The 230,686-nt window shown below is 50.6% G+C and carries 207 protein-coding genes, 8 tRNA genes, 1 other RNA gene and 4 pseudogenes (1 of these 220 only partly in view); 107 read left to right on the top strand and 113 right to left on the bottom strand.

What is annotated here, in order from left to right; all coding sequences use genetic code 11:
- The 3 genes from IB196_RS05375 to galE all read left to right on the top strand — a co-directional run.
- Positions 1-261 carry the 3' portion of a carbonic anhydrase gene (locus IB196_RS05375; RefSeq protein WP_005122990.1) on the top strand. Its footprint begins 375 nt before the window's first position, so only the last 261 of its 636 coding nucleotides appear in the window; its start codon lies off the left edge, out of view; its stop codon occupies positions 259-261.
- Positions 262-414: 153 nt separating this feature from the next.
- Positions 415-1,353: a hypothetical protein gene (locus tag IB196_RS05370; protein WP_188232391.1), complete on the top strand. Its 939-nt coding sequence runs from the start codon at positions 415-417 to the stop codon at positions 1,351-1,353.
- Between the two features lie 65 nt (positions 1,354-1,418).
- Positions 1,419-2,435, top strand: a complete 1,017-nt coding sequence (galE, locus tag IB196_RS05365; RefSeq protein WP_005122986.1) for a UDP-glucose 4-epimerase GalE — start codon at positions 1,419-1,421, stop codon at positions 2,433-2,435.
- Positions 2,436-2,482: 47 nt separating this feature from the next.
- On the opposite strand, the gene IB196_RS05360 is transcribed toward galE, so the two are convergent.
- The 13 genes from IB196_RS05360 to tctD all read right to left on the bottom strand — a co-directional run bounded on the left by IB196_RS05360 (position 2,483) and on the right by tctD (position 18,120).
- Entirely contained in the window at positions 2,483-3,874 is a 1,392-nt protein-coding gene (locus IB196_RS05360) for a DUF4832 domain-containing protein (RefSeq protein ID WP_040233331.1), read from the bottom strand.
- A gap of 31 nt (positions 3,875-3,905) precedes the next feature.
- On the bottom strand, positions 3,906-4,313 hold the full coding sequence (locus IB196_RS05355) for a membrane protein (RefSeq protein ID WP_040233329.1): 408 nt from the start codon (positions 4,311-4,313) through the stop codon (positions 3,906-3,908).
- Between the two features lie 2 nt (positions 4,314-4,315).
- Positions 4,316-5,428, bottom strand: coding sequence for a glycosyltransferase family 4 protein (locus IB196_RS05350; protein ID WP_040233326.1), 1,113 nt, complete (start codon positions 5,426-5,428; stop codon positions 4,316-4,318).
- A 1-nt stretch (position 5,429) separates the two neighbouring features.
- Entirely contained in the window at positions 5,430-6,641 is a 1,212-nt protein-coding gene (locus tag IB196_RS05345) for a glycosyltransferase family 4 protein (protein WP_040233325.1), read from the bottom strand.
- Positions 6,642-6,655: 14 nt separating this feature from the next.
- Positions 6,656-7,645, bottom strand: coding sequence for a glycosyltransferase (locus IB196_RS05340; protein ID WP_005122980.1), 990 nt, complete (start codon positions 7,643-7,645; stop codon positions 6,656-6,658).
- Entirely contained in the window at positions 7,635-9,020 is a 1,386-nt protein-coding gene (locus IB196_RS05335; RefSeq protein WP_005122979.1) for a hypothetical protein, read from the bottom strand. Before IB196_RS05335 ends, IB196_RS05340 begins: the two co-directional genes overlap by 11 nt.
- Positions 9,017-10,228 (bottom strand): hypothetical protein, encoded by a 1,212-nt coding sequence (locus IB196_RS05330; protein ID WP_005122978.1) that lies wholly within the window; start codon positions 10,226-10,228, stop codon positions 9,017-9,019. Before IB196_RS05330 ends, IB196_RS05335 begins: the two co-directional genes overlap by 4 nt.
- Positions 10,225-12,342, bottom strand: a complete 2,118-nt coding sequence (locus IB196_RS05325; protein ID WP_182289993.1) for a polysaccharide biosynthesis tyrosine autokinase — start codon at positions 12,340-12,342, stop codon at positions 10,225-10,227. The genes IB196_RS05330 and IB196_RS05325 overlap by 4 nt, the downstream gene beginning before the upstream one ends.
- 2 nt (positions 12,343-12,344) lie before the next feature.
- Positions 12,345-12,902, bottom strand: coding sequence for a polysaccharide biosynthesis/export family protein (locus IB196_RS05320; RefSeq protein ID WP_040233320.1), 558 nt, complete (start codon positions 12,900-12,902; stop codon positions 12,345-12,347).
- Between the two features lies 1 nt (position 12,903).
- Entirely contained in the window at positions 12,904-14,190 is a 1,287-nt protein-coding gene (locus IB196_RS05315; protein ID WP_040233319.1) for an outer membrane beta-barrel protein, read from the bottom strand.
- Positions 14,180-15,595: an undecaprenyl-phosphate glucose phosphotransferase gene (locus IB196_RS05310; RefSeq protein WP_040233318.1), complete on the bottom strand. Its 1,416-nt coding sequence runs from the start codon at positions 15,593-15,595 to the stop codon at positions 14,180-14,182. Before IB196_RS05310 ends, IB196_RS05315 begins: the two co-directional genes overlap by 11 nt.
- Before the next feature lie 451 nt (positions 15,596-16,046).
- The gene (locus tag IB196_RS05305; RefSeq protein ID WP_188232392.1) at positions 16,047-17,459 is read right to left on the bottom strand and encodes a sensor histidine kinase; all 1,413 of its coding nucleotides are present in this window, start codon (positions 17,457-17,459) and stop codon (positions 16,047-16,049) included.
- Entirely contained in the window at positions 17,446-18,120 is a 675-nt protein-coding gene (gene tctD / locus IB196_RS05300; RefSeq protein ID WP_005122968.1) for a transcriptional regulator TctD, read from the bottom strand. Before tctD ends, IB196_RS05305 begins: the two co-directional genes overlap by 14 nt.
- 152 nt (positions 18,121-18,272) lie before the next feature.
- Between tctD and IB196_RS05295 the strand changes: the two genes are divergently transcribed.
- The 3 genes from IB196_RS05295 to IB196_RS05285 are packed head-to-tail and all read left to right on the top strand — an operon-like array spanning position 18,273 to position 21,223.
- Entirely contained in the window at positions 18,273-19,250 is a 978-nt protein-coding gene (locus IB196_RS05295; RefSeq protein ID WP_182289985.1) for a tripartite tricarboxylate transporter substrate binding protein, read from the top strand.
- Between the two features lie 13 nt (positions 19,251-19,263).
- Positions 19,264-19,698 (top strand): tripartite tricarboxylate transporter TctB family protein, encoded by a 435-nt coding sequence (locus tag IB196_RS05290; RefSeq protein WP_149692470.1) that lies wholly within the window; start codon positions 19,264-19,266, stop codon positions 19,696-19,698.
- Between the two features lie 10 nt (positions 19,699-19,708).
- Positions 19,709-21,223: a tripartite tricarboxylate transporter permease gene (locus IB196_RS05285; RefSeq protein WP_005122965.1), complete on the top strand. Its 1,515-nt coding sequence runs from the start codon at positions 19,709-19,711 to the stop codon at positions 21,221-21,223.
- Positions 21,224-21,271: 48 nt separating this feature from the next.
- Here the strand turns inward: IB196_RS05285 and IB196_RS05280 are convergent, their stop codons facing one another.
- On the bottom strand, positions 21,272-22,156 hold the full coding sequence (locus IB196_RS05280; protein ID WP_005122964.1) for a LysR family transcriptional regulator: 885 nt from the start codon (positions 22,154-22,156) through the stop codon (positions 21,272-21,274).
- Positions 22,157-22,254: 98 nt separating this feature from the next.
- On the opposite strand from IB196_RS05280, the gene IB196_RS05275 reads away from it, so the two are divergent.
- The 7 genes from IB196_RS05275 (at position 22,255) to csiR (ending at position 30,482) form a co-directional block, all read left to right on the top strand.
- Positions 22,255-22,857 (top strand): short chain dehydrogenase, encoded by a 603-nt coding sequence (locus IB196_RS05275; protein WP_188232393.1) that lies wholly within the window; start codon positions 22,255-22,257, stop codon positions 22,855-22,857.
- 260 nt (positions 22,858-23,117) lie between these two features.
- On the top strand, positions 23,118-24,095 hold the full coding sequence (gene glaH / locus IB196_RS05270; protein ID WP_005122961.1) for a glutarate dioxygenase GlaH: 978 nt from the start codon (positions 23,118-23,120) through the stop codon (positions 24,093-24,095).
- A gap of 19 nt (positions 24,096-24,114) precedes the next feature.
- Positions 24,115-25,383: an L-2-hydroxyglutarate oxidase gene (gene lhgO, locus IB196_RS05265; protein ID WP_188232394.1), complete on the top strand. Its 1,269-nt coding sequence runs from the start codon at positions 24,115-24,117 to the stop codon at positions 25,381-25,383.
- 23 nt (positions 25,384-25,406) lie between these two features.
- Complete coding sequence (gene gabD / locus IB196_RS05260; protein WP_040233304.1) at positions 25,407-26,855, top strand: NADP-dependent succinate-semialdehyde dehydrogenase; 1,449 nt, start codon at positions 25,407-25,409, stop codon at positions 26,853-26,855.
- A 25-nt stretch (positions 26,856-26,880) separates the two neighbouring features.
- Positions 26,881-28,164, top strand: coding sequence for a 4-aminobutyrate--2-oxoglutarate transaminase (gene gabT / locus IB196_RS05255; RefSeq protein ID WP_188232395.1), 1,284 nt, complete (start codon positions 26,881-26,883; stop codon positions 28,162-28,164).
- 185 nt (positions 28,165-28,349) lie between these two features.
- On the top strand, positions 28,350-29,750 hold the full coding sequence (gene gabP, locus IB196_RS05250; RefSeq protein WP_188232396.1) for a GABA permease: 1,401 nt from the start codon (positions 28,350-28,352) through the stop codon (positions 29,748-29,750).
- Positions 29,751-29,795: 45 nt separating this feature from the next.
- A complete protein-coding gene (gene csiR / locus IB196_RS05245; protein ID WP_005122955.1) occupies positions 29,796-30,482 on the top strand; it encodes a DNA-binding transcriptional regulator CsiR in 687 nt (228 codons plus the stop codon).
- 12 nt (positions 30,483-30,494) lie between these two features.
- Here the strand turns inward: csiR and lysM are convergent, their stop codons facing one another.
- Together lysM and IB196_RS05235 are read right to left on the bottom strand one after the other, a co-directional pair.
- A complete protein-coding gene (lysM, locus tag IB196_RS05240; protein ID WP_005122954.1) occupies positions 30,495-30,944 on the bottom strand; it encodes a peptidoglycan-binding protein LysM in 450 nt (149 codons plus the stop codon).
- 95 nt (positions 30,945-31,039) lie between these two features.
- Positions 31,040-31,198, bottom strand: coding sequence for a YqaE/Pmp3 family membrane protein (locus tag IB196_RS05235; protein WP_003037242.1), 159 nt, complete (start codon positions 31,196-31,198; stop codon positions 31,040-31,042).
- Between the two features lie 182 nt (positions 31,199-31,380).
- Between IB196_RS05235 and IB196_RS05230 the strand changes: the two genes are divergently transcribed.
- The 3 genes from IB196_RS05230 (at position 31,381) to IB196_RS05220 (ending at position 32,477) form a co-directional block, all read left to right on the top strand.
- Positions 31,381-31,680, top strand: coding sequence for a metalloregulator ArsR/SmtB family transcription factor (locus tag IB196_RS05230; RefSeq protein ID WP_005122952.1), 300 nt, complete (start codon positions 31,381-31,383; stop codon positions 31,678-31,680).
- A gap of 9 nt (positions 31,681-31,689) precedes the next feature.
- The gene (locus IB196_RS05225) at positions 31,690-32,217 is read left to right on the top strand and encodes a rhodanese family protein (protein ID WP_005122951.1); all 528 of its coding nucleotides are present in this window, start codon (positions 31,690-31,692) and stop codon (positions 32,215-32,217) included.
- A gap of 80 nt (positions 32,218-32,297) precedes the next feature.
- Entirely contained in the window at positions 32,298-32,477 is a 180-nt protein-coding gene (locus IB196_RS05220; RefSeq protein ID WP_005122950.1) for a hypothetical protein, read from the top strand.
- 35 nt (positions 32,478-32,512) lie between these two features.
- Here the strand turns inward: IB196_RS05220 and stpA are convergent, their stop codons facing one another.
- Positions 32,513-32,914, bottom strand: coding sequence for a DNA-binding protein StpA (gene stpA / locus IB196_RS05215; protein WP_040233298.1), 402 nt, complete (start codon positions 32,912-32,914; stop codon positions 32,513-32,515).
- Positions 32,915-33,470: 556 nt separating this feature from the next.
- On the opposite strand from stpA, the gene alaE reads away from it, so the two are divergent.
- Positions 33,471-33,920, top strand: coding sequence for an L-alanine exporter AlaE (gene alaE, locus IB196_RS05210; RefSeq protein WP_005122945.1), 450 nt, complete (start codon positions 33,471-33,473; stop codon positions 33,918-33,920).
- Positions 33,921-33,957: 37 nt separating this feature from the next.
- Here alaE and IB196_RS05205 read toward each other — a convergent pair whose 3' ends face one another.
- Positions 33,958-34,308 carry a DUF2002 family protein gene (locus IB196_RS05205; protein WP_005122944.1) on the bottom strand — a complete coding sequence of 117 codons (351 nt, stop codon included), beginning with the start codon at positions 34,306-34,308 and terminating at the stop codon, positions 33,958-33,960.
- 123 nt (positions 34,309-34,431) lie between these two features.
- Complete coding sequence (locus tag IB196_RS05200) at positions 34,432-35,766, bottom strand: PLP-dependent aminotransferase family protein (RefSeq protein WP_188232397.1); 1,335 nt, start codon at positions 35,764-35,766, stop codon at positions 34,432-34,434.
- A gap of 90 nt (positions 35,767-35,856) precedes the next feature.
- On the opposite strand from IB196_RS05200, the gene IB196_RS05195 reads away from it, so the two are divergent.
- The 14 genes from IB196_RS05195 (at position 35,857) to emrB (ending at position 50,050) form a co-directional block, all read left to right on the top strand.
- On the top strand, positions 35,857-36,288 hold the full coding sequence (locus IB196_RS05195; RefSeq protein WP_005122942.1) for a carboxymuconolactone decarboxylase family protein: 432 nt from the start codon (positions 35,857-35,859) through the stop codon (positions 36,286-36,288).
- A 279-nt stretch (positions 36,289-36,567) separates the two neighbouring features.
- Positions 36,568-36,813, top strand: a complete 246-nt coding sequence (nrdH, locus tag IB196_RS05190; protein WP_005122941.1) for a glutaredoxin-like protein NrdH — start codon at positions 36,568-36,570, stop codon at positions 36,811-36,813.
- Entirely contained in the window at positions 36,810-37,220 is a 411-nt protein-coding gene (gene nrdI, locus IB196_RS05185) for a class Ib ribonucleoside-diphosphate reductase assembly flavoprotein NrdI (protein WP_155021789.1), read from the top strand. The genes nrdH and nrdI overlap by 4 nt, the downstream gene beginning before the upstream one ends.
- On the top strand, positions 37,193-39,337 hold the full coding sequence (nrdE, locus tag IB196_RS05180) for a class 1b ribonucleoside-diphosphate reductase subunit alpha (RefSeq protein WP_155021788.1): 2,145 nt from the start codon (positions 37,193-37,195) through the stop codon (positions 39,335-39,337). The genes nrdI and nrdE overlap by 28 nt, the downstream gene beginning before the upstream one ends.
- Before the next feature lie 10 nt (positions 39,338-39,347).
- Positions 39,348-40,307 (top strand): class 1b ribonucleoside-diphosphate reductase subunit beta, encoded by a 960-nt coding sequence (gene nrdF, locus IB196_RS05175; RefSeq protein ID WP_155021787.1) that lies wholly within the window; start codon positions 39,348-39,350, stop codon positions 40,305-40,307.
- 354 nt (positions 40,308-40,661) lie between these two features.
- On the top strand, positions 40,662-41,864 hold the full coding sequence (proV, locus tag IB196_RS05170) for a glycine betaine/L-proline ABC transporter ATP-binding protein ProV (protein ID WP_003037282.1): 1,203 nt from the start codon (positions 40,662-40,664) through the stop codon (positions 41,862-41,864).
- On the top strand, positions 41,857-42,921 hold the full coding sequence (gene proW, locus IB196_RS05165) for a glycine betaine/L-proline ABC transporter permease ProW (RefSeq protein ID WP_003037285.1): 1,065 nt from the start codon (positions 41,857-41,859) through the stop codon (positions 42,919-42,921). Before proV ends, proW begins: the two co-directional genes overlap by 8 nt.
- A 93-nt stretch (positions 42,922-43,014) precedes the next feature.
- Complete coding sequence (gene proX / locus IB196_RS05160) at positions 43,015-44,010, top strand: glycine betaine/L-proline ABC transporter substrate-binding protein ProX (RefSeq protein WP_188232398.1); 996 nt, start codon at positions 43,015-43,017, stop codon at positions 44,008-44,010.
- Between the two features lie 191 nt (positions 44,011-44,201).
- On the top strand, positions 44,202-45,386 hold the full coding sequence (locus tag IB196_RS05155; RefSeq protein WP_188232399.1) for an MFS transporter: 1,185 nt from the start codon (positions 44,202-44,204) through the stop codon (positions 45,384-45,386).
- Between the two features lie 122 nt (positions 45,387-45,508).
- Positions 45,509-46,246 (top strand): AzlC family ABC transporter permease, encoded by a 738-nt coding sequence (locus IB196_RS05150; RefSeq protein ID WP_005122932.1) that lies wholly within the window; start codon positions 45,509-45,511, stop codon positions 46,244-46,246.
- Positions 46,236-46,571 carry an L-valine transporter subunit YgaH gene (gene ygaH / locus IB196_RS05145; RefSeq protein ID WP_005122930.1) on the top strand — a complete coding sequence of 112 codons (336 nt, stop codon included), beginning with the start codon at positions 46,236-46,238 and terminating at the stop codon, positions 46,569-46,571. Before IB196_RS05150 ends, ygaH begins: the two co-directional genes overlap by 11 nt.
- A gap of 90 nt (positions 46,572-46,661) precedes the next feature.
- Complete coding sequence (gene mprA / locus IB196_RS05140; protein ID WP_005122929.1) at positions 46,662-47,192, top strand: transcriptional repressor MprA; 531 nt, start codon at positions 46,662-46,664, stop codon at positions 47,190-47,192.
- A gap of 130 nt (positions 47,193-47,322) precedes the next feature.
- Complete coding sequence (emrA, locus tag IB196_RS05135) at positions 47,323-48,495, top strand: multidrug efflux MFS transporter periplasmic adaptor subunit EmrA (RefSeq protein WP_040233282.1); 1,173 nt, start codon at positions 47,323-47,325, stop codon at positions 48,493-48,495.
- A gap of 16 nt (positions 48,496-48,511) precedes the next feature.
- Positions 48,512-50,050, top strand: coding sequence for a multidrug efflux MFS transporter permease subunit EmrB (gene emrB, locus IB196_RS05130; protein WP_188232400.1), 1,539 nt, complete (start codon positions 48,512-48,514; stop codon positions 50,048-50,050).
- A gap of 98 nt (positions 50,051-50,148) precedes the next feature.
- On the opposite strand, the gene IB196_RS05125 is transcribed toward emrB, so the two are convergent.
- Together IB196_RS05125 and IB196_RS05120 are read right to left on the bottom strand one after the other, a co-directional pair.
- The gene (locus IB196_RS05125) at positions 50,149-52,986 is read right to left on the bottom strand and encodes a hypothetical protein (RefSeq protein WP_276685354.1); all 2,838 of its coding nucleotides are present in this window, start codon (positions 52,984-52,986) and stop codon (positions 50,149-50,151) included.
- 662 nt (positions 52,987-53,648) lie between these two features.
- Complete coding sequence (locus tag IB196_RS05120) at positions 53,649-54,005, bottom strand: hypothetical protein (RefSeq protein WP_188232193.1); 357 nt, start codon at positions 54,003-54,005, stop codon at positions 53,649-53,651.
- A gap of 293 nt (positions 54,006-54,298) precedes the next feature.
- On the opposite strand from IB196_RS05120, the pseudogene IB196_RS05115 reads away from it, so the two are divergent.
- The 4 genes and pseudogenes from IB196_RS05115 to IB196_RS05100 form a co-directional block, all read left to right on the top strand.
- Positions 54,299-54,859: pseudogene (locus tag IB196_RS05115) on the top strand (IS4 family transposase); the annotation flags it as partial.
- 51 nt (positions 54,860-54,910) lie between these two features.
- Positions 54,911-55,046 (top strand): annotated as a pseudogene (locus IB196_RS05110) (hypothetical protein); the annotation flags it as partial.
- A 178-nt stretch (positions 55,047-55,224) separates the two neighbouring features.
- On the top strand, positions 55,225-56,253 hold the full coding sequence (locus tag IB196_RS05105) for a pentapeptide repeat-containing protein (protein ID WP_223236964.1): 1,029 nt from the start codon (positions 55,225-55,227) through the stop codon (positions 56,251-56,253).
- A 53-nt stretch (positions 56,254-56,306) separates the two neighbouring features.
- On the top strand, positions 56,307-56,582 hold the full coding sequence (locus IB196_RS05100) for a hypothetical protein (RefSeq protein WP_040232256.1): 276 nt from the start codon (positions 56,307-56,309) through the stop codon (positions 56,580-56,582).
- A gap of 175 nt (positions 56,583-56,757) precedes the next feature.
- Here the strand turns inward: IB196_RS05100 and luxS are convergent, their stop codons facing one another.
- The 16 genes from luxS to mltB all read right to left on the bottom strand — a co-directional run bounded on the left by luxS (position 56,758) and on the right by mltB (position 68,027).
- Positions 56,758-57,273: an S-ribosylhomocysteine lyase gene (gene luxS, locus IB196_RS05095; RefSeq protein ID WP_005130532.1), complete on the bottom strand. Its 516-nt coding sequence runs from the start codon at positions 57,271-57,273 to the stop codon at positions 56,758-56,760.
- Between the two features lie 149 nt (positions 57,274-57,422).
- Positions 57,423-58,982, bottom strand: a complete 1,560-nt coding sequence (gene gshA / locus IB196_RS05090) for a glutamate--cysteine ligase (RefSeq protein WP_005130535.1) — start codon at positions 58,980-58,982, stop codon at positions 57,423-57,425.
- A 77-nt stretch (positions 58,983-59,059) separates the two neighbouring features.
- Positions 59,060-59,488 carry a YqaA family protein gene (locus tag IB196_RS05085; RefSeq protein WP_072041465.1) on the bottom strand — a complete coding sequence of 143 codons (429 nt, stop codon included), beginning with the start codon at positions 59,486-59,488 and terminating at the stop codon, positions 59,060-59,062.
- Entirely contained in the window at positions 59,485-60,051 is a 567-nt protein-coding gene (yqaB, locus tag IB196_RS05080; protein WP_005130539.1) for a fructose-1-phosphate/6-phosphogluconate phosphatase, read from the bottom strand. Before yqaB ends, IB196_RS05085 begins: the two co-directional genes overlap by 4 nt.
- A 114-nt stretch (positions 60,052-60,165) precedes the next feature.
- Positions 60,166-60,242, bottom strand: a tRNA-Arg gene (locus IB196_RS05075).
- A 59-nt stretch (positions 60,243-60,301) separates the two neighbouring features.
- Positions 60,302-60,432, bottom strand: a non-coding RNA gene (locus IB196_RS05070) — RtT sRNA.
- 1 nt (position 60,433) lies between these two features.
- Positions 60,434-60,510, bottom strand: a tRNA-Arg gene (locus IB196_RS05065).
- 192 nt (positions 60,511-60,702) lie between these two features.
- Positions 60,703-60,779, bottom strand: a tRNA-Arg gene (locus IB196_RS05060).
- 60 nt (positions 60,780-60,839) lie between these two features.
- Positions 60,840-60,916: transfer RNA gene (locus IB196_RS05055), tRNA-Arg, on the bottom strand.
- Between the two features lie 3 nt (positions 60,917-60,919).
- Positions 60,920-61,012: transfer RNA gene (locus IB196_RS05050), tRNA-Ser, on the bottom strand.
- Between the two features lie 336 nt (positions 61,013-61,348).
- Positions 61,349-61,534, bottom strand: a complete 186-nt coding sequence (csrA, locus tag IB196_RS05045) for a carbon storage regulator CsrA (RefSeq protein ID WP_000906486.1) — start codon at positions 61,532-61,534, stop codon at positions 61,349-61,351.
- Between the two features lie 238 nt (positions 61,535-61,772).
- The gene (gene alaS, locus IB196_RS05040) at positions 61,773-64,400 is read right to left on the bottom strand and encodes an alanine--tRNA ligase (protein ID WP_005130541.1); all 2,628 of its coding nucleotides are present in this window, start codon (positions 64,398-64,400) and stop codon (positions 61,773-61,775) included.
- 128 nt (positions 64,401-64,528) lie between these two features.
- The gene (gene recX, locus IB196_RS05035) at positions 64,529-65,029 is read right to left on the bottom strand and encodes a recombination regulator RecX (protein WP_188232184.1); all 501 of its coding nucleotides are present in this window, start codon (positions 65,027-65,029) and stop codon (positions 64,529-64,531) included.
- 69 nt (positions 65,030-65,098) lie between these two features.
- Positions 65,099-66,163 (bottom strand): recombinase RecA, encoded by a 1,065-nt coding sequence (gene recA / locus IB196_RS05030; protein ID WP_005130545.1) that lies wholly within the window; start codon positions 66,161-66,163, stop codon positions 65,099-65,101.
- Between the two features lie 92 nt (positions 66,164-66,255).
- Positions 66,256-66,753: a nicotinamide-nucleotide amidase gene (pncC, locus tag IB196_RS05025; protein WP_005130547.1), complete on the bottom strand. Its 498-nt coding sequence runs from the start codon at positions 66,751-66,753 to the stop codon at positions 66,256-66,258.
- 194 nt (positions 66,754-66,947) lie between these two features.
- A complete protein-coding gene (mltB, locus tag IB196_RS05020) occupies positions 66,948-68,027 on the bottom strand; it encodes a lytic murein transglycosylase B (protein WP_005130548.1) in 1,080 nt (359 codons plus the stop codon).
- Between the two features lie 265 nt (positions 68,028-68,292).
- Between mltB and srlA the strand changes: the two genes are divergently transcribed.
- The 7 genes from srlA (at position 68,293) to gutQ (ending at position 73,281) form a co-directional block, all read left to right on the top strand.
- Positions 68,293-68,856 carry a PTS glucitol/sorbitol transporter subunit IIC gene (gene srlA, locus IB196_RS05015; protein WP_003037339.1) on the top strand — a complete coding sequence of 188 codons (564 nt, stop codon included), beginning with the start codon at positions 68,293-68,295 and terminating at the stop codon, positions 68,854-68,856.
- Positions 68,853-69,824, top strand: a complete 972-nt coding sequence (locus IB196_RS05010) for a PTS glucitol/sorbitol transporter subunit IIB (protein ID WP_188232183.1) — start codon at positions 68,853-68,855, stop codon at positions 69,822-69,824. The genes srlA and IB196_RS05010 overlap by 4 nt, the downstream gene beginning before the upstream one ends.
- Before the next feature lie 13 nt (positions 69,825-69,837).
- On the top strand, positions 69,838-70,200 hold the full coding sequence (srlB, locus tag IB196_RS05005; RefSeq protein ID WP_005130554.1) for a PTS glucitol/sorbitol transporter subunit IIA: 363 nt from the start codon (positions 69,838-69,840) through the stop codon (positions 70,198-70,200).
- Between the two features lie 17 nt (positions 70,201-70,217).
- A complete protein-coding gene (srlD, locus tag IB196_RS05000; protein WP_005130555.1) occupies positions 70,218-70,997 on the top strand; it encodes a sorbitol-6-phosphate dehydrogenase in 780 nt (259 codons plus the stop codon).
- 55 nt (positions 70,998-71,052) lie between these two features.
- Entirely contained in the window at positions 71,053-71,412 is a 360-nt protein-coding gene (gene gutM, locus IB196_RS04995; RefSeq protein ID WP_005130557.1) for a transcriptional regulator GutM, read from the top strand.
- A gap of 137 nt (positions 71,413-71,549) precedes the next feature.
- The gene (locus IB196_RS04990) at positions 71,550-72,323 is read left to right on the top strand and encodes a DNA-binding transcriptional repressor (protein ID WP_005130558.1); all 774 of its coding nucleotides are present in this window, start codon (positions 71,550-71,552) and stop codon (positions 72,321-72,323) included.
- A complete protein-coding gene (gene gutQ / locus IB196_RS04985; RefSeq protein WP_005130560.1) occupies positions 72,316-73,281 on the top strand; it encodes an arabinose-5-phosphate isomerase GutQ in 966 nt (321 codons plus the stop codon). Before IB196_RS04990 ends, gutQ begins: the two co-directional genes overlap by 8 nt.
- Here the strand turns inward: gutQ and norR are convergent.
- Positions 73,278-74,798: a nitric oxide reductase transcriptional regulator NorR gene (gene norR / locus IB196_RS04980; protein ID WP_005130562.1), complete on the bottom strand. Its 1,521-nt coding sequence runs from the start codon at positions 74,796-74,798 to the stop codon at positions 73,278-73,280. The two genes, gutQ and norR, sit on opposite strands and share 4 nt — an antisense overlap.
- A 187-nt stretch (positions 74,799-74,985) precedes the next feature.
- Here norR and norV point away from each other — a divergent pair, with 187 nt between their 5' ends.
- Entirely contained in the window at positions 74,986-76,434 is a 1,449-nt protein-coding gene (gene norV, locus IB196_RS04975; protein ID WP_149692331.1) for an anaerobic nitric oxide reductase flavorubredoxin, read from the top strand.
- The gene (gene norW, locus IB196_RS04970) at positions 76,431-77,564 is read left to right on the top strand and encodes an NADH:flavorubredoxin reductase NorW (protein WP_040232244.1); all 1,134 of its coding nucleotides are present in this window, start codon (positions 76,431-76,433) and stop codon (positions 77,562-77,564) included. The genes norV and norW overlap by 4 nt, the downstream gene beginning before the upstream one ends.
- Before the next feature lie 96 nt (positions 77,565-77,660).
- On the opposite strand, the gene hypF is transcribed toward norW, so the two are convergent.
- The 3 genes from hypF to IB196_RS04955 all read right to left on the bottom strand — a co-directional run bounded on the left by hypF (position 77,661) and on the right by IB196_RS04955 (position 81,749).
- A complete protein-coding gene (gene hypF, locus IB196_RS04965) occupies positions 77,661-79,901 on the bottom strand; it encodes a carbamoyltransferase HypF (RefSeq protein WP_188232182.1) in 2,241 nt (746 codons plus the stop codon).
- A 143-nt stretch (positions 79,902-80,044) separates the two neighbouring features.
- Positions 80,045-80,590 (bottom strand): electron transport protein HydN, encoded by a 546-nt coding sequence (gene hydN / locus IB196_RS04960; protein ID WP_003037366.1) that lies wholly within the window; start codon positions 80,588-80,590, stop codon positions 80,045-80,047.
- A gap of 145 nt (positions 80,591-80,735) precedes the next feature.
- Complete coding sequence (locus tag IB196_RS04955; RefSeq protein ID WP_005130570.1) at positions 80,736-81,749, bottom strand: LacI family DNA-binding transcriptional regulator; 1,014 nt, start codon at positions 81,747-81,749, stop codon at positions 80,736-80,738.
- A 264-nt stretch (positions 81,750-82,013) separates the two neighbouring features.
- On the opposite strand from IB196_RS04955, the gene ascF reads away from it, so the two are divergent.
- From ascF to IB196_RS04940, 3 genes are all read left to right on the top strand, one after another.
- Complete coding sequence (gene ascF / locus IB196_RS04950) at positions 82,014-83,468, top strand: PTS cellobiose/arbutin/salicin transporter subunit IIBC (RefSeq protein WP_003037374.1); 1,455 nt, start codon at positions 82,014-82,016, stop codon at positions 83,466-83,468.
- A 22-nt stretch (positions 83,469-83,490) separates the two neighbouring features.
- Entirely contained in the window at positions 83,491-84,915 is a 1,425-nt protein-coding gene (locus tag IB196_RS04945) for a 6-phospho-beta-glucosidase (RefSeq protein WP_040232279.1), read from the top strand.
- A gap of 167 nt (positions 84,916-85,082) precedes the next feature.
- On the top strand, positions 85,083-85,322 hold the full coding sequence (locus IB196_RS04940; RefSeq protein ID WP_005130577.1) for a SymE family type I addiction module toxin: 240 nt from the start codon (positions 85,083-85,085) through the stop codon (positions 85,320-85,322).
- A 53-nt stretch (positions 85,323-85,375) separates the two neighbouring features.
- Here the strand turns inward: IB196_RS04940 and hycI are convergent, their stop codons facing one another.
- The 9 genes from hycI to hycA form a co-directional block, all read right to left on the bottom strand.
- The gene (hycI, locus tag IB196_RS04935) at positions 85,376-85,846 is read right to left on the bottom strand and encodes a hydrogenase maturation peptidase HycI (RefSeq protein ID WP_005130581.1); all 471 of its coding nucleotides are present in this window, start codon (positions 85,844-85,846) and stop codon (positions 85,376-85,378) included.
- A complete protein-coding gene (locus tag IB196_RS04930) occupies positions 85,839-86,249 on the bottom strand; it encodes a formate hydrogenlyase maturation HycH family protein (RefSeq protein WP_005130585.1) in 411 nt (136 codons plus the stop codon). Before IB196_RS04930 ends, hycI begins: the two co-directional genes overlap by 8 nt.
- Positions 86,246-87,013: a formate hydrogenlyase subunit HycG gene (hycG, locus tag IB196_RS04925; RefSeq protein ID WP_005130587.1), complete on the bottom strand. Its 768-nt coding sequence runs from the start codon at positions 87,011-87,013 to the stop codon at positions 86,246-86,248. The genes IB196_RS04930 and hycG overlap by 4 nt, the downstream gene beginning before the upstream one ends.
- Positions 87,013-87,555 (bottom strand): formate hydrogenlyase subunit HycF, encoded by a 543-nt coding sequence (hycF, locus tag IB196_RS04920; RefSeq protein WP_149692329.1) that lies wholly within the window; start codon positions 87,553-87,555, stop codon positions 87,013-87,015. Before hycF ends, hycG begins: the two co-directional genes overlap by 1 nt.
- Positions 87,556-87,564: 9 nt before the next feature.
- On the bottom strand, positions 87,565-89,274 hold the full coding sequence (hycE, locus tag IB196_RS04915) for a formate hydrogenlyase subunit HycE (RefSeq protein WP_005130590.1): 1,710 nt from the start codon (positions 89,272-89,274) through the stop codon (positions 87,565-87,567).
- Between the two features lie 17 nt (positions 89,275-89,291).
- Complete coding sequence (locus IB196_RS04910) at positions 89,292-90,215, bottom strand: respiratory chain complex I subunit 1 family protein (RefSeq protein WP_005130594.1); 924 nt, start codon at positions 90,213-90,215, stop codon at positions 89,292-89,294.
- A gap of 2 nt (positions 90,216-90,217) precedes the next feature.
- Complete coding sequence (hycC, locus tag IB196_RS04905; protein ID WP_188232181.1) at positions 90,218-92,044, bottom strand: formate hydrogenlyase subunit 3; 1,827 nt, start codon at positions 92,042-92,044, stop codon at positions 90,218-90,220.
- Entirely contained in the window at positions 92,041-92,652 is a 612-nt protein-coding gene (hycB, locus tag IB196_RS04900; protein WP_005130602.1) for a formate hydrogenlyase subunit HycB, read from the bottom strand. The genes hycC and hycB overlap by 4 nt, the downstream gene beginning before the upstream one ends.
- A 143-nt stretch (positions 92,653-92,795) precedes the next feature.
- Complete coding sequence (gene hycA / locus IB196_RS04895) at positions 92,796-93,254, bottom strand: formate hydrogenlyase regulator HycA (protein WP_005130603.1); 459 nt, start codon at positions 93,252-93,254, stop codon at positions 92,796-92,798.
- Positions 93,255-93,452: 198 nt separating this feature from the next.
- Between hycA and hypA the strand changes: the two genes are divergently transcribed.
- The 7 genes from hypA to IB196_RS04860 all read left to right on the top strand — a co-directional run bounded on the left by hypA (position 93,453) and on the right by IB196_RS04860 (position 99,962).
- Positions 93,453-93,824 carry a hydrogenase maturation nickel metallochaperone HypA gene (gene hypA, locus IB196_RS04890; protein ID WP_005130604.1) on the top strand — a complete coding sequence of 124 codons (372 nt, stop codon included), beginning with the start codon at positions 93,453-93,455 and terminating at the stop codon, positions 93,822-93,824.
- Positions 93,825-93,927: 103 nt separating this feature from the next.
- Complete coding sequence (gene hypB / locus IB196_RS04885; protein ID WP_005130606.1) at positions 93,928-94,800, top strand: hydrogenase nickel incorporation protein HypB; 873 nt, start codon at positions 93,928-93,930, stop codon at positions 94,798-94,800.
- Positions 94,791-95,063 (top strand): hydrogenase 3 maturation protein HypC, encoded by a 273-nt coding sequence (gene hypC, locus IB196_RS04880; RefSeq protein ID WP_003037411.1) that lies wholly within the window; start codon positions 94,791-94,793, stop codon positions 95,061-95,063. Before hypB ends, hypC begins: the two co-directional genes overlap by 10 nt.
- Complete coding sequence (hypD, locus tag IB196_RS04875) at positions 95,063-96,184, top strand: hydrogenase formation protein HypD (RefSeq protein WP_005130611.1); 1,122 nt, start codon at positions 95,063-95,065, stop codon at positions 96,182-96,184. Before hypC ends, hypD begins: the two co-directional genes overlap by 1 nt.
- Positions 96,181-97,191, top strand: a complete 1,011-nt coding sequence (gene hypE, locus IB196_RS04870; RefSeq protein ID WP_005130612.1) for a hydrogenase maturation carbamoyl dehydratase HypE — start codon at positions 96,181-96,183, stop codon at positions 97,189-97,191. Before hypD ends, hypE begins: the two co-directional genes overlap by 4 nt.
- Before the next feature lie 219 nt (positions 97,192-97,410).
- A complete protein-coding gene (gene flhA / locus IB196_RS04865) occupies positions 97,411-99,489 on the top strand; it encodes a formate hydrogenlyase transcriptional activator FlhA (protein ID WP_005130613.1) in 2,079 nt (692 codons plus the stop codon).
- 44 nt (positions 99,490-99,533) lie between these two features.
- Entirely contained in the window at positions 99,534-99,962 is a 429-nt protein-coding gene (locus IB196_RS04860) for a TOBE domain-containing protein (protein ID WP_188232180.1), read from the top strand.
- A 118-nt stretch (positions 99,963-100,080) separates the two neighbouring features.
- On the opposite strand, the gene IB196_RS04855 is transcribed toward IB196_RS04860, so the two are convergent.
- The gene (locus tag IB196_RS04855; protein WP_005130616.1) at positions 100,081-100,425 is read right to left on the bottom strand and encodes a nitrous oxide-stimulated promoter family protein; all 345 of its coding nucleotides are present in this window, start codon (positions 100,423-100,425) and stop codon (positions 100,081-100,083) included.
- A gap of 184 nt (positions 100,426-100,609) precedes the next feature.
- Between IB196_RS04855 and IB196_RS04850 the strand changes: the two genes are divergently transcribed.
- The 18 genes and pseudogenes from IB196_RS04850 to IB196_RS04765 all read left to right on the top strand — a co-directional run bounded on the left by IB196_RS04850 (position 100,610) and on the right by IB196_RS04765 (position 121,083).
- The gene (locus tag IB196_RS04850; RefSeq protein WP_188232179.1) at positions 100,610-101,527 is read left to right on the top strand and encodes a metal ABC transporter substrate-binding protein; all 918 of its coding nucleotides are present in this window, start codon (positions 100,610-100,612) and stop codon (positions 101,525-101,527) included.
- Positions 101,524-102,339, top strand: a complete 816-nt coding sequence (sitB, locus tag IB196_RS04845) for an iron/manganese ABC transporter ATP-binding protein SitB (RefSeq protein WP_040232236.1) — start codon at positions 101,524-101,526, stop codon at positions 102,337-102,339. The genes IB196_RS04850 and sitB overlap by 4 nt, the downstream gene beginning before the upstream one ends.
- A 2-nt stretch (positions 102,340-102,341) precedes the next feature.
- Entirely contained in the window at positions 102,342-103,199 is an 858-nt protein-coding gene (sitC, locus tag IB196_RS04840) for an iron/manganese ABC transporter permease subunit SitC (RefSeq protein WP_040232234.1), read from the top strand.
- Positions 103,196-104,047: an iron/manganese ABC transporter permease subunit SitD gene (gene sitD, locus IB196_RS04835; RefSeq protein WP_188232178.1), complete on the top strand. Its 852-nt coding sequence runs from the start codon at positions 103,196-103,198 to the stop codon at positions 104,045-104,047. Before sitC ends, sitD begins: the two co-directional genes overlap by 4 nt.
- 765 nt (positions 104,048-104,812) lie before the next feature.
- Positions 104,813-105,142: a multidrug efflux SMR transporter gene (locus IB196_RS04830; protein ID WP_245163444.1), complete on the top strand. Its 330-nt coding sequence runs from the start codon at positions 104,813-104,815 to the stop codon at positions 105,140-105,142.
- Complete coding sequence (locus IB196_RS04825) at positions 105,139-105,468, top strand: multidrug efflux SMR transporter (protein WP_040232230.1); 330 nt, start codon at positions 105,139-105,141, stop codon at positions 105,466-105,468. Before IB196_RS04830 ends, IB196_RS04825 begins: the two co-directional genes overlap by 4 nt.
- A 13-nt stretch (positions 105,469-105,481) precedes the next feature.
- The gene (gene cutC / locus IB196_RS04820; protein ID WP_188232177.1) at positions 105,482-107,860 is read left to right on the top strand and encodes a choline trimethylamine-lyase; all 2,379 of its coding nucleotides are present in this window, start codon (positions 105,482-105,484) and stop codon (positions 107,858-107,860) included.
- Complete coding sequence (locus IB196_RS04815) at positions 107,823-108,797, top strand: glycyl-radical enzyme activating protein (protein ID WP_188232176.1); 975 nt, start codon at positions 107,823-107,825, stop codon at positions 108,795-108,797. Before cutC ends, IB196_RS04815 begins: the two co-directional genes overlap by 38 nt.
- Positions 108,798-109,081: 284 nt before the next feature.
- Positions 109,082-109,849 carry a winged helix-turn-helix domain-containing protein gene (locus IB196_RS04810; protein WP_040232227.1) on the top strand — a complete coding sequence of 256 codons (768 nt, stop codon included), beginning with the start codon at positions 109,082-109,084 and terminating at the stop codon, positions 109,847-109,849.
- A complete protein-coding gene (locus IB196_RS04805; RefSeq protein WP_040232226.1) occupies positions 109,846-110,325 on the top strand; it encodes a hypothetical protein in 480 nt (159 codons plus the stop codon). Before IB196_RS04810 ends, IB196_RS04805 begins: the two co-directional genes overlap by 4 nt.
- 418 nt (positions 110,326-110,743) lie before the next feature.
- Entirely contained in the window at positions 110,744-111,829 is a 1,086-nt protein-coding gene (locus tag IB196_RS04800) for an efflux RND transporter periplasmic adaptor subunit (RefSeq protein ID WP_040232224.1), read from the top strand.
- On the top strand, positions 111,829-114,882 hold the full coding sequence (locus IB196_RS04795; RefSeq protein ID WP_188232175.1) for an efflux RND transporter permease subunit: 3,054 nt from the start codon (positions 111,829-111,831) through the stop codon (positions 114,880-114,882). The genes IB196_RS04800 and IB196_RS04795 overlap by 1 nt, the downstream gene beginning before the upstream one ends.
- A 41-nt stretch (positions 114,883-114,923) precedes the next feature.
- Positions 114,924-115,310: pseudogene (locus IB196_RS04790) on the top strand (AI-2E family transporter); the annotation flags it as partial.
- A 552-nt stretch (positions 115,311-115,862) separates the two neighbouring features.
- Positions 115,863-116,237, top strand: coding sequence for a hypothetical protein (locus IB196_RS04785; protein ID WP_123912595.1), 375 nt, complete (start codon positions 115,863-115,865; stop codon positions 116,235-116,237).
- Between the two features lie 16 nt (positions 116,238-116,253).
- Positions 116,254-117,408, top strand: a complete 1,155-nt coding sequence (locus IB196_RS04780; protein WP_004114812.1) for a hypothetical protein — start codon at positions 116,254-116,256, stop codon at positions 117,406-117,408.
- Positions 117,401-119,275, top strand: coding sequence for a ThiF family adenylyltransferase (locus tag IB196_RS04775; protein WP_021241926.1), 1,875 nt, complete (start codon positions 117,401-117,403; stop codon positions 119,273-119,275). Before IB196_RS04780 ends, IB196_RS04775 begins: the two co-directional genes overlap by 8 nt.
- On the top strand, positions 119,268-119,750 hold the full coding sequence (locus tag IB196_RS04770) for a Mov34/MPN/PAD-1 family protein (RefSeq protein ID WP_031275127.1): 483 nt from the start codon (positions 119,268-119,270) through the stop codon (positions 119,748-119,750). Before IB196_RS04775 ends, IB196_RS04770 begins: the two co-directional genes overlap by 8 nt.
- Before the next feature lie 898 nt (positions 119,751-120,648).
- Positions 120,649-121,083: a hypothetical protein gene (locus IB196_RS04765; RefSeq protein ID WP_004114820.1), complete on the top strand. Its 435-nt coding sequence runs from the start codon at positions 120,649-120,651 to the stop codon at positions 121,081-121,083.
- A 30-nt stretch (positions 121,084-121,113) separates the two neighbouring features.
- Here IB196_RS04765 and IB196_RS04760 read toward each other — a convergent pair whose 3' ends face one another.
- Together IB196_RS04760 and IB196_RS04755 are read right to left on the bottom strand one after the other, a co-directional pair.
- Positions 121,114-121,473, bottom strand: coding sequence for a hypothetical protein (locus IB196_RS04760; RefSeq protein WP_004114822.1), 360 nt, complete (start codon positions 121,471-121,473; stop codon positions 121,114-121,116).
- 673 nt (positions 121,474-122,146) lie between these two features.
- Positions 122,147-122,422, bottom strand: a pseudogene (locus IB196_RS04755) (integrase core domain-containing protein); the annotation flags it as partial.
- Positions 122,423-122,633: 211 nt separating this feature from the next.
- Here IB196_RS04755 and IB196_RS04750 point away from each other — a divergent pair.
- From IB196_RS04750 to IB196_RS04690, 13 genes are all read left to right on the top strand, one after another.
- The gene (locus IB196_RS04750; RefSeq protein ID WP_021241924.1) at positions 122,634-124,181 is read left to right on the top strand and encodes a class I SAM-dependent DNA methyltransferase; all 1,548 of its coding nucleotides are present in this window, start codon (positions 122,634-122,636) and stop codon (positions 124,179-124,181) included.
- A complete protein-coding gene (locus tag IB196_RS04745; protein ID WP_021241923.1) occupies positions 124,178-125,302 on the top strand; it encodes a restriction endonuclease subunit S in 1,125 nt (374 codons plus the stop codon). The genes IB196_RS04750 and IB196_RS04745 overlap by 4 nt, the downstream gene beginning before the upstream one ends.
- 55 nt (positions 125,303-125,357) lie before the next feature.
- On the top strand, positions 125,358-128,597 hold the full coding sequence (locus IB196_RS04740; RefSeq protein WP_048232686.1) for a type I restriction endonuclease subunit R: 3,240 nt from the start codon (positions 125,358-125,360) through the stop codon (positions 128,595-128,597).
- Positions 128,598-128,648: 51 nt separating this feature from the next.
- Positions 128,649-129,242: an anti-phage protein KwaA gene (gene kwaA, locus IB196_RS04735; protein ID WP_021241921.1), complete on the top strand. Its 594-nt coding sequence runs from the start codon at positions 128,649-128,651 to the stop codon at positions 129,240-129,242.
- Positions 129,243-129,252: 10 nt separating this feature from the next.
- Positions 129,253-130,224, top strand: a complete 972-nt coding sequence (locus IB196_RS04730; RefSeq protein WP_021241920.1) for a Kiwa anti-phage protein KwaB-like domain-containing protein — start codon at positions 129,253-129,255, stop codon at positions 130,222-130,224.
- A 430-nt stretch (positions 130,225-130,654) separates the two neighbouring features.
- On the top strand, positions 130,655-131,347 hold the full coding sequence (locus IB196_RS04725) for an ankyrin repeat domain-containing protein (protein ID WP_223236957.1): 693 nt from the start codon (positions 130,655-130,657) through the stop codon (positions 131,345-131,347).
- Between the two features lie 656 nt (positions 131,348-132,003).
- Positions 132,004-132,444, top strand: coding sequence for a hypothetical protein (locus tag IB196_RS04720; RefSeq protein WP_001044498.1), 441 nt, complete (start codon positions 132,004-132,006; stop codon positions 132,442-132,444).
- A 15-nt stretch (positions 132,445-132,459) separates the two neighbouring features.
- Positions 132,460-133,404 (top strand): ankyrin repeat domain-containing protein, encoded by a 945-nt coding sequence (locus tag IB196_RS04715; RefSeq protein ID WP_001062023.1) that lies wholly within the window; start codon positions 132,460-132,462, stop codon positions 133,402-133,404.
- A 177-nt stretch (positions 133,405-133,581) separates the two neighbouring features.
- On the top strand, positions 133,582-133,986 hold the full coding sequence (locus IB196_RS04710; RefSeq protein ID WP_031275125.1) for a hypothetical protein: 405 nt from the start codon (positions 133,582-133,584) through the stop codon (positions 133,984-133,986).
- A complete protein-coding gene (locus IB196_RS04705) occupies positions 133,983-135,212 on the top strand; it encodes a relaxase/mobilization nuclease domain-containing protein (protein ID WP_060617312.1) in 1,230 nt (409 codons plus the stop codon). Before IB196_RS04710 ends, IB196_RS04705 begins: the two co-directional genes overlap by 4 nt.
- Before the next feature lie 189 nt (positions 135,213-135,401).
- On the top strand, positions 135,402-135,674 hold the full coding sequence (locus IB196_RS04700; protein WP_004114852.1) for a hypothetical protein: 273 nt from the start codon (positions 135,402-135,404) through the stop codon (positions 135,672-135,674).
- 48 nt (positions 135,675-135,722) lie between these two features.
- Positions 135,723-136,109 (top strand): hypothetical protein, encoded by a 387-nt coding sequence (locus IB196_RS04695; protein ID WP_000713577.1) that lies wholly within the window; start codon positions 135,723-135,725, stop codon positions 136,107-136,109.
- 26 nt (positions 136,110-136,135) lie between these two features.
- Positions 136,136-136,456: a hypothetical protein gene (locus tag IB196_RS04690; RefSeq protein WP_000860569.1), complete on the top strand. Its 321-nt coding sequence runs from the start codon at positions 136,136-136,138 to the stop codon at positions 136,454-136,456.
- Positions 136,457-136,601: 145 nt separating this feature from the next.
- Here the strand turns inward: IB196_RS04690 and IB196_RS04685 are convergent, their stop codons facing one another.
- Positions 136,602-137,027, bottom strand: a complete 426-nt coding sequence (locus IB196_RS04685; protein ID WP_062856220.1) for a hypothetical protein — start codon at positions 137,025-137,027, stop codon at positions 136,602-136,604.
- A 982-nt stretch (positions 137,028-138,009) separates the two neighbouring features.
- On the opposite strand from IB196_RS04685, the gene IB196_RS04680 reads away from it, so the two are divergent.
- Positions 138,010-138,576, top strand: coding sequence for a helix-turn-helix domain-containing protein (locus IB196_RS04680; RefSeq protein WP_016239675.1), 567 nt, complete (start codon positions 138,010-138,012; stop codon positions 138,574-138,576).
- A gap of 89 nt (positions 138,577-138,665) precedes the next feature.
- Here IB196_RS04680 and IB196_RS04675 read toward each other — a convergent pair whose 3' ends face one another.
- Positions 138,666-139,241, bottom strand: coding sequence for a hypothetical protein (locus IB196_RS04675; protein ID WP_004114867.1), 576 nt, complete (start codon positions 139,239-139,241; stop codon positions 138,666-138,668).
- Between the two features lie 11 nt (positions 139,242-139,252).
- A complete protein-coding gene (locus tag IB196_RS04670; RefSeq protein WP_001530776.1) occupies positions 139,253-140,707 on the bottom strand; it encodes a tyrosine-type recombinase/integrase in 1,455 nt (484 codons plus the stop codon).
- Positions 140,708-140,866: 159 nt separating this feature from the next.
- Here IB196_RS04670 and mutS point away from each other — a divergent pair, with 159 nt between their 5' ends.
- A complete protein-coding gene (gene mutS / locus IB196_RS04665) occupies positions 140,867-143,434 on the top strand; it encodes a DNA mismatch repair protein MutS (protein ID WP_188232186.1) in 2,568 nt (855 codons plus the stop codon).
- A 109-nt stretch (positions 143,435-143,543) separates the two neighbouring features.
- On the opposite strand, the gene IB196_RS04660 is transcribed toward mutS, so the two are convergent.
- The 4 genes from IB196_RS04660 to IB196_RS04645 form a co-directional block, all read right to left on the bottom strand.
- Entirely contained in the window at positions 143,544-143,696 is a 153-nt protein-coding gene (locus IB196_RS04660) for a Hok/Gef family protein (protein WP_003034202.1), read from the bottom strand.
- Between the two features lie 339 nt (positions 143,697-144,035).
- The gene (locus IB196_RS04655; protein WP_005130838.1) at positions 144,036-144,272 is read right to left on the bottom strand and encodes a non-oxidative hydroxyarylic acid decarboxylases subunit D; all 237 of its coding nucleotides are present in this window, start codon (positions 144,270-144,272) and stop codon (positions 144,036-144,038) included.
- Between the two features lie 10 nt (positions 144,273-144,282).
- The gene (locus IB196_RS04650) at positions 144,283-145,710 is read right to left on the bottom strand and encodes a non-oxidative hydroxyarylic acid decarboxylases subunit C (protein ID WP_005130839.1); all 1,428 of its coding nucleotides are present in this window, start codon (positions 145,708-145,710) and stop codon (positions 144,283-144,285) included.
- Entirely contained in the window at positions 145,710-146,303 is a 594-nt protein-coding gene (locus IB196_RS04645; RefSeq protein WP_188232174.1) for a non-oxidative hydroxyarylic acid decarboxylases subunit B, read from the bottom strand. Before IB196_RS04645 ends, IB196_RS04650 begins: the two co-directional genes overlap by 1 nt.
- Positions 146,304-146,461: 158 nt before the next feature.
- On the opposite strand from IB196_RS04645, the gene IB196_RS04640 reads away from it, so the two are divergent.
- Positions 146,462-146,866 carry a MarR family transcriptional regulator gene (locus tag IB196_RS04640; RefSeq protein WP_005130843.1) on the top strand — a complete coding sequence of 135 codons (405 nt, stop codon included), beginning with the start codon at positions 146,462-146,464 and terminating at the stop codon, positions 146,864-146,866.
- A 142-nt stretch (positions 146,867-147,008) separates the two neighbouring features.
- On the opposite strand, the gene rpoS is transcribed toward IB196_RS04640, so the two are convergent.
- From rpoS to cysD, 12 genes are all read right to left on the bottom strand, one after another.
- The gene (rpoS, locus tag IB196_RS04635) at positions 147,009-148,001 is read right to left on the bottom strand and encodes an RNA polymerase sigma factor RpoS (RefSeq protein ID WP_000081498.1); all 993 of its coding nucleotides are present in this window, start codon (positions 147,999-148,001) and stop codon (positions 147,009-147,011) included.
- Positions 148,002-148,062: 61 nt separating this feature from the next.
- The gene (nlpD, locus tag IB196_RS04630) at positions 148,063-149,145 is read right to left on the bottom strand and encodes a murein hydrolase activator NlpD (RefSeq protein WP_338079053.1); all 1,083 of its coding nucleotides are present in this window, start codon (positions 149,143-149,145) and stop codon (positions 148,063-148,065) included.
- A gap of 186 nt (positions 149,146-149,331) precedes the next feature.
- Entirely contained in the window at positions 149,332-149,958 is a 627-nt protein-coding gene (locus IB196_RS04625; protein ID WP_005130872.1) for a protein-L-isoaspartate(D-aspartate) O-methyltransferase, read from the bottom strand.
- Positions 149,952-150,713: a 5'/3'-nucleotidase SurE gene (gene surE / locus IB196_RS04620; protein ID WP_149692207.1), complete on the bottom strand. Its 762-nt coding sequence runs from the start codon at positions 150,711-150,713 to the stop codon at positions 149,952-149,954. Before surE ends, IB196_RS04625 begins: the two co-directional genes overlap by 7 nt.
- Positions 150,694-151,743, bottom strand: coding sequence for a tRNA pseudouridine(13) synthase TruD (gene truD / locus IB196_RS04615; RefSeq protein WP_040232214.1), 1,050 nt, complete (start codon positions 151,741-151,743; stop codon positions 150,694-150,696). The genes surE and truD overlap by 20 nt, the downstream gene beginning before the upstream one ends.
- Positions 151,740-152,219, bottom strand: coding sequence for a 2-C-methyl-D-erythritol 2,4-cyclodiphosphate synthase (gene ispF, locus IB196_RS04610; protein WP_005130881.1), 480 nt, complete (start codon positions 152,217-152,219; stop codon positions 151,740-151,742). Before ispF ends, truD begins: the two co-directional genes overlap by 4 nt.
- A gap of 139 nt (positions 152,220-152,358) precedes the next feature.
- Positions 152,359-153,054 carry a 2-C-methyl-D-erythritol 4-phosphate cytidylyltransferase gene (ispD, locus tag IB196_RS04605; RefSeq protein ID WP_005130882.1) on the bottom strand — a complete coding sequence of 232 codons (696 nt, stop codon included), beginning with the start codon at positions 153,052-153,054 and terminating at the stop codon, positions 152,359-152,361.
- 18 nt (positions 153,055-153,072) lie between these two features.
- Positions 153,073-153,384 carry a cell division protein FtsB gene (gene ftsB, locus IB196_RS04600; protein WP_003034163.1) on the bottom strand — a complete coding sequence of 104 codons (312 nt, stop codon included), beginning with the start codon at positions 153,382-153,384 and terminating at the stop codon, positions 153,073-153,075.
- Positions 153,385-153,599: 215 nt separating this feature from the next.
- Positions 153,600-153,923 (bottom strand): DUF3561 family protein, encoded by a 324-nt coding sequence (locus tag IB196_RS04595; RefSeq protein ID WP_040232213.1) that lies wholly within the window; start codon positions 153,921-153,923, stop codon positions 153,600-153,602.
- A 47-nt stretch (positions 153,924-153,970) separates the two neighbouring features.
- A complete protein-coding gene (gene cysC, locus IB196_RS04590) occupies positions 153,971-154,576 on the bottom strand; it encodes an adenylyl-sulfate kinase (RefSeq protein WP_005130888.1) in 606 nt (201 codons plus the stop codon).
- Entirely contained in the window at positions 154,576-156,003 is a 1,428-nt protein-coding gene (cysN, locus tag IB196_RS04585) for a sulfate adenylyltransferase subunit CysN (protein WP_005130890.1), read from the bottom strand. The genes cysC and cysN overlap by 1 nt, the downstream gene beginning before the upstream one ends.
- 9 nt (positions 156,004-156,012) lie before the next feature.
- Positions 156,013-156,921 (bottom strand): sulfate adenylyltransferase subunit CysD, encoded by a 909-nt coding sequence (gene cysD, locus IB196_RS04580; RefSeq protein ID WP_040232210.1) that lies wholly within the window; start codon positions 156,919-156,921, stop codon positions 156,013-156,015.
- 254 nt (positions 156,922-157,175) lie between these two features.
- Here cysD and IB196_RS04575 point away from each other — a divergent pair, with 254 nt between their 5' ends.
- The gene (locus tag IB196_RS04575) at positions 157,176-158,219 is read left to right on the top strand and encodes an aminopeptidase (protein WP_005130892.1); all 1,044 of its coding nucleotides are present in this window, start codon (positions 157,176-157,178) and stop codon (positions 158,217-158,219) included.
- 44 nt (positions 158,220-158,263) lie between these two features.
- Here the strand turns inward: IB196_RS04575 and cysH are convergent, their stop codons facing one another.
- The 3 genes from cysH to cysJ all read right to left on the bottom strand — a co-directional run bounded on the left by cysH (position 158,264) and on the right by cysJ (position 162,611).
- Positions 158,264-158,998 carry a phosphoadenosine phosphosulfate reductase gene (gene cysH / locus IB196_RS04570; protein WP_040232208.1) on the bottom strand — a complete coding sequence of 245 codons (735 nt, stop codon included), beginning with the start codon at positions 158,996-158,998 and terminating at the stop codon, positions 158,264-158,266.
- A 101-nt stretch (positions 158,999-159,099) separates the two neighbouring features.
- On the bottom strand, positions 159,100-160,812 hold the full coding sequence (cysI, locus tag IB196_RS04565) for an assimilatory sulfite reductase (NADPH) hemoprotein subunit (RefSeq protein ID WP_188232173.1): 1,713 nt from the start codon (positions 160,810-160,812) through the stop codon (positions 159,100-159,102).
- Positions 160,812-162,611 carry an NADPH-dependent assimilatory sulfite reductase flavoprotein subunit gene (cysJ, locus tag IB196_RS04560; protein WP_188232172.1) on the bottom strand — a complete coding sequence of 600 codons (1,800 nt, stop codon included), beginning with the start codon at positions 162,609-162,611 and terminating at the stop codon, positions 160,812-160,814. The genes cysI and cysJ overlap by 1 nt, the downstream gene beginning before the upstream one ends.
- 304 nt (positions 162,612-162,915) lie before the next feature.
- Between cysJ and queD the strand changes: the two genes are divergently transcribed.
- Positions 162,916-163,278, top strand: a complete 363-nt coding sequence (gene queD, locus IB196_RS04555; RefSeq protein WP_005130904.1) for a 6-carboxytetrahydropterin synthase QueD — start codon at positions 162,916-162,918, stop codon at positions 163,276-163,278.
- Positions 163,279-163,374: 96 nt separating this feature from the next.
- On the opposite strand, the gene queE is transcribed toward queD, so the two are convergent.
- Positions 163,375-164,046, bottom strand: a complete 672-nt coding sequence (queE, locus tag IB196_RS04550; RefSeq protein ID WP_040232204.1) for a 7-carboxy-7-deazaguanine synthase QueE — start codon at positions 164,044-164,046, stop codon at positions 163,375-163,377.
- Between the two features lie 429 nt (positions 164,047-164,475).
- Here queE and IB196_RS04545 point away from each other — a divergent pair, with 429 nt between their 5' ends.
- Complete coding sequence (locus IB196_RS04545; RefSeq protein ID WP_005130908.1) at positions 164,476-165,585, top strand: SDR family oxidoreductase; 1,110 nt, start codon at positions 164,476-164,478, stop codon at positions 165,583-165,585.
- A 69-nt stretch (positions 165,586-165,654) separates the two neighbouring features.
- On the opposite strand, the gene eno is transcribed toward IB196_RS04545, so the two are convergent.
- The 5 genes from eno to rlmD all read right to left on the bottom strand — a co-directional run bounded on the left by eno (position 165,655) and on the right by rlmD (position 173,431).
- Complete coding sequence (gene eno / locus IB196_RS04540) at positions 165,655-166,953, bottom strand: phosphopyruvate hydratase (RefSeq protein WP_005130911.1); 1,299 nt, start codon at positions 166,951-166,953, stop codon at positions 165,655-165,657.
- 86 nt (positions 166,954-167,039) lie between these two features.
- On the bottom strand, positions 167,040-168,677 hold the full coding sequence (pyrG, locus tag IB196_RS04535; protein ID WP_115642960.1) for a glutamine hydrolyzing CTP synthase: 1,638 nt from the start codon (positions 168,675-168,677) through the stop codon (positions 167,040-167,042).
- Positions 168,678-168,901: 224 nt separating this feature from the next.
- The gene (gene mazG / locus IB196_RS04530; RefSeq protein ID WP_005130914.1) at positions 168,902-169,693 is read right to left on the bottom strand and encodes a nucleoside triphosphate pyrophosphohydrolase; all 792 of its coding nucleotides are present in this window, start codon (positions 169,691-169,693) and stop codon (positions 168,902-168,904) included.
- A gap of 104 nt (positions 169,694-169,797) precedes the next feature.
- Positions 169,798-172,032 (bottom strand): GTP diphosphokinase, encoded by a 2,235-nt coding sequence (relA, locus tag IB196_RS04525; protein WP_005130916.1) that lies wholly within the window; start codon positions 172,030-172,032, stop codon positions 169,798-169,800.
- 100 nt (positions 172,033-172,132) lie between these two features.
- Positions 172,133-173,431 carry a 23S rRNA (uracil(1939)-C(5))-methyltransferase RlmD gene (gene rlmD, locus IB196_RS04520; RefSeq protein ID WP_149692204.1) on the bottom strand — a complete coding sequence of 433 codons (1,299 nt, stop codon included), beginning with the start codon at positions 173,429-173,431 and terminating at the stop codon, positions 172,133-172,135.
- Between the two features lie 57 nt (positions 173,432-173,488).
- Between rlmD and barA the strand changes: the two genes are divergently transcribed.
- The gene (barA, locus tag IB196_RS04515) at positions 173,489-176,245 is read left to right on the top strand and encodes a two-component sensor histidine kinase BarA (RefSeq protein ID WP_188232171.1); all 2,757 of its coding nucleotides are present in this window, start codon (positions 173,489-173,491) and stop codon (positions 176,243-176,245) included.
- Between the two features lie 128 nt (positions 176,246-176,373).
- On the opposite strand, the gene IB196_RS04510 is transcribed toward barA, so the two are convergent.
- The 8 genes from IB196_RS04510 to syd all read right to left on the bottom strand — a co-directional run bounded on the left by IB196_RS04510 (position 176,374) and on the right by syd (position 184,763).
- On the bottom strand, positions 176,374-177,516 hold the full coding sequence (locus tag IB196_RS04510; RefSeq protein ID WP_005130920.1) for a glycerate kinase: 1,143 nt from the start codon (positions 177,514-177,516) through the stop codon (positions 176,374-176,376).
- Positions 177,517-177,594: 78 nt separating this feature from the next.
- A complete protein-coding gene (gene gudD, locus IB196_RS04505) occupies positions 177,595-178,935 on the bottom strand; it encodes a glucarate dehydratase (RefSeq protein WP_040232200.1) in 1,341 nt (446 codons plus the stop codon).
- A 20-nt stretch (positions 178,936-178,955) separates the two neighbouring features.
- Positions 178,956-180,296, bottom strand: a complete 1,341-nt coding sequence (locus tag IB196_RS04500; RefSeq protein WP_188232185.1) for an enolase C-terminal domain-like protein — start codon at positions 180,294-180,296, stop codon at positions 178,956-178,958.
- Positions 180,297-180,298: 2 nt separating this feature from the next.
- Entirely contained in the window at positions 180,299-181,651 is a 1,353-nt protein-coding gene (gudP, locus tag IB196_RS04495) for a galactarate/glucarate/glycerate transporter GudP (RefSeq protein WP_040232198.1), read from the bottom strand.
- A 352-nt stretch (positions 181,652-182,003) separates the two neighbouring features.
- On the bottom strand, positions 182,004-182,453 hold the full coding sequence (locus IB196_RS04490) for a flavodoxin (RefSeq protein ID WP_003034096.1): 450 nt from the start codon (positions 182,451-182,453) through the stop codon (positions 182,004-182,006).
- A gap of 19 nt (positions 182,454-182,472) precedes the next feature.
- A complete protein-coding gene (gene truC, locus IB196_RS04485; protein ID WP_040232197.1) occupies positions 182,473-183,255 on the bottom strand; it encodes a tRNA pseudouridine(65) synthase TruC in 783 nt (260 codons plus the stop codon).
- Positions 183,255-183,584 (bottom strand): YqcC family protein, encoded by a 330-nt coding sequence (locus IB196_RS04480; protein ID WP_149692202.1) that lies wholly within the window; start codon positions 183,582-183,584, stop codon positions 183,255-183,257. The genes truC and IB196_RS04480 overlap by 1 nt, the downstream gene beginning before the upstream one ends.
- A gap of 633 nt (positions 183,585-184,217) precedes the next feature.
- Positions 184,218-184,763 carry a SecY-interacting protein gene (gene syd, locus IB196_RS04475; RefSeq protein WP_005130939.1) on the bottom strand — a complete coding sequence of 182 codons (546 nt, stop codon included), beginning with the start codon at positions 184,761-184,763 and terminating at the stop codon, positions 184,218-184,220.
- Between the two features lie 68 nt (positions 184,764-184,831).
- Here syd and queF point away from each other — a divergent pair, with 68 nt between their 5' ends.
- The 5 genes from queF (at position 184,832) to xni (ending at position 191,355) form a co-directional block, all read left to right on the top strand.
- Positions 184,832-185,680 (top strand): NADPH-dependent 7-cyano-7-deazaguanine reductase QueF, encoded by an 849-nt coding sequence (gene queF, locus IB196_RS04470; protein ID WP_188232170.1) that lies wholly within the window; start codon positions 184,832-184,834, stop codon positions 185,678-185,680.
- Positions 185,681-185,793: 113 nt separating this feature from the next.
- A complete protein-coding gene (ppnN, locus tag IB196_RS04465; protein ID WP_005130941.1) occupies positions 185,794-187,158 on the top strand; it encodes a nucleotide 5'-monophosphate nucleosidase PpnN in 1,365 nt (454 codons plus the stop codon).
- Positions 187,159-187,718: 560 nt separating this feature from the next.
- Complete coding sequence (locus IB196_RS04460) at positions 187,719-189,008, top strand: HAAAP family serine/threonine permease (RefSeq protein ID WP_005130942.1); 1,290 nt, start codon at positions 187,719-187,721, stop codon at positions 189,006-189,008.
- Between the two features lie 53 nt (positions 189,009-189,061).
- Positions 189,062-190,429 (top strand): L-serine ammonia-lyase, encoded by a 1,368-nt coding sequence (locus IB196_RS04455; protein WP_005130943.1) that lies wholly within the window; start codon positions 189,062-189,064, stop codon positions 190,427-190,429.
- A 170-nt stretch (positions 190,430-190,599) separates the two neighbouring features.
- Positions 190,600-191,355: a flap endonuclease Xni gene (gene xni, locus IB196_RS04450; RefSeq protein WP_149692201.1), complete on the top strand. Its 756-nt coding sequence runs from the start codon at positions 190,600-190,602 to the stop codon at positions 191,353-191,355.
- A 76-nt stretch (positions 191,356-191,431) separates the two neighbouring features.
- On the opposite strand, the gene fucO is transcribed toward xni, so the two are convergent.
- The 7 genes from fucO to IB196_RS04415 form a co-directional block, all read right to left on the bottom strand.
- The gene (gene fucO, locus IB196_RS04445; RefSeq protein ID WP_048213086.1) at positions 191,432-192,580 is read right to left on the bottom strand and encodes a lactaldehyde reductase; all 1,149 of its coding nucleotides are present in this window, start codon (positions 192,578-192,580) and stop codon (positions 191,432-191,434) included.
- Positions 192,581-192,607: 27 nt separating this feature from the next.
- Complete coding sequence (gene fucA / locus IB196_RS04440; RefSeq protein WP_005130946.1) at positions 192,608-193,255, bottom strand: L-fuculose-phosphate aldolase; 648 nt, start codon at positions 193,253-193,255, stop codon at positions 192,608-192,610.
- A gap of 142 nt (positions 193,256-193,397) precedes the next feature.
- A complete protein-coding gene (locus tag IB196_RS04435) occupies positions 193,398-194,396 on the bottom strand; it encodes a LacI family DNA-binding transcriptional regulator (RefSeq protein WP_005130949.1) in 999 nt (332 codons plus the stop codon).
- 66 nt (positions 194,397-194,462) lie between these two features.
- Positions 194,463-196,043: an FGGY-family carbohydrate kinase gene (locus IB196_RS04430; RefSeq protein WP_005130951.1), complete on the bottom strand. Its 1,581-nt coding sequence runs from the start codon at positions 196,041-196,043 to the stop codon at positions 194,463-194,465.
- Between the two features lie 53 nt (positions 196,044-196,096).
- Entirely contained in the window at positions 196,097-197,047 is a 951-nt protein-coding gene (locus tag IB196_RS04425; protein ID WP_005130953.1) for an ABC transporter substrate-binding protein, read from the bottom strand.
- Between the two features lie 73 nt (positions 197,048-197,120).
- Positions 197,121-198,104, bottom strand: a complete 984-nt coding sequence (locus IB196_RS04420) for an ABC transporter permease (RefSeq protein WP_003034055.1) — start codon at positions 198,102-198,104, stop codon at positions 197,121-197,123.
- Positions 198,105-198,107: 3 nt separating this feature from the next.
- Positions 198,108-199,607 carry a sugar ABC transporter ATP-binding protein gene (locus IB196_RS04415; protein WP_040232191.1) on the bottom strand — a complete coding sequence of 500 codons (1,500 nt, stop codon included), beginning with the start codon at positions 199,605-199,607 and terminating at the stop codon, positions 198,108-198,110.
- Between the two features lie 464 nt (positions 199,608-200,071).
- On the opposite strand from IB196_RS04415, the gene fucI reads away from it, so the two are divergent.
- From fucI to fucR, 4 genes are all read left to right on the top strand, one after another.
- On the top strand, positions 200,072-201,847 hold the full coding sequence (fucI, locus tag IB196_RS04410) for an L-fucose isomerase (protein ID WP_040232190.1): 1,776 nt from the start codon (positions 200,072-200,074) through the stop codon (positions 201,845-201,847).
- 104 nt (positions 201,848-201,951) lie between these two features.
- Positions 201,952-203,370: an L-fuculokinase gene (gene fucK, locus IB196_RS04405; protein ID WP_188232169.1), complete on the top strand. Its 1,419-nt coding sequence runs from the start codon at positions 201,952-201,954 to the stop codon at positions 203,368-203,370.
- Between the two features lies 1 nt (position 203,371).
- Complete coding sequence (gene fucU / locus IB196_RS04400; RefSeq protein ID WP_005130966.1) at positions 203,372-203,794, top strand: L-fucose mutarotase; 423 nt, start codon at positions 203,372-203,374, stop codon at positions 203,792-203,794.
- Positions 203,795-203,851: 57 nt separating this feature from the next.
- Complete coding sequence (gene fucR, locus IB196_RS04395; protein WP_188232168.1) at positions 203,852-204,580, top strand: L-fucose operon activator; 729 nt, start codon at positions 203,852-203,854, stop codon at positions 204,578-204,580.
- A 31-nt stretch (positions 204,581-204,611) separates the two neighbouring features.
- On the opposite strand, the gene rlmM is transcribed toward fucR, so the two are convergent.
- The 4 genes from rlmM to IB196_RS04375 form a co-directional block, all read right to left on the bottom strand.
- A complete protein-coding gene (rlmM, locus tag IB196_RS04390) occupies positions 204,612-205,712 on the bottom strand; it encodes a 23S rRNA (cytidine(2498)-2'-O)-methyltransferase RlmM (protein WP_048213093.1) in 1,101 nt (366 codons plus the stop codon).
- The gene (locus tag IB196_RS04385) at positions 205,705-206,100 is read right to left on the bottom strand and encodes a DUF423 domain-containing protein (protein ID WP_005130969.1); all 396 of its coding nucleotides are present in this window, start codon (positions 206,098-206,100) and stop codon (positions 205,705-205,707) included. Before IB196_RS04385 ends, rlmM begins: the two co-directional genes overlap by 8 nt.
- Positions 206,101-206,118: 18 nt before the next feature.
- Complete coding sequence (gene gcvA / locus IB196_RS04380; RefSeq protein ID WP_005130970.1) at positions 206,119-207,036, bottom strand: glycine cleavage system transcriptional regulator GcvA; 918 nt, start codon at positions 207,034-207,036, stop codon at positions 206,119-206,121.
- Positions 207,037-207,398: 362 nt separating this feature from the next.
- A complete protein-coding gene (locus tag IB196_RS04375; protein ID WP_005130971.1) occupies positions 207,399-207,626 on the bottom strand; it encodes a YgdI/YgdR family lipoprotein in 228 nt (75 codons plus the stop codon).
- A gap of 192 nt (positions 207,627-207,818) precedes the next feature.
- Here IB196_RS04375 and csdA point away from each other — a divergent pair, with 192 nt between their 5' ends.
- Both csdA and csdE read left to right on the top strand, forming a co-directional pair.
- Positions 207,819-209,024, top strand: coding sequence for a cysteine desulfurase CsdA (csdA, locus tag IB196_RS04370; protein WP_040232184.1), 1,206 nt, complete (start codon positions 207,819-207,821; stop codon positions 209,022-209,024).
- A complete protein-coding gene (gene csdE / locus IB196_RS04365) occupies positions 209,024-209,470 on the top strand; it encodes a cysteine desulfurase sulfur acceptor subunit CsdE (protein ID WP_005121982.1) in 447 nt (148 codons plus the stop codon). Before csdA ends, csdE begins: the two co-directional genes overlap by 1 nt.
- 77 nt (positions 209,471-209,547) lie before the next feature.
- Here the strand turns inward: csdE and tcdA are convergent, their stop codons facing one another.
- Positions 209,548-210,354: a tRNA cyclic N6-threonylcarbamoyladenosine(37) synthase TcdA gene (tcdA, locus tag IB196_RS04360; RefSeq protein WP_005121979.1), complete on the bottom strand. Its 807-nt coding sequence runs from the start codon at positions 210,352-210,354 to the stop codon at positions 209,548-209,550.
- Between the two features lie 108 nt (positions 210,355-210,462).
- Positions 210,463-211,560 (bottom strand): murein transglycosylase A, encoded by a 1,098-nt coding sequence (mltA, locus tag IB196_RS04355; RefSeq protein WP_003034021.1) that lies wholly within the window; start codon positions 211,558-211,560, stop codon positions 210,463-210,465.
- 205 nt (positions 211,561-211,765) lie between these two features.
- Here mltA and IB196_RS04350 point away from each other — a divergent pair.
- The 3 genes from IB196_RS04350 to IB196_RS04340 all read left to right on the top strand — a co-directional run bounded on the left by IB196_RS04350 (position 211,766) and on the right by IB196_RS04340 (position 212,102).
- Positions 211,766-211,842: transfer RNA gene (locus tag IB196_RS04350), tRNA-Met, on the top strand.
- A 48-nt stretch (positions 211,843-211,890) separates the two neighbouring features.
- A tRNA-Met gene (locus IB196_RS04345) sits at positions 211,891-211,967 on the top strand.
- Between the two features lie 58 nt (positions 211,968-212,025).
- Positions 212,026-212,102: transfer RNA gene (locus IB196_RS04340), tRNA-Met, on the top strand.
- 74 nt (positions 212,103-212,176) lie between these two features.
- Here the strand turns inward: IB196_RS04340 and amiC are convergent.
- Positions 212,177-213,430 (bottom strand): N-acetylmuramoyl-L-alanine amidase AmiC, encoded by a 1,254-nt coding sequence (gene amiC / locus IB196_RS04335; protein ID WP_149692195.1) that lies wholly within the window; start codon positions 213,428-213,430, stop codon positions 212,177-212,179.
- A 234-nt stretch (positions 213,431-213,664) separates the two neighbouring features.
- Between amiC and argA the strand changes: the two genes are divergently transcribed.
- The gene (gene argA, locus IB196_RS04330) at positions 213,665-214,996 is read left to right on the top strand and encodes an amino-acid N-acetyltransferase (RefSeq protein WP_040232180.1); all 1,332 of its coding nucleotides are present in this window, start codon (positions 213,665-213,667) and stop codon (positions 214,994-214,996) included.
- 124 nt (positions 214,997-215,120) lie between these two features.
- Here argA and recD read toward each other — a convergent pair whose 3' ends face one another.
- The 10 genes from recD to lgt form a co-directional block, all read right to left on the bottom strand.
- Positions 215,121-216,950, bottom strand: a complete 1,830-nt coding sequence (gene recD / locus IB196_RS04325) for an exodeoxyribonuclease V subunit alpha (RefSeq protein ID WP_188231926.1) — start codon at positions 216,948-216,950, stop codon at positions 215,121-215,123.
- Positions 216,947-220,492 carry an exodeoxyribonuclease V subunit beta gene (gene recB / locus IB196_RS04320; protein WP_188231925.1) on the bottom strand — a complete coding sequence of 1,182 codons (3,546 nt, stop codon included), beginning with the start codon at positions 220,490-220,492 and terminating at the stop codon, positions 216,947-216,949. Before recB ends, recD begins: the two co-directional genes overlap by 4 nt.
- Complete coding sequence (gene ptrA / locus IB196_RS04315) at positions 220,485-223,373, bottom strand: pitrilysin (RefSeq protein WP_188231924.1); 2,889 nt, start codon at positions 223,371-223,373, stop codon at positions 220,485-220,487. Before ptrA ends, recB begins: the two co-directional genes overlap by 8 nt.
- 178 nt (positions 223,374-223,551) lie before the next feature.
- Entirely contained in the window at positions 223,552-226,920 is a 3,369-nt protein-coding gene (recC, locus tag IB196_RS04310; RefSeq protein WP_188231923.1) for an exodeoxyribonuclease V subunit gamma, read from the bottom strand.
- 12 nt (positions 226,921-226,932) lie between these two features.
- The gene (locus IB196_RS04305) at positions 226,933-227,256 is read right to left on the bottom strand and encodes a prepilin-type N-terminal cleavage/methylation domain-containing protein (RefSeq protein ID WP_005123424.1); all 324 of its coding nucleotides are present in this window, start codon (positions 227,254-227,256) and stop codon (positions 226,933-226,935) included.
- A complete protein-coding gene (locus IB196_RS04300) occupies positions 227,241-227,648 on the bottom strand; it encodes a DUF2509 family protein (RefSeq protein ID WP_005123423.1) in 408 nt (135 codons plus the stop codon). Before IB196_RS04300 ends, IB196_RS04305 begins: the two co-directional genes overlap by 16 nt.
- Entirely contained in the window at positions 227,645-228,208 is a 564-nt protein-coding gene (locus IB196_RS04295; RefSeq protein ID WP_182289922.1) for a prepilin peptidase-dependent protein, read from the bottom strand. The genes IB196_RS04300 and IB196_RS04295 overlap by 4 nt, the downstream gene beginning before the upstream one ends.
- Positions 228,199-228,669 (bottom strand): prepilin peptidase-dependent protein, encoded by a 471-nt coding sequence (locus IB196_RS04290; protein WP_040232170.1) that lies wholly within the window; start codon positions 228,667-228,669, stop codon positions 228,199-228,201. Before IB196_RS04290 ends, IB196_RS04295 begins: the two co-directional genes overlap by 10 nt.
- Before the next feature lie 184 nt (positions 228,670-228,853).
- Positions 228,854-229,648: a thymidylate synthase gene (thyA, locus tag IB196_RS04285; protein ID WP_005123418.1), complete on the bottom strand. Its 795-nt coding sequence runs from the start codon at positions 229,646-229,648 to the stop codon at positions 228,854-228,856.
- A 6-nt stretch (positions 229,649-229,654) separates the two neighbouring features.
- Positions 229,655-230,530, bottom strand: a complete 876-nt coding sequence (lgt, locus tag IB196_RS04280; protein ID WP_005123417.1) for a prolipoprotein diacylglyceryl transferase — start codon at positions 230,528-230,530, stop codon at positions 229,655-229,657.
- Between the last annotated feature and the right edge of the window lie 156 nt (positions 230,531-230,686).

Below are 230,686 nucleotides of genomic sequence, written 5' to 3'. Positions count from 1 at the left end.
GCCGATGCCGCGAAAGCCGTGGTTGAAAAGAAAACCTGGGCTAACGAAATCGATAAAGTGAATGCCATGGTGGAAGAAAACGTAATTGCCCAGTTGAACAACATTAAAACGCATCCTTGCGTGGCTGTTGGCCTGCGCAACAACGCGATTCGTCTGCACGGCTGGGTCTACGACATCGAAAGTGGAGAAATTCGTACTCTGGATAAGAACAGCAAAACTTACGTTTCGCTGGCCGATAATCCACACGTCCATTTCGAGTAAAACTGCACTGGAGCACGGATGCTCTGGCAATCCTCCCACTACGATTTCTGTTAGTAGACAAACACCCCTCATGCGACTAGCTTTTAAACTAGCCATCAGTGTGGCTGTCGTGGAACCCGCAATAGATTAAGCGATCAAAAGGAGCAGGTACGCATGCGAACGAAAAATAACAGACTGATTAATATGTTATTTTTTCATGAGTCGTGGGATATTATGATCCTGAAAAATAATGGTTCGCATACCTTTCCCACTAACACACTGGAAATTCTGAACCGCACTCGGGCCCAGCAGCTCAAAAAGAAATATACCTTTCAGGCCGATCCTTTCATTATTGAAAAAGACAATAAAGTTTATGTTTTTTATGAAGCATTAAGCTTTCGTAATTCGCAAGGTATCCTGCGCTGCCGTATCCTTGATGCTAACCTGGTTGAGCTTGAGGATGTGAAACTCGACGGTTTTGATAACCTAAAATGCCATTTATCATTTCCTTTTTTATTTTACAACAACGATCAGCTTTTCATGATCCCGGAGTCTTCTGAAAGGAAAGAGGTTATCTTATTCCAGTCGATAGATTTCCCTACGCGCTGGAAACAGGTAAAAGTAATAGTACCTGACCAGGCGCTCACCGATAACGTCGTCGTTTCGTTGCATGAAAATTTTTATCTTTTATCCACCACGATGGAAGATAAGTTAGTTATCCATACGGCCAGTGATGTAACCGGGCCATGGCAAAAAATAGTGCCAACGCTTAACCTGTCTAATCAACACCCCCGAGGCGCTGGCGCACCACATTGCGTTGAGAATAGACTCTATTTTCTCACCCAGGAATGCACACCAGAGACGTACGGAAAGTCAATTTATATCAAAGAGTTAATCACACTTAACGCATCCAACTTTGATGAGCGTTTGATTGCGCAGATCAATGCCAGCATCAACCAAAGCGAGGGCGTCCACACGCTGAACTTTACCGATAACTATATCGTGTATGATAGTAAGATAAGCAAATTCAGCCTGTTTTCTATACTTAAAAAAATATCTTATAAATGCAGGGTGAAATACCGGAATTATTACTTTAACCGACGCCACCAATAACGTTTATTTATGCCGGTGGCATTAATGAATTAATGATAGTTTGCAAAAATATATCTGGAGACTGTATGGCAATTTTAGTCACTGGTGGTGCTGGTTATATTGGTTCACATACCGTGCTGACGCTTCTGGAAAGAGGTGATGACGTTGTGGTCATCGATAACCTTTCCAACTCCTCACAAACATCCCTGGACAGGGTTGCGGAACTGGCCGGCAAAGCACCCATCGTTTATATTGCCGATGTGCTGAACAACGATGTTCTGAAAACGATTTTCTCTAACCATAACATCACCGACGTCATTCATTTCGCTGGATTAAAATCAGTTTCAGAATCAATAAAAGAGCCGCTTGCCTACTATGACAATAATGTCACCGGCACGCTGGTTTTACTGCGTGAGATGTTAGCTGCGGGAGTGAAGCACTTTATTTTCAGCTCTTCCGCCACGGTATACGGCAACCCGGAAAGCGTTCCATTAAGTGAACAATCGCCAACCGGTGGTACCACCAATCCGTATGGCACATCAAAATTCATGGTCGAGCAAATTCTGGCAGACTTTTCCCGCGCACAGCCCGATTTCCGAATCACCTGCCTACGCTACTTTAACCCAGTCGGCGCACATCCATCGGGCAGGATTGGCGAAGATCCGAATGGTATCCCCAACAATCTGGTACCGTATATTTCTCAGGTGGCGATTGGCAAGCTGGAAAGCGTTTCGGTCTATGGAAATGACTATCCAACCCCCGACGGTACCGGTGTGCGTGATTACATCCATGTGATGGATCTGGCAACTGGCCATTTAGCGGCACTGGATTGCCAGGAAAAAGGTGCGGCATACAAAGTCATCAATCTCGGTACCGGTATCGGGTATTCCGTACTTAACCTGATCGCAGCCTTCGAGAAAGCGGCGCAAACCCGAATTAATTATAAGATTGTGGCCAGAAGGCCCGGGGATATTGCCGAATGTTGGTCAGACCCGTCGTTAGCACGAAAAGAGTTAGGATGGCAGGCCATCTACAATCTGGATGAAATGATACGCGATACCTGGAACTGGCAAAAAAACAATCCGGATGGCTATCACGTTTAATTTTTAACGCTAAGGAGCCTGATTGCCAGGCTCCTGACTACGGCAGGCTATTTCACCGTGACCGCGGAGACGCGATACCAACCGTTGCTCTGCTTCCCTTCATTGGCAAAGTTAATTCTTGCCGCACCGGTTTTATCCACTATCGCCGCCTCAATAGCATACTTCCCTTTCGGCAGCGTCCCGGGCATCGGCATCGGGTAACTCAGTGAGTGCTTTCCGGGCAGCCAGTGGCGTATATCTTCCGGGGCATTCCCTTGTGCCACCACCTTATTGGCCTCATCAACCAGACGAAATGCCAGCGTGTAGGGCAGGTAAATCGGCGCGTTCCCCTCATTATACCAGGTGCTTGTCAGGGTGAATTCTTGTCCACCTTCCCAGACTGACTCGTGGCTCAGGGATGCTAAGCGAAACCGATAGCCCAGTTTTGTCAGTGCCTCGTCGACAATCGGACGATACTCACGAGGCACTGTTCTCGATTTCAGGTTAATCGTACTGGTATGTTGCTTCACCGCCCAGTCAAAAATCCCCTGCACTTCCTCTCGCGTATAGTGAAAAGTATTTTTCCAGTCCTGCATGTACGAGCAGATCTCAAAGCTCACTGGCGCATGTTTCCAGGCATCATTAAATCCTGAATAGCTTTTCCGTGCGGCCTGCAGCCGTTGCGGATAATCATCCGCCATATGATTCCAGGAAGCAGAAAACACGCGGAGATCGCCCAGGCAGTCCGCACGCCAGCCCGCCCCGCGCGCGACCGCATTCGCCAGACTTTGCCCACCACTCATCAACATGATTTTTGGCGTACTGGGGAAAGCAGTGAAATGCATCGTCACATAGCGGTCCAACTGCGCCGTGGTGTAGCGCTCCAGCAATGGCTTCAGCATCGGGAAGTTGCTGTTATGCCACTCTCCCCACGACCCCACCATACCGATATCGACGAAAGCCAGGTTCTCGTTACCATCATAGCGTTTACCCATCGCGTTCAGCAGGCGCTGGCTATATTCAATAAATAAGGGATCGTCTAAATCAGGGATAAAGGTTTTTTTGTCAGGCGTCCAGGTTCCCTTTACACCTTTGTTAATCAACCAGTCGGGAATTTGTGAACCGGTTTCCGGCTCAGCAAGCGCCATAAACCGCAGTCCGACGTTCATCGCCGGTCGATGCGCCGCGGCATACTTGAAAGCGTCATCAACCAGTGCAAAATTGTACTGGCCTTCGACAGGCTCAAGGTCACGCCAGTAAAAGCGCTCATATTCAAAGCCGGTGTCGGGATAATCCGCCAGTCCAAGCGTTTCACCATATCCCTGATGAAAACTGGCGATCCCGATACCTGGGTTTGTCAGTGGGCCCGTCATTGCCTTGGGGGTTACGGTCGTTACTGCGGCCAATACCGTCAGCGGACAGAACAGACACAACAGCGCAGAAAACCATTTACACTTCATCGCAGTGACGCCCTCCACAGGTTTGTTAACACTAGCGGTCTTTCAGGCTTAACCACCAGTCCCAGATACCAACGTGAAAATGTTGGAATACATCAATACCCAATGCGGACTTGATCATATACAGCGTCAGTAATACGCAGCAGGAGACAAACAGCGTGCCTAGCAGCAGCAAAAAAGTGAGTAACATGGTCGATAAGGTCGACTCCTGACGATGCCGCTGACGTAAGTCTCTGCCGAATAAAAAAACCAGATAAAAGCGTTTACCGAAAAATGGAAAACTTCTGCGAATATCGATCCGATGTCTTGATGCCAGCGTGCTGGCGACGATCGCTTTCTCGATCCCATCTTTTTGTTCCGGAGTCAGTCCCTCCGATATATGCTCATCAAGTTGCGCATAAAATCGTTCGATGACGGGGGGGCGATTCTGAGGACTGGTCAAAATTAACCTATATCTTTATCAATTGAGTGATAGACATTGACTGTTTTTCTGGCAATTTCCTGCCAGTCATAATTTTGCAAATATACACGATAGTCCACGCTATTTGCGCTGGCCCAGGCAGTTAATTTCTCAGCAAGACTGGACAATGAGCCGACCCGAAAATAGGTCTCAGACGGCAACTGCACTTCCAAATTTGCGGGAATGTCGCTCACCACCGCCGGGAGGGAATACGACATCGCCTCCAGAAGCGCAATCGGTAGCCCTTCATGGTAGGAAGGCATAACGAACAGCCTGGCCTGCGAAAACACCGCCTGAAGTTCATCTCCCCTTAAAAATCCGGTCATCACCACGCCAGGGGTATCAGCGGCAAGTTGCTTGAGTCGAATACTGTATTCCGTTGGGTGATCGGCATCGCCAATGAGCACTAGCGGCTGTTGCAAACCACTTTGTTTGTACGCGGAGATGGCATCATGCATCCCCTTTTCTTCCACAAACCGTCCGACCACCACGAAATAGTTTTTCGCCTCGAGTCCAAAGCGGGAAAGCGTGGCATGAAGGGTTTGATCTGACAACGGACGAGGCTTATTGACGCCGTTGAAAATCAAATGCGCATCATAGCGAGCATGTTTTTTCTGAATCAGTTGGTTAATGACCTCAGAAATCACTATCACCTCATTGGCATATCTCACCGCCCAGCGTTCGCCCAGCAGCAATATTTTTTTGGCGACAAATCCCCATTTTTGACGATCGTAATCAGGCCCGTGGTGGGTAAAAACCACCTTCTTACCTAACACGCGTAATAATGGGATCACCAAACCCGGCCCTATAGCATGGACATGCACAATATCAGAACGGTCGACACAGGTTCTAAACGCCGCTAAAACGGAGTGCACAATCGCTTCCAGTGACCGTTTTTTGGGTGCCCACAGCGCATAGGTCTCAACTTTCTTATAAGAAGATCGTTTGTAGCTAACATACGGCGAGCGGGCGATAACACAAATATCAACGTCAAACTGTTGTTTAATCGCCGGATAAAGATTCTGACAGTGGGTTTCCACCCCGCCCAAGACATCCGGAATACCGCGGGTACCAAAAACCGTTATTTTTTTACTCATTCTATGGCCTGCTCAGAAGTTCTTTATATAGCGCCTGTAAGGTGTCCATATGTTTGCTAAGCGCATATTTTTCACTCAGGCGCGCGCGACCCCGTAAACCCATGACACGTGCTTTATCCGGATCATCAACCAGAGCATCCATCGCCTTCGCCAGTTCCTGCGCATTACCCGGCTCAAATAAAATCCCTTCAATACCGTCGCGTATTTGTTCGGGGATCCCGCCAATGCGCGCCCCGATCACTGGTTTCGCGAAAGACATCGCCTCCAGCACCGCCATTGAGCAGTTTTCATAACATTCAGAGGGGAGGATCACCACACGGGCATGCTTAATGAGCGTATTGAGGGCATCCCCTTGTTGTACATAACCTAAAAACTCAGCTTCCGGGTATTTCGCCACTAACTCGTCATGCAACGGACCGTGCCCCACTATTTTCAGCGGAGTCGGGTTACGCATTTTCTGATGAGCGGCCAGCAACGTTGCCACCCCCTTTTCACGACTCAGGCGGCCGACGTACAGTATATAACCGTCATCGACGACCTCATCGATGGGCTGGCTATCATCAACACCATTGACGATCACATCGATCCGCGATTTCGGCAACGTTCGGAGTAACACGCCGCGTAGAAAAACGCTGGGTGAAACAATCACATCCAGAGCCTGATAATTTTGGGCAATGTATTGCCAGGTCGCTTCTAACGAGAGCAGCAAGCTTTTAGAGGCAGAGCCTTCCTGACAGCGATAGCGGAAGGCATTGAAAACGGTACCGGTGATACAGGCATCACACACCTTCCCATCGCGTAACATGGAGTATGCAGGACAGACAATCTTATAGTCGTGCGCCGTCAACACCGTTTTACAGCCAAAATTGCGCGCCACTTTAATCAACGCCGGCGTCAACTGATGGTAAATATTATGAAAGTGAACGATATCAGGGCGTTCTTTTTGTAAAAGCGCCAGCATTTTTTTGCAGGCCTGGGTGTTATGAATAAAGTTAACCGCGGTTTTGATGCCCCCCAACAGATTACTCTCTTTATGGTAATCGACATTGCTGACGAAATAATCCGCATAATCAGAGGGGAAATTTTTCTCATGCTGCATGGAAAAATCAATGACCTGGACACCAGCCTGTTTCAGCATGTCGCGTTCTTGAAAATAAACCGTTTCCGCGCCGCCTTTGATGAAAAAAAACTTGTTAACTAATAATACTTTCATGGCGCCTGCCCCGGTTATTCATGAATGATTTTACTGTTGGGCGGAGTCAGCGGATCGCGTACCGGATAAAAAATACCTTTGATCAACCCCGCTGAACGTACGATTAAATTAATAACGCTTTGCAGCCCATCTGTTAACGAGCGGTTTTGCACAATCTTCAACAAGGCAAATGCCAGTAAGGGTAGAAGCGCAACGGCAAACACATTGATATTAAAGGTAAGCAGCGCAACAAATAAGAGAATAAGGTAGAGCGCAAATACCGCCTCATTCTTCACGATATTGAATGACTGGGAAAACCAGGGTTTTCCCCAACTACAACGCAAAAGCTCACCCGGAGCCTGGTAATAACCGCTGGTCCAGCGGCGCGCCAGCATCTTAAACGTCGGCAGCGTATGTGACGTATGGCTGAAGTAAGGAATATCCAGACGTCGCAGTTTATAGCCCGCTTCGCTTAAACGCAGACCCAGCTCAGCCTCTTCATAAGCGTGCAAATTACGGTTGGTCAGATAACCAATTTTTTCAATTGCCGATCGACGATACAGTCCGCCGCCCCCCAGATGATCGCTATCGCCAAGAGGATAGATTTTATTGATCCGCTGCTTACGAGACTTAAATTCATAGTTAACGGCATCATCCATTTCGACGGTACCGGCCACCCCGGCATAGTCCGGTTCCGCCTGCAAAAAGGCAACAGCCTGGTCAATGAAGCCATCCTCCAGCTCCATATCTCCATCCATCAGTAATAAATATTCCCCTTCGCTATACAGATAGCCCAACTGATGGCCCACCCCACAACAGCGATCGCCAGGATCGGTGAGTGACACTACCGTGACGCCTTTATTGGCTGCCAACTGTTGGGTGTTATCTATCGACAGACTGTCAGCCACAATAATTTTATGCGGATACCCGACCAACTGACGCCGAATGCTGTCGATCGTTTTCTCAATACCTTTAGATTCGTTGAACGTCTTAATACTCACGGAAATAAATGGCTTATTGTCCATGCCAGCCCCCTGCACTGCGAAGTACGGTTCGACGAATCACTAAGCTCGCCCCCAGCGATAAATAGAATAAGAACTGTAACATCGGCGTAATCATCAATATCTGGCTGTAAGGTAAGCTGATTAAACAACTGATAGCAAAAGCGTTAAACGCTGGCGCAAAGCTCAGTAACTGCAGATCCTGTTTATCCAACTGTTCAAGCATCAATATTGGTTTTGGCTGGCATACTTTCAGAATATAAATAAACAAGCCAATAAACAGCAGCGTGCCAATAATGCCAACTTCCCACAGCAGCATACTCAGCGCAGTCGAGTCTAAAATCAGGTTATAGATAATGTTCAAAAACCCAGGAGAGACCGTACTACCACTGTTTGTGGCATTAAGCCCGTAGCCAAATAATGTGCCCGACAGTCCCCATAGATCGTTATTTTTTAACCAGAACAGAAACGTTGTGAAACGCCCCAACTCTCCGGTCGACATGATGTAGTTCGGATCAAAAATATAGCTCAATGAATCAATAAAAATGCTTAATGAGCCTTTCGTCGGATCGCTGCCAAAAGCAGAAGAGTAGTACCAGGCCAGTATCATAATCGACAGGCCGATGAGCACCAGCATTCCTGCCACAATGATAAATAACGTCTTCAGGTTTACCTTACTGACATCTTTAACATAGCTCGGCGATATCCACACCCACGCCAGAAATATCGGTGACAGCAGGATGACAAACTTGACCTCACCAATGATGCATAACCCTATTCCAAGGATGATATGCAGCGCTGCGGATTTAAACGTCGTAAGCCCATGCTTATATTCAGAGAGTTTCAGCAACATAATTAACAGGCAAAATAACCCCATCGCCGCCGTATTGCCGCCACCCATTGGGTCTCCGCCAAATGTCCCTACCACGGAGTCCCATTTTTCATCTTCCCCGCGCACAGCCACACGCTGAGGAACAACCAGCAAAACCTGATAAATCATTACCGGGATTTGCGCATAGAACACCCAGTACAGATAGCGTGTCGCCCGATATATCTGCGATTCACGGCAAAAACCCAACAGCAAGCAAACCATCACCAACGATAACGCGATTTCGTTTTTGAAGGCCACTATTGCAACGGTGACCCCGCCCTGAATCAGGGTTGATGTTCCCGCCAGCACCAGAAAGGAAAAATACAGCGCAAGGATAATGGTTTCCTGTGCATCCAGACGCAGCGCCCCGTCTCGCGTCTGCATCACCAGTAATCCCACCATCAGTAATGTCAGGAAAAACGGGATCCACAACACGGACTGCATGCCGGTGAAATACTGCACCAGACCACACAGGATCAGCGTTATAAAGGTGTAGACCTGTAAATAATTTCCGGTATTCAGTGTCATGGCGTCACCGGCTTGTTTTTCAGGAGATGGGCCCGCTTGTTCATTTTCAGGTAAATGAACGCATAGCGAATAAATGTCAGTGAAGAGAACAATATTACTGATGCCGCATAATCATGGTAAAAATAGGGAACGACCACAAACGCCAGTAGCACAATCGCCAACTGTTCAAGTTGGATACGCAGAAAATAGCGGTGCGAACCAAAAATAAGCTCAATCACCGTTAAAGGACTTATCGCCAGCGCCGGGAACAAATAGGGCAGCATGTAGCGCGACGTTTCAATGGAGTTAATCCAGTCTTCGCTAAAACCCAGGCGCATCACAATGGGATAAAAAATAAAGACGCCTAAGGTACAGATAACCCCCAGCACTAGCAGCAGCATACGTACCTTCGTATACTCCTGATAATTGAAGGTGTTATTTCTGAAGTCGATGGACCATTTAGAAAAAATGGTATTGCGTACCGCGTTGCCGATAATCACTACCGGTGCCAGACAGAACCGGCTGACAACGGAAAAATACCCCGCCGTCAGCGCCGAAAACCAGAAGTTAATCAGCATAATAGGCAAGTTACTGCTCGCCATTGCCAGCACCTCAGCACTACCAACTTTGGTGATATGATGAATATTCTGTTTAAAAAATCGCAAATTACTTGCCGGGCGCAAATGCTGCGACGTCACCGAGCGAATATCAAACGAATGAAAAATACAGCTAGTGGTCAGCAATATCATGGCGCAGGCCCACGACCAGTAAAATGTCTGTACCTGGTGCGTGAGCAGTACCGAGAGCACCACCACCACGGAGACAGAAATACGCTGAAAGATTAGAAAATAAAAGTTGGCTGTCCGCAGCGATAAGTTTTCCGATATTAACGCCCACGCCGTTGAAAGCGTCAGCAAATAGAGAAACAGTATGTTCTGGTGAAACAACCACGCGGTCAGGACGGCATACGGTAACGCAATGAGCGCGCTTTGCAGCAAACAAAACACCACATTTTGCGCCAGCTCGTCATCCTGCTGTTTGGGAATCAACAGCTGGGAGGCAAAGGTACACACCTGCGCCCCCACCACCGCGATGCTGTAATTGAGCGCATACAGCCCAACCTCTGCCATATTGTACTTATGTGAGATCAACCAGATAGACAGCGCACCAATCAGCTGCGAAACGACTGATGAACTGGCTATCGTAGAAGCGCTCTTCAGTAAACTCATACACGACCTGGCGTAGTCATCAGTTGGTCAGTATTGAAGTTCAATGAGCGCAACCCCTCCTGCGTTTCAAGGTTTTTTTCCTCGACCGCATTCAACACTGCGCCAATCACCACGCCCTGATTATCCTCAATCTTATCCAGTGCGCCGGCAATATTCTCCGCAGAACCGGTCCCGGCTTTCACGATAAAGATAACCCCATCAACGGCTCGTTTGATCAGTTGGATATCCTGACTTTGATTCACCGCTGCAACGTCAATAATAATGCGTTGATACTGCGACTTCAGTTCGCGCATCACGGGTTCAACGTGCTCTGACGACAGCATCAGTAAAGAGGAAATGGTCATCTTACCGTGGGGGATGAAATCAAGATTTTCAGTGATCTTAACCCGTGCCTTTTCAAGCGGAGCCTCTCCCCGCAACAGCTCCGCCACACCAGCAGAAGTCGCTGATGCCAGTTCAGAAGACAGCCCGTTGGTATTGAAGAAATCAGCATCAATAAGCAACGTTTTCTGATCGAAGCTGAATGAACTGGCCAACAAATTCGCCAGCAGAGAGCGCCCTTCACCCTGCTCCGCCGAAGCAATAGCGACCGTTTGCAGCGGCCGATTATCCAGCATAATTCGGGTGCGAATACCGTGGATGATATCGGCATTCAGCGGGTTCTTCAGTATCATATCCCGCACCTGTGCGCGTGCCGAAGTACCGGTAAATCGACGAATTTCGCCCAATGGCTCGACATTGAGACGTTTCTTCAGACGGCTCAGGGTGCTAATTGAATTATCCATTGCCGCTTTGACGATGAAATACATGATGCTGAATACCACAACCAACATCACCACCATCACGAGCAGCAGCGATTTATTCGGCTTAGACGGCTTTAACGGAGGAACGGCTGGATCATACAGCACCGCATCCGCATTAACCCCGGACAGCGACAATTCCTGAGTCCGCTGATAAAGCGTCTTATATAGATCTTCCATTTTATCTAACGCCAATTTTTGGCTGTTCCAGGCATCCCGTTTTGATGCCATCTTCTGGAAGATCTCTTTTTGCTCAGCAACCTGCTGCTGGTAATTCTTTTCGTCGGCCAGCGCAGCCAAATACTGCTGACGTAAGCCAAGTTTTAACTCACCCAGTACCCGACCCGTTTGATTTTGGATTGATTGCACATCGGCTTCTGCTTTTAAAATATTGGCACTTTTAGGCCCATACACTTTGCGCAGTTCCGACAACGTGCGCTGCGCCTGAATCAGCGCAATGCGTAAATCCTGAATCTGCGCATGGTCAGAAACTGATGGCAGCGAAATGATATCGCCTGAAGATTTCCCTCGGCTATTTACTTCATTGTAAACAGACTCCGCGGCAACACGACGTTGGGTCGCATCGGCAAGACGGTTGGTCACAATGCTTAACTGCTCTGTTTCAAAACCATCAATACCACGGAAAGTCAGCAGCCCAGAGTTTTTCAGGTAGCTATCCATTTCCTCTTTTTGTTTCGCTATCGATTTCTGAATCTCTTCCATTTTTTCAAAGTTGAGATTGCGAGCCTGCTCTGCTTTCAGACGCTTTTGATCGACCGTGTAGTTGATAAAGGCCTGAGCGACGCCATTGGCTATCTCAGCTGAAAGTTGAGGCGAGGAAGATTCATAAGAAATAGAGGCCAGATTAGTGGTACGGATACCGATGACCTTCAGATCTTTCGACAATGTTTTCAGCGCCTGATCAACCCTCAGTTGCTGATCTTCACTGCCAGAGCCGGGCTTCACCCCGGTAAAATCCGGGTTTTCATCCAGCTTCAGATCGCGGACCGCCTGCTCGAGGATAATGCGTGACTGCATCAGCGCATATTGCGTTTCGTAATATCCACTACGCGTTGAATCAAAACCATCCACCTGTGGAAACGGCGAAACGTTATCGGCTTGTGCCTTAATCAGCACCGTTGCCGTCGAGACATATTTTGATGACATCATGCTGATCAAGGGATACGCCACTACCCCGGCAATAATGCCGGCCAGCGCGATTTTCCAGGCATTCTTTTTCAGTTCTTTGGCAAAGCGGGAGAAATCGACGGAGTTTTCTCGTTGCTTGCCGTTTTCCACTATAGATAGTTTCATCGTTAGAAGAACCCCATGCCAATAATCACGACATCCCCAGGACGAACAGAGTGCGTTAAATCAACATTCTCAAGTAGCTGATTGCTACCGGAGAGGCGAATGTTGATATCTTTGCGATCTGCACGGTCAGTAAATCCCCCCGCCTGAGCAATAGCTTTCTCTACGGTAAGTCCCGGCTCCCAGGCGAATCCATTCGGGCTTTTCACTTCCCCTGACGCGTAGAATTTGCGGAACTCGGCAATACTCACTGTCACCATGGGATTAACCATATACCCATTGCGCAAGCGTTGAGTTAATTCAATATTCACCTGTTCTGGTGTTTTATCTTTTAAACCCAGCACGCCGATATAAGGGAAGTTTATTGTTCCACTCTTATCCACGATAAACTTCATCGTCATTTCGGGTTCCCCGTAAACAACGATATTGACAGTATCCCCCGCCCCAATTCGGTAATCCTCTGCCACCGCAGCAGGATCGTCCATTAATGGTGGCCTGGACGTTGTGCATCCGACCAACAGGATACTGAGTAGCAAAAACGCGCACAGTTCTATTATTTTCATTTTAGATCTGAACCTTAGCTTTAAGCATAATCATAGAATTATCATAACCCAACGTTCTAATGACTTCCTGACTGTCGTCGGGACCGATATAAAACGAATCAGTATCCTTATTCGAATTTAAGGTATCTAATTGATATTTAATCTCAAAATTGACAGACGGCGTGTAGTCATAGCTCATGGTTACGCTAAATACACCATTTTTATCATGTCGATCCTTGTTCTGTTTTTTATAGTCTTCCGTGGTGTATGAGTAGTCCAGCAAAGTAGAAAAACGATTGCCCAGCCAGAAATGCTGATAAGAAATCCCATACTCAGTCACTAAGATATACCCCCCAACTTCCGAAGGGTCTTTAATACTTTGAGCAGAATGGGCGGTGAAGACTGACTGATTTAACGGCTTCCACTCCCCCTTTATATCCCAGTTTAGACCATTAAAATCACTCGAGTTTGCGGCATTTTCAAATGTTTTGTACAGCCATGAAATATTCATGTCGACGTTGGTTTTCCCCGTCAACTGCGATTTCAGACCGTAAAGCAAATAGTATTCATTACTGTCTTTTTCTGAGTTGTTATCATAGTGACGCTGATTAGTAATAAAACTATAGCGAAAGCGCGTTCTGGATGTGTATTGGTCAAAAACTTCAGCCACCAGACTATTTTCATGCCATTCCTGCTGCTGAATATAATTGTAAAAATCCGGGCTGGTATCCTGCACATCCGAGGTATTCCCGAACGTCAGTTTTTTATACAACAGTGCCAGTTCCGCTTTGCCGCGTCCATCTGGTGCGCCATAGCTATAGCGCAACTCACTGTTGATAAAATTATTCGTCAGCGGAGAGTTAATTCCATACTGGCGGAACTGGTTCGGCAAAAAGCCCTCTGTGATATCGCGGCCGCGAGATTCATGTCCAATTGAATCTTCCAGATTCAGGGTTAAGCCGTGCATTTGCCCGTAACGCCAGGCACCGTTAAAACGGAAAAAATGGTCGTTATAGTTATCGGCAGAATCGCTTGAGTAGTTACGATAATCACCTGAATACATTAGCAAATACTTATCCTGGCCGCGCTCACCGATCATACTAAACACAGGCGCCGCGCTCTGGAAAGCTGAACCTATCGCATCGCGGTTATGGGGCTGATAAGTCACGTTATCATCATAACCGTAATCCACAGCAGCTTGGCCCTGGAAGTCAATCCCCGCAAAGCCAATGTGTGATTTCGGCGTTAGATCAGCCCATGCGGACTGCGATATCACGATTCCGGTAATAACTATTAATTTAGTATGCATTCTTACCGACAAATCCTTTGAAAATAGTTTTAATAATAATTTTTATATCCAGCCATAACGACCAGTTCTGAATATATTCAATATCATACTGAACGCGCTTTTCCATCTTATAAAGTGCATCGATTTCCCCACGGAAACCGTTAATCTGCGCAAGCCCGGTGATCCCCGGCTTAACTTTATGGCGGATCATGTAGTTTTCGACCTGTTTGCGGTACTGTTCATTATGCGTAACCGCATGAGGTCTGGGGCCGACAATAGACATACTTCCCTGCAATACATTAATGAATTGCGGGAGTTCATCAAGAGAGGTGCGTCGCAAGAAACTACCAAATTTTGTCACGCGCGGATCATTCTTAGTGGCCTGGATAACCGTATCGGAATTCTCCATAACTCGCATCGAGCGAAACTTCCATACCTTAATTTTTTGTCCGCTCAGGCCGTATCGATCTTGTTTGAAAAACACCGGACCACGGGAGGTAAGTTTAATACCAATAGCAATCGCTAACATCAGTGAGGAGATCATCACCATAATGATGCTACCGAGAATCAGGTCTTCCGCACGTTTAATAAATGAACCGGCTCCTTCAAACGGTGAGCTAAAGATGCCAATGGTTTGCAGATTGTGGATCGAGCGCAACTTGGACATATTGTTACTGTAGGTATAAAAATCAGGAACAATATAGGTATCTACCGTGGTATCTGACATCATGGCCAAAAAGTGACGGATACGATGTAATGCCACCATCGGCAATGCGATATAGATCTCGTCGATATTCCCTTGCTTAGCCTCTTCAACCAGATTAATGACAGGGCCGCGAAAGGGACTTTTAATCTTATCCACGATATCACCACAGCGGGACAACGCACGTTCGTCATAAAAAGCTAAATCTAATTTGATATTGGAATATTCAGCTATCAATGCATTTTCTGCTGCCACACCGTTGTCGGTCAGACCAATAATCGCCACACGAATGTTTTTTTTCGTTGAATATTTAAAAATGAAAAAACGAATAAAATAAAGAAAAGGTAAAGGAATGAAATACCAGTAAACAATAGGGGATAAAAATGACGGAGTCAGACTTGCCAGGTATCCAAGTGACTCTGGTTCGGCCACCGTCATGCTGATCACTTCGTTGAACGAGATTGCCAGCAGCGTACAGAAAAGTAGCCGTTTTTGGTTACGTATGCCGATGGTTTTTATCTTCTGCTGATACATTTTGGTGTATTCAGCAAGCAACAGGAAAAACACTGAGAAGAGGATACTCAGAATGACAATGGTCTTAAACGGCACCATATCTAACAGATGGGCGCTAAAAATTAACGTAATATTGATTACAATAAAATCGACCAGCTTTAAAAAGACTGGATATCCTTGACTGCTAATCTTTAGCGAATTTTTAAGCATATCTCAGCCCATTATTTATTGATATTTAATTATTTTTTTCTCTTTTCATGTTGCTAATTATATCACAAGTCTAAAAAACGCAATGGTACATTGTCAGTAAATGTAAAAAATAATGTTGACTAGTGTGACTATCACCCACGTTTCATTTATATCATTATGATTTTTATCATTAATTTCTGATTGGGCGTTTTATCGCCACCACCAAAAAAGATGATAATTTACAACACAACCGTTATTGACAGATAACAATTAGTAGACTATGAAAAGCCGCTATATGTATGATGAATAGCATAAAATCGTTTCTCTTTTTCCCCTAAATAGCCGTTAAAAATAATTAACTGCCCTGCAATACAAATAAAATCAATAAATCACATAGAGTTATTATTAATAATGATCAGCTTTCTTATTTGTAATTTTATTAAGAAAAATCTGCACCTGAGAAATAAATATATCAGTTCGTGATGCTTAAAAATCGTACTCGTACGCTCAGTCCCCCTAACGTATCGCTGCGCGACAACTGTGGGTGTGTACGGTGCAGACGAGCAATATCATTGACCAGCGCCAGCCCAATCCCCGCCCCGGGGACGTTGCCCACGTTTTCCAGACGATGAAACGGTAACAGCGCCTGATGCACCATTTGTTCATCAATGCCGGGCCCGCTGTCTTCAACCATCAGCACTACGGCCTCCCCTTCTCGCAATAGTCGGGCGGTCACCATCCCCCGCGCAGGCGTGTATTTCAGCGCATTATCCAGCAGATTCCCGCACAGCTCGCCGAGCAGGACATCATCCCCTTCAATCCACACCGCGTCCTGCTCCCCTTCATAGCCGAGATCGATAGCTTTGCTGCGCGCCTGCGCCAGGCGGGTAAAACAACTGGTTTGCACCACCTCAAACAGATTGACCGGTGAAAAGTGCCTTTCCCCCTGCTCTTTGCGCTTCACAGCCGAAAGTTGTAATAACCTTTCCGTCAGATGAATGGTGCTATCCAGCGTGGTACTCATGGCCTGTAAACTCTCATACCACTGCTGCGGTTGCGGGCTGGCGAGGGCGACCGCCGCCTGGGTTTTCAGCACCGCCAGCGGAGTTTTTAACTGATGAGAGGCATCAGCGCTGAAACGTTCCTGGCGCGAAATAAGCGCACGTAGCCGATCAATGTAGCGGTTGAATGCCACAATCAGCAGACGAGTCTCTGACCACGGCAGTAGCTCCGGCAGCGGTGTCAGCAACCCCGGCTCGCGGCGTACCATCAGCGATGACAACTGGCGCATCGGGCGTAACACCCGGCGCAGCAGCCAGCCAACCAGCACCAGCGTGAGCAGTACCAACAGCCCTTGCGAAACCCATGAGGAAAACAGCAGTTGCCGCGCCAGATAACGACGTGATTGCAGCGTTTCGGCGACATAAATCTCCGCCATACCGACAATCCCGCCTTCATTCACCGGCTGGAGCAGACGCGCCACGCGAATGGCCTCGCCGCGATATTCGGTGTGATAAAACCACGCCAGCGCCGGGTATAATTGGGTGCGCGAAGTGGCAGGCGGCATCTGCGGTAAATCGTCATAGCCTGAAATCACTTTCCCCGCCGGGTCCACCACCTTGTAGTACAGCCTGTCGTTCATGTTCAGTTCAAAGCTGTCCAGCACCACCCACGGCACATTGACTTCCAGGTGTTTATTGCGCACCACCAGCCGCTCGGACACCGTTCTCGCCGACGAAAGCAGCGTCCGGTCATACGCCTGCGTCGCGGCCTGTAATGCGCTAACGTAGCTGTTAAATGCCGACAGCCCCCACAGCAATAGCAGCGGCAGGCCAAGGAACATCAGCAGTTGCAGATACAGCGACTGAGGCTTAACCCACTTCATCACTGCGCTCCAGCACATAGCCCAGGCCGCGCAGGGTCGCGATGCGCACGTCGCTTCCGTGTAATTTTTTACGCAAACGGTGGATGTAGAGTTCAATGCTTTCAGGGCTGACCTCATCACTCAGGCTGAAGACCTGTTCGAACAACTGCTGACGCGAAACCGGACGCAACCGTCGGTACATCAGCACCGTCAGCAGCGCCTGTTCGCGTGGCGTGAGCGCCAGCGGTTGTCCCTGCAACAGAAAATAGCCTTCATCGTGAAACGCCAGCTCTCCTAGCTGCTGGATGCCCTGCACCTGTCCCGCACTGCGCCGCAGCAGAGCCCGCAGCCGGGCATCAAGTTCTTCGATTTCAAATGGCTTCGCCAGATAGTCATCAGCGCCTGCGTTGAGTCCCTTCACCCGATCCGCCACCGCGCTGCGTGCCGTCAACAGCAGAACGGGGAGCGTCTGCCCACGCTTACGCAGCCGCTGAACCACCTCAAGGCCGTCCAGTCCCGGCATATTGATGTCCAGCACCGCCAGCGCGTAGGTTTCGCTATGTAAAAGGTGATCGGCTGCCAAACCGTCAAAAACGCAGTCAACGGCAAAACCGTTTTGTACCAGCGCTTTCTCCAGCCAGTGAGCAAGTTCACGGTTATCTTCCGCTAATAAGAGACGCATATCACATCCTGTAAAGTTTCTGCCGCATTGAAAGGGAATTGAAAGGTTAATGTTTTAACAATCACGCAACCAAACTGCTACACATCGGCTCACATAATCACAAAAATAATCTTCCGTACCCGAAATCCGGTCATCCGGCGTGAGGATAAATAATGAAAAAACAATTACTTCGTACCCTTACTGCAAGCATGTTACTGATGAGTACCTCTGTTCTGGCGGAACAAGCGCCCTCGCGCACCGAATGTATCGCCCCGGCGAAACCCGGCGGAGGTTTTGATCTCACCTGTAAGCTGATTCAGGTGAGCATGATGGAAACCGGCGCCATCGAAAAACCGATGCGCGTGACCTATATGCCTGGCGGCGTGGGAGCCGTGGCGTATAACGCCATCGTCGCGCAACGCCCTGCCGAAGCCGGCACCGTGGTGGCCTTCTCCGGCGGCTCGCTGCTGAACCTGTCGCAGGGCAAATTTGGCCGCTACGGCGTCGATGATGTGCGCTGGCTGGCGAGTGTGGGCACCGACTACGGCATGATTGCCGTGCGCAACGATTCCCCGTGGAAGACGCTGAAAGACCTGCTGACGGCGATGGAGAAAGATCCCAACAGCGTGGTGATTGGCGCAGGTGCCTCTATTGGCAGTCAGGACTGGATGAAGTCGGCGCTGCTGGCGCAAAAGGCCAACGTCGATCCGCACAAGATGCGTTATGTGGCGTTTGAGGGCGGCGGCGAGCCGGTCACCGCGCTGATGGGCAATCACGTGCAGGTGGTCTCCGGCGATCTCAGTGAAATGGTGCCGTATCTCAGCGGAGACAAAATCCGCGTACTGGCAGTGTTCTCCGACCAGCGCCTGCCGGGTCAGTTAGCCAATGTGCCCACCGCCAAAGAGCAGGGGTATGACCTCGTGTGGCCGATCATTCGTGGCTTCTATGTCGGACCAAAAGTTAGCGACGCCGAATATCAATGGTGGGTGGACGCCTTTAGCAAACTCCAGCAAACCGATGAGTTTAAAAAGCAGCGCGACCTGCGCGGTCTGTTTGAATTCAACATGAGCGGGAAGCAACTCGACGCCTACGTGAAGAAGCAGGTCACCGATTATCGTGAGCAGGCAAAAGCCTTCGGTCTGGCGAAATAAGCACAGGGGCACCATGATGAGCGATCGTATTTTTGCGGGTATCTGGCTGTTGCTCTGTATAGCCGGGCTATTCGTAGCCTGGCAAATCAGCAGCGAATACAGCTATGAACCCGTCGGGCCACGTCCCTTTCCACTTGGCATTATTAGCTTGATGCTCTTGTGTGCCGTCGCGCTGCTGTTGCGCCACCCGGACACCATCAGTTGGCCTCGCCGCCACGTGCTGCAAAAGTTGCTGACGATGGTGATTATTCTGTTTATGTACGCCTGGGGTTTCGAATGGCTGGGCTTCCCCATCGCCACCGCCATTCTCACCGTGGTGATCGGCATGCTGTTCGGCGCAACCATCCCGGCAGCGGGCATTTCCGGTTCGGTTCTCGGCATTCTGTTGTGGTATGCCTTCGACCGACTGCTTGACGTCACCTTACCACTCGGCGCCTGGCTGGGTTAACGGAGAAACGATGGATACCTGGATTTATCTTTCTCAGGGTTTCGCGGTGGCGATGACGCCGGAAAACCTGGTTATTGCCTTGATCGGCTGCTTTGTCGGCACCATCGTTGGGTTGCTGCCTGGCCTGGGGCCGATCAACGGCGTGGCGATCCTGCTGCCGCTGGCCTTCGCTTTGCATCTCCCTGCGGAGTCTGCGCTGATCCTGTTGGCAACTGTTTATATCGGCTGCGAGTACGGCGGGCGCATCTCCTCTATCCTGCTCAATGTTCCTGGCGATGCGGCAGCCATTATGACCGCCCTTGACGGCTATCCAATGGCCCAACAGGGACGCGGCGGCGTGGCGCTTTCTATCTCAGCAGTCAGTTCTTTCTTCGGTTCGCTTATCGCTATCGGCGGCATCATTCTGTTTGCCCCGGCGTTAGCCCAGTGGTCGCTGGCCTTCGGTCCGGCGGAATACTTTGCCTTAATGGTCTTTGCCATTGCCTGTCTCGGCAGCATGATGGCGCAGAACCCACTGAAATCATTTCTGGCAGCGCTGATCGGTCTCGGCCTTGCGACCGTCGGCGTAGACGCCAACACCGGGGTTTATCGCTTCACCTTTGACAGTGTTCATCTCTCCGACGGTGTGCAATTTATCGTAGTAGTGATTGGGCTGTTCTCTGTCTCAGAAATATTATTAATGCTGGAACATACCAGCAGTGGCCAGACGCTGGTGCGTAAAACGGGCCGTATGCTGTTCAATGCCAAAGAAGGTATGCAGTGCGTGGGCGCAACGCTGCGCTCATCGGTGATTGGCTTTTTCGTCGGCGTCCTGCCCGGCGCCGGGGCCACCATCGCCAGTGCTATCACCTACATGACCGAGAAAAAGCTCAGCGGTAACAGCGACAGCTTTGGGAAAGGGGACATTCGTGGTGTTGCCGCACCTGAGGCGGCCAACAACGCCTCGGCCTGCGGCTCGTTTATCCCAATGCTGACGCTCGGCGTGCCAGGTTCGGGCACCACGGCGGTAATGATGGGGGCGCTGACGCTGTACAACATCACGCCGGGGCCGGCAATGTTCACCGAACAACCGGATATCGTCTGGGGACTGATCGCGGCGCTGCTGATTGCCAACGTGATGCTGCTGGTGATGAACATCCCGTTAATCGGTCTGTTCACCCGCATGCTGACCATTCCGCTGTGGTTCCTGGTTCCGGCCATTGCGGCGGTTTCGGCGGTCGGTGTGTATGCCGTCCACAGCACGACCTTCGATCTGGTACTGATGGTCGGTCTCGGCGTACTGGGATACATTTTGCGTAAAATGCACTTCCCGATGTCGCCATTGATTCTGGGCTTCGTTCTGGGAGAAATGCTGGAGCAGAACCTGCGTCGTGCCCTGTCCATCAGTAATGGCAGCATGGATATTCTGTGGGCCAGCGGCGTGGCGAAAGTCCTGCTGGTGATGGCGGTCATGGTTATCGTTATCCCGCCAGTGCTGCGCCTGATCCGCAAACGCAACAATAAGCCGCAGGTGGATATCGGCTAACAAATTGCCGGATGGCGCAGTTCACAACGCCATCCGGCATTTTCATCTTCATTCCTGAAATGCACTGAGTACGTGTTCGACAAACTGCGTCAGTTTCGGCAATGGGCGTAAATCCTGGCGCCACAGCAGATGAATCGGTCGCGGCTCTGGCGTAAACCCTTCCAGCACCCGGACCAGTTTGCCGCTGGCAAGCTCTTCCGCCAGTAACACCTCTGGTTGTAACAACAAACCCGCGCCCGCCACTGCCGCCATACGCAGGCCATGACCATCATTACAGCGTAGAATCGCATCACGTTTCCACCTGACCTCACCCGCCACACCCGGCAGTTTCCATTCATTACGTGCCGTCCACACGGTATGCGACAAACACAGATGATCCACCAGATCCACGGGCGTTCGTGGAGTGCCGTATCGGGCAAGATAGTCCGGCGACGCACAGATAGCCATACGGTACGGACACAGATATTTCGCCACCACATCCGTCTGATAAATATCGCCAATACGGATCGCCAGATCGATACCTTCATCCACCAGATCGACCATTCGGTTGGTCAGATCTAACTCAATGCGTACCTCTGGCCAGGTTTGCAAAAAATCCGCGGCCAGCGGCGAGATAACACAGGCCCCAAAGGAAGTAGGCGCGCTGATGCGCAACGTGCCCGCAGGAGCCAGCCGCAAACGCTCTACCGAGCGTTCGGCTATCGACACTTGTTCCAACACTCGCCGGGCTTCCTCAAAATAGACACGCCCGGCATCGGTCAGACTCTGACGGCGTGTGTTACGTTCCAGCAAACGCGTACCGAGCTGCGCTTCCAGCAGGGAGATATATTTCCCCACCATCACCGCAGATATCTCCAGTCGCGTAGCCGCACCGGTAAAGCTTCCACTTTCCACCACCGCGATAAACGTTTCCATGCCGCGCAGCTTATCCATATTGCAAACCTCTGGTTAGTAATCATCTAACTTTTAGCCAGTTTATCTGATTTCATTTTCATTAAAGAATAGCGGCTCACACTATTGCGGAGGTGGTTATGAAAATCGTCATTATTGGTGCCAGCGGTACAGTGGGTCGTGCAGTCACAGAGACGTTGAGCCGTAAACATGAGGTTATCCGCGTGGGCTGCACGCAGGGTGATTACCTGGTCGATATCACCTCACAAGAGAGCGTACAGGCGCTATTTGAAAAAACAGGACGCGTGGATGCGATTGTTTCCGCCACCGGCAATCTGTTCTTTGGGCCGTTGTCGACGATGACCGACGAAGACTTTAATCAGGGGTTACAGGATAAACTGTTAGGTCAGATACGCCTGGCCTTAACGGGACAGCATTTTCTCAATGATGGCGGCTCGATTACGCTGATTAGCGGCATTATTGCCCATGAGCCCATTGCCCAGGGGGCAAATGCGGCAACGATCAATGCCGGTCTGGAAGGATTTGTGCGCGCGGCTGCCTGTGAGCTGGAACGTGGTCAGCGTATTAACCTGATAAGCCCGACCGTTCTCAGTGAATCTGCTGAAGCCTACGACGGTTTCTTCCCGGGCTTTGAAAGCGTGCCAGCGGCAACTGTGGCCAACGCTTACCGCCGCAGCGTGGAAGGCATTCAAACGGGACGTATTTATAAAGTCGGTTACTAACATTTTTACTGCCGCTGTGCCCCAGCGGCGGCAGTATTATTAATCCTCTGTTTTTAAATAATATTCTCATGTTTATCTCCCGCGCTTTTCATTTAACCCCACCCTTTATAATGTTAAATATTTGTTGCTTTTGATCACAAATAATAAACAAACAAGCTCGTTCTGTGCGCGCTTTCCAAAAATGTAGATATTTTTAATTTATGGCTACGAAACGAGCATCGCCATGTCTCCCTGACAATCTACTGAGAGGATCGATTCTGATGAACGCACTGACTGCCGTACAACCGAACGCTGAAGATCCAGCCCAGCACTACAGCGGTTTCACGTTGAAACCATCAGCCCAGTCTCCACGCTTACTGGAGCTGACTTTCTGTGCTGAAACTACGGAGCAATTTCTGCAAGCCGTCGCACAGTGGCCGGTGCAGGCACTGGAATACAAATCCTTCTTGCGCTTCAAAGTCGGCAAAATCCTCGATGACCTGTGCGGCAATCAGTTGCAGCCTCTGCTACTAAAAACCTTGCTGGATCGTGCTGAAGGCGCACTGCTGATCAATGCCGTGGGCGTGGATGATGTGGCGCAGGCGGAAGAGATGGTCAAGCTGGCGACGGCGGTAGCGCATCTTATCGGGCGCTCCAATTTTGATGCGATGAGCGGGCAATACTACGCGCGATTTGTGGTGAAAAACGTCGATAACTCCGACAGCTACCTGCGCCAGCCGCACCGCGTGATGGAGCTACACAACGACGGTACCTACCTCGAAGAGGTAACCGACTACGTACTGATGATGAAAATCGACGAGCAGAACATGACCGGCGGTAACTCGCTGCTGCTGCACCTCGACGACTGGGAACATCTGGATCAGTACTTTACCCATCCGCTGGCACGTCGCCCCATGCGCTTTGCCGCACCGCCTAGCAAAAACGTGAGCCAGGACGTGTTCCATCCGGTGTTTGACGTTGACCAGCAGGGTCGCCCGGTGATGCGTTACATCGATCAGTTCGTCCAGCCAAAAGACTATGAAGAAGGCGTCTGGCTGAGCGACCTGTCCGACGCGCTGGAAACCAGCAAGAACATTCTTTCCGTTCCGGTTTCAGTGGGTAAATTCCTGCTGATCAACAACCTGTTCTGGCTGCACGGTCGCGATCGTTTCACCTCGCATCCTGACCTGCGCCGTGAACTGATGCGTCAGCGTGGTTATTTCGCTTACGCGACAAACCACTACCAGACCCATCAGTAAGCGCGAAGGAAAAAAGCGGATGTATGATTTTGTGATTATTGGCGGCGGCATTATTGGCATGTCGACCGCCATGCAGCTGATTGATGTCTACCCGGATGCCAGAATCGCGCTACTGGAAAAAGAGTCCGGCCCGGCCTGCCACCAGACGGGCCACAACAGCGGCGTGATTCATGCCGGGGTCTATTACACTCCCGGTAGCCTGAAGGCGCAGTTTTGCCTGGCCGGAAATCGCGCCACCAAAGCCTTTTGCGACCAAAACGGCATCCGCTATGACGTTTGCGGAAAAATGCTGGTTGCCACCTCGGCGCTGGAAATGGAGCGGATGCGCGCGTTATGGGATCGCACTGCCGCTAACGGTTTAGAGCGCGAGTGGTTAAACGCCGAAGAACTGCGTGAGCGTGAGCCAAACATTACCGGACTGGGCGGTATTTTTGTCCCGTCGAGCGGGATCGTCAGCTACCGCGAAGTCACCGCCGCGATGGCGAAGATTTTCCAGGCCAGGGGCGGTGAGATTGTTTACAACGCCGAAGTCAGCGCGCTGAAAGAGCACGCGGCGGGCGTGATTGTGCATACCCGTCAGGGCCTGGAATATGAGGGCGCAACGCTGATTACCTGCTCTGGCCTGATGGCGGATCGACTGGTGAAAATGCTTGGCATCGACCCCGGATTCATCATCTGCCCGTTCCGCGGCGAATACTTCCGCCTGGCGTCAGAACATAACCAGATAGTCAATCATCTGATCTACCCGATCCCCGATCCGGCGATGCCATTCCTTGGTGTGCATCTGACCCGGATGATTGACGGCAGCGTCACGGTCGGCCCCAACGCGGTGCTGGCATTTAAACGCGAAGGCTACCGTAAACGCGACTTCTCGCTCAGCGATACGCTGGAGATCTTCGGCTCTTCCGGCATCCGCCGCGTGCTGCAAAACAACCTGCGTTCCGGGCTTGGTGAAATGAAGAATTCGCTGTGCAAGAGCGGTTATCTGCGACTGGTGCAAAAGTACTGCCCGAGCCTGACGCAAAACGATCTGCAGCCGTGGCCTGCAGGTGTGCGGGCACAGGCGGTGTCACCGGACGGCAAACTGATCGATGATTTTCTGTTTGTCACCACGCCACGCTCAATTCATACCTGTAATGCCCCGTCTCCTGCGGCAACGTCAGCAATCCCTATCGGCGCACATATCGTCAGCAAAGTTCACGCCCTGCTGGAGAACCAGAGTAATCCCGGACGCACGCTGCGTGCGGCACGTAGCGTGGAGACATTACACGCCGCATTCACCCGTTAACACGATGAAGACAGGAAGCAATTATGCAACTTAACGATCCCACCTTATTTCGCCAGCAGGCACTGATCGACGGCAACTGGCGTAACGCCAACAGCGGCGAGACCCTCGCGGTGACCAACCCCGCTAACGGTCAGCAATTGGGTAGCGTACCGAAAATGGGGGCGGATGAAACCCGCGAAGCCATTAACGCCGCGAATCGCGCCCTACCCGCGTGGCGGGCGCTGACCGCCAAAGAGCGGGCCAATATCCTGCGCCGCTGGTTCAACCTGATGATTGAACATCAGGACGATCTCGCCCGTCTGATGACACTGGAACAGGGCAAACCGCTGGCGGAGGCCAAAGGCGAAATCACCTACGCCGCTTCCTTTATTGAGTGGTTTGCCGAAGAGGGCAAACGCATTTATGGCGATACGATCCCTGGCCATCAGGCCGACAAACGTCTGATCGTCATCAAGCAGCCGATCGGCGTGACCGCCGCGATTACGCCGTGGAACTTCCCGGCGGCGATGATCACCCGCAAAGCCGGTCCGGCGCTGGCAGCAGGTTGCACCATGGTGCTTAAACCCGCCAGCCAGACGCCATTCTCTGCGCTGGCGCTGGCAGAGCTTGCTAATCGCGCCGGGATCCCGGCAGGCGTTTTCAGCGTGGTGACGGGGTCAGCCAGTGCTGTTGGTAATGAGCTGACCGGCAACCCGCTGGTGCGCAAGCTGTCATTTACCGGCTCCACTGAGATTGGACGCCAGCTAATGCAGCAGTGCGCCAAAGATATCAAGAAGGTGTCGCTGGAGCTGGGCGGCAATGCGCCGTTTATCGTCTTTGATGATGCCGACCTTGATAAAGCCGTGGAAGGCGCGCTGGCCTCGAAGTTTCGTAACGCCGGGCAGACCTGCGTCTGCGCCAACCGTCTGTATGTTCAGGACAGCGTGTATGAGCAGTTTGCCGACAAGCTCCAGCAGGCGGTGAACAAACTGCACCTCGGCGATGGTCTGCAACCTGACGTCACCACCGGGCCGCTGATCGATGAAAAAGCTGTCGCCAAGGTGCAGGAGCACATCGCCGATGCCCTGGATAAAGGCGCACGCATTATCACGGGCGGTAAACCTCACGCGCTCGGCGGAAATTTCTTCCAGCCCACCATTCTGGTGGATGTGCCTGCCAACGCGAAGGTCGCCAAAGAAGAGACGTTTGGCCCGCTGGCGCCGCTGTTTCGCTTTAAAGACGAAGCGGACGTCATCGCTCAGGCCAACGACACCGAGTTTGGTCTGGCAGCCTATTTCTACGCCCGTGATTTAAGCCGGGTATTCCGCGTTGGTGAAGCGCTGGAGTACGGCATTGTCGGCATTAACACCGGCATCATCTCCAACGAAGTCGCCCCGTTTGGGGGAATCAAAGCCTCCGGTCTTGGCCGTGAAGGTTCAAAATACGGCATCGAAGACTACTTAGAAATCAAATATATGTGTATTGGCCTTTAATAAAATAAATACTGGAGAACACCTGATGAGCACCAATAAAGAACTCATGCAACGTCGCAGCAACGCCGTTCCCCGTGGCGTAGGACAGATCCACCCGATTTTTGCCGAACGCGCAGAAAACTGCCGGGTCTGGGACGTTGAAGGCCGTGAGTTCCTCGATTTTGCTGGCGGTATTGCGGTGTTGAATACCGGTCACCTGCATCCGCAGATTGTCTCTGCGGTGGAAACGCAGTTAAAAAAGCTGTCCCATACCTGTTTCCAGGTACTGGCCTATGAGCCGTACCTCGAGCTGTGCGAAATGATGAACAAGAAAGTGCCGGGCGATTTCGCCAAGAAAACCCTGCTGGTAACGACCGGCTCCGAAGCGGTGGAAAACGCGGTAAAAATCGCCCGCGCTGCCACCAGGCGAACCGGCACCATCGCCTTTAGCGGTGCCTATCATGGCCGTACCCACTACACCCTCTCATTAACCGGGAAAGTAAACCCCTACTCTGCCGGAATGGGGCTGATGCCAGGCCATGTGTATCGCGCGCTTTACCCGTGCCCGCTGCACGGCATCAGTGACGACGATGCGATTGCCAGCATTCATCGCATCTTCAAAAATGATGCCGCGCCGGAAGACGTTGCCGCCATCGTGATTGAACCCGTTCAGGGCGAGGGGGGTTTTTACGCCGCCTCGCCTGCTTTTATGCAACGGCTGCGCGCCATTTGTGATGAGCACGGCATCATGCTGATTGCCGATGAAGTACAGAGCGGCGCGGGTCGTACCAGTACGTTGTTTGCCATGGAGCAGATGGGCGTTGCGCCCGATCTCACTACCTTCGCCAAATCCATCGCCGGAGGTTTCCCGCTGGCGGGCGTGACCGGACGCGCCGACGTCATGGACGCTATTCCTCCGGGTGGTCTGGGCGGTACCTATGCCGGTAACCCGATTGCCTGTGCCGCCGCGCTGGCGGTACTGAACATTTTCGAGCAGGAAAACCTGCTGCAAAAAGCCAACGATCTGGGGCAAACCCTGCGTGAAGGCCTGCTGGCCATTGCGGAAACCCACCGCGAGATTGGTGATGTTCGCGGGCTGGGCGCAATGATTGCCATCGAGTTGTTCGAAGACGGCGACCACACCAGACCCGATGCCAAACTGACTGCCGACGTCGTCGCGCGTGCACGTGACAAAGGGTTGATCCTGCTCTCCTGCGGGCCTTACTACAATGTGCTGCGCATCCTTGTTCCACTGACCATTGAAGATGCGCAAATCCGCCAGGGGTTGGACATCATCGCGCAATGTTTTGCCGAGGCGAAGCAAGGTTAACACTCCTGCATCCGAGCCGGATGGCGACGCAAATGCGTCTTATCCGGCCTACAAAAAACGCAATCCGTAGGCCGGATAAGGCGGAGCCGCCATCCGGCAAACAGATCAATAACAATAATACGCGTGCCCCGGCGCGGGAATGCCGGGGTGCTCTCCCAAGTGCAATACTTTCGAGAGGTTTAAAGATGGGGCAACTGTCACAATCACATGATTTAGGGGGCGGGCTGAAATCACGCCACGTCACCATGCTGTCCATTGCCGGGGTTATCGGCGCCAGCTTATTTGTCGGTTCAAGCGTGGCGATAGCAGAAGCCGGTCCCGCTGTGCTATTAGCTTACCTGTTCGCCGGGTTACTGGTGGTGATGATTATGCGTATGCTGGCCGAAATGGCCGTCGCCACACCCGATACGGGATCGTTTTCCACCTACGCCGATAAGGCCATCGGGCCGTGGGCAGGTTATACCATCGGTTGGTTGTACTGGTGGTTCTGGGTGTTGGTTATCCCACTGGAAGCGAATATTGCCGCCATCATTCTGCACTCCTGGATCCCTGGCATCCCCATCTGGCTGTTTTCCCTGGTTATCACCCTGGCATTAACCGGCAGTAATTTGCTGAGCGTCAAAAATTACGGCGAGTTTGAATTCTGGCTGGCGCTGTGTAAAGTGATTGCCATTCTGGCGTTTATCGCCCTCGGCGCAGCGGCGATTAGCGGTTTCTACCCTTATGCCGAAGTCAGCGGGGTTTCGCGCCTGTGGGATCAGGGCGGCTTTATGCCCAACGGTTTTGGCGCCGTGATCAGCGCAATGTTAATCACCATGTTCTCCTTTATGGGCGCAGAGATTGTCACCATCGCCGCCGCCGAATCAGACACCCCGGATAAACACATCGTCCGCGCCACCAACTCGGTTATCTGGCGTATCTCCATTTTCTATCTGTGCTCTATTTTCGTGGTGGTAGCACTGATCCCGTGGAACATGCCGGGACTGAAAGAAGTGGGCTCTTACCGTTCGGTGCTGGAATTACTGCATATCCCACACGCGAAGCTGATCATGGACTGCGTCATTTTGTTGTCGGTGACCAGTTGTCTGAACTCCGCGCTGTATACCTCATCACGCATGCTCTACTCCCTGAGTCGTCGCGGCGATGCCCCCGCTTTTATGGGCAAAACAAACCGCAGTAAAACGCCTTATGTCGCGGTATTGCTGTCAACCGGCGCGGCGTTTCTCACCGTGATCGTCAACTATTACGCCCCGGCCAAGGTGTTTAAATTCCTGATCGACAGCTCCGGCGCCATCGCGTTGTTGGTTTATCTGGTGATTGCGATTTCCCAACTGCGGATGCGTAAAATCCTGCTGGCGCAAGGCGGTGAAATCAAACTGAAAATGTGGCTCTATCCGTGGCTCACCTGGGTGGTCATCGCGTTTATTATCTTTGTGCTGGTGGTGATGCTGTTTCGCCCGGCACAACAGCTGGAAGTTATCTCTACCGGGTTGTTAGCCATAGGAATTATTTGTACCGTGCCTATTATGTCGCGCTGGAAAAAACTGCTATCGTGGCAAAAAGCACCGTTGCAAAATACGCATTAAACCTGTTCCCGGCGCAGGCCGGGAAATCCTTTCTGGAGTAAGACCATGACCGCCATTCCCCAACCGACGGCCATTGATGGATACCGCTGGCTGAAGAACGACATCATCCGCGGTGTGTATCAGCCTGATGAAAAACTGCGTATGAGCCTGCTGACTTCACGTTATGAACTGGGCGTTGGGCCACTGCGTGAAGCGCTTTCGCAACTGGTTGCCGAGCGGCTGGTCACGGTGGTCAATCAGAAAGGGTATCGTGTCGCCCCAATGTCTGAGCAGGAGTTGCTCGATATTTTCGATGCCCGCGCCAATATGGAAGCCATGCTGGTCGCGCTGGCCATTGAACGCGGCGGTGACGCCTGGGAAGCAGAGATTCTGGCGCGGGCGCATATGCTCGCTAAGCTTGAAGCCGTAGATGCCAGCGAACAGATGCTCGACGAGTGGGATCTGCGCCATCAGGCGTTTCACACGGCAATTGTCGCCGGCTGCGGTTCACAATATTTACTGCAAATGCGCGAACGACTGTTCGATTTGGCGGCGCGCTACCGGTTTATCTGGCTGCGAAAAACGGTGCTGTCGGTGGAAATGCTGGAAGATAAACACGATCAGCACCAAACGCTGACCGAAGCAATTCTGGCACGCGATGCCGCGCGCGCCAGCGAGCTAATGCGCCAGCACCTGCTGACGCCAATTCCGATTATTCAACAGGCGATGTCCGGCAAATTGCTGACGCAATAAACCTGAACATCATCATTGTTGCGGAATACGTAAAACCTGCCCGGGATAAATTTTATCCGGGCTTTTCAGCATCGGTTTATTGGCTTCAAATATTTGATTATACAGATTGGCGTTACCGTAAACCTGTTTGGCAATCGCGCTCAGGGTATCCCCTGATTTCACGGTATAAAACTGGCTTTCGCTCGCTGGCGCAGAGGTTGTAACCTGATCGTCGACGCTGGCGATACCGGAGATATTACCAATCGCAATCAGGATTTTTTCTTTCGCTTCCTGACTTAATCCATCGCCAGAAACGGTGGCTTTGCCTTCGTTAATTTGGACGTCCACTTTATCCGCATCCGGAATACCGGTTTTATTCAGGTGTTCCTGCACTTTTTTTGCCAGATCGGCTGTGTCATGATTTCCAGTGACCGCATCCCACAGTTTTTCACCCGCATCTTTTACAAAATTGAAGAGTCCCATATCCACCTCGGTAATTAACAATCAACCCCAAAAGTGTAGCAGAGGAGAAAGGTGCACAACGAAAACGGCGCAAATGCGCCGTTGTAGAAGGGGAATTAGTTACGCGTCTGTATCCAGAAGGCGTGGATCAGACCAGGGATGTAGCCCAGCAGCGTCAGAACAATATTGAGGATGAACGCCCAACCGAATCCTTTACCCAGCAACACGCCGAGCGGAGGCAAAATAATAGTAAAAACGATTCTCCAGAAACCCATACACACTCCATACAAGCAAAAAAATAATCATTTCTTAGAAATCTAAGGTTAGTGAGTTTATCCAACTCTGCCTGGCTTACCCTGCGGTTTTACCCTCCTTTACGCTCTTTACGCTCTTTACGCTGGCGTACGATGCTTATTTACTTTAGAATAATCTTAACTTAGCAAACACTAAAATACATATGACTGAACTTGAACAACTGCAGGCCAGCGCAGAACAGGCTGCCGCCCTGCTCAAAGCGATGAGTAATCCAAAGCGGTTACTGATTTTGTGCATGCTCTGCGGTTCACCCGGCACCAGCGCAGGCGAGTTAGCCCGTATTACCGGCCTCAGCCCCTCCGCCACTTCGCAGCACCTGGCGCGTATGCGAGAAGAAGGCCTGATAGACAGCCAACGCGATGCCCAGCGCATCCTGTACTCCATTAAAAATACGGCCGTGAATTCGCTGATCGCCACATTAAAAACACTGTATTGCCCATAAGGAGCCATCATGACTATTGGGACGATTTCCCCGCGCGAGGCGCAGGCGCTGGTCGCGCAAGGCGCAAAACTGATTGATATCCGCGACACTGACGAGTATCTGTACGAGCATATCCCCGAGGCGCATCTGGCACCGTTATCCACCCTGGAGCAGGGTTCACTCCCCGCAAACTTACGGGCTGAGCGCATTATTTTTCACTGCCAGTCAGGCAAGCGTACACAAAACGCGGCGGCAAAATTGAATGCCGCCGCCGCGCCGGCACAGGTCTGGCTGCTGGAGGGCGGAATCGACGGCTGGAAAGCGGAAGGTCTGCCGGTTGCAAAAGATAGCTCACAACCGTTGCCGCTAATGCGTCAGGTGCAGATTGCCGCAGGCAGCCTTGCCCTGCTTGGCGTCATTCTCGGTTACGCCGTTAACAGCGGCTTCTTCTTACTTAGCGGTTTTGTCGGTGCTGGGCTGATGCTTGCGGGTGTAACTGGCTTCTGCGGTATGGCGCGACTGCTCGACAAAATGCCCTGGAACCGACGTACTCATTAAGCGGTAATAGAAGAAACAGCGCTGTACCCGCCGATTGACGTGATCTATGGTGGGCTTTGTGATTAAGAAAGGAGCGCAATATGTTTAAACCTGGCGATCTGGTGCAACCGCGTATGGGTGGACCAAAACTGAAAGTTGTCGAAGTGAAAGACGAACAAATTGTGGCGGTACAAGCCAGCAATGAAAGCGGCGAAAAATACACCCTAAAAGCGGCTGATGTCACACGATATTCTGAAGAAGGCGATTTCGGCGTCTGCTGAAAATAAGCGGTGAGGTTCCCCTCACCGCATTGATATTAGATCAAAAAATCATCGAGAGATTTACCGGCAGCCAGCGCCTGCGCAATCGGCTTTGGCGTGCGGCCTTGTCCAGTCCATGTTTTTGTTTCACCATTGGTATCCGTAAAACGATATTTCGCCGGACGTGGCTGACGTTTTTTAACCGAACGCGATGTTGCCGCCGACATGCTCAACAGTTCTTCAGGATCAATCCCATCGGCTCTCATCATCGCCAGCAGTGTATTAATTTTTTCCTGCTGTTCTGCACGTTGGCGCTGTAGCTGTTCTTCTTCGTCACGTCGTTCTTTGGTGACTACCCGGAGTTTTTCCAGCATATCTTCCAGAACCTCGACGGATAATTCACGTGCCATGACACGTAGCGATCGAATATTATTTAAGTTTTTTAACATTGAACTCATATTAATAAAACCTCTTTAACGCAAAAACAGAAATCGGTATTACGAAGCAAATTGTATGCGAGTATTTTTTCTTTTTCCAGTCTCTTTTTTGTCGCAAGATATTAAAACAACAATCGCTATTATTATTTATCTTGTCATACGGTGATCTTTAGTCAGCGATATTTTATATTTGGCCAGAAACCAGAATAAATAGACTTTGGGATATCTCGCTGCCGCACCAGATAAACCAATACCGGCATCGCGCAGGCGTTGCGGTAGATATGCGAAATTTTCGTCAACATTCGAAAAGGAGCGCAAAAAGTTCAGAAAAACAAGTCAAAATAACCTGTTGATTTTTAATGATTTTAAGTTGCATGACAACGAAAATGCCAAAACGAACAAAAAACAAACCATCACAGAGCATTTTATCGACAAAAAGGCAATAAATAAAAATTTTAAGCTAGTTGATAGTTATTATGCAGGCAGATATCCTATTAAAACGCGAAAGCGACAAGACAAATCACTAGCAGAAAAGGTATTGAAAACCTTTTTTCCCCTTTTTACAAGGAGCATTAACATGTTCTCTCCGCAGTCACGCTTGCGTCATGCTGTAGCAGACACGTTCGCGATGGTTGTTTATTGTTCTGTCGTGAACATGTTGATCGAGATATTCCTTTCAGGAATGAGTTTCGAACAGTCACTGTACTCCAGACTGGTCGCTATCCCCATCAACATCCTGATCGCCTGGCCATACGGTATGTACCGCGATTTGTTTATGCGCGCGGCACGCAAAGCCACGCAGGCAGGATGGGCAAAAAATCTGGCGGATGTGCTGGCCTATGTCACGTTCCAGTCACCGGTGTATGTGATTATTCTGCTGACGGTTGGCGCTGACTGGCACCAGATCACGGCTGCGGTAAGCTCCAACATCGTGGTCTCAATGCTGATGGGTGCAGTATATGGCTACTTCCTTGATTATTGCCGCCGCCTGTTTAAGGTCAGCAGCTACCACCAGGCTAAAGCGTAAAAACATCTCATCGCGACTGGCACCGCCAGTCGCGTTATCAGTTTGAACTCACGTCGCCAAACAATCCATTCAGATAACGTTCCAGCGCGATACGCGAGCTAAAGCCGTGTGGAATACCATAATGTTCATGCGTATCGCCGGCTAAATAAAGCGGGAATTGCTGATAGTGATCGCAGGTTTTAATATCCGTAGCCGGTTCTGCCAGTGAAGAACTACGCTCTTTTAGCGTGGGATGGATCACCAATGCGGTACGCCCCATCCGCGCTTCACGGTTTACATATACATAATTCTCACCACGTCGATAACCGTATGTTTTCTGTGTGACTACATCAACGGTAAAGCCCACTTTTTCAAGTACGCGCGCCACCTCATCAGGTCGTAAATACATATTATTTTCCTCGTTATCTTTTACTGCGGGCTTACCTTACCTGATTCAGCATTAGCAACGCTTTCAGAAAAGTCCATAAACGAGTGAACACGATGGGACGAATATCTTAAGAACCGTACAGATTTATGTCAGCGCCATCCGCAGTTGGTACGCCGCCTGTTGCGCCATTTCCGCCGAGCTGATATTGGTAAATGACAGCAATATTCCCCCCTTTCCTTCTGACGTTATTCGCCAGCGGCTTAACGCCTGAACAGCTAACCCGGCCTGATTCGCTTTACGCACCAGCGCAACATCATCTCCGTCCACACTCATCACCAGTTGAATCCCCCCTTCCTGAGGAATGACGCTAAATCCTTGTTCGGTCAGGGCGTTTTCCATCCACTGACGCCGCTCGGCATAATGCTGGCGCATGCGTTTTAAGTGCCGCCAGAAGTGGCCGTCTTGCATAAAATCCGCCAGCGTTTGCTGCCATAAAACCGGAACGCTACAGGCCGTTAGCGCCGCCTGCTGACGAAAATGTTCGACCTGAGTCAGAGGCACCACCAGCCATGCCGTGCGCAACGCCGGAAACATCGATTTGCTGAACGTGCCGGCATAAATTACCCGCTGCGGCGCATCCAGACTTTTGAGCGGTGGTAACGGTTTGCCGTGGTAACGAAACTCACTGTCGTAGTCATCTTCGATTACCCACGCCTGTGCGCGATCGACCCATTCCAGCAACTGGTGACGGCGTGCCAGAGAAAGCGCCACGCCCAGTGGGCTTTGGTGTGCAGGTGTCAGCATGACAAAACGAGCCTGTGGAAAGTCGCGGATCCCCGCGCTGACATCAAGGCCATCGGCATCAACCGCTACAGGCATCAGCTCGATGCGTTCCTGGGTGACTACGGGCCGAATCAATGGAAAGCCGGGATCTTCAACCCACATTCCCTCGCCGGGTGTGGCCAGCGCGCGCAGGATCAACATCATCGATGCCGCATAACCCGACGTAATAAAAACCTGCTCCGGAAGACATTCAATGCTGCGCGACACGCGCAGGTAATCGACTATCGCCTGGCGTAACAGCAGTTCACCGCAAACATCCCCCACCGCAAGATCAAAACGTGTTTGGGTACGCAAACGTCGCCCCATGACCCGTGCCCAGATATCGCGCGGAAAAAGATCGAGAGCTGGCAATCCCATCTGAAAAAGCTGTGGTGTGCCGTTTTCTCCGGCGAATACAGCAGGGGTTGCAGGCGAGGTTTCCAGTCGCAATTGCTCGCTGACAAAGGTTCCCGCCTGCCCGCGTCGCGTAAGCCAGCCCTGCGCCACCAGCTCAGCATAAGCGTTTTCTACCGTAGAACGTGAAATCCCCAGTTCCTGGGACCAGGTTCGGCTGGAGGGTAATCTTGCGCCCGGCTTAAGATCGCCTTTCTCAATAGCGGTTTTTAACTGACGGGCAATTTGCTGGTAGCGCGGCATTTATGGTCTGCTTTTTAAGTAAAAATATGGCTCTCTTTAGCAGACCATTATAGTGCTACATTGCAGGTCATCCAAATGAGGAGCAATACCATGACCATGTTACGCCAGCCCTATTATGAACTCAGCCCTGAAATCTATACCGCTCTGGTTCAGGCAAGCAAAGCGCTGGAGAACTGCGCGCTGGAACCTACGCTGACGGAACTGATTTACCTGCGGGTCTCGCAAATCAACGGCTGCGCCTTTTGTCTGGAAATGCACAGTAAAGCGCTGCGAAAAGCCGGTGTTGCGCAGGCTAAACTGGACGCGCTGGCAGGCTGGCGGGTGAGTCACCACTTCAGCGCGCAGGAACGTGCGGCGCTGGCGTGGGCCGAATCCGTCACCGATATCGCCAGCAGCCATGCCGGAGATGATGTTTATCTGCCGCTGCTTGACCATTTTAGCGCCAAAGAAATAAGCGACCTGACCTTCGCAATCAGCCTGATGAACTGCTTTAACCGCCTGGCTGTGGGAATGCGCATGTAATTCTGCGCTGCCGGATGGCGGCATAAATGCCTTATCCGGCCTACGTTGTGCTCTCCTGTTGCCCGTAGGCCCGATAAGCTTAGCGCCATCGGGCAATTTACAACCACCAGTAAGCCTTCCCCCGCCACGTTCATCACCCGGCCCTCATCAATCTAAAATTCCCATATCTTGTATGGTTGAATCTTTTCAAAACTACATCTAGTATCTTCTATATCAAATGCACACAACCTGACGCTGTCTATCGCGTCACTCTTTCATCTTTTAATGGAAATACGAATCATGCGCATTGTTATTTACACTCGCAATAACTGTGTTCAGTGCCACGCCACCAAACGGGCGATGGAAAGCCGTGGTTTTGACTTTGAGATGGTAAACGTCGATTTACAGCCCGATCTGGCTGATAGCCTGCGCGAGCAAGGTTTTCGTCAGTTGCCTGTCGTGGTGGCAGGTGAAACCCGTTGGTCAGGGTTTCGCCCGGACATGATTAATCGCCTGCGCCCGGAACCACGCGTGGCCAGCGCATGACGACGCTCGTCTACTTCTCCAGCAGTTCCGAAAATACGCACCGATTTATGCAGCGTCTGGGGGTGCCTGCCATCCGCATCCCGCTTAATGAACGCGAGCGGATCCGGGTAGACGAACCTTACATTTTAATCGTGCCGTCCTACGGTGGCGGCGGCACGGCTGGCGCGGTTCCGAGACAGGTGATCCGCTTTTTAAACGATACGCATAACCGGGCATTAATCCGTGGCGTAATCGCCTCCGGCAATCGCAATTTCGGTGATGCATACGGTCGCGCGGGTGATGTCATTTCACAAAAATGCGGCGTGCCGTGGCTTTATCGTTTTGAGCTAATGGGCACCCAAAGCGATATCGACAACGTTCGAAAAGGAGTGAGCGAATTTTGGCAACGACAACCGCAGAACGTGTAATGCAGCCAACGCTGGATTATCACGCCCTGAACGCCATGCTGAATCTGTACGATAAAGCCGGGCGCATTCAGTTCGACAAAGACCATCAAGCGGTGGAGGCTTTCTTTGCCGCCCACGTCCGCCCCAACTCGGTGGTGTTTGCCAGCCAGCAGGCGCGTCTCGAAACATTGGTGGATGAAGGCTATTACGATGCCAGCGTGTTAAGCCGCTACAATCGCGCGTTCGTGCTGAAGCTATTTGACCACGCCCACGCCAGCGGATTCCGTTTCCAGACGTTCCTCGGCGCATGGAAGTTCTACACCAGCTATACGCTGAAAACGTTCGACGGTAAGCGCTATCTCGAAGATTTTGAGGATCGGGTAACGATGGTGGCACTCACGCTGGCACAAGGCGATGAAGCACTCGCGATGCAACTGACCGATGAAATGCTCTCCGGGCGCTTTCAGCCCGCCACGCCAACCTTTTTAAACTGCGGTAAACAGCAACGCGGCGAGCTGGTCTCCTGTTTCCTGTTACGCATTGAAGACAACATGGAGTCAATTGGTCGGGCGGTCAACTCGGCGCTACAGCTTTCTAAACGCGGCGGCGGCGTGGCATTTTTACTCTCCAACCTGCGCGAAGCGGGTGCGCCGATTAAACGCATTGAGAACCAGTCCTCTGGGGTGATCCCGGTAATGAAAATGCTGGAAGATGCGTTTTCTTATGCGAATCAGCTCGGCGCACGTCAGGGCGCGGGTGCGGTGTACCTGCACGCGCACCATCCGGATATTTTACGTTTTCTCGATACTAAGCGCGAAAACGCCGACGAGAAAATCCGTATCAAAACGCTCTCGCTTGGCGTGGTGATCCCGGATGTTACCTTTCGACTGGCGAAAGAAAATGCCCGGATGGCGCTGTTCTCACCTTATGACGTGGAGCGCATTTACGGCAAACCGTTCGGTGATATCGCCGTGAGTGAGCGGTATGACGAATTGGTGGCCGACGAACGCGTGCGCAAAAAATACATTAACGCCCGCGAATTCTTCCAGCGGCTGGCCGAGATCCAGTTTGAGTCTGGTTATCCTTACATCATGTTTGAAGATACGGTGAATCGCGCCAATCCGATTGCCGGTCGGATCAATATGAGCAACCTGTGCTCGGAGATTTTGCAGGTTAACAGTGCCTCCACCTACGATGAAAATCTCAATTACGCGCAGACAGGACACGATATCTCCTGCAATCTCGGCTCCTTGAACATTGCCCATACCATGGATTCACCCGACTTTGGCCGCACCGTTGAAACAGCCGTGCGCGGCTTAACCGCCGTTTCGGACATGAGCCACATCCGCAGCGTGCCCTCGATTGAAGCCGGGAACAGCGCGTCGCACGCGATTGGCCTTGGACAGATGAACCTGCACGGGTATCTGGCACGGGAAGGGATTGCCTACGGTTCGCCAGAAGGGCTGGATTTCACCAATCTCTATTTCTACACCATCACCTGGCATGCGCTGAATACATCGATGAAGCTCGCCCGCGAGCGCGGTAAAACCTTTGCCGGATTCCAGCAGTCCCGCTACGCCAGCGGCGAGTATTTTAACCAGTATCTGCAGGGCGACTGGCAGCCAAAAACCGACAAGGTCCGCACACTGTTTGCCGCCAGCGGCATTACGCTGCCGACGCGCGAGATGTGGGCGCAACTGCGTGAAGATGTGATGCGCTACGGTATTTATAACCAGAATTTGCAGGCGGTTCCGCCCACCGGTTCTATCTCCTACATCAACCATGCCACGTCAAGCATTCACCCGATCGTGTCGAAAGTGGAGATTCGCAAAGAGGGCAAAACCGGGCGCGTTTACTACCCTGCCCCGTTTATGACCAATGAGAATCTGGCCTTGTATCAGGATGCCTACGAGATTGGTCCGCAAAAAATCATCGATACCTACGCTGAGGCAACGCGCCATGTCGATCAAGGGCTTTCACTGACGCTCTTTTTCCCCGATACCGCCACCACTCGCGATATCAACAAAGCGCAGATTTACGCCTGGCGTAAGGGCATCAAATCGCTGTATTACATCCGACTACGTCAGCTGGCGCTGGAAGGGACTGAAATAGAAGGCTGCGTGTCATGCGCACTGTAAGGAGAACAAAATGGCATTATCACGCGTGAGCGCCATCAACTGGAACAAGATTGAGGATGATAAAGATCTCGAAGTCTGGAATCGCCTGACCAGTAACTTCTGGCTACCGGAAAAGGTCCCGCTTTCCAATGACATCCCGGCCTGGCAAACGTTGAACGCTGCCGAGCAGCAGCTCACCATCCGCGTATTTACCGGCCTGACGCTGCTCGACACCATTCAGAATATTGCCGGTGCGCCAGCATTAATGGCTGATTCATTAACACCACATGAAGAGGCGGTGCTGTCGAATATTAGCTTTATGGAGGCGGTGCACGCCCGTTCCTACAGCTCTATTTTCTCCACCCTTTGCCAGACCAAAGACGTGGATGCGGCTTACGCCTGGAGTGAAGAAAATACCCCACTCCAGCGCAAGGCGCAGATCGTTTTGGCACATTACGCCAGCGACGAACCGCTGAAGAAGAAAATTGCCAGCGTGTTTCTGGAATCCTTCCTGTTCTATTCCGGTTTCTGGTTGCCGATGTATTTTTCCAGCCGCGGCAAATTGACCAATACTGCCGATCTTATTCGTCTGATCATTCGTGATGAAGCGGTTCATGGTTATTACATTGGCTATAAATACCAAAAAGGTCTGGAGCATATTTCCGAATCCGCACGCGAGGAGTTAAAGAATTTTGCCTTCGACCTGTTGATGGAATTGTATGATAACGAAGCGCGTTATACGGAAGAATTGTATGCAGAGACCGGCTGGGTGGAGGACGTCAAAGCCTTCCTTTGCTACAACGCCAATAAGGCATTAATGAATTTGGGATATGAGGCATTATTCCCGGCAGAAATGGCGGATGTGAACCCGGCAATCCTTGCCGCGCTGTCGCCCAATGCTGACGAAAACCACGATTTTTTCTCGGGTTCAGGGTCATCTTATGTGATGGGTAAAGCCGTCGAAACAGAAGATGACGACTGGAGTTTCTAGCGCTCATTTTCGCGAAAAACACCGTACAATTTTCGCGGAAATATTTTAACAGGATCACACTTTTATCGCACAAATATAATTGTGTGATCTACACTCAATACCAGCCGCATTATTCGCCTGCATTCCAGCAATTCAGGCGATTTTCCCTTGCCATTTACAAAAAATATCAGACAACTCACATTCGCGCTCAGCCCTTATATCATGGGAAATCCCGCCGCCTGGCCTTCGGCAATATTCGTGCCACAACCAAATTCAGGGTTGCCTCAGATTCTCAGTATGTTAGGGTAGAAAAAGGTCACTATTTCCATCAGGTAATATATCGATATAAACAAATAACAGGAATCATTCTATTGCATGGCAATTAAATTAGAAGTTAAAAATCTCTATAAGATATTTGGCGAGCATCCGCAGAGAGCTTTCAAATATATTGAAAAAGGACTTTCAAAAGAGCAGATTCTGGATAAAACAGGGCTATCGCTTGGCGTTAAGAACGCCAGTCTGGCCATTGAAGAAGGCGAGATATTTGTCATCATGGGATTATCCGGTTCGGGTAAATCCACAATGGTACGCCTTCTCAATCGCCTGATTGAACCCACCCGCGGACAGGTATTGATTGACGGCGTAGACATCGCCCGGATATCCGATGCCGAGCTTCGCGAGGTGCGCAGAAAAAAGATTGCGATGGTGTTCCAGTCCTTTGCCCTGATGCCGCACATGACGGTGCTGGACAATACGGCATTCGGCATGGAATTAGCCGGTGTTGGTGCGGATGAACGTCGTGAAAAAGCGTTAGATGCGCTACGTCAGGTTGGTCTGGAGAATTATGCTCACGGCTACCCGGATGAACTTTCCGGGGGGATGCGGCAGCGTGTGGGACTCGCCCGTGCGTTAGCCATTAACCCTGACATCTTATTAATGGATGAGGCTTTCTCAGCCCTCGATCCCTTAATTCGTACCGAAATGCAGGATGAGCTGGTAAAACTACAAGCGAAGCATCAGCGTACCGTGGTCTTTATTTCGCACGACCTCGACGAAGCCATGCGTATTGGCGACAGAATTGCCATTATGCAAAACGGTGAAGTGGTGCAGGTCGGTACGCCGGATGAAATTCTGAATAATCCGGCCAATGATTATGTCCGCACCTTCTTCCGTGGCGTTGACATTAGCCAGGTCTTCAGTGCGAAAGATATATCACGCCGTAGTCCCGAAGGGCTAATTCGTAAAACGCCAGGCGTCGGCCCCCGTTCGGCGCTGCAATTACTGCAGGACAAAGATCGCGAATATGGTTATGTGATCGAGCGCGGCAACAAATTCGTCGGCGTTGTCTCTATCGACTCATTAAAAACAGCGTTAAGTCAGGCGCAAGGTATTGAAGCGGCATTGATCGATGAGCCGCTAGCCGTCGATGCGCAAACTCCTCTCAGCGAGTTGCTTTCTCATGTCGGCCAAGCTCCGTGCGCGGTGCCGGTTGTTGATGAGGAACAGCAGTATGTGGGCGTCATTTCAAAACGCATGCTGTTACAGGCTTTAGATCGTGAGGGGGTAAACAATGGCTGATCAAACTAATCCGTGGGATACCACACCAGCGGCCGACAGCGCCGCACAAACTGCCGATGCCTGGAGCACGCCATCCGGTGCGCCCACTGACGGCGGTGGCGCGGACTGGCTGACCAGCGCCCCCGCGCCGGCACCAGAGCATTTCAATATTATGGATCCGTTCCATAAAACGCTGATCCCACTGGACAGCTGGGTCACTGAGGGGATCGACTGGGTTGTTACCCATTTCCGTCCGGTCTTCCAGGGCATTCGTGTCCCGGTTGATTACATTCTCAACGGTTTTCAACAGCTGCTGTTAGGTATGCCAGCCCCGGTGGCGATTATCCTGTTCGCGCTGATTGCCTGGCAGATTTCCGGTGTTGGGATGGGCGTTGCTACGCTGATTTCCTTAATTGCCATCGGTGCCATCGGCGCGTGGTCGCAGGCCATGATAACCCTGGCGCTGGTGTTGACCGCGTTGCTGTTCTGCGTGGTGATCGGTCTGCCGATGGGGATCTGGTTGGCGCGCAGTCCACGGGCAGCAAAAATAGTTCGCCCGCTGCTGGATGCGATGCAAACCACACCTGCGTTCGTCTATCTGGTGCCGATTGTCATGCTGTTCGGTATTGGCAACGTCCCGGGCGTGGTGGTGACGATTATCTTCGCCCTGCCGCCAATTGTGCGTCTGACCATTCTGGGGATTAATCAGGTGCCCGCCGATCTGATTGAAGCCTCGCGCTCGTTTGGTGCCAGCCCGCGTCAGATGCTGTTTAAAGTGCAGCTCCCGCTGGCGATGCCCACCATTATGGCCGGGGTGAACCAGACGCTGATGCTGGCACTCTCCATGGTGGTTATCGCATCGATGATAGCCGTCGGCGGGCTGGGTCAGATGGTTCTGCGCGGAATCGGTCGTCTGGACATGGGGCTGGCTACCGTTGGCGGTGTGGGTATCGTGATCCTCGCCATCATTCTCGACCGTCTGACGCAGGCCGTAGGCCGTGACTCGCGTAGCCGTGGTAACCGCCGCTGGTACACCACAGGTCCTGTTGGGCTTATCACTCGCCCTTTCACGAAGTAATTCACTCGTTGCCCGGTAGCGCTGCGCTTACCGGGCCTACAATTCATCAACTTACACAAAATCATTCAGGATGAAGTGTAATAAGGAACAACGATGCGACAGAAAGTAATTATTGCCACAGCGTTTGCCTCCCTTGTCTCCACCAGCGCTTTCGCTTCTGACCTGCCGGGCAAAGGCATCACTGTACAACCTATCCAGAGCACCATCTCTGAAGAGTCCTTCCAGACGCAGTTAGTTAGTCGTGCGCTGGAGAAACTGGGCTACACCGTAAATAAGACAAGCGAAGTCGACTACAACGTCGGCTATACCTCTATTGCCTCTGGCGATGCGACGTTTACCGCCGTGAACTGGCAGCCGCTACATGATGATATGTACGCCGCAGCGGGCGGAGACAAAAAGTTTTATCGCGAGGGGGTATTTGTTACGGGGGCTGCACAGGGTTATCTGATCGATAAAAAAACCGCTGAGCAGTACAAAATCACCAACATCGCCCAGTTAAAAGATCCGAAGATTGCCAAAATCTTTGATACCAACGGCGATGGTAAAGCTGACATGATGGGTTGCTCGCCGGGCTGGGGTTGTGAAGCGGTGATTAACCACCAGAACAAAGCGTTCGATCTGGAAAAAACAGTCGAGGTCAGCCACGGTAACTATGCAGCAATGATGGCTGACACCATTACCCGCTTTAAAGAAGGCAAACCGATCCTGTACTACACCTGGACACCATACTGGGTCAGTGACGTGATGAAACCGGGCAAAGATGTCGTCTGGCTACAGGTCCCGTTCTCTTCTCTGCCAGGTGAACAGAAAGATATTGATACCAAACTGCCGAACGGCGCGAACTATGGCTTCCCGGTAAACACCATGCACATCGTCGCTAATAAAGCCTGGGCGGAGAAAAACCCGGCGGCGGCGAAACTGTTTGCCATCATGAAATTACCACTGGCAGATATCAATGCGCAGAACGCAATGATGCATGATGGTAAAGCCTCAGAAGCTGACGTTCAGGGCCACGTTGACGGCTGGATCAAAGCCCACCAGCAGCAGTTCGACGGCTGGGTGAAAGAAGCGCTGGCTGCGCAGAAATAACCCTCTCGTAGGCCTGATAAGCATAACGCTATCAGGCCCAGTAACCACACCAATGCCGGATGGTGGCGCGATGCGCCTTATCCGGCCTACACGCCCTTCCCTCACCGCACAATCCATCACCCAACAAATCAGCAACATTTAATCACTTCCGTTATGATTGTTTTCTGCACCCCATTATTCAGTTGAAAACAATGACCAAACCCACTCACGGGCTTAGCCCGGCACTGATTGTATTAATGTCTGTGGCGACCGGCCTCGCCGTTGCCAGTAACTATTACGCCCAGCCGCTGCTCGACACCATCGCGCGAAACTTTTCGCTGTCGGCCAGTACTGCGGGCTTTATCGTCACTGCAGCCCAGCTTGGCTACGCTGCAGGGCTCCTGTTTCTGGTACCGCTTGGCGATATGTTTGAACGCCGGATGCTGATTGTCTCGATGACACTGTTAGCAGCAGGCGGCATGCTGATTACCGCCAGCAGTCAGTCGCTGGGGATGCTGATCCTCGGCACTGCGCTAACCGGGTTGTTCTCAGTTGTGGCACAGATCCTGGTTCCGCTGGCGGCGACGCTCGCCACGCCTGACAAGCGCGGTAAAGTCGTTGGTACGATTATGAGCGGCCTGTTGCTGGGGATTTTGCTGGCACGAACGGTTGCAGGGTTGCTGGCGAATCTCGGCGGCTGGCGCACCGTGTTTTGGGTGGCCTCAGTACTGATGGCGTTGATGGCGATTGCCCTGTGGCGTGGTTTGCCGAAGATGAAATCAGAGACCCATCTTAACTACCCGCAGCTATTGGGTTCTGTGTTTAGCCTGTTTATCCACGATAAATTACTCCGCACCCGCGCGATGTTGGGCTGCCTGACCTTTGCCAACTTCAGTATCCTCTGGACATCAATGGCATTTTTACTCGCCGCACCACCGTTTAACTATTCAGAGGGGATGATTGGCCTGTTCGGTCTGGCCGGAGCCGCCGGTGCGTTAGGCGCTCGTCCGGCGGGCGGTTTTGCCGATAAGGGTAAATCACACCTCACGACTACCGCAGGCCTGCTGCTACTGTTGTTCTCCTGGCTGGCTATCTGGTTCGGACATACTTCAGTGCCGATGCTGATTATCGGTATTCTGGTACTGGATCTGACCGTTCAGGGGGTACATATCACCAACCAGACCGTTATCTATCGCATTCACCCGGACGCACGTAATCGCCTGACTGCCGGATACATGACCAGCTATTTCATTGGTGGTGCGGCAGGTTCGCTGATTTCAGCTTCAGCCTGGCAGCATGCCGGCTGGGCTGGCGTTTGTCTGGCAGGTGTGACTGTTGCCGTACTCAACCTGCTGGTCTGGTGGCGAGGTTTTCACCGCCAGGAAGCCGTAAATTAGGCGTATAACGTCTGTTTATCTTTGATTGGGCTCCTCAGGGTGTTAAGGAGCCCATCAGTCTGCTAAGGTTATAACGCATTGAGCCAGGTTATTTTAATTTCGGTAATGAAGCCTATAATCCTATGGAAAGCCCTGTTCCCCAGTCTGAATCCCGTTCTGCAACGTTAACTGAAGGATTCAAAGACAGCCTACCGATAGTTATCAGTTATATTCCGGTCGCATTTGCATTTGGTATGAATGCGACTCGCCTGGGCTTTACTCCCGTTGAAAGCGTTTTTTTCTCCTGCATCATTTACGCCGGCGCCAGCCAGTTTGTCATCACAACCATGCTCGCCGCAGGCAGCTCACTGTGGGTCGCGGCTCTGACCGTCATGGCGATGGATGTTCGCCATGTTTTGTACGGCCCTTCTCTGCGCAGCCGTATCGCCCGACAGCTGAGCAAACCTAAAAGCGCGCTATGGGCCTTTGGCCTCACCGACGAAGTCTTTGCCGCGGCAACGGCCAAGCTGGTGCGGGATAACCGGCGCTGGAGTGAAAACTGGATGATCGGCATCGCGCTATGCTCCTGGGCTTCCTGGGTACTTGGTACGGTTATCGGCGCATTTTCCGGCACTGGTTTACTGAAGGGATTCCCGGCGGTAGAAGCGGCGCTGGGGTTTATGCTCCCGGCGCTGTTTATGAGTTTTCTGCTGGCCTCTTTCCAGCGTAATCAAACGCTATGCGTCACGGCGGCTTTAGCCGGTGCGCTGGCTGGCGTGACGCTGTTTTCTATCCCGGCAGCCATCCTCGCAGGCATAGTCTGCGGATGCCTGACCGCGCTCATTCAGTCGTTCTGGCAGGGAGGTCCTGATGAGTTATGAGGTTCTGCTGCTCGGCCTGCTGGTCGGCTGCGTCAATTACTGTTTTCGCTATTTACCACTGCGTCTGCGAATGGGGAATGTGCGCCCGACAAAACGCGGAGCCACTGGAATATTACTCGACACCATCGGTATTGCATCAATTTGCGCCCTGCTGGTGGTGTCTACTGCGCCAGAAGTGATGCACGATGCCCGTCGTTTTGTGCCTACGCTGGTGGGGTTTGTGGTACTGGGTGCAAGCTTCTATAAGACCCGCAGCATCATCATTCCGACCTTACTGAGTGCCCTGGGCTATGGATTAGCCTGGAAAATGCTGTTTGTCTTATAGATTAAAATAATCATTTTAAATAAATAATACATTTACTTTATTTGTCACTGTCGTTACTATATCGGCTGAAATTAATGAGGTTATACCCAAATGGATAGTTCGTTTACGCCCATTGAACAAATGCTAAAATTTCGCGCCAGCCGCTACGAAGAGTTCCCTTATCAGGAAGTGCTTCTGACTCGTCTTTGCATGCATATGCAGGGCAAGCTGCTGGAAAACCGCAATAAGATGCTGAAAGCTCAAGGGATTAACGAGACGTTGTTTATGGCGTTGATTACGCTGGAGTCTCAGGAAAACCACAGTATTCAGCCTTCTGAACTGAGTTGCGCACTTGGCTCGTCACGGACTAACGCCACCCGTATCGCGGATGAGTTAGAAAAGCGTGGCTGGATCGAGCGCCGCGAAAGCGATAACGATCGCCGCTGTCTGCATCTGCAATTGACCGAAAAAGGCCATGCTTTTTTGCAGGAGGTATTACCGCCTCAGCATAACTGCCTTCATCAGCTTTGGTCATCTCTCAGCACCACCGAAAAAGATCAACTTGAGCATATCACCCGTAAACTTCTGACCCGTCTTGATCAGATGGAGCAGGATGGCGCGGTGTTAGAAGCGCTGCGCTAACGCGCTGACTCGCTCAGAAATCCAGATTTATAAATGAAAAACCGACAGGCCAGCACGCATACTGCTGGCCTGTCTGATAAACAGGTCGGCTTCAGCCGATGTGAAAAAAAATAAGATCGTGGAGAACAACATGAGCGCAAATGCGGAGACTCAAACCCCGCAGCAACCGGTCAAGAAGAATGGCAAACGTAAAAGTATGCTGCTCCTGCTGACCTTGCTCTTTATTATCATTGCCGTGGCATATGGGATTTATTGGTTTTTAGTACTGCGTCATATCGAAGAGACAGACGATGCGTACGTGGCAGGGAACCAGGTTCAAATTATGGCGCAGGTATCAGGCAGCGTGACGAAAGTCTGGGCTGATAACACTGACTTTGTAAAACAGGGCGATGTCCTGGTCACTCTCGATCAGACAGATGCCAGGCAGGCATTTGAAAAAGCCAAAACTGCGCTGGCGTCCAGCGTGCGCCAGACGCACCAGTTGATGATCAACAGCAAGCAACTGCAGGCCAGCATTGAAGTGCAGAGAACTGCGCTGGCCCAGGCACAAAGCGACTTTAATCGCCGTGTCCCGCTGGGTAATGCCAACCTGATTGGCCGCGAAGAACTGCAACATGCCCGCGATGCCGTCGCCAGCGCTCAGGCTCAGCTTGATGTCGCAATCCAACAATATAATGCGAATCAGGCAATGATTCTGGGCAGCAAGCTGGAAGATCAACCTGCTGTACAACAGGCTGCCACCGAAGTGCGTAATGCCTGGCTGGCGCTGGAACGTACCAAAATTGTCAGCCCGATGACCGGCTATGTTTCCCGTCGTGCCGTGCAGCCTGGCGCGCAAATTAGCCCGACTACGCCGCTGATGGCGGTTGTTCCGGCCACTAACCTGTGGGTGGATGCCAACTTCAAAGAAACACAGCTGGCGCACATGCGTATTGGTCAACCGGCGACCGTTATCAGTGATATTTACGGCGATGACGTGAAATACACCGGGAAAGTCGTCGGCCTGGATATGGGTACGGGCAGCGCGTTCTCCCTGCTGCCGGCGCAAAACGCAACCGGTAACTGGATCAAAGTTGTCCAGCGTTTACCGGTACGTATCGAACTGGATGCGCAGCAACTGGCACAACATCCACTGCGTATTGGTTTGTCGACACTGGTTACGGTAGATACCGCTAATCGTGACGGGCAGATCCTGGCAAGCCAGGTCCGCACGACGCCAGTATCAGAAAGTAATGCACGTGAAATCAACCTTGATCCGGTCAATAAGATGATCGAAGAGATCGTGCAGGCCAACGCGGGCTAATTCAAAGGTGCGTGTGATGCAACAGCAAAAACCGCTGGAAGGCGCGCAGCTCGTCATTATGACGATTGCGCTGTCCCTGGCGACATTCATGCAGGTGCTGGACTCCACCATTGCTAACGTGGCGATCCCCACTATCGCCGGGAACCTCGGCTCTTCACTGAGCCAGGGAACCTGGGTGATCACCTCATTCGGGGTGGCGAATGCTATCTCTATTCCGATCACCGGCTGGCTGGCCAAACGCGTTGGTGAAGTAAGACTATTCATGTGGTCAACTATCGCCTTCGTCATTGCCTCATGGGCATGTGGGATGTCCACCAGCCTGAACATGCTGATTTTCTTCCGCGTCATTCAGGGTATTGTCGCCGGTCCGTTAATCCCGCTCTCGCAAAGCCTGTTACTGAATAACTATCCTCCCGCCAAACGCTCCATTGCCCTCGCGCTATGGTCGATGACGGTGATTGTTGCCCCGATATGTGGCCCCATTCTTGGGGGCTATATCAGCGACAACTATCACTGGGGCTGGATATTTTTCATCAACGTGCCAATCGGTGCTGTAGTGGTATTAATGACGTTGCAAACCCTGCGAGGTCGGGAAACCAAAACCGAGCAGCGGCGTATCGACGCCATTGGTCTGGCACTGCTGGTCATTGGTATCGGCAGTTTGCAGATTATGCTCGACCGCGGCAAAGAATTGGACTGGTTCGCCTCGCAGGAAATTATCATCCTGACGGTGGTCGCCGTGGTGGCAATCAGCTTCCTCATCGTCTGGGAGCTTACCGACGAGCACCCCATTGTCGATCTCTCGCTGTTTAAGTCGCGCAACTTTACCATCGGCTGTCTGTGTATCAGTCTGGCCTATATGCTCTACTTCGGCGCAATCGTTCTGTTGCCGCAGTTATTGCAGGAGGTGTACGGATATACGGCAACCTGGGCAGGTCTGGCGTCTGCGCCGGTTGGGGTGATTCCGGTGATCCTGTCGCCGATTATCGGCCGTTTCGCACACAAGCTGGATATGCGTCGGCTGGTCACTTTCAGCTTCATCATGTATGCCGTCTGTTTCTACTGGCGTGCGTGGACATTCGAACCCGGTATGGATTTTGGCGCATCGGCCTGGCCGCAGTTTATTCAGGGGTTCGCGGTAGCCTGCTTCTTTATGCCACTGACCACCATCACGCTATCGGGTTTACCGCCTGAACGTATGGCGGCAGCATCGAGCCTGTCTAACTTTACGCGAACGCTGGCGGGTTCTATTGGCACATCGATCACCACAACGATGTGGACTAGCCGTGAGTCGCTGCACCATGCGCAACTAACGGAGTCAGTAAACCCTTACAACTCTAATGCACAGGCGATGTATGACCAGTTGCAAGGGCTGGGAATGAGCAAGGAGCAGGCCTCCGGATGGCTGGCACAGCAAATCACCAACCAGGGGCTGATTATTTCTGCTAACGAAATCTTCTGGATGTCTGCAGGGATTTTCCTCGTGCTACTCGGCCTGGTATGGTTTGCCAAACCGCCATTCGGTGCAGGCAGTGGCGGCGGCGGCGCGCACTAATACGTTAATAATTAATTAGAATTTATAATATAAAAAGCAGCAAAGATTATCTTTGCTGCTTTTAAGTGCCATATTACATACCCGCAAGAGGAATATGCTTATGGCTTCAAGCCAGTAACATCTACCGTTAATATTGAAACAATACCTGAAGGTGCAATATTGGGAATACCCTTACCACCATATGCTAAATCAGGCGGTATATATATTTTCACGCGCCCCTTTGTGCCTACAAGAGTAACGGCCTTACTAAGTAATTCAGGTAATTTATCAACCTTGCTGTTAATATTAACATTATTTGATATAACTGCGCCCGTACTAACCTCTTCTTTCATTACAAACTGTATATAATCTTTTTTCTTCGCTTTCCGCTTTGCGCCTTTGCTTTCCACAACATAAATAACACCATCGGATTGCTGAATAGCTCCTTTTATCGCCTTAACTGAACGCATCAATTCCTCTGACTGTTCTTTAACAGAAGGCGAAGTTATTATCGTTTGTGAGTTTTGTTGCTGTTGCAATAACGGTTTTTTGACAACCGCATTACCACCAGGTGTGGCATTCTCTGGCACGTTAGCTGCCTTTCTGGTACTCAAATTCATCTGTCGTATTGATGCTTCAAGCTCAATATTTTTTTGAGTATTTTTAGACAACTCTTGCTCAAGCACGCCAATTCGCGATGATTTTTCACCTATTGAAACATTCAATCTAGAAATCAAGGTATTAAGTTCAATATTTTTCCTTCTTTCCTCCGCAACTAACTTTGACAGAGTCTCAGAATTTCGCAATGACTCAGCCATTTTAACCATATTTGATTTTTGCTCACTATTCTGAGCGATCAAACTGACGTTCTGAGATTCCAGATATTCTTTTACTTTTTTCGTATCTTCTATTACGTTGACAAGCTTCAAAACCTGTTGAGCAAGTAATGTAGATTTTGCTGCTGCTTTAGCTTTGTCTTTCTCCAGTACCGCCAGCTGAGCCGTCTGTTTCTCCAGTTTCGCCGCATCAGCGCTGCCGGATTTATTCAGGTCGGCTATCTGCTTCGCCAGCGTGACTTTGTCTTTCTCCAGCACGGCCAGCTGAGCCGTCTGTTTTTCCAGTCTCGCCGCATCAGCGCTGCCGGATTTGTTCAGGTCGGCTATCTGCTTCGCCAGCACGCCCTTGTCTTTCTCCAGTGCCGCCAGCTGAGCTGTCTGTTTCTCCAGTTTCGCCGCATCAGCGCTGCCGGATTTATTCAGGTCGGCTATCTGCTTCGTCAGCACACCCTTGTCTTTCTCCAGCGCCGCCAGCTGAGCCGTCTGTTTGTTCAGATCTGCTATCTGCTTCGTCAGCACGCCCTTGTCTTTCTCCAGTGCCGCCAGCTGAGCCGTCTGTTTCTCCAGTCTCGCCGCATCAGCGCTGCCGGATTTATTCAGGTCGGCTATCTGCTTCGCCAGCGTGGCTTTGTCTTTCTCCAGCGCCGCCAGCTGAGCCGTCTGTTTCTCCAGTCTCGCCGCATCAGCGCTGCCGGATTTATTCAGGTCGGCTATCTGCTTCGCCAGCACGCCCTTGTCTTTCTCCAGTGCCGCCAGCTGAGCCGTTTGTTTCTCCAGTTTCGCCGCATCAGCGCTGCCGGATTTGTTCAGGTCGGCTATCTGCTTCGTCAGCACACCCTTGTCTTTCTCCAGCACTGCCAGCTGAGCCGTCTGTTTCTCCAGTTTCGCCGCATCAGCGCTGCCGGATTTGTTCAGGTCGGCTATCTGCTTCGCCAGCACGCCCTTGTCTTTCTCCAGTGCCGCCAGCTGAGCCGTCTGTTTCTCCAGTCTCGCCGCATCAGCGCTGCCGGATTTATTCAGGTCGGCTATCTGCTTCGTCAGCGTGACTTTGTCTTTCTCCAGCACTGCCAGCTGAGCCGTCTGTTTTTCCAGTCTCGCCGCATCAGCGCTGCCGGATTTGTTCAGGTCGGCTATCTGCTTCGTCAGCACACCCTTGTCTTTCTCCAGCGCCGCCAGCTGAGCCGTCTGTTTTTCCAGTCTCGCCGTATCAGCGCTGCCGGATTTATTCAGGTCGGCTATCTGCTTCGTCAGCGTGACTTTGTCTTTCTCCAGCGCCGCCAGCTGAGCCGTCTGTTTCTCCAGTTTCGCCGCATCAGCGCTGGCGGATTTATTCAGGTCGGCTATCTGCTTCGCCAGCACGCCCTTGTCTTTCTCCAGTGCCGCCAGCTGAGCTGTCTGTTTCTCCAGTTTCGCCGCATCAGCGCTGCCGGATTTATTCAGGTCGGCTATCTGCTTCGCCAGCACGCCCTTGTCTTTCTCCAGTGCCGCCAGCTGAGCCGTCTGTTTGTTCAGATCTGCTATCTGCTTCGCCAGCACGCCCTTGTCTTTCTCCAGTGCCGCCAGCTGAGCCGTCTGTTTCTCCAGTTTCGCCGCATCAGCGCTGCCGGATTTGTTCAGGTCTGCTATCTGCTTCGTCAGCACGCCCTTGTCTTTCTCCAGTGCCGCCAGCTGAGCCGTCTGTTTCTCCAGTTTCGCCGTATCAGCGCTGGCGGATTTATTCAGATCAGCTATCTGCTTCGTCAGCGTGACTTTGTCTTTCTCCAGTGCCGCCAGCTGAGCTGTCTGTTTCTCCAGTTTCGCCGCATCAGCGCTGCCGGATTTATTCAGGTCGGCTATCTGCTTCGTCAGCGTGACTTTGTCTTTCTCCAGCGCCGCCAGCTGAGCCGTCTGTTTTTCCAGTCTCGCCGTATCAGCGCTGGCGGATTTATTCAGATCGGCTATCTGCTTCGCCAGCGTGGCTTTGTCTTTCTCCAGCACTGCCAGCTGAGCCGTCTGTTGTCCCAGCGCTAATTTCTGTTTCAACGCATCAGCGCTGCCGGATTTGTTCAGATCCGCTATCTGCTTAATCAGATCAGCTTTATCTTTCTCTAGTGCAATTTTGTCTTTTTCTAGCAATGCCAACTGAGCTATTTTTTGCTCTGAACTTACTTTCTGTTTTAAAAGTTTTGCTTTTTCCGTTTCCAAATAGCTAAGCTTTTTGGTCTGCTGTTCCAATAAAAATCTTTGTTTAGGTGCCTCTTTTGAACTCGCCGCTAATACCGTTAATTGTTTTGATAAATCATATTTTTCTTTTTCTAAAACAGCCAACTTTGCAGTCTGTTGCTCTAGTTTTTCTTTCTGGTTAGTCACATCCGCGAGTTCTTTTTCAAGACCAGAAATCTTTTTATTTAATATTATTGATTGGTTATTTAACTCACTTTTAACATCAACAGCGATAGATTTATTGGTTGTTTTTTTGTCCTGGGAATTGACACCTTCAGCAAAGGATGCTTCAAGCTTCCTCTTTAACTCCTTATTTTTTTCGAGGGCGATACGATACTGCGCCTCCCGGAGACGATTAACTCTCTCCAGAGCTGTAATTTTTCCCTGCAGGTCATTCGCGCGTATCTGTGTAGTCGGTTCTGCAATAACTACGCTATTGGGAATACCACTATTACTGATAACCTTATCCTCAGATAACTTCTCTAAAAGCATAGAGTGTTCTTTGGAAAGGAAATCTTCTGAAAAAACAGAATCAGACAGCAACATGAGGAAACATGAAGCTGCAATCAGCGATATTTTTCTCATAGTTTGTCCAATTCACTCGCCTGTTGGTTCATTACGTTAAATACAGCATTGCACACGCGAGAGCAAACTACCATTAACTTACTATTAACTTCGAGTTTAATAATTTCCGCAGATTCACTATCCAACTGCGACTTTTGCTTATTGTAAAAGACATATAATTCATTAATTTTATCAAACTGCTTTTTATACACATCAAAAGATTTTTTATCTAACACTTTCAATGCGTTTATATTCTGATAACAACTCACCTGCCCTTGGGGTGGGTTTTTTACAACATCAGGAATATTTTTTGCACAACCTGACATTAGAAAACATGCACAAATGATAATCCTTGAAATATTCATACGTTCCATACATTAACATCCCTGATCATTATTGAATAATAAGTAAAACAGCCATCTAAAAATCTCAAGAAAAATATCATTACAAAAAAATAAAAACAAGATCACGCCTGGCAAAAAACACAAATATAAAAACAAAAAAAATAACAGATAATAAAAAAGAACGTAATCACCAAATCAATCAATCTATTAAATAACAAAGGTGAATATTATAAATATAAGCCAAATGAAAATATAATATATAAATAATATTAGTGAAAAAAGTAGGTGCCCCCGCCAGACATATGGCGGGAATCCGACTGTAGATGCTCCTTCTCAAAAAGGGAACGCAGTATAAAGAGATCAGAAAACGGGGTAAAGGCACGAAAAAAGTAGCCGGGTCTGGGAAATAAGATGACAACCAGCCTGCTGACCGCGGCGTATAAAGGAAGAGTCTGCCATCTACTGACATCGATGACGGACGCCATGCGCTACCCCGGAGGGGAAATGGCGGACCTGTATAACCATCTCAGGGAGATCGACCCAGGTTGCAGAGAGATAAAACAAACGATGCAACTGAGCTGGCTGACTCTGAGAAGTAAAAAGCCAGAGCTTTCGGAGCAGGTACTGTGGGGAGTGTTACTGGCTTATTATCTGGTGAGATATCAGATAATTAAAATGACGGAAAAGCTGAAAGGATGCTGGCCAAACCAGCTGAGCTTTTCAGAATCATGCGGAATGATAATGAGACTGCTGGTGACGCTGCAGGGCGCTTCACCGGGGCGTATACCGGAACTGATGCGCGATCCTGAAAGTATGGGACACTGGTGAAGTTGCCAACCAGACGGGAAAGCATCTTCCAGAGGGTGGTGAAGGAGGAGCCATAGAAATACACCACAGCCCCGAAAAAGAGCCAGTCAGTTGCTTAACTGACTGGCATTACTCACCAGGGGCTGATTATTTCTGCTAACGAAATCTTCTGGATGTCTGCAAGGATTTTCCTCGTGCTACTCGGCCTGGTATCGGTTTGCCAAACCGCCATTCGGTGCAGGGAGTGGCGACGGCGCGCACTAATAGCGATTTGTCGGTACTGAGAATCAAAACCCAATATAGATATTGAATCTATATTTTGCTCAATTCATTGATGCCTTCAATATGAATTAATGCCAAACCGGAGCATTTTTTGATATTTTTCGTTGTCTCTTAGTAAGAGAATCGCCTTAGCGATAAACCAATCAATAAGGAGATGTCAATGGACAACATTAATGCTTTAGCACAAAAACATATGGATATACTGGTAAACGCTGCAATGAGCCCAGGTGATAAAACTTTGCACAAAGAAGCAACTAAACTGCATGGCGTAGGCGAGTGTCTGAAGTACATTTTTACTTTGGGAATTAAAGACTCAGGAGAGAAGCGGCTTAAGTCTGTCATCAATAGTCTCTCGCGTTCTTTGGCTTCAGAGAATATATCCCCGCGAAAAATACTGAACAGTATTATTGATAACTCCGACTCCAACATGTCTATTAGATTCACTATTGATGAGTCAGAAAAATCGCTACAAGGTGAATATGAACTATGTATAACTAAGGACACGGATGGAGCATACTCACTGAAGATTAGTGAAGAAAACGTATCGGAACCATTAGAATTACAATTAAGTGAAGCGCAGTTCATATCAGGAGCCAGATATTTTAATACCATATATTTTTTGGATGAATACAACCTATCAGAAGCCAGACAAAAATATATTGATACGGGATGCCTCGATCTATCAGGGGAAGATTTAAGCGGACGTGATATGAGCGATTTGGATTTGAGTAATGCTGACCTTTTCGGGGCAAATCTAAGTAGAACAAGTATAGAAGCTGAGCAACTACTTGGTACTAGTTTAATACGTGACAATTTTAGCGAAGATAATCAGCTTGAAGCAGCAAAAAAGTTGAGTGAGATAATGTTGTTGGAAACAAATAACTTCAATAAGAATGATAAATTATTCGAATCCACTAAGAACATGGCTAAACCAGAGTGTCAACATAATCAGCTTGACGCAGCAGAAAAGTTGAGTAAGATGTTGAGTGGGATAATGTTGTCCGAAACAAATGACTTCGATAGATCCAGTAAGGATGGTAAATTATTCGAATCCATTAAACACATGGCTAAACCAGAGTGTCAACAATTGTTTAATAAGACATTGGAAGAACATGGTGTGTTCATGATGGATTCATATTCAATCGCAGGAAACATTATTCTAATGATTCAATCCTTTACAGAACAATAACTCCAGATGAATGGAATGAAGCCGTAAAATCCGGTTACTTTGATGCAGATAAAATGGCACTACTTTCGAGAGGACTCAGTACGACCACAGAGTACAAGGATTTCATCAAGGATCTAAAAGATTATCTGGAATCCCTTAACATCACTAGCCAAGAGAGTTATTGTAAAATACTGGACAAAGGTGAGATTATGATGGGAAAACATGACTATTGTACCAATGTCAGTGTAATAACCCCAGAAATCTTAGAAGACGTAGAAATCTTTGGACAATATACCTCTTTTTATAGAGAGTTTGGCAAATTAATTGATGTTATTTTTAATAAAAAATAAAGATAAAATTCAATAGCGCTCACAACAACATTCTGACGATGTCATTTAAAGGTGCGATGGCCACGCGCATTGATAAAAAAAAGCCAGTTCATCTGAACTGGCTTTTTTATACCGGCTGGAGCCTATTATTTGTAGACCAGATGAGAAGCGTGACCTTCACCATCCAGCATGACAACTAAATATGCAGTTCCTGCAGTTTGTCTTTTGGCAGCGCCAGCTCTTCATTGCTGTTAACGCGAACATCACGTTCCAGAATATGACGTGCAATGTCCTGCGCTTCGCTGAGGGAGTGCATCTGATACGTACCGCACTGGTAGACGTTCAGTTCCGGGATCTGATTCTGATCCTGCACTTTCAACACATCTGCCATTGCCGCTTTCCAGGCATCAGCTACGCGTTGTTCGTCCGGCGTTCCAATCAGGCTCATGTAGAAGCCGGTACGGCAACCCATTGGCGAAATATCGATAATCTCGACACCGTTGCCATTCAGGTGGTTACGCATAAAACCAGCAAACAAGTGTTCCAGCGTATGAATACCTTTCTCAGGCATCACTTCTTTGTTCGGAATGCAGAAACGCAGATCAAACACGGTGATAGCGTCGCCATGTGGGGTGTTCATCGTTTTTGCAACCCGGACTGCAGGAGCTTCCATCCGGGTGTGATCGACAGTAAAACTATCTAACAACGGCATTTAGCCACCTCCGATAAATTTTTTTAAAATATTCTGAACTCTTTGTTCCGGGGCGAGTCTGAGTATATGAAAGACGCGCATTTGTTATCATCATCCCTGTTTTCAGAGATGAAATTTTGGCCACTCTCGAGTGGCCTTTTTCTTTTGTATCAGGCGTGCTTTTCCAGCCACACACCAAACGGCTCAGTATCTGCCGCTTCAATCTCCTGCTGACGGCGCTTAGAAGCCACACTTTCAGCAATAAACTCTTCTTCCTGCAGCAGTTCCAACGGCTCTTCGCGCAACAAGTTACGGTACGCTTCACCCAACGCTTTACCCGTGCCACCGATACCTGTATCAATCATAGACCGCAGGATCCGCGCTGAGAATGTCAGCTCAGGATTATCAAAGCAGGCAACCAGTTCGTCACATACTTTTTGATATTCCTCTCCCCCGTGAATGCCGTCCAGCGTTTGCGCCACACGTTTCAGATCACGGAACAGATCTTTACCCACTTTAGGCAATGGGAACTGAGCCGTTTCACAACCAATACCTAACGTCAGGCCTGGCTTGCGCCCTTCCAGAATAACGCGATTCCAGTTAGTACGCGTACACAGCAGCTCGTCGCTACTCATTTCCGGGGCATCAGCCAGAACGCACCAAACCATGAACAAATCGAGGAAGCGCACCTGCTGTTCATCTACGCCGATTGGCGAGAATGGGTTGATGTCGAGCGAACGCACTTCGATGTACTCAATGCCGCCGCGTAGAAGCGCATCAGACGGCGTTTCACCGCTGCGAGTCACGCGTTTCGGACGAATTGGCGCATACAGTTCATTTTCGATCTGCAAAACGTTGCTGTTGATTTGCAGGCGCTTACCGTCTTTCTCCAGACCGATCGCCGCATACTCCTCTGAAGGCGTTTTAATCGCGCGCTTCAATCCTGCCACATACTCATGCAAATCGTTAAACGTAATTCCGAGATTACTTTGCGACTTATTGGTATAACCCAGGTCACTCAGACGCAGCGACGTGGCATAAGGCAGGTAATACATACCACAATCGGTTTTTTCAAACGGCAGCGTTGTCGGCTTTCCTTGCAGGAAGGAGGAACAAATTGCGGGTGAGGCGCCAAACAGATACGGGATCACCCACCCGAAACGGTAGTAGTTGCGGATCAGACGGAAATACCCTGCTGACACTTTTTCTTTAGCGTCTTCATCGCCATCTGTTACGCCACATTTCGCCTGCCAGAAAGCCATCGGCAACGAGAAGTTGTAGTGTACGCCGGAGATAGTCTGCATCAACGCGCCGTAACGGTTTTTAAGGCCTTCACGGTAAAGGGTTTTCAGACGACCGATATTCGACGTACCGTACTGCGCCAGCTCGATATCCTGACCTTCGGCAATATAGCAAGGCATGCTCAACGGCCACATACGCTCATCGCCAAGATTCCTGGCAGTATAGCGATGCAGATCGCGCATGAACGTGAGCATTTTGTGAATGCCATCGCCCGGTGGAGTAATAAACTCCAGCAGTGTTTCGGCAAAGTCAGTGGTTATCCATTTATGCGTTAGCGCTGAGCCTAACACTTCAGGATGGCCTGTCGTTGCCAATGAACCATCAGCATTAACACGCAGCGTTTCGCGCTCGAGCCCGCGTTGAATCCCCTCTAACGCATGAGGATGTTTTTCCAGCCAGGCCAGCGCCTGTGATACGTCCGGGATCAAATTGACCTCCCGCCTGTCAAAATCGTTTTAATTAGCATAATGGTATTGGTCACCCTGAAGGTTATTCCACAACACTATTAGTGCCACCACATAATGCCTTGCGTCGTAACCGCCGCGACCACAACATAGCGCAGCGTTTTGCCAAGGCATAAGAAAAAGAGAACTGGCCCCCACGAGATGCGCATCCATCCCGCTAACAAGCACAGTAAATCACCCACAACCGGCATCCAGCTTAATAATAGTGTGACAGCGCCATAGCGCCTCAGCCAGCCAGTAGCTTTCTCTTGCCAGCGCGATGTTTTACGCAACGGAAAGAAACGCCCAAGGATAACGTTAGTTAACCCTCCAAGGCTATTACCCATTGTTGCTGTTAAAACTAAGACCCAGGGATGACTCGCTCCAGAAACCAGTAAGGCAACTAAAACAACTTCAGAATTTCCAGGTAATAGCGTGGCGCTGAGAAAGCTGCTGGCAAACAACGAGAGGAGCGACAGTCCATCACTCACAATAACCGGACATCCACGGCATCCATTCCCGCGGCACGCGCTGCCTGTAGCCCAAAATCGGCATCTTCAAACACAACGCAGCGAGCCGGAACGACGCCCATACGCTCAGCACATAACAAGAAGGTATCAGGAGCCGGTTTATGGTGTTGTACGTGATCGGCCGCCACCACGGCATCAAAATAACGACGCAGCCCAAGGTGAGTAAGCAGAGCTTCTGCAATGGCACTTTCGCTCCCTGTGCCTACTGACATAGGACGGCGACCATACCAGGCCTTCACAACATCGACCAACGGTAAAGGCTGGACGCTATCCAGCAACATGCTTTTAACCTTATCGGTTTTTTCACGCGCCAGTGCATGAGGGTCAAGATCGGCATGGTTCAGTTCAATCACCGATTGGGCAATACGCCACGTTGGGGAGCCGTTGAGAGCAACCATAGCCTGCTCATCAAAACGTAGCCCATAGCGTCCTAATACCTCATGCCACGCTTTACGGTGCGTAGGTTCGGTATCCAGGATGGTACCATCCATATCAAAAATTAAACCTGCATAACGTTCGTACATCGTCTTCTCACAAGCCGATTAACCAGACGTTATTTTATCGTAATTGATTGATTTTGTCGCTGACAGCGAATTGAGGATTGTTCAGGGAAGACAAGGAAATAATTCAGGAGAAGATGGTGCATCCGGGAGGATTCGAACCTCCGACCGCTCGGTTCGTAGCCGAGTACTCTATCCAGCTGAGCTACGGATGCATCGGAAAACTTGCTTACTGCCGATATTGATATCGTAATAAGCGATACCAAGTAAGAGATGGTGCATCCGGGAGAATTACTCGGCTGCGCCTCGCCCTGCGGGCCGTTGCTGAAGCAACGTTATCCTCCCTGGTGCTCGCGATTATCTCGCAGACCATGAAATAACAGTTTCGCTGTTATCTCGGAGAAGATGGTGCATCCGGGAGGATTCGAACCTCCGACCGCTCGGTTCGTAGCCGAGTACTCTATCCAGCTGAGCTACGGATGCATCGGAAAACTTGCTTTACTGCCGATATTGATATCGTGAGAAGCGATATCAAGTAAGAGATGGTGCATCCGGGAGGATTACTCGGCTGCGCCTCGCCCTGCGGGCCGTTGCTGAAGCAACGTTATCCTCCCTGGTGCTCGCGATTATCTCGCAGACCATGAAATAACAGTTTCGCTGTTATCTCGGAGAAGATGGTGCATCCGGGAGGATTCGAACCTCCGACCGCTCGGTTCGTAGCCGAGTACTCTATCCAGCTGAGCTACGGATGCATCAGGGAAACTTACTTTACTGCAGATTTGATGTCGCTGCTAAAGCGCTATCAAGTAATATGGTGCATCCGGGAGGATTCGAACCTCCGACCGCTCGGTTCGTAGCCGAGTACTCTATCCAGCTGAGCTACGGATGCAAATGGCGGTGAGGCGGGGATTCGAACCCCGGATGCAGCTTTTGACCGCATACTCCCTTAGCAGGGGAGCGCCTTCAGCCTCTCGGCCACCTCACCAACACGCCTCTTGCGAGTACTTCGAAGAACTTGTTTCTGCTCATCGTCGCTGCGTGGCGCACATATTACTTTCTGGGACTTATAAGTCAAACAATTTTTCCAGAGCTTTTATCGTTTGCACATTTCACGCGCAATTAGTCTGCAAAAACGGCAAAAAGAGTGTTTTATCAACAGATAAATTGGCGATTTCCTGAAGGAGTGAACAAACGGAAACTTCGCAGGAAAAGGCATTACGCGCAGTGGAATCGAAAAAATGGGGAAGACGAAGAAGAAAAGAGAAGAAAAAGAGTAACTCAATCAGGTTGCGCCTCACCAGACAGGTGAGACGCGGAAACCTTAGTAACTGGACTGCTGGGATTTTTCAGCCTGGATACGCTGGTAGATCTCTTCACGATGGACAGAAACTTCTTTCGGGGCGTTGACGCCAATGCGCACCTGGTTGCCCTTCACCCCTAAAACTGTCACGGTGACCTCATCGCCTATCATGAGGGTCTCACCAACTCGACGAGTCAGAATCAGCATTCTTTGCTCCTTGAAAGATTAAAAGAGTCGGGTCTCTCTGTATCCCGGCATTATCCATCATATAACGCCAAAAAGTAAGCGATGACAAACACCTAAGTGTAAGCAGTCACGGCATCACATTCTGTTAAACCTAAGTTTAGCCGATATACACAACTTCAACCTGACTTTATCGTTGTCGATAGCGTTGATGCAAACGCTGCGGATTGAAGTCCGCAGCGTCGACTTACGCTTATAATTTTTACAGTTTTGCGCTAACCCAGCCTTTCACACTGGCTAACGCTGCCGGCAGAGCAGCAGCATCCGTACCACCGGCTTGCGCCATGTCCGGACGACCACCACCCTTGCCGCCTACCTGCTGAGCGACCATCCCAATCAGTTCCCCTGCTTTCACGCGGTCTGTCACATCCTTAGACACGCCCGCAATCAGAGAAACCTTACCTTCAGCAACTGTTGCCAGTACGACAACAGTAGAACCCAGCTGATTTTTCAGATCATCAACCATGGTACGCAGCATTTTCGGTTCAACGTCCGCAAGCTCGCTGACCAACAGCTTCACGCCGTTGATATCAACTGCTTTGCTGGAAAGGTTCGCACTTTCCTGCGCTGCGGCCTGTTCCTTCAATTGCTGCAATTCTTTTTCGAGCTGACGCGTACGTTCCAGTACGGAACGAACTTTGTCACCGATAGTCTGGCTATCACCTTTCAGCAGCTGCGCAATATCGCTTAAGCGATCGCTCTCAGCATGCACAGTTTGGATAGCGCCTTCACCGGTCACGGCCTCGATACGACGAACGCCCGCAGCGGTGCCAGACTCGGAGATAATACGGAACAGACCGATATCGCCCGTACGGCTGGCGTGAGTACCACCACACAGTTCGGTAGAGAAATCACCCATACTCAGAACACGCACGTGGTCATCGTATTTCTCACCAAACAGCGCCATTGCACCTTTGGCTTTCGCTGCCTCGAGATCCATGATGTTCGTTTCAATCGGCAGGTTGCGACGAATTTGCGCATTCACCAGATCTTCAACAGCACGAATTTCGGCAGGCTTCATCGCTTCGGTATGCGAGAAGTCGAAGCGCAGCACTTTATCGTTAACCAGTGAGCCTTTCTGCGCCACATGCGTGCCCAGAACCTCACGCAGCGCCGCATGCATCAGGTGCGTTGCGGAGTGATTGAGACGGATCCGCGCACGACGCGCTTCATCCACATCAGCCTGCACCGCATCGCCCACTTTCAGAGAACCCGCAGACAGTTTGCCGATGTGACCAATCGCCTGACCATATTTTTGCGTGTCGTTCACGGCAAATGCAAAACCAGCGCCTTTCAGTTCGCCTTTATCGCCAACCTGACCACCGGACTCTGCATAGAATGGCGTCTGGTCTAGAACAACGACAGCGTCCTGACCGGCGTTAATGACATCTACCGCTTTACCATCAACAAACAGCGCGGTGACTTTGCCGTTCAGTTCCAGGTACTCGTAGCCTTTAAATTCAGAAGCACCATCAACGCGAATCATCGCATTGTAGTCTGCACCAAAGCCGCTGGCTTCACGCGCACGACGGCGCTGTTCTTCCATTGCAGCTTCAAAGCCAGCTTCATCAACCTTAATGTTACGCTCGCGGCAAACGTCTGCCGTCAGATCAACCGGGAAACCGTAGGTGTCATACAGACGGAATGCGGTTTCGCCGTCCAGCGTATCGCCGGACAGTTTCGCCAGTTCTTCATCCAGCAGCGCCAGACCACGCTCCAGCGTACGCGCAAACTGCTCTTCTTCGGTTTTCAGAACCTGCTCAACCATAGCCTGTTGACGCTTCAGCTCTTCGCCCGCAGACCCCATCACGTCTACCAGTGGACCAACCAACTTGTAGAAGAAGGTATCTTTCGCACCCAGCATGTTGCCATGACGTACCGCGCGACGAATGATACGACGCAGCACATAGCCACGGTTTTCATTCGACGGAACAACGCCATCGGCAATCAGGAACGCACAGGAACGGATATGGTCGGCGATAACGCGCAGTGACTTGTTGCTCAGATCGGTCGCGCCGGTGACTTTCGCCACGGACTCAATCAGTGAACGGAACAGGTCAATTTCATAGTTGGAGTTAACGTGTTGCAGCACGGCCGCAATACGCTCCAGACCCATACCGGTATCCACGGACGGTTTCGGCAGCGGTTCCATGGTGCCGTCAGCCTGACGGTTGAACTGCATGAAGACGATGTTCCAAATCTCAATGTAGCGATCGCCATCTTCTTCTGCGCTTCCCGGAGGCCCACCCCAAATGTGGTCGCCGTGGTCATAGAAAATTTCGGTGCACGGACCGCAAGGACCGGTATCACCCATCTGCCAGAAGTTGTCGGAAGCATAAGCTGCGCCTTTGTTATCACCAATGCGGATGATACGTTCGCGCGGAATACCGACTTCTTTTTCCCAGATTTCATAGGCTTCATCGTCAGTTTCATAGACGGTGACCCACAGACGTTCTTTTGGCAGGGCAAACCAGTTTTCACCGGTCAACAGTTCCCATGCGTATTGAATGGCGTCGTGTTTGAAGTAATCGCCGAAGCTGAAGTTGCCCAGCATTTCGAAAAAGGTATGGTGACGTGCAGTGTAACCGACGTTTTCCAGGTCGTTGTGCTTACCGCCCGCCCGCACGCAACGCTGCGAGGTGGTTGCGCGGGAATAATTACGCTTGTCGAGGCCAAGGAAAACATCCTTGAACTGGTTCATCCCGGCGTTGGTAAACAACAAAGTAGGGTCATTGTTCGGTACCAGGGAGCTGCTGGCAACTACCTGATGTCCTTTACTATGGAAAAAATCGAGAAACGCCTGACGGATCTCAGCGGTGCTCTTGCTCATAATTATCCTGAAGAAATCAAGCTAACGAAATGTCATTACCAGCATCGGCATGCAAACTGCGCCTCTGGCAATCGAAAAGTGGGAATAAGATAAGTTTTCTTTACTGGGAAGTAAAATCCCGTATGCGCTCAATCGTCAAAATTTCGCCATATTGCCTGAATATCTTCCATCAGATAGCCGCGATAGAGCAAAAAACGCTGGACCTTTATCTTATCTGAAAAATCCACAGGTAAAGGTTCTCCGTATTTCCGGACGGCCTGCTCACGCGCAAGCAGCGCCCAGTCAATTTCACATTCGCACATAGCACGCTCAATGGCCTCACGCGCGATCCCTTTCTGATTTAGTTCCTGGCGCACGCGGGCAGGTCCGTAGCCCTTACGGCTACGGCTGGCGATAAACTGCTGAACAAATCGGTCATCATCAAGATAACGGCTTTCAATACACCAGGCGATGACCTTGTCATAATCCTCCGGCGTAGCATCAATGTCTTCCGGTCCATTTTTTCCCATCACCGGAGCGGCCAGCTTGCGCCGCAGTTCCTGCTCGCTGTGATCGCGCATCGCAAGTATTCGCACGGCGCGGTCAAGTAATCGGGAGTAAGTAGAGCGGCGGGAAGTTGAATCTGTCATATTGAGCCTTCAGAAATGGAAAAGGGCTGCATGATATGCAGCCCTTTTGTATGCGATTGCGTCAGACTATCAGAAATCTTCGTTGGTTTCTGCTACGTCTTCACCACTGTCATCAACGGAGAAATCGGGCGTTGAATCCTGGTTATTGAGCAGTAACTCGCGTAATTTTTTCTCAATTTCTTTTGCGGCAGCCGGGTTTTCTTTCAGCCAATTGGTTGCGTTCGCTTTACCCTGACCGATTTTCTCACCGTTATAGCTGTACCATGCACCGGCTTTTTCAATCAGCTTCTCTTTCACGCCCAGGTCAACCAGTTCGCCGTAGAAGTTGATACCTTCGCCGTAAAGAATCTGGAATTCAGCCTGTTTAAACGGTGCTGCAATTTTGTTTTTCACGACCTTAACGCGGGTTTCGCTACCGACCACGTTATCGCCCTCTTTCACCGCGCCAATACGACGGATATCCAGACGGACGGAGGCGTAAAATTTCAGGGCATTACCACCGGTAGTGGTTTCCGGGTTACCGAACATAACGCCAATCTTCATACGAATCTGGTTGATGAAAATCAGCAGCGTGTTGGACTGCTTCAGGTTACCGGCCAGCTTACGCATTGCCTGGCTCATCATACGTGCCGCAAGACCCATATGAGAGTCACCGATCTCACCTTCGATTTCAGCCTTCGGCGTCAGTGCAGCAACGGAGTCAACAACGATAACGTCGACTGCGCCAGAACGCGCCAGCGCGTCACAGATTTCCAGAGCTTGTTCACCCGTATCCGGCTGAGAACACAGCAGGTTATCAATATCAACGCCAAGCTTACGCGCATAGACAGGATCCAGCGCGTGTTCTGCATCGATGAACGCACAGGTTTTACCTTCGCGCTGTGCGGCGGCAATAACCTGTAATGTCAGCGTTGTTTTACCGGAGGATTCTGGCCCGTAGATTTCGACGATACGGCCCATTGGCAAACCGCCCGCGCCCAATGCGATATCCAGAGAAAGCGAACCGGTGGAGATGGTTTCCACGTCCATGGAACGGTCTTCACCGAGGCGCATGATGGAGCCTTTACCGAATTGCTTTTCGATCTGGCCCAGCGCTGCCGCCAACGCTTTCTGTTTGTTTTCGTCGATAGCCATTAATTACTCCTGTCATGCCGCTTTCGGGTTAAACCGCGAAACGTGATAGATAAAGTTCTGTTGAGGCAATTATACTGTATGCTCATACAGTATCAAGTATTTTGTAGAAATTGTTGCCACAGGGTGTGTAACGCATACGCAGTCGCCTGACGGCGTACCGACTCACGGTCGCCGCTAAAGCATTCCCGGCGGGTAATCCCCTCGCCGCTTGCGCTGGCAAAGGCAAACCATACCGTCCCCACAGGCTTTTCTTCGCTACCGCCATCGGGTCCTGCGATACCGCTAATCGAGACGGCGAAGTCTGCACGGGCGGCTTTTAGCGCGCCAATCGCCATTTCAACGACCACCGGTTCACTCACCGCCCCATGCTGAGCCAGCGTTTCTTCGCGCACGCCAATCATCTGCGCTTTGGCTTGGTTGCTGTAAGTGACAAACCCGCGTTCAAACCAGGCGGAGCTTCCGGCAATATCCGTAATAACTTTAGCCACCCAGCCGCCGGTGCAGGATTCCGCCGTCGTCACGGTTGCACCGCGCGTTTTCAGCGCCAGGCCAACCTGCTCGCTTAACTGCATCAGTTCACTGTCGGTCATTTCAGCCTCTGTCAGTTAAAAAAATATGCCGGACAAGATAGCACTTTCATAACCAATGTGGGGATGAGGAGAACGTTTTACGAGGGGGATTCCAAAAATTGCTCCGTTGCAGAAATAAGACCTGCCGGATAGCGATGCCAGAGCATCTTATCCGGCCTACAAGTAAAATCTTCCTGTAGGCCGGTAACGCGCGATTACTGCACACGCGCCAGCGCCACCGCCTGGCCCAATTGCCACACGGCCATCGCGTAATGCGTGCTGTGGTTGTAACGGGTGATGGTGTAGAAGTTCGGCAGTCCATACCAGTACTGGTAGCCGGTGCCAACATCCAGACGCAGCAGGCTGGCCTGCTGATGATTCCCCAACGACTGCTGCGGTGTCAGGCCAGCAGCGGCAAGCTGAGAAATGCTGTATTGGGTTTTAAAGCCATTCGCAAGACCCGGTGCCTGTCCATTTGCAGGTACTGCCACGGTATCGCCTTTCACCCAGCCGTGCCCTTTGAAATAGTTCGCCACGCTACCGATGGCATCAACCGGATCCCACAGGTTAATGTGACCATCGCCATTGAAATCAACGGCATATTGTTTATAGGAAGACGGCATAAACTGGCCGTAGCCCATTGCCCCCGCGAAAGAACCTTTCAAATCGAGCGGATCGTCGCTTTCATCCCGCGCCATCAGCAGGAAGGTTTCCAGTTCGCCAGAGAAGTATTCCGCCCGACGAGGATAGTTAAACGACAGCGTCGCCAGCGCATCCAGAATCCGCGTTTTGCCCATCACGCGGCCCCAGCGCGTTTCAACGCCGATAATGCCGACGATAATTTCTGGTGGTACTCCGTATACCTGCCACGCGCGGTTCAGGGCATCTTCATATTGGTTCCAGAACGCCACACCATTTTGCACGTTGTCCGGGGTGATGAACTGTTTGCGATAGCGCAGCCATGCGCCGTTAGGTCCGGCTGGCGGCTGCGTTGTGGGTGCCTGGCGATCCATCAGACGCAATACTGAGTCCAGGCGCTTGGCCTGCGACAGGATTTCCTGCAACTGCTGGCGGTCAAAACCATGCTTGTTCACCATTTTCTCAATGAACTGCTGCGCGTTCGGATTATTGGCAAAATCGCCGCCCGTTTGCATGACATTGTGCTGCGGCTCAAGCAGGAATCCGCCGGATGGCGTACCCGTAGTCGTTTGAGTCTCTGAAGGTTTAGGTTTGCTGCTACAGGCAGCGAGCAATACGAAAAGGGGAAGTAACGCTACATAACGACGCTTGAACATGAGACATCCATTAAACAAATTCAGCCTGGGGGAAGTATGGTAAAGCATCCTCCGTCACACAAGGAAGCAGTTGTCGCTCTCCTTCACAGAATTTCCCCCCTCTTGCACTTCCGCCCGGCACAATTGCGAGCCTTCACGCATTATCTTTCAAATTAAAATATTTATCTTTCATTTTGAGATCAAAATAACACTTTTAAATCTTTCGATCTGATTAAAATTAATTACCGTTTGGCAAGATAACTAAAAACCCCTACAGGAGAGAATAATGATCGACACCATCACACTCGGTGCTGAGTGGTTTATCGGGTTGTTCCAGAAAGGCGGAGAGGTCTTTACCGGCATGGTGACCGGTATTCTCCCCCTGCTGATCAGTTTGCTGGTCATCATGAATGCGCTGATTAACTTTATCGGTCAGCAGCGTATTGAACGTTTTGCCCAGCGCTGCGCCGGAAACCCGCTGTCCCGCTACCTGCTACTGCCGTGCATCGGCACATTCGTTTTTTGTAACCCTATGACGCTGAGCCTGGGCCGCTTTATGCCGGAAAAATACAAGCCCAGCTACTACGCCGCCGCCTCTTACAGTTGCCATTCAATGAACGGCTTGTTCCCACACATTAACCCCGGCGAACTGTTTGTTTATCTGGGGATCGCCAGCGGACTGACTACGCTGGGCCTGCCGCTCGGCCCGCTCGCGGTGAGCTATTTGCTGGTCGGTCTGGTAACCAACTTCTTCCGCGGCTGGGTAACCGATTTCACTACCACCATCTTTGAGAAAAAAATGGGCATCCAACTTGAGCAGAAAGTCCATCTGGCGGGGGCAACATCATGACGCATATTCGTATTGAAAAAGGTACCGGCGGCTGGGGCGGCCCGCTTGAACTGGATGCCGTTCCGGGCAAGAAAATTGTCTATATCACTGCCGGAACGCGCCCGGCGATTGTCGACAAACTGGCGAATCTGACCGGTTGGCAGGCCGTTGATGGCTTCAAAGAAGGTGAACCGCCGGAGAATGAAATTGGCGTGGCGATCATCGACTGCGGCGGCACGCTGCGCTGCGGGATCTATCCAAAACGTCGTATCCCGACGGTGAATATTCACGCTACGGGTAAATCCGGTCCGCTGGCCCAATACATTATCGAAGATATCTATGTCTCTGGCGTAAAAGAAGAAAACATTACCATTGTCGGTGAAGCGTCCGCTACACCAACGCCGACAAGCAGCACTATCGGTCGCGATTACGACACCAGCAAAAAAATCACTGAACAGAGCGATGGCCTGCTGGCAAAAGTTGGGATGGGTATGGGTTCCGCCGTTGCGGTACTGTTCCAGTCCGGACGCGACACGATTGATACGGTGCTGAAAACCATTCTGCCGTTTATGGCATTCGTCTCGGCGCTGATTGGCATCATTATGGCTTCTGGTCTGGGAGACTGGATCGCCCATGGACTCGCGCCACTGGCCAGCCATCCTCTGGGACTGGTGACGCTGGCCCTGATTTGTTCTTTCCCGCTGCTGTCGCCTTTCCTCGGCCCCGGTGCGGTCATCGCCCAGGTTATCGGGGTACTGATCGGCGTGCAAATTGGTCTGGGGAATATCCCGCCACATCTGGCGCTACCTGCCCTGTTCGCCATTAACGCCCAGGCTGCATGCGACTTTATTCCTGTCGGGCTGTCGCTGGCCGAAGCGCGCCAGGACACGGTTCGCGTCGGCGTGCCATCGGTTCTGGTGAGTCGTTTTCTGACCGGCGCGCCTACCGTTCTCATCGCCTGGTTTGTTTCCGGCTTTATTTACCAATAAGAGGCACCCAAAAATGACCGTGATTTATCAGACCACCATCACCCGCATCGGCCAGAGCGCCCCGGATGCACTCAGCGACCAGATGTTGATTACCTTTCGTGAAGGCGCGCCCGCGGATATCGAGGAGTTTTGCTTCATTCATTGCCACGGCGAGCTGAACGGTTCGTTGCAAGCTGGGATCCAGTTCGAACTAGGCCAGCATCACTATCCGGTCACGGCCGTTGGCAGCGTGGCGGAACAAAACTTACGTGAACTGGGACATATCACCCTGCGTTTTGACGGACTGAGTGAAGCGGAATTCCCCGGCACCGTACACGTTGCAGGCCCCGTACCGGACGGTATCGTGCCGGGCTGTATTTTGAAGTTTGTTGCTTAAGATTGAAGGAGATAAAGATGAATCAGGTTGCCGTTGTCATTGGTGGAGGCCAGACCCTTGGCGCATTCCTTTGCCGTGGGCTTGCGACAGAAGGATACCGCGTCGCGGTGGTGGATATTCAAAGCGATAAAGCCGCCAACGTGGCGCAGGAAATTAACGCCGAATTTGGCGATGGCACCGCCTACGGTTTTGGCGCCGATGCCACCAGCGAGCAGAGCGTGCTGGCGCTGTCGCGCGGAGTGGATGAAATATTTGGCCGCGTCGATCTGCTGGTTTACAGCGCGGGTATCGCTAAAGCCGCGTTTATCAGCGACTTTCAGCTTGGGGATTTCGACCGCTCGCTGCAGGTGAATCTGGTTGGCTACTTCCTCTGCGCACGTGAGTTCTCACGCCTGATGATTCGCGATGGCGTTCAGGGACGCATTATCCAGATCAACTCCAAATCAGGGAAAGTGGGCAGTAAACACAACTCAGGCTATAGCGCGGCAAAATTTGGCGGCGTGGGCTTAACCCAGTCACTGGCGCTGGATCTGGCGGAATACGGCATTACCGTGCATTCACTGATGCTCGGCAATCTGCTGAAATCACCGATGTTCCAGTCGTTATTACCGCAATATGCAACCAAGCTTGGCCTCAAGCCAGACGAAGTGGAGCAGTACTACATTGATAAAGTGCCACTCAAACGCGGCTGCGATTATCAGGACGTGCTGAACATGCTGCTGTTTTACGCCAGTCCAAAAGCCTCTTACTGCACCGGGCAGTCCATCAACGTGACCGGCGGTCAGGTGATGTTTTAATGTTGAATTGCCGGATGGCGGCTGTGCTTATCCGGCAAAATCAAAGGAGTACATTATGGTTTCAGCACTGATTACCGTCGCTGCTATCGCCTGGTGTCTGCAACTGGCGCTCGGTGGCTGGCAAATATCCCGCTTTAATCGGGCTTTCGATAAGCTCTGCCAACGGGGTCGGGTTGGCGTGGGGCGCTCCGGCGGACGTTTTAAACCCCGCGTGGTGATCGCCATTGCGTTAGATGAGCAGCAGCGGATTACCGATACGTTATTTATGAAAGGTCTTACGGTATTCGCCAGACCGGGCAAAATTGCCACAATAATGGGCAAACATCTTGATGAATTACAGCCTGATGTGATCTTTCCCCATGATCCGCTTTCGCAGAATGCACTATCATTGGCGCTTAAACTGAAACATGGGTAATTTCGTTGTGAATGCTAATAGCTTGCGAAATTATCATTTTGCAACCTATACCCTAAATAATTCGAGTTGCAGGACGGCCAACGCACATGCAACTTGAAGTATGACGGGTATATACATAAGTCAGGGTAATCACGCCTATGAAACCTCGTCAGCGTCAGGCTGCCATACTGGAGCACCTGCAAAAGCAGGGAAAATGCTCAGTTGAAGAACTGGCCCACTACTTTGACACCACCGGTACGACCATTCGCAAAGATCTGGTCACTCTGGAAAATGCCGGAACCGTCATTCGCACCTATGGCGGCGTAGTATTGAATAAAGACGAATCCGACCCGCCAATCGATCACAAAACGCTGATCAATACGCATAAAAAAGAGCAAATTGCCGAAGCCGCCGTTCGCTTTATTCACGATGGCGACTCCATTATTCTGGATGCGGGCAGTACGGTGCTGCAGATGGTGCCGATGCTCAGCCGCTTTAGCAACATCACCGTCATGACCAACAGCCTGCACATTGTCAACGCGCTTTCAGAGCTGGACAACGAGCAAACCATCCTGATGCCCGGCGGGACATTCCGTAAAAAATCTGCGTCATTTCACGGTCAGCTGGCAGAAAACGCCTTTGAGCAGTTCAGCTTTGATAAACTCTTCATGGGCACCGACGGCATCGATCTTAATGCCGGTGTGACCACATTTAATGAGGTGTTTAGCGTCAGTAAAGCGATGTGCAATGCCGCTCGCGAAGTCATTCTGATGGCTGACTCGTCAAAATTTGGGCGCAAAAGTCCCAATGTTGTGTGCAGTCTGGAAAGCGTCGACAAATTGATTACCGATGCGGGTATCGACCCTGCATTTCGTCAGGCGCTGGAAGCAAAAGGGATTGAAGTAATCATAACCGGAGAAACCAATGAGTGATGCACTACTGAACGCGGGTCGTCAGACGTTAATGCTGGAGCTACAGGAAGCCAGCCGACTACCAGAACGACTGGGCGATGATTTTGTCCGCGCTGCCAATACTATCATCCACTGTGAAGGCAAAGTGATTGTTTCCGGGATTGGCAAGTCAGGCCATATTGGCAAAAAAATCGCGGCAACCCTCGCCAGCACCGGCACACCCGCCTTTTTTGTGCATCCGGCAGAAGCGCTGCACGGCGACTTAGGGATGATTGAAAGCCGCGATGTCATGCTGTTTATCTCCTACTCCGGCGGGGCTAAAGAGCTGGATCTCATCATTCCACGCCTGGAAGACAAATCCGTCACCCTGCTGGCAATGACCGGAAAACCGACCTCGCCGCTGGGTCTGGCGGCCAAAGCCGTGCTGGATATTTCCGTTGAGCGCGAAGCCTGTCCGATGCGCCTGGCACCGACCTCCAGCACCGTTAACACGCTGATGATGGGCGACGCGCTGGCCATCGCCGTGATGCAGGCGCGCGGGTTTAACGAAGAAGATTTCGCCCGTTCCCATCCGGCAGGTGCACTGGGCGCGCGCCTGTTAAATAAAGTGCATCACCTGATGCGCCGTGACGATGCTGTACCACAGGTAACGCTCACCACCAGCGTCATGGATGCGATGCTGGAACTTAGCCGTACGGGTCTTGGCCTGGTGGCAGTCTGCGACGATGCCTCGCTGGTAAAAGGCGTCTTTACCGACGGCGACCTGCGCCGCTGGCTGGTTGGCGGTGGAGCGCTCACCACTGAGGTTAGCGAGGCGATGACCCACAATGGCGTTACGCTGCAGGCACAGAGCCGCGCCATCGACGCCAAAGAGATCCTGATGAAGCGCAAAATCACCGCCGCACCGGTGGTCGATGAAAACGGTAAACTCACCGGTGCTATCAACCTGCAGGATTTCTATCAGGCCGGTATTATCTAATCTTTCAGCCCCAGACGTTTCGCCAGCCGGTGCAGGTTGGCGACGTCTGTTTCCAGCGCCCGCGCACTTGCCGCCCAACTGTGATTATTTTGCGCCAACGCCCGGCGGATCATCTCCCGCTGGAATGACTCCGTTGCCTCACGCAGATTATGCTGCGGCGAGATCTCTGCAACAACTTCCGCCGCCGGTGTTACAGGCGCTTCATCCTGCAGGGCAAAATGCTGCGGCTCCAGCACCACTTCATCCCCTGCCCTGGTGGCTCTTGCCAGAACGACCGCCCGGTGAATGGCATGTTCCAGTTCGCGCACGTTACCAGGCCAGGCGTAGCTCAACAGATGACTACGCGCACCGGGGCTTAACGCCACGCGGGACAGTCCCAGCCGCAGCCGACATTGCTCGCAAAAATAGCCTGCCAGCAGCACTACGTCTTCGCCGCGTTCACGAAGAGGCGGAACGGAAAGGGGAAAGACGCTCAGCCGGTGGAACAAATCCGCACGGAAATTTCCGGCCAGCACCTCTTCGCGTAAATCACGGTTTGTTGCCGCCAGTACCCGCACGTCGACGCGCAGGCTGCGATCGTCGCCCACGCGCTGAATATCACCGTACTGCAACACGCGCAGCAGCTTAGCCTGTAGCGCCAGCGAGAGTTCGCCAATCTCATCTAAAAACAGCGTCCCGTTGTCGGCCATTTCAAACTTACCGCTCCGATTGCTGATAGCCCCGGTAAAGGCCCCCTTTACGTGACCAAACAGTTCGCTTTCCGCTACGCTTTCCGGCAACGCCGCACAGTTCAGATACACCAGCGGATTCACCGCGCGGGGTGAACCTTCATGGATTGCTTTGGCTACCAGCTCCTTCCCGGTCCCCGTTTCACCGCTAATCAGTACGTTGAGATCGGACCCTGCCACAATCTCAATTTCTTTTTTCAGTTGCATCATATTGGGCGACAGGCCAATCATCTGCGTTTCCGTCACCTGCTCGAAAGCCGTTGACGAACCCGGCAGCATATTCTGGCTTTCCAGCTGTTCAATCAGCAGCGCATTGCTCAACGCGCCAGCCGCCAGCGCGGCAATCAGCCTGAGTTCTTCATCGCTGAACACATCGAACTGATCAGGCTCCATGCCATCCAGCGTGAGCGCCCCGATCAGATTTTGTCCGGCAAACAGCGGCAATCCGATACAGGCATGCACCTTCAGGCTCTCCTGGCCTGGGATCAGCCCGTCGTAAGGATCGGGCAAATCGCTGTCGGCAGGAAAACGTACCACGTCTCCGGCACGGGCAATCGCTTCCAGACGAGGATGCCCTTCCAGCGTAAAGCGCCTGCCGAGAACATCCTGCGCCAGCCCATCGATTGCCAGTGGAATAAACTGTCGCGACTCATAGCGCAGCAATGCCGACGCATCGCACTCCAGTACCTGACGCAGGGTGGTTATCAGGCGTTGAAAACGATCCTGATGTCCAATACCGCTTTGTAATTCAATGGCGATGCCCGCCAGCACGTCTACGGAAAAGCTCATGGCTACCTCATTGTCATTTTGACAATTCATATTGTCATATTGACAATAAAATATATAGTCATTTTGACTACCACCTTATAGGCAATAAACAGTAAACACTTTAAAATCAAATAAATAAAAAGTTGGCACACAACCTGCAGTTAGCAAAACATCTTTTTTGAAAAACGCTGAATTAATTGAGGTTGCTATGTCTATTCTGGTTAAAAATAACATTCATTGGGTTGGCCAACGTGACTGGGAAGTGCGTGATTTCCACGGAACTGAATACAAAACACTGCGCGGCAGCAGCTACAACAGCTATCTCATCCGTGAAGAAAAAAATGTCCTGATTGATACCGTAGACCACAAGTTTAGCCGTGAATTCGTGCAGAACCTGCGCAGTGAAATTGACCTGGCAGATATCGACTACATCATCATTAACCACGCGGAAGAAGACCATGCCGGTGCGCTGACCGAGCTGATGTCCTGCATCCCGGACACGCCAATCTACTGCACCGCTAACGCCATTGACTCTATTAACGGACACCATCATCACCCGGAATGGAACTTCAACGTGGTAAAAACTGGCGACAGCCTGGACATCGGCAACGGTAAACAACTGATCTTCGTTGAAACGCCGATGCTGCACTGGCCGGACAGTATGATGACCTACATGACCGGCGACGCCGTGCTGTTCAGTAACGATGCCTTCGGCCAACACTACTGCGACGAACGTCTGTTTAACGACGAAGTTGACCAGACCGAGCTGTTCGAACAGTGCCAGCGTTACTACGCCAATATCCTGACGCCGTTCAGCCGTCTGGTGACGCCGAAAATTACTGAGATCCTCGGCTTCAACCTGCCGGTCGATATGATTGCCACTTCCCACGGCGTAGTGTGGCGCGACAACCCGACACAAATCGTTGAGCTGTACCTGAAATGGGCGGCGGATTATCAGGAAGACCGCATCACCATTTTCTACGACACCATGTCCAATAACACCCGCATGATGGCGGACGCAATTGCCCAGGGCATCAACGAAGTCGACCCAAATGTAGCGGTGAAAATCTTTAACGTCGCCCGTAGCGACAAAAACGAAGTCCTGACCAACGTCTTCCGCTCTAAAGGCGTGCTGGTCGGTACTTCCACAATGAACAACGTGATGATGCCGAAAATCGCCGGTCTGGTGGAAGAGATGACCGGCCTGCGTTTTCGTAACAAGCGTGCCAGCGCCTTTGGTTCACACGGCTGGAGCGGCGGTGCGGTAGACCGTTTGTCCACACGTTTGCAGGATGCCGGTTTCGAGATGTCGCTGAGCCTGAAGGCCAAATGGCGTCCGGACCTCGATGCGCTGGAACTGTGCCGCCAGCACGGCCGTGAAATTGCGCGTCAGTGGGCGCTTGCTCCACTGCCAGAAACCCCTGTCAAAGCCGCATCCAAAGAAGAAGAGTGCGCCTGCGCCGCTGCGGCTGCCGCCGATCTTGGTCCCAGCATGCAGTGCAGCGTGTGCCAGTGGATTTACGATCCAGCAAAAGGTGAGCCGCTGCAGGACGTTGCACCGGGTACGCCGTGGAGCGACGTACCGGACAACTTCCTGTGCCCGGAATGTTCATTAGGTAAAGACGTCTTCGACGTATTGGCAACGGAGGCAAAATGAGCCACGGAATTGTCATTATTGGTTCGGGCTTCGCCGCCCGCCAGTTAGTCAAAAATATCCGTAAGCAGGATGCGGCTGTTCCGCTGACCCTGATTGCCGCGGACAGCATGGATGAGTACAACAAGCCCGATCTCAGCCATGTTATCAGTCAGTCGCAGCGTGCAGACGACCTCACCCGCCAGTCAGCGGGGGAGTTTGCTGAACAGTTTAATTTGCGCCTGTTCCCACATACCTGGATTTCCGACATCGACGCCGATGCCCACGTAGTGAAAAGTCAGGACAAGCAGTGGCAGTACGACAAACTGGTGCTGGCGACGGGGGCTTCAGCCTTTGTACCACCGGTTAGCGGGCGTGAGTTAATGCTCACTTTGAACAGCCAACAAGAGTATCGCGCCTGTGAAACGCAGCTGCATGACGCCCAGCGAGTGCTGATTGTTGGCGGTGGCCTGATTGGCAGCGAGCTGGCGATGGATTTCTGTCGGGCCGGTAAAGCGGTGACGCTTATCGACAACGCCGCCAGCATTCTGGCCTCACTGATGCCGCCGGAAGTCAGCAGTCGATTACAGCATCGTCTGACCGATATGGGTGTCCATCTGCTGCTGAAATCTCAGCTTCAGGGGCTGGAAAAAACGGCCTCGGGTATTCGCGCCACGCTCGATCGTAGCCGCAACGTAGAAGTCGATGCGGTGATTGCCGCCACAGGCCTGCGCCCGGAAACCGCACTGGCGCGTCGCGCCGGATTGAACATCAATCGTGGCGTCTGCGTCGACAGCTACCTGCAAACCAGCCACCCGGACATTTATGCCCTCGGCGACTGTGCGGAAATTAATGGTCAGGTTCTGCCGTTCCTGCAGCCGATTCAGCTGAGCGCCATGTATCTGGCGAAGAACCTGCTCGGCGGCAATGCGCCATTAAAGCTGCCAGCGATGCTGGTAAAAGTCAAAACGCCAGAGTTGCCATTGCATCTGGCCGGGGAAACCCAGCGCCGCGATCTAAACTGGCATATTGCCGCCGAAGCGCAGGGTATGGTAGCCCGAGGGATGAACGACGAAGGTCAATTGTGTGCCTTCGTCGTCAGTGAAGACCGGATGAAAGAGGCCTTTGCGCTGCTGAAAACGTTGCCCGTGTAAGTCTGTGATGCCGGGTGGCGCCGCTTCTCGTCTTATCCGGCCTACGAGTGAGTATCTATTTGTAGGCCGGATAAGGCGCAGCCGCCATCCGGCATTCTACGCTTCACTTAACACCCGCGCTGCAGCAATCACGCCCTGCCCCAATGACAATCCACCGTCGCCCGCCGGTAAACGCTGCGGGAACAATAAGGTAAAATCATGCAGATAAAATGCCAGCCGGGATGACAATAAGCGGTTATGCATCACGCCGCCGCTGAATACTAACGTTTCAATTCCGCGCATTTCGGCCTGCTCACGCATCAGCGTGGCAAAACCGCGCGCCAGCGCATCGTGAAACGCCCACGCTCTTTCTGCAGGGGCGGTCTGCCAGGTCAGCCATTGCTGCCAAAAAACCGCTAAGTCCAGTTGATTGCCATTAAGCGGCACCGTAACAGGGTGATCAACGCCTGCACACTGCGATGCCAGCGCCTCCAGCGCGCAGGCAGCCTCACCTTCATAACTCAACGATTCCGGCGCACAACGCAGCGCGGCGGCAACCGCATCAAACAAGCGCCCGCACGACGATGCCAGTGGGGCATTGATTCCCCGCTCGATGGCGCGCGCCAGTACGTTCCAGTTTTGCCGTTGCAGCGCCGATGTTTCCGGGTAACCCTGCCAGTCAGGAACAAAGCGCAGGCACTGCGCGAGCAGATTACGCCACGGCTGCTTTGCCGCCAGATCGCCGCCCGCCAGCGCTACCGCCGGTAAGCCGCCAAGATGTTCGCATTCACGATAATTGACCCGCAGACATTCGCCGCCCCACAGCTCGCCATTTTCCCCCATGCCGATACCGTCCAGCGTCAGAGCAATCACATCGCCGCCATCGAGCGGCCAGCCGTGCTCGGCCAGACATGCCGCAGCATGCGCATGGTGATGCAGTACCGTTTCGGTTGGCAGATTCATTTCGCTGGCCCACTGGCTGGAAACATAGCCAGGGTGCGCATCATGCACGATACGCTGTGGCGTAAAATCATAAATATTCTGGATCAGGCGTAGCGCATCACGCCACTGCAGCTGAATGCCATCATCGCTGAGATCGCCTAAATGCTGGCTGATAACCGCCTGTTCGCCGCGCACCAGGCAGAAGGTATTTTTCAGATCCGCGCCTAAGCACAGCACTGGCGGCACGTCACGAAATCCCGGCGGCAGTGCTATCGCATCCGGCACGTAACCCCGGGAACGACGCAGCATTTCCCCGCTGTCACGCACCACGGAGTCATCCATCCGCTGCACAATTTCGCGGTTATGCAGCAGAAAACCATCGGCAATCTCACGTAAATCTTCCAGCGCCTGCGCATTGGTAATAGCAGGTGGCCTACCGCTAAGATTGCCGGAGGTCATTACCAGCGGACAATTCATCTCTTGTAAGAGCAGATGCTGCAACGGATTCGCGGGCAGCATGACGCCTACTTCCGTTAACCCTGGCGCAATGCCCTCGCTCAATGCAGCGACATAGCATTTCTGCACCAGCACGATTGGCGCCGCAGGCGTTGTCAGCAAACGACGCGCGGGTTCAGGTAATCCGTCATCAGCAGGCAGCATTACCGCCAGCGGTTTCGCCGGACGGTGTTTACGCAACCTGAGCAGCGCGACGGCGTCATCATTGCGCGCATCGCACACCAGATGAAACCCACCAATCCCTTTAACGGCCACAATGCCGCCTGCTTTCAGCTGTGCCACCGCCGCCTGCAGGGCGTCTTCTTTTTCAGCCCGCACGTCAGTATTGATCCATTCCAGATGCGGGCCGCATGCCGGACAGGCAACGGGCTGGGCGTGGAAGCGACGGTCATACGGATCGCGATACTCTTTGTCGCACTGCGGACAGAGCGGGAATGACGCCATGACGGTCAGCGGACGGTCATACGGCATGGCGCGGATAATGGTAAAACGTGGACCACAGTGGGTACAGTTGATAAAGGGATAACGATAGCGGCGTTCGCCGGGGGTGTTCATTTCAATCAGACATTCGGGACAGGTCGCGGCGTCAGGAACGATCTGCGTATTCATCGTACCGCCAGCGCTTTGGCGAATAGTGAAATCGGCAGGCTGTTGCGTCCAGGCGAAAGGTTCGCGCTCAACGCTATCAATGCGCGCCAGCGGCGGGCAGTGTTGGTGCAACTGCGCAATAAACTCCGCCGGATCTTCTTGTAAGCGCACAACCACACCGTCACCGTCGTTACACACGTCGCCATGTAGCTGTAACCGTTGCGCCAGTTGCCAGACGTAAGGGCGAAATCCGACGCCCTGTACCTTGCCGCGAATACGCAACTGTACGCCGGAGGGGGTGTTTATTGTCATTAGATTATTCCCGCAGTCATCAATCCCGGTTAGCCTGATGGCGCGATGCTTATCAGGCCTACGGGGATGCGAACAGTAGGCCGGATAAGGCGAAGCCGCCATCCGGCATAAGTACTACCGTATTTTACGCGGAATTTCAGATATCAGAACAGCAAAGATGCGGTGGAATCCAGCGCCGCGCGACGGCGTTTTTCAGCGCTCAGTTGCTCAAGTTTATTGCGATCCACATAAATCAGCGCGTGAGTCGGGCAGACTTCCATACAGGCAGGACCGGCCTCACGGTGGTGGCACAGATCGCACTTATTGGCTTCGGCTTTTTCTGCGCGGACGTTCAGACCTGCCCCACTATTACGTACAACCGGGCGCACAACCACTTCCATTGCGCCATAAGGGCAGGCCACAACGCAGGTTTTACAGCCAATACAGCGTTCCTGCATTACGTGGACAAAGCCTTTATCACGGCTGATTGCACCGTTCGGACAGACATTAGCGCACGGCGCGTCTTCACACTGGCGGCACAACGTCGCCGTGGAGACATTAACGCCTTTGATGACGTGAATGCGGGGTAAAAAGGTTTCAGGGGTCAGCGATGCGCAGTCCTGGTTATCCTGATGGGATACCACGCAGGCCACTTCACAGGTACGGCAACCAATGCATTTATTGGCGTCAGCAATGATGAAACGGTTCATCAATTTCTCCAGCAATGACAGATTATCTGCCGAAGCATTCATAAATCGTGCCAGCTTTTAATTTGCTGTTATTAAAGGTTTTTTATTTTGATGAACACAAGGAGGACGTGTCATCGTCACTAGTGACGATGACTAATGACAGCCGTCAGGACGAAACGGGCGACGCAACAGAGTCACGTTGAATGAGTTCACCGGTGAAGGTTTTTGGCGGGGTAAACGCCCCGTCCCCTAGCATAAAAATCAGCCGTCCAATCGTTTCCTGGATCATTTCCGTCACCGGGATCTTGACGCTGGAAAGCGCAGGAATCGTATATGGCGCGAGGGCGATATCATCGAAGCCAATCACCGACACCTGTAAAGGCACGCGCACACCATGGGCGTGTAACTGCTTCATCGCGCCAATCGCCATATCGTCATTGCTGGCCACCAGCGCTGTAAAATTGACCTTACGTGAAAGCAAAGCCTCAACGCCCGCAGCACCGCAGGCCGGCGTCCACTTTCCTTTAACAATCAAGTCATTATTAAGCGAAATACCATGATGCGCCAGCGCATCTTTATAGCCTGAAAGTCGCTCCACGCCGGTAGGTGAATCCATCGAGCCGGTAATAAAACCAATCTCTTTGTGCCCGGCGGCAATGAGCTGAGTAACGGCGTTAAAGCTGGTCTGCTTTTGATCGCACCACACGCAGTGGCTGGTGTTTTTCCGCAGTCGTCGGTTAAGCACCATAATCGGCTGACTATGGGCGTCGATGATATCGTCTATCTCATCCACGCTGAGAAAACGCGGATAAATCATAATCGCGTCGCAGCGTAAGTCCAGAAGGTATTGGATCGCCTGGCGTTCTTCCTCAGCGCTATGCTTACCATCAGCCAGCAACAGCTGACGTCCCTTATCCTCCGCCATGCGTGCGGTATGAAACAACAGTTCGCTGAAATAGACGCCGTGATAAAGGGTGTTCGTCACCACCAGTCCCAGCGTCTGCGTGGTTTTCGCCGCCAGGCTGCGCGCCAGCAAGTTAGGGCGATAACCACTCTCTTCAATGGCCTGAAACACGCGATCTTTGGTCTCCTGGCTGACGTAGCCGTTCCCGGAAAGCACCCGGGAAACCGTCGCTTTCGACACGCCGGCACGCTTCGCCACCTCCAGCATCGTGGTCATATTACTCATCCCTTTTCTCTCAATGTGACGCAGTGTACTGCACCGTTTCGCCGCTGTCCTTGCTGCTAAATCGCAGATGCCAACATCTGGTGATCAACGTCACAATTATAAAAACCGATCAAAATTAAATCTTGCTCATTACTCATAAATTAAACATGATTTTGTGGAACCGGTTTCCTATCTGCGTTTCATAACCCAGAAAAGCGACCCAACGTAAACGGATAAAACATAACGTACCCTACTGATAAAACAGGATTAAATCCGATGTCCAAGAATTATGCAGCGCTGGCGCGCTCCGTTGTGACGGCTCTGGGAGGCGTCGACAACATCACAGCAGTGACCCACTGTATGACCCGTTTGCGTTTCGTTATCAAAGATGACTCGCAGGTCGACAGCGCGACGCTGAAGACGCTTTCTGGCGTGCTTGGCGTGGTGCGTAGCGATAACCAGTGCCAGGTGATCATCGGCAACACCGTTTCACAAGCGTATCGCGAAGTGGTCAGCCTGTTGCCTGCCAATATGCAGCCCGCTGAGCCGCAAACCAAACCCCGACTGACGCTGAAGCGGATTGGCGCGGGGATCCTTGACGCGCTGATCGGCACCATGTCCCCGTTGATCCCGGCGATTATCGGCGGATCAATGCTCAAGCTGCTGGCAATGATCCTCGAAATGACCGGCGTGCTGGAGAAAGGATCGTCCACGCTCACTATTCTGACCGTTATCGGCGACGGCGCATTTTTCTTCCTGCCGCTGATGGTCGCCGCTTCGGCAGCCATCAAATTCAAAACCAACATGTCGCTGGCAATCGCCATCGCAGGTGTACTGGTGCATCCCAGCTTCATCGATCTGATGGCGAAGGCCGCGCAGGGTGAGCACGTTGAGTTTGCCCTGATCCCGGTGACGGCGGTGAAATACACCTACACGGTGATCCCGGCGCTGGTGATGACCTGGTGCCTGTCATACATCGAGCGTTGGGTGGATCGCATCACCCCGGCAGTAACCAAAAACTTCCTGAAACCAATGCTGATCGTGCTGATCGCCGCGCCGCTCGCCATCGTCATCATTGGCCCGATCGGCATCTGGATCGGTAGCGCAATTTCAGCGCTGGTGTATACCATTCACGGCTATCTCGGCTGGCTGTCGGTGGCCATTATGGGCGCATTGTGGCCGCTGCTGGTGATGACCGGTATGCATCGCGTCTTCACGCCAACCATTATTCAGACCATTGCCGAAACCGGAAAAGAAGGCATGGTGATGCCGTCTGAAATCGGCGCCAACTTGTCGTTAGGCGGTTCATCACTGGCAGTGGCATGGAAAACCAAAAACCCGGAACTGCGTCAGACGGCATTAGCGGCCGCCGCCTCTGCCATCATGGCGGGGATTTCCGAACCCGCGCTGTATGGCGTAGCGATCCGCCTGAAACGACCACTGATTGCGAGTCTTATCAGCGGTTTTATCTGTGGTGCCGTTGCCGGCATGGCCGGGCTGGCGAGCCACTCCATGGCGGCTCCGGGCCTGTTTACCAGCGTACAGTTTTTCGATCCGGCCAATCCGATGACTATCGTCTGGGTGTTTGGCGTGATGGCGCTGGCGGTGGTGCTTTCCTTTGTATTAACACTGATTCTCGGCTTTGAAGATATTCCTGTCGAAGATGCCGCCGCGCAGGCCAGAAAAAACCAGGCCGCACAACCGGGCAATATCAATGGAGCCAGCATTTGACTGGTATGAACTGAGGTTAATTATGTCTGTTTTTCCGCAAGGATTTTTATGGGGCGGCGCGCTGGCCGCCAACCAGTCTGAAGGGGCGTACCGGGAAGGTGGCAAAGGGCTGACCACCGTCGATATGATCCCCCATGGCACAAACCGCATGCCCGTCAAACTGGGACAGGAAAAGCGCTTTACGTTGCGGGATGACGAATTTTATCCCAGCCATCAGGCGATCGACTTTTATCATCGCTATAAAGAAGATATCGCGCTGATGGCGGAAATGGGGTTTACCGTTTTCCGTACTTCCATTGCCTGGAGCCGCCTCTACCCCAACGGTGATGAGCTGACGCCGAATGCAGAGGGTATCGCGTTTTACCGGGCGGTGTTTGCCGAGTGTAAAAAATACGGTATTGAGCCATTAGTCACGCTGTGTCACTTCGATGTGCCGATGCATCTGGTCACCGAGTACGGTTCATGGCGCAACCGTAAAATGGTGGAGTTCTTTACCCGCTACGCCCGTACCTGCTTCGAGGCCTTTGACGGGCTGGTGAAGTACTGGCTGACATTCAACGAAATCAACATCATGCTGCACAGCCCTTTTTCAGGTGCCGGACTGGTGTTTGAAGAAGGCGAGAATCAGGATCAGGTGAAATACCAGTCCGCCCACCACGAACTGGTAGCCAGCGCGCTGGCGACGAAAATTGCCCATGACGTTAATCCGCACAACCAGGTCGGATGCATGCTGGCGGGCGGTAATTTTTATCCTTATTCCTGTAAACCAGAAGATGTGTGGACCGCGCTGGAAAAAGACCGCGAAAACCTGTTCTTTATTGATGTGCAGGCGCGCGGGGCTTATCCCGCATACTCAGCCCGCGTGTTTCGCGAAAAAGGCGTTGTGATTGAAAAAGCCCCGGAAGATGACGATATCCTGAAAAACACCGTCGATTTTGTCTCGTTTAGCTATTACGCATCGCGCTGCGCCTCGGCGGAAATGAACACCGGCAATACCAGTGCTGCCAACGTGGTGAAATCGCTACGTAATCCATACATTGCCGCCAGCGAATGGGGCTGGGGCATCGATCCGCTCGGTCTGCGCATTACCATGAATATGATGTATGACCGCTACCAGAAGCCGTTGTTTCTGGTGGAAAACGGGCTGGGGGCGAAAGATGAAATTGATGCTAACGGTGAGATCAATGACGATTATCGCATCAGCTATTTACGCGAGCACATTCGCGCCATGGCCGACGCGATTGAAGATGGCGTGCCGCTGATGGGTTACACCACCTGGGGCTGTATTGATCTGGTTTCAGCCTCGACCGGTGAGATGAGTAAGCGTTACGGTTTTGTGTATGTGGATCGCGATGATGCGGGCAATGGCACGCTGGCGCGCACCCGTAAGAAATCATTCTGGTGGTACAAAAAAGTGATCGCCAGTAACGGCGCCGATCTGGCGTGACGGAGCTGCCGGAGGGGTCCACTGCCCTCCGGCAGACGTGCGTATTTTCATTTATTGCATTCAAAATGTGGAATCGTCCTTCCAGTTTCAGGTTTGCCCCCACGCGTTTTTACTGGCATTTTATTCAGTAGTTTTTAATCCTGGTCGTTCACCACAAGGAAACGTGCATGTCTGATAAAAATGGCACAACAGCAGTGGCTATAACCAAACCCGTACGTCGATTGAAAGTTGGCTATGTCAGAAAACGCCATGAAGATCCCAAAACGGGTTACACGCGACGAATCAGTCGGCACGCTTCACTCACGCTGAATGGCGACTGGCTGGAACAAGCTGGGTTTCCTACCGGTACGGCAGTGAGTGTGTCAGTGATGCAGGGGAAATTAATTATTGAGCAGGTCATTGAGTAACGAGGAAGGCGGGAAACAGGCCGGATGTCACTCACATCCGGCACTGATACGGTTTACTCTTCCGGCGCTTCAAGCTCGGAGAATCCACCGTGTCCTTCCCAGTCGGCTAATCGCTGATAGACGGTATCGACCGCATCTTTGATCGGTTGTGTCATCGGGTAGTAAAAACCGACAATATCCGGCTGAATGCCAAGGAAAATCACCTCGCCAACGTCATCTCTCAGCTGATCGACCAGGTAGTTCAGCGGCATGTTGTGGGTGGTCATCATGAACATCTCGGCAATATCATCAGGATCGATAATACGGATTTCACCGGGGTTGAGGCCCATGTCGGTGGCATCCACAATCAACAGACGCTGCGGGCGCAGTTCACGGATCGCGACGATGTCGTTTTCCGGCGCGCTGCCGCCGTCAATGACCACCCAGTTGCCTTGAGGGTTTGCGGCACACATTTCGGCCAGCAGGGGACCCGCACCGTCGTCGCCCATCATGCTGTTACCCACACATAATAAAACGTCAGTCACGGTGTCTCCTCACCATCAGATAGATGGCGCTTTCCTGGTGAATGTCGTGCAGCATGCTGAGCATCAGTTTGCTCCACTCCTGCTGCTGCGGGGTCTGCACGGCACGCGCATCGTCGAACGCGCGCGCCAGCATTTGCACATGGTTGAAATCGATGACGATCTCGCCGTACTTCGGCACACCTTCCATTTTCCGGCGGGCTTCACTGCCTTCGGCAAGCGTGGCAATCCACGCCAGATAGTCATCCCACGGACAAGTCAACGCCGCTTCCAGGCAATCGATGATCCCGAGGTGGTGACCAATCGCCAGGCTGTAATAGACAACCTGCTGCGCCTCGGCGGGCGTCGCATCGTTCTCATCAATAAACTTACGGCTCAGTTGGCTGAACACCACCGTTTCACTCATCGGATACGTGCCTCTTCAACAACATGGTTAAGATGGGTGACGATCTCGGTCAGACGCGGATCGTTTTCCGCTTCCAGCCAGCGCGTCACCTGGTGCTCGCCCTGCCCTAACTGCGTCATATAGTCATCAGCAATCTGACGGCCGTAGCGATAACCCGCCAGACGGCGAGCTTCGCGATCAACCTTCACGCGCAGTGGTTGAACCATATCCGGATGCAGAATTTCGGCAGGCTGCCCATCCAGTTCACCTGGCGCTCGCGCGTGAATTTTCTGTTCCAGCAGACCCAGCGCCATGGCAAAACCGTACAGCGTGGCTGCAGGCGTTGGCGGGCAGCCAGGGATATACACATCCACCGGTACGATTTTGTCCGTGCCGCCCCATACGCAGTATAAGTCGTGGAAGATACCGCCGCTGTTGCCGCAGGCACCGTAAGAGATACAAATCTTCGGGTCTGGCGCAGACTGCCAGGCGCGCAGCGCCGGAGAACGCATGGCACGGGTTACCGCGCCGGTAAACAGCAGGATATCCGCATGGCGTGGGGACGGTACCACTTTGATGCCAAAACGTTCGGCGTCAAACAACGGAGACAGCGTGGCGAAGATTTCGATTTCGCAACCGTTGCAGCCGCCGCAGTCCACACGGTAAACGTACGCTGAACGCTTGATGCTTTTTAGCAGCGACGCTTTCATGCTGGCAATGGATTCATCCACCGTCATCGGTACCGGAATACCGTTGGCGTCACGTGGGCCTAATAAATTGCTCATCAGCTGGCCTCTTTCATATGGCGAGTCAGTTCAATACGGTCAGACGGCACCAGACATTTCTGGCGCTTACAATCCGGGCAGGTCTCAAAACTTTCACGGTGGTTTTCCGCACGGGAATCGCCGTTGTGCTTCAGCAACGCAATGGCGTAATCAATCTCTTTTTGTACCGCAAACGGGCGGTTACATACGCGACAATGACACAGCGCAAAGCGAGACTGCTGCAGGAAATCCTCTTTCTTCCACACCGCCAGCTCATATTCCTGCGACAGCTTGATTGCCGCCGTCGGGCAAACTTCTTCGCAGCGGGCGCAGAAGATGCAGCGACCGAGATTGAACTGCCACGCCAGTTCATTGGTGACCAGATCGGTTTCAACCGTCAGCGCATTCGACGGGCACGCATTCACACAGGCCGCGCAGCCAATGCACTGCTGCGGATTGTGTTCCGGTTTGCCACGGAAGTTTTTATCGACCGCAATCGGCTCCAGCGGATACGACGACGTCGGTGCCCCGGTTTTGATGACTTTTTTGATAAAGGTAAACATGGCGATTCCTTATTTCAGCGGCGAGTTTTTACGCTCGATGCTGTAGCGCTCAAGTTCTTTGTACGGCACGACTTTGCTCTTCTTCTTACGCACATCAACCACGGTCATACGGTCAGTACAGGAGTAGCAAGGATCGAGACTACCGATAATCAGCGGCGCATCGGAAACGGTATTGCCACGCAGCATGTAGCGCAGCGTCGGCCAGTTGGCGTAGGTCGCCGCACGGCAGCGCCAGCGATACAGTTTCTGGTTGTCGCCGGTCATGCTCCAGTGGATGTCATCTCCACGCGGCGCTTCAGCAAAGCCCAGTGCGAAACGGTGAGGAATATAGGTAAAGCCTTCTACCATCAGCGGACCGCCCGGCAGGTTATCCAGACCAAAGTCGATCATATTCAGTGCGGTGTAGACTTCATTAATACGAACTTTCAGACGAGAAATAACGTCGCAGCCCTGTTCGCTATGAACTTCCATCGGCAGCAGACCATAGCCGACAAACGGGTGATCGGCGCGGGTATCACGCGCGTGGCCGCTGGCGCGTACCATCGGGCCGACGTTACTGAAGTCGCGGGCAATTTCCGGATCCAGACGACCAATACCGACAGTACGCTGTTCCATGTTCGGCGTGCTGAGCAGCATATCGACCAGTTCCTGCACGTCACGACGCATCTGCTGCGCCAGTTGACGGGTCTGGATCATATCTTCTTTCAGCAGATCACGACGGATACCGCCGATCAGGTTCAGACCGTAGGTTTTACGTGCCCCGGTGAGGATCTCCGCCATTTTCATCGACGTTTCACGCACGCGGAAGAACTGCATAAAGCCGGAGTCAAAACCGGTGAAATGGCAGGCCAGACCGAGGTTCAGCAGATGCGAGTGCAGACGTTCCACTTCCAGCAGAATGGCGCGGATCATCTGCGCACGCTCCGGCACCACGATGCCCATCGCATTCTCAACGGAGGTGGTATAGGCGGTGCTGTGGGCAAAGCCGCAAATGCCGCACACACGGTCGGACAGGAACGTGACTTCGTTGTAACCCATGCGGGTTTCCGCCAGTTTCTCCATGCCGCGGTGGACATAGAATAGGCGGTAGTCGGCGTCGATGATGTTCTCGCCGTCAACAAACAGACGGAAGTGGCCAGGTTCATCAGAGGTGACGTGCAGCGGACCGATCGGCACCACATTGTTTTTCTTGTCGCCCAGCTCGTTGATGAACTCGTAGGTTTCCGCATCGGTGGTCGGCGCCGGACGCTGACGATAATCCATGCTGTCTTTACGCAGCGGATAGAGTTCGTCCGGCCAGTCATCCGGCAATACCAGGCGACGCTCATCCGGCAAACCAACTGGGATCAAACCGTACATATCGCGCACTTCGCGCTCGCCCCAGACCGCAGCCGGAACGCGCGGCGTGACGGACGGGAACTCCAGTTTATTGGCATCCACTTCAACGCGGACGGTTATCCAGCACTTGGTGCCCTGCTCCATCGACATCACGTAGTAAACGGCATAATGGCCGCACAGCTGGCGCTCGTCGTTACCAAACAACACGGACAACCAGCCGCCCTGTTTGTAGTACAGGAATTCCACCACTTCCGGCAGGTAATTCACCTTGACGGTGATCGTCAGTTGATCTTTGGTCTGCCAGGCTTCATCCAGCACCACACCCGGGAAGGCCTGGTGCAGCGCAGCGAGATAGTGTTGACCTAATTTTTCTTCAGACATGCTCAAACTCTCTTAAATCACGCCACCAGCAAGGAGACGAACGCTAAAAACGCAAACCCAAAACCGGCCCAGGTCACGCGTGAAGTGGCGCAAAAACGCAGACGCGCCATGCTGTTTTCGAACAGGGCGATGACCAGCACGCCGAGGACCAGCTTGACGACGGCAATCACCAGCGCCAACAGCAGTCCACCTGCGGTAAAGGTTTCCATCTGCCCCCACGGTAAGAACACGCCGACGAACATTTGCAGAACGACCAGTTGTTTAAGGCTGATGCCCCATTTCAGCACCGCAAAACCGCTGCCACTGTATTCGGTCAATGGACCTTCCTGCAGTTCCTGCTCGGCCTCTGCCAGATCGAATGGCAGTTTGCCCATTTCGATAAAGGTGGCGAAAGCACAGGCGCACAGCGCCAGAATCAGCGGGATGCTATACGCGGCAGGCCAGTGATAAACGGTATCGGCAATGTTGCTGATATGGGTCGAACCGGCAACCTGCGCCGCGACCCACAGCCCCAGCAGCAGGATAGGTTCAACCAGCACGCCGAGCATCGCTTCACGGCTGGCACCAATGGCGGTAAACGGACTACCGGTATCCAGTCCCGCGATAGAGAAGAAGAAACGGGCAATGGCGAACAGGTAAATTAAGGTGATCAGATCGCCCAGCTGCGGCAGCGGCGAACCCACGGTCACCACCGGCAACGCGGTGGCAATAGTCAGCATCACGCCCACCATCACAAACGGCGTCAGGCGGAAGACCCAACTGGAATCCGCAGGCGCAATGCTCTGACGACCCAGCAGTTTGATAATGTCGCGGTATTCCTGCAAAACGCCCGGACCCCGGCGATTGTGCAAGCGCGCACGCGCCACACGGGTAACGCCGGACAGCAGCGGCGCAACGGCAAACAGCACCAGCGCCTGAATTAACGGATATAAAACACTCATTCTCAGGCTCCTCGTGAAACCACAATCACCACCAGCACCGCCAGCTCAATCAGCGCCAGGCGACGGAACAGCACCGGCGCAGCCGCATTCTGCCAGCCCGGAACCAGTGATACCGGATTCAGCCATTTACGCAGTTTGAGTACCGGTGCAAAGGCCTCTTTCACCGGCATGGCAAAACCGTGCGCGGTAATGACCATTGACTGCTCGTGATCGTAACCACAAACCCATGCCGCACCGCGTGAACGCGACGGCAGACGGTTGCCTTTGAAAATAGCCATGATGATGAACGGCAGCAGCGGACACGCGATCAGCAGCAGCGTGATCATCGGCTGAGAAACGGTGGTGTTCGCGGTTTCCAGCGGCAGCGGAACGGCAGAGGAAATCATCGGCAGCAGCCACGGCGCAGCAACACCGCCAATCACACAGCAGATCGCCAGCGCAACGACGCTCACGCCCATCAGGATTGGTGCGCAGCAGGCATTCTCAGCTTCCTTCGTACGCGGCGCGCCAAGGAACGTAACGCCATAGACTTTCGCCATACACATCACCGCCAGCGCGCCGGTAATTGCCAGCCCAACCGCCAGCAACGGCCCTAACAGACGACCGACAAACGCGCCGCTGTTACCCAGTTTGAAGAAGGATTGATAGATAACCCACTCACCGGCAAAACCGTTCAGCGGCGGCAGCGCGGCCATCGCCATCAGGCCAACCAGCATCGCCAGAGAAATCACCGGCATGCGTTTACCGATCCCGCCCAGTTTTTCGATATCGCGATGACCGGTACGGAACCAGATGCTGCCTGCGCCCAGAAACAGAACGCTTTTGAACAGGCTGTGGTTGACCAGATGGTACAGCCCACCGGTTAAACCCAGCGCAATCAGCGCAGGTTGATTCAGGGAAATTCCGGTTACGCCAGCCCCCAGACCCAGCAGAATAATGCCGATGTTTTCCAGGGTGTGGTACGCCAGCAGACGCTGGATGTTGTGCTCCATCAGCGCATACAGACCGCCGACAAACGCGGTGATCATGCCCAGTACCAGCAGCGTTATGCCCCACCACAGCGGCGCGTTACCGCCCAGCAGCGACAGCGACAGAATACCCAGCAGACCCACCTTCATGACGACGGTAGAGAACAGCGCCGCAGCCGGTGCGCTGGCGTTGGCGTGTGCCTGCGGCACCCATCCGTGCAGCGGAATAATTCCGGCCAGCAGGCCAAAACCCGCCATGCCCAGCAGCCAGATGTCAGCGCCGAGCGGCAACTCCTGAGTACGCAGGTCAAGCAGACGCAGCTCCAGGGTGCCGTAGCGTTGCCACACCAGGTAGCAGGCAATCGCCAACAGCAGCGTACCGATACGCCCTAGTGCAAACCACAGTTTGCCCTCTTTGCTGCAGCCGGTGAGAAACACGGCACACAGCGCCATGATTTCCGCCATCACCACCAGCGTCCCGAGGTTGCTGGCTACCACCGCACATACCGCCGCGGCCATCAGCAGATTGACCAGCAGGCCGTTAGCTAAAACCAGCGGGTGACGATGCCAGTCAATGTTGTACAGGCTGACAAACAGGCCGCACAGACCCAGCGTAATCAGCCAGATAGCGTTCAGCGGCGTCATTTGCAGACTGTGACCAATAAACGGCATCACACCACTTACCGCCAGCCCATTAATCAGCACGCTAAAACCCGCAGCCGCCGTACACAGGCTGCCGACCGCGCCGCCAACCCCGGCAATCCAACCGCTCAACGATTTATGAAACGAAAACAGAAATGCCAGAACCGCCGCCGCTGTAAACCAGGCCACGCCGCTGTTAATTAGTGAAATTGCGCTCATTTTGCATCCCCACTCTGAGCCTGCTGAAACAAGGTGAGATCGCCGAAATCGGTGTTGAAAGTCAGCTCACGCTTACGTTTGCTGGCGCGGGCGATATCCATGTTGCTTACCAGGTGCAGGGCTTTGGTTGGGCACATGCGCACGCAGGCCGGACCTTGTTCGTCAAAACTGCACAGATCGCATTTCACCGCGATGGCGCGAACGCCCGGAACCCAGTCCAGCAGCGTGCTCACGCGAGCAGGCGCTGGCGGAGCCGGAGGCGCTTTTGGCGTGTTGGCGTTTGCCGGGATATGCAGCGGACGGCTACCGGAAAACTCAATTGCACCGAATGGACAGGCAATCCCGCACAATTTACAACTGACGCACAGGCTTTCATTCAGCTGCACGGCACCGTCAACACGATTAATCGCATTAACCGGACAAACGGTGGCGCAAGGCGCATCTTCGCACTGGTGGCAAAGCTGCGGCGCGGATTCTTTTTCATTTAACATCACTTTCAGGCGCGGCATTGACTGCAGGCCATGCTGGCGATGTGTCTCTGAGCAGGCGGCTTCACAGGTGTGGCAGCCGATACAAAGAGTGGAGTCAGCAATTACAAAACGATTCACCAGGCATTCCTCAGGTGATAGTCATTTTTGACGAAAACATGTCTGCGAAATGTCATTTCGACATTTTTCGACATGCCCATTCCCTAAACTGTCGTGACGCAGAATGAAAACGCATCATGACAAAAGTGGGCGGCACCCGAGGCTTAAGCCGGGCTTTGTCCCTCAACCAGCTGGCTTAAATTCACCGGCATATTGTTCTCAACCGCGGTGTACAGGCTGTCGTAGACGGTGGCGATTTTTTCGAGGTAGTGCTCCAGCACCTGTTCACGATCGCGGTTGCTGATGCGCTCATCGACTTTACCGTCGAGGGTCAACTGTGCCTGTGCAATCAGTTGCTTATCATCACCGTCTTTCGTTTCAACGTAGTACTCGATGGTATGGCTATTGAAGCCATCTGCCAGCGTGACGTAGATAGTGAAGTGTTCAAAAAGGACGAAGCAGAGATCTTTGTCCGGTGCACAGCTCATTGCATGATGCAAACGCGCTTTCGACAGGGTGATCCCCTGAACCAGCGAGTTACAGTAAATACGCCACTGGTCCTGTAGGCGACGATGCCGTTCAGCGATGTAATCGGCTTTTTCGCTTATTTCCCAAATAGTCATGTCAGGTTACCCGTTTAGCAGAGATGAACAGCCTTAAGCACATTTCATGCCAAAATTAAAATCATTTATTTTCATATGGTTATGAATTCACAGTGCGGTGACGACATGTCATTTCGTCATCGTCGACATTGTCACGAACGTGAAAATTCAACCTGGCATGTTTATTGCTTTTAAAACGGCGACATCTTAGGAGGCGATATGCACGAAATAACCCTCTGCCAACGGGCACTGGAATTGATTGAACAACAGGCCACCCAACACGGCGCAAAGCGGGTAACTGGGGTCTGGCTCAAAATTGGCGCATTTTCTTGCGTAGAAACCAGCGCTCTCGCCTTTTGTTTTGATCTGGTATGCCGTGGCACCCTTGCAGAAGGTTGTAAACTCCACCTCGAAGAACAAGAAGCCGAATGTTGGTGCGAATCTTGTCAGCAATACGTCACCTTACTGACGCAACGTGTGCGCCGTTGTCCGCAATGTCATAGCGATATGCTGAGGATCGTGGCCGATGACGGCCTACAGATTCGACGAATTGAAATTGATAATAATCCAACGCCGGATGGCGACGCGTAAGCGTCTTATCCAGCCTACAGGAATGGTCTGAGTTGTAGGCCGGATAAGGCGAAGCCGCCATCCGGCAACAGATATACCGCAAGATAAAGATCAGGAGTGAGCGATGTGTACGACATGTGGTTGCGCTGAAGGCAACCTATATATAGAGGGTGATGAACATAACCCCCACTCGGCGTTTCGCAGCGCGCCATTTGCCCCGGCGGCTCGCCCGGCACTGAATATTACCGGTGTGAAAACCTCCAGTTTCACGCCGAGCCAGACCGAAGAAGGCGACTTGCACTACGGTCACGGTGAAGCAGGCACCCACGCGCCAGGCATGAGCCAGCGCCGCATGCTGGAAGTGGAAATTGACGTACTGGATAAAAACAACCGTCTGGCCGAACGCAACCGCGCCCGCTTTGCCGCCCGTCAGCATCTGGTACTGAACCTTGTCTCAAGCCCGGGTTCCGGTAAAACCACGCTGCTGACCGAAACGCTGATGAAGCTCAAAGACAGCGTGCCATGTGCCGTCATTGAAGGCGACCAGCAAACGGTTAACGATGCCGCACGTATTCGCGCTACGGGCACGCCCGCCATCCAGGTCAACACCGGCAAAGGTTGCCACCTCGACGCGCAAATGATTGCTGACGCCGCGCCGCGTTTGCCGCTTGAAGACAACGGTATTTTGTTCATTGAAAACGTCGGCAACCTGGTTTGCCCGGCCAGTTTCGACCTCGGTGAACGCCATAAAGTCGCCGTGCTTTCCGTCACCGAGGGCGAAGACAAACCACTGAAATACCCACATATGTTTGCCGCCGCCTCGCTGATGCTGCTCAACAAAGTGGATCTGCTACCGTACCTCAACTTTGACGTAGATAAGTGCATCGCCAGCGCCCGGGAAGTAAACCCGGAAATTGAGATCATCCTGATTTCCGCCACCAGCGGCGAAGGGATGGACCAATGGCTCTCCTGGCTGGAGACGCAGCGATGTGCATAGGTGTTCCGGGTCAAATCCGCACCATTGACGGCAACCAGGCTAAAGTCGACGTTTGCGGTATTCAGCGCGACGTCGATCTAACGCTGGTCGGTAGCTGCGATGAGCATGGTCAACCCCGTTTGGGCCAGTGGGTACTGGTTCACGTCGGCTTTGCCATGAGCATCATTAATGAAGCAGAAGCGCGCGACACGCTCGATGCGCTACAAAACATGTTTGACGTTGAGCCGGATGTCGGCGCGTTGCTGTATGGCGAGGAAAAATAATGCGTTTTGTTGACGAATACCGCGCACCAGAACAGGTGATGCAGTTGATAGAGCACCTGTGTGAACGTGCTGCACTCCTCCCCTACACAGCTGAACGCCCGCTGCGCATCATGGAAGTTTGTGGGGGTCATACCCACGCAATCTTCAAGTTCGGTCTCGATCAGTTACTGCCTGAAAACGTCGAGTTTATTCATGGTCCAGGCTGCCCGGTTTGTGTGCTGCCAATGGGCAGAATCGACAGCTGTGTAGAAATTGCCAGCCATCCGGAAGTAATTTTCTGCACCTTTGGCGATGCGATGCGCGTCCCGGGTAAACAAGGTTCCCTGCTACAAGCCAAAGCGCGCGGCGCGGATGTCCGTATCGTCTATTCACCGATGGATGCGCTGAAGCTGGCGCAGGAAAACCCAACGCGTAAGGTGGTGTTCTTTGGCCTGGGTTTTGAAACCACCATGCCAACCACCGCCATCACTCTGCAGCAGGCCAAACAGCGCGATGTGCAGAACTTTTACTTTTTCTGCCAGCACATCACCTTGATCCCAACGCTGCGCAGCCTGCTGGAACAGCCGGACAACGGTATCGACGCCTTTTTGGCGCCGGGTCACGTCAGTATGGTGATTGGCACTGACGCCTATAATTTCATTGCCTCAGATTTCCATCGCCCACTGGTGGTCGCCGGTTTCGAACCGCTCGATCTCCTGCAGGGCGTGGTGATGTTGATTGAGCAGAAAATTGCCGCGCACAGCCAGGTAGAAAATCAGTATCGCCGCGTGGTACCCGACGCCGGTAACGCGCTAGCGCAGCAGGCGATCGCCGACGTGTTCTGCGTCAATGGCGACAGCGAATGGCGCGGTCTGGGCGTCATTGAATCTTCCGGCGTTCACCTGACGCCTGACTATCAGCGTTTTGACGCCGAAGCGCATTTCCAGCCAGCGCCGCAGCAGGTGTATGACGATCCGCGTGCGCGTTGCGGAGAGGTATTGACCGGCAGATGCAAACCGCATCAGTGCCCGCTATTTGGCAAAACCTGTAACCCGGAGACCGCATTTGGCGCCCTGATGGTCTCCTCCGAAGGCGCATGTGCCGCCTGGTATCAGTATCGTCAGCAGGAGTGTGAAGCATGAACAGCGTACAACTCGCCCACGGTAGCGGCGGTCAGGCTATGCAGCAGTTGATCAACAGTCTGTTTATGGAGGCATTTGCGAATCCGTGGCTGGCGGAACAGGAAGATCAGGCACGTCTGGAACTGGCACAACTGGTCGCAGAAGGCGACCGTCTGGCGTTTTCAACCGACAGCTATGTTATCGACCCATTGTTCTTCCCAGGCGGTAATATCGGCAAGCTGGCTATCTGTGGTACAGCTAACGACGTGGCGGTCAGCGGCGCGATCCCGCGCTATCTCTCCTGCGGTTTTATCCTCGAAGAAGGTTTGCCAATGGAGACGCTGAAAACCGTCGTTAACAGCATGGCGGCAACCGCGCGCGAAGCGGGAATTGCCATCGTCACCGGCGACACCAAGGTTGTACAGCGCGGCGCGGCGGACAAGCTGTTTATCAACACCGCTGGAATGGGCGCGATCCCCGCCAACATTCACTGGGGCGCACAGACCCTGAGCGTGGGCGATGTGCTGCTGGTCAGCGGTACGCTTGGCGATCATGGCGCAACTATCCTTAACCTGCGTGAACAGCTGGGGCTTGATGGCGAACTGGTCAGCGACTGCGCGGTATTGACGCCGCTTATCCAGACGCTACGTGATATCCCCGGCGTGAAGGCGCTGCGTGACGCGACCCGTGGCGGCGTGAATGCGGTAACGCATGAATTTGCCGCATCATGCGGGTTTGGCATTGAGCTGTCTGAAGCGGCCCTGCCCGTGAAGCCCGCGGTGCGTGGCGTTTGCGAACTGCTGGGTCTGGATGCGCTCAACTTTGCTAACGAAGGTAAGCTGGTGATTGCCGTTGAGCGTCAGGCTGCTGAAACGGCGCTTGCCGCACTGCGCGCGCATCCGTTAGGACGCGATGCCGCAATGATTGGCGAAGTGGTAGAACGCAAAGGTGTGCGTCTGGCCGGACTTTACGGCGTGAAACGAACTCTCGATTTACCACACGCCGAACCCTTACCTCGTATATGCTAGCAGCCAGTTGGCAGCATACTGTAGGCCGGATAAGACGCATTTGCGTCGACATCCGGCATTAACGCTGCATTATCGCCTGATGGCGCTTTGCTTATCAGGCCTACGGATTGCGTGACCAGCGAGTTCGCGGTCAGCTATCCGGCAATAATTTACGACTAATACCTATAATTCATTTACCGTTTTCGCACCGTTCTGCGGTGCTTTTCCTGGAAAAGCAATATGTCGTATACACCGATGAGTGACCTCGGGCAGCAAGGCCTGTTCGATATTACTCGTACATTATTACAGCAGCCCGATCTCCCGTCTCTCAGCGAGGCGCTTTCGCAGCTGGTCAAGCGTTCAGCGCTGGCCGACTGTGCGGCTATTGTCTTATGGCAGGCACAAACGCAGCGTGCGCGTTATTTTGCGGCGCGTGAAAATGGTAAACCCATCGATTATGAAGACGAAACGGTACTGGCCCATGGCCCGGTACGCCGTATTTTGTCTCGTCCCGATGCGCTGCACTGCAACTATCACGAGTTTACTGAAACCTGGCCACAGCTGGCCTCTGGCGGATTGTATTCTGAATTTGGCCACTACTGCCTACTGCCGCTGGCGGCGGATGGGCGTATCTTTGGCGGCTGTGAATTCATCCGTAACGAAGATCGTCCGTGGAGTGAAAAAGAGTACAACCGGCTGCAGACCTTCACCCAGATAGTCGGCGTCGTTGCTGAACAAATTCAAAGCAGGGTCAGCAACAACGTCGATTACGATCTGCTGTGTCGCGAGCGTGATAACTTTCGCATCCTGGTCGCCATCACCAATGCGGTGCTCTCCCGTCTGGACATTGACGAACTGGTCAGCGAAGTCGCCAAAGAGATCCACCACTATTTCGACATTGATGCCATCAGCATCGTGTTACGCAGCGATCACAAAAACAAGCTCAGCATTTATTCCACCCACTATCTGGATGAACATCATCCGGCGCACGAACAAAGTGAAGTGGATGAAGCGGGTACGCTTTCTGAACGCGTTTTCAAAAGCAAAGAGATGCTGCTGATTAATCTGAGCGAACGCGATACGCTCGCCCCTTACGAACGGATGCTGTTCGAAACCTGGGGCAACCACCTACAGACTCTGTGCCTGCTGCCGCTGATGTCCGGCAATACTATGCTCGGCGTCCTTAAGTTAGCGCAGTGCGAAGAGAAAGTGTTCACCACTGCCAATCTGAAACTGTTGCGCCAAATCGCCGAACGCGTGGCGATCGCCGTGGATAACGCCCTCGCCTATCAGGAAATTCACCGTCTGAAAGAGCGCCTGGTCGATGAAAACCTGGCGCTGACAGAACAACTCAACAACGTGGAGAGCGAGTTCGGTGAAATCATTGGCCGCAGCGAAGCCATGTACAGCGTGCTCAAGCAGGTCGAAATGGTGGCGCAAAGCGACAGCACCGTCCTGATTCTCGGCGAGACCGGAACCGGTAAGGAGCTGATCGCACGCGCAATCCACAACCTGAGTGGACGTAACGCCCGCCGGATGGTGAAAATGAACTGCGCGGCAATGCCTGCCGGATTACTGGAAAGCGATCTGTTTGGTCACGAGCGCGGCGCGTTTACCGGTGCCAGCACGCAGCGGATTGGTCGTTTCGAGCTGGCGGATAAAAGCTCGCTGTTCCTCGATGAAGTCGGTGACATGCCGCTGGAGCTTCAGCCCAAACTGCTGCGCGTACTGCAAGAGCAGGAGTTTGAACGTCTGGGCAGCAATAAACTGATCCAGACCGACGTTCGCTTGATCGCCGCCACTAACCGCGATCTGAAAAAGATGGTCGCCGATCGCGAGTTTCGTAACGATCTCTACTATCGACTGAACGTCTTCCCGATCCATCTGCCGCCACTGCGCGAGCGCCCGGAAGATATTCCGCTGCTGGTTAAAGCTTTCACCTTTAAAATTGCTCGTCGGATGGGGCGCAATATCGACAGCATTCCCGCCGAGGCGCTGCGTACGTTGAGCAGCATGGAGTGGCCGGGCAACGTGCGCGAACTGGAAAACGTGGTGGAGCGCGCAGTTCTGCTTACCCGAGGAAACGTGCTGCAGCTGTCCCTGCCGGATATTGCCGCGTTGACGCCGTCTGCACCACCGGTAGCCACCGAAGTTGCGCAGGATGGCGAGGACGAATACCAGTTGATCATGCGCGTTCTGAAAGAGACCAACGGCGTGGTTGCCGGTCCTAAAGGCGCGGCGCAGCGCCTGGGACTGAAGCGCACCACGTTACTCTCGCGCATGAAGCGATTGGGCATCGATAAGGATGCGCTGGTTTAGCCAGTGAGACTATACTGGGTGATAACTCAACGAAAGGAGGCAGTATGGCGGTATCAGCACGTAATCAATTAACCGGTACAGTCAGTGCAGTTGCCACTGGCGCAGTAAATGATGAAGTTGAACTGACGCTGGCTGGCGGCGCAAAACTGGTCGCAATTGTGACCCATAGCAGTCAGCAGGCACTGGGTCTGGCGAAAGGAAAAGAAGCCATTGCGCTGATCAAAGCGCCGTGGGTGACGCTGGCGACTGAAGACTGTGGCCTGAAATTCACTGCCCGTAACCAATTTGCCGGTAGCGTTTCACAGGTAACCGAAGGCGCCGTTAACGCCACCGTACACATCGAAACTGATGCCGGTTTTGACATTGTCGCGGTCGTGACGAACGAAAGTCAGCAAGAGATGAAACTGAGCCAGGGAAGCCGCGTTATTGCGCTGATCAAAGCCTCAGCCATTCTGATTGCCACCAAAGCGTAATATCCATTCATCATCGCATGGCAAGATTGCCCGATGGCGCTACGCTTATCGGGCCTACGCACAGGTGAGCTTGCTGGCCGGATAAGGCATCGCCGCCATCCGGCACAAAATAACCAGATTACTTCTTGCGCTGATATTTCTCAGGTAATTCCGGGACAGGACGCTTGTCATCAATCAGATGGCGAACGGTCAGAACCGGGTGACGCCAGAGCATTCTCGGCCCGGCCCAACGCATAATTTGCTTCATCTCTTCGCGTTTGGCAGATTGATAGCAGTGCACCGGACACTGCTTACAGGCCGGTTTTTCCTCACCAAATACGCACTTATCGAGGCGCTTTTGCGCATAAGCAAACAACGTATCGTAATGCCCTGGCTCGTCTGAAGCTTCCGGACACTGGCTTTCGTACAGCGAGATCATCTTTTGGATCGTCATTTTTTCACGAGCAATACGTTTGCCGGACATGATGCCTCCATAGCTAAGTTGCATAAATAATACACCTTAAAAATACGCAGCACTATTACCTGAAGGTGATACATCCTCACCCCATGCAAATAAGAATTATTTTCATTTATTTATGCCATGTGCTATATAACATAGCAAAGGCTATATTCGATGATAAATTAACCATTTTGTTGTGAGGGATACTATGCCGCATCTGCCCCATCTGAAATCGTTTCTCCTTGCCAGCGTAATCACGGCGCTGACGCTGTCTCCTGCCTGGGCGAAAGATAAATTTAAGGTAATAACCACCTTTACGGTGATTGCCGATATGGCGAGCAACGTGGCTGGCGACGCAACAGAGGTCAGTTCCATCACCAAACCCGGCGCAGAAATTCACGAATATCAGCCCACACCAGGGGATATTAAACGCGCACAGGGTGCACAACTGATCCTCTCCAACGGCCTCAATCTGGAGCTGTGGTTTACCCGCTTCTACCAACATCTGTCCGGCGTACCGGAAGTGATGGTCTCAAATGGCGTACAACCAATGGGTATCAGCGAAGGGCCGTACAACGGCAAACCGAACCCACATGCCTGGATGTCAGCGGAGAACGCACTCATCTACGTGGATAACATTCGCGATGCGCTGATGAAATACGATCCAGACAATGCCGCCACCTACCAGAAAAATGCGGAGAATTATAAAGCAAAAATCCAGCAGACCCTGGCGCCGCTGCGTGCTGAACTGGCAAAGCTCCCCGCCGATAAACGCTGGCTGGTCACCAGCGAAGGCGCATTCTCTTATCTCGCGCGTGATAACGGCCTGAAAGAGCTGTATCTGTGGCCGATCAATGCCGATCAGCAAGGTACGCCCAAACAGGTACGTAAAGTGATCGACGCGATCAGGGAGCATCATATCCCCACCGTATTTAGCGAAAGCACCGTGTCCGACAAGCCTGCGCGTCAGGTCGCCCGTGAGTCTGGCGCACATTACGGCGGCGTGCTGTATGTTGATTCGCTCAGTGCTGCCGACGGTCCGGTACCGACCTATCTGGATTTACTGCGCGTGACGACAGAAACCATCGTCAGCGGCATCAACGACGGGTTAAGGAGCCAAAAATGAGTCAATCTGCGATTACCGTGAATCAGGTTACGGTGACGTATCGCAACGGGCACACCGCACTGCGGGACGCCACTTTTCAGGTTCCGGGCGGCTCAATTGCCGCCCTGGTCGGCGTCAACGGTTCGGGGAAATCAACGCTATTTAAAGCGCTGATGGGGTTTGTCCGTCTGGCGAAGGGGGAAATATCTATTCTGCAGCAACCGGTGAATAAGGCGCTCAAACAGAATCTGATCGCCTATGTCCCCCAGTCAGAAGAGGTGGACTGGTCGTTTCCGGTACTGGTGGAAGATGTGGTGATGATGGGACGCTTTGGCCATATGGGCTGGTTGCGTCGGCCAAAACAGATCGACCACGACTGCGTGGATGCGGCGCTGGCGCGGGTTGACATGCTGGACTATCGCCACCGCCAGATTGGTGAACTCTCTGGTGGGCAGAAAAAACGCGTCTTTCTGGCGCGCGCCATCGCCCAGGACGGCCAGGTTATTTTACTGGATGAACCCTTCACCGGTGTGGATGTAAAAACCGAGGCGCGTATCATCGACCTGCTGCGCGAATTGCGTGATGAGGGCCGGACGATGCTGGTCTCCACCCATAACCTGGGCTCGGTCACCGAGTTTTGTGATTACACGGTAATGATTAAAGGCACCGTGCTGGCAAGCGGCCCAACCGAAACCACCTTTACCACCGAGAACCTTGAACAGGCATTTAGCGGCGTTCTGCGTCACGTTGCCCTGAGCGGCGGCGAACAACACGTGATTACCGATGATGAACGTCCGTTTATTTCGCGACGCCCGGCAAGCGAGGGGGAATAATCATGAACTGGCTGACAGAGCCGTTTGGTTACCAGTATATGCTCAACGCCATGTGGGTCTCGGCGATGGTCGGTGGCCTGTGCGCGTTTCTCTCCTGCTATCTGATGCTTAAAGGCTGGTCGCTGATTGGCGATGCGCTATCGCACTCTATCGTGCCGGGCGTGGCCGGAGCCTATATGCTAGGGCTTCCCTTCGCGCTGGGTGCATTTCTTTCCGGTGGACTGGCTGCGGGCAGCATGCTGTTTCTCAATCAACGTTCACGCCTGAAGGAAGATGCGATTATCGGGCTGATTTTTTCGTCTTTTTTCGGTATCGGGCTTTTTATGGTGTCGCTCAATCCGATGTCGGTGAACATCCAGACCATTATTCTCGGTAATATCCTGGCAATTGCGCCGGAAGATATTCTGCAACTGGCGATCATCGGCGTGGTATCGCTGACCATCCTGCTATTGAAGTGGAAAGATTTGATGGTGGTCTTTTTTGATGAAAACCACGCCCGGTCTATCGGTCTGAATCCAGGTCGGCTGAAGCTGCTGTTTTTTACCCTGCTCTCCGTTTCAACGGTAGCCGCCCTGCAAACCGTCGGCGCCTTTCTGGTGATTTGCCTGGTAGTCACTCCCGGCGCCACAGCCTGGCTGTTGACCGATCGTTTTCCTCGCCTGCTGGCGATCGCCGTGGCTATCGGTAGCCTGACCAGCTTTTTCGGCGCCTGGCTGAGCTACTGGCTGGATGGTGCAACCGGCGGAATTATCGTCGTACTGCAAACGCTGCTGTTCCTGCTGGCGTTTGTCTTCGCCCCCAAACACGGTCTGCTGGCGAATCGCCGCCGCGCCCGCCAGGTCAATAAGGAGCTGGTATGATCTTAACAACGCTGCTGGAACCCTTTCAGTTCAGCTTTATGGTCAATGCGCTGATCATCTCCACTATTGTGGCTATCCCCTGCGCGTTGCTATCGGTTTTTTTGGTGCTCAAGGGTTGGGCGTTGATGGGTGATGCCATGAGCCATGCGGTTTTTCCAGGGATCGTTCTGGCGTATATCGCAGGCATCCCGCTGGCAATTGGCGCATTTATCGCTGGATTGTTCTGCGCGATAGCAACCGGATACCTCGACGATAACAGCCGCATTAAGCGCGACACCATCATGGGCATTGTTTTCTCCGGGATGTTTGGTGCGGGACTGGTGCTGTATGTTTCCATTCAGTCGGAAGTGCATCTGGATCATATTCTGTTCGGCGATATGCTCGGCATATCACTGAGCGATATCGTGCAAACAACGGCGATTGCTTTGGGGATCGCGCTTATCATCGGGCTGAAGTGGAAAGATCTGCTGCTGCATGCGTTCGACCCACATCAGGCCAAGGCCAGTGGGCTTAACACCGCCCTGCTGCACTACGGCCTGTTGTGCATGATCGCCCTGACGATTGTCGCCACGCTAAAATCAGTTGGGATTATTTTGTCGATTTCTTTACTGATTGCGCCCGGCGCCATCGCGATTTTAATGACGCGAAAATTTTCTCACGCCTTGTGGCTGGCGGTGGTGATGTCGGTCATTACCTCATTTATGGGGGTGTATCTGTCATTTTTCATCGACAGCGCACCGGCTCCCACCATCGTCGTATTATTTTCCCTGCTGTTTGTGATTACTTTTATTTATGCAACCCTGCGCGATCGGCGTTTAGAGAATCAACTTCAGCTGCATGATGTATAAATAATGCTTCATGGTATGTCAGCTAATGATGTTTATGCCTCTAAAGCCTCGTTTCCACATCCTGACGGGTATTATCGTTATTCCATAACGATAAAAAGAGCAACCACGAAATGAAAGAGTAATTTGATACAAACTTCACCAGCCACACCTCAATGGTAAATTAGGGTGTGGCATTGATATTTGAATTTCACCTATTAAAGATAAAGAAAATCGACTCATTAACCGGTGTTTTATTAACCATCTAACTTTATGATCATTGTTTCGATACTCACTGAAGAAGGATAAGTTGCAGGTTTATAGATAAACCCATACAACATCGGCAAAATTCATATCACACACAAAAAAAATAATTAATAATTTCTTATTAAGCCATACTACTGGCGGGTTATGGCTCCAAAACCCTTCGCCGCCCCCCCCCATAACTGAGCCGTATATGCACTCTGAGCATTCAGCCACGCTCTTTGAGCAGCCTGGACAGACATTAATCTCAAAGGTTAAATCACATCAACATCATTATTTAGCCTGCACTTCTGAAAATGATATCAGGCATAAAAGCAATGCTGAGAGGGACTCGTCCCACACCATTAAAAATTGAAATTTAACCCTTCACAATCAAATAATCAAAGAATAAAAAACTATAATAGTCAATTTTTATGAATTATATGGCTAGAAAAATAAAAATACTGTTTCATATCAGTCATCCAATCCGACCTGTAACCAGGCTCATTAATCAGGAAAGTTAATATGACGTTAAGAAAGACATACATGAAACTTGCGCTGGCTATTTTGTTCGAAATATTTGCAACAACTATGCTAGTCCTTTCTGAAGGATTTACCCGCATCCTTCCTTCTGTTTTAGCCATAATAGGATATGGGCTTTGCTATTATATTCTAACTTATGTGTTTCGCAGAATGCACCTTGGCGTTGCTTATGCGATCTGGTCTGGTGTGGGTATCGTCGCAGTAAATATAATTGGCATGTTAAATTTCGGCCATTCAATAAGTGGGGGCCACTTACTGGGCATGTGGTTAATCGTTGCCGGAGTTATTGTTATTAATTTTTCCGCAAAATATAAAACGATGGAAAACACATGATTCAAATAATACTCATGAGTACAACGTGGTTATTTATTGCCATTCTTACTGAGGTTTTTGGCACTGCCATGCTACCCAAAACCCGACATTTTCAGAGACTCGTCCCAACCATATTTTGTGCGTTAAGTTACGTAGTCTGTTTTTATGCCCTGGGGCAGGCAATGAAATTAATGACACCAGGTATCGCTTACGCAATCTGGTGTGGTATGGGCACAGTATTAATTACTGTGATAAGTAGTATTTATTACGACATGCATACCAGCATATTTGAAAAAGCAGGTATTGCACTGATCCTGAGTGGCACGCTGCTGATGGGATTTGCATAAAAGGAGTTATTAAATGGAAAAGCAACTTACCGATCGTATTGACGCCCTGAAAGTCCAATATTTCAGCGCAAAGCCGTTTATCTCTGTTTCAAGGGCACAGGCGGTTACAGAAGTCTATAAAAACAACCCCGGGCTGGATCTGATTATGTTACGGGCACTGGCCTTTCGGCGCGCCTGCGAACAGGCACCTTTATGGATTGCCGAGAATGAGCTTATTATCAGCCACCCGGCAGGCGGTCCGCGCGGTGGAGAAGTATCACCAGAGCTCAGCTGGCGCTGGGTGGCTGAAGAACTGGATACCGTAAAAGAGCGTAAACAGGATCCCTATCAGATAAGTGACAGCGCAAAGCGTATTCTCAGAGAAGAAATCTTCCCTTTTTGGCGCGGTCGCTCGCTGGATGAAATCGCAGAAACGCAACTCCGTCATGCAGGCCTCTGGGAATGGTGCAATGAGTACGGCGTCTGCGACGTGACCATTAAAACCCAGAATGGCGGTGGTGATACCTGTCCGGGTTACGACACGTTATTACTGACAGAAGGTATGGGCGGTTTACGTGACAGGGCTATTCACGCAATTGAACAGCTAAGTTTAACCTGCGCAGAAGATATGGAACGCCACCAATTCTATCTGGCAATGAAAGAGACCTGCGATGCGGTGATCCATTACGCCCATCGTTACAGCGACTACGCCGCACAACTGGCTGCTGAACAAACCGATCCTCAACGCAGAGTAGAGTTGAACCGTCTCGCTGACATTTGTCGCCGTGTACCGGAACACGCGCCGCGTAATTTTTATGAGGCGCTTCAGTCCCTGTGGTTTGTACAGTCTCTGTTTTGTCTTGAAGAAAACCAGACCGGTATTTCACTGGGACGCGTCGATCAGTATCTCTGGCCATTACTGGAGCGTGACCTGGCAGAAGGGACATTGACTCATGCCCAGGCAGAAGAGTTACTGTGTTGCTGGATGATTAAAATGGCAGAGAGTTTGTGGATTTGTAGTGAGTCTACAGCAAAATATTTCGCTGGGTATCAACCATTTATCAATATGGTTGTTGGCGGGCAAAAACGTGAGGGCGGCGATGCCACCAATCCGCTGACAATGATGATTATGGCCTGCTCACGCAAGTTGAAAATTTATCAACCCAGCCTGGCTGTAAGGATACATAACCAGTCACCGTGGCACTATCTGCGCGAAATTGTGGAAGTTATCCGCGGGGGAACAGGTTTTCCGGCCTGCCATTTCGATGACGCGCATATCAAAATGATGCTGCGCAAGGGATTTGATTATGAAGATGCCCGTGATTATTGCCTGATGGGCTGTGTTGAGCCTCAAAAGTCCGGGAAAATGTATCAATGGACATCTGTAGGCTATACCACGTTTACTCGGCCGCTGGAACTGGCGTTTAGTAATGGTTATGGGCCGCAAGGTGAGCGTATCGGTCCGCAGACCGGCGAACTGACAGAGATGACCACTTACAACGATTTTGAAGCGGCAGTAAAACAGCAACTGGCGGCTATTACGGCTAAAGCGGCCCAAGCCACACTCATCATTCAGAAGCTGCACAGACAGTATGCCCCAAAACCGCTTATTTCCTGCCTGATTGAGGGATGCCTGGAAAAGGGACGCGATGTTACCGCGGGCGGAGCGTGGTTAAACAACGGCCCCGGGCTTATCTGGACAGGTCTGGCTGATTTAGCGAACGGGTTGATGGCCATTAAAAAAGTGGTGTATGAGCAAGAGCAGGTCACTCTGACTGAGCTGGATGAAGCGTTGAAAGCCAATTTTGTTGGGCATGAAGCGCTTCGCCAGCACTGCCTGCGAGCACCGAAATACGGCAATGATATTGCAGAAGTTGACGAACTGGCGCGTTCCCTTATTCATTACACTGAGCAAGAGCATCGCCGCTATCACATGCTTTATGGCCGCTTCACGCACGGCACGCTATCTATTTCAAATAATACGCCGTTCGGACTGGCAACCGGTGCGTTGCCTGGCGGCAGACTGGCTCATAAACCTCTGGCCGACGGGATAAGTCCATCGCAGCAAACCGATATCAACGGCCCGACGGCAGTGATTAACTCAGTGAGCAGGATAAACGTTGAAGAGATGGAAATCGGCATGGTGCATAACCTCAAACTAATGCACGGTATGTTGGAAAGCGATGAAGGCATTAATCAGCTGATTAACCTGCTTCGCACCGCCAGTATGCTTGGTAATGGGCAAATGCAGTTTAGCTACGTCGATAATGAAGAGCTGAAGCGTGCGCAGGCACGCCCGGAGGAGTATCCGAATTTGATGATTCGTGTGGCCGGATACAGCGCATTTTTTGTTGAACTCAGCCGTGAGGTGCAGGATGAAATCATTAGCCGAACCGTTCAACATGAATGCTGAGCCGCTAACAGGCCGCGTCTTTAATATTCAGCGCTTCTCGTTACATGATGGCCCGGGTATTCGCAGCGTCGTATTCCTTAAAGGATGTCAGATGAGCTGTATTTGGTGCGCGAATCCCGAAGGGCTGCGACAGGATAATGACGTGCTGTGGCGTACCAGTAGTTGCCAGCACTGCGGGGCCTGCGTTGATGCCTGCCAGAACGGCATTCATCAGTGGAGTAATAAGCGTCACGTTATTGATCCCAGTATGTCGTGTGATGGCTGCCGTCTTTGTGAAGACGCTTGCCCATCCCAGGCACTTAAGATTGTCGGGCGCCAGATGTCAGCTGATGAGGTACATCAAGAGGTTGTAAAAGATGTGGCTTATTATCAGTTATCAGGAGGAGGCGTTACGCTCAGCGGCGGTGAAGTGATGCTTCAACCGGATTTTGCAGTCCAGGTACTACAAAACTTACGCCGGGAGGGTATCCATACCGCGGTGGAAACGGCAGGGTTCGCCCCCTGGTCAGCGGTTGATAAAGTCAGCACGGTGGCTGATCTGGTGCTCTATGATCTCAAGCTGGCGGATGACACACTTCATCAACGATTTACCGGGGTCAGTAATATCCGTATTTTACGCAATCTTGAAAAATTACTGACGTTGAATACTCCAGTGCGCCTGAGGATCCCAGTGATTCCCGGCGTTAACGATTCATCACATGAAATAAATAATATGCTCCAGCTTATCAGCAATCTTACTGCCGGAAAGACATCCTTTCAGGGTATTGATTTATTGCCTTACCATGCTTACGGCGTACAAAAATACTCACTGCTGGGACGCGATTACCCGGCCAGTACTATTATCAGGAAGGGTACAGAAAGTAATGGCGCAACATTCCTTCAGATTGCAAAAGACAGAGGAATCTCCGCTACGCTTTCAACCAGCCTGGTGGGTTAAAAGAACTGTGCCGCAATTGCACAACTTTGGTTTAACAACATTACTCATTTTTTCAGCAAACTGTCTGTTATCTGTAGTAATTTTGCTGATAAGCTAATAACAGAGAATATTACCACTTCGGGCTAAATTCATTAGCGACTGTTAAATTCGTTAATAATTACCAGTTATATTGATGAGAAATTTCATAAATGTAACCAATGTACGGGAGGCAATTTAGCGCATAATCACCCGGATATCTGTGTTATAATTTTCTGTAATAACGCAGGTATCTGGTAATTGCCAATATGATTTTTTTAATTGCGGAGAAAATAAAGTTTAATCCAGAGGATGGATCGCTAACCCATTGTGCCACACAGGAAACGGTAAAACTCACCCTAACGGCCAGTCGCTTGCTGGAAACCCTATTAGGGGCGTCTGAAGGGATACTATCACGTGAGAAATTATTAACTATGGTATGGGACGATTATGGCTTACAGGCGTCCAATAGCAGCCTTAATCAGTATATCAGCATCTTACGTCGCGCATTATCTGCATTCGGCTGCGAAGAACTGATAATTACTGTACCGAAGATGGGGTTCAGGCTAAATCCTGACATCACGCTTCAGTTAACCCAGACAGTGCCGTTCAGTATACCTGAACAGGTCAATTCTCAACGTGCCGGGAAACTGTTTTCTTTAAAAAATGCGTATCTCACGGTGATTATCGTTCTGACATTATTCATTTGCGGTGCGATCGTTTTTTTTAATACCGTCTCATCGGTCAGTACCAGCCACTACCCGTTGTATAAAGACAGTCTGGCGACCGGGTGCGAGGTGGTGTATATGAAAAATCTGAGTGAGCGAGATCGGGAGAAAGCCAGGCAGAATATTGCTGCCATTCTTAAGGACAATGCTGCCACCTGCGGCCCTGAACAAAAGGTGATATTTGACAGTAATGACTCCTTTACCGCGCGAAGCGCCGGGCGCACCCTTTTTTCGCTTTGCACAGCAGGAAAAAATAATCAAATTATCGCGTGTGACAACGTCTACTACCACAACTGGAAGCAATCATGAAAATTAAATGGATAGTGTGCATGGGTCTTGTCCTGATTGCTGTCTGCCTGGGTGTTTCATTTAACTATGCCCATGGTATCAGTAACTTCAAATGTACGAATCAGTCACGCTATCGTATAACAAGAAATTCAGTGGTATATGATTTCTATGTTAAGCAAACCATTCAATTATATGAAGATAATACGGGATTTATTTCATTTAATGGTAAGGTCGTGGGAGGCGCTGTAACACAAAGCGTGAGCCGTAAAATTCTTCTGCGGGATGGCCGTCAGAGAGATAACCATACTCTCCAATACCAGAATGACGGCGTTCGCAGATTACCAGCAGACCATGTTGAGGATGATATTTTTCAGATCTTACTGGCAGAAGTCGGCGGTGATGACGCAACCCTGATTTTTGAGCGTGAAAGAATTGATAACCACGCCTGGCTTATCGGTAATCCGGATGCCTGGGTTCTGACTTGTGTTGAATATTAAAACAATAAAAGCGTGACTACAGAGTTAAATAATTAAACCTGCAATGACATTAAGTCACCGCCCTTGTTTTAATATTAAATTATAGCAGTATTAAACAACATCCTGAATTTATCATACCGTGTACCAATGGCTACCCCTCATTACGGTTGCGGGTACACAGTGATATTGAATGCGGTGACTGAACTTTTACCAATAAGCATTTGAATTAACTCGTCCATGCCTCCGGAGTAAGGACCGTGTTGTATCTGTTTCTTCTTGCACGACAAGAATACGTGTAACTAGCGGAAAAATAAAGGAAGTTATATACCAACCAAACTGAGTCTGCATTGTGCCAGCCTCTGGCTGGCATTCTGTTTTCGTCCGCTCACATATATAACCCTACAAAATTAATTACATCATTATCGCTGAGGATATAAAATTGTTTCGTTATTTACCCCTGATTATCTTTGCCGCTTTTTTAATTACAGCGTGCGAGCAGAAAGAAATAGATTTACCCATTCAACCTCGCACAATTAAAGTTGTGGAGGTGGGAAAGTCTGAAAAGGCCCGTCAACGTATTCTCCCCGCAAGAATTGAGTACAGCGATTCCACTGCACTATCTTTTGAACGCTCCGGCCGTATTGAATGGCTTGATATCCGCCAGGGAACTCCAGTGGCGAAAGGACAAGTGATCGCCCGACTCTCTACCGATGAAGCTCGGCAACGGGTAAAAGAACGGCAGACTACAGCCGACCTTGCACAGCGACAGTTTGAACGCTTCCAGGCATTGTCTGCGCGCCATGCCGTCTCGCGTGATGAGATGGATGTACAACGTGCCAGAAGAGATGCTGCAAACGCGGCGCTACAGATCGCTCGCGAAGAACTGAACCAAATGATACTCACCGCCCCGTTCTCCGGTATCGCTGTCAGTGTAAATGCTCGAAACCATCAGGTTGTGGCAGCCGGACAGGCTATCGCCACTCTGGCTCGCAACGACATGCTCGATGTGGCATTCAGCGTGCCGGAAAACCTGTTTACCGCAATGGACATTCGCAATATGGCCTATCGACCACTGGTGCACATCACTGCACTGCCGGGACGCCAGTTTCAGGCTGATTACAAAGAGCACTCGGCTAGCAGCAACAATAACACGCTCACCTGGAAGATGATTTTAACCATGCCACGACCGTCTGACTTCCCTGCTGTTGCTGGGGTCAGTGGTACGGTCACCATCGATCTATCAAAACTGCCAGCCAGTACCTTGCGTGAAAAGCTGGTCGTGCCAGTTGAAGCTGTGTTTAACCCGGACAACAGCCCACTCAATCACCCCCACGTCTGGGTGGTAAAGGGCAGCGGCGAGCAGCTTACGCTGGAAGAACGCAGTGTAACCACTGGTGAACTCACCGAGGGCGGTATCGTAATAACACACGGTCTAACAAACGGTGAACGGGTGGTCGCTGCCGGGGTGAATGAAATACATGCTCAGCAGCAGGTTCGTATCTGGACACGTGAGGGGGGACTGTAATGGATATCTCCCGACAGTTTATTAATAATCCCGTCCGCGTCTGGCTGCTCATTCTGTTACTAGGTATCGGCGGTATTTTTGCACTACTTAACATCGGTCGTCTTGAAGATCCAGAGTTTGCTATTAAAAGCGCCGTGGTTGTTACCCTCTATCCTGGGGCATCCGCCGAGCAAGTGGAAGAAGAAGTAACGCAACCACTGGAGAAAGCCCTGCAGCAACTGCCCTATCTGGATAACATCAGCTCGATTTCATCCAACGGGATGTCGCAAATCACAGTGAACATCGCTTCGCACTACCACTCGGATAAATTACCCCAAATCTGGGACGAATTACGTCGTCGGGTAGGTGATGCAGGACGCGTCTTTCCGCCTGGTGTCATGCAGCCCTTCGTAAACGATGATTTTGGCGATGTTTTTGGCTTTTTCTTCTCAATTTCCGGTGACAATTTCAGCAATAAAGAGCTTGCACAATATGCCGAACAGCTGCGACGTGAGCTGGTACTGGTACCTGGCGTAGGCAAGGTCATGACCGGAGGAATCATAACGTCACAGATCAATGTAGAGGTGTCACTGATAAAAATGGCTGCGCGCGGCATCACGCCGGCTCAGCTATCCGCTGCGCTGAGTCGACTGAATATTGTGTCAAACGCAGGGGTGATAAAATCTGGTACAGAATCAATCCGTATACATTCCACCGGCGAATTCGAAAATCTTGATGAACTGGGCCATCTGCTTGTTAGCCCAGCGGGTGACAGCGCCAGCACACGCCTGAAAGATATAGCCACACTCACGCGCGGTCTCGCTGATTCACCCTCCAGCATTTATCACGCCAATGGTCAACCCGCCGTGATGATGGGGGTATCATTTATACCCGGTGTTAATGTGATTGACGTGGGACAAGCGCTGAAATCTAAGTTACTACAGATGTCTGAGGAAAAACCCGCCGGTCTGCAGATCGGTGTATTTTACGACCAGTCTGCTGAAGTGGCATCTTCAGTAAATGGCTTTCTTACTAATTTTCTAATGGCGCTGACGATAGTCATCGGAATTTTGGTGATATTCATGGGTCTGCGCAGCGGCATTATTATAGCCCTGTCATTAGCGCTCAATGTGCTGGGCACGTTGTTTATTATGTATCTGTGGGGACTTGAGCTTCAGCGCATCTCCCTGGGGGCGCTGATAATCGCGCTGAGTATGCTGGTAGATAATGCGATAGTGATTGTGGAGGGATTACTCATTTCGCGTCAGCAGGGCGCGTCAGGGGTAAAAGCGCTAAACTTTATTATTCGGCGATCCGCACTTCCACTGTTGGGAGCCACAATTATTGCTATCCTGGCATTTGCTCCTATTGGCCTGTCACAGGACTCAACGGGCGAATACTGTAAATCGCTGTTTCAGGTATTGTTAATTTCACTGATGCTGAGTTGGTTCACAGCCCTAACCATTACGCCGGCACTGGTTAAATGGTGGCTGTTTAAAACCGAATCCCCTCTTAAGCAGCCATCAGAATTCGCTCCCTATAGTGGCAGTTTTTACCGACTCTATGAGCACATCCTGAATACTCTGTTGGCACACAAAACAGCCACACTTTCAGTCATGGCAGTACTGCTGGCGTTAGCAATCTGGGGCTTTGGCTCGGTACGACAAAATTTCTTTCCTTCAGCCAGTACACCGATTTTTTTTGTGGATCTGTGGCTACCTTATGGTACAGACATCACCTCCACGGAAAAAATGGCTAGTGATATTGAAAAAATAATTAACGGTCGCCCAGGCGTGGTTTCCACGGTGTCAACGATAGGTCATGGCAGCATGCGGTTTATCCTGACTTACAACGGTCAGCGTCAGTACAGCAATTACGCACAAATCATGGTAAGAATGGACAATGAGCGCAATATTGGGGCACTGGCGAGCCAGTTGGATACCGTTATCGCGCAGGATTACCCGCAGGTCAATGCCAGTACCAATCGCGTGATGTTTGGCCCTTCGGGCAGTAGCAGTATTGAGGTACGCATCAGAGGGACAGCGCCCGATATCATGCGCCAGATTGCCAGCAAAGTAAGTACTATTCTGGCCGACAATCGCGATACCAGTAGTGTAAGTAACGACTGGCAAAACCGCAGTAAAGTCATTCGCCCGCAATATAATCCAGTGCTCGGTCAAGAGTTAGGTGTGGATAAAAAAGAAGTAGATGACGCGCTGGAAATGAATTTTTCCGGCAGTCGCATCGGACTATATCGCGAAGGCACGGATATGATGCCGATAGTGGTGCGTCCGCCCGAAAACGAGCGGCATGACATTAATCATCTTAATAATGTCCAGGTCTGGAGCCAAAATCAGCAACGCTATATTCCACTCAGTAACGTGGTCGATGGGTTCGTATTGCAATGGGAAAATCCACTGATTCTGCGTCGCGATCGCAGCAGGGTTATGACCGTCATGACCAACCCTGACCCACTGAGCAATGCCACTTCCGCCGATATTCTGGCGCGCGTTCGCCCACAGATTGAACAGATTCCGTTGCCGCACGGTTACAACATTACGTGGGGAGGAGATGCGGAAAGTTCAAGCGAGGCACAGCAAGGCCTGTTCTCTACCCTGCCGTTAGGTTATCTGGTGATGTTCACCATTACTGTGTTGATGTTTAGTTCGCTGAAAAATGCTTTCGCCATCTGGCTTACTGTGCCGCTGGCATTAATTGGCGTCACAACGGGTTTTTTACTTATCGACATTCCGTTTGGCTTTATGGCCCTGATAGGTTTGCTGAGTCTGAGTGGAATGTTGATCCGTAACGGGATTGTCCTGGTTGAGGAGATTGAGCATCAGAAACAGGTGAAGCCGCAACATGAAGCGATTATATCCGCCGCCACTTCACGTTTACGTCCTGTTCTGCTCACAACCTTCACCACTGTACTGGGTTTCGCGCCACTGCTGAGGGATGTCTTTTTTCAGAGTATGGCCGTGGTTGTTATGTTTGGTCTGGGTTTTGCGACGATCCTTACCTTAATGGTTCTGCCGGTCATCTATGACTGCCTGCACCGTGCGGAGACACCATGAAACATCACGGGGTAAATGTTAAAAATCGACAGACTGCTTGTCGGTTTGCTTTTTTCTGGGGCATGCTGATGTTTGTTTTCAATTATGTACCAGCGCTCGGCTCCTTACTTGCCGCGATTCCGCCGGTCCTTCAGACGCTGATCTTTTTCGATATACAGGCCGGCCTGTTGGTCGCCGGATTTTTCGTGATGCTAAACCTTTCTCTGAGTTCAGTGATGGAGCCACTTATACTCGGCAAACGGCTGAATTTACCACTGAAGCTTCAACTACTGGCATTCCTGATCTGGCAGGCACTACCTGGCATAACTGGAGCGATACTGGCCATACTCACCTTTTTACTGAAAAAAGTGTGGCGAGCATTACGTGAACTGGAATGGCGTATATCAGCAGACGAGAGAAGTCGTGGAAAGTTACCAATTTTAACCTGAACAAGTTTACCAGTCGGGGACTCGCGTAACGGTAGAAAAAAGAATTCATCCCGGTGGCACCACATGAGAGACGTAAACCACGATTTTCGCCTACGTCAGCTTCATCTTTGCCACCAGGCTTCATCATTTTTACCGCTTTAAACGAAAGTGGCTTTCCCTCTTGTTTTCCTGCCATAAAGACTCCGTTATCATGCACCTTATGCAGTCATGAATTCCTACTGTTAACTGTAGGATTTCATGATATTCGATGAGACAACGTGAAACCTAATGATAACCATAAAATTCACTAACTCATTAAAAATTAAGAAATATGGATATCACACTCCAATGAGTACAATAGAAAATCTAGACTCTCACACGCCGATGATGCAGCAGTACTTCTCTAGACAATCTAATGTCATGATCTAAAATGAATAAATATAAAAACCCTCTTCAAAAGTTACTTATAGGCTACATATGAAAAGGATAATCGGTTATCTCTTCACATTACTCTTACTTGTTGTGCTTGTGTATGCAGGATTAGTAAAGGGCGATGTATTCCCTGAATGGATCATGAGTAAGAAGCTCATGATTCGTTGTGGATTGATAGGTGTTCTTGGTGGAACTCTTTACTGCATTCGTGGAGTATATCTAAACAAATGTGTTAGGAATTGTTGGGATGACCGTTGGCATGTTTGGTATGTATTAAGACCTATCGTTAGTGGCATCTGCGGTGTAGTGGCTTATCTATTCCTTAAAGCTGGATTAATAGTGTTAGATGCATCACAAAATGGCAGTGGTGGTGACTACGGATATATGGCATTTGCCTTCTTTGCAGGGTTGAATGTCGATAAGTTCGTTGGCAAAATTGAAGATGTTGGTATGGCTATTTTTGGGATTGAAAAATCTCGCACAGCAAGATCGGGTGATAATTCCGATCAGAAATAATTAAAAAGGATATGATATGTCTGCAAAGATATGCTTCTTTCCCGTTGGGAATGGGGATATGACCCTCATCCAAACGGAAGATGATAAAAATATTTTAATAGATTGTCGCATCAGGGATGGTGAAGAACATCCTGATGTTCGCACCCAACTCAGAGAAAAGCTTCCTCGAAATAACGAAGGTCGTTTGTTTGTCCATCTTTTTATTTGGACTCACCCTGATTCAGATCATTGTGATGGGGTGGCTGACCACTTTCATTTAGGAAAACCAGAAGATTGGAGTGAGAAGAACGATAAAATTTTTATAAATGAGATTTGGTCAAGTCCAATTGTATTCAGGCGACACCATGCACAAAATCATCCGTTATGCGATGATGCAATAGCTTTGAATAAAGAAGTTAAGAGAAGAGTTAATCTTTATAAAGAAAAAAATTATTTGGATGGAGTTGGAAACCAAGTTCTGGTCTTAGGAAAAGACGAAGATGGGAAAACAGACGACATACCAGGTATCCTATTAGAATTAGACCAAACAACCCGCTGGATTAATCAAAGTTATTCTTCATATTTTGAAGCTCATTTATTGGGTCCTTCACCCAAGAAAGATCTTGATGAGTTGGAAGATAAATTAGGTAAAAATCATTCCAGCGTAATAATAAATTTTGAAATTAAAGGTGACAATAAAACTGCACACTTTTTAAGTGGTGGTGATGCAGAAGTCGTTTGTTGGGAAGGTGTTAGAGATCGTTTAACCAATAAATATTCTATGTCATGGTTAGATTATGACATTTTACAAGCACCACATCACTGTTCTTGGCATAGTCTATCTCATGATAGTTTAAGCAAAAAAGGAGATGATGCTAAAACTTCCGAGAAAGCTATGGAAGTTTTTAATAGAGCAAAAGAAAAAGCATTTATAATTTCAAGCTCTAAAACAATTGAAAATGACGAAAAAGATCCTCCAGCATACCGAGCCAAAGAAGAATATGAAAAAATAGTAGATGATGTGCAAGGTCAGTTTTTATGTGTGTCAGACCATAAAAAGAATGGAGAGAATATTCCGTTAGAGATTGAAATTTCCGATAACGGTATTAAGAAAATTGCTGCATCTGCATTAGGTATGGCCGAATCATCAAGTGCCGCTGTAAATAGACAAGGTGGTGGTGGTTATGCCTGATTGTCTTAATAAAAAGATAGATCAGTTGAGCACTATCCTTGCACCTTATGGTGCAAGGAAGCTTTCTACGAATGAATTATCAAAATTCAACGGTAAATATGTTTGTGCTTGGGAATTAGTAACTGATTTAGAATTTAGTAATGAACCTATTGTATTGCAACTAAGATACAAAACTCTTAGTCAATTTGACATCCCAGATGTGTTTATTTCCTCACCAAAAATTGATGTTTGCCAACTCCCACACTTGGAAAAAAATGGCAAGTTATGTGTTTGGCCTGACATTTATATCATCGATCATAATGATATGACCTATGCAGTCGATTTACTAAACGATGCTATACTAATGCTAAGAAAAGGAATAAATGGTGATTTAAATGAGGATTTTATTGATGAGTTCCAGAACTATTGGATTTATCAATGTAATAAAATAGATCGACTTATAAGCCAGTGTGATCTAACAAATAAAAACACAAGGTTGGTTTTCGGTTATCGGACCCGGAAATTTGGAGTAATATATTCTGACACACAAAAAGAATTAATTAACTGGTTGGAAAACCAAAAAATATTGCCATTAGAATCGGATGGAAGTAATTCAAAAGATAAACGAATAAGGCAACAGCAACTCTCTAAAGTAGTTTCAATTCCATTGATATTCTTCAATGAAGCCTGGTATCCGAGTCAATATCCCAAAACTGCAAGGGATTTTTTTGAACTCATAAATCAGCAACAGGAAGATCCAGAAAGCACTATTGAATTGATCTTAAGATCTTGTGCTAATATGTTCAATGTCAAGCCCATAATTCTAGTTTCATTCCCAACGCCTTCTGGGATGAATATTATAGGAATACAGATTCCTAAGGGAGTTAGTGATCTTGCCACTGACCGCTTTGATACCAGAGGTATTAGTCGGGGTCGATTCAGAAATACAGCTTTATTAGATGGTTATAGAAATTACATTGATGGAAAGATTTTAAAAAATAGAATAGGCCAAACTAAAACAGAAAATCTTATAGTAGACCGTTCTGACGATTCTTGGTTAACGGGTCGTGAGCATAACAAAACTTACAAGAAAATCTCTGAACATAAAGTAGCTATCGTCGGATGTGGTTCAGTAGGATCTTCGGTATCAAGACTGTTACTTCAATCAGGCATTAGAAAAATGATGCTTTGGGATGATGATTTAATGAAGAGTGAAAACTCCTCTCGTCATCTATTAGGATTTGATTCTGTTTATAAAAATAAAGCATTAGCTCTTGCCTCAAGGCTACGGGAAGAGTTTCCAAATGTCTATATAGAAGCTTTTAATGAAGATTGGACAGAAGATTCCAAGTATAACAAAAAAATTGCAGAAGCCGATATTATAGTAAGCTGCACTGCACATTGGAATACTGAACAGCAGTTAATTAAAAGACAGTCGGAAGACATTCTCGGTGCTATTGTCTTTGCATTTGTTGAAGCTCATGCAATGGCGGGGCATGTAATAGTCAACCAAGTGGATTCTAATGCTTTTAATAGCTGGCATATTACAGAAGGCAAAAATATAGGTGCATTAAAATATCCTGCTACTTACTGGAAAGAAAATACTCGTAAAAGAATAGCAGCATGTGCCGGAGAGTTCCAACCATACGGAGCTATCCCTTTGACTAATTTACATGCTCTAACGGCAAGAACTGTAATAGATCTAATCATGGATCGTTTTTCAAATAAATCTTTTGCATATAGTTACATAGGAAGAGAAGCAGAGCTTTTAGAACTTGGTGGTAACTGGAATGATAAATGGATTGCACAATTCGGAAACCCAGGAAAGGGTGATTGTATTATACCTTTGATTTTTGAAAATTCTAATTGGGAAAAAAGTGATGCATAAATTTCATTGTGCCGAATTAGATTTCAAAATATGCATCAGCCAAAGCATAGTAGATGAATTATTTTCTCATCGTCAAACCCACTGTTTTAGTAAAGAATCAGGAGGTATGCTATTTTCCAATAATCTCAATGATTCTGAGATTGAAATCAATAAAATAACTACACCAGGCTCTACTGACTTGAGGAAAAGAAATTATTTCAAGTTAGATGAGAAAAAAGCCAAAGAAGATATCATATCGTTATTCAAGCAGGGTTTCCACTACTTAGGTGATTGGCATACACATAACGAAGGAATGGCAAGCCCATCAGGAACAGATATCCGCAGTATCCAAGACTTATTTATCAAATCAGGTCATACAAGACCTTTTTTTCTCATGCTAATAATCCCAAACAAAGAAAATATTTCACACTGTTATTTATCAGCAGCAGATGGGAAGATGTTATATAAATTCACATATCAAAAACCAAACAAATAAAAAGGTTGTAATTATATGAATAGCACAAGTAAATCATATCCACGGTGGTTAATCATATTAATACTGTTATTTATTTTTGCTGGCTTCGTTGTTCTTGGGGTAATAATTAATCATAAGTATCACTCTAATGAAAGCTTATCTAAATATATACTCTTAATTCCCCCTGCAATTTTGTCATTAGGTTTTTCTGTATTTTATAAAAGATACGAAGTACAAGCTGAGTGGCTATTTTCATTTGCGACAGCTTCGGCTGCGATAAGTTTATGCGTTGATTCTTTACCTGGTGTCCAAAATGACCTTTTTCCTATATTCCTTCAAAGCGGGTTAGGCTATGCACTTCTCGTAATAATTGCAGCATTGTCGTTCGCAAAAATAATTTCGGCTTTCGTCAGTAGATTCATAAACTAATCATATTTCAATTCTTAAAAGTGTAGTTAATATTTTCAGTTGCTACACTTATTTACAGGAAAGAAAACAAAAGGGAATACAATAATATAATATATAGGTAGTAAAATTATAAATGTTTCACCAAGACTATTGCTGTTAGCTAATAGTTCATTAACGAAAAAAGTGTATATGAATGATAACAGGAACATAAAAGCCAACAGATATAGTATTTTTTTATTATTAATCATAATCAGGCCTCATCTATTTTAACAATAATCCATTGATACAACATTATATGAGTATGTCAATAGCATCTATATAGATGCAAGGTATGACTAAACGAAGCGGAGCTTCGTTTAGTCTCCTTGTTTTTCGCCCTTCGGTTGAAAAAGAAAGAAAGTCAAAGTCTTATCTAACTAATTGACATAAATTGCATTTCTATTATAACTGTATTATGGGTGTGCAAGGATTGCTCACCATAAAGCGAATACACATATGAAAAGGAGTTTCTATGAGTAATACAATAACCTTATCCTATACAAATGATTTTAAACCAGTCAATAATCATATCCCCCCTGCTCAATCTTTGCGAATACATTGTGTCAGTGTTCGATTTAATAAAGAAGAATTGGCTATTCTCAATAAAAACAGAGGTGACAAAAGCAAAGGCGAATGGCTTCGTTTAACTTCTCTTGATAGGCTTCCTCCTGTCGTTCCTGCTATCAATGTTGAAGCTTGGAAATCACAGTCTAACATATCCCAAAAGCTGAACCGCCTTATAAGCCATCTTGATGCAAAAAGTAGCAATAGTGAGTTAGCTAAAACAGAGATCTTCGCAGTCAAGAAACAGATCAAAGAGCTTCGCTCGTGCCAGACAGCCTCTATGAGTAGGTATTCCTATGAAGTGAATGCAACAGCCCCTCATCCCTCTAAAAAATGGTCATGAGAGCATGATTGTCAGGATTGCAATTAGCCATCAAATTCTTTTTATTTTTTTAGCTTTATCTGAATTTTCTAATATGATTGAAGAAATTATTTTTTCTTCTTTTTTTGCAATTAGAGATTGGATATTAATAGTACCATAATCTAAATTATCTCCCCACCAGTACATGAATTCTTTTATTACGGGAGTCATATTGTCTATAACCTCTTGAGATCCTTCGTTATAAATAAAAGATAGTATTTTTAAATTTTCAACATCAATCTCTTGCACAATTATCCGAAACATATCATCAGTTGGATATAAATTCGTTTCATTTAATGATATATTTAATTTTTCAAGCATCTCATTCATAAGCAAGTCTACTTCATTGAAGGCCGTATTATATTCAGTCATTATTTAACCTCTTGTTTTAAATTTATACAACATTACAATTAATCACTTTAAGAAAGAATGTCAAGCATTTTTGTGAAATAACTAATATTTATTATAAAAAGAATTGCTTGAGTGAATAATTTTTTAATTATAAGCACCATACAGTGTCATCTATTCAACCGAAGCGGAAATTTATAGCATCTTCTGTGCTGCAAGAGAAGCTTTAAAATAAATGCAAGTTAAGCTGTATATCTTTATATAAAATATCAGGCACTGCGATTTTTTATTATTATAGCGAAATGAAGCAAGGGCTAACTCTGCGAAGCCGCTGCGCTTGCTTCTTCGAGTTCCCCTTGCTTTTCTGCCCTTCGGTTAGAAAAGAAACCAAACCGCTACCAACCTTGAATATCTATATCCTTGAATAGCCCCTCCCCCCTTAACTATCATTATCAAAAATAAAAAAATAATTTTACAAACAACCCCATACACATCATTTTAATTACAACCTTATTAAATTAAAAATTCAACCTTAGATGGAATTTAATGTGCAAGGAATGTCTTGCTGTAACGGAGAATTTTAAATATTGAAAATTATAGTTATGGTTTGTCATAGCCTGTGCATATATTCACCTCATGTATGTGCACTAAGAAATCTTTTTGAATACTGGAGTTACCCCTGCTAAAACGGACACGGCTAATTAACTGCTAATATGGCATCACAATATTCGCGTGGCGATTTCATGTTCCCCCCCCCTTGTGTGGACGCAGATTATTATAGCCCTCTATCCATTCTGCCATTTTTTCCATCACTGAGACTGCATACAGCCAGCAGATCATTTACGTACACGTAACCCCTCTTGAACGTCTTCACAAACGATTCTGCCATGCCGTTACTTTCTGGACTGTGTACTGGTGTAGTACACACGATGAACCCCAGTAAACTGGCGAATGTACGCGTGGCATCGGCTGTGCAGCAATTATGCCAATGACAGTGGCTCCATTGACGGCAATGAGCTGACATCTACAATCCCGCTACAAAGCACTTACTCCATGAGTCATTGCACTTGCTGAGCTAAACAAACACACTAAAACAGATAAAAAATTAATCGCTTTATAAGCTCGTAACAACCGGAACTTTAAGGCAAAATAGGGCGATTTTCCTTATTCATGAAGTTACGCTAATGGCTAGAAAACCTAAAGAAATCAAAACAGACCCGTTAGAGGTCATCCTGTGGAAAGCGGCTGATAAGCTACGTAAAAACATTGATGCCGCAGAGTACAAGCACGTGGTACTGGGCTTGATTTTTCTTAAATACATTTCAGATTCTTTTGAATCACATTACGAACAGCTAAAAGCCGGAGAAGGTGAATTTGCAGGAGCCGATCCGGAAGACAAAGACGAATATACCGCCTATAACGTGTTCTATGTTCCTGAACTGGCGCGATGGAGTTACCTGATATCTAAGGCCAAGCTACCGGAAATCGGTAAGCTGGTTGATGATGCGATGGAGTTTATCGAAGCGGGTAACCCACAGCTAAAAGGAGTCTTGCCGAAAGTCTATGCTCGCCAGAATCTTGATGCCACAGTGCTGGGGGAACTGATAGATTTGATTGGCAACATTGCTTTGGGAGATGCCAAAGCGCGTTCTGCTGACGTTTTAGGCCACGTATTCGAATACTTTCTTGGTGAATTTGCACTGGCAGAAGGCAAACAAGGCGGTCAGTTCTATACGCCTAAATCTATTGTAAGCCTGCTGGTCAACATGCTGGAACCCTACAAAGGCCGTGTGTTTGACCCCTGTTGCGGTTCTGGTGGTATGTTTGTTCAGTCAGAGAAATTCGTTGAAGCTCATCAGGGTAATATCGACGATATTTCGATTTACGGTCAGGAATCCAACCAGACGACCTGGCGACTGGCAAAAATGAACCTTGCTATTCGTGGTATCAACTCAGAACACGTCCGCTGGAACAGTGAAGGCTCATTCCTGAACGATGCCCATAAAGATTTAAAATCTGATTTTATCATTGCTAACCCACCGTTTAACGTTTCCGACTGGTCAGGTGAACAACTTCGGAGTGATGCCCGTTGGCAATACGGTATCCCTCCTGCTGGCAACGCTAACTTTGCCTGGATGCAACATTTTCTGTATCACCTGTCGCCAAAAGGTCAGGCTGGGGTTGTGCTGGCAAAAGGGGCTTTGACTTCGAAAAGTTCTGGTGAAGGTGATATCCGTGCGGCGCTGGTTAAAGATGCAAATGTTATTGACTGTATCGTTAACTTACCCGCAAAACTGTTCCTGAATACCCAGATCCCTGCCGCATTATGGTTTATGCGCCGTGATCGTGAAAACAGCAGCCAGTATCGTGATCGCAGTAAAGAAATTCTGTTTATTGATGCCCGTAATCTTGGTCATTTGATTAATCGTCGTACCAAAGTGCTTTCTGACGACGATATCAAGACCATTGCTGATACCTACCATAACTGGCGTAATAAAGGTGGTGACTATGAGGACGTTGCTGGTTTCTGTGCTTCCGTAGACATTGATGAAGTGGCTAAACTCGATTATGTGCTGACACCGGGTCGTTATGTCGGTCTCGCTGATGAAGAAGACGATTTCGACTTTAAAGAACGGTTTACTGCTCTTAAAGCGGAGTTTGAAGCACAACTGGAAGAAGAAGCGCGCCTGAATAAAACTATCGCTGATAATCTGGCGAAGGTGATGTTATGAGTGAGTGGTCAAACGTAAATCTAGCGTCATTGTTGTCGTTTGGTAATGGCAAATCCCGGCCATTAGATTCTGGAAATATTCCAGTATATGGCGGCAACGGTATTATGAGCTATGTATCTCACTTTAACTATGATCATGAAACAATCATAATTGGTCGTGTAGGGGCCTATTGCGGTGCTACTTATTATGAAAATAAGCCCATTTGGATTTCTGACAATGCTCTGTCAGCCAAAGCGGTTGGTGAACATAATACAAAATATTTATATTATCTATTAAAAAACTTAGATTTAAATCAATTTGCAGAAGGTTCAAGTCATCCTCTGCTAACACAAAAGCTGTTAAATTCAATTGAAACAAAAACAGCATTAAATCCTAATGAACAAAAATCTATTGCCTCTGTGCTGTCCTCTCTTGATGACAAAATAGATCTGCTTCATCGCCAGAATAAAACTCTGGAATCTATGGCTGAAACCCTGTTCAGGCAGTGGTTTATTGAAGAAGCACAAGATGAATGGCCTGAAAAAAGCCTCAATCAATATGTTGAGCTAAATAAATCATCAATAAGTAAAAAGTATGATTTCAAAGAGATTCAATACTTGGATACAGGTTCTCTAACCAAAGGGAAAATATCTGAACTTCAAACCATGCTGTTATCAGAGGCACCAAGTCGAGCTAAAAGATTAGTCAATGAGTTTGACATAATAATATCAACAGTACGCCCAGATCAGTGTCATTATGGTATTTGCATTGATCCACCGTCAAATCTCGTTGTTTCAACAGGTTTTTGCGTCATTTCTGGCAAATCAATTAGCCCATTTTTTATTTACTATCTTTTAACTTCTGAGGATATGACCGAATATCTGCACTCAATAGCAGAAGGTTCTACGTCAACCTATCCTTCTTTAAAACCAGAAGACATTGGCAATGTTTTATTCCTCTATCCAGGTGAGGAAAAATTAAAAAACTTTCATAAACTTGTTGGCTCTTACTGGAACAAGATTCATAACAACTACAAAAAAATACAGACCCTAGAAACCCTCCGAGATACTCTCTTACCGAAGCTGATGAGCGGTGAAGTACGGGTTCAGTATGCAGAACAAGCAATCGCGTCAGTAGCATAAAATAATTAAGCGGATACACAGCCCGTTCTCTGGGTAAGCAATAAGGACAATACGCATGGCAAAGATGACCGAATCCGATATTGAAGTAATGGCGATTGAGCACCTGCAAGGTCTGGGCTATGAGTATGTTTACGGCCCGGACATTGAACCCAGTGGCATCAATCCGTTACGTAGCTATCAGCAGGTTATCCTTGAAGATAAAGTGCGTACTGCCCTGCAACGTCTGAACCCGCACCTTAGCGAACAGAAGTGTGAGGAAGCCCTGAAACAGGTGATGCAGATCAGCACACCTGACCTGATGGCAAACAATCTGGCTTTTCATCGCCTGTTGACCGAAGGAATTAATATCGAAGTCAGTAAGGATGGTAATACACAAGGAGAGCTGGCCTGCCTGATCGACTTTAACGATCCCACGAATAATGAATTTCTGGTCATTAATCAGCTCACCATCAAAGAAGGCAACCATACCCGTAGACCGGATCTTATTTTGTTCATCAACGGTCTGCCATTAGTCGTTATCGAACTTAAAAATGCCGCTGACGAAAATGCAACGGTTGCAGGTGCTTATAACCAGATTAAAACCTATCAGAACCAAATCCCCAGCCTGTTTACCTACAATACATTTAATGTGATATCTGACGGGCTGGAAGCCAAAGCGGGGACGGTTTCTGCCGATTTCAGTCGTTATATGACATGGAAAACATCAAACGGCAAAACGCAAGCCACCAGTACCCAGCCAATGCTCGAAGTCCTGTTACAGGGGTTGCTTAATCCTGTAACACTGCTGGATATGATCCGCCACTTTATCGTGTTTGAGGCCAGCAAACATGAAGACAGCAAAGGGATTATCAGTATCCGTACTGTTAAAAAAATGGCGGCTTATCATCAATACTACGCTGTCAATGCGGCGGTACTTTCCACTATCCGTGCCTCGGCGGTGAATGCGGACTCCCCCTCTGCCGAAGTAGCAGTACGCCAGCAGGGGCGTAACAGTAAAGATCTCGTTAATGCGCAAAAAACCGGGGACCGCAAAGCGGGCGTAGTCTGGCATACCCAAGGTTCCGGTAAATCGCTTTCGATGGTGTTTTATACCGGGAAAATTGTACTGGCGCTGGATAATCCGACCGTGGTTGTGATCACTGACCGTAACGACCTTGATGATCAGCTATTCGGTACGTTTTCTTCTGCTACACAGCTACTACGTCAGACACCTAAACAGGCTGATAACCGGGAAGAACTCAAAGAATATTTGCGCGTCGCGTCTGGTGGTGTGGTGTTTACCACTATTCAAAAATTTCAACCTGATGATGGCAGTAATATCTATGAGTTGCTGTCAGACAGAACCAATATTGTCGTTATCGCTGATGAAGCCCACCGCTCACAGTACGGTTTCAGCGCCAAAGAAGTTGACGTGAAAGACAGCGAAGGCAACGTAACAGGTAAGCGCACCGTTTATGGCTTTGCCAAATATATGCGTGATGCCTTACCCAATGCGACCTATCTGGGCTTTACCGGAACCCCCATAGAAAAAACGGACGTAAATACCCCTGCTGTTTTCGGTAACTACGTTGATATCTACGATATTTCGCAGGCCGTTGAAGACGGTGCAACCGTGCGTATCTTCTATGAAAGTCGTCTGGCGAAAATTGCCATCAGTGATGAGGGTCGACAGCTTATCGAAGAGTTTGACGATGAGTTTAACGAGGATGAGCTGACACTTACCCAGAAAGAACGTTCTAAATGGGCCAGAATCGAAGGGCTGATTGGCAGTTCAAAACGCATTAAAGCCATTGCAGCGGATATGGTCCAGCACTTTGAACAACGCTTAAAGTCCAATGCCGATCATGGCAAGGGCATGATTGTTACCATGTCCCGTCGTATTGCCGCTGAATTGTATAAGGAAATCGTCGCACTTAAACCCGAATGGCATAGCGATGATTTAAATGACGGCGTGATTAAAGTCGTGATGACCTCTTCCGCTGCTGACGGGCCAGAAATCGCTAAACACCATACCACTAAAAAAGAACGTCAGGTTCTGGCTAACCGAATGAAAGACGACGACGACAAGCTGAAACTGGTGATAGTGCGTGATATGTGGCTGACCGGCTTTGATGCGCCAAGTATGCATACCCTGTATATCGACAAACCGATGAAGGGCCACAACCTGATGCAGGCCATTGCCCGTGTCAACCGCGTGTACAAGGACAAAATCGGTGGTCTAGTGGTTGACTATCTGGGTATTGCTTCTGATTTAAAAGAAGCCTTGTCGTTCTACTCCGATGCCGGAGGACGTGGTGATCCAGCCGAAGTTCAGGAAGAAGCCGTAACGCTCATGCAGGAAAAGCTGGAAATCCTGGAAGGCATGATGCATGGATACGATTACAAAGCTTACTTTGCCGCAACTACCTCACAACGCCTGACAATTATTCTTGAATCAGAAAACCATATTTTAGGGCTGGATAACGGTAAAGGTAAAATGCGTTTCCTGGCTGCGGTTGCAGCCTTATCGCAGGCATTTGCATTGGCGACACCGCACGATAAAGCAATGGAAGCGGCACCCGAAGTAGCATTCTTCCAGGCAGTAAAAGCCAGACTGAATAAATTTACTGAAAACTCAGACGGATCAGAAGAAGAACACAATGACAGTCTCGAAGTTCGGGTAAAACAGACTATCGATCAGGCTCTGGTTACCGATAAAGTTGTTGATATTTTTGACGCTGCTGGGATACAAAAGCCTGATATTTCCGTTCTTTCTGAAGAATTCCTTCAGGAAATGAAGGATTACCAACACAGAAATATTGCTTTGGAAACGCTTAAAAAACTGCTTTCTGACGAGATCAAGGTTCGCTCGAATCAAAGTATCACCCAAGGCAAAAAACTGATTGATATGCTGACCTCTGCAATCAATGGCTACCAGAACAAGGTACTGACCGCAGCGGAGGTAATTGATGAGCTAATCAAGCTTGCCAAGACTATCCAGGAATCTGACAGCCTTGCCACCCAGTTAAACCTCAGCGCTTATGAATATGCCTTCTATTCTGCTGTTGCAGATAACGACAGTGCTCGCGAGTTAATGGAAAAGGAAAAACTACGAGAACTGGCAGTCGTACTTACGGAGGCTATCCGCAACAATGTCAGTCTTGACTGGACAGTGAAAGAAGCAGCAAGAGCAAAAATTCGCGTGGTGGTAAAACGTCTGCTCAAAAAATATGGTTATCCACCCGATATGTCCTTGCTCGCCACAGAGACCATTTTGAAGCAGGCTGAACTTTTAGCTGGAGAATTAGGAAAATGATTCCCTAAATTTTTAGCATATAAACTATTTTAAGTTATACAGGAGAAGCTAATGGATAGCAGGCCATATCTTAAAACAGTACTATATATACTATCACTGTGGCTTTTATTTTTATCATTATTAATTATGTCCTACGATAAGGTTTTGATAAAAAATGTGTGGGACTATATTTTCACTGAAAATTTTACTTTTCCGATCTCGTCATTGAGAGTGAGAAATATCGTTTTCATAGTTAGTTTGGTTTTCATCTTTATCGGTGCAATTATTTTAATAATTCTTGCAAATAGTTTTGGTTCGGGCTGGTCTGTTGCATGTACTGTATCAGACATTAGCAATGAAAATCATGAGCATTTAGAATTTTTAACCACTTATATAATGCCCTTAGTTTTTACTGATGTCGACAGTAAACGAACTGTATTAAATTTAGGATTGATGATATTTGTCATCGGCGCGATATACGTAAAAACAAATAGGTTTTATTCAAATCCATCACTTGCAATACTCGGATTCAGAATATACAAAGCTAATGTTCATGATAGAGGTGTTAAAAAATGCACAATTATATGCCGTGGTGTTCTAAAAAGCACAGATAGTATAAAGTATATAAAAATCGACGATGAAACTTATTTGGCTAAAATAATATAGAGATCACAATATGTTCACTGACATTGAAAATATTTTACAATCACAGAAAATCTCTGGTGAAGCTTTTTTTGTTGCTGATACTCAAGGTGTTGTAGATATATTTAAAGTTAATCTTGAACCTAATGCCGAAGTAGATCTGACCACTTCATTTTCCAAAAGTATAATGGATAATATCATTGAACCTAACAGAGGTAAGGCAGTAATCCCACTTGTGTCAACATTACTGGAACGAGACAAACAAGTTTTCGAATATGACCATTTAGCAATCAATCACCTCCCTATTGAATTTACGAAGATGAACGATGTGCTAAATTTCGGAGTCAATGGTAATGCAACACAGTTTGATTTCACTACACAAAGCCTTACATCGGTAAAAGCCGTAATTTACCATATTTGTGATGGCAATGGGAACAGTGTAGTAATTTACCAACACAAATACCCTGTTTCACTACATAAGAAAACAAAAAAATCTTTTTTTAGTTTAAATGGCAGAACCTTAGATAAAATAACTCATGATAGTATTGATATAAATGACACTATTGACTTTTTCTTCTTCCAGAATAAATATTACGCATTAAATATTAAATTACTTGAAAGAATGTATGGGTTAGAGAGTGTGATAGATAATCTTGCAAACAACTCAACGCCATTGATAATCAGTCTTGGAATTGTTAACACACAAGGTATGCCAGCACCGCTAGATATTTTCAAGGATATGTATAAAGACAGGGCATTTATGCGTAGACTTGCTATGGTCTCGAAAGGAAGCTTAGTACAAACGGGGGTATCAATACCTCAAATACAACAAGTAATGCAGCAATTCCCTGTTTTTCAGAGAAATATTGATCTGACAGGTGGCTTAGTGAACCTTAATACGAAAGATCAAAAAAGATATTTTATCCGACTACTTAATAATGAAGCTTCTTTTGCTGCCCTCGACAACTCGCCCTTCCTGGCTGTTGAAAAAGACTCCGCTGCTTAAATTTTAAATGAGCATCCTCAAGCCGAATAACTTAAAGGATGCTCTTCAAATTTTAATAAGCATTATCAACAGCAAAAAACCTCATAAAAAACACTACTCATTTAATTTCCAAAATTAAGAAGAACATTAATAATCACCATTATATTACATGATCTTTTCCATATCCTATAGCATTACTCTCTAAAGTATTAATATCTGAGCCTCTAATTATCTCCTTTATACAGATCAGTTCCAATATGGATAAATATTTTTGTGAAAATGGTTAACCCACATCACATAGGATAACCTTAACGTCCCTATGTTCCATTAAGTTAAGAATAACCTCAAACAAACCAAATCAGATCCCCCCCTAATAAAACAAAAATAAATTTGAATACCGTAAAATCTGGTGTCATTAATATCTTGAAAACAACAAAAAAGGAGATAAACAATGATATCAAGCGAAAATAATAAAAATAACCTATTCCGTGTAAAGTCTAAAAATGGTGTCCTTCGTTGCCTTAAGGCTGGCGTGGATATAAATACCTGTAATGAAAAAGGTCAAACAGCTCTTTTTACCTGTAATGTACCTGAAGCTATACAGGCAATGATTGACGCTGACATTGACATTCACCACTTGGATAATGACGGTAATAATGCATTATTCTATGCTCAAAATGTTGAAACAGTGGAACTTCTTGTCAGCAATGGTATTAATGTTAACCACCGGAATAAGTCAGGTACCCTTGCGATTCAACATATTGATGTTTCACCAGGGTTAGTAAAATATCTTATCAAAGCTGGACTAGATATCCATACCAAAGATAGCTATGGCAACTCCTTTCTTTTCATTCCATTTGAAGGATATGTATACGATGCACTCATTGAGGCTGGTTGCGACATTAATCATAAAAATTTAAGCGGGCAGACAGCATTCGATTACTGGCAGTCAGAAAACCACAGCATAGCTGGTAAATATACTCACTGGGAATCTAAAAACGATAACTACATTCGTTTTCTTATCCGTAATATTCATCTTAAAGACAGTTCAAAAATTGTATTCACGAACATTACATTTAAATCAATTGAGCTGTTGTCGTTACTTATAAAGCAAAAAAATGAATTTGAGATAAGTGATAAGTGATAAGTGCATTATCACACCAACAAATGCCGACGTTAAAAAATTAATTTTACAACTAAAGAAACTGACAGACATTAGTCATGTTTGGTTTTACATAAACAGTACATATCTACTGACTCACTATGCAGGAAGACTGCTAATTAAATGGTTAATATGTCATGATATAAAAGTTGATATAGAATCACTAAAAGAACGCTACTTCTATGAAGAAATCCTCCAGGAAAAATCACAGAGAGAGCAAAAGGTTTTACCAACAACGATTCAACCAGTTACCTGTAAAGCAATTACAAAAAAAAGATTATGAATTGAATCTGCCTGAACACTCTCCCCTTGGCTTTAACCTTTAGTTAGATAGCCAAGGGACGCTAACATCATTAATTTAATACAAAGCCCCACATTGCACCTTAGCACTTTGAGAAATTTATTTTTAAAAACACCCTCATCGCCAATTCATACAATATCAATTACTACTCTCAAACCAAATCAATCAAATAAAACACAGCACTTTTTGATAAAAATAATTAACAATGAAAAACAACACCTTATATGAAATATAATAAAAATATATCTATTTAATTAAATAAATATAAAAATATATTTGCATTTTGTTTATTTAATAATATATATTTCCTTTGTTAATTAAATAAAGGAGAACTAAAATGAATAAAACAAACTATCCAAGCCTGACTAACTATCTCGCAAAAACAAAAAAGAACGCAGATCTTTATAGATTATATAATCCACAATTTTCTTTTTTCTGCAAAAGTGACACTCAGGAGCAAAGATTTTATTTCGATTATTTCTCAAGACATATGGTCTCGAAGAGAAATATTTTAACCGTATTCTCTATCTATACATTCACCTCTTATAACATGAATAAAAAAGAGACAATAAAAAATTTCATTCGATTTCTCAAAACGACGAATGAAAGTACATTCCATAATGCTTTTTCATTTCGCGGTGGTAACATTTTGTATGTAAGCAACAAAAACATGTTGAAAGAGATCTCATGGTTTTCACTCGCTCGAATTTACGAAGACATTAAAAAAATAAAGGAATATAAAACCAACCATGACAACTATATCAGATTAGTCGCTTAACAGAGGAGAAAAATTATGAATAACAACGCAATAAATGCATTACTCTCTTGTAAAACTCCAAAAGACATTCAGGCTTGCATTAATGCAGGCTCCGATATTAATACACTGGATTCGTTTGGAAGAAATATACTGTTTTACTGTAAAAACCCAAGAATGATTGACACTCTGGTTAAAGCAGGAATAGATTTTAACCATGCTGACAACTATGGTCACAATGTTTTGTTTAACCAGCGAAATCCTCACATACTGAAAAAATTGATTGATTCCGGCGTAGATATACACCACAAAAATGGTCTCGGCCAAACCTGTTTATGCTCGTTAGCTGATAATATATCCTGTTGCAAAACCCTGATCAATGCTGGAATTAATGTCAACAATGTGGATAAATGCGGAAGAACAATACTTTTTTACGTAAAAAATCACTCTATCTTTGATTTGATGGTTCAGGCCGGTTGCGATATAAACCACAGAGATAACCAGGGTCACGGTATTTTTGAAATTTGCTATTCATTAGGCGATTTCAAAGCCAAAATGCTCATTCGTCATATTAGTATGAAGGATAGCAGTCCAGTAATTTTCAACTACCTCAACAGCGAAAGTCTGCAGATAATGGATTTGCTTCAGAAGAAAAACCTTAACTTTACTATCTCTGATAACTGCCAGGTTTATCTAAGTGCCAATGAAAATGAAATGAGCTCTTTCTTCAGTGAACTAAAGAAGAAGACAGATATCAGCAACACACATTTTCGCCATATTGTACTGCGAGGTTATGATTTACGCGGGGACATTGAAACCATTAAATGGTTTATCCGCAATGACATCAAAATAGATAAAAAACAACTGGAACAGCATATTCGACATGATGAGATTTGTAAATATATAGCAGAACATGAGAGAAAGAAACTTAGCGAAATTATGAAACAAACAATCTCTTTAATGCCAGTAAAACGTAGATTGTAACCTCCACCCCTCCTCACTGTCATAATGAATTTAATATGAACCCTATTTTCACCCAGAGCAGATTACCTAATTAGCAATCTGCTCCACCTATCTTATTTATAAATTTCGACACTGCCTTGACTTATTTTACCAATGCGCTAACTGTAGATCATGAACACATTTTAAAAAAGGTTAGATATGCATAAAAATGAAAGTAAAGAAGATCTATCAAGAAGCTCAAGAAGAGGTAAATTCCATACAGCAAAATATACACCTAATGAAGTTCGAACTCACTGCGTCAGCGTTCGGTTAAACGAAGAAGAATTATCTATTCTCGATAGTAAAAGAGGCCCTTATAAAAAAGGGGAATGGCTAAGAATGGCATCCCTCAACAAACTCCCACCGGTGTTACCTGAAATCAATCGTGAAGCATGGATTAAACTCGGCAACCTTTCACAGGATTTAAACCGCCTGCTGAATCATCTCGACAGCAAAAGCCCTGACAGCGAACTGACCCGTACAGAACTCTTCGCCCTGCGCAGACAAATCAAAACTCTCAGGGATCACCTTATTCCATCAACCTTTCTGGAGCAAGACCAGTGAAAGGCATGCAGAAAATAAAGCGGGGTAAACAGTTTGCAGGTGTGGTTCTCTATAGCCTTAAGTCAGGATCTCACCACAAAATCACGCCTTATATTATCGGTGGCAACATGACGGGAAGCACTGCTGCTGAACTTATCAGTGAATTTGAAGGCACAAGACTACTGCGCCCCGGTGTCGCCAAACCTGTCTGGCATAATTCGCTTCGCCTGCCAAAGGGAGAAACACTGTCAGTCAGACAATGGGCGGCATTCGCTGACGATTATATGACCCGGATGGGATTCACTGAAACCCATCTTCGCTGCTATATCATGCACGATGATTCGGACGGGCAGCATATCCATATAATAGCTAACAGAATTAACATGGTCGGTGGGAAGCTGTACCTTGGGAAAAATGAAAATCTTATCAGTACCCGGATTATCAGCGAGCTGGAGAAAGTCCACAAACTCACTCAAACCACATCTGCAATCAGTAGTCATAGTCAGGAGAAAAGAAAGCCTTCCCGCAACGAGCTGATGATGGCTGAAAGAACGACAACTCCCTGCCCCAGGTCCACTCTGCAGAGCCTGATTGATAATGCGTTAACCGGCCGCCCTGATTTGCTGACTTTTATCGCTATGCTGGAAAAGGTAGACGTCAGCTGCAAACCCAATATCGCCTCAACGGGAAAAATGAACGGCTTTTCATTTCAGTACCAAGGTATTGCCTTTAAAGCCTCTCAATTGGGTAAAAAATATGGCTGGTCTTCCCTGCAAACATTGATTGATTTCGTACCGGAACATCTGACTTTACTGAAACAAGCACAAAAGCCAACAGTACCTGCACCTGTGCCATTAACAGTGCCAATGCCAATGCCAATGCCAATGCCATCATGCGAGTCTGAAGAACAGGCTGCAAACCGGGAAACGATTCTGGAGAAAATCCATCAGCTTGAAGAAAAAATTCGTCTGGAAAGACAACAGGAGACAGTGGGTATCATTCAGCTCAGGAGCAAGCTGCACAATACAACCCGTCAGATACCCCGCCAGCGTCGCCTGAAGGCGTGGCTTTTACTACTCAGCCAAATTGTTGTACTTCTAAGGCGCAAGGGACTGTCACTGCTGCATGCCACAATACATCATTTCCGCAAGATTCTTCATCTGCACCTATTAGAACCCATTCCTTTCACAGCCGGTCATTCCCTTCAGGAACAATCAGTTAGTAATAACCAGCACCTCACACCATAAGAATCCTTAGTTTATAATGCAATGATAGTCAATAAATTATTGATCGTTTATATAGATCGATAATTTGATTACAATAGTTAAAACCAATCACAGAGCAATCATCGATCGGTACAAGCAATTTTACTAAAGCGGGTCATTCATCGAAAATGTTCAAAAATACATCACCTTAAATCAGGCCATGGAGTCATGATGGATAATAAAACGATTAGCTGCCCCTTCTGCTTTACACAAAGCCCGCACGGCGTGCGGATTTGCAAAGGCTGCCATGCAAAAGTGGCCTATGGTGAAAGTCCGCTCAGTGTGGCATTCCTTTTTCAATTCGTGGCATTAGCTCTCGCCTGGTTAGTATTTTCATTGACCGGCAGTACTCCTGTCTCAGTCATTACGTTTTTTGCCAGCGTTATTATTCTTATCTGCATAATTAAAAAGACCTATGCAGACAGAGTTATCTTTATACGGTGATATTAATTTCACACCACAGCAAACATAAAAAATTAACATGAGGGACCTATGAAAAAATTCATTACTTCTGCGTTTTTTATTTCCGCTTTACTTATTTCTGGCTGTTCGACATCAGGCAATCAGCATCTCAAAAACGAAACATCACAAAGTCTGCAGTCAAAAATCATCAAAAATAAAACAACGAAATCAGAAATAATTACCGCATTAGGCGAGCCCGAAACCAAGACTACACTTGATAGTGGAAATGAAGAATGGACTTATTCGATGGATAACAATCAGTTTGATGCCACCACATTTATTCCCGTTGTCGGGCTGCTGACGGGGGGCTCACAGACGCAGGCCAAAACGCTGGAAATCGAATTTAAAGGAGAAACGGTCAGCAAATGGTCGTTCTCTGAAAATACAAGCAGAATGAATACAGGTCTGATTCAATAACTCACGTTACAGCCAGGGAATTATTTATGAAAACTTATGCCGTTATCACACTCGTTACCGCTGCATCGTTGCTGAGTGGCTGTAACAGCGAACCTTCCGAACAGGATATTTACACTGCCATGAATAAGGTCGTTGCGCAGGCGAATGCTTTCGTGAAATCTATAGCAGGCAAGGATGTCCCAAAAGACGCACTGCGCGAATTAAAATCAGTCAAAAAGCATGACTGCGTAGAAGTCTCTGATAAAAGTTATAAATGCAATGTGACGGCTATTGTCGATAACGAAAAGCGTACTGCTGCTGTAACCCTTGTCAAAACGGATGATGGCTGGCAGGTCGTTGATAAGTAAACCCACCTTAAAGCCATCACGACAGGCGGGACGCCAACTGGGTGGCTCCTGCCTTTTTAATACTCGATTTTGACCTGCCGGAAACGCCAGCTCCATTTCTCTCCACCATTCAGCATCCCATTCCTTGTACACGCTGCTGCCGCTATCAAAGTCTTTTCCTGATCACTGAGCCTCGCGGAGTATAAGCCAGAGAGCCTGCAATGCGTTTCTTTTCATACTGAGCCAGCAAATCAGCATAAATATGCTCTGCTTCGTCCAGATTGCCTGAAATATAATTCACAAGTGAATTCAGGCAATGCAGCAATGTATTGCTGTTTGCAAGCTTCCTGAGCAGAGTTGTGTTCAGGGTTGAAACGACTCCTGTAAACATCTGCATAATATTATCAACGTGATAACATGAATTGCGATACTGCGCCCGTGAATAAAAATACTTCAGATGATACCCGGCGAAGAGAACATAAAGTTTTTTGTAAAAGACATTGTTATTAACGCTGTTGTGATGATGGGTTATAAATTTATCAACAACATGTATAAACTTTTCCTCCTGAGATAAAACATCAATAGCACTCATAATTTTCTCCATTTTTTGTTTTTATAATTAAGTACTATCATCTTCAAAAATAAAATCAATAGTAATTTAAAAATATTTTTATAAAACAATATTTATTCTATTCTCACTTAAAACAGCTTTCACTGTGGAGATATTGAGTCCTCCAGATTGCATTACTATTTCATATTTCAATTATCTGAGTCATTTCCATATTTCAGATAAAAAAACCACAGGAATATTTTTGAGAGCGTGCTACGCACTGGCTTACGCCCCGACTACCGATAAATGTTAATTATTTTTACCAAACCGGTGAAAACCATAATTTTGTTTCCCTGGCAGCGCCGCTGAGTGCCCACAGCACTCACTCGCTGAAGCAGAAAGGGTTTTTCCGAAGGGTCCCGGCGTGAGCCGTACTCAGCAAATGGGCAAATCATGTATCTGTGTTCGCTTTCCCGATCAACTCAGCCTCCTGATTTTTTGCGCGAAGCGTATTTGTAATGACAGTTAACCTCAGGTCTATGAACTCGTGCGCGAAGCGTATTTATACTTACAGAAAATACTGTAGTAATGTTCTGAAGCCCAATGGCGCAACACACAGTTGCGCAGGCTTCACTTAAGAAATGATATAATGTAAGAAAAACAATAATAAAAGTGTTTTCATCAGGTACACCAAGGCCTTGAGTATCGTTCTAATGCAAAACTGTGGTTTCTTATTTCTTTATCACTCTTTTATCTTGCAGAACACAATTGAAAATTAACCAATAAAATCAAATAATTAAACAAACCCTGCCGTTATTAATTTCAGAACCAAAAATCATTAATTACATAACAGGTGATGGTGAAATTTAGCACCCCTTGTTTTAAATTTGATAACCAACCATCTCCCACTAAATAACAACCGTAAAATCTCAAAGTAAATACAATTAAATAATACTACCAACCAAGTTGACAAATAAATTAAATGTGCCATATATGTAATCACAACAATAAAAAAGGAGCCATCATGTCAATCACAAGCGTTGTATTAACTAAAGAACAAAAGTCCATTATTGCAGAAGCATTAGAGGTTATGCCCGAAGATCTGGAAGAAATAAAGATTAAAGCAAATAGCTATAAAAAAACGTCATTCAGAGACGATTTCTCAATGATATTCAAAGGCAATATGGCCACACTCGCCAGGATGGATTTGACGCCCACAGCGTTTAGAATTGTGCTTTATCTCTTCTCAGTAATTGATTATGGAAATATTATCCCTGATTTTTCACAGTCACGTATAGCCAAAGATCTTGGGCTGAATAAATCAAATGTCTCACGCGCATTCAAAGAGTTATTTGAGAGAAAAATACTTATTCGTGACGCCATAGATAACCAAGTATACCTTAATTCAAACTTGTGTGTTAAAGGAATCCCTCGTCGTTTCAATGAAGATCTGATGGATAAATTTAGAAAGTCCAGACTGGAGACAGAAGACTTTGCCAATTCGTTTAACTTTTATCGTGCAGGGAGTAAAACAAAGCCGGTTAAAAATCCCAAAAGAAGATATCCTACAGACGGCATTCCATTTGATTAAAATAATAAATAATGCTGTTGAACAATTTATACTTCCGCAAATGACTATTTCCCAATATAAATTTAATTTTATATTGGGAATGAAATTAATCATAAAATATCATTAAGTATATGACGTTCTTGTTCAATTTCACATGATTTAACCATCCCACTTAGTACACTAACAAAAACGTCATTCCATTTCTGGCGCTCTCTCGAAGCATGCCAGTTCTCAAACAACACTTTCTCAAGAGAGATCCAAATAACTTCTGCGCGAGAGGTATTTAATAGCTCCTTGAATACTTCGTCAGATACAGTAAGGGCATGAGAATAAATTTTATTATCAATAGTCCAGAAAGGCTCTGGCTTGGTAAAATCAGCCAAAGAAGCAAAAGCCAACCCACGGACCTGTGCTGCTTCCATTGTGCTGTTCACTTTATGATTATCCCGCCAGGTTTTTAAATCACCCAACAGATAATTTACGCGTTGATTTCTTGCTTTGCTATCTTCAGCCTGGTATTGGATATAAGCAGGGCCATTACCAGTCTGGCGATAACGAGCCAATGTTTTGACACTTACACCAAGGTAAAGGGCCGAAACTTCAGCACTCAGGGTTGCATCATCTGGCATACTACCAAATAGCCGCCATACTTCAGCATATTCCCTTAAAGTATCGATTGCACTCATTCCCTGTCCCCCTAATTTGTTGGCAATGGTTGATATTTCGCCGAAGCCAAAAGTGTATTATACAACTCAGGTACTGTCATCAGCATATGAAGCTCAATCCGTTGAAGTGCCTCAAAAACTCGCTCGTTATCAGGCTCAGCATATCTTTCAGTAGGGTCCGTGGTATTACGGTGGTTAAGCAATCTTTTCACCACTGCATACGAAGTTAGTTCTTCTGCAACACGGCCAAAAGTTCTTCGCAGATCGTGCATTCCCAGCTTCATTATTCCAGCTTCCTGACAGATATACTCGCGCAAGCTTTTACTGTCAGAATAATGTCCAACCTTGCTTCGTGATGAACGAGCCGGAAAAACCCATTTGCGTTTATCTGCCCGTATTTCGGTATCGTTGACGATATCTCGTCGGTCTTCCAGAATTCGCTTTGTAGCATCACAGATTGGAAGCTCATGGTCGTTACGATTTTTCGTGTCGTAAAAGCGAATAACCCGGTTTTCGAGATCGACATAGCTTGTCGTTCTGACTTCCTCTTCTGTCAGGGCCTCTCGCCAGCACAGTGTTGCTGTCTCTTCTTTCCTGGCTCCTGTCAAAATGGTCAGCAACAGATAATCACAACCCAAACGATTAAAACCTCTCTTATTGTGTAATGCAGCTAGAAACCGTCCCAAAGTATCTTTGGGGGACAATGGATTTCGTACGCCCTTGGCACGATAGCTATCTTCCAGCTCAGATCGTGTTCTGAACTTCTTCTGTACCTTTAAAATTGAAAAAGGATTATAGGACAACGAAGGTTGTCGTTGCTGGGTCTGAGCATTCCCAGCTTCAATCTCGATTGCGTGTTTTACAGCAACATTGGCCCACCTAAAAGTCTGTTCTGCTGCTGTTCTGGCTCTTGAAGCAATCTCGTCAAACTTTCGAAGGATTTCATTACCAGTAAGATCCTTGATTCGAAGGTTTTGCCATTCTTTCAACCGATTCTCAGCTTTGTCTAACACATTGAGAGTGTTTGGTTTAGCAGGTTTGGTTCTGCCAAGTAAGTGACTCCTGTATTGGGCAAAAGCTTCACTCACGGTCAATTCAGCCAGATCGAGTTCCCTTTTAATCTTGTTGGGATTTCTCTTTGTTGCAATCATTGTCTGAACCAACTGCCGAGCTGCCTCACGGGCTTGATCGATACTCGGAAAATCGGACACATTCCCAACCTTTACTTTCAAGACAGAGCTTGGCTTCTTACCCTCACTGACATTACGATCTGAAGAGGCTACTCTTCGCTGGATTACATAGGTTTTTTTCGTCAAACTGACCTTCACACCGAAGCCAACGGGTGAATCTCGATGATCGTCAAAAACTATGTAAGGTTTTTGGTCAGGGTTGGCTTCGAAAACGACTTTTCCAGAGCTACTGAGCTCAGGCTTAACATTAATACTTAACTTGTTGATAATAAAAGCCTGATTGAGAGTTGTTTTCAAAGTATCACCACCATTTGTAACCCAAAGAAGGAGTACAACCAATCTATCACGCTTTGGGCTACAAGTGAGCTACAAATTTATGGGTTTATGTGGGTTTAAAGGGGTTTTACCTGGGGCCATATGAGCACTTGAAAGAATTAAAAAATGAGTAAAATCAATATGAATGAAGACATTGATAAGGACTTCTCTAGCCATACCCCCATGATGCAGCAGTATCTCAAGCTGAAGGCTCAGCATCCGGAAATACTGCTGTTTTACCGCATGGGCGACTTTTATGAACTGTTTTATGACGATGCGAAACGCGCGTCTCAGCTGCTTGATATCTCCCTGACCAAACGCGGTGCATCCGCAGGTGAGCCGATCCCGATGGCGGGCATTCCTCACCATGCGGTCGAGAACTACCTCGCCAAGCTGGTCAATCAGGGTGAATCTGTCGCTATTTGTGAGCAGATTGGCGATCCGGCGACCAGCAAAGGGCCGGTTGAACGCAAAGTGGTACGCATTGTCACGCCGGGTACCATCAGCGATGAAGCACTTTTACAGGAACGTCAGGACAACCTGCTGGCCGCCGTCTGGCAGGACAGTAAAGGCTTTGGCTACGCTACGCTGGACATCAGTTCCGGGCGTTTTCGCGTCAGTGAACCCGCAGACCGTGAGACAATGGCTGCGGAACTACAGCGTACCAACCCCGCCGAATTGCTGTATGCCGAGGATTTCGCTGAAACTTCACTGATTGAAGGACGCCGCGGCCTGCGTCGTCGTCCGCTGTGGGAATTTGAAGTTGATACCGCCCGCCAACAGTTGAACCTGCAGTTTGGCACGCGAGATCTGATTGGCTTTGGCGTGGAAAATGCCCCGCGTGGATTATGCGCCGCCGGCTGTCTGCTGCAATACGTCAAAGATACCCAGCGCACTTCGCTGCCGCATATTCGTTCCATCACCATGGAACGTCAGCAGGACAGCATCATTATGGATGCCGCCACGCGCCGCAATCTGGAAATTACCCAGAACCTGGCGGGCGGCGTTGAAAACACGCTGGCGTCAGTACTCGACTGCACCGTGACGCCAATGGGCAGCCGTATGCTCAAGCGCTGGCTGCATATGCCTGTGCGCGACACTAAAATCCTCACCGAGCGCCAACAAACCATCGGCGCGCTGCAGGATGCCACCAGCGAATTACAACCCGTGCTGCGTCAGGTGGGCGATCTGGAACGTATTCTGGCACGTCTGGCACTGCGTACCGCGCGTCCACGCGATCTGGCACGCATGCGCCATGCCTTCCAGCAATTACCGGAACTGCGCGCGCAGCTGGAAAGCGTAGACAGTGCCCCCGTGCAAATGCTGCGCGAAAAAATGGGCGAATTTAGCGAACTACGTGAACTGCTGGAACGCGCCGTCGTCGAAGCACCACCCGTGCTTGTACGCGACGGCGGCGTCATTGCCCCGGGCTACAATGAAGAGCTGGACGAGTGGCGAGCGCTGGCTGATGGCGCAACTGACTATCTGGACAGACTGGAAATCCGTGAGCGCGAGCGCACCGGTCTGGATACGCTGAAGGTTGGGTTTAACGCCGTTCATGGCTACTACATTCAGATCAGCCGTGGGCAGAGTCATCTGGCACCGATTAACTACGTGCGTCGCCAGACGTTGAAAAACGCCGAACGCTACATTATTCCGGAACTGAAAGAGTACGAAGACAAAGTTCTGACGTCAAAAGGCAAAGCGCTGGCGCTGGAAAAACAGCTGTATGACGAGCTGTTCGACATGCTGTTGCCGCATCTGGCAGATTTACAGCAGAGCGCCAGCGCGCTGGCGGAGTTGGACGTACTGGTCAACCTGGCCGAACGCGCTTATACCCTGAACTACACCTGCCCGACCTTCACCAATAAACCCGGTATCCGTATTACTGAGGGTCGTCATCCGGTGGTTGAACAGGTGCTGAGTGAGCCGTTTATCGCCAACCCGCTCAACCTCTCGCCCCAACGACGGATGCTAATTATCACCGGGCCGAACATGGGCGGTAAAAGTACCTATATGCGCCAGACTGCGTTGATTGCGCTACTGGCCTACATCGGCAGCTACGTTCCGGCGCAGAAAGTGGAAATAGGCCCGATCGATCGGATCTTTACCCGCGTGGGCGCGGCGGATGATCTGGCATCCGGTCGTTCTACCTTTATGGTAGAAATGACCGAAACCGCCAACATTCTGCATAACGCCACCGAGAACAGCCTGGTGCTGATGGATGAGATTGGGCGCGGCACCTCCACTTATGACGGTCTGTCGCTGGCATGGGCGTGCGCGGAAAACCTGGCTAATAAAATCAAAGCATTAACCTTGTTTGCCACCCACTACTTCGAACTGACTCAGTTACCGGAAAAAATGGAGGGCGTCGCGAATGTGCATCTGGATGCGTTAGAGCACGGCGATACCATCGCCTTCATGCATAGCGTGCAGGATGGCGCGGCGAGCAAGAGCTATGGTCTGGCAGTAGCCGCCCTGGCAGGGGTGCCGAAAGAGGTTATTAAACGCGCGCGGCAAAAACTGCGCGAACTGGAAAGCATTGCGCCAAACGTTGCCGCGACCCAGGTCGATGGTACACAGATGTCGCTGCTTTCAGTGCCTGAAGAAATCTCGCCCGCCGTTGAAGCGCTGGAAAACCTCGACCCGGATTCGCTAACACCGCGCCAGGCGCTGGAGTGGATCTACCGGTTGAAAAGTCTGGTGTAACGTTGTAATGCCCGATGGCGCTTTGCTTATCGGGCCTACGGCAACGCGAGAATGGGTGCAAGAGGACGAAACCAGACCATCAAGACGCGGGGTTTCCCCCGCGTTGTTGCTACTTCTTCGGTTCGTAAGCGAGAACAGCTTTAAACTCCATACCACGTTCTTTAATACTTAACTCGCACAACGAATCTCGCACCATTAACGTGAATCCCAGCGCCGTGAAACACAGCACTACAATTGCCACAAGGGCATATTTTGTCAGCATGTCTTGCCTCCCTGCAAAGAAGAGACTAACATCCAAGTGGTCTAGGTTTGAACGCTAGCCTCAGGTTGATAGAACTATCTCCTGGGGCTTTTGTCTTTCCGGGACCTAACAAATGCTCAAAACCCAAAAAGCCTCAAGCACCCGCCGCTATTCTATTTCAGGTGTCATCTCTTCAAATAAATTAAGCCATTCGCTACGAGCTTGCTCGCAAAATAACAAACCCCGGATATTCCGAGGCTTAATATTGGTGTGTCCTTCCCGATGGCGCTATGCTTATCGGGCCTACAAAATACCGCTATATGTAGGTCGGGTAAGGCGAAGCCGCACCCGGCGTGTTGATTAGCGCTTATCTTCTGCCAGCAGCGGTGGAATACTCGGCACCATCGGTGCGTCATCCATATCTTTTTGCGTCATACGAAACGCCTGCGGGTAGTGCTCGCGGCTGGTGCGGCGTAGCGGTTCGGTATTACGCCAGGTGTACAGACAATGCTGGCACTGATATACCGTCCAGACGCCTTTTACCGGCGAGTTCGCCATCACTTCAATATGTTCATCGGCACAACGTGGACAAATCATCTGCAACTCCTTATTTACGGTTAGCCAGCATGGCGGTCAGCTTTTCAGCCCAGGCTTTCGTTTCCGGTAAATCACATACCGGCTGGCTGTAGTGCCCACGGTTATCCGGTGCAACCGGCGTGGTGGCATCAATGATTAACTTGTCGGTAATCCCCGCCGGACTGGAACCTGGATCAAGCTCCAGCACCGACATATTCGGCAATTGCACCAGATCCCCCGCCGGATTAACTTTCGACGACAGCGCCCACATCACCTGCGGCAGATTGAACGGGTCAACGTCCTCATCAACCATAATCACCATTTTCACGTAACCCAGACCATGCGGCGTGGTCATCGCCCGCAACCCTACCGCACGGGCGAAGCCGCCGTAGCGTTTTTTGGTGGAGATAATCGCCAGCAAACCGTGGGTGTACATGGCGTTCACCGCCTGTACTTCCGGGAATTCGGCTTTCAGCTGTTGATACAGCGGTACGCAGGTTGCTGGCCCCATCAGATAGTCGATTTCCGTCCACGGCATCCCAAGATACAGCGATTCAAAAATCGGTTTACTGCGATAAGAGACTTTATCGATACGCACGACAGTCATGTTACGTCCACCGGAGTAGTGACCGGTAAACTCGCCAAACGGCCCTTCGATTTCACGCTTACGGCTTTCAATGACGCCTTCGAGGATCACTTCTGAACCCCACGGTACGTCAAAGCCAGTGAGTGGTGCGGTAGCGATCGGATACGGGCTTTCACGCAGCGCGCCCGCCATTTCGTATTCCGACTGATCGTACTTCAGCGGCGTAGCCCCCATCAGGGTAATAATAGGATCGTTACCCAGGGTGATGGCAATCGGCAGGTCTTCACCACGCTCTTCCGCTTTATGCAGATGCAGCGCGATATCGTGCATCGGCACCGGTTGCAGGCCCAGCTTACGCTTGCCTTTTACTTCCATACGGTAAATACCGACGTTCTGCTTACCGAAGTTATCCGGATCCAGCGGATCGCGCGACACAACACAGGCTTTATCGAGATAGAACCCTCCATCGCCATCGTTCAGGCGAAACAGCGGCAGAATATCAAACAGGTTGATATCGTCACCGTCGACGCTGTTTTCCGCCCACGCCGGGTTGGCACGACGCTCCGGCGTAACCGGAAATTTATCCCAGCGGCGAATGAATTCATCGATCTGTTTTTTCACCGGCGTATTCGGTGGTAAACCCAGCGAGATTGCATGGTTCTGCCAAGAGCCGATAGTGTTCATTGTCACACGGGCATCGGTAAATCCACGAATATTGTCAAACCACAGCGCCGGCGCCCCGTCGCCAATACGTCCGGTGGCATTGGCAGCCGCTGCTAAATCCGGTTCGGCGTTCACTTCTTCACTGATTTTCAGCAATTGTCCCTGGTCGTCCAGCGCCTGCAAAAAGCTACGCAAATCATCAAATGCCATTACTCATTCTCCTGTAAAAAATTCTGCGCCTGTCGTAATCCCTGCCAGCGACGGGCGTTGGGGTGTTCCAGACCAAACTGATCGAGCACGCGAGCCACAATGTGTTGCGTGATGTCATCAACCGTTTGCGGGTGGTTATAAAACGCGGGCATCGGCGGGACCATCGCGACGCCCATGCGGGAAAGTGCGAGCATATTTTCCAGATGAATAGTGCTCAGCGGCATTTCACGCGGAACCAGCACCAGCTTGCGCCCTTCTTTCAGCACCACATCAGCGGCACGCCCCACCAACCCTTCCGCATAGCCTGCACGAATACCGGCCAGGGTTTTCATACTGCAGGGGATAATGATCATGCCGTCAGTACGAAACGATCCGGAGGAGATGGTCGCCGCCTGGTCAGCCGGGTTGTGGCAATAATCGGCCAGCGCTGACACATCGCGGACGTTGTACGGCGTTTCCAGTTCAATGGTGGTTTTGGCCCACTTTGACAGCACCAGATGAGTTTCCACCCCCGACATTTCCCGCAGCGCCTGCAGTAGCGACACACCAAGCGGTGCGCCAGTCGCCCCGGTCATTCCTACAATCAGTCTCATTTCATCCTCAAAATTGTTCGTATGCGAACATTTTTATTAAAATACTCCCTCAAGGCATTCCGGGCAAGGGTACCTCGCACAGATTGTTAAAGCAGCAATGGTTAAACTATGACGCATTACCCGTTAAGATAGAGACTAACAGAAATTCCGGAGCTCTCATGCCGTTACGAAATACCGCCTTCCACCTTTTACGCCAGCTTTTTCAACAGCATACGGCTCGCTGGCAACATGAATTACCGGAACTGACCAAACCGCAGTATGCGGTGATGCGCGCCATTGCCGAACAGCCTGGCATTGAGCAGGTTACCCTGACCGAGGCTGCGGTCTGTACCAAGGCGACGCTTGCGGAAATGCTGAGCCGGATGGAAAAACGCGATCTGGTCAGGCGTGAGCACGACCCGGCGGATAAGCGTCGGCGGTTTGTTTATTTGACCGCGCAAGGAGAAGCGTTACTGGCCAGCGCAACCCCGCTGGGAAATAGCGTAGATGATGAGTTTTTGGGGCGATTATCTGATGAAGAACGTGAGCAGTTCACACGTCTGGTGCGTAAGATGATGAACTAATTTGCCGGATGGCGACATAAATGTCTGATCCGACCTACAAAGTCCTGCTCCCCGTAGGCCTGATAAACGCAGTGCCATCAGGCAACAAACATAGAAAAAGGCCAGCCTCACCGAGACTGGCCTTTCTTGATAGAACTTGTGCTTACTCGCGGAACAGCGCTTCGATGTTCAGCCCCTGCGTCTGCAGGATTTCACGCAGACGACGCAGACCTTCAACCTGAATCTGACGAACACGTTCACGGGTCAGGCCAATTTCACGGCCCACATCTTCCAGTGTCGCAGCTTCGTACCCCAGCAGACCAAAACGACGTGCCAGCACCTCACGCTGTTTGGCGTTCAGTTCGAACAGCCATTTGACGATGCTCTGTTTCATATCATCGTCTTGCGTGGTGTCTTCCGGACCGTTTTCCTTTTCATCGGCCAGAATATCCAGCAACGCTTTTTCGGAATCGCCACCCAGCGGGGTGTCTACCGAGGTAATACGCTCGTTGAGCCGGAGCATACGGCTGACGTCATCAACCGGTTTATCCAGTTGTTCCGCAATCTCTTCTGCGCTCGGTTCGTGGTCCAGTTTATGCGACAACTCACGCGCGGTACGCAGATAGACGTTCAGCTCTTTTACAATGTGAATCGGCAGTCGGATCGTACGGGTTTGATTCATAATCGCCCGTTCGATCGTCTGGCGGATCCACCAGGTTGCGTATGTTGAGAAGCGGAACCCGCGCTCAGGGTCAAACTTCTCGACGGCACGGATAAGCCCCAGATTGCCCTCTTCAATCAGGTCCAGCAATGCCAGACCACGATTGCCATAACGACGAGCAATTTTCACCACCAGACGCAGGTTACTTTCAATCATGCGGCGGCGAGAAGCGACATCTCCACGCAGTGCGCGACGCGCAAAATAAACTTCTTCTTCGGCTGTTAACAGTGGCGAATAACCAATCTCACCAAGGTAAAGCTGAGTCGCGTCCAACACACGCTGTGTGGCCCCCTGCGATAACAGCTCTTCTTCAGCCAGGTCGTTATCACTGGGTTCCTCTTCACTCAAGGCTTTCTCATCAAAAGCCTCTACTCCGTTCTCATCAAATTCCGCATCTTCATTTAAATCATGAACTTTCAGCGTATTCTGACTCATAAGGTGGCTCCTACCCGTGATCCCTAACGGAACTAGCACGTGAAAGCCTGGTTCCGCCGAATTATCGCTGCGGTAAATAGCGCAGCGGGTTTACGGATTTCCCCTTGTAACGAATTTCAAAATGCAAGCGTGTAGAACTGGTTCCGGTGCTACCCATGGTAGCTATCTTCTGCCCCGCCTTGATTTCTTGTTGTTCCCGGACCAGCATTGTATCGTTATGGGCGTAGGCACTCAGGTAATCATCGTTGTGTTTGATGATAATAAGATTACCGTAACCACGCAGCGCGTTACCGGCATACACGACGCGTCCATCTGCGGTCGCGACAATAGCCTGTCCTTTGCTGCCTGCAATGTCGATCCCTTTATTGCCACCTTCGGTAGCTGCGAAGTTTTCGATCACCTTGCCGTCAGTCGGCCAGCGCCAGGTAGAAATCGGCGAACTGGTAGAAGTTGAGCTTGCAGTCGATTCGGTTGCACTAACTGCCGGAGCCGTTACAGGCGCTGTGACAACGGTCCCAGCAGGCTTGTTGTTCGGCAACATTTTGTTAGCACTTTGTTCACCTGAATCCTCAGAATACGTAATTGTTGGTTTCGAAGCAACAGCAACGGTGGAATTTTGTGCAGGGTTGGTCACAACTCCTTGCTGTGCTGCATCCGCCTGGGTGATGGCATTACCACCGGTAATCGGTGCACCCGACGCGTTGCCCACTTGCAGAGTTTGTCCGACATTCAGGCCATACGGGGCCGGAACGTTATTGCGTTGTGCGAGGTCACGGAAATCGTTCCCGGTAATCCAGGCAATATAGAAAAGCGTGTCGCCTTTCTTAACAGTATAGGTACTGCCACCCGTATAGCTACCTTTCGGAATATTCCCATACTGACGATTGTACACAATCCGCCCGTTTTCCATCTGGACAGGCTGTTCTGCAACCGGCTGAATCTGTGTTGGCTGAGTCGCCGGGCGTTGCACCGGTTGGATCTGTGGCGTTTGTTGTACTGTCGCCGTTGATCCCATTTTTGGTGGAGGCGTAATCAGCATGCCGGAGCTGGTGTTCGATGATGCATTGCCGCCAACAGAGCTGACCGGCGCTGGCGGATTCGAGGTGTTTGAACAACCTGCCAGCCATAACGAAACCAGTGACAATGCCGCAATACGGCGAACGGTAAATTTGTGGCTTCCCGCGCTCATTTATCCCCCAGGAAAATTTGGTTAATACCCAGTGACGTAATCACCGTGCAAGGCATCGGGCTGGACACTGGAAAACGTGACCACGATACACTTACTAATTCCAGAATATCCAGGAAAACTCCAGGTATTCAGCAGCGTTAGCTACGCCAGCTCCCCCTTGACTAAGGGAACAAAGCGTACGGCCTCCACGGTGTCGATAATAAATTCGCCTCCCCGACGACGCACCCGTTTCAAAAACTGGTGCTCATCGCCCACGGGCAAGACGAGAACGCCGCCTTCATCCAACTGCATCATCAATGCCGTTGGGATCTCAGGCGGTGCTGCCGTCACAATGATAGCGTCAAACGGCGCTCGAGCCTGCCAACCTTGCCATCCATCACCATGACGGGTCGAAACATTATGTAAATCAAGCTGTTTCAGGCGACGACGCGCCTGCCATTGCAAACCTTTAATGCGCTCAACAGAGCACACATGATGCACCAGATGCGCCAGGATAGCCGTCTGGTAGCCAGAGCCGGTACCAATTTCCAGAACCCGCGATTGCGGCGTTAGCTCCAGCAGCTCGGTCATGCGAGCCACCATATAGGGCTGTGAGATGGTCTGCCCCTGGCCAATCGGCAGGGCGATATTATCCCAGGCCTTATGTTCAAACGCCTCATCAACGAACTTTTCACGCGGCACTGCGGCGAGCGCATCCAGGACATGCTCATCTCTGATGCCCTGCGCACGTAATTGTTCAAGAAGAGTGTGTACGCGTCTGCTTACCATTGCGTGTCGACTCCCACGCTGTCTAACCAGTCAGAAACAACCTCATGCGCACCGTATGCGGTTAAATCAACATGCAGCGGCGTGATGGAAACATAACCTTCATCAACGGCAGCAAAATCCGTATCCGGACCGGCATCGCACTTTTCGCCCGGCGGGCCAATCCAATACAGCGTATTGCCACGCGGATCCTGCTGTGGAATCACCTGATCCGCCGGATGACGGCTGCCGCAGCGGGTGACGCGGATCCCTTTAATCTGATCCAGCGGTAAATCCGGCACGTTGATATTCAAAATGCGTCCGGTGCGCAGCGGTTCACGACTCAGCGCCCGTAAGATACGACAGGTTACTGCGGCAGCGGTATCGTAGTGTTTATGACCATCAAGTGAAACAGCCAGCGCAGGGAACCCGAGGTGACGACCTTCCATCGCCGCCGCCACGGTACCGGAATAGATGACATCATCACCCAGATTTGGACCCGCATTAATACCAGAAACAACAATGTCCGGACGCGGACGCATTAATGCGTTCACGCCCAGATAGACGCAGTCGGTAGGCGTACCCATTTGTATGGCAATATCGCCGTTATCATAGGTAAACGTGCGAAGCGAGGACTCCAGCGTCAGCGAATTAGACGCGCCACTGCGGTTACGATCCGGGGCAACCACCTGTACGTCAGCAAACTCACGCAGCGCTTTCGCCAGCGTTTGTATACCGGGTGCGTGAACCCCATCATCGTTACTCAGCAATATACGCATAATCACCCATTGTGTTAATAAGTTCCCTTACAACACTGGTGGCGAAGCTACCTGCCGGTAGCCAGAAGCGCAACTCAACGGTTACGTCATCCCACCAGTTCCAGCTTAATTGTTGTGGATACAGCAATATAGCGCGGCGCGATGCCTCAACTTTCTCGCGCAATAACAGAGACTGTAGCGCGGTTTCGTCAGCAATAGCGGCCTCTTCAAACGCCAGAGCATCGCGCTGAGTTCCCCACTCACCGCTGCCCGGCAATGCCGCTGTTATCATCAATTCTTTCTCATCGACGCGACGCTGTAATTCGGTCTGTTCTTCCCGTGTGGCAACAAACCAGCTTCCGCGTCCCGACAATTGTAGCGCATCGCCGTCAACAACTTGATTAAAGTCTGTTTTTTTCAGGCGTTCATTGACTATCTGATTAAACAACGCGCTACGGGCCGCCGACAACCAAAAACTGCGTTTATTGCGATCGCGCACCGGCGCATCGCTTTGCGCCCAGCGTAACGCCCCTTGCAGGTTGCTACCGCCGATACCAAAACGTTGAGCGCCAAAATAGTTCGGTACACCGCGCTCGCTAATCGCCTGTAAACGCGCTTCAACATCATCACGCTCGCTCACTTCACGCAACACCAGCGTAAACGCGTTGCCTTTCAGTGCGCCTAAACGCAGCTTACGCTTGTGGCGGGCGTACTCCAGCACTTTACAGCCTTCAAGCTCAAATTTGCTTAAATCGGGCATTGCATTGCCCGGTACGCGCGCGCACAGCCACTGTTCCGTGACCGCATGCTTATCTTTCTGCCCGGCAAAGCTGACTTCGCGGGCGTGGATTTTAAGGAATTTGGCCAGCGCGTCAGCCACAAAACGGGTGTTACAACCGTTTTTCAGAATACGCACCAGAACGTGCTCGCCTTCGCCATCCGGTTCGAAGCCTAAATCTTCGACGACGACAAAGTCTTCCGGATTGGCTTTCAGAACTCCGTGGCCGAGTGGTTTACCATGGAGATAGGTCAGATCTTCAAACGCTGTCATTTCGTTGCCTTAATGAGTAACGCCACCGCTTCACAGGCAATCCCTTCCCCACGCCCGGTAAAACCGAGTTTTTCCGTGGTGGTCGCTTTCACGTTAACATCATCCATATGGCAGCCGAGATCCTCGGCAATAAACACCCGCATTTGCGGAATGTGCGGCAGCATCTTCGGCGCCTGAGCAATAATAGTGACATCCACATTACCAAGCGTATAGCCTTTAGCCTGAATACGCCGCCAGGCCTCACGCAATAACTCGCGGCTATCGGCACCCTTGAACGCTGCATCGGTATCCGGGAAGAGTTTACCGATATCACCCAACGCCGCAGCCCCCAGCAGGGCATCGGTTAGCGCATGTAATGCCACATCGCCATCAGAATGCGCCAGCAATCCTTTTTCGTATGGGATGCGCACACCACCAATGATAATTGGGCCAACACCGCCAAAGGCGTGTACGTCAAAACCGTGTCCAATTCGCATTATGTCTTCTCCTGGTATACACATCATCCTTCAAGCTGCTTCTTTGTTGGCTACCTTTGTTCACCCCAGCCACTTACTTATGTAAGCTCCAGGGGATTCACTCAGTTGCCGCCTTGATGCAGCTTGAATGATTTTGTGTCTAGATTCTTCGGGTCAGATAAAATTCCGCCAGTGCCAGATCTTCCGGACGGGTGACTTTAATGTTGTCAGCGCGTCCTTCAACCAGCAGCGGATGAAAGCCGCAATATTCCAGTGCCGAAGCCTCATCCGTAATGGTTGCGCCTTCGTTTAGAGCTCGGGTCAGGCAATCGTGTAACAGCTCACGTGGGAAATACTGCGGTGTCAACGCATGCCATAAATCGGTGCGTTCGACCGTATGAGCAATCTCAGTCTTACCTGGCTCGGCACGTTTCATGGTGTCGCGTACGGGAGTCGCCAGGATACCGCCGATACGGCTGGTTTCACTTATTGCCAGTAAGCGGGCTAAATCATCCTGATGCAGACATGGCCGCGCGGCATCATGCACCAGTACCCACTGAGCGTCTCCAGCGGCTTGCAAACCGGCAAGGACAGAATCGGCACGCTCATCGCCGCCATCCACCACGGTAATTTGCGGATGCGCTGCAAGTGGTAGTTGGGCAAAGCGGCTGTCGCCGGGACTGATCGCGATAACGACACGCGTCACCCGGGGATGCGCCAGCAGCGCATCAACCGAGTGTTCAAGAATGGTTTTATTGCCAATTGAGAGGTACTGCTTAGGACACTCCGCCTGCATTCGGCGGCCAAATCCGGCAGCCGGCACCACGGCGCAAACGTCCAATAAAGAGGCTGCCATGTTAAATCCTTGGCTGGTTTATCGATTGTTTTGCCCTGCGGTCTGTGCGCGTTTAGACGCGTCAGGGACCAGGCGATAAAACGTTTCGCCCGGCTTAGTCATGCTGAGTTCGTTGCGTGCGCGTTCCTCGATAGCTTCCTGACCGCCATTGAGATCGTCAATTTCAGCAAAGAGCTGATCGTTACGCGCTTTAAGTTTCGCGTTTGTAGCTTGCTGCGCAGCAACATCATCGTTGACGCGACTATAGTCATGTATGCCGTTCTTACCGAACCACAGCGAATACTGCAGCCAGACTAATAAAGCCAGCAACAGCAGCGTTAGTTTACCCATCCTGCCCCCTGAAAAACGGCATTAACACCCCATAACTTCCGCAGACAACTTTACATCAACGGTCGGGAATGCCGCGACAACGCGGGCAAATGTACCACATTTGCCCGTTGTTACGTATACCTCGTGTAAGGAGAACATAATCTCATTGTTGGTTACGGTTTGAATTAGAGCTGTCGGTATGCAGCACCACTCGCCATGAAAAAAGGGAAGTAAACCTAGCCCAGCAGCCACAGGAACAATGCGCCAAACATCGACCCAACCACCAGCAGGGTAAACGTAACGCTTAGCAGCAGCCGTCCCTGCATAAGCGAATGCAGGGCAATACCCGCCACAATGGCGACGGGCAGCAACGCGAGGAAAAAAGGCCAGGTATAAAGGAAAAAAAATAGCGTATTAGGGCCATACATCAGGCATGGGAACCCCAGCGCCAGCAACCACGCAGCAAAACCGACAACGGCACCCGGTAGTGACCAGGTGGTTTCGTCGTCTGCGGCGAAGGTATCTGAGTCTGTAATGGTAATGTTATGGCTGTTACGCATATCTAATCCTGTGACCGTGACTGACCGGGCATACAAGCTCGGGTGTCTCAGGATCTGATAATATCTTCCTGCCTCAGCAGGTCTAATAATTGGGGTACCAAATTTGTTACCAATTGTTCACCATCAAGATGAATCTCTGGCGATTCAGGCGCTTCGTATACCGAGTCGATTCCGGTGAAATTGCGCAACTCCCCCGCCCGCGCTTTTTTATACAGCCCTTTTGGATCGCGTGCTTCACACGTTGCTAATGGCGTATCGACAAACACCTCTATAAAACGCCCATGACCCACACGTTCGCGAACCATCTGTCGTTCAGCACGATGAGGGGAAATAAAGGCCGTCAGTACCACCAGCCCCGCATCCACCATCAGGTTAGCCACTTCGCCAACCCGACGAATATTCTCCTTACGATCGGCATCGCTAAATCCGAGATCGCTGCACAAGCCGTGGCGCACGTTATCACCGTCCAGCAGATAAGTGCTAACCCCCTGCTTGTGCAATGCTTCTTCCAGCGCCCCTGCTACCGTGGATTTACCGGAACCAGAGAGTCCGGTAAACCACAGCACAACACCACGATGACCGTGGCGTTGTTCCCGCTGTTGCGGCGTAACAGGATGGGCATGCCAGACGACGTTTTCGTCATGCAGCGCCATTATTTTCCTCCCAGCAGATCGCGCGCGCCCCAGTGTGGGAAGTGGCGACGCACCAGCGCATTAAGCTCCAGTTCAAACGCGCTGAACTGGGATGCCATGGCCTGCTCCTGGACGATCGGCTCGCGTACCAGTCCAGCACCGACGGTGACGTTGGTCAGACGGTCAATGATAATCAGGCCGCCCGTCACCGGATTATGCTGATAGGTGTCCAGCACCAGCGGCTCATCAAAGGTCAGATTAACCAGACCGATGCCGTTTAGCGGCAGCGCTTCAACGTCACGTTGGGTCAGGTTATTAATATCGACCTGATACTCCACGCTATCAACACGCGCACGCGTCTTCTTGCCTGCGACTTTGATGTCGTAGCTCTGCCCTGGCGACAGCGGTTGTTCCGCCATCCACACCACATCAACGGCAGCGCGTTGCACCGTCGACAGCGTTTCCTGGGCATCAAGCAGCAGATCGCCCCGGCTGATGTCGATCTCATCTTTTAGCACCAGGGTAATGGCTTCACCTGCATGTGCTTCCTGCAAGTCGCCATCAAACGTGACAATCCGGGCGACGCTGGACTCAACGCCGGATGGCAGCACTTTGACGCGTTGCCCTACCTTCACGCTACCCGAAGCCAGCGTTCCGGCATAACCGCGAAAGTCCAGATTCGGCCGGTTCACATACTGCACCGGGAAGCGCATCGGTTGGGTATCAACACTGCGTTGGATCTCAACGGTTTCAAGCACTTCCAGCAGCGTCGGGCCGCTGTACCACGGCATGCTGAAACTTTGCGACGCCACGTTGTCACCTTCCAGTGCTGAAAGCGGTACAAAACGGATATCCAGGTTGCCCGGCAACTGCTCTGCAAAGGTCAGATAATCTTCACGAATCCGGTTAAATGTCTCTTCGCTAAAGTCCACCAGATCCATTTTGTTGATCGCAACGATCAGATGTTTTATTCCCAACAGCGTGGAGATAAAGCTGTGACGACGCGTCTGATCCAGCACGCCTTTACGTGCATCGATCAGCAGGATCGCCAGATCGCAGGTCGACGCGCCAGTGGCCATGTTACGGGTGTACTGCTCATGGCCGGGGGTATCCGCAATGATAAATTTACGCTTCTCGGTAGAGAAATAACGGTAGGCCACGTCGATGGTGATGCCCTGCTCACGCTCGGCCTGCAAACCATCAACCAACAACGCCAGATCGAGCTTTTCGCCCTGGGTACCGTGACGTTTGCTGTCGTTGTGCAGCGATGAGAGCTGATCTTCGTAGATCTGTCGGGTATCATGCAACAGACGTCCAATCAGAGTACTTTTCCCATCATCCACGCTACCGCAGGTTAAAAAACGCAGCAGGCTTTTGTGTTGTTGGGCAATCATCCAGGCTTCAACGCCGCCTTCATTAGCAATTTGTTGTGCAAGTGTCGTGTTCATGGCGGCTCCTTAGAAATACCCCTGACGTTTCTTCAGCTCCATGGAGCCCGCCTGGTCGCGGTCAATCACGCGGCCCTGACGTTCACTGGTGGTTGAAACCAGCATCTCTTCGATGATTTCCGGTAGCGTCTGCGCGTCCGACTCCACCGCGCCAGTGAGCGGCCAGCAGCCGAGAGTACGGAAACGCACCATACGTTTTTTGATAACCTCACCAGGCTGCAGATCGATTCTGTCGTCATCAATCATCATCAACATGCCATCGCGCTCAAGCACCGGACGCTCTGCGGCAAGGTACAGCGGAACAATGTCGATGTTTTCCAGCCAGATGTACTGCCAGATATCCTGTTCCGTCCAGTTAGAGAGCGGGAATACGCGAATGCTTTCGCCTTTGTTAATCTGGCCGTTGTAGTTATGCCACAGTTCCGGACGCTGGTTTTTCGGGTCCCAGCGATGAAAACGATCGCGGAAGGAATAGATGCGCTCTTTCGCGCGCGATTTCTCTTCATCACGGCGTGCGCCGCCGAATGCTGCGTCAAAACTGTATTTGTTCAGCGCTTGCTTCAACCCCTCGGTTTTCATAATGTCGGTATGCTTGGCGCTACCGTGGACAAATGGGTTGATCCCCATCGCCACCCCTTCCGGGTTTTTATGCACCAGCAGTTCGCAGCCGTAGGCTTTTGCCGTGCGGTCACGAAACTCATACATCTCACTGAATTTCCAGCCGGTATCAACGTGCAGCAGAGGAAACGGCAGTGAACCAGGATAAAACGCTTTGCGCGCCAGATGCAGCATTACGCTGGAATCCTTGCCGATGGAATACATCATCACCGGATTCGAAAACTCGGCGGCCACCTCACGAATGATATGGATGCTCTCCGCTTCCAGTTGCCGCAGGTGGGTAAGTCGTTTTTGATCCATAACCGTTCCTATGTATTGCCGTTATTTTGCTAACGAAGTTCAGATAACCTGACTATAGGGAGGGCAAGAGAGCGAATGAAATTACGAATTGGAATGAGTAGTTCCTCAAAGGAATAACGATTTGGAAAAGCAAAGTTCAAAAAGTGCTTAAGCCGCCGGATTTCGGGCATTTAGGAGCAAATGAAATTGTTTTACCTCGATCACAGTTTCATACTAGCGGCTGAAAATTTCTGCTTGGTATTTAAGGACTCACTATGTTTTCCGCATTGCGCCACCTGACTACCGCCCTGGCGCTCGGCGCGTGCTTTATCCTTCCCGCACAGGCAACCTCTTCGAAGCCCGGAGATATGGCAAATACTCAGGCCCGATATATCGCAACATTCTTCCCTGGCCGCGTGACGGGCTCTCCGGCAGAAATGCTATCTGCTGATTATTTACGTCAGCAATTTCAGCAGATGGGCTATCGCAGTGATATTCGGACGTTTAATAGCCGTTATGTTTATACCGCCAAAGACAACCGTAAGAACTGGCATAACGTTACGGGCAGCACCGTCATTGCAGCGCATGAAGGCAAAGCGCCGCAGCAGATTATTATCATGGCGCACCTCGACACTTACGCCGCGCAGAGCGATGCCGATTCCGATGCTAATCTGGGCGGATTAACCTTGCAGGGCATCGACGATAACGCCGCAGGTTTGGGTGTCATGCTGGAATTGGCTGAAAAACTTAAAAATGTGCCGACACAGTACGGCATTCGGTTTATCGCCACCAGCGGCGAGGAAGAAGGCAAACTGGGTGCAGAAAATATCCTCAAGCGCATGAGTGCGGCTGAGAAGAAAAATACCCTGCTGGTTATCAACCTCGATAACCTGATCGTCGGGGATAAGCTCTACTTCAATAGTGGGAAAAGAACCCCGGAAGCCGTACGAAAACTGACGCGCGACCGGGCGCTGGCAATTGCACACAGCCGCGGTATCGTCGCCAGTACCAACCCGGGCCTGAACAAAGACTATCCGAAAGGAACCGGATGTTGTAACGATGCCGAGGTCTTCGACAAAGCGGGAATCGCCGTGCTCTCGGTAGAAGCAACCAACTGGAACCTGGGTAAAAAAGACGGCTATCAGCAACGCGCCAAAACTGCCTCTTTCCCCGCCGGTAACAGCTGGCATGATGTGCGGCTGGATAACCAACAGCATATCGATAAAGCGCTTCCAGGCCGGATTGAACATCGCAGCCGCGACGTGGTACGCATTATGCTGCCGCTGGTAAAAGAACTGGCGAAAGCAGGTAAATCCTGAAGAAGAAGCCCGGTAATATGTAAATGTTACCGGGCTTTTAGCCGTTACCCTTCGTGCAATCCGCACTCTCTTTTCAGCCCAAAGAACCGCGTCTCTTCTTCCGCCATCCCCGGCTCCCATTTACGCGTCGTGTGGGTATCACCCACTGACAGGTAGCCTTGATCCCACAGCGGATGATACTTCAGACCGTGTTTTTGCAGATACTGGTATACCGTACGGTTGTCCCAGTCGATAATCGGCAGCACTTTAAATACGCCACGCTGAATAGCCAATACCGGTAAATGTGCACGGCTACCGGACTGCTCGCGGCGCAGACCCGCAAACCAGGTTTGCGCGTCGAGTTCCTGTAGCGCCCGGTTCATCGGTTCGACTTTGTTGATGTCATTGTATTTCTCAATGCCTTCAACACCTTGTTCCCACAGCTTGCCGTAGCGCGCTTCCTGCCAGGCCGCGCTCTCTTTCGCCCGGTAGACCTGCAGGTTGAGTTTGAGTTTGTCCGTTAACGCATCGATAAACTGGTAGGTTTCCGGGAATAAATAGCCAGTATCGGTGAGGATCACCGGGATATCCGGGCGAACCTGGTTCACGAGATGCAGGCTGACCGCCGCCTGAATGCCAAAACTTGATGAAAGGACATATTCGCCGGGCAGGTTTTCCAGCGCCCACGCCACGCGATCCTCGGCACTCAGTTTTTCCAGTTCGGCGTTGGTTTCTGCCAGAGCTAATACGCGTTCGACTTTCGGCAGTTCATTCAGCGTGTTTAGATCGAGTTGGGACATAAGTTCCTCACTGTGTGCCTTGCCTGATGGCGCTTCGCTTATCAGGCCTACGCAGACGGTAGGCCGGATAAGGCATGTATGGCGCCATCCGGCAATTCATGTTATTCCCAGAAATCACGCGCTGGATCGAGCACCGGGCGAATGATGCCCGCACGCACCGTAAAGTCACCGAAGCCTTCACCCGCTTCGCGCTCTTTCGCCCAGCGCCCAATCAGTTCGTCAACGACGTCGAGAATTTCCGATTCCGTAATATTTTCGCGATACATACGCGGGATGCGCGTGCCCATGCGGTTACCGCCCAGATGCACGTTGTAGCGTCCCGGCGCTTTGCCCACCAGGCCCAGTTCCGCCAGCATCGCGCGGCCACAGCCGTTCGGGCAGCCGGTGACGCGCATCACGATATGTTCGTCAGGAATGCCGTGTTTTTCCAGAATCGCTTCCACTTTATCAGTGAACGATGGCAGGAAGCGTTCGGCTTCAGCCATCGCCAGCGGACAGGTCGGGAACGACACGCAGGCCATCGAGTTTTCACGCTGCGGTTTTACCGCATTCATCAGACCATGATCGCGTGCCAGCTTCTCAATCTTCGCCTTATCACTCTCCGGGACACCAGCAATGATCAGGTTCTGGTTGGCCGTGATACGGAACTCGCCTTTGTGGATCTTCGCGATCTCCAGCAAGCCGGTTTTCAGCGGACGCCCCGGATAATCCAGAATACGGCCGTTTTCAATAAACAGCGTCAGGTGCCAGTTATTGTCGATCCCCTTCACCCAACCGATCCTGTCGCCACGACCGGTGAACTCGTACGGACGGATCGGCTCAAACTTGATCCCCGCACGGCGTTCAACTTCCTCTTTAAACGTCTCGACACCTACCCGCTCCAGCGTGTATTTGGTTTTGGCGTTTTTACGATCGGTACGGTTACCCCAGTCGCGTTGGGTCGTGACCACCGCTTCCGCCACCGCCAGGGTGTGTTCCAGCGGCAGATAACCAAACTCACTCGCCGTACGGGCGTAGGTTTTCTTGTTGCCATGCTCAATCGACAAACCGCCGCCGACCAGCAGGTTAAAGCCTACCAGCTTGCCGTTTTCGGCAATCGCCACGAAGTTCATATCGTTAGCGTGCAGATCGATATCGTTCTGCGGCGGGATCACCACTGTGGTTTTAAACTTACGCGGCAGATAGGTCGCCCCGAGGATCGGCTCTTCATCCGTCGTCGCGACTTTTTCCTGATCCAGCCAGATCTCAGCATAAGCGCGAGTGCGCGGCAGCAAGTGTTCGGAGATCTTTTTCGCCCACTCGTAGGCTTCCGCATGCAGCTGCGACTCATATGGATTGGAGGTACACAGCACGTTACGGTTCATGTCGTTGGCGGTCGCCAGCGCGTCCAGCCCCACTGAATGCAGCATCTGATGCACCGGCTTCACGTTCTTCTTCAGAATGCCGTGGAACTGAAAGGTCTGACGGTTGGTCAGACGAATGCTGCCGTAAATGGTGTTTTCATGGGCGAACTTGTCGATCGCCTGCCATTGTTTGGTGGTGATGACTCCCCCTGGCAGGCGGCAGCGTAGCAGCATCGCATGACGCGGCTCCAGCTTCTGTTCCGCACGTTCGGCACGAATATCGCGGTCGTCCTGCTGGTACATACCGTGAAAACGGATCAGCAGGAAGTTGTCACCGTGGAAGCCGCCGGTCAGGCCGTCGTTCAGGTCTTCCGCGATGGTGCCGCGCAGGAAATTACTTTCACGCTTCATGCGCTCGGCGTCAGTCAGTTTGCCTTCGACCACTAAAGGCCCTGGGTATTTTTCGCTCATTAGTAGACATCTCGCTGATAACGGCGCTCAACGCGCAGCTCACTTAAAAATTCATCCGCCGCTTCGATGTCCATTGCACCGAATTCAGCAATCACTTCCAGCAGTGCCTGCTCAACGTCTTTCGCCATGCGATTGGCGTCGCCGCAGACATAAATGTGCGCACCGTCGTTAATCCAGCGCCACAGTTCCGCGCCCTGTTCGCGCAGTTTGTCTTGTACGTAGATTTTTTCTTTTTGATCGCGAGACCAGGCCAGATCGATTCGGCTCAACACGCCCTCTTTCACGTAGCGCTGCCATTCCACCTGATACAGGAAATCTTCGGTAAAGTGTGGGTTACCAAAAAACAGCCAGTTTTTCCCTTCTGCACCGTCTGCCGCACGTTGCTGCATAAAGGCGCGGAACGGCGCAATCCCCGTTCCTGGCCCGATCATAATTACCGGTGTTTGCGGATTTTCTGGCAGGCGGAAGTTGTCGTTATGTTCGATGAAGACGCGGACTTCGCCCTCTTCTTCCACGCGATCGGCAAGGAAGCCGGAGGCCCCGCCTGCACGCGCACGGCCTTCAACCTCAAAACGCACGGCACCAACGGTGATATGTACTTCGCTTTCCACTTCCGCCTGGGATGAGGCAATGGAGTACAACCGTGGCGTCAGCGGACGCAGAAGATCAACTAACGCCTGAGCGTCCAGTTGCGCCGGGGAGAAACGCACCATATCAACGATTGGCGTGGTGGCGGCGTAATGCTGTAATTGTGCTTTATCGCCTACCAACGGCAACAGCGTTTCGCTGCGCGTCAGGGTGGCATAGTTTTCCACGATATTGGCCGTATTGACGGTCAATTCGAAATGCCACTCCAGCGCGTCAGCGAGCGGCAGCGTTTTGCCCTCGACAGTGACCGGCTCAGTACCTTTCAGCCACAGCAGTTCCACAATTTCTTTGACCAGGGCTGGATCGTTCTGATACCAGACCCCCAGTGCGTCGCCTGGCTGATAGCGCAGACCAGAATCGCCGAGATCAATTTCGATATGGCGTACATCTTTTTGTGAGTCGCGACCGGTAATTTTCTGGTTCACCGCAAGTGTTGCACTCAGCGGTGCTTCTTTGGTGTAAGGACTGGTGTGCAACTCGTTCACCGCACCGCTCGCTGCCGCCTGTGCAGACGGTGCAACAGGCGCGCGAGCCTTCAGTACATCAACCAGGCGGGCACGCCATTCTGCCGCCGCCGATTGATACTCAACATCAGCATCAACGCGGTCCAGCAGGCGTTCACCACCCAACTCTGCCAGTTTCGCATCAAAGTCTTTACCTGACTGGCAGAAAAATTCATAAGACGTATCGCCAAGGCCAAATACGGCGAAGGCCGTGTTTTCAAGCTTCGGCGCTTTTTTAGAGAACAAGTATTTATGCAACGCCACGGCTTCTTCTGCCGGTTCACCTTCCCCTTGCGTTGACGCCACCACAATCAGCAACTTTTCATTGGCGATTTGTTTGAATTTATAGTCGCCAGCGTTGATCAGAGTGACGTTGAGCTTCGCAGCGATCAGATCATCGCGCAGGGCTTCCGCCACACGACGCGCATTACCGGTTTGCGAGGCGGAAATCAGCGTAATGCCTGGCATTTCAGCAGCAGGCGCAGGCGCTGCAGCATTCGTTCCTGGCTGCTGATTCAGCACGCCCCAGACATAGCCAGAAACCCACGCGAGCTGTGCGGGAGTGAGGTCGGTCGTGGCTGCCTGAAGGCGTGCCAGTTGCTCCGGGTTTAGCGGTAGCAGAGTGGAAGGTGGGGCCTGTGTCGTCATGCGTTGTCATGTTCCAGTAAGCAAAGCGGATTTCAGCAATAAAACCCAAACTGAAGATAAGGTTAACGGTGGGGATAGTAACAATTAAAGAAGGGATGGAAATAACAAATAACCAAATGGACTAACCTGTTTTAGTTATAGTTATTAACAGCAAAAGCGATTTAATAACTGTATGATATATAAATAATTATCAAACATTCTCCTAACAAATATGTCGTTCTGGTACCCAGCGCCCTTTTAACTAATGATAAAATTTGCTCTTTACGGTACCCTACGGCGTTTTTTGCATTCTTGAGAGTAAATAATGTCCACCACCTTGTTTAAAGATTTCACCTTCGAAGCCGCTCACCACCTGCCGCACGTACCGGAAGGACACAAGTGTGGCCGTCTGCATGGTCACTCATTTATGGTGCGTCTTGAAATTACCGGTGAAGTCGATCCACATACCGGTTGGATCATGGATTTTGCCGAATTAAAAGCGGCGTTTAAGCCGACTTACGACAGGCTTGATCACTACTACCTGAACGATATCCCGGGCCTTGAAAACCCAACCAGCGAAGTCTTGTCCCGCTGGATTTGGGAACAGGTAAAACCGGTTGTTCCTCTGCTGAGCGCAGTGATGGTAAAAGAGACCTGCACAGCAGGTTGCGTTTATCGCGGAGAGTGATCCCGACCTTGCCGGATGGCGACGCACCGCGTCTGCTCCCGGCCTACCTTATTAACAAGCGTAGGCCGGGCAAGCGAAGCGCCCCGGCAAAACTTGTCAGGCAATATTCAGGTACTTATGCGTCTGCATCGACAAACGCCAGTTACGCGCAATACAGGTATCAATACACAAACGCGTCGCATCTTCTTTCTGACTGATTGGCTGCAGCGCAATAATGCGTGGTTTATCATCGCTTAACGTAGCCAGCAGTTCATCCAGCGCTTCAATATCGCGAACGCGACCCACCGGATGCTTGATTTCATTGGCTCGTTCCAGCGCCTGTGACAGTACGTCATAGCCGCCACGCATATTCACCTTCGGTGATACCGTCACCCAGGTATTCGGCGTACAGCGCACTTCGTGGGTGCCGCTGGTTTCAATCTGGCAGCTAAAGCCGTTCTTTTCCAGCAGGTCAGTCAGCGGCATCAGGTCATGAATGCAGGGCTCACCGCCGGTTATCACCACATGACGGGCGGTATAGCCCTGGCGCTGAATAACAGCCAGCAGATCTTCACTGCTCGCCGCGCCCCATTTATCACTCTCTTTCGTCTTGGCCAGGATGCTATATAAGGAGACTTCCCGATCCTCAAGCTTATCCCAGGTGTGTTTGGTATCGCACCAGGCACAGCCAACCGGGCATCCCTGTAAACGAATAAAAATGGCGGGGACGCCGGTAAAGTAACCCTCACCTTGCAGGGTCTGGAACATCTCGTTAATCGGGTACTGCATAGTCATCTCTGTTTAGGGTTATGAACGCGTATTATCGCAGATTTACACTCTCAGGTCTTGCCCCCGGCTGCGCTGTCCCGTGAGTTAAAAATCATGAAACGTGATCTCGTGTTTACGCCTGCAATGATCGAATAGCTGTGATTTAATTTCATAGCTATGAAGGCAGCGTTTTGATGTAACAAAATATTTTTGATAATAACCTTATAAAAATAGTATAAACATTTTAAAAGTAAAATATTTCAAGCATGTACAAACGGATACATGAAATTATGAATTTATTAGCATCACGCATAGTCAAATTCGATCTGCGGTATCTTTTTATATTAAAATAGGCTTAAGAAACTTAAAGTTACGCTAATTTTCCATTTAATCTCCGTTTAATTATCCGCGCCTAGAATCCAGTCACCCCCCCCTGATGAGACTGCATTCATGAATACACTATTAATTACTGGCGCAACCGGTTTTTTGGGCGGAGCCGTTTTAGAAAACATTCTGAATCAGACAAATGGATTTAATCTGCTGCTTTTAGTTCGTGGCGATAATGATGTATCTGCGCTGGAACGGATAAAGGAAAATCTGCGCAAATTCAATATTGCAGAAGAAAAACTGGCCGCACTTAGCCCGCGAAATATCCTGTTGGGTGATTTGGTGGAACCTGAAGCGTTTCTTAACGACCCGCGTCTGGACCAGGTTACTCATGTCATCAACTGTGCCGCCGTCGCCTCTTTTGGCAACAACCCGCTTATCTGGAAAGTAAATGTCGCAGGAACGCTGAAGTTCGCCCAGAAAATGGCCTGTGTCGGCAGCCTGCAGCGTTTTCTTCACGTTGGTACAGCGATGTCATGCTCCCCAGAGCCCGACTCACTGGTGGCAGAAAGTGCAGAATTTTGCGAACGTGCTGAGCACCTGGTTGAGTATACGCACTCTAAATCCACGATAGAGCGTCTGATGCAACAGGAATGCCCAACATTACCACTGGTTATCGCGCGGCCTTCGATCGTTGTTGGCCACACTCATCATGGCTGCCAACCCTCCAGCAGTATTTTCTGGGTATTCAGCATGGGTCTGATGTTACAAAAATTTATGTGTTCGATGGAAGACCGTATTGACGTGATCCCGGTTGATTACTGCGCCGATGCCTTGCTGATGTTACTGAGCTGTCCGCTCGCTCGCGGTGAAGTGGTGCACATCTCAGCCGGAGAAGAAAATAGCGTGAGGTTTGCAGATATTGATAGCGCGATGGCATCTGCGCTGGAACAAGCTCCCGTCGGTAATAAATACGCACAGGTCAGGTATGAAACGCTGGTCAAAATGCGCCGCGAACTGAAGAATATTTTTGGCCCCTGCAACGAACGGCTGATGCTGAAAGCCATGCGTCTGTACGGCGCGTTTGCTACGCTGAACGTGCGATTCAGCAATGATAAGCTGCTCAGCATGGGGATGCCGAAGCCGCCGCGTTTCACCGATTACATTGAGCGCTGTGTACAGACGACACGTGGGCTGACTATTCCACAGCAAATGGCGGTGGACTTTAAATAGGTTGCTATTGTGCAGGCAAAAAAATGCCAGCCTGAAGGCTGGCATTTTTAAATCAGAGAAAGAACAGGATTACGCCTGACCTTTGATCTCTTTACGACCATTGTACGGTGCTTGTTCACCCAGAGCTTCTTCGATACGAATCAGCTGGTTGTACTTAGCAACACGGTCAGAACGGCTCATAGAACCCGTTTTGATCTGGCCTGCAGCGGTACCAACAGCCAGGTCAGCGATGGTAGCATCTTCAGTTTCGCCAGAACGGTGAGAGATGACAGCAGTGTAGCCAGCGTCTTTCGCCATTTTGATCGCAGCCAGAGTTTCGGTCAGAGAACCGATCTGGTTGAATTTGATCAGGATGGAGTTAACGATGCCTTTTTCGATGCCTTCTTTCAGGATCTTGGTGTTGGTTACGAACAGGTCGTCACCAACCAGCTGGATTTTGTCGCCCAGTACTTTAGTCTGGTATGCGAAACCATCCCAGTCAGACTCGTCCAGACCATCTTCGATGGACACGATCGGGTACTGTTTGGTCAGTTCTTCCAGGAAGTGAGTGAATTCTTCGGAGGTGAATGCTTTGTTGCCTTCGCCAGCCAGAACGTATTTACCGTCTTTGTAGAATTCAGATGCTGCACAGTCCATCGCCAGGGTGATGTCTTTGCCCAGCTCGTAGCCAGCTGCTTTAACCGCTTCAGCGATTACAGCCAGAGCTTCAGCGTTGGAACCCAGGTTCGGCGCATAGCCGCCTTCGTCACCCACTGCAGTGTTCATACCTTTAGCTTTCAGAACTTTAGCCAGGTTGTGGAACACTTCAGAACCCATACGTACAGCTTCTTTCAGGGTTTTAGCGCCAACAGGCTGAATCATGAATTCCTGGATGTCGACGTTGTTGTCAGCGTGCTCACCACCGTTGATGATGTTCATCATCGGAACCGGCATGGAGTATTTGCCCGGAGTGCCGTTCAGTTCAGCGATGTGAGCATACAGCGGCAGGCCTTTAGCGGCAGCAGCAGCTTTAGCAGCAGCCAGAGAAACGGCCAGGATGGCGTTTGCACCGAAGTTGGATTTGTTTTCAGTACCGTCCAGATCGATCATGATCTTGTCGATGCCAGCCTGATCTTTAGCATCTTTACCCAGCAGAGCCTGAGCAATCGGGCCATTCACAGCTGCAACAGCTTTCAGTACGCCTTTACCCATGAAACGGGATTTGTCGCCATCGCGCAGTTCCAGTGCTTCGCGGGAACCAGTAGAAGCACCTGACGGAGCTGCTGCCATACCAACGAAACCACCTTCCAGGTGTACTTCGGCTTCAACAGTCGGGTTACCACGGGAGTCGATGATTTCACGACCGATGATTTTAACGATTTTGGACATTAGGTTTTCCTCAGTACAAGTTAAACTAAAACTCCAGACAAACAATGCACCCTGATGGGTGCATTGCCGTTCTAACTTTTTACTTCTTACTTCGCCTGACGCTTCTGATGTTCACTGGCGGCTTTCACAAAGCCGGCAAACAGCGGGTGCCCATCACGTGGCGTGGAAGTAAATTCCGGATGGAACTGACAGGCCACGAACCACGGATGATTCGGTACCTCAATGATCTCGACCAACTGATCATCACCGGAACGGCCTGCAATACGCAGACCCGCAGCTTCAATCTGTTTCAACAGCATATTGTTGACTTCGTAGCGGTGGCGATGGCGTTCAACAATCGTCGGTGTACCGTACAGTTGACGAACCAGACTCTCATCGCTCAGCTGACACTGTTGCGCACCAAGACGCATTGTGCCACCCAGATCGCTCTTCTCGGTACGGACTTCGACATTGCCGTCTTCATCACGCCATTCAGTAATCAGGGCCACCACTGGGTACTTACAGTCTGGCACAAATTCTGTGGAGTTGGCGTTGTCCATTCCCACGACGTTACGAGCAAACTCAATCAACGCAACCTGCATACCCAGGCAAATGCCCAGATAAGGAATATTGTTCTCACGCGCAAAGCGTGCTGTCGCGATTTTCCCTTCAACACCACGGTAGCCGAAGCCGCCGGGGATTAGGATGGCATCAAGACCTTTCAGGATCTCAACACCGCGCGTTTCAACATCTTGCGAATCAATCAGCTTGATGTTGACGGTGACACGATTCTTCAGACCACCGTGCTTCAGCGCTTCAATAACTGACTTATAGGCATCCGGCAGTTCAATGTACTTGCCAACCATACCGATAGTCACTTCGCCTGCCGGATTCGCTTCTTCGTAGATAACCTGTTCCCATTCTGACAGATTCGCTTCCGGACAGTTCAAGCTGAATCGTTTACAAATATAATCGTCAAGGCCCTGGGATTTCAACAGGCCCGGAATTTTATAGATGGAATCGACATCTTTCAGAGAAATCACCGCTTTTTCCGGAACGTTACAGAACAATGCAATTTTTGCACGTTCATTAGCCGGAACTGCGCGATCGGAGCGGCAAATCAGGATATCTGGCTGAATACCGATAGAAAGCAGCTCTTTTACAGAGTGCTGAGTCGGTTTAGTTTTGACTTCACCTGCCGCCGCCATGTACGGAACCAGCGTCAGATGCATAAACAGCGTGTGCTCGCGGCCAATTTCTACAGCCATCTGGCGAATCGCTTCAAGGAACGGCAGAGATTCGATATCCCCAACGGTTCCGCCGATCTCGACCAGAACAACATCATGACCTTCACCGCCTTCCAGAACGCGCTCTTTAATGGCATTCGTGATGTGCGGAATGACCTGAACGGTAGCGCCCAGATAGTCACCACGGCGTTCTTTACGCAGAACGTCGGAGTAGATACGACCCGTGGTGAAGTTGTTACGGCGGCTCATTTTAGTGCGGATGAAACGCTCATAGTGACCCAGGTCCAGGTCGGTTTCAGCGCCGTCTTCGGTAACGAACACTTCCCCGTGTTGGATAGGGCTCATAGTACCTGGATCGACGTTGATGTACGGATCCAGTTTCATCATGGTCACATTGAGGCCACGGGCTTCAAGAATGGCTGCCAGGGAGGCTGCGGCAATGCCTTTTCCCAGAGAGGATACGACCCCGCCGGTCACAAAAATATAGTTCGTTGTCATGCTGGACCTGAGAAGTTAGGGTGAAACGATGGAATTACCAAGACGGGAAAGTAGTATACCCGAACATGACGAGCGCCACAAACTTTCATTATTCCTCCTCTTCACCAGGCTCACATTAACATCGGGAGTGAGAAAATAGCCCCTTTGGGGTAAATGTTTTTGACGTAAATCAAGCGCTTGTTATTTAAAAAATCACACAAATCGCCCTTGACCGACGAAATCCCTTAGAGATCAATTTCCTGTCGTTTTACCTGTTGCCAGACTTCTTCCATTGTTTCCAGATCAACACCAGTCATTTCCAGGCCTCGGGCTGCCACAATTCGCTCAACCTCACGAAAACGGCGCTCGAATTTTTCATTCGCTTTCTGCAATGCCGTCTCTGCTTTTGTCCCTAAATGACGGGCCATATTGACCGTGGCAAACAGCAGATCGCCCATTTCCTCCTCCAGTTTAGCCTGATCAACGACAGCCTGCTTCGCCTCGAACATGACTTCGTCAATCTCTTCATAAACTTTGTCGACAACCGGTCCTAATGTCTTCCAGTCAAAACCAACATTGGAGCAACGTTTCTGGATTTTCTGAGCGCGCATTAGCGCCGGTAAACTACGGGGAATATCGTCCAGCGCGGAATGTTGTGACTTCTCGGCACGTTCTTCGGTTTTGATTTGTTCCCAGCGGGTTAGCACTTCGCGACTAGTGCTGGCAGAAACATCTGCAAATACATGCGGATGCCGACGTTCGAGCTTATCGCTAATCGCGGCGCAGATGTCATTAAAATCGAAGCGCCCTTCTTCCTGCGCCATCTGGGCGTAAAACACCACCTGGAACAACAGATCGCCCAGCTCTCCACGCAGGTCATCGAAGTCTTCACGCGCAATCGCGTCCAGCACTTCATAGGTTTCTTCGAGGGTGTAAGGAGCAATAGTGGTGAAAGTCTGCTCTTTATCCCACGGACAGCCGTTTTCCGGGTCGCGCAGGCGCTGCATAATACCGAGCAGCCGATCGATTTGATTCATTGGATTGTCCTGAAAAAAACAGGCCCGATGAACGGAGCGCCATCGGGCAAATAATAATGCCTGATGGCGACGCAAACGCGTCTTATCAGGCCTACAAATTGTCGTTAATTACCGTGCAAGCGACGCGCGTCGATCACATCCGGCACCTGGTTCAGTTTGCCGAGCACGCGCCCGAGCACCTGTAAGTTGTAAATTTCGATGGTCATATCGATGGTGGCAAGCTGCTGTTTGGTATCGCTACGGCTGGCAACGCCCAGCACGTTTACCTTCTCGTTGGCGAGAATGGTGGTGATATCACGTAATAAACCGCTACGATCGTTCGCCTGGACGCGAACCACCAGCGAATATCCTGCCGAGTAGCTTTCGCCCCAAACCGCGTCAACAATACGCTCCGGTGCATGCGAGCGTAGTTCATTCAGCTGTTCACAATCCGCCCGGTGCACGGAAATGCCGCGTCCCTGAGTGATAAACCCGACAATTTCATCACCTGGAATCGGCTGGCAGCAACGCGCGATGTGGTGCATCAGGTTACCCACCCCTTCTACCACCACGCGACCATCGTCTTTACGGCGACTCTGCGGAGCCTGCGTTTTCTGCTGAAGTTGTTTCAGCGCAGCGGCATCCTGTTCAGCTGCGCTGGGTTTATTAAACTGCGCTTGCAGGAAGTTGACCATCTGGTTGAGGCGGATGTCGCCGCCGCCGATCGCCGCCAGCAGCTCTTCCAGCTCATTAAAGCTGTAACGCGGAAGCAGGTGTTTTTCAGCCTCTTTCAGGCTAATACCCAGGTGCGCCAGTTCATCATCGAGGATCTGACGACCAGCCAGAATATTCTTGTCCCGGTCTTGTTTACGGAACCAGGCGTGGATCTTCGAGCGCCCCCGGCTGGTCGTCACGTAGCCCAGGTTAGGGTTCAACCAGTCGCGGCTTGGGTTTGGCTGTTTCTGAGTGATGATTTCAATTTGATCGCCCATCTGCAGCTGATAGGTAAACGGTACGATGCGCCCGCCAATTTTCGCGCCAATGCAACGATGCCCCACATCACTGTGGATGTGATAAGCAAAATCGAGCGGCGTTGAGCCCGCCGGTAAGTCCACAACATCGCCTTTTGGCGTAAAGACGTAAACTCTGTCATCAAAGACCTGGCTACGCACTTCATCCAGCATTTCACCGGAATCCGCCATCTCTTCCTGCCAGGCGATCAGCTTACGCAGCCACGCAATGCGATCTTCATGGCCAGAACGCGCCGCGCCTGAAGCAGTGCCTTCTTTGTACTTCCAGTGTGCCGCGACGCCCAGTTCGGCATCTTCGTGCATCTGTTTGGTACGGATCTGAATTTCAATGGTTTTCCCGCCCGGCCCCAGCACAACCGTATGGATTGACTGGTAGCCGTTGGGTTTCGGGTTCGCGACGTAGTCATCAAACTCATCCGGCAGATGGCGATAGTGAGTATGTACTATTCCGAGCGCGGCATAGCAGTCCTGTAAACGCTCTGCCACGATACGCACTGCGCGCACATCGAACAGTTCATCGAAGGCCAACTGCTTTTTCTGCATTTTGCGCCAGATGCTGTAGATATGCTTCGGACGTCCGTAAACTTCGGCTTTGACGCCTTCCGTTTTCATCTCTGAGCGCAAATGACCGACGAATTCATCAATATAATGTTCCCTGTCGATACGACGTTCATGCAGCAGCTTGGCAATACGTTTGTATTCAGCCGGGTGCAGGTAACGGAAGCAGTAATCTTCCAGCTCCCATTTTAACTGCCCAATTCCCAACCGGTTGGCCAGCGGGGCATAGATATTGGTGCACTCTTTTGCTGCCAGTACGCGTTCATCTTCCGGCGCGTCTTTCACTTCTCGCAGATGGGCAATACGTTCCGCCAGCTTGATGACCACACAGCGGAAGTCGTCGACCATTGCCAGCAGCATGCGACGAACGTTATCAACCTGCTCGGAAGAGACGGAGTCGGTATGCGTGGCTTTTAGCTGGCGTATTGCCGCCATATCACGCACACCATGGATAAGGTTAACGATTGACGTGCCTACGCTCTCGCGCAGGATGTCTTCACTCACCACATTGGCATCCGCCAGAGGGAACAGCATCGCCGCTCGTAGCGTGTCGATATCCATACTCAGCATGGAGAGTATTTCCACCATTTCGACGCCACGCCACAGCAGCAGATCCGCATCCGGATGACCCTGTGTCTGCTGCAGGCAATACGCCCAGGTTTCGGCTAAGCGTTCACACGACTGCTGGCTGGAGATCCCAAGACTCGCGATCCATTTCTTTGGATCAAACTCACCAGCTTTATTTATATGTGCACTTCTTACCGCAACCATCGTCCTCTCCTTAAGGGGCATGGCCTGTCGAAGTCGACAAGCCGTACCCATTGTCTTTCACGCTGCGTTACAACCCGAAATCCAATGGGTATAAAATTCATTACAAACGCTCAAACAGGGCCATCGATTCCAGATGTCCAGTGTGCGGGAACATATCGAGCATCGCCAGTCGCCGAACGGTATATCCTGCATTGAGTAACGCTTCGCTGTCACGAGCCAGCGTAGCAGGATTACAGGATACATAAACAACGCGCCCAGGGTTTAACTTTATAATATGTTGCATCACTCCGGCAGCCCCCGCACGCGCAGGATCGAGCAATACTTTGTCAAATCCGTTTTTTGCCCATGGTTGTTTAGTGACATCTTCTTCAAGGTTTTCATGAAAGAATGTCACATTGTGTAGTCCGTTATTCCGCGCATTTTCCCGGCCTTTTTCCACCAGCGCAGGGACACCTTCAACTCCCACAACGCTCGCTGCTCGTACGGCTAACGGCAACGTAAAATTCCCCATACCACAGAACAAATCGAGCACCCGGTCCTCTGGCTGCACATCCAGCCATTCCAGCGCACAGGAAACCATTTTTTGGTTTACCCCTTCATTGACCTGGATAAAATCACGCGGGCTGAAGGTTAAACGTAGTCCATTTGAATCATACCAGGGCGATTCTTCTGAATTTGATTCCAGTATCTCGCTTTGCGGAGCCAGAAACAAAGACAGTCCCTGAGAATGCGAAAAGCGTTCCAGTTTTTCTTTATCCGCGGCACTCAGTGGTGCAGTGTGGCGCAAAATCATCAGAGTTCCACTTCCAGCCTGCACCAATTCGACATGCCCCAAGTGACGCAACCCCTGCAGACTCTGCAGGCATGCCCGAATTTCAGGCAGCAACGCCTCAAGTTGGGGCACCAAAATAGGGCATTGTTTTACATCGATAATGTCGCTGGAGCCGGACTTGCGAAATCCGATCTGCAATTGCTGCTCTTTCGAGCGATAGTTCAGACTTAAACGCGCGCGGCGTCGATAACCCCACAGGGTATCGGCGATAACTTCTGTCACCTCACATTTCATTAAACGCGATAACGCTGCACTTTTGCTACGCTGCTGCAACGAGATGCTGGCGTGCTGCTGTTGACAGCCACCACAGACCCCAAAATGTGGACAACGTGGCACTTCACGTTCCGAGCTGTCGTTTAAACGACGTTTGACTTGCGCACGGGCAAACTGTTTTTTATCTTCAGTTATCACCACTTCTGCGCTTTCCTGAGGCAGCAATTCCGGTATAAACAGGGCTTTCCCGTTATGACGAGCAACGCCCTGACCAAAAGAATCAAGGTCATTGACGGTAACGGTTATGATCTGACGCGTCGTCACGCGTCGTTTTGCAGAGTAGAATTGCGCCATCGACGAGATATTTCTCTATTTAACAGTGTGACCCTAATTGTCCCATAACGGAACTCCATGACCAACTACAGCCTGCGCGCACGCATGATGATTCTGATCCTGGCCCCGACCGTCCTGATAGGTTTGCTGCTCAGTATCTTTTTTGTTGTGCATCGCTATAACGACTTGCAGCGTCAACTGGAAGATGCTGGTGCCAGCATCATCGAGCCACTCGCGGTTTCCAGCGAATACGGCATGAACTTGCAAAACCGGGAATCCATCGGCCAGCTTATCAGCGTGTTGCATCGTCGCCATTCCGATATTGTGCGGGCAATTTCCGTCTATGACGAAAATAACCGACTGTTCGTCACCTCCAACTTTCATCTTGATCCGTCAGAGATGCAATTGGCTACCGGATCGCCGTTTCCGCGAAAGCTGAGCGTAACCCGGCACGGGGATATCATGATCCTGCGTACCCCTATTATATCGGAAAACTATTCACCGGATGAATCTGCCGTTAGCGATGCCAAAAACGCCAAAAATATGTTGGGGTATGTGGCGCTTGAGTTGGATCTCAAGTCCGTGCGATTACAGCAGTACAAAGAGATCTTTATCTCCAGCGTCATGATGCTGTTTTGTATTGGCATTGCGTTAATTTTCGGCTGGCGTCTGATGCGTGACGTGACCGGACCAATTCGCAACATGGTGAATACCGTTGACCGAATACGTAGAGGTCAGCTCGATAGCCGCGTGGAAGGTTTCATGTTGGGCGAACTGGATATGCTGAAGAATGGCATCAACTCGATGGCAATGTCTCTCGCCGCCTACCATGAAGAGATGCAGCACAATATCGATCAGGCGACGTCAGATCTGCGCGAAACGCTGGAGCAAATGGAGATCCAAAACGTTGAGCTGGATCTGGCAAAGAAACGCGCTCAGGAAGCTGCTCGTATTAAATCAGAGTTCCTGGCGAACATGTCTCACGAGCTACGTACACCGCTAAACGGTGTCATTGGCTTTACACGCCTGACACTGAAAACCGAGTTAAATACCACCCAGCGCGATCACCTGAATACGATTGAACGCTCTGCCAACAACCTGCTCGCTATCATCAATGATGTGCTCGACTTCTCTAAACTGGAAGCGGGTAAACTGATTCTGGAAAGCATACCGTTCCCACTGCGCAGCACACTGGATGACGTCGTAACGCTGTTAGCGCACTCCTCCCATGACAAAGGGCTGGAGCTAACACTGAATATTAAAAATGACGTTCCGGACAATGTGATTGGCGATCCGCTACGCCTGCAACAGGTCATTACCAACCTGGTCGGCAATGCCATCAAATTTACCGAGAGCGGCAATATCGACATTCTGGTTGAAAAACGCGCGCTCAGTAACACCAAAGTCCAGATTGAAGTTCAAATCCGCGATACCGGTATTGGTATCCCAGAACGCGATCAGTCACGTCTGTTCCAGGCTTTCCGTCAGGCTGATGCCAGCATTTCGCGCCGTCACGGTGGTACCGGACTTGGCCTTGTGATCACACAAAAACTGGTCAATGAAATGGGTGGGGATATCTCGTTCCATAGCCAACCAAATCGCGGTTCCACTTTCTGGTTCCATATCAGTCTTGATCTCAATCCTAATGTTATCAGCGATCGTTCAACCACCCGCTGTCTGGCCGGTAAACGACTGGCTTACGTTGAACCAAATGCTACCGCCGCGCAATGCACGTTAGATATCTTGAGTGAAACGCCGCTGGAGGTGATTTACAGTCCGTCATTCTCTGCATTACCGGCTGAACACTACGATATCCTGCTACTTGGTGTACCCGTTACTTTCCACGAGCCACTCACCATGCAGCATGAACGTCTGGCAAGCGCAGCCGCGATGACCGATTTCCTGTTGCTGGCGCTGCCTTGCCATGCGCAGATTAACGCTGAAAAATTAAAACAAGGCGGCGCGGCGGCATGTCTGTTAAAACCGCTCACCTCAACCCGATTGCTGCCTGCGTTAACCGAATATTGCCACCTGAACCAGGGGGCAGAACTCCAGTTGCCAGATGAAAGCAAGATTGCGATGACCGTGATGGCGGTGGACGACAACCCGGCGAACCTGAAGCTTATCGGCGCATTGCTTGAAGATAAGGTTCAGCACGTCGAGCTGTGCGACAGCGGGCAGCAGGCGATGGACAGAGCCAAACAAATGCAGTTTGATCTGATCCTGATGGATATTCAGATGCCAGACATGGACGGTATTCGTGCCTGCGAACTGATCCATCAGCTTCCACACCAGCAGCAGACACCGGTTATTGCGGTAACGGCGCATGCCATGGCAGGGCAAAAAGAGAAGTTACTCAGCGCCGGAATGAATGACTACCTGGCTAAGCCAATTGAAGAAGATAAATTGCACAGTTTGCTGTTGCGCTATAAGCCCGGTACCGGCACATCAGCCCGGACTATCGTGCCGGCCCCCCCTGAACCCGTGATCAACCCGAATACGACCCTCGACTGGCAGCTGGCGTTGAGACAGGCTGCCGGTAAAAACGATCTGGCACGAGATATGCTGAAAATGCTGATCGATTTCTTGCCGGAAGTGCGCAACAAAATCGAAGAACAACTGGTGGGTGAAAACCCTGAAGGGTTGGTGGATTTGATTCATAAACTACACGGCAGCTGCGGTTACAGCGGGGTTCCCCGCATGAAAAACCTGTGTCAGCTTATTGAACAGCAGTTACGTAACGGGACCAAAGAAGAAGAGCTGGAACCAGAGTTTTTAGAGCTTCTTGATGAGATGGACAACGTCGGGCGGGAAGCGAAACGGATATTGGGGTGATATTCGCCGAATGCGGCGTAAACGCCTTATCCGGCCTACAAGTTTTGCTGTTTATCGTAGGTCCGACAGGCGTCGCGCCATCGGGCACATCGCCAGAGGCGGCGTAAGCGCCTTCTCCGACCTACAACTCAGCGTAATTGCTGCCCTGCTTTAAGCGTTGCGGCCACGTTTCGTGCCGTCATCCGCACATTTTCACTCGCATTATCCAGCGCCTCATCCAGCGTGCAAATGGTATAAATCACACTAAAAACAGCATCAATTCCATGCTCATGCACCACACCAACATCTGGCGTCAGGCTGCCTGCAATACCAATGACGGGCTTATTATATCGCTTTGCAACGTTCGCTACGCCTACCGGGACTTTGCCATGGATCGTCTGACTGTCAATACGCCCTTCCCCGGTCACAACCAGATCTGCATCCGCAACGCAGTCGTCGAGGTGTAACGCATCCGTCACGATCTCGATACCACGGCGTAGCTGCGCGCCGCAAAACGCATACAGTGCAGCCCCCATGCCTCCGGCAGCGCCTCCACCGGCCAGATCCAGCACGTTAATGTCCAGATCGCGGGCAATCAGTTGCGCATAGTGCGTCAGCGCATTATCCAGACGGGTAATCATTTCTGGCGTTGCCCCTTTTTGTGGACCAAATACTGCAGAAGCGCCCTCTTTACCGGTCAGCGGATTCGTGACATCGCAGGCCACTTCGATACGACAGGTGGCAAGGCGTTTATCTAACGCTGAAATATCTATCCTGGTGAGCGCTTCCAGACCGATCCCGCCTTGCGCAATCTGGTTATTCTGCGCATCCAGCAATTTGGCGCCCAGTGCCTGCACCATACCGGCGCCACCATCATTAGTCGCGCTACCGCCAATCCCGATGATGATGTGTTCTACACCCGCATTCAGCGCATGGCGAATCAACTCTCCGGTCCCCCATGAGGTGGTTTTCAGCGGGTCGCGTAACCCTGCCGGAACCCGCTCTAACCCACTGGCGGCCGCCATCTCGATAAACGCTGAGCGCTCATCTCCCGATAACCCATAAAATGCCTGTACCTTACTTCCCAGGGGACCCGTAACATCAACATGCACAAGGTGGCCCGCCGTAGCGGCAACCATCGCCTCGACCGTTCCTTCACCACCATCAGCGACCGGTATCTTTACGTAATCCGCATCAGGCCAGATCTCACGAAAACCCTGCTCAATGGCAGTTGCCACCTCAAGCGCACTCAAACTCTCTTTATAAGAATCCGGTGCAATTACTATTTTCATAAGCCGTCCTTACGCATGTTGATTCTGTTAATCATACACCTGGAGATGTGCCGGTTCCTGTCAGAACCGGCATAACGCTTAGCGCACCATGCATGGGCGTTTATTATCGAAGGTCCAGTTCGGGATCAGGTACTGCATTCCCATCGCGTCATCACGCGCTCCCAGGCCATGTTGCTGGTACAGCTCGTGTGCTTTCATCACCTGGTCCATATCCAGTTCTACACCCAAACCCGGCTTCGCTGGTACCTGTACCATGCCGCCTTTAATATCGAACGGTTCTTTGGTCAGGCGTTGGTTACCTTCCTGCCAGATCCAGTGGGTATCAATGGCCGTAATTTTACCCGGCGCCGCCGCCGCCACATGAGTGAACATCGCCAGCGAAATATCAAAGTGATTGTTAGAGTGTGAACCCCAGGTGAGGCCAAACTCATGACACATCTGCGCCACGCGAACAGACCCCTGCATGGTCCAGAAATGCGGGTCAGCCAGCGGAATATCCACAGACTGCAATGACAGCGTGTGCCCCATCTGACGCCAGTCGGTAGCGATCATATTGGTCGCCGTCGGCAGGCCAGTAGCGCGGCGGAATTCCGCCATCACTTCACGCCCAGAGAAACCCTGCTCCGCACCACACGGATCTTCAGCATAAGCCAGCGATCCTTTCAGATACTTACCGATCTTGATCGCTTCATTCAACGACCATGCACCATTGGGATCGAGCGTTACGCGAGCCTGCGGGAAACGCTTCGCCAACGCGACGATAGATTCCGCTTCCTCTTCCCCTGCCAGCACGCCACCTTTCAGTTTAAAGTCGTTAAAGCCATATTTCTCATACGCAGCTTCAGCCAGGCGCACAACCGCATCCGGCGTCATCGCCTCTTCATGACGCAGACGATACCAGTCGCACTTCTCATCCGGCTGACTCTGATACGGCAGCGGCGTCGCTTTACGGTTGCCAACGAAGAACAGATACCCCAACATTTCCACTTCGCTACGCTGCTGTCCATCACCCAGCAGAGAGGCGACGTTTACGCCCAGATGCTGACCTAACAGATCCAACATGGCCGCTTCGATCCCAGTAACCACATGAATAGTGGTACGTAAATCAAAGGTCTGCAAACCGCGACCGCCCGCATCACGATCGGCAAAAGTATTGCGTACCGCATTCAGCACGTTTTTGTATTCACCTAACGTTTTGCCTACCACCAGCGGGATCGCATCTTCCAGCGTTTTGCGGATTTTTTCTCCGCCGGGAATTTCACCCACGCCGGTATGACCGGAATTATCTTTAATAATCACAATATTGCGCGTGAAGAACGGAGCATGTGCACCGCTCAGGTTCATCAGCATGCTGTCATGACCCGCAACCGGAATAACCTGCATAGAGGTAACCAATGGGGTAGAAAATTGTGCGCTCATAATTAAGTCCTTATCCAAAATTAGTGGCGGCCGAAAACGGGACGTTTACGGTCAAAAGTCCATCCGGGGATCAGATACTGCATCGGTACTGCGTCATTACGCGCACCGCCGGGCAATGCCTTATAGGCTTCATGCGCTTTCTGCACCTGATCCCAGTCCAGTTCCACACCCAGACCGGGTGCATCTGGAACCGCAATTTTCCCGTTCTTAATCTCCAGCGGATTTTTGGTCAGACGGCAATCGCCCTCCTGCCAAATCCAGTGCGTATCGATGGCCGTCGGATTGCCCGGCGCTGCCGCACCGACGTGAGTAAACATTGCCAGCGAAATATCAAAGTGGTTATTGGAATGGCATCCCCAGGTCAGGCCCCAGTCATCGCACAACTGTGCCACGCGCACCGCGCCGGAAAGCGTCCAGAAGTGCGGATCGGCCAGCGGAATATCGACCGCATTCAGCATTACCGCGTGGCCCATTTCACGCCAGTTGGTGGCTATCATGTTGGTTGCTACCGGTAGACCGGTTGCACGGCGGAACTCGGCCATCACTTCGCGGCCAGAAAAACCCTGTTCAGCGCCGCATGGATCTTCGGCGTAGGTCAGAACATCGTTCAGCCCTTTACACAGGGAGATGGCTTCATCCAGCAACCAGGCACCGTTAGGATCCACCGTAATACGTGCATCCGGGAAGCATGCTTTCAGCGCACGGACGGTTTCAATTTCTTGCTCACCCGGCAGCACACCGCCCTTCAGTTTGAAATCTTTAAAGCCATAACGATCCTGTGACGCCTGCGCCAGACGCACCACCGCGTCGCTGGTCATCGCTTGCTGGTGACGCAGGTGATACCACTCATGGTTTCCCGGCGTACTTTCCAGATACGGCAAATCGGTTTTGCTGCGATCGCCTACGTAGAACAGATAGCCGAGTACGGTGACAGCATCGCGCTGCTTGCCCGGCCCTAACAGTTCACAGGCCGGTACGTTGAGCGCCTTACCCAGCAGGTCGAGCAGCGCAGCTTCCAGCGCCGCCACCGCATTGACGCGCAGTTCAAATGTCCAGGCGCCTTTGCCAAAGGTGTCAAAATCAGCGGCCTGGTTGCCTTTATGCACCTGCTGAACCACTTTATTCAGGCGCGCGACCTCCTGACCCAATACCATCGGGATAGCGTCAACCAGCGTCTGATAAATCACTTCACCGCCCGGCGCTTCACCGACGCCGGTATTGCCGGCGTTATCGGTAAGAACCACAATATTGCGGGTGAAATATGCATTGTGCGCACCGCCAATATTGAGCAGCATGCTGTCATGACCGGCCACCGGGATGACCTTCATGTCGGTAATAACGGGACTCGATTGTGTTGTCATCATTATTGTCCTGCGACAGGTTTCAGTTCGATACGTTTAATATCACCGACCAGCACCAGATAGCTCACCACCGCAATCAGCGCATGTACACCTACGTAAATCAACGCGCCGTTAAACGAGCCGGTGGTCCCTACGATGTAGCCGATAGCAATTGGCGTCACGATGCCGGAGATGTTGCCGAACATATTGAACAGACCGCCGCTCAAACCACTGATCTCTTTCGGCGCGGTATCGGCCATCACGGCCCAACCCAGGGCACCTATACCTTTACCGAAGAAGGCCAGCGCCATAAAACCGATGATCATCCACTCCACGTTGACGTAGTTACAGAACACCATCACCATCGACAACAGCATGCCCATGACGATCGGCGTTTTACGGGCGATATTCAGCGAACCGGTACGACGCATCAGCCAGTCGGAAATAATGCCGCCGAGCACACCGCCTGCGAATCCGCAAATGGCCGGGACCGAAGCGACAAACCCCGCTTTCAGAATCGACATACCGCGCGCCTGTACCAGATAGACCGGGAACCAGGTGATAAAGAAGTAGGTCAGCGCGTTAATACAGTACTGGCCGATGTAGATACCGATCATCATGCGGGAACCCAACAACTGTTTGATTTGTCCCCATTTCACGCTGAACGGAACTTTAGCTTTAGCTGCTGCCTGATCCATGTTGATCAGTGCGCCACCTTCGGCAATGTAGTCCAGCTCTTTTTGGTTGACGCCCGGATGCTGGTTCGGTTCGTGAATCACTTTCAGCCAGACAAAGCTGATGATGATCCCGAGTCCACCCATAAAGAAGAACACGTGCGACCAGCCCACTTCGTGGGTCAGCCAGCCCATGATTGGCGCGAAGATAACGGTGGCAAAGTACTGCGCAGAGTTAAAGATTGCGACCGCCGTGCCCCTCTCCTGTGCCGGGAACCATGCCGCAACTATCCGACTATTGCCGGGGAAGGAAGGTGCTTCAGCTAAACCGACAAGGAAGCGCAGGGTAAACAGCGCAACGATAATGCCGAAGCCGCTAAAGATATCGACGAAGCCCTGCAGCAGGGTAAACATGGACCAGATAAAGATGGACCAGAAATAAACACGTTTTGAACCGAAGCGGTCGAGCAACCAGCCGCCAGGGATCTGACCGATAACATAGGCCCATGAGAATGCGGAGAAGACGTACCCCATCCCGACGGCATCAAGGCCAATGTCTTTGGCCATCTCTGAGCCGGCAATGGATAAAGTGGCGCGGTCGCCGTAGTTGAAGGATGTGACGATAAACAACATCACCACTATCCAGTAGCGAGCGTTAGTGCGTTTTTCCGCGCTGCTCGCCGCCTGACTTAATGAACTCATTGTTGCACTCCTGAATCTTGGCTGTCGCCAGTTCATTCTGTACAGCACCTGTAGGGTGATCAGAATGAGAGGTTAGTGTGTGGCAGTTTTGGTACAGCTCAGGGCCGTTTTATTCTGACTCGCTGCCTTTTCGGGAACTGACGGGAAAAGTATATGAAGGAGTGGCTCTTACCCTCACCGTGCAAAAACACAACATTGCGAGGGGTGAATAAGGTTGTTTATGGCATAAGCCTAAGGGAATGGAAGATGCTTCACGAAATTGGCGTTTGAGGGGGTTTTATTGCCGGGCGGCGGCTTCGCCTGACCCGGCCTACGGTTCAAATGGGGGTTGTATGCCCGTGCGGGGGAGAGGTTATTTCAGCAAGGTTCCCCAGTTTTCTACCCAGGGGTTGGATTCGCTTTCCGGTTCAGGATGTTCGCTGGCGTCAATCAGCAACATTTCACCCACGCGCTGCGCGCTTTGCTCCTGTAACAGCGCATCAAACTGTTTGCCACCATTGCAGAAATTAACGTAGCTGCTGTCGCCCAGCGCAATTACCCCATAATGCAGATTTGGCTGGAAACCGAGATTATCTTTGATCCCCTGAAACAGCGGCACGATGCTATCGGGCAGATCGCCCTGCCCGGTCGTTGAGGTCACCACCAGGACATATTTGTCCTGATATGCCTGCCAGTCGCTGAGCTCGGGATCTTCAAACACCGTGGCTTTATGACCTTGTGCCGTCAAAATAGCCTCCGCCTCTTCAGCAACCAGCAGCGCGTTTCCATACATTGTGCCGACAAAAATTCCAATTTCCGCCATAACCGTAATCTCCTGGGACTTAAGAATCTATCTGCTCATCCTGACCTGACCGCTCGACGAACTCAACCCTTTCATTCTCAGGGAGAAGTCCACGCCAGCCAAATTGTGACAATGCTTGCATCCAGACGTCATCCAGCCCGGCGCGAATTACCAGCGGCTCACCGGTGAACGGATGCGTCAGCTCAAGCTGGCTGGCATGAAGCATTAATCGCTGACAGCCAAAATGCTCTGCGGCGCTGCGGTTTTGTCGCAAATCACCGTGCTTACTATCGCCAATAATCGGATGACGCAAATGCGCCAGGTGACGTCTGAGCTGATGTTTACGGCCGGTTTTAGGATCCAGCTCCACCAGCCCGTAACGGGTGGTTGGATAGCGACCGGTTGCCACGGGCATTTCTACCGTAGCCAGCCCGCGATAGTGGGTTACCGCAGGCTGTGGACCTTTGTCGTCACGGGCAAATTTATCGGCAATCTTGTCCAGCTCTTCCACCAACGGATAATCCAGCACGGCATCATCCATCAGCCAGCCACGCACAATCGCATGATAGCGTTTTTGGATTTGATGCTGCTCAAACTGCTGTGCCAGCCGTCGTCCGGCCTCGCTGGACAGTCCCATCAACAGCACACCGGAGGTCGGTCTGTCGAGTCGGTGGGCGGTAAAAACGTGCTGACCAATCTGGTCGCGCACCGTTTGCATTACCACCACTTTCTCATCGCGGTCGAGCCAGCTACGATGAACCAGCCAGCCCGAAGGTTTGTTGACTGCAACCAGCCATTGGTCTTGATAGAGAATTTCCAGCATCAGGCGTCATCACGGGTAAATAGCGCATCCAGATCCTGCAATGCAATCAGGATCACATCGCGCTGTGGATGATCGGCTGCCAGCGCCATTTCATAATATGGCGCAATAGCGAACGCTTCTGGAAGTGGCTGCGCATTATCAAGCAACGCATGCATGCGGGGAATCAACACCCACTGCAGCCATTCAACCGGTTCCATGGTATCCATACAAAAAGGCTGCGTGCTGGAAAACAGATGCGCTTCTGGCTCATCCATCCGCCAGTGATTATGTTCACGCAGCAGTGCTTCAAGCGCATGCAACTGCTCGCGCACACGGTCATGAGTCGTCATGAAATTAACCTCAATGATGAAAAATCTGGCGCGAAGAATAGCACCAGTAGAAAGGAAATAAAAAAAGGGAGCACTGTAAAAACAGTGCTCCCGGTTCGTTTCGCAGCATTCCAGCTACTTTTGGTGCTCCCTGCTCATCCGTGACAACTTTTCCTGTGGTCTTGCGACCTCGTTCATCCTGAACATTTGCATCCTGCTCACACCGCCCCCGATGTGAAAACTTCATCCTGAAGTGTCCCTGGCCATCCTGACCCGCCGAACATCCTGACCGGCTCTCGTTCTCCATCCTGGAGGTGTCCTTTAACGCATCCAGCGTTTTCCTCTTTGCTTCATCCTGAAACCTGTCCTTGCAGCACCGTCCTGGTGTGTCCTGCCGAAGCGTCATCATCCTGATGTTCACTTCGTTGTGCGACTCCTTGTCGACAGAGATAGAATCGCCTGTTTCGCATTGTCTTACAAGACACTTACAGACATACCTTAATGATTATTTTCGTATGAAAGTTGAAGATAAAACATTAACTAATTGAATTATAAATAGTTAACATTATATCGACCGATGAAGTCTTTACTGATCACCTGGCAATCTCCTACAGGGTTTGTAAGAGATCTCTCACACACCCAGGGCAAACTGGATTACAGAACAGGCTTAAGTTGAGTAAGAAATTCCGCAAGCGAGGCCGCCAGAACCGTTCGTTTACGGGTTCCCAGCGTTTCCTTGCAGACTTCCCCAGACAAGTTGCACACTGAAATAACATCAAGTTCATTGTCCAGTGTGGCAATAAAAAGCGTTGGAGAGAGCTTAAGGCGTTTTTGCGTAACCAGGTGGCCGATCTGGTTTTCCTGTACGCGTCTGAAGTCATCTTCAGACCAGGTTTGCAGAAGAGTCAGTTTCTCATCCGCAAATTGTGCGTGCATGTCCCCGGCAAACTGGGTGGTATAAAACGCATGAACAGCGGGTTGTACCACAATATCAAAGGCGCGTTCAACCGCGTTTACATTCGGCTCGCCCACAAAAGGCTGCGGTTGCCAGTACACCGCATCGTTCGTGGAGGAGATGATGCACGGAGACGGTACGCCATACAGCTCTTCACTCAGAGGCCAGCTGCCGTTTTTTTCATGCCATGCATCGCAATAACGCGTCGTAAAGGCTGTCAACGCCTGTGCTGTCAATTCGTCCACTGATTTCTCTCTTCACAAAAGCCAGGATACACTTGTCGCATAGTGTATCTGGTTTATGACGGTGAAACATGTCTTCTTATGAAAATCATCGGGCGCTTGACAGCCTGACTCTCGGAAAATCAACGGATTACCGGGATATTTACGACGCCAGCCTGCTGCAGGGTGTTCCGCGCAGCCTGAACCGCGACCCGCTGGATCTAAAGGCCGATAATCTGCCTTTTCACGGCGCGGATTTCTGGACGCTGTATGAACTATCATGGCTGAATGCCAACGGCTTACCGCAGGTTGCGGTCGGCCATGTGGAGCTGGATTACACCAGCGTTAATTTGATTGAATCAAAAAGTTTTAAGCTGTATCTGAACAGTTTTAATCAGACGCGTTTTGACTCATGGGAACACGTCCGTCAGACGCTGGAACACGATCTACGCGCCTGCGCGCAAGGTGATGTCAGCGTAGCGCTTTATCGTCTTGACGAACAGGAAGGGCAGCCGATAGCCCACTTCAATGGCACCTGTATCGACAATCAGGATATCGTCATTGATAACTACCAGTTCAGCACCGACTATCTGGAAAACGCCGTGAGCGGCGACAAAGCAGTAGAAGAGACACTGGTCAGCCATCTGCTGAAATCCAACTGCCTGATCACCCACCAGCCTGACTGGGGTTCCATACAAATTCAGTATCGCGGTCGCAAAATCGACAGGGAAAAGTTGCTGCGCTATCTGGTCTCCTTCCGCCACCACAATGAATTTCACGAGCAGTGTGTGGAACGCATTTTCAATGACCTACTGCGTTTCTGTCAGCCGGAGAAACTGAGCGTATACGCACGCTATACGCGGCGCGGCGGCCTCGATATCAACCCATGGCGCACCAACACAGATTTCACCCCCGCAACAGGCAGACTGGTGCGTCAGTAATCTTTTTTCTCAATTTTGCGTGTCGGATTCCGCGCGCAAGGTTGTGAAAGGTCATAAGCCAGGGCTATTGTAATCAGTAGAGGATGATATCTCTCGTCCCGTAAGGAGTTTACTTGATTACACATATTAGCCCGCTTGGCTCAATGGACATGTTGTCGCAGCTGGAAGTCGATATGCTTAAACGCACGGCCAGCAGCGACCTGTATCAACTGTTTCGTAACTGTTCGCTTGCCGTTCTGAACTCCGGCAGTTTGACAGACAACAGCAAAGAGCTGTTGTCTCGTTTTGAAAGTTTCGACATTAACGTGCTGCGCCGTGAACGCGGTGTGAAGCTGGAACTGATCAACCCACCTGAAGACGCGTTTGTCGATGGGCGCATAATTCGCGCGCTGCAGGCCAACCTGTTTGCCGTACTGCGCGACATTCTTTTCGTCAATGGTCAGATCCATAACGCGGGTCGTTTTCAGCATCTGGATCTCGAAAGCTCGGTTCACATCACCAACCTGGTCTTCTCCATTCTGCGTAACGCCCGGGCACTTCACGTCGGTGAAGCGCCGAACATGGTCGTCTGCTGGGGCGGTCACTCCATCAACGAGAACGAATACTTGTATGCGCGTCGCGTGGGCACTCAGTTAGGTCTGCGTGAACTGAACATCTGCACCGGGTGTGGTCCGGGCGCGATGGAAGCTCCAATGAAAGGCGCCGCGGTCGGCCACGCTCAGCAGCGCTACAAAGACAGCCGCTTTATCGGTATGACCGAGCCGTCAATTATCGCGGCGGAACCACCAAACCCGCTGGTTAACGAACTGATCATCATGCCGGACATTGAAAAACGTCTGGAAGCGTTCGTGCGTATCGCTCACGGCATTATCATCTTCCCGGGCGGCGTAGGGACAGCAGAAGAGCTATTGTATCTGCTGGGTATCCTGATGAATCCGGCGAACAAAGATCAGGTTCTGCCATTGATCCTGACCGGGCCAAAAGAGAGCGCAGATTACTTCCGCGTGCTGGACGAATTTATCGTGCACACGCTGGGAGAAGAGGCGCGCCGTCACTATCGCATTATCATTGACGATGCAGCGGAAGTCGCTCGTCTGATGAAAAAAGCGATGCCGCTGGTGAAAGAGAACCGCCGGGACACCGGTGATGCCTACAGCTTTAACTGGTCAATTCGTATCGCGCCTGATTTGCAGATGCCGTTCGAACCGTCCCACGAAAACATGGCGAATCTGAAACTGTATCCAGACCAGCCTGTTGAAGTGCTGGCTGCAGACCTGCGTCGCGCATTCTCCGGTATTGTCGCGGGGAACGTGAAAGAAGTCGGCATTCGCGCCATTGAAGAGTTTGGCCCGTACAAAATCCACGGCGACCCTGAGATGATGCGCCGCATGGACGATCTCCTGCAGGGCTTTGTTGCACAACATCGTATGAAGTTGCCGGGCACTGCGTATATCCCGTGTTACGAGATCTGCGCATAACCTTCAACACCGGGTAGCTGATGCTACCTCGGTGACAGTTTTGTCCATATCAAAGCCGGATTTGGCACATCAGCCAACCGGCTTTTTTAGTGATACCAGTCACATAGCTCACGCAATAACATAAATATCAATTATCTTTCGTCTGACAAGCCCCGAAACGCAAACGATTACCCTCCAAAGGAAACCGTTATTTATCACCGCAAATTATAATTAGTCACCAGAATTCACTAAAAACAACAGTTTTTATAGCGCAACCCTCGTATCTTCGCGCCCTGCCTTTCATGCCATATGTCGTTAATGTTAGCCTTCACGCCCGTAAATTCGCTTTGACTATTTTTTAACAGATTAATGGTCCAAATTTATCCACATAAAAGGTGGATTATTGCATTTGAGATCGCGATCACTGATACATTCATTACTTAAATGTATCTTTCCGCCCGAAAATTATTACGGCGAAAAATTATATAAAAATCGCTAAACGAATTTCGTTTTACAGTCGGGTATTTTTTCATTGGATTGAACCCAAACCCGACTTTTTAAGCTTCCTCCAGGAGAAACAGATGGAAAACACGCAAACCAGCACTATCGTTACGGGCCAGACCCGCAGCGCATGGCGCAAGACAGACACCATGTGGATGCTGGGCCTTTACGGCACGGCGATTGGCGCAGGTGTATTATTCCTGCCAATTAACGCAGGCGTTGGCGGAATGATCCCGCTGATCATCATGGCCATTCTTGCCTTCCCAATGACCTTCTTTGCTCACCGTGGTCTGACCCGCTTCGTGTTGTCCGGTAAAAATCCGGGTGAAGACATCACTGAAGTTGTAGAAGAGCACTTTGGCGTTGGCGCAGGTAAACTGATTACCCTGCTCTACTTCTTCGCTATCTACCCGATTCTGTTGGTTTACAGCGTAGCAATCACCAATACCGTTGAAAGCTTCCTGACCCACCAGCTGGCGATTACGCCGCCGCCGCGCGCAATTCTGTCTCTGATCCTGATTGTTGGCATGATGACCATCGTGCGTTTCGGCGAGCAGATGATCGTGAAGGCGATGAGCATCCTGGTATTCCCGTTCGTTGCGGCTCTGATGCTGCTGGCGCTGTACCTGATCCCTCAGTGGAGCGGTGCGATTCTGGAAACCCTGTCCTTTGATTCTGCGGCAACCACCGGCAACGGCCTGCTGCTGACCCTGTGGCTGGCAATTCCGGTTATGGTGTTCTCCTTCAACCACTCCCCGATCATCTCCTCCTTCGCCGTGGCGAAGCGTGAAGAGTACGGTGATGAAGCAGAGAAGAAATGCTCCAAGATTCTGGCATTCGCTCACATCATGATGGTACTGACCGTTATGTTCTTCGTCTTCAGCTGCGTATTCAGCCTGACTCCGGCAGATCTGGCTGCAGCGAAAGAGCAGAACATCTCTATCCTGTCTTACCTGGCAAACCACTTTAACGCACCGATTATTGCCTGGATGGCACCGATCATCGCGATTATTGCTATCACCAAATCCTTCCTCGGCCACTACCTGGGCGCGCGTGAAGGTTTCAACGGTATGGTAATTAAGTCTCTGCGTGGCAAAGGCAAGTCCATCGAAATCAATAAACTGAACAAAATCACTGCACTGTTCATGCTGGTAACCACCTGGATTGTGGCGACGCTGAACCCGAGCATCCTCGGTATGATTGAAACCCTGGGTGGCCCGATCATCGCGATGATTCTGTTCCTGATGCCGATGTATGCGATTCAGAAAGTACCGGCAATGCGTAAATACAGCGGCCATATCAGCAACGTGTTCGTTGTGATTATGGGCCTGATCGCTATCTCCGCTATTTTCTACTCTCTGTTCAGTTAATTCCCTTGCGCCGCTCTTCGGGGCGGCGCACCTCGATACACAATGGACGCCTCATGATTAGCGTATTCGATATTTTCAAAATCGGCATTGGCCCTTCCAGCTCCCATACTGTTGGCCCGATGAAAGCAGGCAAACAATTCACGGATGACCTGATTGCACGCGGAATTCTCACTGACGTAACCCGCGTAGTGGTTGATGTCTATGGCTCTCTGTCCCTGACCGGGAAAGGTCACCATACCGACATCGCGATTATTATGGGCCTGGCGGGTAATCTGCCGGATACCGTAGACATTGATGCTATCCCGGCCTTTATCCAGGATGTGAATACTCATGGGCGTTTGCTGCTGGCGGACGGTCAACATGAGGTCGAATTCCCGGTTGATAAGTGCATGAATTTCCATACGGACAATCTGTCCCTGCACGAAAACGGGATGCGTATTACCGCACTGGCGGGCGAAAAAGCCATTTACAGCCAGACGTACTATTCCATCGGCGGTGGATTTATCGTTGATGAAGAACACTTTGGTTTACCGAATAACAATCCGGTAAACGTGCCGTATCCGTATAAATCCGCAGCCGATTTGCAACGACACTGTCAGGAAACCGGCCTGTCACTTTCCGGCCTGATGATGCAGAACGAGCTAGCCCTGCACAGCAAAGAAGAGCTGGAACAGCACTTTGCAAACGTCTGGGAAGTGATGCGTAGTGGAATTGAACGCGGTATCACCACCGAAGGTGTATTGCCGGGCAAACTGCGCGTTCCGCGTCGTGCGGCAGCACTGCGTCGCATGCTGGTTAGCAGTGACAAAACCACGACTGACCCGATGGCAGTTGTAGACTGGATCAACATGTTTGCGCTGGCCGTGAACGAAGAGAACGCTGCCGGTGGACGTGTAGTTACCGCCCCGACGAACGGCGCATGCGGGATTGTTCCTGCAGTGCTGGCGTACTATGACAAGTTTATCCGCGAAGTGAACGCTAACTCACTGGCACGCTATATGCTGGTCGCGAGCGCCATCGGTTCCCTGTACAAGATGAATGCCTCAATTTCGGGTGCTGAAGTCGGCTGCCAGGGTGAAGTCGGCGTGGCGTGTTCTATGGCGGCAGCGGGTCTGGCAGAGCTGCTGGGCGGTAGCCCGACGCAGGTATGTATCGCCGCAGAAATCGGTATGGAACACAACCTGGGTCTGACCTGCGATCCAGTTGCCGGACAAGTTCAGGTTCCGTGCATTGAGCGTAACGCTATTGCATCGGTGAAAGCGGTTAACGCTGCTCGTATGGCGCTGCGCCGTACCAGCGAGCCTCGTGTATGCCTCGATAAAGTCATCGAGACCATGTACGAGACAGGTAAAGATATGAACGCCAAATACCGCGAAACCTCGCGTGGCGGTCTGGCGATGAAGATCGTTACCTGCGATTAATTCTCAGCACATTTTAGGATCTGTAGGCCGGATAAGGCGCTCGCTGCCATCCGGCTTTTATTGCCTGATGGCGCTTCGCTTATCAGACCTACGGATAGCGCTATTTCGCAATGCTCGCCTCCCCCCACTGTGAATGTTACCCTACAGCCTGATTTATCAGGGAGAACACCGTGGCCGTCCATCTGCTCATTGTCGATGCACTCAATCTCATTCGTCGCATTCACGCCGTCCAGGGGTCGCCCTGCGTTGAGACATGCCAGCACGCACTCGATCAGCTGATTGTTCACAGCCAACCCACGCACGCCGTGGCGGTATTCGATGATGAGGCACGTAACAGCGGTTGGCGTCACCAACGGCTGCCTGACTACAAAGCAGGTCGCCCACCGATGCCCGACGAATTGCATCACGAAATGCCCGCCCTACGCGCCGCTTTTGAACAACACGGCGTCTGTTGTTGGGTCTCGAGCGGGAATGAAGCCGATGATTTAGCCGCAACGCTGGCGGTGAAAGTCATCCAGGCGGGACATCAGGCCACCATCGTTTCGACAGATAAAGGTTATTGCCAACTGCTCTCCCCAACATTACGCATTCGCGACTATTTCCAGAAGCGCTGGCTGGACGCGCCGTTCATTGAGAAAGAATTTGGCGTAATGCCTCAGCAGTTGCCAGATTATTGGGGACTGGCCGGGATCAGCAGCTCAAAAGTGCCGGGCGTTGCAGGTATTGGTCCCAAGAGCGCAACACAGCTACTCGTGCAGTTTCAGCATCTGGAAGGGATTTACGCACATCTGGAAGATGTGCCGGAAAAGTGGCGTAAGAAACTCGAAATACATAAAGAGATGGCGTTTCTGTGCCGTGATATCGCGCGGCTGCAAACGGACTTACATATTGACGGAAATCTCCAGCAGCTTCGGCTGGCACGGTAGTCTTATTGCCGGATGGCGCTGCGCCTATCCGGCCTACACATCGTACCCTCCTGTAGGCCGGATAAACGCCAGGTGATTACCAGGCGGTGTGGTACAGCTCGACAATATCGGCAATGCTTGCTTCACGCGGATTACCGCCAGTGCAAACATCGTCAAATGCCGCCTGCGCCAGCGCAGGAATATCTTCCTTACGTACCCCCACATCACGTAAGTGCGGCGGGATCCCCACATCGCGGTTAAGCGCAAACACAGCATCTACCGCGGCCTTACGCGCCTCTTCCAGCGTCAAACCTTCCACTTTCACCCCCATAACCCGGGCGATATCGCGGAATTTCTCTCCGGTGTATTCGGCGTTGTAGTGCATCACGTGCGGTAACAAAATGGCATTGGCGACGCCGTGCGGAGTGTTATAAAAGGCCCCTAGCGGGTGCGCCATCCCATGCACGAGTCCCAGACCGACGTTTGAAAATCCCATCCCGGCAACGTACTGACCAAGCGCCATTGCCTCACCGGACTGGCTGTCACCATTAACAGAGCCGCGCAGCGCCCCGGCAATGATCTCAATGGCTTTGATGTGCAACGCGTCAGTGAGTGCCCACGCCGCCCGCGTAATATAACCTTCAATAGCATGGGTCAACGCATCGACCCCGGTCGCAGCTTTTAACGCGGCAGGCATACCGTCCATCATATCGGCATCAATAAACGCCACCTGCGGGATGTCATGCGGATCGACGCAGACAAATTTACGCCGATTTTCTTCGTCCGTGATCACGTAGTTAATGGTCACTTCCGCCGCCGTCCCTGCCGTCGTAGGGATAGCCATCACCGGTACGCTCGCAGCACGTGTTGGCGATAACCCTTCAAGGCTGCGTACATCGGCAAACTCAGGGTTATTGTGGATAATGCCAATCGCTTTGCAGGTATCCTGTGGGGAGCCGCCGCCTATAGCTATCAGATAATCAGCACCACTTTGCTGAAAGACTCCCAATCCCTCCTTCACCACTGCAATTGTAGGATTTGGGATCACGCCGGAATAGATTTCCCACGGCAAACCGGCGGCATCCATACGGGATGTCACCTTATCGACAACGCCGCACTGTACCAGGTTTGCATCGGTGACAATCAAAGCCTTGCGATAACCCCGACGGATAACCTCATCCGTTAATGCCCCAACAGCTCCCCGGCCAAACCATGCCGTTTCATTCAGAATCATTCTGTTCGCCATCGTATTTCTCCTTTTCGCTATGCGAAATTACTCTTCAATTCGTAATCCGTAAGATTTGAATTTCTCCAGCACAATGGCGATCTCTTCGTCATCCAGCACTGGCACCGGGTCGACAATCGCCAGGGTGCTCAGATAAAGGCGGGCCAGGACTTCTACTTCATGCGCCAGCCATAGTGCTTTTTCCAGATTCGCTTCACAGGCAATCAACCCGTGGTGCTGCAACAACGTTGCCTTACGGCTTTTCAACGCGACGCTCACATGCTCTGACAGCTCTCGTGTACCAAACGTCGCATACGGCGCACACGGGATAGAGTTCCCCCCAGCCGCGGCAATCATGTAATGGATTGCCGGAATAGGACGGTTCAGAATCGACACGGCGGTGCAATGAATCGCATGGTTATGAACGACTGCATTGGCATCCGGGCGCGTCTGATAAGCCGCCAGGTGAAAACGCCATTCACTGGAAGGTAATTGTCCTTTATCATATTTGCCGTCGTTATCTACGAACACGATCATGTTTTCAGTGAGTCTTTCGTAAGGGATACCGCTGGGTGTGATCAGCATTCCATTTTCATAGCGCGCACTTACATTTCCTGCAGTCCCCTGATTCAACCCAAGCCGGGTCATTTCAAGGCAGGTTTCGATGATTTCACGTGATAAACGCATTCTTTCCATAATGATTCTCCGGGTACAGTTGCCCCTCGTCTTTATTGCGAAAAAATGCAGCCGCAGAGTAAGACGGGTCAGGTTTCAAGTATGAGCAGCCACTGAACATATTTATTCAGATTCAGTTGGCCGATTTAGTTAGTGCGACGAATTATTGTTGTCTTACACGCTTAATTAGTTTCATCTCAACTTTTACAGTTTCTTTAATTGGCTGGTCATCAATAGCACTCATCATCATAGCGAAGGCTTTTTCCGCCCAGACATTTTCATCCTGCTGCATTGACCAGACATTATTCGCGAGGAATCCCAGCATGGGATGTTCATCAAATGTCCCGATATTAATATCCGGTGGGATCACACCAAAACGATTGCGAATAGCAACAACGGCACCTTCCAGCACAGGTAATGATGAGGCAATAAACGCCTGCGGACAGCCCTGTTCGTTGATCAATTTATCCATCAACCGATAACCACCCTCCGGCGTATTATCCGGACCTTCACGCACCCAGTCACGATGAGAAATCCCATTATTGTTCAATGCGTTAAGATAACCTTTTAAACGATCGCCAATACTGGGCAATCCGGTATCCCCGACTAAAAACCAGATCGGAGATTTGCCTGCATCAAACAAACTTTGCGTCAGCTTTTCACCGCCTAAAATGTTATGACTTTCAACCAGCGCGTTATCGGTATACTTAAAATCCCTGTCGAGTAGCACCATCGGTTTTCTGACCTGACGCAAATGGTGTTGCTGATTCTCTAATGTTGAGGGAACAATAAAAAGACCGTCAACATTACGAGCTATTAACGCTTTCGTTAATTTGTTTTCATAATCAACATCATCGTAGGTACAACTAATCGTTAATTGATATCCAGAACGACGGCAACGTTGTTCAAGTTTCTCGGCCAGTGTGGCAAAAAAGACGTTAGATATATTGGGTACAATCAGCCCCAACGTATCTGTTTTATTCAGTTTCAGGCTGCGGGCTGAATGGTTTATGACATAACCATACCGTTCAACGTATTCATTAATACGCGTTTGGGTTTTGACACTGATACGATATTGCTCAGCCTTCCCGTTCAGCACCAGTCGCACGGTCGTCACCGATAAATTCAGATCGCTGGCTATCTGTTCTACTGTTTTAGCCATTTATATGTCCCAGTTCACATCCAAAAACGTCAATTCTCAATCATAAAAGTATTTTAAACTTTTGTCTTACTGCATAACCTGGTTAAGCGCTTGCTGTTGATCCCACATCATCAGATATACCTGGTATTTACGGTCATAGAAGTCCTGTCGTGCCGGATTCGCTTTAATCACCCCGCCTGGACGAACCATCGCCCGGCAGGCGGAGGGAACATCTGCCCACACCCCGCAGGCTACCGCACCGGTGATAGCCGCACCTAACGTCACCGCATCTTCTTCCTGGATAAGATGAATATCGCATCCGGTGGCGTCTGCATACTCTCGCAACCACAGTGGATTATGTGTTGCACCACCGCACAGCGTCAGTCGAGAAATGGTATGACCGTTGTCGCGCATCACTTCCATAATGTGTCGGGTACCGCAGGCAATCGCCTGTAATGTCGCCAGATACAGACGAGCAATCTGCTTCTCGCCTCGTTCAAGCGTCAAACCACAAACGCTGCCCCGGGCATCGGGTCGCGCACGCGGGGAACGGTTACCATGATGATCGGCCAGGACATGCAGATAACGACCAGGCTCTGACTCCTGCGCTTCCAATGCAGCCACCCATTCATTAACTAACGCTATCGGATGGCAACCCCGCGCCTCAGCCTGGTGATACAACTCAGCGCTGGCACCCGACTCCTGAAGCGTCCAGTCAACCAGCGCCCCAGCCGCGCTTTGCCCCCCTTCCGTCAGCCAGTAGCCAGGCAGCATGGCAGACCAGTACGGCCCCCATACACCCGGTGTATGAATCTCCTGCTCGCTGCACAACATATGGCAATTTGATGTTCCGCTGATCAACGCCAATGTTCCCGCAGGCTCGACACCGGCAAGCGCCACACCACCCGCATGCGCATCAATCATGCCACTGGCAACTACCACCGCTGTCGTCAGTCCCAGCGCCTGTGCCGCATCGGGGCTGAGCGTCCCAACGGCCGCGCCTGGGGGCAGGATCCGCGACGGAATTTTGTTCAGTAAATCAGTTAATTCAACCGCATCCAGCAGGGAGTGGCTAAAGCGTTGCTCATGTGCCAGATAGTTCCATTTACAGGTTAAAGTACACAGACCAGCAACATCACGAGCGGTGGCTTTCCAGACCAAAAAATCCGCCAGGTCGTAGAAGCGGTGTGCACTCTGCCAGGTCGCGGGGAAATGGTTTTTTAGCCACAACACTTTGGGTAGTTCCATTTCGACACTGACTTCACCACCGACATAACGCAACGCCGGATCCTGCGTAGCGTTGATACGCAGTGTCTCCTGCACCGCACGATGATCCATCCACATGATGATGTTGTGGTCTGACGGTTCACCAGGTGAAACCGCCAGACCCTGCCCCTGTTCATCCAGAGCCACTAACGAACAGGTGGCATCAAACCCCAACGAGCGGATCTCCTCAACGCCAACCCCGGCTGACGACACAGCCTCCTTCACGGCATGGCAAACCTGCTGCCAGATTTCGGCAGATGACTGCTCTACCCGCTCGGGTCCTGGTCGAAACTGCGAGATAGGGAATGTCGCAAAAGCCAGCCGTTTGCCACTGGCATCAAAAACACCAGCCCTGACACTGGCAGAACCGACATCCACTCCGAGGAAATATCCACTGCTCATAGTAGCTCCCTGACGCTGGCTAATAATGGGGCGAATGTACCGTCCCCGCGGTCTTATTTTTTACCGAATGGGTGCAACAGCTTGTCGATTTCCGGTGTATCAATGTTCTGCGCACTGACAAACTTCACCGGAATATCAATTTCTTTCGGCACAGACTGACCCGATACCGCTGCATTCAGCGTCTTGATGCCCTGATAGCCAATCTGATAAGCGTCCTGCACGACAAAGCCCTGAATAACCCCAGACTTCAGGAAGGCAATGATTGCCTCAGTGCTATCAAAACCAATCACCTTCACTTTGCCTTTCAGGTTCTGACTATCAATAGCGTTTGCTACGCCCAGCGTTGAACCTTCATTAGTGCCATAAATCCCCGCAATATCGGGGTTGGCCTGGATCATATCGATGGTTTTATCCATCGCTTTTTGCGGATCGCCATCACTGTACTGAACCGGCAATACTTTGATATCCGGATATTTTTCCTTCATGCGGGCAATAAACCCTTCCGAACGCTCAATCGCTGAGGAGGTCCCCGCCACGTGCGCAATAATGCCGACTTTCCCTTTGCTACCCACTTGTGCAGCGAGAGCATCTGCCGCTTCAGCCCCTGCTTTACGGTTATTCGTTGCCACAAAGCTGACAGGAATGTCAGAATTTACGCCTGAGTCAAACGTCACCACCTTGATGCCGCGTGAATTCGCTGTTTCCACTAATGGCGCAAGCGCATTGGCGTCCAATGCCGCCAACAGCAATCCATTAGGTTTTTGCGCCATTGCGTTTTCAACCAACTGAATCTGCTCGGCAATCTGAGTTTCATCGGCAGGCCCAACATAGCTGGTCTTATCGCCCAACTCTTTCGCTGCCGCTTCGGTACCCATTTTTACGGTCTGCCAGAATTCATGCTGGAAGCCTTTACTGACCACAGGAAGGTTCATATCTTTAGCCAGTGCGCTGGATGTCATGCAGGCCAGCAGGGATAACGCATAGACAAAATTCCTGGTTCTCATTGTTTTACTCCGTTCTGAGTGAGTCACCCTAAACGTCAGGGTTATGTTGTCCCGTGACTTCCGGGTGCGTAAATCAACGAATTTTTTTGCGTAAAGTATCGAGATAAACCGCGGCGATAACGACTACGCCCATGGCCACCATTTGCCAGAACTGCGAGACGCCCATCAGGTTCAGACCATTTTTCAACACGCTCATAATGAATGCGCCGATAATGGTGCCGCCAATAGTGCCAATCCCCCCCATCAGGCTGGTACCGCCAATGACCACCGCTGCAATGGCTTCCAGTTCATAGCCCACGCCGACGGTTGGCTGGCCCGAGTTCAAACGAGAGGCCAGAATGACCCCGGCAATCCCGGTCAGCAGACCACAAAATGCGTAGACGAAAATTTTCACGCGCTGGACTTTAATCCCGGAAAGATGCGCAGCAACCTCATTACTGCCCACGGCATAGACATAGCGACCAATCACCGTTTTCTTGAGGATATAGGCGGCGATCAGTGCGACAACCACGAGGTAGAAAACGGGGTAAGGCAGCACATCGAACAAGCGTCCCTGTGCCAGCATCTTGAAGGTGGGATAATCAGCAAAGTAAATTGCCCGGCCGTCAGTCATTACCATATTGATGCCTCTGACGGACATCATCAGACCCAGGGTGGCAATAAAGGGCGGAATAGTCATTTTAGTGACCAGCAAGCCATTGATATAGCCGCATAATCCACCCGCCAGCACACCCGCCAAAATACATACGGGCAGAGGTAATCCCAGCGTGGCGCTGATACCTACCGCAACACCAGAAAAGGCCACTACCGAGCCAAGAGAAAGGTCGATTCCTGAAGTGATAATGACGAAGGTAACGCCAATCGCCATGATGCCAATCACCGAGGTTTGCAGGGCAATTGTCATAATGTTTTCAGTGTTAAAGAAGAAAGGTGATCCAAAACTAAAAAATATCACCAGAATAATCAGACTCAAAAGCGGCGCCAGGCGCATTAAAAGCTCTTTGTTAATTTTTATTTTCTTATTATTGCTGTCTGAAGAGGTTACAGAGATAGTCATAAATTAGTCCTCTAACGTCGCATATTGCATGATTTTTTCTTGTGTGGCGTCATCAGAAGCTAACTCTCCGGTAATACGCCCATTACGCATAACTAAAATGCGATCGCACATACCCAGCACTTCCGGTAATTCAGAGGAAATCATGATGATTGATTTCCCTTTTGCCACCAGTCGATTCATTAATTCATAAATTTCAAGTTTGGCTCCCACATCAATACCGCGGGTAGGTTCATCAAAGATGAGAATGTCGGTGTCTTTGCATACCCATCTGGCAATAATAATTTTTTGCTGATTACCGCCACTTAAATTCAACGCAGCCTGTTCAAGATGCGGCGTCTTAATACGCAGTGCTTTCACCTGCTCTTCGCTGGTTTGCTGACAGCGTTTACTATCCACGTTGCCATATCGGTTGGAATATTCGGGGTAATTTCCTAGCATAATATTGCGTTCAACGGACAACCCTAATGCCAGCCCCTCTTTTTTTCTGTCCTCGGTTAAGTAGCTAATACCCTGCTGGATGGCATCAGGAATATCCTTGATTACCGTCTCTTTACCGTTCAACTTGATGGTTCCGCTGTCGATGGGATCGGCACCAAAGATAGCCCGTGCCAGCTCTGTTCTCCCGGCCCCCATCAGCCCGGCAAAACCTAAGATTTCCCCCTGATGCAAGGTAAAATCGATATTGTTCAGTACGCCTTTGCGCGTCAGGCCACTGACTTCCAGCACTGGTTTACGCTGGAGTTGCGGCTCCCGGCGGGGATAGATATTGCCAAGGTCACGCCCAACCATCATGGCAATCAGGTCGCTGATTTTGACCGAGTCATAATCCACTGTGGCAATAAACTGTCCATCCCGCATGACGGTAGCGCGGTCGGCGATCAGCGCCAACTCCTCCAGTCGGTGCGAGATATAAACGATGCCCGTTCCCTGTTCTTTTAGTAAACGTGTAACCCGGAATAAACTGTCAATTTCGGTTTCCGTCAACGCCGCCGTTGGCTCATCCATAATAAGAATCTTGGCATTCACCGATATCGCTTTCGCAATCTCAACCATTTGTTGCTGAGCAACAGTAAGATCGGCAACCAGCGTGTCTGGGGAGATATTCAGGTTTAATTTTTGCAAAATATCGATAGCAGCCTGCCGCTGTTGTTTCTCATCCAGACGCCAGCGATTATTTTTGCAAAACTCCCTGCCAATAAATATATTGTCTTCGACCGTCAGTTCAGGAAAAAGGTTAAACTCCTGATGAATAATGGTGATACCTACGCTTTGTGCGCTCAATGGGTTTGCAAACGAAACGGGTTGGCCCTCAAAAATAATATCCCCTTCATCAGGTTGATATACACCGGATAAAATTTTCATCAGGGTAGACTTTCCCGCGCCATTCTCCCCCAACAGCGCATGAACCTCACCTTTGCGTAAAGTAAAATCCACATTACTCAACGCTAATACGCCGGGAAAGCGTTTCGTAATATGACTCATCTGTAAAAATGTTTCAGACATTGCTGCTTTCCTCAATATACAGAAACTGTAATCAGTGAATCAGGCGAAAAACAGCGTTGCCAGGAAGCCATCGTCACCGTTAATGCGAATGTGCCTACAAGATCATATGCGTTTTATCAACAATGCTAACTCGAGTTAGCGATTGCCTTTTAAAGCTATTTTAGCTGCCAAAAATAGCCAAATCATTTGGTTTAAAATTGTGACACTGGACAGACAATTTATTTTATCTTATTAATTTAAAAAGAATTTAATTAAAAAGCCTGTATTTGTTTATTTGACGTAGATCGAATTTTAACCACTTCTCGTGAGGCTTCTCACAGTTCCATAACAAAAAAGTTGTGCAAAAAACTCTCTAGTACCTAAGCTAACTCGAGTTAGCAAAAATGGGTAATTCAGCCAACTGCGACAGTGGTGTCCGACATCCGCTTTTGCAGCACGGCATAAAGTGAGATGAGGAACCTCGAATGAAAAAAAATAGTTTACCGAAAATCGGTATTCGTCCGGTGATTGATGGGCGTCGTATGGGTGTACGCGAGTCGCTCGAAGAACAAACCATGAACATGGCAAAAGCCACTGCCGCACTGATTTCCGAGAAACTTCGTCATGCCTGCGGGGCACAGATCGAGTGCGTTATCGCAGACACCTGTATTGCCGGATTGGCTGAATCTGCCGCCTGTGAAGAAAAATTCAGTAGCCTGAACGTCGGTGTGACAATTACCGTCACGCCGTGTTGGTGCTACGGCAGCGAAACTATCGACATGGATCCGATGCGCCCGAAAGCCATCTGGGGTTTCAACGGGACGGAGCGTCCAGGTGCCGTGTATCTGGCTGCCGCACTGGCTGCACATAATCAAAAAGGGCTTCCCGCCTTCTCTATTTACGGTCATGACGTGCAGGATGCAGGTGATACCACTATCCCTGCCGATGTTGAAGAAAAACTGCTGCGTTTCACTCGGGCAGGTTTAGCCGTTGCCAGCATGAAAGGTAAAAGCTATCTGTCCATCGGCGGCGTTTCAATGGGAATTGCAGGCTCTATTGTCGACCATAACTTCTTTGAATCCTGGCTGGGAATGAAGGTTCAACCTGTTGATATGACCGAATTGCGTCGTCGCATTGACCAGAAGATCTATGACGAAGCGGAGCTGGAAATTGCCCTGGCGTGGGCGGATAAACATTTCCGTTATGGCGAGGATCAGAACGCGCAACAGTATAAGCGAAATGAAGAACAGAGCCGTGCAGTGCTGAAAGAGAGCCTGCTGATGGCCATGTGCATCCGCGACATGATGCAGGGTAACCAGAAACTGGCAGAGAAAGGCCGGGTTGAAGAGTCGATGGGGTACAACGCGATTGCCGCCGGTTTCCAGGGCCAGCGCCACTGGACGGATCAATATCCGAATGGCGACACCGCCGAAGCGTTGCTGAATAGCTCATTTGACTGGAATGGCGTGCGCGAACCGTATGTCGTCGCCACCGAGAACGACAGCCTGAACGGCGTGGCGATGCTGTTCGGTCATCAACTTACCGGCACGGCGCAGGTCTTTGCTGATGTACGGACCTACTGGTCACCGGAAGCAGTAGAACGCGTCACAGGTAAACCGCTGACCGGTCTTGCGGAGCACGGCATTATTCACCTGATTAACTCCGGCTCTGCGGCACTGGATGGTTCCTGCAAACAGCGCGACGGCGAAGGGAACCCCACCATGAAGCCGCACTGGGAAATCTCGCAGAAAGAAGCGGATGATTGCCTGGCGGCAACCGAATGGTGTCCCGCAATTCACGAATACTTCCGCGGGGGCGGCTACTCTTCCCGTTTTCTTACCGAAGGTGGCGTACCGTTCACCATGACCCGCATCAATATCATCAAAGGCCTGGGCCCAGTGCTACAAATTGCGGAAGGCTGGAGTGTGGAATTACCGAAAGAGGTACATGCTCAGCTTGATGCTCGCACCAACTCTACCTGGCCAACAACCTGGTTTGCCCCGCGTTTAACCGGCAAAGGTCCGTTCAGCGATGTCTATTCCGTAATGGCTAACTGGGGTGCCAACCACGGTGTGCTGACGATTGGTCACGTCGGCGCGGACTTTATCACCCTTGCTGCCATGCTACGTATCCCGGTGTGTATGCACAACGTGGAAGAAGAGAAGATCTATCGCCCTTCCGCATGGGCTGCCCACGGTATGGACAGCGAGGGCCAGGATTATCGCGCCTGCCAAAACTACGGCCCGCTGTATAAACGTTAATGCGACTCTGCCCGGTGGCGCAAGCTTACCGGGCCTACGGGTGCACAACGTGTAGGCCGGATAAGGCGTTTACGCCGCCATCCGGCAACGTCTCGGGAGAGATTATGAAGAATGAAGTCATCCTGGTTCTCGACTGTGGCGCGACTAACGTGCGGGCAATCGCCGTTGACCGCCAGGGAAAGATTGTCGCCCGCGCAGCGACCCCGAACGCCAGTGACATCGCCATAGAGAACGCTGGCTGGCATCAGTGGTCCCTCGACGCCATTGTGCAACGCTTTGCCGATTGCTGCCAACGACTCACAACGGAACTGACCGCCTGTAACATTCGAGGGATAACGGTCACCACATTTGGCGTTGATGGCGCGCTGGTTGATGCGTATGGCAAACTGCTTTATCCGGTTATCAGTTGGAAATGTCCACGTACTGCCGCCGTCATGGCTTCTATCAGCCAACGGATATCACCTCGGCAATTGCAGGATATATCCGGCGTCGGCGCGTTCAGCTTCAATACGCTGTACAAGCTGGTATGGCTTAAAGAGAATCACCCGCAATTGCTGGAACAGGCACACGCCTGGCTATTTATTTCATCACTGCTCAACCATCGCCTCACCGGTGAGTTCACCACAGATATCACCATGGCCGGTACCAGTCAGATGCTGGATATTCATCAGCGAGATTTCAGTGTTGATATTTTGCAGGCAACCGGGATACCACGCCGACTGTTTCCACGTTTAGTTGAAGCGGGAGAGCAGATCGGAACGTTGAAAAATGACGCGGCAAAGCAACTTGGGCTCACAGCGGGCATTCCGGTTATCTCTGCCGGCCACGACACGCAGTTTGCGCTCTTTGGCGCAGGCGCGCAGCCAGATGAACCCGTGCTCTCTTCCGGTACATGGGAAATACTGATGGTACGCAGCGCACAGGTCAATACTGCCTTACTCAGCGACTATGTGGGTTCTACCTGTGAACTGGACAGCCAGCCGGGTCTCTATAACCCCGGTATGCAGTGGCTGGCATCCGGCGTGCTTGAGTGGGTACGCAAGTTGCTGTGGACACCCGACACCCCCTGGCAAACGCTCATTGATGAAGCACAAGCCATCCCGGCGGGCGCTGAAGGGATAATCATGCACTGCGATCTGCTCGCCAGCCCACGTGCCGGCTGGCAGGGTGTCACACTCAACAGTACCCGTGGACACTTCTACCGCGCGGCGCTGGAAGGATTGACAGCCCAGCTGCAGCACAATCTACACACACTAGAAACCATCGGTCATTTCAACGCGACAGAGCTACTTCTGGTTGGAGGAGGAAGTCGTAATGCACTGTGGAATCAGATAAAAGCGAACGTTCTGGGTATTCCCATCAAAGTGCTGGATGATGCCGAAACGACGGTTGCCGGTGCAGCGATGTTTGCCTGGTCCGGTATTGGCGAATTTGCCTCTCCCGAGCAGGCTCGTGCGCAGGTGGACTATCAATATCGTTACTTCTATCCACAAACAGAACCCGTATTCACAGGAGTCGAGTGACATGCTCAAAACGATTTCCCCCTTAATTTCCCCAGATCTGTTAAAGGTGCTGGCTGAAATGGGTCACGGTGATGAGATTATCTTTTCCGACGCCCACTTTCCGGCCCACAGTATGGGCCCGCAGGTTATCCGGGCCGATGGTCTGCAGGTCAGCGACCTGTTGCGGGCGATTATTCCGCTGTTTGAACTGGACAGTTACGCCCCACCACTGGTGATGATGGCCGCCGTCGAAGGAGACTCGCTCGACCTCGACGTAGAAGCGCGATATCGGCAAGCACTGTCATTACAAACACCTTGCCCGGACATCACGCGCATTGACCGTTATGCATTTTATGAACGCGCACAAAAAGTATTCGCAATCGTTATTACAGGGGAGCGGGCAAAGTACGGAAATATCCTGTTAAAAAAAGGGGTAACGCCATAATCTCTTACCTGAATGCCCGGCAGGTACGGGCATTCTCGCATGATGGGGTGAGAAAACATGAAAGCAGCACGCCTGCAAGCGATCCTGAGTCTGTTGAACAACCATAAAAGTCTGACGACGGAAACCTTATCCTCACAGCTCAATGTCAGTAAAGAAACTATCCGTCGCGATCTTACGCAACTGCAGGCACAGGGTAAGGTACTGCGTCATCACGGGCGCGCCAAAGTGATACATCGGGTAAACCAGGACTGCGGCGAGCCGTTTCATATCAGACTGAAAAGCCATTATTCCCACAAAGCAAATATCGCCAGAGACGCGTTAACGTGGATAGAGGAAGGTATGGTGATCGCCCTGGATGCCAGTTCTACTTGCTGGTTCCTGGCTCGCCTGTTGCCAGACATTAACATTCACGTATTTACGAATAGCCAACCGATTTGCCTCGAATTGGGAAAACGTGAAAATATTCAGTTGATCAGTTCCGGTGGTCGACTTGAGCGTAAATACGGTTGCTACGTTAATCCATCGCTCATCTCACAGCTAAAGTCGCTTGATATCGACCTGTTTATCTTTTCCTGCGAGGGGATCGACCGCGACGGTACACTCTGGGATTCAAATGCTACCAATGCCGATTTTAAATCTATCCTGCTTAAGCGTGCGGCGCAGTCATTATTATTGATTGATAAGAGTAAATTTAATCGCTCGGGTGAGGCGCAGATTGGGCATCTGGAAAATGTAACGCATATTATTTCAGATACAGAAATGATTGAAGCAACCCACGCCGGATGAGGCGTTCACGCCACCATCCGGCATATAAGTATTATCGTTCGTCGCGACGACCACCGACGGCAGCCCACAGACGACGCACGTGCACGGTGACTTCTTCACGGTCGTGATAAAGCTGACGCGCCTGAATCTGCGCATTCACGCCATGCTCATCGAGCTGTGCCTGAATATAAGCCAGGTTTTGCGACACTTCCTCGTAGCGCTTTTTCATCGGCAGCTTAAGGTTAAAAATCGTCTCGCGGCACCAGCCGTTCACCAGCCATTGCGCCATCAGCGCAGCAACTTTGGCCGGTTTCTCCACCATATCGCAGACCATCCACGAGATGTTGTTACGATTCGGGCGATACTTAAATCCATCTTCCCGCAGCCAGGTAACCTGCCCGGTATCCATCAGGCTTTGCGCCATCGGACCATTATCCACCGAGTACACCCACATATTGCGTTTAACCAGTTGGTAGGTCCAGCCGCCAGGACATGCTCCTAAATCAACGGCATACATTCCATTGGCCAGACGCTCATCCCACTCATCGGCAGGAATAAACACATGCAGCGCCTCTTCCAGCTTCAGCGTTGAACGGCTCGGCGCATCAGCCGGGAATTTCAGTCGCGGAATCCCCATATAGAACGGCGAGTTATTATCAGGCCAGGAGTAGCCGGTGTAGCAACAGCCAGGTGCAATAAAGAAGACGTGCACTACCGGACGTTTTGGCGTTTCATGTTTTGCCAGCACACCCGCTTCACGCAGCGCGGCGCGCAGCGGTACGGTAAACTTGCGGCAAAATTTAACCAGTTCTTTGCTTTCATTGGTGTCGGCGACTTCGACACGCAAATCACCGCCTTTCTCCACCACTCCCTGCAGCATACCGACGATCGGTGTGATGCGGTCTTCCGGCGGCAAATATTGCAGTAGCTCGCCGACAACAAACATTTGGCGAGCAAAAATCAGCGAGCTGAACGGCAACTCTTTAACTAGCTTTTCCGCATCTTCCTGCTGATAGCATTCAAAGATGACATAACCCGCATTTTCTTTGACGCGGGCGAAACCAAAGATTTCGCGACGCCCTGCTTTATCCGTAATTTCTGCGGCGCACTCTTTTTCAAAACCCGGGCGACACAACAATACAACCTTATTCATGGCTTACGCCCTTACGTTTCAATCGAATAGCGCCCACTAACATCAGTGCCCAGCCTACAAGGAAGCTAAAACCACCGACAGGGGTAACAAACGCCCACAGGCGTAAATGAGAAAGCGCGAGGCAATACAGACTGCCGCTAAACAGCACGGTCCCTAATGCCAGAAACACGCTACTCCAGTAAAACCAAATACTAATACGTCGCTGCATGGCGACGGCCAGACCAAAAATAGCCAGCGTATGAAATGCCTGATACTCAAGGCCAGTCTGAATCCACCCCATTTCAACAACGCCGAGGGTTTTACTCAGAACATGTGCCCCAAAGGCTCCCAGAGCTACAAAGATAAAGCCACTGATGGCGGCAAAAATCAGCATAAAACGGCTGGTCATGTTAATACCCTACGTAAATTATTGTTCATAACGAAAGCGGAATTTTTCTTGTTCCGTGGCCGCTTTCGCCAGTATCCACTGACGGAAGGCGGCTATTTTACCCAGTTCTGCCTGACTGTCATGACAAACCAGATAAAATGCGTTTTTGCTGACCAGAACATCATTAAATGGGCAAACCAGACGTCCGGCTTCAATTTCGGACTGCGCCATAACGTTATTGGCCAACGCAACGCCCTGTCCATGGATAGCAGCCTGTAGCACCATGGCGCTATGGCTGAAGATAGGTCCCTGCTGTACGTTAATATGATTCAGCCCGAGCTGGCGTGTATAAGCTTGCCAGTCACGCCGTGACGCATCGTGCAATAATGTATGTTTTGCCAGATCCTCAGGCGTCTTCAGCGGTTTATCGCCGGTAAGTAATAGCGGCGAGCAAACCGGCAATAAATATTCTGCGTACAATTTTTCAACGCGCAGACCCGGCCAGTTGCCGCGCCCGTAGAAAATCGCCACATCAACATCATCAGCCAGTTTGTCTTCCTGACGGTCAACCGCCTGGATCCTGACATCGATTCCCGGATAAGCTGAGTTAAAGCTAGAGAGTCTGGGCACCAGCCATTGAATCGCAAAACTGGGCAATAAACTGACGGTAAGCGCGCCTTTTGCACTGCGTGCCTGAAGTTTACGCGTCGCATCGGTTAATTGCGAAAAAATCTCTTTGATGTCGAGGAAATAGCTTTGACCTTCTTCCGTCAACAACAGCGATCGATTGCGCCGACGAAACAGCTTCAGCCCCAAAAAATCCTCAAGTGACTTGATTTGGTGACTTACTGCGGCCTGCGTCACAAAAAGTTCTTCTGCTGCGCGCGTAAAGCTTAAATGGCGCGCGGCAGCATCAAAAACACGTAACGCATTTAAGGGTGGTAATCGTTTTGACATGACTTTTAGGCTTTGATGTTAAATGAATTTAACAATTACCTAACAGGCTGTAACCTATTAGTTTTTTTAATCTGAGCCATTATAAATTGTCCGTTGAGGTTCTACCAGCAAATACCTATAGTGGCGGCACTTCCTGAAGCCGGAACGAAAAGTTTTATCGGAATGCGTGTTCTGGTGGGCTTTTGGCTTACGGTTGTGATGTTGTGTTGTTGTGTTTGCAATTGGTCTGCGATTCAGACCATGGTAGCAAAGCTACCCTTTTTCACTTCCTGTACATTTACCCTGTCTGTCCATAGTGATTAATGTAGCACCGCCAAATTGCGGTGCTTTTTTTTGTCCGAGTGTCAACCAATGACGATCGGCTATTTCTCCAGTTCTACCATCTCTTTCACATCGGTACGGTTAATCTGCTGTTTGTTGCCGTTAGCGTCTTTATACGAAATCATCCCCGTATCATCATCGGTCTTTGGCTTACCGTCAGACACGATTGTCCTACCATCGTTGGTGTGCATCACGTAATTCGGACCGGAACAGGCGCTCAGGGCAAAAGTCAGCATACAGGCAGAGATTATGGCGGTAGTCTTTTTCATCTTCTTCTCCTCACAGCAATTTATGCCAGATAAAACGAATTCCATAACAGGCAAAATTATTCGCCTAACACTATTTAGCATAAGACACTGCACAGACTTTGCCGGGATATCCAGAGGATTCCGATGGTTAGCACAACCCTTGTGTCTGCGCCCTTTTTGCGCCACGATCCGTTTACTGAACTGAGGAATACCATGAACGCTTTTAACCCCACGCAGTTTCGCGCACAATTTCCCGCACTCAACGATGCAGGTGTCTATCTCGACAGCGCCGCGACGGCATTGAAGCCGCAGGCGGTGATTGAGGCGACCCATCAGTTTTATAGTCTGAGCGCCGGGAACGTCCATCGCAGCCAGTTTGCTGAAGCCCAGCGTCTGACCGCGCGCTACGAAGCCGCGCGGGAAAAAGTCGCACGGCTGATTAACGCGCCGGATGACAAAACAATCGTCTGGACCCGTGGCACGACGGAAGCTATCAATATGGTTGCCCAAAGTTATGCGCGTCCACGCTTACAACCGGGCGACGAGATTATCGTCAGCGTAGCGGAGCATCATGCCAACCTGGTTCCCTGGCTGATGGTGGCGGAGCAAACGGGGGCCAAAGTCATCAAGCTTCCGCTCAATGCCCATTTGCTGCCTGACACTGAGCGCCTGGCGGATCTCATCACCCCACGCAGTCGCGTTCTGGCTCTCGGTCAGATGTCGAACGTCACCGGTGGCTGCCCTGACTTAGCCCGCGCGATTACGCTTGCTCATGCAGCAGGCATGGTGGTGATGGTGGATGGCGCTCAGGGTGTTGTACATTTCCCCGCAGACGTTCAGCAGTTAGATATTGATTTCTATGCGTTCTCGGGCCACAAGCTGTATGGCCCCACCGGCATTGGCGTGCTGTACGGTAAGCCTGAATTACTGGAAGCCATGTCCCCCTGGCTCGGCGGAGGTAAGATGATTAGTGAAGTCAGTTTTGACGGTTTCACCACCCAGGCTGCGCCATGGAAGCTTGAGGCCGGTACGCCTAACGTTGCTGGCGTAATCGGACTAAGCGCAGCGCTCGAATGGCTGGATGAGGTTGATGTTGCACAGGCTGAAAACTGGAGCCGTGGTCTGGCGACGCTGGCAGAAGATGCGTTGGCGAAACGCCCCGGCTTTCGTTCCTTCCGCTGCCAGGACTCCAGTCTGTTAGCCTTTAATTTCGCAGGCGTTCACCACAGCGACATGGTGACGCTGCTGGCCGAATATGGCATTGCGTTGCGAGCGGGGCAGCACTGCGCACAACCGCTGCTGGCGGATCTGGGCGTCTCCGGGACGCTGCGCGCCTCATTTGCACCTTATAATACGCAAAGTGATGTGGATGCGTTGGTTACTGCCGTTGACCGCGCGCTGGAAATATTGGTGGATTAATGACAAGCCTTCTGCTCGCCGGACACCCGTTTGGCACAACCGTAACGGAAGAGACGTTACGCAATACCTTTATCCCACTCACCCAGTGGGAAGATAAATATCGTCAACTTATTTTACTGGGTAAGCAACTTCCGCCCCTTTCGGATGATCTGAAAGCGCAGGCAAAAGAGATTGCCGGATGTGAAAACCGCGTCTGGCTGGGGCATACCCTTCATGAGAATGGCACTCTGCATTTCTTCGGCGACAGCGAAGGTCGCATTGTGCGCGGACTGTTGGCCGTATTACTCACGGCTGTCGAAGGTAAAACGGCCGCCGAGTTACTGGCGCATTCGCCAATGGAATTATTTGACGAGCTAGGTTTACGCACGCAGCTCAGCGCCTCGCGTAGCCAGGGGCTGCATGCTCTGAACGAGGCGATTCTTGAGGCTGCTCAGAAAGCCGGATGACGACGCTGATGCGTCTTATCCGGCCTACAACACCGCACAAACCGTAGGTCGGATAAGCATAGCGCCATCCGACACAATCAATGCTGGCGCGCCGCTTTGGCCATCATCTTCTTCAAAGCGTGTGAGACGGCAACAAAACCAAAGGTCGCCGTCACCATGGTGGCAGCGCCAAACCCGGATGCGCAATCCATACGCTTAGGCCCTTCCGCCGTCGCTTTCATCGCACATACCGAGCCATCTGCCTGCGGGTACACCAGCGCTTCGGTCGAAAACACGCAGTCCACGCCCAACTTGCCTTTGCTGTTTTTCACCACCCCAAAATCACTTTTCAGCCGCTCACGTAGCTTGGCCGCCAGCGGATCCTGGATGGTTTTTGCCAAATCAACGACCTGTATCTGCGTCGGGTCGATCTGCCCGCCCGCACCACCGGTGGTCACCAGCGGAATTTTGTTACGCCGACAGTAAGCGATCAGCGCCGCTTTTGGGCGCACGCTGTCAATCGCATCAATGACATACGCATAACCCACACTCATATACTCAGCAACGTTATCCGGCGTGACAAAATCATCGACCACGTTAACCCGGCACTCCGGGTTAATCTGACGGATACGTTCAGCCATCACTTCAGCTTTTGCCAGACCGACGTTATCGCGCAGAGCATGGATCTGGCGGTTAGTATTGGTGACGCACACATCATCCATATCGATGAGCGTGATGGCACCAATGCCAGTGCGCGCCAGTGCTTCCGCCGCCCACGATCCCACGCCGCCAATCCCGACCACGCAAACGTGCGATTGGGCAAACAGTTGCAGCGCATTTTCACCATACAGACGCGCCGTACCGCCAAAACGCTGACGCCATGCATCGCTAATAACCACAGACATAACACCTCAAATTCATTAATACTGAGCAGTATGGCTGCCGGATGGCGCTTCGCTTATCCGGCCTACATTATGGACCAGGCCTAATAAGGCGCAGCCGCCATCCGAAAATTAACCGCTGAACACGTTACCCGCACCCGGCGCGGTTTTCAGTACCCACACGCGGCCGTAGTGATTATACCACCCCGCACGGTGTCCAGCGTCGGCTCCAATGCCCTGGTAGATATCGAAGTGCTGTCCTTTTATCGCCCCGCCGACATCCAACGCCACCATCAGACGTAATTCATACTGACCGGTGAATTTCCCGTTATTGTCCAGCAGCGGAACTTCCGCCAGTAACGTTGTGCCCGCAGGAATGATGCTGCGATCAGAAGCCACGGATGCGCGACCAATCAGCGGTACCGCGCTGGCCCCTTTGACCGGCGCAAAAGATTGCGGTTTAAAGAAGACAAACGATGGGTTCTGCTCCAGAAGCTCACGCACTTCAGCTTCGCTGTGCGTTTCACCCCAATGGCGAATGGCCTGCATCGACATATCTTCTTTTTTCACTTCACCACGGTCGATAAGCACCTTACCGATGCTGCGATAGGCGTGACCGTTTTTCCCGGAATAGCTAAAAAAGTTCAGCGGACTGCCATCGCCGAAATCGATGTAACCACTGCCCTGAACATCCATAATGAAGTTATCCATTAGGGAGTTGCTGTACGCCAGAATATAATTGTCGCTCAGGGCGCCCGCATAAATCTCGGCACGGCTTGGTAAGCGCCCACGTTTTGGCGGCATGCGGTAGATAGGGTACTGAAATTCGCCCTGACGCGTATGGCGCGCCTGGATAACCGGCGTGTAGTAGCCCGTAAACTGGACGTTACCGTAGTTGTCCGCCCCTTCCATTTGCCAGGCATCAATACCAAACTGGCGCATACTGCGCGTATCGCCACCCGCTCGTAACCACTGCTGGATAGCGTTGTAAACGTTGCTCTGGTTACCGTACAAACGTGGCGATGCGCTGCGAATTTGATTAACCTGCTCGGCGAAATCACCGGCATTGATTGGTGCGCCAACCGCATCAGGCTGGTTCACCAGTGAGAAAGGCTGGGTAAATTTCCCGTCTTTATACTGCTGCCCACGATCGGTGGGTTTTGAGGAACACGCGGCGAGCATCGCGACGACTGCTCCCGCCAGAAGATATTTTGCCCAACGTCCTTTCATTGTTCTCGTCTTATGTTGCCTGAATGCGAGACGAAGATAACAAACCCCCGAACCTAATGAAATGCGTATACCTACCCGAACGCAAATTTTGCGCAAAAAATAATCCAGAGTGCGTTGTTTTTGTTCATTTTCACCCTAAAAACGTGATCAAGGTGAAAAAAGGGTTGCATGAAAATGCGAGCAGAGTATAGTGCGCATCCACGGACGCGGGGTGGAGCAGCCTGGTAGCTCGTCGGGCTCATAACCCGAAGGTCGTCAGTTCAAATCTGGCCCCCGCAACCAATTAAAATCAGAAGCAGTAACGTTACTCGATGGAAGAGTAATGACGGACGCGGGGTGGAGCAGCCTGGTAGCTCGTCGGGCTCATAACCCGAAGGTCGTCGGTTCAAATCCGGCCCCCGCAACCAATTAAAATCTGATGTAATATTTTTGCAAAGTGTTTGAAATACGAAGCAAAAAGACGGACGCGGGGTGGAGCAGCCTGGTAGCTCGTCGGGCTCATAACCCGAAGGTCGTCGGTTCAAATCCGGCCCCCGCAACCAACACATTAAACACCTTAACGGGTGTTTTTTTGTATCTGCGATCCGTAAAAAAAGCGCTTTTCAGCGCTTTTTTGTTATCCCCTTCTCGCCAGCGTCGCCCCATCGGCAAAGTAGGCTTTAATCCCCGCCAGAATCGACTCTGCAACTTCCTGCTGGAAGGTCGCCGTTTTGAGTTTGCGCTCTTCCTCAACGTTACTGATAAACGCTGTTTCTACCAGAATGGACGGAATATCCGGCGCTTTTAGCACCGCAAACCCGGCTTGTTCAACCTGATTCTTATGCAGATTGTTGATTTTACCAAGCTTATTCAATACCGCTTTACCAAACTTCAGGCTGTCGGCGATGGTCAGCGACTGCACCATATCGAACATGGTATGGTCGACGTAGCGGTCGCCACTCTTGCTGACGCCACCGATGAGATCCGAGGCGTTCTGGGTCTGCGCCAGATATTTCGCTGCGGTACTGGTCGCGCCTTTGGTCGAGAGCGCAAACACCGACGAACCGCTGGGCTGTCGACTGGTAAAGGCATCGGCGTGAATCGAGACAAACAGGTCTGCGCGCTGCTTCTGCGCTTTCGCCACGCGGACTTTAAGCGGAATGAAGATATCTTCATTTCGCGTCATAAAGACCTTCATGTTGCCCTCTTTCTCTATGAGAGCTCGCAGGCGCCGGGCAATCTGCAGTACCACATCTTTTTCACGCGTCTTGTATTTCCCCACCGCACCGGAGTCTTCCCCGCCGTGGCCCGGATCCAGCATAATAACAATGGGGCGATCGCGTCCCGCTTTGCCCGGCTGTGGGCCACTCTGCGCAGGCGGTACCTGTTTATCCAGATCGCCCCTGTTGTAATCTTCCAGCAATGCCAGCAGCGGATCCTGAACATCCTGGGCATTTGCGGGATAGAGATCCATCACCAGACGTTCTTTAAAGCCCGCCACCGGTGCCAGGGCAAAAAGTTGCGGCTTCACATTCTGTTTCAGCTCGAACACCATTCGCACGGTCTGTGGATCAAACTGGCCAACGCGCGCCGACTTAATATACGGATCGTCAGGACGAATCTGCGCTCCCATGCCCTTGAGCACCGAGTTCAGATTAACGTCTTCAATATCCACAACCACACGCTCAGGATTACTCAGGGCAAACTGTTTGTATTTCAGCAGACGGTTAGATTCTACCGTGACGCGGGTATAGCTGGACGCAGGCCAGATACGTACGGCAACGACCTGACTCGCAGCAGCCAGACCAACCTGGCTGACGCTTAAAAGCCACATAGCACCCGCACCTTGCAGTAAACGGCGGCGACTGATTGCTGAGTTGGATCCCGACATGCTTCTCCCGAGCAAAAGAAATCTGTATTGAGGTAATACGTAAAACGTCCGAATTGACCGGAAACTTTAGCGAATGACGCATAATCTGTCATCTATAAAAGGGTAAACATTCTTTTTATATTCACGGTATTACTGATAAAAATCTTCGGCATGGGTAAAAATTACGCTTGCGCACAGAACAAAAACAGAATAAAAATACACAAATTACGAATAATCATGCAATGAGGGTGTGCCGTGGTGAAGGAGCGTAGAACCGAACTGGTACAGGGATTCCGCCATTCTGTTCCCTATATCAATACCCATCGGGGAAAAACGTTTGTCATTATGCTGGGCGGCGAAGCCATCGAGCATGAAAACTTTTCCAGTATCGTCAATGACATTGGTCTTCTTCATAGCCTCGGCATCCGCCTGGTCGTGGTCTATGGCGCACGACCGCAGATTGATGCCAATCTCGCGGCGCATCATCATGAACCGGTGTACCACAAAAACACACGCGTCACCGATGCGAAAACCCTGGAGCTGGTCAAACAGGCTGCGGGGCTACTTCAGCTTGATATTACCGCCCGCCTGTCGATGAGCCTGAATAATACGCCGTTGCAAGGGGCACATATCAATGTGGTCAGCGGTAATTTTATTATCTCGCAACCGTTGGGTGTGGATGACGGCGTCGATTACTGCCATAGCGGGCGTATTCGTCGTATTGATGAAGAGGCGATTCACCGCCAGTTAGACAGCGGCGCGATTGTGCTGATGGGACCGGTCGCCGTTTCCGTCACCGGTGAGAGCTTTAACCTGACGTCAGAAGAGGTCGCCACGCAGTTGGCTATCAAACTGAAGGCGGAGAAAATGATCGGCTTTTGCTCCTCTCAGGGCGTCACCAACGATGATGGCGATATTATTTCCGAGCTGTTTCCCAACGAAGCCCAGGCTCGCGTTGAATTGCAGGAAGAGAAAGGTGATTACAGCTCCGGCACGGTGCGCTTCCTACGCGGCGCAGTGAAAGCCTGTCGCAGTGGCGTACGCCGTTGCCATCTGATCAGCTATCAGGAAGATGGCGCATTACTGCAGGAACTGTTCTCCCGCGACGGGATCGGGACGCAGATCGTAATGGAAAGCGCCGAGCAGATCCGCCGCGCCACCATTAACGATATCGGTGGGATTCTGGAGCTGATCCGCCCACTGGAGCAGCAAGGCATTCTGGTCCGCCGCTCCCGCGAACAGCTGGAAATGGAGATCGACAAATTCACCATTATTCAGCGCGATAATCTGACCATCGCCTGTGCCGCTCTGTACCCTTTTCCGGAGGAGAAGATTGGCGAAATGGCGTGCGTGGCAGTGCATCCGGACTACCGTAGCTCATCACGCGGCGAAGTTTTGCTGGAGCGGATTGCTGTGCAGGCCAGACAAATGGGACTCAGCAAGCTGTTCGTGCTGACGACGCGCAGCATTCACTGGTTCCAGGAGCGCGGCTTCACGCCGGTGGATATCGACCTGCTGCCGGAAAGCAAAAAAGAGATGTACAACTATCAGCGGCGGTCAAAAGTGCTGATGGCGGATTTGGGATAGCGATCGTTGCCGGATACGGCCTACAATTCGCTGGCACATCTTTGGTATGCAGATCGTAGGCCTGATCAGACGCGATAGCGTCGCCATCAGGCACACAGCCGGATGGCGCTGACGCTTATCCGGCCTACATCATGCCATCATTAAACAACGCCGACAGCCCGCTTCGGCGTTCGGTTCGGGTGGCAATGGCGCTACTCAATATCCGTTCATCGGCATACAACGACAAACGACGGCGGGCACGGGTGACGGCGGTATAGACCAGCTCACGGGTCACCACGGGTGAGTGCTGGCTGGGCAAAATCAACGCCGCATGGTCGAACTCAGATCCCTGCGATTTGTGCACGGTCATTGCCCAGGTGGTTTCATGTTCAGGCAAGCGACTGGGCTGGACCGATTTGATAGAACCGTCCGGCAGCGCAAACCACACTCTCAGACCCTGCCCACGATCGAGGGCAATGCCAATATCACCGTTAAATAATCCCAACGAACTGTCATTGCGCGCGATCATTACCGGTCTTCCCTCATACCAGCGGCTATGCGTCGAACGGTGAATTTTGCGTTTTTGCGCCATCACCCGCTCAATGCATTCATTCACCCCCCCCACGCCAAACGGACCTTCCCGCAGGGCGCACAATAGCTGATACTCATTGAAGGCCTGAATGACAGCATCCGGCTCGGCGCGCTCGCGCAGTAAATCGAGACAGTGTCCATAACCCGCCAGCGCTTCCTCCAGCATCGCGGCGTAATCTTCGCTGTTGTGTAACGTGCGTTTTTCGATATCGCTAAATCCCTGTTGGAAGACCGTTTTTATCGCAGTTTTATCACCACGATTAATCGCCGCAGCCAACTGACCGATTCCGGAATCGCTACCGAAACGGTAACTCTTTTGCAGCAAGCATAAACTGTCACGTAAAGACGCGGCCTGAGTTCCGGTTCCCGCTGGAATGGGACTACCGGTCAGTCGACTGAGTTGTTTGGCACGTTCCGGAGTAAAGCCATCACCGACGAAAGCACAGATATCCCCCAGCACCGCCCCCGCTTCAACGGAAGCGAGCTGGTCGCGATCGCCAAGAAAAATCACCCGCCCGTGTGGCGGCAGCGCATCGATAAGGCGCGACATCATCGGCAAATCGATCATCGAGGCTTCATCCACTACCAGCACGTCCAGATGCAGCGGGTTTCCTGCATGATGTCGCAGGCGTTGGCTTCCAGGCTGAGCGCCCAATAAGCGGTGCAACGTACTGGCATCATCGGGAATGCGCTTCTTTTGCTCATCGGTCAGCGGCAGTTCTCGCAGCGCCGCGCCCAACGAGGCGGTCAGACGTGCAGCCGCTTTTCCCGTGGGTGCCGCCAGACGAATACGACAGCGTTCACCGTCCGCCATCTGAATCAACGCCGCCAGAAGCCTCGCCACCGTTGTCGTTTTTCCGGTCCCCGGCCCGCCGGAGATCACCGATATACGGCGGGTCAGCGCTACGGCAGCAGCCACTTTTTGCCAGTTCACGCCCTCCGATGGTGGGAAAAGCGCTTCCAGCGTGCGGATCAACCGTGGCTCGTCCACCTCAATGGCGTAGTTAACTTCACCGAAAAAACGGGCCACCGTGCGTTCGTTATGCCACATCCGGTTCAGATACAAGCGATCGCCGTACAGCACCAGCGGCGTAGGCTGCTCGCCACGGCTTACCGCCCCGGAGGCCAGCAGACACTCCGCCCAGTCTTCGGGCTCTCCCGCTTCAGCGAGCCAGGCGTTCAACAGCGGATGAGCATCTTCGCGTAAAGATAACCGGGAAAGCGGTAAGCAAACGTGCCCCTCGCCCGCCTCACGGCTAAGCAGAGCCGCCGCCAGCGTAACGGCAGGGTTGTCGTTTCCGGCAACCGCCAGCGCGAACTGGGCATCCAGAGGCCGGAGCTGCTTTTGCTCAACGGCTTCCAGTAATCGTTTCTGGATTGTCATGACATCTCCTCCAGCGGCACTCCGGCAAACAACTCGTCCATCAACGCGATCAATTCCCCATCGGGTCGGGTGGCGTAAATTCCCTGCTGCGGATTGTCACTGTCAACGCCACGCAGGAAAAGATAGATAACGCCGCCAAAATGGTGTTTATAATCGTAACCAGCAATGCGATGGCGCAAGTAGCGATGCAACGCCAGGGTATAAAGTTGATACTGCAGGTCATAGCGATGCGCCTGCATGGCAGAGGCCATTGCCTGCTGGGTATACGCAGAACTGTCTTCACCCAGCCAGTTTGACTTGTAGTCGAGCAGGTAATAACGCCCCTGGTGGCGGAATACCAGGTCAATAAACCCTTTCAGCATGCCGCGCACCTGCATAAAATCCAACGCAGGGCACCCTGCCGAGAGCGGATCGTATTGGCGGATCAACGCATCAAGTTGGCTGGCCATCAGCGGCTGCGAAATAGGCAGATAAAACTCCATCTCCACCTGTTTTTCACGCGCGGAAAGCTGACTCAAACTCACGCCCGTCTCGTTGAGAGGCGCCTGCAAAATGGCGTCCAGCCATGCGGTCAAAACCGGCGTCCAGTGCGCGTCATAACCGCCCAACGCCAGTTGCTCCTCGACCCAATGCGGATCCACCGGTTGCGTAAAATCGAGATTTTCAAACAGGCTATGCAAGAATGTACCCGGCGAAGCGCCGCGCGGGAACTGATGCGGCGTGAGTCCGGGCTCCTCAATAACCTCACCGACGCCTGCGGCATCGATGTCCAGTCGCGGGATCAGATCCTGCGCAATACCATGCCCGCGCTGTTGCAAGCCGGAATAGCTGGTCACGCGCCAGCTGTCGCCGGGCGTACGCTGCAGTATTTTCGCGCTCAGTTCTCCGCTGACGTTCTGCGCAACCTGCCAGAGTTCACCGTCAGGCTGCGCAGGCGTCTGGCAGGCAATATCATCGCAGCACAGCGCTTCAATCGCGCCACGCAAACCCGCGGCATCCATCGGCTCGCCTTTTTGCAACAGGCGGCCAAGGGCGCTCTGATGCACATCGGTATCCCCTTTCTTATCGCCCCGACGGCGCACCAACGGCGCCACGCCAAGGCTGCAGTGCCATACCGAACGGGTCAGCGCGACATAGAGCAAGCGCAAATCTTCTGCCAGACGTTCCGCTTCGGCCAGCTCAACGCTCTCCGCGGCATCGCTGAGATCCAGCACCGCTTCAAAGGAGCTGCGATCGTGGTAGAACGCCTGATCCTGGACGCGGAAATTGGTGATAAACGGCAGCCAGACCAGTGGATATTCCAGCCCTTTCGATTTATGAATAGTGACGATTTTGACCAGATGCTTATCACTTTCCAGCCTGAGCTGCTGACTGGAGGCATTGCTGTCGGGTTCAAGAATATGCTGAGATAGCCAGCGCACCAGCGCATGCTCGCTTTCCAGTTGCGATCCCGCTTCCTGGAGCAGTTCGCTGATATGTAAAATGTCAGTCAGGCGGCGTTCACCCCCCGCCGTCGCCAGCAGGTTTTCCGCAATCTGGCGGGCAGCCATCAGCGCGCGCAGCATCGGCATCACGCCGCGTTTATGCCAGATCTGATGATAACCATCGAACTCCTCGACCACCGCATCCCAGGCATTTTCGTCGTTATTTAACGCTTCAAGATCCTGCGCATTCAGCCCCATCATTGAAGTCGCCAGCGCGCTACGCAGCGTGTTCTCACGCTCCGGCGTCATCACTGCCTGCAGAACCCACAGCAGCTCCTGTGCTTCGAGCGTTTCAAACACGCTGTCACGGTTGGAGAGATAAACAGAGGGAATGGCCAGTTGCGTCAGCGCATCGCGGACCAGCGCCGCCTCCTGGCGGCTACGAACCAGTACGCTGATATCCGAGGCGCGTACCGGCCTGGACGCTTTACCGCTGACCAGTTGCGCAGCGCCAGAATGCCCGGCCTTAAGCCAGTCGCGAATTTGCGTGGCGCACACCTGCGCCATGTAGTTCTGATAGTCGCCCACGCCACAACTGTCCCCTTCCATCAGCCACATACTCATGGCAGGCTGCGTTTCACCGTGTATAACAAACCGTAGCGACTGATTTTTCTCTGCGGATCTCACCGGGCTAAAAGGAATTTCGCGGAACATAAAGGCGTCGTTCATCTGGCTGAAAATCGTATTCACGCCATTGACCATGCCAGGAGCCGAACGCCAGTTAGTATCAAGCGTATAGTGCGCGCTGACTTCGCTACGCGCCTTCATGTAGGTAAAAATATCCGCGCCGCGAAAGGCGTAAATCGCCTGTTTTGGATCGCCAATCAGCAGAAGTGCGGTATCCGGCTGATGCTGCCAGATACGGCGGAAAATACGGTATTGCTGCGGGTCGGTATCCTGGAATTCATCAATCATTGCCACCGGGAAACGGGTACGAATAGCCGCCGCCAGCGCATCGCCGCTTTCGCTACGCAGCGCCGCGTCCAGGCGGCTGAGCATATCGTCAAAACCAAGCTCACCACGTCGGCGTTTTTCCTGTGCGACCGCCTCGCGGATTTCCGACAATGCCCGGGTGATCACCAGATCGCGGATTGTCAGCGGTTCACTCAGCAGTTCATCAATCGCGACAAACAGCGGATGTTGAGGGGTTACACCACCCGCTTTGGTGCGGTCTTCCAGAAAACGCTGAGAGAATTTCTCCAGCGCATCAGGAAGCTGGTAGCTTCGGGTTTCTTCCTGCGCCCACGCGCTGATCTTTTCGATCCACTTCCCCTGATTACCACGATTAAATTTACGTCTGTCGATCCCGGAGGCTTCCAGTAGACCGTCCAGCTCAGCGACGGAATCACGCCATTGCTGCTTAATCTGGTCGATACACGCCAGAATTTTTTCGTGCCGGGCTGCCAGCGTTTCATCAGCTGGCGGTGGGGCTTTAATCACCGGGGATTCACCCTGCAGGTAGCGATCAATATCCCTTAGCAGCGCCTGTGGACCTTTCCACGTTTCAAAAACAACCTGAGCAATGTCGCGAGACAGCGGGTAACAATGTCGACGCCAGAAATCTGCGCAGGCCTGATAGCGCAACAGCGACTCATCCTCAATCAACTGCTGTTCAAACAACATGCCTGACTCAAAGGCGTTGAGGCTGAGCATACGCTGACAAAAACCATGAATGGTAAACACCGCGGCTTCATCCATCTGCCTTTCAGCCAATAGCAGCCACTGGGCGGCCTGCTTTTTATCGGCAATTTCATCTAACAGACGAGCGTATAGCGGGTTGTCGGTGGTTTCACGCAGGCAGGCAATGCGCAGTTCATGGATGTTGCTACGAATACGACCGCGCAGCTCTTCAGTAGCCGCCTCGGTGAAGGTGACCACTAACAGTTCTTCGACGGTCAGCGGACGGGGAAAGGCGGCAGAGCCGCCCAGCCCAAGCAGTAAACGTAAATACAGGGCGGCGATGGTAAATGTTTTACCGGTGCCCGCAGAGGCTTCAATCAGGCGCTCGCCCGTCAGGGGCAAGCGCAGTGGATCAAGGGACTCAGCGGCATCATTCATTCTTATCACTCATCAGGGGTAAGGTTTGCTGCAACGCGCTGACGGTCTGCCACACTTTCCAGCCTTCCGGGTGCACATATTCTGCTTTCCCGTTCTGACTGCCGGAAACCTGTGACAGTATCGCCATGCCTTGCGGCTCAACCACCGCCTGATGGAAGAAGTCGGCAAGCTTTTGCGGCGTCAGCAGTTTAATCTGAGCCACGATTTTATCACGTGAATCGAAGCGCATATTGCCGCGATCGAAATCTTTGCTTAGCTGAGAGGCTTCGGCTCCCAAAGTTTGCGGCGCCTGCAGCATTTGCGCGATGATCGCTTGCTGAATTTGTGCGAACTCATCAGCTTTCATCGCCCGCAGCTTCGCTTCCGCCGTCGGGAAAAACGCTTTATAACGTTCCCAGAGATAGGACGGTTGCTTGTCGCTGCTTTGCAACAGGAAGCCCATTCCCCACTGACGGCCAACGCTCATTGGGAAAGCAAAGACGGCATAACCTAATTGCTCTTCAGTACGCAGTTGATTGTAGAACCACGGTTGAACAATCTGTCCTAGCATTGCGCTGTAAGCCGAGCTGGTGTACTCGTCATAGCCGGAGGGTACAAATACCGCCGCCAGCGCTGAATCCGTACTGCTGCCCGCTTTTTCAAAGATGGCAGACTGCTTCTTGTCTACCACAACATCTTTGTTTCGGCACCACTGTGAGCCGTTCGCACCAAGCTGCTTCTGGATATCCCGAGCCATGGTTTTCGCCTGAGTTTCACTCATATTGCCGACCACCAGGAATTCGGGACGCGCACCGGCTTTTAAGGTGTCACGGTAGGTCATCACTTCTTTCAACGTAATAGATGGCAACATCTCACGCCGTTCATCACGTGAGAAGTACGGTACCTGAGACAGCATCTGAACCGGCATAATCGCCTGATCGTAGGCTTTGCCTTTCTCCGCAGAGTCCATCATCTGGGCGTACCAGGATTTCGCCTGTTCCAGCTGTTCATCTGTTGAGGTGTAACTGAAATAACCGCTCAGCAGCGCCTGAAAAAGCTGTGGCAAACGTTGGGTGTAGCCGTTGGCATTGAGCATCAGGCCGTTATTAGCGTTAGTAGAAAAACCAATCCCCCCCACTGCGGCCTGGTTACTTAACTGGTCGAGTGCAATACCCGCCAGATAATCGTTCAGGGCGAATAAGACCTGGTTTCTGGCGCTGTCCATCGCTTTCGGGTTACGCAGTATCACGCTGACATCAACCTTTGGCTCGCTGGCAAAATATTGACTCGGGGCATACACCACGCGTAAATCAGGCTCATCAACGATCAGTTCCGGATGAGCATATTTTTTATCCGTCTTAATCAGCGTGAAATCATCTGGAATATACGGGTTCAGCTCCGGTAACGACAGAGCAATGCCCTGCGCTTTTTGCTGCCAGTCCGCGAATGTTTTCTCGCTGATTTTATCTACCTGATAAGGCGCATTGACAAAATAAGCGGTTTTATTGTGTGGCTCTTTCTCACTGATATACCAGATGCGCGCATTCTGCGGTGTCATCATCGCTAACCGTTGCTCAACGGCCTTCGCATCGTATTGATCGGCAATATTCACGGCATCCAGAGTATGCTCGACGGGAACGCGAATCATGGTATCAGCCAGCCATTCCACGTAGTCCATATCACGAGTGATGGAAGGATAACGGAAATCGAGATCCAGCACGTGCGCCAGTTCGTCAAAATAGCGTTTATCGACACCTTTCTCTCGTAACAGATTGAGATAACTAAAGATTGCAGCAACAACTTCATCACGGTTAGCCAGACCTTTGTCGGTCAACGTCGCGGAAATGGCTAACACGCCGCTATTCCCATTAACCACCGGATCGGAGTCCGCACGAATACCTTCAACCAGCCCCTGCTTTTGCAACCAGTCAGACAATGTGCCCGGACTACGATTGCCAATCAGGTAAGTCACCAGCTCATCGGTTTTACTGCGGAACTGCGCGCTATTGTTATCAATACGAAACTCGACGCGCAGCACTTTACGCGGCATTGCCGGAACATAGTGGATAATGACGCCCTTTTGCGCGTCAGTGACTACCGGTACAGTAATTTCAGGCTTGTCGATATTTCTGTTCGGCACGCGTCCAAACGTGTCAGCCGCTATCCGCGCCAGCTCTGGCAATGGTTTATTGCTATAAATCACCGCCTTCATCAGGTTCGCGGAGTAATACTTTTCATGAAATTTTTGTAAAGCCTGCACCACCGGATTGCCCGGTTTATCGCTTAATGTCTCGAGATTTCCGCCGGAGAAACGCGAACCAGGGTGCGCCGGGTTAATGGTCTCAGCACTCACCTGCGCCATACGCATCCCGTCCCGGGTACGCGCCAGCGTCAGCTCGGAGTTAACCGCGTTACGCTCGCGATCGGCATATTTTTTATCCAGCAACGGATCGGCAATTGCATCCGCCAGACGATCTACCGCCCCGACCAGCGCGTCATTTTCGACTTCAAGATAGAAAGCGGTGCGGTAAGGCGCGGTGCTGGCATTATGGCTGCCGCCGTGCATTTTCAGGAACTCGGCCAGGCTGTCCGGCTGTGGGTATTTTTTCGACCCCATCAGACACATATGTTCAAGGTAATGTGCCAGCCCCTGATGATCGTCCGGATCTTCCAGCGAGCCGACAGGCACCACCAGTGCAGAGAGGGATTTCACAGCCTGAGGATCGGATACCAACAACACGACCATGCCATTATCAAGGCGCACGGCCTGATACTGGCGGGTATCTTTATTGCTTTTACGGATGGTTTCAGCTAAAGGCTGCCAACCGGTATCTGCCTGACTTACGGGCGCCCAAAAGGCGACGAACAACAGTAATGCGCTGAACCAGGTGCTGCGGGGCATTCACAAACCTCATCATTAACGTATTCACCTGTTCACTGCAAACAACGCATTTAGCGTGGTCTGAACAGGGCAAGACACTGTGCTGAACGCGTCAGCCTCTTCTCTTTGTAAGAATCAGTCCGTGACAGAAAGCGCATCATAGTGGAAGCCATCAAGTTGCGCAATTTTTATACAATCATCACGACTGATTAAATCGAAAAATCGGTAACAGATAACGCTGAGACTGTAAAACAATGGTCTCCAGTGTTTCAGCATCCAGTTGGCGCCAAAGACGCTGATACCAGATGTCATCACCTTCACCGCGTACCATCATATTGCCTTCATAGGCCTGCAAAAACTTACTGCGCGCTTTTTGCAACGTATCATCGTCATCTAACATGGCATCATTTACGGCGTCATAACAGGTTTTTATCCACGCCCCACCACTTTCCGGTAATACCAGTAACGGCGATGACATGCCTTCCCGATATCCCTCAATAAGTTGCGACAGATACTGTAACGCCTGTTCGGCCTCCAGTGGAGGGAAACGCCACTCGCCGTCTTTGCGTAAGAACAACCGGCTTTCTCCCGTGCCGCCACTGGCACAATAGACAAGATGTTCCAGCCAAAGTTGCACGCCCTGCGCAATGCTGATCAAAGATGGGCGCCAGCGCAACAATCCGTCTTCCTGTACCTGCGGGAGCCAACCCGTAATTTGTACGCCATTACAGGTCAGGTCAATTTCCATGCTTTGGCTGGGCTGGCGACAGGCAATAATGCGCTCAGCCAGCAACTGCATCTCCTGGTGTTGTGTATCCCAGAGAATTTCACCAAATGCACCATAGGGAAGCGACCCCGCAGCGCGGAAGCGGCGGAACAAACGTTCAGCATCGTGTTCTTCGACCAGCGTGTTAAGCAACTGCTGATTAAGCTGATAGCGGCTGAGCCCTTCAAGGATAAAGGGTTCAGTTTCCGGGATCTCGCTCTCTTCTGAGCGGAAATTTACCCTCAGGCGCATCTGGAAAAACGCCCGCACCGGATGAGCCCAAAAGCGTTGCAGCGTTTCCAGCGTCAGGGTTTCAGGCATTGTAAAGGGGAGCGGCTGGACAAAATCCGTGTGCGCTTTGCCTGACAGGTTTGCCGCTGGCAACCACTCGCGCGCATAACTTTGCTGCTCACCTGGCAGATAGTTTTGTGCATCAAAGGGCATCCGGGTATGTAAACGGGTAATGTACGCTTTTACTTTCGCTTCACTTTGATCGCTAGTGAGGAATTCATCGCCCGGCAAATAGTGGCTTTGCCCAATGTAATCCATAAGTTCCTGTACCAGCACCGACGGGAAGCGTTCACTGTTATCCTGGATTGAGCGGCCGATATAGCTGATATAGAGCGTTTGCTGCGCTGAGATCAATGCTTCAAGGAACAGATAGCGGTCATCATCACGGCGGCTTCGGTCACCACGCCTCGGTTTTTGGCTCATCAGATCAAAGCCCAGCGGCGCAAGCTGGCGCGGATAAACACCATCGTTCATCCCAAGCAGACACACCACCTTGAACGGAATGGAGCGCATCGGCATCAGCGTACAGATATTGACAGGCCCTGCCAGGAAACGCTGGCTGATTCGTTCCTGATCGAGTCGCTGTGCCAGCTCATCACGCAACAACGAAAGCGGAATGGCACCGTCATACTCGGCACCCAAACCTTCGCCAATAATGGCCTGCCACTGCTGTTCAATCAGCGTCATCGCCGCTTCGGTATCCGCGTCCGGCAGGAAGAAATCATTAAGCATGTCCCGGCAAACGGGTAGCCACGCCTCCAGCGGACGCTCTACTGCCAGCTCCCGGCGCCAGAGATTAAGCTGCATTAGCAGCGAGGCCAAATGCCCGACTAACTCGGCAATCAAACCGCTGGACTCATCATAGGGCAATACCGACTGCCACTCACCCTGTGCGCTTTCCATCGCATAGCCCAGCAGCATACGTGTTAAACCAAATTGCCAGGTATGCTGGCCAGTTGGAGGAAGCGCGAGTTCGCGCACGTTGTCGTCGTCAATGCCCCAGCGAATTCCAGACTCATTGACCCACAAACGAAGATAGCGCAACCCTTCTTCATTGATGTTGAAACGCGCAGCCAGCACAGGCACATCCAGTAATGCCAGCACATCCTCCGAGATAAAGCGGCTGTCCGGTAGCGAAAGCAGGCTAATAAAGGCCTGTAAGACGGGATGAGACTGACGCGCCCGGCGATCGGAAATAGCATACGGCAGGTAACGATCGGCCGGTGCGCTGCCAAAGACCGACTGAATGAATGGGCTGTAGCTGTCGATATCCGCCACCATCACGATGATGTCGCGCGGCGTCAGCGTTGGATCCGCCTCCAGCATTGCCAGCAGGCGGTCATGGAGTACTTCCACTTCGCGTTGTGGGCTATGACAGACATGGAACGTCACACTGGTGTCGTTCAGATCCAGCCTTCGTTTATTGTCGCTTCGGGAATACTCCTCCAGCGTAACACCCGCCACCGCATGGTTTTCGAGCTCCAGAATATCCGCTTGAATATTATGCAAAAGGTTATCAGGGGTGATATCGACAAACGCATCCAGCTCCTGGCTGTTTTCCAGTTCCGAAAGCAGATATATGTAGTCGCGTCCTAGTTTTCCCCATGAGGCCAACATCGGATTCCCTACATCCTGCTCACCATCGCTGTTAAACAGTCCTTCAGCATTCTGACTATCGCGAAACAGCGGTAAATGTCGTTCTTCAAAGCTATGCCGACGCTGACGCGCCAACAGTTTAGCCAGATAAGCGGAGTCTTTAATATCCCCCCAGTAGTAACGACAGGGATTGGTAAAAAGCAGATGAATATCAATGTGTTTACCCAGCGCTTGCAATGCCTGCAGATACACGGGCGGTAGCGCGGAGATACCACAAATAAAGACGCGCGAGGGCAGACCTTGTGGGCAGTCAGACGTACTTTCCAGGGTCTGAATAAACCGCTGATATAAATTGGCACGATGCCAGCGTGGCTGCCCCAGTTCAGCCGTATATTCCACCAATGCTTTCCACAATGGCGCTTGCCAGGCCTGAGCGTCTTCTAACCCCTCCACCTGCTGTCCCGCCTCCCACTGCGTCAGCCATTCTGGGCGGTAGACTAAATACTGGTCGAACAGATCCGCGGCGCGTGATGAAAGCTGAAACAGCTTACGTTTGTCTGTGTCGTCGGTGAGATAGTGGCGTAGCAGTGCGAAATCATCGTTATCCAGCAATTGGGGTAGCAGCGTCATCAGCTTCCAGCTCATGCTCTGTTTGCTGAATGCGCTCTCTTTTGGGATATCCGGCAATACGCGCACAAACATATCCCAGATAAAACTCGCTGGCAGCGGGAAATCAATGTTAGCGGCAATACCAAACTTCTGTGCCAGAGTCATTTGCAACCACTGCGCCATACCGGTGCTTTGAACCAGGATCATCTCGGGTTCAAAGGGGTCGTCCAGCCGCTCGCGCTCAACGATATATTCCATCAACGCTTCCAGCACATCCAGACGATTGGAGTGGTAGACCCTTAACATAGCGACTCCTGACTACTGACGATTTGGGCAGTGCAGTCGTGTCATCTGACCCTGCCTGCCCAGAGGGGAAGTAATTTTAACATTGATGCTGACACATCCCGCTACCGTTGTCTGCATTCGGTTAATTTGCCAGTTCAAAGGTGGTGAATACATACGCAACTGTGTTTGCTGCCAGGCGTGATGCCACAATTGTTGGTACTGGCTTCTGACTAAAAAGCTCTTCATCAGCGCCCGCTGATATCCCGAAAGCGCGGTCACGATCATAATCATCAGCACCATTGCCAGCATCACTTCCGGCAAGCTAAAACCACGCTGTCTGTTCAGGGTATCAGACATAGCTCCAGCACCTTTAACGGGCAGAAATCGCTCCAGCCATGCGCTGAGAATTCGATAGTACCCTCGATAATCATCCCCTGACGCCATAGTGATATACCTTCATATTGCGCAATAAGCAGCACAAGATCGTCGTCGAGCACACGCAGGCAGACCGTCGCACCCTGCGTGGAATAGCGTCGACACTGCGTTGCCATCTGCAAGCTCCAGGGCTGCATACGTGCCCATTCCATGGCGGATTGCACCACTGCCTGATGTTGTAGCGACTGGCTTTCCGTTGCCACCCGCGACGCAAAACTCGCCTCCTGTCGGCTCACGCCTTGCAGCAACAGACTGCCGAGTACCAGGAGTAAAAGCACCATTGCAAGCGATGAAACACCTCTCTCACGGTTCACAGGTTGAATCCTGTGACGTCATAGAATGCCTCAATGACCTTTTGAGGCTCGGCGTTGCTTCTCCCGCGCAGGTGCAACGAAAGCACAGGCGCAAATCCGCTGATATTCAGGCGCTCCACCTGAAATACCTCAATCTGAATAGAATCCGGATCGGTCATTTTATCCCAACCGTTTCCCACGCAGGTTGTTGCGCCACGCAAGGTTTCCAGCACCTTATCTTGAACACGAAACCCAACGACATCAGCCTCCTTCGCCGGAATATCGTCCCAGACACCGTTGCTGTTGGCATCCCAGCGTACAATCACACAGTCTCCCGCGGCTGATATCATCAGCCCTTCTCCGATACAGTTTCCCCGACAATAGCCAGCCCGCTGGAGATGCTTCGCCACGGTATAGATCCGCTGCCAGAGCTCATCTTCAAGCACCAGCTGACGAGTGTTATGCAAAATCTCTCGCTGCAGCGCAGGTAAAAATCGCGCAGCGCTGAGGAGTAAAATACTGCTTATCACCATAGCGATAAGCACCTCAAGCAGTGAAAAGCCACGTTCACTTACCGACATTGATCCGCCTCACTGCGTTCGCAAAGCCTGATTCGTCCCCAACCAGACACCACCACACGCCATTCACCTGCAGCATTCTTCAGGTAGATATGCCCGGCCCATGCGGTATTACGTAAGCCAAAAAAAGCCAGTGACGGTGTTATCTCTACCATCTCGACATCAGCCCAGAGCGGCGTAAAAATCAACGGTGAAACCGGCTGACACGAAGTTTGTGACGTCGCTGAGCTTGCCAGACACCATGTTCCTCCTTCGCGGAGCACGTTGATGACGTGATCACGATTACGCCAGTTAGCATCTTCGCGCAATTGCAGCAGGTAATCCCGCACCTGGCTGGCTGTTTGCCATAACCGCTGCTGTTGTTGCCAGCGCTGCCAACCGTATAACCCCGATGCGCCAAGCGCCGCGACAATCAGCATTGCAATCAGGGTTTCGAGAAGCGTGTAGCCTTGTTGTTTTTTCATGTCGCCAGTATGGCGTGAGAGAAATTAATAACGAGGGGGAAATTCAGCTTCTTCGGCAAGCTACGGAGAATATTTAGCGCATTGCATCACGTTGCAAAATTTCAGGAATCAACGCCGCAGAATGGAATGTAAGGCAAAAAAAAACCGACGCGTAAGGCGCCGGTTGTGACAGGATTAGTCTCGATCAAATAGCGACCGGTGCTTTAATGCCTGGGTGCGGATCGTAACCCTCAATTTCGAAGTCGTCGAAACGATAGTCGAAAATTGAATCTGGTTTACGCTTGATAACCAGCTTCGGCAGCGCGCGTGGCTCGCGGCTAAGCTGCAGATGTGTTTGATCCATATGGTTACTGTACAGGTGCGTGTCACCGCCTGTCCAGACAAAATCACCGACTTCAAGATCGCACTGCTGCGCCATCATGTGAACCAGTAAGGCGTAGCTGGCGATGTTGAACGGCAGACCGAGGAATACATCGCATGAACGCTGATACAGTTGACAAGAGAGTTTGCCATCCGCCACGTAGAACTGGAAGAACGCATGACACGGCGCCAACGCCATCTTATCCAGTTCGCCTACGTTCCACGCGGAAACGATAATACGACGAGAATCCGGGTCGTTTTTCAACTGGTTCAGCACTGTCGTGATCTGGTCAATATGGCGGCCATCCGGTGTTGGCCATGCACGCCACTGTTTGCCGTAAACCGGACCTAAATTACCGTTCTCGTCAGCCCATTCATCCCAGATTGAGACATTGTTTTCATGCAGGTAGGCAACGTTGGTGTCGCCCTGCAAAAACCACAACAGCTCATGGATGATCGAGCGTAAATGGCAGCGTTTAGTCGTAACCAGCGGAAACCCTTCCTGCAGATTAAAACGCATCTGATGACCAAAAATGGAAAGCGTTCCGGTTCCGGTGCGGTCGTTTTTCTGTGTGCCTTCATCCAGCACTTTTTGCATCAGTTCTAAATACTGTTTCATGGTTCCTCAGGAAACGTGTTGCTGCGGGCTGCGACGGTACGCCCAGACCATCATAATAATACCTGCGACAATCATCGGGATAGACAGGATCTGTCCCATGCTGATGTACTGGACCCATGTGCCGGTAAACTGCGCATCCGGCTGGCGGAAGAATTCGACGATAATACGAAACGCGCCATAGCCAATCAGGAACAGACCGGAAACCGAGCCCATCGGACGAGGTTTGCGAATGTACAGGTTAAGAATGATAAACAGCACAACCCCTTCCAGCGCCATCTCATAAAGCTGTGAGGCATGGCGCGGCAACGAGCCATAGGTATCAAAAATAGACTGCCATTGCGGATTAGTTTGCAGCAATAAAATATCTTCAGTGCGGGAGCCAGGGAACAACATGGCATACTTGAAGTTCGGGTCGACGCGCCCCCACAGTTCACCGTTAATAAAGTTACCCAGGCGGCCTGCGCCCAAACCAAACGGAATCAGTGGAGCAATAAAATCAGAGACCTGGAAGAATGTACGCTTGGTGCGTTTGGCGAAGATAATCATCACCAGAATCACCCCAATAAGCCCGCCATGGAAGGACATGCCCCCATCCCAGACGCGGAACAGATATAGCGGGTTATCAAGGAACAGCGGGAAGTTATAGAACAGCACGTAGCCAATACGCCCGCCGAGGAAGACCCCGAGGAAGCCTGCATAAAGTAAGTTTTCGACTTCGTTTTTGGTCCAGCCACTGCCCGGGCGATTAGCCCGGCGCGTCGCCAGCCACATCGCGAAAATAAACCCCACCAGGTACATCATGCCGTACCAGTGAAGCGCGACGGGTCCAATTGAGAAAATGACCGGATCGAAATCCGGAAAATGCAGATAGCTACTGGTCATCTGTCACCACAAGTTCTTGTTATTTCGCTGAAGTCAGACAGCAATTGATAAGCGCGCCAGCATAATGCAGGCGCTCCAAAGGTGCGAATGATAGCACAAGGGGATCGCAGCGGATGCCGGGAAGATGTAAAAGATCTGTATAGGTAATCTTTACTC

The organism is Citrobacter sp. C6_1, assembly GCF_014596835.2.
Lineage (GTDB): Bacteria > Pseudomonadota > Gammaproteobacteria > Enterobacterales > Enterobacteriaceae > Citrobacter > Citrobacter pasteurii.
Note: the sequence above shows the minus strand (reverse complement) of the source record. Positions and strands in the feature narration are given on the sequence as shown.

Coding starts and splice junctions, on each gene's coding strand:
- IB196_RS05370 (WP_188232391.1), top strand. CDS start 415: ATGCGAACGAAAAATAACAGACTGATTAATATGTTATTTTTTCATGAG.
- galE (WP_005122986.1), top strand. CDS start 1,419: ATGGCAATTTTAGTCACTGGTGGTGCTGGTTATATTGGTTCACATACC.
- IB196_RS05360 (WP_040233331.1), bottom strand. CDS start 3,874: ATGAAGTGTAAATGGTTTTCTGCGCTGTTGTGTCTGTTCTGTCCGCTG.
- IB196_RS05350 (WP_040233326.1), bottom strand. CDS start 5,428: ATGAGTAAAAAAATAACGGTTTTTGGTACCCGCGGTATTCCGGATGTC.
- IB196_RS05345 (WP_040233325.1), bottom strand. CDS start 6,641: ATGAAAGTATTATTAGTTAACAAGTTTTTTTTCATCAAAGGCGGCGCG.
- IB196_RS05340 (WP_005122980.1), bottom strand. CDS start 7,645: ATGGACAATAAGCCATTTATTTCCGTGAGTATTAAGACGTTCAACGAA.
- IB196_RS05335 (WP_005122979.1), bottom strand. CDS start 9,020: ATGACACTGAATACCGGAAATTATTTACAGGTCTACACCTTTATAACG.
- IB196_RS05330 (WP_005122978.1), bottom strand. CDS start 10,228: ATGAGTTTACTGAAGAGCGCTTCTACGATAGCCAGTTCATCAGTCGTT.
- IB196_RS05325 (WP_182289993.1), bottom strand. CDS start 12,342: ATGAAACTATCTATAGTGGAAAACGGCAAGCAACGAGAAAACTCCGTC.
- IB196_RS05320 (WP_040233320.1), bottom strand. CDS start 12,902: ATGAAAATAATAGAACTGTGCGCGTTTTTGCTACTCAGTATCCTGTTG.
- IB196_RS05315 (WP_040233319.1), bottom strand. CDS start 14,190: ATGCATACTAAATTAATAGTTATTACCGGAATCGTGATATCGCAGTCC.
- IB196_RS05310 (WP_040233318.1), bottom strand. CDS start 15,595: ATGCTTAAAAATTCGCTAAAGATTAGCAGTCAAGGATATCCAGTCTTT.
- IB196_RS05305 (WP_188232392.1), bottom strand. CDS start 17,459: ATGAAGTGGGTTAAGCCTCAGTCGCTGTATCTGCAACTGCTGATGTTC.
- tctD (WP_005122968.1), bottom strand. CDS start 18,120: ATGCGTCTCTTATTAGCGGAAGATAACCGTGAACTTGCTCACTGGCTG.
- IB196_RS05295 (WP_182289985.1), top strand. CDS start 18,273: ATGAAAAAACAATTACTTCGTACCCTTACTGCAAGCATGTTACTGATG.
- IB196_RS05290 (WP_149692470.1), top strand. CDS start 19,264: ATGATGAGCGATCGTATTTTTGCGGGTATCTGGCTGTTGCTCTGTATA.
- IB196_RS05285 (WP_005122965.1), top strand. CDS start 19,709: ATGGATACCTGGATTTATCTTTCTCAGGGTTTCGCGGTGGCGATGACG.
- IB196_RS05280 (WP_005122964.1), bottom strand. CDS start 22,156: ATGGATAAGCTGCGCGGCATGGAAACGTTTATCGCGGTGGTGGAAAGT.
- IB196_RS05275 (WP_188232393.1), top strand. CDS start 22,255: ATGAAAATCGTCATTATTGGTGCCAGCGGTACAGTGGGTCGTGCAGTC.
- glaH (WP_005122961.1), top strand. CDS start 23,118: ATGAACGCACTGACTGCCGTACAACCGAACGCTGAAGATCCAGCCCAG.
- lhgO (WP_188232394.1), top strand. CDS start 24,115: ATGTATGATTTTGTGATTATTGGCGGCGGCATTATTGGCATGTCGACC.
- gabD (WP_040233304.1), top strand. CDS start 25,407: ATGCAACTTAACGATCCCACCTTATTTCGCCAGCAGGCACTGATCGAC.
- gabT (WP_188232395.1), top strand. CDS start 26,881: ATGAGCACCAATAAAGAACTCATGCAACGTCGCAGCAACGCCGTTCCC.
- gabP (WP_188232396.1), top strand. CDS start 28,350: ATGGGGCAACTGTCACAATCACATGATTTAGGGGGCGGGCTGAAATCA.
- csiR (WP_005122955.1), top strand. CDS start 29,796: ATGACCGCCATTCCCCAACCGACGGCCATTGATGGATACCGCTGGCTG.
- lysM (WP_005122954.1), bottom strand. CDS start 30,944: ATGGGACTCTTCAATTTTGTAAAAGATGCGGGTGAAAAACTGTGGGAT.
- IB196_RS05235 (WP_003037242.1), bottom strand. CDS start 31,198: ATGGGTTTCTGGAGAATCGTTTTTACTATTATTTTGCCTCCGCTCGGC.
- IB196_RS05230 (WP_005122952.1), top strand. CDS start 31,381: ATGACTGAACTTGAACAACTGCAGGCCAGCGCAGAACAGGCTGCCGCC.
- IB196_RS05225 (WP_005122951.1), top strand. CDS start 31,690: ATGACTATTGGGACGATTTCCCCGCGCGAGGCGCAGGCGCTGGTCGCG.
- IB196_RS05220 (WP_005122950.1), top strand. CDS start 32,298: ATGTTTAAACCTGGCGATCTGGTGCAACCGCGTATGGGTGGACCAAAA.
- stpA (WP_040233298.1), bottom strand. CDS start 32,914: ATGAGTTCAATGTTAAAAAACTTAAATAATATTCGATCGCTACGTGTC.
- alaE (WP_005122945.1), top strand. CDS start 33,471: ATGTTCTCTCCGCAGTCACGCTTGCGTCATGCTGTAGCAGACACGTTC.
- IB196_RS05205 (WP_005122944.1), bottom strand. CDS start 34,308: ATGTATTTACGACCTGATGAGGTGGCGCGCGTACTTGAAAAAGTGGGC.
- IB196_RS05200 (WP_188232397.1), bottom strand. CDS start 35,766: ATGCCGCGCTACCAGCAAATTGCCCGTCAGTTAAAAACCGCTATTGAG.
- IB196_RS05195 (WP_005122942.1), top strand. CDS start 35,857: ATGACCATGTTACGCCAGCCCTATTATGAACTCAGCCCTGAAATCTAT.
- nrdH (WP_005122941.1), top strand. CDS start 36,568: ATGCGCATTGTTATTTACACTCGCAATAACTGTGTTCAGTGCCACGCC.
- nrdI (WP_155021789.1), top strand. CDS start 36,810: ATGACGACGCTCGTCTACTTCTCCAGCAGTTCCGAAAATACGCACCGA.
- nrdF (WP_155021787.1), top strand. CDS start 39,348: ATGGCATTATCACGCGTGAGCGCCATCAACTGGAACAAGATTGAGGAT.
- proV (WP_003037282.1), top strand. CDS start 40,662: ATGGCAATTAAATTAGAAGTTAAAAATCTCTATAAGATATTTGGCGAG.
- proW (WP_003037285.1), top strand. CDS start 41,857: ATGGCTGATCAAACTAATCCGTGGGATACCACACCAGCGGCCGACAGC.
- proX (WP_188232398.1), top strand. CDS start 43,015: ATGCGACAGAAAGTAATTATTGCCACAGCGTTTGCCTCCCTTGTCTCC.
- IB196_RS05155 (WP_188232399.1), top strand. CDS start 44,202: ATGACCAAACCCACTCACGGGCTTAGCCCGGCACTGATTGTATTAATG.
- IB196_RS05150 (WP_005122932.1), top strand. CDS start 45,509: ATGGAAAGCCCTGTTCCCCAGTCTGAATCCCGTTCTGCAACGTTAACT.
- ygaH (WP_005122930.1), top strand. CDS start 46,236: ATGAGTTATGAGGTTCTGCTGCTCGGCCTGCTGGTCGGCTGCGTCAAT.
- mprA (WP_005122929.1), top strand. CDS start 46,662: ATGGATAGTTCGTTTACGCCCATTGAACAAATGCTAAAATTTCGCGCC.
- emrA (WP_040233282.1), top strand. CDS start 47,323: ATGAGCGCAAATGCGGAGACTCAAACCCCGCAGCAACCGGTCAAGAAG.
- emrB (WP_188232400.1), top strand. CDS start 48,512: ATGCAACAGCAAAAACCGCTGGAAGGCGCGCAGCTCGTCATTATGACG.
- IB196_RS05120 (WP_188232193.1), bottom strand. CDS start 54,005: ATGGAACGTATGAATATTTCAAGGATTATCATTTGTGCATGTTTTCTA.
- IB196_RS05105 (WP_223236964.1), top strand. CDS start 55,225: ATGGACAACATTAATGCTTTAGCACAAAAACATATGGATATACTGGTA.
- IB196_RS05100 (WP_040232256.1), top strand. CDS start 56,307: ATGGCACTACTTTCGAGAGGACTCAGTACGACCACAGAGTACAAGGAT.
- luxS (WP_005130532.1), bottom strand. CDS start 57,273: ATGCCGTTGTTAGATAGTTTTACTGTCGATCACACCCGGATGGAAGCT.
- yqaB (WP_005130539.1), bottom strand. CDS start 60,051: ATGTACGAACGTTATGCAGGTTTAATTTTTGATATGGATGGTACCATC.
- csrA (WP_000906486.1), bottom strand. CDS start 61,534: ATGCTGATTCTGACTCGTCGAGTTGGTGAGACCCTCATGATAGGCGAT.
- alaS (WP_005130541.1), bottom strand. CDS start 64,400: ATGAGCAAGAGCACCGCTGAGATCCGTCAGGCGTTTCTCGATTTTTTC.
- recX (WP_188232184.1), bottom strand. CDS start 65,029: ATGACAGATTCAACTTCCCGCCGCTCTACTTACTCCCGATTACTTGAC.
- recA (WP_005130545.1), bottom strand. CDS start 66,163: ATGGCTATCGACGAAAACAAACAGAAAGCGTTGGCGGCAGCGCTGGGC.
- pncC (WP_005130547.1), bottom strand. CDS start 66,753: ATGACCGACAGTGAACTGATGCAGTTAAGCGAGCAGGTTGGCCTGGCG.
- mltB (WP_005130548.1), bottom strand. CDS start 68,027: ATGTTCAAGCGTCGTTATGTAGCGTTACTTCCCCTTTTCGTATTGCTC.
- srlA (WP_003037339.1), top strand. CDS start 68,293: ATGATCGACACCATCACACTCGGTGCTGAGTGGTTTATCGGGTTGTTC.
- IB196_RS05010 (WP_188232183.1), top strand. CDS start 68,853: ATGACGCATATTCGTATTGAAAAAGGTACCGGCGGCTGGGGCGGCCCG.
- srlB (WP_005130554.1), top strand. CDS start 69,838: ATGACCGTGATTTATCAGACCACCATCACCCGCATCGGCCAGAGCGCC.
- srlD (WP_005130555.1), top strand. CDS start 70,218: ATGAATCAGGTTGCCGTTGTCATTGGTGGAGGCCAGACCCTTGGCGCA.
- gutM (WP_005130557.1), top strand. CDS start 71,053: ATGGTTTCAGCACTGATTACCGTCGCTGCTATCGCCTGGTGTCTGCAA.
- IB196_RS04990 (WP_005130558.1), top strand. CDS start 71,550: ATGAAACCTCGTCAGCGTCAGGCTGCCATACTGGAGCACCTGCAAAAG.
- gutQ (WP_005130560.1), top strand. CDS start 72,316: ATGAGTGATGCACTACTGAACGCGGGTCGTCAGACGTTAATGCTGGAG.
- norR (WP_005130562.1), bottom strand. CDS start 74,798: ATGAGCTTTTCCGTAGACGTGCTGGCGGGCATCGCCATTGAATTACAA.
- norV (WP_149692331.1), top strand. CDS start 74,986: ATGTCTATTCTGGTTAAAAATAACATTCATTGGGTTGGCCAACGTGAC.
- norW (WP_040232244.1), top strand. CDS start 76,431: ATGAGCCACGGAATTGTCATTATTGGTTCGGGCTTCGCCGCCCGCCAG.
- hypF (WP_188232182.1), bottom strand. CDS start 79,901: ATGACAATAAACACCCCCTCCGGCGTACAGTTGCGTATTCGCGGCAAG.
- hydN (WP_003037366.1), bottom strand. CDS start 80,590: ATGAACCGTTTCATCATTGCTGACGCCAATAAATGCATTGGTTGCCGT.
- IB196_RS04955 (WP_005130570.1), bottom strand. CDS start 81,749: ATGACCACGATGCTGGAGGTGGCGAAGCGTGCCGGCGTGTCGAAAGCG.
- ascF (WP_003037374.1), top strand. CDS start 82,014: ATGTCCAAGAATTATGCAGCGCTGGCGCGCTCCGTTGTGACGGCTCTG.
- IB196_RS04945 (WP_040232279.1), top strand. CDS start 83,491: ATGTCTGTTTTTCCGCAAGGATTTTTATGGGGCGGCGCGCTGGCCGCC.
- IB196_RS04940 (WP_005130577.1), top strand. CDS start 85,083: ATGTCTGATAAAAATGGCACAACAGCAGTGGCTATAACCAAACCCGTA.
- IB196_RS04930 (WP_005130585.1), bottom strand. CDS start 86,249: ATGAGTGAAACGGTGGTGTTCAGCCAACTGAGCCGTAAGTTTATTGAT.
- hycG (WP_005130587.1), bottom strand. CDS start 87,013: ATGAGCAATTTATTAGGCCCACGTGACGCCAACGGTATTCCGGTACCG.
- hycF (WP_149692329.1), bottom strand. CDS start 87,555: ATGTTTACCTTTATCAAAAAAGTCATCAAAACCGGGGCACCGACGTCG.
- hycE (WP_005130590.1), bottom strand. CDS start 89,274: ATGTCTGAAGAAAAATTAGGTCAACACTATCTCGCTGCGCTGCACCAG.
- IB196_RS04910 (WP_005130594.1), bottom strand. CDS start 90,215: ATGAGTGTTTTATATCCGTTAATTCAGGCGCTGGTGCTGTTTGCCGTT.
- hycC (WP_188232181.1), bottom strand. CDS start 92,044: ATGAGCGCAATTTCACTAATTAACAGCGGCGTGGCCTGGTTTACAGCG.
- hycA (WP_005130603.1), bottom strand. CDS start 93,254: ATGACTATTTGGGAAATAAGCGAAAAAGCCGATTACATCGCTGAACGG.
- hypA (WP_005130604.1), top strand. CDS start 93,453: ATGCACGAAATAACCCTCTGCCAACGGGCACTGGAATTGATTGAACAA.
- hypB (WP_005130606.1), top strand. CDS start 93,928: ATGTGTACGACATGTGGTTGCGCTGAAGGCAACCTATATATAGAGGGT.
- hypC (WP_003037411.1), top strand. CDS start 94,791: ATGTGCATAGGTGTTCCGGGTCAAATCCGCACCATTGACGGCAACCAG.
- hypD (WP_005130611.1), top strand. CDS start 95,063: ATGCGTTTTGTTGACGAATACCGCGCACCAGAACAGGTGATGCAGTTG.
- hypE (WP_005130612.1), top strand. CDS start 96,181: ATGAACAGCGTACAACTCGCCCACGGTAGCGGCGGTCAGGCTATGCAG.
- flhA (WP_005130613.1), top strand. CDS start 97,411: ATGTCGTATACACCGATGAGTGACCTCGGGCAGCAAGGCCTGTTCGAT.
- IB196_RS04860 (WP_188232180.1), top strand. CDS start 99,534: ATGGCGGTATCAGCACGTAATCAATTAACCGGTACAGTCAGTGCAGTT.
- IB196_RS04855 (WP_005130616.1), bottom strand. CDS start 100,425: ATGTCCGGCAAACGTATTGCTCGTGAAAAAATGACGATCCAAAAGATG.
- IB196_RS04850 (WP_188232179.1), top strand. CDS start 100,610: ATGCCGCATCTGCCCCATCTGAAATCGTTTCTCCTTGCCAGCGTAATC.
- sitB (WP_040232236.1), top strand. CDS start 101,524: ATGAGTCAATCTGCGATTACCGTGAATCAGGTTACGGTGACGTATCGC.
- sitC (WP_040232234.1), top strand. CDS start 102,342: ATGAACTGGCTGACAGAGCCGTTTGGTTACCAGTATATGCTCAACGCC.
- sitD (WP_188232178.1), top strand. CDS start 103,196: ATGATCTTAACAACGCTGCTGGAACCCTTTCAGTTCAGCTTTATGGTC.
- IB196_RS04830 (WP_245163444.1), top strand. CDS start 104,813: ATGAAACTTGCGCTGGCTATTTTGTTCGAAATATTTGCAACAACTATG.
- IB196_RS04825 (WP_040232230.1), top strand. CDS start 105,139: ATGATTCAAATAATACTCATGAGTACAACGTGGTTATTTATTGCCATT.
- cutC (WP_188232177.1), top strand. CDS start 105,482: ATGGAAAAGCAACTTACCGATCGTATTGACGCCCTGAAAGTCCAATAT.
- IB196_RS04815 (WP_188232176.1), top strand. CDS start 107,823: ATGAAATCATTAGCCGAACCGTTCAACATGAATGCTGAGCCGCTAACA.
- IB196_RS04810 (WP_040232227.1), top strand. CDS start 109,082: ATGATTTTTTTAATTGCGGAGAAAATAAAGTTTAATCCAGAGGATGGA.
- IB196_RS04805 (WP_040232226.1), top strand. CDS start 109,846: ATGAAAATTAAATGGATAGTGTGCATGGGTCTTGTCCTGATTGCTGTC.
- IB196_RS04795 (WP_188232175.1), top strand. CDS start 111,829: ATGGATATCTCCCGACAGTTTATTAATAATCCCGTCCGCGTCTGGCTG.
- IB196_RS04785 (WP_123912595.1), top strand. CDS start 115,863: ATGAGTAAGAAGCTCATGATTCGTTGTGGATTGATAGGTGTTCTTGGT.
- IB196_RS04780 (WP_004114812.1), top strand. CDS start 116,254: ATGTCTGCAAAGATATGCTTCTTTCCCGTTGGGAATGGGGATATGACC.
- IB196_RS04775 (WP_021241926.1), top strand. CDS start 117,401: ATGCCTGATTGTCTTAATAAAAAGATAGATCAGTTGAGCACTATCCTT.
- IB196_RS04770 (WP_031275127.1), top strand. CDS start 119,268: ATGCATAAATTTCATTGTGCCGAATTAGATTTCAAAATATGCATCAGC.
- IB196_RS04765 (WP_004114820.1), top strand. CDS start 120,649: ATGAGTAATACAATAACCTTATCCTATACAAATGATTTTAAACCAGTC.
- IB196_RS04760 (WP_004114822.1), bottom strand. CDS start 121,473: ATGACTGAATATAATACGGCCTTCAATGAAGTAGACTTGCTTATGAAT.
- IB196_RS04750 (WP_021241924.1), top strand. CDS start 122,634: ATGGCTAGAAAACCTAAAGAAATCAAAACAGACCCGTTAGAGGTCATC.
- IB196_RS04745 (WP_021241923.1), top strand. CDS start 124,178: ATGAGTGAGTGGTCAAACGTAAATCTAGCGTCATTGTTGTCGTTTGGT.
- IB196_RS04740 (WP_048232686.1), top strand. CDS start 125,358: ATGGCAAAGATGACCGAATCCGATATTGAAGTAATGGCGATTGAGCAC.
- kwaA (WP_021241921.1), top strand. CDS start 128,649: ATGGATAGCAGGCCATATCTTAAAACAGTACTATATATACTATCACTG.
- IB196_RS04730 (WP_021241920.1), top strand. CDS start 129,253: ATGTTCACTGACATTGAAAATATTTTACAATCACAGAAAATCTCTGGT.
- IB196_RS04725 (WP_223236957.1), top strand. CDS start 130,655: ATGATATCAAGCGAAAATAATAAAAATAACCTATTCCGTGTAAAGTCT.
- IB196_RS04720 (WP_001044498.1), top strand. CDS start 132,004: ATGAATAAAACAAACTATCCAAGCCTGACTAACTATCTCGCAAAAACA.
- IB196_RS04715 (WP_001062023.1), top strand. CDS start 132,460: ATGAATAACAACGCAATAAATGCATTACTCTCTTGTAAAACTCCAAAA.
- IB196_RS04710 (WP_031275125.1), top strand. CDS start 133,582: ATGCATAAAAATGAAAGTAAAGAAGATCTATCAAGAAGCTCAAGAAGA.
- IB196_RS04700 (WP_004114852.1), top strand. CDS start 135,402: ATGGATAATAAAACGATTAGCTGCCCCTTCTGCTTTACACAAAGCCCG.
- IB196_RS04695 (WP_000713577.1), top strand. CDS start 135,723: ATGAAAAAATTCATTACTTCTGCGTTTTTTATTTCCGCTTTACTTATT.
- IB196_RS04690 (WP_000860569.1), top strand. CDS start 136,136: ATGAAAACTTATGCCGTTATCACACTCGTTACCGCTGCATCGTTGCTG.
- IB196_RS04685 (WP_062856220.1), bottom strand. CDS start 137,027: ATGAGTGCTATTGATGTTTTATCTCAGGAGGAAAAGTTTATACATGTT.
- IB196_RS04680 (WP_016239675.1), top strand. CDS start 138,010: ATGTCAATCACAAGCGTTGTATTAACTAAAGAACAAAAGTCCATTATT.
- IB196_RS04675 (WP_004114867.1), bottom strand. CDS start 139,241: ATGAGTGCAATCGATACTTTAAGGGAATATGCTGAAGTATGGCGGCTA.
- mutS (WP_188232186.1), top strand. CDS start 140,867: ATGAATGAAGACATTGATAAGGACTTCTCTAGCCATACCCCCATGATG.
- IB196_RS04660 (WP_003034202.1), bottom strand. CDS start 143,696: ATGCTGACAAAATATGCCCTTGTGGCAATTGTAGTGCTGTGTTTCACG.
- IB196_RS04655 (WP_005130838.1), bottom strand. CDS start 144,272: ATGATTTGTCCACGTTGTGCCGATGAACATATTGAAGTGATGGCGAAC.
- IB196_RS04650 (WP_005130839.1), bottom strand. CDS start 145,710: ATGGCATTTGATGATTTGCGTAGCTTTTTGCAGGCGCTGGACGACCAG.
- IB196_RS04645 (WP_188232174.1), bottom strand. CDS start 146,303: ATGAGACTGATTGTAGGAATGACCGGGGCGACTGGCGCACCGCTTGGT.
- IB196_RS04640 (WP_005130843.1), top strand. CDS start 146,462: ATGCCGTTACGAAATACCGCCTTCCACCTTTTACGCCAGCTTTTTCAA.
- rpoS (WP_000081498.1), bottom strand. CDS start 148,001: ATGAGTCAGAATACGCTGAAAGTTCATGATTTAAATGAAGATGCGGAA.
- IB196_RS04625 (WP_005130872.1), bottom strand. CDS start 149,958: ATGGTAAGCAGACGCGTACACACTCTTCTTGAACAATTACGTGCGCAG.
- surE (WP_149692207.1), bottom strand. CDS start 150,713: ATGCGTATATTGCTGAGTAACGATGATGGGGTTCACGCACCCGGTATA.
- truD (WP_040232214.1), bottom strand. CDS start 151,743: ATGACAGCGTTTGAAGATCTGACCTATCTCCATGGTAAACCACTCGGC.
- ispF (WP_005130881.1), bottom strand. CDS start 152,219: ATGCGAATTGGACACGGTTTTGACGTACACGCCTTTGGCGGTGTTGGC.
- ispD (WP_005130882.1), bottom strand. CDS start 153,054: ATGGCAGCCTCTTTATTGGACGTTTGCGCCGTGGTGCCGGCTGCCGGA.
- ftsB (WP_003034163.1), bottom strand. CDS start 153,384: ATGGGTAAACTAACGCTGCTGTTGCTGGCTTTATTAGTCTGGCTGCAG.
- IB196_RS04595 (WP_040232213.1), bottom strand. CDS start 153,923: ATGCGTAACAGCCATAACATTACCATTACAGACTCAGATACCTTCGCC.
- cysC (WP_005130888.1), bottom strand. CDS start 154,576: ATGGCGCTGCATGACGAAAACGTCGTCTGGCATGCCCATCCTGTTACG.
- cysN (WP_005130890.1), bottom strand. CDS start 156,003: ATGAACACGACACTTGCACAACAAATTGCTAATGAAGGCGGCGTTGAA.
- cysD (WP_040232210.1), bottom strand. CDS start 156,921: ATGGATCAAAAACGACTTACCCACCTGCGGCAACTGGAAGCGGAGAGC.
- IB196_RS04575 (WP_005130892.1), top strand. CDS start 157,176: ATGTTTTCCGCATTGCGCCACCTGACTACCGCCCTGGCGCTCGGCGCG.
- cysH (WP_040232208.1), bottom strand. CDS start 158,998: ATGTCCCAACTCGATCTAAACACGCTGAATGAACTGCCGAAAGTCGAA.
- cysI (WP_188232173.1), bottom strand. CDS start 160,812: ATGAGCGAAAAATACCCAGGGCCTTTAGTGGTCGAAGGCAAACTGACT.
- cysJ (WP_188232172.1), bottom strand. CDS start 162,611: ATGACGACACAGGCCCCACCTTCCACTCTGCTACCGCTAAACCCGGAG.
- queD (WP_005130904.1), top strand. CDS start 162,916: ATGTCCACCACCTTGTTTAAAGATTTCACCTTCGAAGCCGCTCACCAC.
- queE (WP_040232204.1), bottom strand. CDS start 164,046: ATGCAGTACCCGATTAACGAGATGTTCCAGACCCTGCAAGGTGAGGGT.
- IB196_RS04545 (WP_005130908.1), top strand. CDS start 164,476: ATGAATACACTATTAATTACTGGCGCAACCGGTTTTTTGGGCGGAGCC.
- eno (WP_005130911.1), bottom strand. CDS start 166,953: ATGTCCAAAATCGTTAAAATCATCGGTCGTGAAATCATCGACTCCCGT.
- pyrG (WP_115642960.1), bottom strand. CDS start 168,677: ATGACAACGAACTATATTTTTGTGACCGGCGGGGTCGTATCCTCTCTG.
- mazG (WP_005130914.1), bottom strand. CDS start 169,693: ATGAATCAAATCGATCGGCTGCTCGGTATTATGCAGCGCCTGCGCGAC.
- relA (WP_005130916.1), bottom strand. CDS start 172,032: ATGGTTGCGGTAAGAAGTGCACATATAAATAAAGCTGGTGAGTTTGAT.
- rlmD (WP_149692204.1), bottom strand. CDS start 173,431: ATGGCGCAATTCTACTCTGCAAAACGACGCGTGACGACGCGTCAGATC.
- barA (WP_188232171.1), top strand. CDS start 173,489: ATGACCAACTACAGCCTGCGCGCACGCATGATGATTCTGATCCTGGCC.
- IB196_RS04510 (WP_005130920.1), bottom strand. CDS start 177,516: ATGAAAATAGTAATTGCACCGGATTCTTATAAAGAGAGTTTGAGTGCG.
- gudD (WP_040232200.1), bottom strand. CDS start 178,935: ATGAGCGCACAATTTTCTACCCCATTGGTTACCTCTATGCAGGTTATT.
- IB196_RS04500 (WP_188232185.1), bottom strand. CDS start 180,296: ATGACAACACAATCGAGTCCCGTTATTACCGACATGAAGGTCATCCCG.
- gudP (WP_040232198.1), bottom strand. CDS start 181,651: ATGAGTTCATTAAGTCAGGCGGCGAGCAGCGCGGAAAAACGCACTAAC.
- IB196_RS04490 (WP_003034096.1), bottom strand. CDS start 182,453: ATGGCGGAAATTGGAATTTTTGTCGGCACAATGTATGGAAACGCGCTG.
- truC (WP_040232197.1), bottom strand. CDS start 183,255: ATGCTGGAAATTCTCTATCAAGACCAATGGCTGGTTGCAGTCAACAAA.
- IB196_RS04480 (WP_149692202.1), bottom strand. CDS start 183,584: ATGACGACTCATGACCGTGTGCGCGAGCAGTTGCATGCGCTTGAAGCA.
- queF (WP_188232170.1), top strand. CDS start 184,832: ATGTCTTCTTATGAAAATCATCGGGCGCTTGACAGCCTGACTCTCGGA.
- IB196_RS04460 (WP_005130942.1), top strand. CDS start 187,719: ATGGAAAACACGCAAACCAGCACTATCGTTACGGGCCAGACCCGCAGC.
- IB196_RS04455 (WP_005130943.1), top strand. CDS start 189,062: ATGATTAGCGTATTCGATATTTTCAAAATCGGCATTGGCCCTTCCAGC.
- fucO (WP_048213086.1), bottom strand. CDS start 192,580: ATGGCGAACAGAATGATTCTGAATGAAACGGCATGGTTTGGCCGGGGA.
- fucA (WP_005130946.1), bottom strand. CDS start 193,255: ATGGAAAGAATGCGTTTATCACGTGAAATCATCGAAACCTGCCTTGAA.
- IB196_RS04435 (WP_005130949.1), bottom strand. CDS start 194,396: ATGGCTAAAACAGTAGAACAGATAGCCAGCGATCTGAATTTATCGGTG.
- IB196_RS04430 (WP_005130951.1), bottom strand. CDS start 196,043: ATGAGCAGTGGATATTTCCTCGGAGTGGATGTCGGTTCTGCCAGTGTC.
- IB196_RS04425 (WP_005130953.1), bottom strand. CDS start 197,047: ATGAGAACCAGGAATTTTGTCTATGCGTTATCCCTGCTGGCCTGCATG.
- IB196_RS04420 (WP_003034055.1), bottom strand. CDS start 198,104: ATGACTATCTCTGTAACCTCTTCAGACAGCAATAATAAGAAAATAAAA.
- IB196_RS04415 (WP_040232191.1), bottom strand. CDS start 199,607: ATGTCTGAAACATTTTTACAGATGAGTCATATTACGAAACGCTTTCCC.
- fucI (WP_040232190.1), top strand. CDS start 200,072: ATGAAAAAAAATAGTTTACCGAAAATCGGTATTCGTCCGGTGATTGAT.
- fucK (WP_188232169.1), top strand. CDS start 201,952: ATGAAGAATGAAGTCATCCTGGTTCTCGACTGTGGCGCGACTAACGTG.
- fucU (WP_005130966.1), top strand. CDS start 203,372: ATGCTCAAAACGATTTCCCCCTTAATTTCCCCAGATCTGTTAAAGGTG.
- fucR (WP_188232168.1), top strand. CDS start 203,852: ATGAAAGCAGCACGCCTGCAAGCGATCCTGAGTCTGTTGAACAACCAT.
- rlmM (WP_048213093.1), bottom strand. CDS start 205,712: ATGAATAAGGTTGTATTGTTGTGTCGCCCGGGTTTTGAAAAAGAGTGC.
- IB196_RS04385 (WP_005130969.1), bottom strand. CDS start 206,100: ATGACCAGCCGTTTTATGCTGATTTTTGCCGCCATCAGTGGCTTTATC.
- gcvA (WP_005130970.1), bottom strand. CDS start 207,036: ATGTCAAAACGATTACCACCCTTAAATGCGTTACGTGTTTTTGATGCT.
- IB196_RS04375 (WP_005130971.1), bottom strand. CDS start 207,626: ATGAAAAAGACTACCGCCATAATCTCTGCCTGTATGCTGACTTTTGCC.
- csdA (WP_040232184.1), top strand. CDS start 207,819: ATGAACGCTTTTAACCCCACGCAGTTTCGCGCACAATTTCCCGCACTC.
- csdE (WP_005121982.1), top strand. CDS start 209,024: ATGACAAGCCTTCTGCTCGCCGGACACCCGTTTGGCACAACCGTAACG.
- tcdA (WP_005121979.1), bottom strand. CDS start 210,354: ATGTCTGTGGTTATTAGCGATGCATGGCGTCAGCGTTTTGGCGGTACG.
- mltA (WP_003034021.1), bottom strand. CDS start 211,560: ATGAAAGGACGTTGGGCAAAATATCTTCTGGCGGGAGCAGTCGTCGCG.
- amiC (WP_149692195.1), bottom strand. CDS start 213,430: ATGTCGGGATCCAACTCAGCAATCAGTCGCCGCCGTTTACTGCAAGGT.
- recD (WP_188231926.1), bottom strand. CDS start 216,950: ATGACAATCCAGAAACGATTACTGGAAGCCGTTGAGCAAAAGCAGCTC.
- recB (WP_188231925.1), bottom strand. CDS start 220,492: ATGAATGATGCCGCTGAGTCCCTTGATCCACTGCGCTTGCCCCTGACG.
- ptrA (WP_188231924.1), bottom strand. CDS start 223,373: ATGCCCCGCAGCACCTGGTTCAGCGCATTACTGTTGTTCGTCGCCTTT.
- recC (WP_188231923.1), bottom strand. CDS start 226,920: ATGTTAAGGGTCTACCACTCCAATCGTCTGGATGTGCTGGAAGCGTTG.
- IB196_RS04305 (WP_005123424.1), bottom strand. CDS start 227,256: ATGTCTGATACCCTGAACAGACAGCGTGGTTTTAGCTTGCCGGAAGTG.
- IB196_RS04295 (WP_182289922.1), bottom strand. CDS start 228,208: ATGTCGGTAAGTGAACGTGGCTTTTCACTGCTTGAGGTGCTTATCGCT.
- IB196_RS04290 (WP_040232170.1), bottom strand. CDS start 228,669: ATGAAAAAACAACAAGGCTACACGCTTCTCGAAACCCTGATTGCAATG.
- thyA (WP_005123418.1), bottom strand. CDS start 229,648: ATGAAACAGTATTTAGAACTGATGCAAAAAGTGCTGGATGAAGGCACA.
- lgt (WP_005123417.1), bottom strand. CDS start 230,530: ATGACCAGTAGCTATCTGCATTTTCCGGATTTCGATCCGGTCATTTTC.